The organism is Pseudomonas sp. MG-9 (assembly GCF_018729515.1).
Lineage (GTDB): Bacteria > Pseudomonadota > Gammaproteobacteria > Pseudomonadales > Pseudomonadaceae > Aquipseudomonas > Aquipseudomonas serboccidentalis.
The window spans coordinates 341,142-571,827 of record NZ_JAHHZH010000004.1; the positions used below are offsets into that span (position 1 = coordinate 341,142).

General features: G+C 61.3%; 188 protein-coding genes, 2 tRNA genes, 4 pseudogenes and 1 riboswitch (2 of these 195 only partly in view). Of the genes and pseudogenes, 103 read left to right on the plus strand and 91 right to left on the minus strand.

Features of this window, described 5'->3' with window-relative positions:
* The 12 genes from KKQ10_RS12460 to KKQ10_RS12515 form a co-directional block, all read right to left on the minus strand.
* Positions 1–1,422, minus strand: the 5' portion of a protein-coding gene (locus KKQ10_RS12460) for an MMPL family transporter (protein WP_215501264.1). 918 nt of this gene lie to the left of the window's left edge; only the first 1,422 of its 2,340 coding nucleotides appear in the window; it begins with the start codon at positions 1,420–1,422; its stop codon lies off the left edge, out of view.
* Positions 1,406–2,008 (minus strand): outer membrane lipoprotein carrier protein LolA, encoded by a 603-nt coding sequence (locus KKQ10_RS12465; protein WP_215501265.1) that lies wholly within the window; start codon positions 2,006–2,008, stop codon positions 1,406–1,408. The genes KKQ10_RS12460 and KKQ10_RS12465 overlap by 17 nt, the downstream gene beginning before the upstream one ends.
* Positions 2,005–2,430, minus strand: coding sequence for an acyl-CoA thioesterase (locus KKQ10_RS12470; protein ID WP_027611337.1), 426 nt, complete (start codon positions 2,428–2,430; stop codon positions 2,005–2,007). The genes KKQ10_RS12465 and KKQ10_RS12470 overlap by 4 nt, the downstream gene beginning before the upstream one ends.
* The gene (locus tag KKQ10_RS12475) at positions 2,423–3,967 is read right to left on the minus strand and encodes an HAL/PAL/TAL family ammonia-lyase (protein WP_215501266.1); all 1,545 of its coding nucleotides are present in this window, start codon (positions 3,965–3,967) and stop codon (positions 2,423–2,425) included. The genes KKQ10_RS12470 and KKQ10_RS12475 overlap by 8 nt, the downstream gene beginning before the upstream one ends.
* A complete protein-coding gene (locus tag KKQ10_RS12480; RefSeq protein WP_127648657.1) occupies positions 3,948–4,895 on the minus strand; it encodes a lysophospholipid acyltransferase family protein in 948 nt (315 codons plus the stop codon). Before KKQ10_RS12480 ends, KKQ10_RS12475 begins: the two co-directional genes overlap by 20 nt.
* The gene (locus tag KKQ10_RS12485; protein WP_215501267.1) at positions 4,892–5,626 is read right to left on the minus strand and encodes a glycosyltransferase family 2 protein; all 735 of its coding nucleotides are present in this window, start codon (positions 5,624–5,626) and stop codon (positions 4,892–4,894) included. Before KKQ10_RS12485 ends, KKQ10_RS12480 begins: the two co-directional genes overlap by 4 nt.
* 140 nt (positions 5,627–5,766) lie before the next feature.
* The gene (locus KKQ10_RS12490) at positions 5,767–7,446 is read right to left on the minus strand and encodes an acyl-CoA synthetase family protein (protein WP_215501268.1); all 1,680 of its coding nucleotides are present in this window, start codon (positions 7,444–7,446) and stop codon (positions 5,767–5,769) included.
* Positions 7,443–7,988, minus strand: coding sequence for a COG4648 family protein (locus KKQ10_RS12495; protein WP_127648660.1), 546 nt, complete (start codon positions 7,986–7,988; stop codon positions 7,443–7,445). Before KKQ10_RS12495 ends, KKQ10_RS12490 begins: the two co-directional genes overlap by 4 nt.
* On the minus strand, positions 7,985–8,239 hold the full coding sequence (locus tag KKQ10_RS12500) for an acyl carrier protein (RefSeq protein WP_003220947.1): 255 nt from the start codon (positions 8,237–8,239) through the stop codon (positions 7,985–7,987). Before KKQ10_RS12500 ends, KKQ10_RS12495 begins: the two co-directional genes overlap by 4 nt.
* A 9-nt stretch (positions 8,240–8,248) precedes the next feature.
* Positions 8,249–8,524, minus strand: coding sequence for a phosphopantetheine-binding protein (locus KKQ10_RS12505; RefSeq protein ID WP_127648661.1), 276 nt, complete (start codon positions 8,522–8,524; stop codon positions 8,249–8,251).
* Positions 8,508–9,314 carry a lysophospholipid acyltransferase family protein gene (locus KKQ10_RS12510; RefSeq protein ID WP_215501269.1) on the minus strand — a complete coding sequence of 269 codons (807 nt, stop codon included), beginning with the start codon at positions 9,312–9,314 and terminating at the stop codon, positions 8,508–8,510. The genes KKQ10_RS12505 and KKQ10_RS12510 overlap by 17 nt, the downstream gene beginning before the upstream one ends.
* Positions 9,290–10,015: a beta-ketoacyl synthase chain length factor gene (locus KKQ10_RS12515; RefSeq protein WP_127648663.1), complete on the minus strand. Its 726-nt coding sequence runs from the start codon at positions 10,013–10,015 to the stop codon at positions 9,290–9,292. Before KKQ10_RS12515 ends, KKQ10_RS12510 begins: the two co-directional genes overlap by 25 nt.
* Before the next feature lie 377 nt (positions 10,016–10,392).
* Between KKQ10_RS12515 and KKQ10_RS12520 the strand changes: the two genes are divergently transcribed.
* Positions 10,393–11,163 carry a ParA family protein gene (locus KKQ10_RS12520; protein ID WP_127648664.1) on the plus strand — a complete coding sequence of 257 codons (771 nt, stop codon included), beginning with the start codon at positions 10,393–10,395 and terminating at the stop codon, positions 11,161–11,163.
* A 129-nt stretch (positions 11,164–11,292) separates the two neighbouring features.
* Here the strand turns inward: KKQ10_RS12520 and trxC are convergent, their stop codons facing one another.
* The 6 genes and pseudogenes from trxC to KKQ10_RS28745 all read right to left on the minus strand — a co-directional run.
* Positions 11,293–11,727, minus strand: coding sequence for a thioredoxin TrxC (trxC, locus tag KKQ10_RS12525; RefSeq protein WP_127648665.1), 435 nt, complete (start codon positions 11,725–11,727; stop codon positions 11,293–11,295).
* Positions 11,728–11,806: 79 nt separating this feature from the next.
* Positions 11,807–13,270 carry a protein adenylyltransferase SelO gene (gene selO / locus KKQ10_RS12530; protein ID WP_215501270.1) on the minus strand — a complete coding sequence of 488 codons (1,464 nt, stop codon included), beginning with the start codon at positions 13,268–13,270 and terminating at the stop codon, positions 11,807–11,809.
* Between the two features lie 48 nt (positions 13,271–13,318).
* Positions 13,319–16,672: a mechanosensitive channel MscK gene (gene mscK, locus KKQ10_RS12535; protein WP_215501271.1), complete on the minus strand. Its 3,354-nt coding sequence runs from the start codon at positions 16,670–16,672 to the stop codon at positions 13,319–13,321.
* Positions 16,673–16,706: 34 nt separating this feature from the next.
* On the minus strand, positions 16,707–18,449 hold the full coding sequence (locus tag KKQ10_RS12540; RefSeq protein ID WP_127648668.1) for a potassium/proton antiporter: 1,743 nt from the start codon (positions 18,447–18,449) through the stop codon (positions 16,707–16,709).
* A gap of 303 nt (positions 18,450–18,752) precedes the next feature.
* Positions 18,753–19,625 (minus strand): methyl-accepting chemotaxis protein, encoded by an 873-nt coding sequence (locus KKQ10_RS28740; protein ID WP_425518811.1) that lies wholly within the window; start codon positions 19,623–19,625, stop codon positions 18,753–18,755.
* Positions 19,626–19,655: 30 nt separating this feature from the next.
* A pseudogene (locus KKQ10_RS28745) lies at positions 19,656–20,378 on the minus strand (MCP four helix bundle domain-containing protein); the annotation flags it as partial.
* A 280-nt stretch (positions 20,379–20,658) separates the two neighbouring features.
* On the opposite strand from KKQ10_RS28745, the gene KKQ10_RS12550 reads away from it, so the two are divergent.
* The 4 genes and pseudogenes from KKQ10_RS12550 to KKQ10_RS28755 all read left to right on the plus strand — a co-directional run bounded on the left by KKQ10_RS12550 (position 20,659) and on the right by KKQ10_RS28755 (position 23,225).
* Positions 20,659–20,889 carry a hypothetical protein gene (locus KKQ10_RS12550; protein ID WP_003220969.1) on the plus strand — a complete coding sequence of 77 codons (231 nt, stop codon included), beginning with the start codon at positions 20,659–20,661 and terminating at the stop codon, positions 20,887–20,889.
* Positions 20,886–21,188, plus strand: a complete 303-nt coding sequence (locus KKQ10_RS12555; RefSeq protein ID WP_003220971.1) for a cell division protein ZapA — start codon at positions 20,886–20,888, stop codon at positions 21,186–21,188. The genes KKQ10_RS12550 and KKQ10_RS12555 overlap by 4 nt, the downstream gene beginning before the upstream one ends.
* A 144-nt stretch (positions 21,189–21,332) precedes the next feature.
* Positions 21,333–22,358, plus strand: a pseudogene (locus tag KKQ10_RS28750) (cache domain-containing protein); the annotation flags it as partial.
* Positions 22,359–22,493: 135 nt separating this feature from the next.
* The gene (locus KKQ10_RS28755; protein WP_425518812.1) at positions 22,494–23,225 is read left to right on the plus strand and encodes a methyl-accepting chemotaxis protein; all 732 of its coding nucleotides are present in this window, start codon (positions 22,494–22,496) and stop codon (positions 23,223–23,225) included.
* Positions 23,226–23,316: 91 nt separating this feature from the next.
* Here the strand turns inward: KKQ10_RS28755 and KKQ10_RS12565 are convergent, their stop codons facing one another.
* Both KKQ10_RS12565 and putA read right to left on the minus strand, forming a co-directional pair.
* Positions 23,317–25,119 carry an acyl-CoA dehydrogenase gene (locus tag KKQ10_RS12565; protein ID WP_215501274.1) on the minus strand — a complete coding sequence of 601 codons (1,803 nt, stop codon included), beginning with the start codon at positions 25,117–25,119 and terminating at the stop codon, positions 23,317–23,319.
* 218 nt (positions 25,120–25,337) lie between these two features.
* Positions 25,338–29,291 (minus strand): trifunctional transcriptional regulator/proline dehydrogenase/L-glutamate gamma-semialdehyde dehydrogenase, encoded by a 3,954-nt coding sequence (gene putA, locus KKQ10_RS12570; protein ID WP_215501275.1) that lies wholly within the window; start codon positions 29,289–29,291, stop codon positions 25,338–25,340.
* Positions 29,292–29,747: 456 nt separating this feature from the next.
* On the opposite strand from putA, the gene putP reads away from it, so the two are divergent.
* The 4 genes from putP (at position 29,748) to KKQ10_RS12590 (ending at position 34,936) form a co-directional block, all read left to right on the plus strand.
* Positions 29,748–31,232 carry a sodium/proline symporter PutP gene (putP, locus tag KKQ10_RS12575; protein WP_127648673.1) on the plus strand — a complete coding sequence of 495 codons (1,485 nt, stop codon included), beginning with the start codon at positions 29,748–29,750 and terminating at the stop codon, positions 31,230–31,232.
* A gap of 352 nt (positions 31,233–31,584) precedes the next feature.
* On the plus strand, positions 31,585–33,600 hold the full coding sequence (locus KKQ10_RS12580) for a type VI secretion system Vgr family protein (protein WP_215501276.1): 2,016 nt from the start codon (positions 31,585–31,587) through the stop codon (positions 33,598–33,600).
* Positions 33,590–34,294, plus strand: coding sequence for a DUF4123 domain-containing protein (locus tag KKQ10_RS12585; RefSeq protein WP_215501277.1), 705 nt, complete (start codon positions 33,590–33,592; stop codon positions 34,292–34,294). Before KKQ10_RS12580 ends, KKQ10_RS12585 begins: the two co-directional genes overlap by 11 nt.
* A 321-nt stretch (positions 34,295–34,615) precedes the next feature.
* Complete coding sequence (locus KKQ10_RS12590; protein WP_215501278.1) at positions 34,616–34,936, plus strand: hypothetical protein; 321 nt, start codon at positions 34,616–34,618, stop codon at positions 34,934–34,936.
* Between the two features lie 107 nt (positions 34,937–35,043).
* Here the strand turns inward: KKQ10_RS12590 and KKQ10_RS12595 are convergent, their stop codons facing one another.
* Positions 35,044–35,457, minus strand: a complete 414-nt coding sequence (locus KKQ10_RS12595) for a T6SS amidase immunity protein Tai4 family protein (RefSeq protein WP_127648677.1) — start codon at positions 35,455–35,457, stop codon at positions 35,044–35,046.
* A 186-nt stretch (positions 35,458–35,643) separates the two neighbouring features.
* Between KKQ10_RS12595 and KKQ10_RS12600 the strand changes: the two genes are divergently transcribed.
* Entirely contained in the window at positions 35,644–36,483 is an 840-nt protein-coding gene (locus tag KKQ10_RS12600; protein ID WP_016772007.1) for a 23S rRNA (adenine(2030)-N(6))-methyltransferase RlmJ, read from the plus strand.
* A 126-nt stretch (positions 36,484–36,609) separates the two neighbouring features.
* On the opposite strand, the gene msrA is transcribed toward KKQ10_RS12600, so the two are convergent.
* From msrA to aceE, 5 genes are all read right to left on the minus strand, one after another.
* Positions 36,610–37,275 (minus strand): peptide-methionine (S)-S-oxide reductase MsrA, encoded by a 666-nt coding sequence (gene msrA / locus KKQ10_RS12605; protein ID WP_215501279.1) that lies wholly within the window; start codon positions 37,273–37,275, stop codon positions 36,610–36,612.
* 202 nt (positions 37,276–37,477) lie between these two features.
* Positions 37,478–40,174 carry a putative bifunctional diguanylate cyclase/phosphodiesterase gene (locus KKQ10_RS12610; RefSeq protein ID WP_215501280.1) on the minus strand — a complete coding sequence of 899 codons (2,697 nt, stop codon included), beginning with the start codon at positions 40,172–40,174 and terminating at the stop codon, positions 37,478–37,480.
* A gap of 253 nt (positions 40,175–40,427) precedes the next feature.
* A complete protein-coding gene (locus KKQ10_RS12615) occupies positions 40,428–41,825 on the minus strand; it encodes an alkaline phosphatase D family protein (RefSeq protein WP_215501281.1) in 1,398 nt (465 codons plus the stop codon).
* Positions 41,826–42,101: 276 nt separating this feature from the next.
* A complete protein-coding gene (gene aceF / locus KKQ10_RS12620; RefSeq protein WP_127648681.1) occupies positions 42,102–44,060 on the minus strand; it encodes a dihydrolipoyllysine-residue acetyltransferase in 1,959 nt (652 codons plus the stop codon).
* An 11-nt stretch (positions 44,061–44,071) separates the two neighbouring features.
* Positions 44,072–46,717 (minus strand): pyruvate dehydrogenase (acetyl-transferring), homodimeric type, encoded by a 2,646-nt coding sequence (gene aceE, locus KKQ10_RS12625; protein ID WP_127648682.1) that lies wholly within the window; start codon positions 46,715–46,717, stop codon positions 44,072–44,074.
* A 262-nt stretch (positions 46,718–46,979) separates the two neighbouring features.
* Here aceE and KKQ10_RS28560 point away from each other — a divergent pair, with 262 nt between their 5' ends.
* From KKQ10_RS28560 to KKQ10_RS12705, 17 genes are all read left to right on the plus strand, one after another.
* Positions 46,980–47,105, plus strand: a complete 126-nt coding sequence (locus KKQ10_RS28560) for a hypothetical protein (RefSeq protein ID WP_256198919.1) — start codon at positions 46,980–46,982, stop codon at positions 47,103–47,105.
* Complete coding sequence (gene glnE, locus KKQ10_RS12630; protein WP_215501282.1) at positions 47,102–50,041, plus strand: bifunctional [glutamate--ammonia ligase]-adenylyl-L-tyrosine phosphorylase/[glutamate--ammonia-ligase] adenylyltransferase; 2,940 nt, start codon at positions 47,102–47,104, stop codon at positions 50,039–50,041. Before KKQ10_RS28560 ends, glnE begins: the two co-directional genes overlap by 4 nt.
* A 305-nt stretch (positions 50,042–50,346) precedes the next feature.
* Positions 50,347–51,381 carry a lipopolysaccharide heptosyltransferase II gene (waaF, locus tag KKQ10_RS12635; RefSeq protein WP_215501283.1) on the plus strand — a complete coding sequence of 345 codons (1,035 nt, stop codon included), beginning with the start codon at positions 50,347–50,349 and terminating at the stop codon, positions 51,379–51,381.
* Between the two features lies 1 nt (position 51,382).
* Entirely contained in the window at positions 51,383–52,444 is a 1,062-nt protein-coding gene (gene waaC / locus KKQ10_RS12640; RefSeq protein WP_127648685.1) for a lipopolysaccharide heptosyltransferase I, read from the plus strand.
* Positions 52,444–53,565 (plus strand): glycosyltransferase family 4 protein, encoded by a 1,122-nt coding sequence (locus KKQ10_RS12645; RefSeq protein ID WP_215501284.1) that lies wholly within the window; start codon positions 52,444–52,446, stop codon positions 53,563–53,565. The genes waaC and KKQ10_RS12645 overlap by 1 nt, the downstream gene beginning before the upstream one ends.
* Entirely contained in the window at positions 53,566–54,372 is an 807-nt protein-coding gene (gene rfaP / locus KKQ10_RS12650) for a lipopolysaccharide core heptose(I) kinase RfaP (RefSeq protein WP_215501285.1), read from the plus strand.
* Positions 54,372–55,106, plus strand: a complete 735-nt coding sequence (locus KKQ10_RS12655; protein WP_127648688.1) for a lipopolysaccharide kinase InaA family protein — start codon at positions 54,372–54,374, stop codon at positions 55,104–55,106. The genes rfaP and KKQ10_RS12655 overlap by 1 nt, the downstream gene beginning before the upstream one ends.
* On the plus strand, positions 55,103–55,855 hold the full coding sequence (locus KKQ10_RS12660; protein ID WP_215501286.1) for a lipopolysaccharide kinase InaA family protein: 753 nt from the start codon (positions 55,103–55,105) through the stop codon (positions 55,853–55,855). Before KKQ10_RS12655 ends, KKQ10_RS12660 begins: the two co-directional genes overlap by 4 nt.
* Positions 55,855–57,306, plus strand: coding sequence for a lipopolysaccharide kinase InaA family protein (locus KKQ10_RS12665; protein ID WP_215501287.1), 1,452 nt, complete (start codon positions 55,855–55,857; stop codon positions 57,304–57,306). Before KKQ10_RS12660 ends, KKQ10_RS12665 begins: the two co-directional genes overlap by 1 nt.
* A gap of 215 nt (positions 57,307–57,521) precedes the next feature.
* Positions 57,522–57,857, plus strand: a complete 336-nt coding sequence (locus tag KKQ10_RS12670; RefSeq protein WP_215501288.1) for a YceK/YidQ family lipoprotein — start codon at positions 57,522–57,524, stop codon at positions 57,855–57,857.
* 6 nt (positions 57,858–57,863) lie between these two features.
* Entirely contained in the window at positions 57,864–58,718 is an 855-nt protein-coding gene (locus KKQ10_RS12675; protein ID WP_215501289.1) for a DUF3800 domain-containing protein, read from the plus strand.
* Between the two features lie 225 nt (positions 58,719–58,943).
* Positions 58,944–60,701 (plus strand): carbamoyltransferase family protein, encoded by a 1,758-nt coding sequence (locus KKQ10_RS12680; protein WP_007967355.1) that lies wholly within the window; start codon positions 58,944–58,946, stop codon positions 60,699–60,701.
* Positions 60,685–61,815, plus strand: a complete 1,131-nt coding sequence (locus tag KKQ10_RS12685) for a glycosyltransferase (RefSeq protein WP_215501290.1) — start codon at positions 60,685–60,687, stop codon at positions 61,813–61,815. Before KKQ10_RS12680 ends, KKQ10_RS12685 begins: the two co-directional genes overlap by 17 nt.
* Entirely contained in the window at positions 61,815–62,711 is an 897-nt protein-coding gene (locus KKQ10_RS12690) for an antimicrobial resistance protein Mig-14 (RefSeq protein ID WP_215501291.1), read from the plus strand. Before KKQ10_RS12685 ends, KKQ10_RS12690 begins: the two co-directional genes overlap by 1 nt.
* A gap of 8 nt (positions 62,712–62,719) precedes the next feature.
* Positions 62,720–64,156 carry a PIG-L family deacetylase gene (locus KKQ10_RS12695; RefSeq protein ID WP_215501292.1) on the plus strand — a complete coding sequence of 479 codons (1,437 nt, stop codon included), beginning with the start codon at positions 62,720–62,722 and terminating at the stop codon, positions 64,154–64,156.
* Positions 64,153–65,307 (plus strand): glycosyltransferase family 4 protein, encoded by a 1,155-nt coding sequence (locus KKQ10_RS12700; protein WP_215501293.1) that lies wholly within the window; start codon positions 64,153–64,155, stop codon positions 65,305–65,307. Before KKQ10_RS12695 ends, KKQ10_RS12700 begins: the two co-directional genes overlap by 4 nt.
* A gap of 32 nt (positions 65,308–65,339) precedes the next feature.
* Complete coding sequence (locus KKQ10_RS12705) at positions 65,340–66,224, plus strand: glycosyltransferase (protein ID WP_215501407.1); 885 nt, start codon at positions 65,340–65,342, stop codon at positions 66,222–66,224.
* A gap of 18 nt (positions 66,225–66,242) precedes the next feature.
* Here KKQ10_RS12705 and KKQ10_RS12710 read toward each other — a convergent pair whose 3' ends face one another.
* Positions 66,243–67,460 (minus strand): acyltransferase family protein, encoded by a 1,218-nt coding sequence (locus KKQ10_RS12710; protein ID WP_215501294.1) that lies wholly within the window; start codon positions 67,458–67,460, stop codon positions 66,243–66,245.
* Complete coding sequence (locus tag KKQ10_RS12715; protein ID WP_215501295.1) at positions 67,460–69,322, minus strand: bifunctional O-antigen ligase/aminoglycoside phosphotransferase family protein; 1,863 nt, start codon at positions 69,320–69,322, stop codon at positions 67,460–67,462. Before KKQ10_RS12715 ends, KKQ10_RS12710 begins: the two co-directional genes overlap by 1 nt.
* Before the next feature lie 154 nt (positions 69,323–69,476).
* Between KKQ10_RS12715 and msbA the strand changes: the two genes are divergently transcribed.
* From msbA to hldE, 4 genes are all read left to right on the plus strand, one after another.
* A complete protein-coding gene (gene msbA, locus KKQ10_RS12720) occupies positions 69,477–71,279 on the plus strand; it encodes a lipid A export permease/ATP-binding protein MsbA (RefSeq protein WP_127648976.1) in 1,803 nt (600 codons plus the stop codon).
* Positions 71,280–71,512: 233 nt separating this feature from the next.
* A complete protein-coding gene (locus tag KKQ10_RS12725) occupies positions 71,513–72,217 on the plus strand; it encodes a sulfotransferase family 2 domain-containing protein (RefSeq protein ID WP_215501296.1) in 705 nt (234 codons plus the stop codon).
* On the plus strand, positions 72,210–72,821 hold the full coding sequence (cysC, locus tag KKQ10_RS12730; RefSeq protein ID WP_127648978.1) for an adenylyl-sulfate kinase: 612 nt from the start codon (positions 72,210–72,212) through the stop codon (positions 72,819–72,821). The genes KKQ10_RS12725 and cysC overlap by 8 nt, the downstream gene beginning before the upstream one ends.
* A gap of 102 nt (positions 72,822–72,923) precedes the next feature.
* Positions 72,924–74,345, plus strand: coding sequence for a bifunctional D-glycero-beta-D-manno-heptose-7-phosphate kinase/D-glycero-beta-D-manno-heptose 1-phosphate adenylyltransferase HldE (gene hldE, locus KKQ10_RS12735; protein ID WP_215501297.1), 1,422 nt, complete (start codon positions 72,924–72,926; stop codon positions 74,343–74,345).
* 90 nt (positions 74,346–74,435) lie between these two features.
* Here the strand turns inward: hldE and KKQ10_RS12740 are convergent, their stop codons facing one another.
* The 4 genes from KKQ10_RS12740 to KKQ10_RS12755 all read right to left on the minus strand — a co-directional run bounded on the left by KKQ10_RS12740 (position 74,436) and on the right by KKQ10_RS12755 (position 77,950).
* Positions 74,436–75,404, minus strand: a complete 969-nt coding sequence (locus KKQ10_RS12740; RefSeq protein ID WP_215501298.1) for a metal ABC transporter ATPase — start codon at positions 75,402–75,404, stop codon at positions 74,436–74,438.
* Between the two features lie 31 nt (positions 75,405–75,435).
* Complete coding sequence (locus KKQ10_RS12745; protein WP_215501299.1) at positions 75,436–76,248, minus strand: aldo/keto reductase; 813 nt, start codon at positions 76,246–76,248, stop codon at positions 75,436–75,438.
* Positions 76,245–77,420, minus strand: a complete 1,176-nt coding sequence (locus tag KKQ10_RS12750; protein WP_215501300.1) for an NAD(P)/FAD-dependent oxidoreductase — start codon at positions 77,418–77,420, stop codon at positions 76,245–76,247. The genes KKQ10_RS12745 and KKQ10_RS12750 overlap by 4 nt, the downstream gene beginning before the upstream one ends.
* Positions 77,421–77,617: 197 nt before the next feature.
* Positions 77,618–77,950, minus strand: coding sequence for a DMT family transporter (locus KKQ10_RS12755; protein WP_003221050.1), 333 nt, complete (start codon positions 77,948–77,950; stop codon positions 77,618–77,620).
* A gap of 102 nt (positions 77,951–78,052) precedes the next feature.
* Between KKQ10_RS12755 and KKQ10_RS12760 the strand changes: the two genes are divergently transcribed.
* Together KKQ10_RS12760 and waaA are read left to right on the plus strand one after the other, a co-directional pair.
* Positions 78,053–78,955 carry a LysR family transcriptional regulator gene (locus KKQ10_RS12760; RefSeq protein WP_215501301.1) on the plus strand — a complete coding sequence of 301 codons (903 nt, stop codon included), beginning with the start codon at positions 78,053–78,055 and terminating at the stop codon, positions 78,953–78,955.
* Between the two features lie 11 nt (positions 78,956–78,966).
* Entirely contained in the window at positions 78,967–80,241 is a 1,275-nt protein-coding gene (gene waaA / locus KKQ10_RS12765) for a lipid IV(A) 3-deoxy-D-manno-octulosonic acid transferase (protein WP_215501302.1), read from the plus strand.
* Between the two features lie 106 nt (positions 80,242–80,347).
* Here waaA and KKQ10_RS12770 read toward each other — a convergent pair whose 3' ends face one another.
* On the minus strand, positions 80,348–81,781 hold the full coding sequence (locus KKQ10_RS12770; protein WP_127648986.1) for a TolC family outer membrane protein: 1,434 nt from the start codon (positions 81,779–81,781) through the stop codon (positions 80,348–80,350).
* Between the two features lie 205 nt (positions 81,782–81,986).
* Positions 81,987–82,092, plus strand: a riboswitch (TPP riboswitch).
* Positions 82,093–82,238: 146 nt separating this feature from the next.
* Between KKQ10_RS12770 and thiC the strand changes: the two genes are divergently transcribed.
* Positions 82,239–84,128, plus strand: coding sequence for a phosphomethylpyrimidine synthase ThiC (gene thiC, locus KKQ10_RS12775; protein ID WP_215501303.1), 1,890 nt, complete (start codon positions 82,239–82,241; stop codon positions 84,126–84,128).
* A gap of 104 nt (positions 84,129–84,232) precedes the next feature.
* Positions 84,233–85,525 carry a putative hydroxymethylpyrimidine transporter CytX gene (gene cytX / locus KKQ10_RS12780; RefSeq protein WP_215501304.1) on the plus strand — a complete coding sequence of 431 codons (1,293 nt, stop codon included), beginning with the start codon at positions 84,233–84,235 and terminating at the stop codon, positions 85,523–85,525.
* Here the strand turns inward: cytX and KKQ10_RS12785 are convergent.
* Complete coding sequence (locus KKQ10_RS12785; protein WP_127648989.1) at positions 85,494–86,240, minus strand: RsiV family protein; 747 nt, start codon at positions 86,238–86,240, stop codon at positions 85,494–85,496. The genes cytX and KKQ10_RS12785 overlap by 32 nt on opposite strands.
* Before the next feature lie 228 nt (positions 86,241–86,468).
* On the opposite strand from KKQ10_RS12785, the gene KKQ10_RS12790 reads away from it, so the two are divergent.
* The 9 genes from KKQ10_RS12790 (at position 86,469) to KKQ10_RS12830 (ending at position 95,889) form a co-directional block, all read left to right on the plus strand.
* Positions 86,469–87,086 (plus strand): NUDIX domain-containing protein, encoded by a 618-nt coding sequence (locus KKQ10_RS12790; protein WP_127648990.1) that lies wholly within the window; start codon positions 86,469–86,471, stop codon positions 87,084–87,086.
* Complete coding sequence (locus tag KKQ10_RS12795) at positions 87,077–87,529, plus strand: DUF1249 domain-containing protein (RefSeq protein ID WP_007967395.1); 453 nt, start codon at positions 87,077–87,079, stop codon at positions 87,527–87,529. The genes KKQ10_RS12790 and KKQ10_RS12795 overlap by 10 nt, the downstream gene beginning before the upstream one ends.
* Before the next feature lie 99 nt (positions 87,530–87,628).
* Positions 87,629–88,444 (plus strand): 3',5'-cyclic-AMP phosphodiesterase, encoded by an 816-nt coding sequence (gene cpdA / locus KKQ10_RS12800; RefSeq protein ID WP_215501305.1) that lies wholly within the window; start codon positions 87,629–87,631, stop codon positions 88,442–88,444.
* A gap of 217 nt (positions 88,445–88,661) precedes the next feature.
* A complete protein-coding gene (locus KKQ10_RS12805; protein WP_215501306.1) occupies positions 88,662–89,270 on the plus strand; it encodes a YqiA/YcfP family alpha/beta fold hydrolase in 609 nt (202 codons plus the stop codon).
* Positions 89,271–89,311: 41 nt separating this feature from the next.
* Complete coding sequence (parE, locus tag KKQ10_RS12810; protein WP_003221068.1) at positions 89,312–91,219, plus strand: DNA topoisomerase IV subunit B; 1,908 nt, start codon at positions 89,312–89,314, stop codon at positions 91,217–91,219.
* Positions 91,219–92,208, plus strand: a complete 990-nt coding sequence (locus tag KKQ10_RS12815) for an esterase-like activity of phytase family protein (RefSeq protein WP_215501307.1) — start codon at positions 91,219–91,221, stop codon at positions 92,206–92,208. The genes parE and KKQ10_RS12815 overlap by 1 nt, the downstream gene beginning before the upstream one ends.
* The gene (locus tag KKQ10_RS12820) at positions 92,205–92,729 is read left to right on the plus strand and encodes a retropepsin-like aspartic protease family protein (protein WP_215501308.1); all 525 of its coding nucleotides are present in this window, start codon (positions 92,205–92,207) and stop codon (positions 92,727–92,729) included. The genes KKQ10_RS12815 and KKQ10_RS12820 overlap by 4 nt, the downstream gene beginning before the upstream one ends.
* A gap of 7 nt (positions 92,730–92,736) precedes the next feature.
* The gene (gene parC / locus KKQ10_RS12825; protein WP_215501309.1) at positions 92,737–95,001 is read left to right on the plus strand and encodes a DNA topoisomerase IV subunit A; all 2,265 of its coding nucleotides are present in this window, start codon (positions 92,737–92,739) and stop codon (positions 94,999–95,001) included.
* Positions 95,002–95,178: 177 nt separating this feature from the next.
* A complete protein-coding gene (locus tag KKQ10_RS12830) occupies positions 95,179–95,889 on the plus strand; it encodes a PqiC family protein (RefSeq protein ID WP_127648995.1) in 711 nt (236 codons plus the stop codon).
* Between the two features lie 276 nt (positions 95,890–96,165).
* Here KKQ10_RS12830 and KKQ10_RS12835 read toward each other — a convergent pair whose 3' ends face one another.
* The gene (locus KKQ10_RS12835; protein ID WP_127648996.1) at positions 96,166–97,683 is read right to left on the minus strand and encodes an AhpA/YtjB family protein; all 1,518 of its coding nucleotides are present in this window, start codon (positions 97,681–97,683) and stop codon (positions 96,166–96,168) included.
* Positions 97,684–97,817: 134 nt separating this feature from the next.
* Here KKQ10_RS12835 and serB point away from each other — a divergent pair, with 134 nt between their 5' ends.
* A complete protein-coding gene (gene serB, locus KKQ10_RS12840; protein WP_007967407.1) occupies positions 97,818–99,032 on the plus strand; it encodes a phosphoserine phosphatase SerB in 1,215 nt (404 codons plus the stop codon).
* Positions 99,033–99,122: 90 nt separating this feature from the next.
* On the opposite strand, the gene KKQ10_RS12845 is transcribed toward serB, so the two are convergent.
* From KKQ10_RS12845 to KKQ10_RS12860, 4 genes are all read right to left on the minus strand, one after another.
* Positions 99,123–100,877, minus strand: a complete 1,755-nt coding sequence (locus KKQ10_RS12845) for a cyclic-di-GMP receptor FimW-related protein (protein ID WP_215501310.1) — start codon at positions 100,875–100,877, stop codon at positions 99,123–99,125.
* Positions 100,878–101,053: 176 nt separating this feature from the next.
* A complete protein-coding gene (gene asd, locus KKQ10_RS12850; protein ID WP_127648999.1) occupies positions 101,054–101,914 on the minus strand; it encodes an archaetidylserine decarboxylase in 861 nt (286 codons plus the stop codon).
* Entirely contained in the window at positions 101,914–102,747 is an 834-nt protein-coding gene (gene rhdA / locus KKQ10_RS12855) for a thiosulfate sulfurtransferase (protein WP_215501311.1), read from the minus strand. The genes asd and rhdA overlap by 1 nt, the downstream gene beginning before the upstream one ends.
* Positions 102,748–102,789: 42 nt before the next feature.
* A complete protein-coding gene (locus KKQ10_RS12860) occupies positions 102,790–104,328 on the minus strand; it encodes an HDOD domain-containing protein (RefSeq protein WP_215501312.1) in 1,539 nt (512 codons plus the stop codon).
* 166 nt (positions 104,329–104,494) lie between these two features.
* On the opposite strand from KKQ10_RS12860, the gene motA reads away from it, so the two are divergent.
* The 3 genes from motA to KKQ10_RS12875 all read left to right on the plus strand — a co-directional run bounded on the left by motA (position 104,495) and on the right by KKQ10_RS12875 (position 107,650).
* Positions 104,495–105,346, plus strand: a complete 852-nt coding sequence (motA, locus tag KKQ10_RS12865) for a flagellar motor stator protein MotA (RefSeq protein ID WP_007952169.1) — start codon at positions 104,495–104,497, stop codon at positions 105,344–105,346.
* A gap of 3 nt (positions 105,347–105,349) precedes the next feature.
* Positions 105,350–106,426, plus strand: a complete 1,077-nt coding sequence (gene motB, locus KKQ10_RS12870; RefSeq protein WP_215501313.1) for a flagellar motor protein MotB — start codon at positions 105,350–105,352, stop codon at positions 106,424–106,426.
* A 90-nt stretch (positions 106,427–106,516) separates the two neighbouring features.
* A complete protein-coding gene (locus KKQ10_RS12875) occupies positions 106,517–107,650 on the plus strand; it encodes a sterol desaturase family protein (protein ID WP_215501314.1) in 1,134 nt (377 codons plus the stop codon).
* A gap of 49 nt (positions 107,651–107,699) precedes the next feature.
* Here KKQ10_RS12875 and KKQ10_RS12880 read toward each other — a convergent pair whose 3' ends face one another.
* The 4 genes from KKQ10_RS12880 to rsgA form a co-directional block, all read right to left on the minus strand.
* The gene (locus KKQ10_RS12880) at positions 107,700–108,185 is read right to left on the minus strand and encodes a toll/interleukin-1 receptor domain-containing protein (protein WP_215501315.1); all 486 of its coding nucleotides are present in this window, start codon (positions 108,183–108,185) and stop codon (positions 107,700–107,702) included.
* On the minus strand, positions 108,185–109,144 hold the full coding sequence (locus KKQ10_RS12885) for a caspase family protein (protein WP_215501316.1): 960 nt from the start codon (positions 109,142–109,144) through the stop codon (positions 108,185–108,187). Before KKQ10_RS12885 ends, KKQ10_RS12880 begins: the two co-directional genes overlap by 1 nt.
* A 2-nt stretch (positions 109,145–109,146) precedes the next feature.
* Positions 109,147–109,554 carry a TIR domain-containing protein gene (locus tag KKQ10_RS12890; RefSeq protein WP_215501317.1) on the minus strand — a complete coding sequence of 136 codons (408 nt, stop codon included), beginning with the start codon at positions 109,552–109,554 and terminating at the stop codon, positions 109,147–109,149.
* Between the two features lie 212 nt (positions 109,555–109,766).
* Positions 109,767–110,798, minus strand: a complete 1,032-nt coding sequence (rsgA, locus tag KKQ10_RS12895; RefSeq protein ID WP_007950741.1) for a small ribosomal subunit biogenesis GTPase RsgA — start codon at positions 110,796–110,798, stop codon at positions 109,767–109,769.
* Positions 110,799–110,905: 107 nt separating this feature from the next.
* Between rsgA and orn the strand changes: the two genes are divergently transcribed.
* From orn to KKQ10_RS12910, 3 genes are all read left to right on the plus strand, one after another.
* Positions 110,906–111,448 carry an oligoribonuclease gene (gene orn / locus KKQ10_RS12900; RefSeq protein WP_127649007.1) on the plus strand — a complete coding sequence of 181 codons (543 nt, stop codon included), beginning with the start codon at positions 110,906–110,908 and terminating at the stop codon, positions 111,446–111,448.
* Positions 111,449–111,622: 174 nt separating this feature from the next.
* The gene (locus tag KKQ10_RS12905; RefSeq protein WP_215501318.1) at positions 111,623–112,234 is read left to right on the plus strand and encodes a trimeric intracellular cation channel family protein; all 612 of its coding nucleotides are present in this window, start codon (positions 111,623–111,625) and stop codon (positions 112,232–112,234) included.
* A 155-nt stretch (positions 112,235–112,389) separates the two neighbouring features.
* The gene (locus KKQ10_RS12910; RefSeq protein WP_215501319.1) at positions 112,390–113,436 is read left to right on the plus strand and encodes a Fic family protein; all 1,047 of its coding nucleotides are present in this window, start codon (positions 112,390–112,392) and stop codon (positions 113,434–113,436) included.
* Between the two features lie 2 nt (positions 113,437–113,438).
* Here KKQ10_RS12910 and queG read toward each other — a convergent pair whose 3' ends face one another.
* Positions 113,439–114,509 carry a tRNA epoxyqueuosine(34) reductase QueG gene (gene queG, locus KKQ10_RS12915; protein WP_215501320.1) on the minus strand — a complete coding sequence of 357 codons (1,071 nt, stop codon included), beginning with the start codon at positions 114,507–114,509 and terminating at the stop codon, positions 113,439–113,441.
* Between the two features lie 63 nt (positions 114,510–114,572).
* On the opposite strand from queG, the gene KKQ10_RS12920 reads away from it, so the two are divergent.
* The 12 genes from KKQ10_RS12920 to KKQ10_RS12975 all read left to right on the plus strand — a co-directional run bounded on the left by KKQ10_RS12920 (position 114,573) and on the right by KKQ10_RS12975 (position 129,571).
* A complete protein-coding gene (locus KKQ10_RS12920; protein ID WP_215501321.1) occupies positions 114,573–116,072 on the plus strand; it encodes an NAD(P)H-hydrate dehydratase in 1,500 nt (499 codons plus the stop codon).
* Positions 116,060–116,530 carry a tRNA (adenosine(37)-N6)-threonylcarbamoyltransferase complex ATPase subunit type 1 TsaE gene (gene tsaE, locus KKQ10_RS12925; RefSeq protein ID WP_215501322.1) on the plus strand — a complete coding sequence of 157 codons (471 nt, stop codon included), beginning with the start codon at positions 116,060–116,062 and terminating at the stop codon, positions 116,528–116,530. Before KKQ10_RS12920 ends, tsaE begins: the two co-directional genes overlap by 13 nt.
* Positions 116,531–116,581: 51 nt before the next feature.
* Positions 116,582–117,961 (plus strand): N-acetylmuramoyl-L-alanine amidase, encoded by a 1,380-nt coding sequence (locus KKQ10_RS12930; protein WP_414891273.1) that lies wholly within the window; start codon positions 116,582–116,584, stop codon positions 117,959–117,961.
* A 5-nt stretch (positions 117,962–117,966) separates the two neighbouring features.
* Positions 117,967–119,868 (plus strand): DNA mismatch repair endonuclease MutL, encoded by a 1,902-nt coding sequence (gene mutL / locus KKQ10_RS12935; protein WP_215501409.1) that lies wholly within the window; start codon positions 117,967–117,969, stop codon positions 119,866–119,868.
* Positions 119,868–120,839: a tRNA (adenosine(37)-N6)-dimethylallyltransferase MiaA gene (gene miaA, locus KKQ10_RS12940; protein WP_127649012.1), complete on the plus strand. Its 972-nt coding sequence runs from the start codon at positions 119,868–119,870 to the stop codon at positions 120,837–120,839. The genes mutL and miaA overlap by 1 nt, the downstream gene beginning before the upstream one ends.
* 94 nt (positions 120,840–120,933) lie before the next feature.
* Positions 120,934–121,194 (plus strand): RNA chaperone Hfq, encoded by a 261-nt coding sequence (gene hfq / locus KKQ10_RS12945; protein WP_003221112.1) that lies wholly within the window; start codon positions 120,934–120,936, stop codon positions 121,192–121,194.
* 12 nt (positions 121,195–121,206) lie between these two features.
* Positions 121,207–122,508 carry a ribosome rescue GTPase HflX gene (gene hflX, locus KKQ10_RS12950; RefSeq protein WP_127649013.1) on the plus strand — a complete coding sequence of 434 codons (1,302 nt, stop codon included), beginning with the start codon at positions 121,207–121,209 and terminating at the stop codon, positions 122,506–122,508.
* Between the two features lie 96 nt (positions 122,509–122,604).
* A complete protein-coding gene (gene hflK / locus KKQ10_RS12955) occupies positions 122,605–123,783 on the plus strand; it encodes an FtsH protease activity modulator HflK (RefSeq protein ID WP_064585707.1) in 1,179 nt (392 codons plus the stop codon).
* Positions 123,783–124,652 (plus strand): protease modulator HflC, encoded by an 870-nt coding sequence (gene hflC / locus KKQ10_RS12960; protein WP_025110148.1) that lies wholly within the window; start codon positions 123,783–123,785, stop codon positions 124,650–124,652. The genes hflK and hflC overlap by 1 nt, the downstream gene beginning before the upstream one ends.
* 313 nt (positions 124,653–124,965) lie before the next feature.
* Positions 124,966–126,153 (plus strand): ATP phosphoribosyltransferase regulatory subunit, encoded by a 1,188-nt coding sequence (locus tag KKQ10_RS12965; protein ID WP_127649014.1) that lies wholly within the window; start codon positions 124,966–124,968, stop codon positions 126,151–126,153.
* A gap of 54 nt (positions 126,154–126,207) precedes the next feature.
* The gene (locus KKQ10_RS12970) at positions 126,208–127,497 is read left to right on the plus strand and encodes an adenylosuccinate synthase (protein ID WP_127649015.1); all 1,290 of its coding nucleotides are present in this window, start codon (positions 126,208–126,210) and stop codon (positions 127,495–127,497) included.
* Positions 127,498–127,636: 139 nt separating this feature from the next.
* Complete coding sequence (locus tag KKQ10_RS12975; RefSeq protein WP_215501323.1) at positions 127,637–129,571, plus strand: methyl-accepting chemotaxis protein; 1,935 nt, start codon at positions 127,637–127,639, stop codon at positions 129,569–129,571.
* Positions 129,572–129,651: 80 nt separating this feature from the next.
* Here KKQ10_RS12975 and KKQ10_RS12980 read toward each other — a convergent pair whose 3' ends face one another.
* The 4 genes from KKQ10_RS12980 to KKQ10_RS12995 form a co-directional block, all read right to left on the minus strand.
* The gene (locus KKQ10_RS12980) at positions 129,652–131,217 is read right to left on the minus strand and encodes an ABC transporter permease (RefSeq protein ID WP_215501324.1); all 1,566 of its coding nucleotides are present in this window, start codon (positions 131,215–131,217) and stop codon (positions 129,652–129,654) included.
* Entirely contained in the window at positions 131,217–132,227 is a 1,011-nt protein-coding gene (locus KKQ10_RS12985; RefSeq protein ID WP_215501325.1) for an extracellular solute-binding protein, read from the minus strand. Before KKQ10_RS12985 ends, KKQ10_RS12980 begins: the two co-directional genes overlap by 1 nt.
* Positions 132,228–132,514: 287 nt before the next feature.
* A tRNA-Leu gene (locus KKQ10_RS12990) sits at positions 132,515–132,601 on the minus strand.
* Positions 132,602–132,782: 181 nt separating this feature from the next.
* Positions 132,783–132,869 (minus strand) — tRNA-Leu (locus tag KKQ10_RS12995).
* 225 nt (positions 132,870–133,094) lie between these two features.
* On the opposite strand from KKQ10_RS12995, the gene rnr reads away from it, so the two are divergent.
* From rnr to KKQ10_RS13060, 13 genes and pseudogenes are all read left to right on the plus strand, one after another.
* Entirely contained in the window at positions 133,095–135,725 is a 2,631-nt protein-coding gene (gene rnr, locus KKQ10_RS13000) for a ribonuclease R (protein ID WP_215501326.1), read from the plus strand.
* Positions 135,722–136,486, plus strand: a complete 765-nt coding sequence (gene rlmB, locus KKQ10_RS13005) for a 23S rRNA (guanosine(2251)-2'-O)-methyltransferase RlmB (RefSeq protein ID WP_127649020.1) — start codon at positions 135,722–135,724, stop codon at positions 136,484–136,486. The genes rnr and rlmB overlap by 4 nt, the downstream gene beginning before the upstream one ends.
* 295 nt (positions 136,487–136,781) lie before the next feature.
* Entirely contained in the window at positions 136,782–137,204 is a 423-nt protein-coding gene (gene rpsF / locus KKQ10_RS13010; RefSeq protein ID WP_003221133.1) for a 30S ribosomal protein S6, read from the plus strand.
* Positions 137,205–137,232: 28 nt separating this feature from the next.
* Positions 137,233–137,463: a 30S ribosomal protein S18 gene (rpsR, locus tag KKQ10_RS13015; RefSeq protein WP_002551829.1), complete on the plus strand. Its 231-nt coding sequence runs from the start codon at positions 137,233–137,235 to the stop codon at positions 137,461–137,463.
* 36 nt (positions 137,464–137,499) lie between these two features.
* Entirely contained in the window at positions 137,500–138,393 is an 894-nt protein-coding gene (locus KKQ10_RS13020; protein WP_064585714.1) for a hypothetical protein, read from the plus strand.
* Between the two features lie 19 nt (positions 138,394–138,412).
* Positions 138,413–138,859, plus strand: coding sequence for a 50S ribosomal protein L9 (rplI, locus tag KKQ10_RS13025; protein WP_003221136.1), 447 nt, complete (start codon positions 138,413–138,415; stop codon positions 138,857–138,859).
* 120 nt (positions 138,860–138,979) lie between these two features.
* On the plus strand, positions 138,980–140,377 hold the full coding sequence (gene dnaB, locus KKQ10_RS13030; protein ID WP_064585715.1) for a replicative DNA helicase: 1,398 nt from the start codon (positions 138,980–138,982) through the stop codon (positions 140,375–140,377).
* A 231-nt stretch (positions 140,378–140,608) separates the two neighbouring features.
* Entirely contained in the window at positions 140,609–140,995 is a 387-nt protein-coding gene (locus tag KKQ10_RS13035; RefSeq protein WP_127649022.1) for a hypothetical protein, read from the plus strand.
* A gap of 161 nt (positions 140,996–141,156) precedes the next feature.
* Positions 141,157–141,332, plus strand: a pseudogene (locus KKQ10_RS13040) (DnaB-like helicase C-terminal domain-containing protein).
* 266 nt (positions 141,333–141,598) lie between these two features.
* Positions 141,599–143,911: a YgiQ family radical SAM protein gene (locus KKQ10_RS13045; protein ID WP_127649023.1), complete on the plus strand. Its 2,313-nt coding sequence runs from the start codon at positions 141,599–141,601 to the stop codon at positions 143,909–143,911.
* 294 nt (positions 143,912–144,205) lie between these two features.
* On the plus strand, positions 144,206–147,481 hold the full coding sequence (locus tag KKQ10_RS13050) for a transglutaminase family protein (RefSeq protein WP_215501327.1): 3,276 nt from the start codon (positions 144,206–144,208) through the stop codon (positions 147,479–147,481).
* Between the two features lie 88 nt (positions 147,482–147,569).
* Complete coding sequence (locus KKQ10_RS13055; protein WP_215501328.1) at positions 147,570–150,056, plus strand: circularly permuted type 2 ATP-grasp protein; 2,487 nt, start codon at positions 147,570–147,572, stop codon at positions 150,054–150,056.
* Complete coding sequence (locus tag KKQ10_RS13060; protein ID WP_127649026.1) at positions 150,056–150,946, plus strand: transglutaminase family protein; 891 nt, start codon at positions 150,056–150,058, stop codon at positions 150,944–150,946. Before KKQ10_RS13055 ends, KKQ10_RS13060 begins: the two co-directional genes overlap by 1 nt.
* A gap of 209 nt (positions 150,947–151,155) precedes the next feature.
* Here the strand turns inward: KKQ10_RS13060 and KKQ10_RS13065 are convergent, their stop codons facing one another.
* Positions 151,156–151,338, minus strand: a complete 183-nt coding sequence (locus KKQ10_RS13065) for a hypothetical protein (RefSeq protein WP_215501329.1) — start codon at positions 151,336–151,338, stop codon at positions 151,156–151,158.
* A gap of 68 nt (positions 151,339–151,406) precedes the next feature.
* Positions 151,407–151,994, minus strand: a complete 588-nt coding sequence (locus KKQ10_RS13070; RefSeq protein ID WP_025111838.1) for a cytokinin riboside 5'-monophosphate phosphoribohydrolase — start codon at positions 151,992–151,994, stop codon at positions 151,407–151,409.
* Positions 151,995–152,340: 346 nt separating this feature from the next.
* On the opposite strand from KKQ10_RS13070, the gene azu reads away from it, so the two are divergent.
* On the plus strand, positions 152,341–152,787 hold the full coding sequence (azu, locus tag KKQ10_RS13075; RefSeq protein WP_127649028.1) for an azurin: 447 nt from the start codon (positions 152,341–152,343) through the stop codon (positions 152,785–152,787).
* 154 nt (positions 152,788–152,941) lie between these two features.
* Here the strand turns inward: azu and nadE are convergent, their stop codons facing one another.
* From nadE to KKQ10_RS13090, 3 genes are all read right to left on the minus strand, one after another.
* The gene (nadE, locus tag KKQ10_RS13080; protein ID WP_215501330.1) at positions 152,942–153,769 is read right to left on the minus strand and encodes an NAD(+) synthase; all 828 of its coding nucleotides are present in this window, start codon (positions 153,767–153,769) and stop codon (positions 152,942–152,944) included.
* Between the two features lie 4 nt (positions 153,770–153,773).
* Positions 153,774–154,997 carry a nicotinate phosphoribosyltransferase gene (gene pncB / locus KKQ10_RS13085; protein WP_127649030.1) on the minus strand — a complete coding sequence of 408 codons (1,224 nt, stop codon included), beginning with the start codon at positions 154,995–154,997 and terminating at the stop codon, positions 153,774–153,776.
* A 200-nt stretch (positions 154,998–155,197) separates the two neighbouring features.
* Positions 155,198–156,103: a LysR family transcriptional regulator gene (locus tag KKQ10_RS13090; protein ID WP_127649031.1), complete on the minus strand. Its 906-nt coding sequence runs from the start codon at positions 156,101–156,103 to the stop codon at positions 155,198–155,200.
* A 163-nt stretch (positions 156,104–156,266) separates the two neighbouring features.
* Between KKQ10_RS13090 and amaB the strand changes: the two genes are divergently transcribed.
* The 9 genes from amaB to KKQ10_RS13135 all read left to right on the plus strand — a co-directional run bounded on the left by amaB (position 156,267) and on the right by KKQ10_RS13135 (position 167,462).
* Entirely contained in the window at positions 156,267–157,757 is a 1,491-nt protein-coding gene (amaB, locus tag KKQ10_RS13095; protein ID WP_127649032.1) for an L-piperidine-6-carboxylate dehydrogenase, read from the plus strand.
* A gap of 147 nt (positions 157,758–157,904) precedes the next feature.
* Positions 157,905–159,188 (plus strand): L-pipecolate oxidase, encoded by a 1,284-nt coding sequence (gene amaA / locus KKQ10_RS13100; RefSeq protein ID WP_215501331.1) that lies wholly within the window; start codon positions 157,905–157,907, stop codon positions 159,186–159,188.
* Between the two features lie 368 nt (positions 159,189–159,556).
* Entirely contained in the window at positions 159,557–160,690 is a 1,134-nt protein-coding gene (locus KKQ10_RS13105; protein ID WP_127649034.1) for an ABC transporter substrate-binding protein, read from the plus strand.
* A 241-nt stretch (positions 160,691–160,931) separates the two neighbouring features.
* Complete coding sequence (locus KKQ10_RS13110) at positions 160,932–161,846, plus strand: ABC transporter permease subunit (protein WP_102354330.1); 915 nt, start codon at positions 160,932–160,934, stop codon at positions 161,844–161,846.
* Positions 161,847–161,849: 3 nt separating this feature from the next.
* Entirely contained in the window at positions 161,850–163,151 is a 1,302-nt protein-coding gene (gene livM / locus KKQ10_RS13115; RefSeq protein ID WP_127649035.1) for a high-affinity branched-chain amino acid ABC transporter permease LivM, read from the plus strand.
* Positions 163,148–164,020: an ABC transporter ATP-binding protein gene (locus KKQ10_RS13120; RefSeq protein WP_103485078.1), complete on the plus strand. Its 873-nt coding sequence runs from the start codon at positions 163,148–163,150 to the stop codon at positions 164,018–164,020. The genes livM and KKQ10_RS13120 overlap by 4 nt, the downstream gene beginning before the upstream one ends.
* Positions 164,017–164,733: an ABC transporter ATP-binding protein gene (locus KKQ10_RS13125; RefSeq protein ID WP_127649036.1), complete on the plus strand. Its 717-nt coding sequence runs from the start codon at positions 164,017–164,019 to the stop codon at positions 164,731–164,733. Before KKQ10_RS13120 ends, KKQ10_RS13125 begins: the two co-directional genes overlap by 4 nt.
* Before the next feature lie 850 nt (positions 164,734–165,583).
* Positions 165,584–166,348, plus strand: a complete 765-nt coding sequence (locus tag KKQ10_RS13130) for an SDR family oxidoreductase (RefSeq protein WP_041065617.1) — start codon at positions 165,584–165,586, stop codon at positions 166,346–166,348.
* A gap of 208 nt (positions 166,349–166,556) precedes the next feature.
* On the plus strand, positions 166,557–167,462 hold the full coding sequence (locus KKQ10_RS13135; protein ID WP_215501332.1) for a cation diffusion facilitator family transporter: 906 nt from the start codon (positions 166,557–166,559) through the stop codon (positions 167,460–167,462).
* Positions 167,463–167,556: 94 nt separating this feature from the next.
* Here the strand turns inward: KKQ10_RS13135 and KKQ10_RS13140 are convergent, their stop codons facing one another.
* The 7 genes from KKQ10_RS13140 to KKQ10_RS13170 all read right to left on the minus strand — a co-directional run bounded on the left by KKQ10_RS13140 (position 167,557) and on the right by KKQ10_RS13170 (position 172,875).
* The gene (locus KKQ10_RS13140) at positions 167,557–168,690 is read right to left on the minus strand and encodes an AGE family epimerase/isomerase (RefSeq protein ID WP_215501333.1); all 1,134 of its coding nucleotides are present in this window, start codon (positions 168,688–168,690) and stop codon (positions 167,557–167,559) included.
* 258 nt (positions 168,691–168,948) lie between these two features.
* Positions 168,949–169,521 (minus strand): HupE/UreJ family protein, encoded by a 573-nt coding sequence (locus tag KKQ10_RS13145; protein WP_215501334.1) that lies wholly within the window; start codon positions 169,519–169,521, stop codon positions 168,949–168,951.
* A 27-nt stretch (positions 169,522–169,548) separates the two neighbouring features.
* Positions 169,549–170,163 carry an urease accessory protein UreG gene (gene ureG, locus KKQ10_RS13150; protein WP_215501335.1) on the minus strand — a complete coding sequence of 205 codons (615 nt, stop codon included), beginning with the start codon at positions 170,161–170,163 and terminating at the stop codon, positions 169,549–169,551.
* A gap of 23 nt (positions 170,164–170,186) precedes the next feature.
* On the minus strand, positions 170,187–170,861 hold the full coding sequence (locus KKQ10_RS13155; RefSeq protein ID WP_127649041.1) for an urease accessory protein UreF: 675 nt from the start codon (positions 170,859–170,861) through the stop codon (positions 170,187–170,189).
* Positions 170,858–171,358: an urease accessory protein UreE gene (gene ureE, locus KKQ10_RS13160; protein WP_003221180.1), complete on the minus strand. Its 501-nt coding sequence runs from the start codon at positions 171,356–171,358 to the stop codon at positions 170,858–170,860. The genes KKQ10_RS13155 and ureE overlap by 4 nt, the downstream gene beginning before the upstream one ends.
* 244 nt (positions 171,359–171,602) lie before the next feature.
* Positions 171,603–172,235: a TetR family transcriptional regulator gene (locus KKQ10_RS13165; RefSeq protein ID WP_127649042.1), complete on the minus strand. Its 633-nt coding sequence runs from the start codon at positions 172,233–172,235 to the stop codon at positions 171,603–171,605.
* A 175-nt stretch (positions 172,236–172,410) separates the two neighbouring features.
* On the minus strand, positions 172,411–172,875 hold the full coding sequence (locus tag KKQ10_RS13170; RefSeq protein WP_127649043.1) for a hypothetical protein: 465 nt from the start codon (positions 172,873–172,875) through the stop codon (positions 172,411–172,413).
* 385 nt (positions 172,876–173,260) lie between these two features.
* Here KKQ10_RS13170 and KKQ10_RS13175 point away from each other — a divergent pair, with 385 nt between their 5' ends.
* Positions 173,261–175,336, plus strand: a complete 2,076-nt coding sequence (locus KKQ10_RS13175) for an AsmA family protein (RefSeq protein ID WP_127649044.1) — start codon at positions 173,261–173,263, stop codon at positions 175,334–175,336.
* A gap of 114 nt (positions 175,337–175,450) precedes the next feature.
* Here the strand turns inward: KKQ10_RS13175 and KKQ10_RS13180 are convergent, their stop codons facing one another.
* Both KKQ10_RS13180 and KKQ10_RS13185 read right to left on the minus strand, forming a co-directional pair.
* Positions 175,451–175,984: a ferritin-like domain-containing protein gene (locus tag KKQ10_RS13180; RefSeq protein WP_025111814.1), complete on the minus strand. Its 534-nt coding sequence runs from the start codon at positions 175,982–175,984 to the stop codon at positions 175,451–175,453.
* Positions 175,985–176,084: 100 nt separating this feature from the next.
* Positions 176,085–177,035: a LysR substrate-binding domain-containing protein gene (locus KKQ10_RS13185; RefSeq protein WP_215501336.1), complete on the minus strand. Its 951-nt coding sequence runs from the start codon at positions 177,033–177,035 to the stop codon at positions 176,085–176,087.
* A 108-nt stretch (positions 177,036–177,143) separates the two neighbouring features.
* Between KKQ10_RS13185 and KKQ10_RS13190 the strand changes: the two genes are divergently transcribed.
* From KKQ10_RS13190 to KKQ10_RS13200, 3 genes are all read left to right on the plus strand, one after another.
* Entirely contained in the window at positions 177,144–177,782 is a 639-nt protein-coding gene (locus KKQ10_RS13190) for an FMN-dependent NADH-azoreductase (protein WP_215501337.1), read from the plus strand.
* The gene (locus KKQ10_RS13195; RefSeq protein ID WP_127649047.1) at positions 177,783–178,088 is read left to right on the plus strand and encodes a DMT family transporter; all 306 of its coding nucleotides are present in this window, start codon (positions 177,783–177,785) and stop codon (positions 178,086–178,088) included. It abuts the gene before it with no gap.
* Between the two features lie 90 nt (positions 178,089–178,178).
* Positions 178,179–179,069 carry an esterase/lipase family protein gene (locus tag KKQ10_RS13200; protein WP_215501338.1) on the plus strand — a complete coding sequence of 297 codons (891 nt, stop codon included), beginning with the start codon at positions 178,179–178,181 and terminating at the stop codon, positions 179,067–179,069.
* A gap of 108 nt (positions 179,070–179,177) precedes the next feature.
* Here KKQ10_RS13200 and KKQ10_RS13205 read toward each other — a convergent pair whose 3' ends face one another.
* On the minus strand, positions 179,178–180,065 hold the full coding sequence (locus KKQ10_RS13205; RefSeq protein WP_215501339.1) for a DMT family transporter: 888 nt from the start codon (positions 180,063–180,065) through the stop codon (positions 179,178–179,180).
* Between the two features lie 96 nt (positions 180,066–180,161).
* Between KKQ10_RS13205 and KKQ10_RS13210 the strand changes: the two genes are divergently transcribed.
* The 3 genes from KKQ10_RS13210 (at position 180,162) to KKQ10_RS13220 (ending at position 182,509) form a co-directional block, all read left to right on the plus strand.
* Complete coding sequence (locus tag KKQ10_RS13210; protein WP_215501340.1) at positions 180,162–180,956, plus strand: AraC family transcriptional regulator; 795 nt, start codon at positions 180,162–180,164, stop codon at positions 180,954–180,956.
* Positions 180,957–181,019: 63 nt separating this feature from the next.
* Positions 181,020–181,325 carry a PsiF family protein gene (locus KKQ10_RS13215; protein WP_215501341.1) on the plus strand — a complete coding sequence of 102 codons (306 nt, stop codon included), beginning with the start codon at positions 181,020–181,022 and terminating at the stop codon, positions 181,323–181,325.
* A gap of 170 nt (positions 181,326–181,495) precedes the next feature.
* The gene (locus tag KKQ10_RS13220; RefSeq protein WP_115985434.1) at positions 181,496–182,509 is read left to right on the plus strand and encodes an AI-2E family transporter; all 1,014 of its coding nucleotides are present in this window, start codon (positions 181,496–181,498) and stop codon (positions 182,507–182,509) included.
* Positions 182,510–182,608: 99 nt separating this feature from the next.
* On the opposite strand, the gene KKQ10_RS13225 is transcribed toward KKQ10_RS13220, so the two are convergent.
* Positions 182,609–183,877 carry an Hsp70 family protein gene (locus KKQ10_RS13225; protein WP_215501342.1) on the minus strand — a complete coding sequence of 423 codons (1,269 nt, stop codon included), beginning with the start codon at positions 183,875–183,877 and terminating at the stop codon, positions 182,609–182,611.
* 291 nt (positions 183,878–184,168) lie between these two features.
* Between KKQ10_RS13225 and KKQ10_RS13230 the strand changes: the two genes are divergently transcribed.
* The gene (locus tag KKQ10_RS13230; protein WP_127649052.1) at positions 184,169–185,119 is read left to right on the plus strand and encodes a DnaJ C-terminal domain-containing protein; all 951 of its coding nucleotides are present in this window, start codon (positions 184,169–184,171) and stop codon (positions 185,117–185,119) included.
* A 23-nt stretch (positions 185,120–185,142) separates the two neighbouring features.
* Positions 185,143–185,448 carry a chaperone modulator CbpM gene (locus KKQ10_RS13235; protein WP_127649053.1) on the plus strand — a complete coding sequence of 102 codons (306 nt, stop codon included), beginning with the start codon at positions 185,143–185,145 and terminating at the stop codon, positions 185,446–185,448.
* A 122-nt stretch (positions 185,449–185,570) separates the two neighbouring features.
* On the opposite strand, the gene KKQ10_RS13240 is transcribed toward KKQ10_RS13235, so the two are convergent.
* The 24 genes and pseudogenes from KKQ10_RS13240 to cbiE all read right to left on the minus strand — a co-directional run bounded on the left by KKQ10_RS13240 (position 185,571) and on the right by cbiE (position 211,010).
* On the minus strand, positions 185,571–186,698 hold the full coding sequence (locus tag KKQ10_RS13240; RefSeq protein WP_215501343.1) for a sensor histidine kinase: 1,128 nt from the start codon (positions 186,696–186,698) through the stop codon (positions 185,571–185,573).
* A 157-nt stretch (positions 186,699–186,855) separates the two neighbouring features.
* Entirely contained in the window at positions 186,856–188,556 is a 1,701-nt protein-coding gene (gene ureC, locus KKQ10_RS13245) for an urease subunit alpha (protein WP_215501344.1), read from the minus strand.
* Between the two features lie 160 nt (positions 188,557–188,716).
* Positions 188,717–189,025 (minus strand): urease subunit beta, encoded by a 309-nt coding sequence (locus tag KKQ10_RS13250; RefSeq protein ID WP_127649058.1) that lies wholly within the window; start codon positions 189,023–189,025, stop codon positions 188,717–188,719.
* Complete coding sequence (locus KKQ10_RS13255; protein ID WP_127649060.1) at positions 189,022–189,558, minus strand: GNAT family N-acetyltransferase; 537 nt, start codon at positions 189,556–189,558, stop codon at positions 189,022–189,024. Before KKQ10_RS13255 ends, KKQ10_RS13250 begins: the two co-directional genes overlap by 4 nt.
* A 6-nt stretch (positions 189,559–189,564) precedes the next feature.
* Positions 189,565–190,098 carry a GNAT family N-acetyltransferase gene (locus KKQ10_RS13260; protein WP_215501345.1) on the minus strand — a complete coding sequence of 178 codons (534 nt, stop codon included), beginning with the start codon at positions 190,096–190,098 and terminating at the stop codon, positions 189,565–189,567.
* A 9-nt stretch (positions 190,099–190,107) separates the two neighbouring features.
* Positions 190,108–190,410 (minus strand): urease subunit gamma, encoded by a 303-nt coding sequence (gene ureA, locus KKQ10_RS13265; protein WP_007915951.1) that lies wholly within the window; start codon positions 190,408–190,410, stop codon positions 190,108–190,110.
* 151 nt (positions 190,411–190,561) lie between these two features.
* Positions 190,562–191,401: an urease accessory protein UreD gene (locus KKQ10_RS13270; RefSeq protein WP_215501346.1), complete on the minus strand. Its 840-nt coding sequence runs from the start codon at positions 191,399–191,401 to the stop codon at positions 190,562–190,564.
* Positions 191,402–191,431: 30 nt separating this feature from the next.
* Entirely contained in the window at positions 191,432–192,130 is a 699-nt protein-coding gene (urtE, locus tag KKQ10_RS13275) for an urea ABC transporter ATP-binding subunit UrtE (RefSeq protein WP_127649064.1), read from the minus strand.
* 120 nt (positions 192,131–192,250) lie between these two features.
* On the minus strand, positions 192,251–193,120 hold the full coding sequence (urtD, locus tag KKQ10_RS13280) for an urea ABC transporter ATP-binding protein UrtD (RefSeq protein WP_502941596.1): 870 nt from the start codon (positions 193,118–193,120) through the stop codon (positions 192,251–192,253).
* Positions 193,117–194,196 carry an urea ABC transporter permease subunit UrtC gene (gene urtC, locus KKQ10_RS13285; protein WP_215501347.1) on the minus strand — a complete coding sequence of 360 codons (1,080 nt, stop codon included), beginning with the start codon at positions 194,194–194,196 and terminating at the stop codon, positions 193,117–193,119. Before urtC ends, urtD begins: the two co-directional genes overlap by 4 nt.
* Positions 194,196–195,698: an urea ABC transporter permease subunit UrtB gene (gene urtB / locus KKQ10_RS13290; RefSeq protein ID WP_127649069.1), complete on the minus strand. Its 1,503-nt coding sequence runs from the start codon at positions 195,696–195,698 to the stop codon at positions 194,196–194,198. Before urtB ends, urtC begins: the two co-directional genes overlap by 1 nt.
* Before the next feature lie 237 nt (positions 195,699–195,935).
* A complete protein-coding gene (urtA, locus tag KKQ10_RS13295; protein WP_047600601.1) occupies positions 195,936–197,201 on the minus strand; it encodes an urea ABC transporter substrate-binding protein in 1,266 nt (421 codons plus the stop codon).
* A 316-nt stretch (positions 197,202–197,517) separates the two neighbouring features.
* On the minus strand, positions 197,518–198,528 hold the full coding sequence (locus KKQ10_RS13300; protein ID WP_215501348.1) for a FecCD family ABC transporter permease: 1,011 nt from the start codon (positions 198,526–198,528) through the stop codon (positions 197,518–197,520).
* On the minus strand, positions 198,525–199,472 hold the full coding sequence (locus tag KKQ10_RS13305; RefSeq protein ID WP_215501349.1) for an ABC transporter substrate-binding protein: 948 nt from the start codon (positions 199,470–199,472) through the stop codon (positions 198,525–198,527). The genes KKQ10_RS13300 and KKQ10_RS13305 overlap by 4 nt, the downstream gene beginning before the upstream one ends.
* Positions 199,469–200,257 (minus strand): ABC transporter ATP-binding protein, encoded by a 789-nt coding sequence (locus tag KKQ10_RS13310; RefSeq protein ID WP_215501350.1) that lies wholly within the window; start codon positions 200,255–200,257, stop codon positions 199,469–199,471. The genes KKQ10_RS13305 and KKQ10_RS13310 overlap by 4 nt, the downstream gene beginning before the upstream one ends.
* Before the next feature lie 110 nt (positions 200,258–200,367).
* Positions 200,368–202,490, minus strand: a pseudogene (locus tag KKQ10_RS13315) (TonB-dependent receptor).
* A 150-nt stretch (positions 202,491–202,640) separates the two neighbouring features.
* Positions 202,641–204,020, minus strand: a complete 1,380-nt coding sequence (locus KKQ10_RS13320; protein ID WP_215501351.1) for a PepSY-associated TM helix domain-containing protein — start codon at positions 204,018–204,020, stop codon at positions 202,641–202,643.
* Positions 204,021–204,146: 126 nt separating this feature from the next.
* Positions 204,147–206,267: a TonB-dependent copper receptor gene (locus tag KKQ10_RS13325; protein ID WP_215501352.1), complete on the minus strand. Its 2,121-nt coding sequence runs from the start codon at positions 206,265–206,267 to the stop codon at positions 204,147–204,149.
* Between the two features lie 85 nt (positions 206,268–206,352).
* Positions 206,353–206,799 (minus strand): DUF2946 domain-containing protein, encoded by a 447-nt coding sequence (locus tag KKQ10_RS13330; RefSeq protein WP_215501353.1) that lies wholly within the window; start codon positions 206,797–206,799, stop codon positions 206,353–206,355.
* A 21-nt stretch (positions 206,800–206,820) separates the two neighbouring features.
* Positions 206,821–207,300: a copper chaperone PCu(A)C gene (locus KKQ10_RS13335; RefSeq protein WP_127649083.1), complete on the minus strand. Its 480-nt coding sequence runs from the start codon at positions 207,298–207,300 to the stop codon at positions 206,821–206,823.
* Positions 207,301–207,348: 48 nt separating this feature from the next.
* Positions 207,349–207,747, minus strand: coding sequence for a DUF2946 domain-containing protein (locus KKQ10_RS13340; RefSeq protein WP_215501354.1), 399 nt, complete (start codon positions 207,745–207,747; stop codon positions 207,349–207,351).
* Positions 207,748–207,992: 245 nt separating this feature from the next.
* Complete coding sequence (locus tag KKQ10_RS13345; protein ID WP_215501355.1) at positions 207,993–208,712, minus strand: cobalt-precorrin-6A reductase; 720 nt, start codon at positions 208,710–208,712, stop codon at positions 207,993–207,995.
* The gene (locus tag KKQ10_RS13350) at positions 208,709–209,806 is read right to left on the minus strand and encodes a cobalt-precorrin-5B (C(1))-methyltransferase (RefSeq protein WP_215501356.1); all 1,098 of its coding nucleotides are present in this window, start codon (positions 209,804–209,806) and stop codon (positions 208,709–208,711) included. Before KKQ10_RS13350 ends, KKQ10_RS13345 begins: the two co-directional genes overlap by 4 nt.
* Positions 209,799–211,010 (minus strand): precorrin-6y C5,15-methyltransferase (decarboxylating) subunit CbiE, encoded by a 1,212-nt coding sequence (cbiE, locus tag KKQ10_RS13355; protein ID WP_215501357.1) that lies wholly within the window; start codon positions 211,008–211,010, stop codon positions 209,799–209,801. Before cbiE ends, KKQ10_RS13350 begins: the two co-directional genes overlap by 8 nt.
* A gap of 230 nt (positions 211,011–211,240) precedes the next feature.
* Between cbiE and KKQ10_RS13360 the strand changes: the two genes are divergently transcribed.
* From KKQ10_RS13360 to KKQ10_RS13385, 6 genes are all read left to right on the plus strand, one after another.
* Positions 211,241–211,897: a hypothetical protein gene (locus tag KKQ10_RS13360; protein ID WP_215501358.1), complete on the plus strand. Its 657-nt coding sequence runs from the start codon at positions 211,241–211,243 to the stop codon at positions 211,895–211,897.
* A gap of 137 nt (positions 211,898–212,034) precedes the next feature.
* On the plus strand, positions 212,035–213,333 hold the full coding sequence (gene cobG, locus KKQ10_RS13365) for a precorrin-3B synthase (protein WP_252191588.1): 1,299 nt from the start codon (positions 212,035–212,037) through the stop codon (positions 213,331–213,333).
* Positions 213,326–213,952, plus strand: a complete 627-nt coding sequence (locus KKQ10_RS13370; RefSeq protein WP_127649096.1) for a precorrin-8X methylmutase — start codon at positions 213,326–213,328, stop codon at positions 213,950–213,952. Before cobG ends, KKQ10_RS13370 begins: the two co-directional genes overlap by 8 nt.
* On the plus strand, positions 213,949–214,683 hold the full coding sequence (locus KKQ10_RS13375; RefSeq protein ID WP_115675182.1) for a precorrin-2 C(20)-methyltransferase: 735 nt from the start codon (positions 213,949–213,951) through the stop codon (positions 214,681–214,683). The genes KKQ10_RS13370 and KKQ10_RS13375 overlap by 4 nt, the downstream gene beginning before the upstream one ends.
* Positions 214,683–216,386: a precorrin-3B C(17)-methyltransferase gene (gene cobJ / locus KKQ10_RS13380; protein WP_127649099.1), complete on the plus strand. Its 1,704-nt coding sequence runs from the start codon at positions 214,683–214,685 to the stop codon at positions 216,384–216,386. Before KKQ10_RS13375 ends, cobJ begins: the two co-directional genes overlap by 1 nt.
* Positions 216,387–216,962: 576 nt before the next feature.
* Positions 216,963–224,054, plus strand: coding sequence for a TcdA/TcdB pore-forming domain-containing protein (locus tag KKQ10_RS13385; RefSeq protein ID WP_215501360.1), 7,092 nt, complete (start codon positions 216,963–216,965; stop codon positions 224,052–224,054).
* 70 nt (positions 224,055–224,124) lie between these two features.
* Here the strand turns inward: KKQ10_RS13385 and tspR are convergent, their stop codons facing one another.
* Positions 224,125–224,721 (minus strand): type III secretion system genes modulator TspR, encoded by a 597-nt coding sequence (gene tspR / locus KKQ10_RS13390; protein ID WP_025111770.1) that lies wholly within the window; start codon positions 224,719–224,721, stop codon positions 224,125–224,127.
* A gap of 248 nt (positions 224,722–224,969) precedes the next feature.
* Here tspR and KKQ10_RS13395 point away from each other — a divergent pair, with 248 nt between their 5' ends.
* On the plus strand, positions 224,970–225,761 hold the full coding sequence (locus KKQ10_RS13395) for a hypothetical protein (protein WP_215501411.1): 792 nt from the start codon (positions 224,970–224,972) through the stop codon (positions 225,759–225,761).
* 57 nt (positions 225,762–225,818) lie between these two features.
* Entirely contained in the window at positions 225,819–226,529 is a 711-nt protein-coding gene (locus KKQ10_RS13400) for a hypothetical protein (protein WP_215501361.1), read from the plus strand.
* Between the two features lie 30 nt (positions 226,530–226,559).
* Here the strand turns inward: KKQ10_RS13400 and KKQ10_RS13405 are convergent, their stop codons facing one another.
* Both KKQ10_RS13405 and purD read right to left on the minus strand, forming a co-directional pair.
* Entirely contained in the window at positions 226,560–229,334 is a 2,775-nt protein-coding gene (locus KKQ10_RS13405) for a hybrid sensor histidine kinase/response regulator (protein ID WP_215501362.1), read from the minus strand.
* A gap of 99 nt (positions 229,335–229,433) precedes the next feature.
* On the minus strand, positions 229,434–230,686 hold the 3' portion of the coding sequence (gene purD / locus KKQ10_RS13410; RefSeq protein WP_127649104.1) for a phosphoribosylamine--glycine ligase. The gene runs 43 nt beyond the window's last position; only the last 1,253 of its 1,296 coding nucleotides appear in the window; its start codon lies beyond the right edge, outside the window; it ends in the stop codon at positions 229,434–229,436.

A 230,686-nucleotide genomic window follows, 5' to 3' on the forward strand; every position in this document is an offset into this window, starting at 1 on the left:
CTGGTAGCCGGTGATGCGCGCGATGGTCTGCGCCTCGTCGGTCAGCCGTTGCGGTGCGCCGACCCATTGGCGGATGTCGTTCTTGCTTTGCAGTTGCACCAGACCGCCGGCGCAGAACGCGATCAGCAGCGCCAGCAGTACCGGGGTGCGTACATGTTCGAGCAGGGTTTCGCGCAACTTCACCAGGCGTTCGGCGAGGCGCAGCGGCCATTGCGCCGGCTGCAGCTCAACGTTTTTCAGCAAGGCCGGCAGCAGGCACACCGCCGACAGGTAAGCGCCGAGCAATCCGGCGGCGGAGAACACCGCGATTTGCGTCAGCGCCGGGAATGGCGTCCAGGCCAGCGCCAGATAACCGATGGCGCTGGTGATCAGGCTCAAGGTCAGCCCGGAGAGTGTCAGGCGCAATGCCGGCCAGCTGCGCCACGGCTTGAGGCTCCAGCTTTTCGACAGATAGTGCAGCGGGTAATCCACTGCCACGCCGATCAGGCTGGAGCCGAGCACCAGCGTCATCACATGCATGTGGCCGAACAACGCCACGCAGGCCACCGCGCCGAACAGCATGCCCACCAGCACCGGCACGAACGCCAGCAACACCCGCCAGCGGCGAAACGCCAACAGCAGCAACAGCAAAATGCCGAGGGTGGCGCCGCCGCCGACCCAGGTCATTTCGCGGGTAGCTTGCTGCTGACCGTTGGCGGCGTAGAGCAGACCGCTGGCGGCCAGCAGTTGCACGTCGGCTTTCGCCGCCTGCTCGCGACTGTGCTGGAGCAGGTCCGCCACTTTCAGTGGCAGGTTCATGTCGAAGGCATTGCCGGTGGTGCGCGCGCGCAGCAGCACCCAGCTCTTGCCGTCGGCATCGGCGACCAGTGTTCCGCTGCCGATGTCCAGTTGCACCGCGCCGTGTTTCGGCTGGCTGTTCTGGATGCGTCCGGTGAGGCCCAGCCAGTCGTCCTGGCTCGGCACCAGACTGAAACCGCTGAACGGGTCGAACAATGCCTGCACCCGTTGCTGGATAAACGCATCGGGGTGCTCGGTCAGCAGTTGCCGGTCATCCGCCGAGAGCATCGCCAGCCGCCCTTGCAGCAGTTGCGTGCGCAGGGCCGGGAGGTCGGCTTGCAGATTCCACTGAACCTTTTCGAACAGGCCGCTGGCTTGCCATTGCTCGCCCAGGGTCTGGGCCATGACGACCGCTTGCTGGCGATCGGTATGGCCGACCAGCACCAGCATTTCCCGGTTGAGCGGCTCCTGCATGCGCTGTTCGGCGCGCAGTTCGAGGGCGTCAGGGTGAGTGCCGGGCACCAGTTCCATGAGGTTGGCCGACAGCGGCGCACCGTCGCGCCACTGCCAACCGGCCAGCGCGACGACCGCCAGCAGCAGGATCAGGAACAGCCACGGCAGCCTGCGTTCACTCGGCAAAGTCATGTTGCTCCGTGTCGCTCAACGGCTGGCTTGCGGTGCTGTCCTGCATGCGCAGCACGGTGCTGTCGCCCTGGGTTTCCAGCAGTTCGATGGTCTGTACCAGCGCACCGCCGTCGATATTGATTTGGTTGAACACTTGCTTGAGCAGCACCGAACGCGGGGTCAGGGTCAGTTTCCATTGCTGTGCGTCGCCGCTCAGGGCCAGCTCGAAATCCCGTTGCAGGCCGCTGCTGTCACCTTGCAGCACGGCGAGAAACAAGCGGTTCTGCTCGGCCCCGGCGCTCTTGTTCGGCAGCATCTGCCAGCCGTTGCCGTCACGGCGGGCGATGCCGTTGGCGGTGATGCGGTAGTCCTGCTGCAGCGGGGTCTTGAGCAACCAGAGCAGGCCATGGTTTTTCGCCAGGACGAAGCTGCCCTTGCTGATCAGTGGCTGGGGCAGGGCGCGCAGGTGTTTCTCCTGGATGAACTGGCCGTGGATCACGTCCGGTTTCGCCAGTTGCTCGCTGAGCTGTTGCAGATCGAAGGCGTTGGCCAGGCTTGAGACAGCGAGCAGTGCCAACGCACCGAGGCATTTGCAGATCAGGTTCATCGCAGCATCCTTTCCACCGCATCGGTGAACACTTTGGGTGAGGCCAATTGCATCTCGCGGCTGCTGATCTCGACCGCCACTTGCACCGAGCTGGCGCGGGTCAGGCGTTCGCCGGTCTGCAGGTCGGTGATCAGGTAATTGATCTTCAGCCGGTTCTCCCATTCCACCAGGCTGGCGCGCACGTTCAAGCGCTGGCCGAACACCGCGCCACGCACATAACGCAGTTGCAGGTCGATGATCGGCCATGCATAACCGGACTCGGACATCTGCGTGTAGTTGTGGCCGATCTGGTCGAGCAGCGCGCAGCGCGCCACTTCCAGGTATTTGACGTAGTGCCCGTGCCAGACCACATGCATCGTGTCGACGTCGAAGAACGGCACGAGGATTTCCGTGTCGGCGTGCAGGACTCCGGCGCTACGCATGCAGCCTCCAGTGTTGCTCGGCGATGCGTTGCAGGCACAGGCGCAGTTCGCCTTCCAGCGCACGGTCTTCGATGACCGGCGGGAAGTCTTTGCCCAGTGCTTCGTGCATGGCGGCCAGAGCGGGCGGCAGCGGTCGCGCATCCTGATCGCGACCGCGCAGCCACACACCTTGGTTAGCCGCGAGCAACGTGGCAGCGGCGACCTGTTCGGTCAGCTCCAGCACGCGGATCGCGTCGCGGGCGGCGATGGTGCCCATGCTCACCTTGTCCTGGTTGTGGCACTCGGTGGAGCGCGAGAACACGCTGGCCGGCATGGTGTTTTTCAGGGCTTCGGCGGTCCAGGCGCTGGTGCCGATCTGCACGGCCTTGAAGCCGTGGTTGATCATGGCGCGATCCGCCGGGGCGCCGGACAGGTTGCTCGGCAAACCATGGTTGTAGCGCTCGTCGACCAGCAGCGCGAGTTGTCGGTCGAGCAGGTCGGCCACGTTGGCCACGAGGTTTTTCAGGCTGTCCATGGCGAACGCGATGTGCCCGCCGTAGAAGTGCCCGCCGTGCAGCACGCGCTCGGCTTCGGCGTCGATGATCGGGTTGTCGTTGGCGCTGTTGAGTTCGGTTTCGATGAACGAACGCAGCCAGCTCAGGCTGTCGGCCAGCACGCCGAGCACGTGTGGGGCGCAACGCAGCGAGTAGCGATCCTGCAGGCGATGCAGCGGCGCGGTCGGCGCGTCGATCGCCAGATCCTTGCGCAGCCACGCGGCGACCTGCATCTGCCCCGGGTGCGGTTTGGCGGCGAACAGGCGTTCGTCGAAGTGTTCCGGATTGCCTTGCAGCGCGACCACGTTGAGCGCGGTGATGCGTGTGGCCAGTTGCAGCAGGTAGTCGGCGCGGGCGTAGGCAAGACAGGCAAGGCCAGTCATCACTGCCGTGCCGTTCATCAAGGCCAGCGCTTCTTTCGGGCGCAGCACCAATGGCGTCCAGCCGAGTTCGCGATGCACGTCGGCCGCTTGTCGGCGTTCCCCACGGAACATCACTTCGCGCTCGCCGGACAGGGTCGCGGCGACGTAGGACAGCGGCGTCAGGTCGCCGCTGGCGCCCACCGAGCCTTCTTCGGGAATCAGCGGCAGGATGTCGTGTTCGAGGAACGCGTGCAGGCGCTCCAGCAGTTCAATGCGCACCCCGGACACGCCGTGGCACAGCGACTGCAAACGTGCGGCCAGCACGGCGCGGGTGGCCTGGGCGTCGAGCAGTTTGCCCAGTCCGCAACCGTGGAAGGTGTAGAGATGACGCGGCAGCGCCTCGACGTGATGCAGCGGCACCGCAACCACGCAGGAATCGCCGTAACCGGTGGTCACGCCATAGATCACACCTTCCTTGTCCAGCAGCGAGTCGAGAAACCGCGCGCCCTTGGCGATGCGCTCACGGTAATCGGCGTCGCTCTGCAACTGCACGGGCGCCTGACGGTTGGCCAGGGCCAGCACGTCTTCGATGCGCAAAGGGCGTTCGCCGAAGGTTACCGGCTCATGGGTTGGCGTCGTCATCGGTCTTCCAGAAAGGGTAAAAGTTGAACCATTGGTGCGGGGCTTCGAGGCAATAGTGACTCAGGCGCTGCGCATAACGGGTGGCCCACTGATGAATGACCTGTTCGCGCTCGCGACGTGTCCACGTCACGCTGTCGGCAAACGGCTCGAGGGTCAGGCGATAGTGGCCGTCCGGTTGTTTCAGGCACATCAACAGATTGACCGGGCATTTGAGTAACCCGGCCAGCAGCCACGGCCCCTGCGGGAACGGTGCCGGGTGGCCGAGAAAGTCGACGGTGACGCTGCGCCCGCCGTGCAGCGGCACACGGTCGCCGGCAATGGCCAGCCACTCGCCGCGCTCCAGGCGTTCGTGCAGTTGCAGCATGATCACCGGGTCCAGTTCGCTGACCTGAATCAGGCGCAGGTTGGTCGCCCCGGCCTCGCCGAGCAAACGGTTGAACTGCTCGGCGTGCTTGGTGTGCACGAGCACGTTCATGGTGACTTTTTCGCCGATCTCCGCCAGCGCCCGGCACACTTCGAGGTTGCCCAGGTGCGCGCCGACCAGCAGTTGTCCACGCTGGCCGCGCAGCTGATTGCGCAACAGCGCCGGGTCGATGATTTCGATCTGCTCGATGCGGATTTTGCCGTTCCACACGTCGAGCTTGTCGAGCAGTGAATCGGCGAACGCCATGAACTGGCCGAACACCCGCCAGTGGCTCGGGCGCAAATCGTCGCGCTGGCTCCAGTCGGCCAGTCGTTGCTGGTACTGCCAGGTGCTGTGGCGGGCGGTGCGACCGAACAGGAAAAAGTACAGAACGATGCCGTACAGCAACGGACTCAGCAGGCGCCGGCCAAGGACTTTGGCGGCCAGCGCGGTGAATTTCATCAGCAGGAAACTGCCGCGCTCTTCGCGGTCGGCCCAGTGCTTGTTGTCGCTCTCGACGCTCATGTTCGCCACCGGCGCCAGAGGATCAGCGGCAGGCGCAGCAACATGCCGAAGAACAACCGGGTGTGCATGCTGGAAATCAGCGCGTTGTCGTGAAACAGGCGGAAGTGCGACACGCCGTCCAGCGGGTAATGCACGCTGGTTTGCAGCCAGCGCATCGGCTGATTGCGCCACGACAGGCGCACCAGGATGTCCGAGTCGAAATCCATGCGCTTGCCGATCCGTGCCGAGTCGATCAACGCCAGGGTCGGGGCCAGTGGATACACGCGAAAGCCGCACATCGAATCGCGGATCTGCAGCGACAGCGTGTTGATCCAGACCATCACGTGGGTCAGGTAGCGCGCATACAAACGGCCCTTGGGCACGCTGTCGTCGAACAGCGGGTAACCGCAGATCAGCGCTTGAGGATGCGCGCGGGATTCTTCGACGAAACGGGCGACGTCCTGCAGGTCATGCTGGCCGTCGGCGTCGACCTGCAAGGCATGGCTGAACCCCAGGTGCGCCGCTTCGCGCAGGCCGGTCATCACCGCGCCACCCTTGCCCTGATTGAGGGTCAGGCGCACCAAGTGCACGTTGTCGCGTTCAGCCAGGGCGTCCAGCACTCGTGCGCAGGACGGGCTGCTGGCGTCGTCCACCAGAATGCACGGCAGCTCTTGGGCGAGCAGGGCGTCAACCACGGTGCTGATTGCGGTTTCGTGGTTGTAGACCGGGATCACGGCGCAAGGGTTATGCATGGTTCTCACCCCGGCTCACACAATCTTTGTGGCGAGGGAGCTTGCTCCCGCTCGAGTGCGAAGCACTCGCACTCGGTGGTGTGCCGAGTAGTTTTGGGGCCGCTTTGCAGCCCAGCGAAAGCAAGCTCCCTCGCCACAGGTTATGCATGACTTGGCTCCAAAAGAATCCGTCCGCTGGAGCAGGTGGCCGTGTCGTTACGGTAGGCGAAATACAGTTTGCCGCGCTCACGATCAAAGCGCAGGTGCAGCTGGATTTCATCGCCCGGGCGCACCAGTTGCTGGAACTTCAGCACTTCCATGCCGGCAAATTTACCCGGCAGGTCCAGCAGCTGTTGACCGAGTTTCAGTGCCCATTCCACTTGCACCACGCCGGGCAACACCGGGGCCTTGGGGAAGTGGCCGCTGAAGTAGGCCAGATCCGCTGGCACCGCCAGTTGCAGGCTCCACTCGCCCGCGGTTTCAACCTGTTCCAGCACTTCGGGGGCTTTCGGCCGTGGCGCCAACAGCAGCGCGTCGATGTCGGCCTGTGGCAGCTTGCCCTGGCTGTTCAGCGGCAGTTGCCGCACCAGGCGCCAGCGCCGTGGCAAGGCCAGGGCTTCGCAATGCTGGCTCAGGTGTTTGCGCAGGGCTTCGGTCAGACTGCGGCGGCCATGTTCGCGCAAGGCGAACAGCCCCGACTCACTGAGCACCAACACGGCACCGAGCACCGCGCGGTTTTCCTGGACTACGCCCAGCCGCGCTTCGGCGACCCAGTCGTGGGCGATCAGCGCCTGTTCCAGCATCGGCAGGGAAATGCGCTTCTCTTCGAGTTTGACGATGCGGTCCAGCCGGCCCAGTAGCTCGAAGCGACCGTCGACGGCGATGCGTGCGGCATCGGCGGTGTGTTCGACATGACCGGCCGGCAGGTAGGGTGAGGCGACCAGCAGGGCGCCGTCACTGTCCTGGCTCAGTTCAACCCCGGCGAATGGCTGCCACAGGCTTGCGCCCTGACGCCAGGCGATGCCGCCGGTTTCCGAGCTGCCGAGGATTTCCGTCGGCCACTGCTGTAAACGTTGCTGCAGGCTGTGCGCGGCGTCTGCCGGCAATGCGCCGCCGGAGGAAAACACCCGACGCACGGCACTCAGGGCCGGCCAGTCGAGGTTGTCGCCCATGCGTTTGAGCAGCGCCGGGCTGCTGACCCAGGCGAAGGCCGGGTGTTCGCGGCTGGCGCGTTGCAAGTCTTCCGGAAACGCCAGTTGCTTGCGCACGAATGGGCGCCCGGCGCACAGCGGCCACAACACGCGGAACAGCAAACCGTAGATGTGCTGGGTGGCGACGCTGCCGATGATCCACGCCTCACCGAGATCCGCGCCCCACAGTTGCTCCAGCGCCGCGACCTCGTTGGCCAGTTGGCGCAAGGTCTTGTCGATGCGCTTGGGCTCGCCGCTGGAGCCGGACGTGCACAGGCTCAGGTGGCACTGGTCCAGATCCAGTTCAGCGCCAGGCAGGGCTGGCTGCTGCAGATCGTTCAAGTGAAGATCCGCGCTGTGATCGGTCAGCCAGACATCGACCTCACTCGACCAGCGCTGGCGGGTCTGCGCCTGCAGGTCCGCTGGCAGCAACACACTGACGCCGGCGCGCCAGGCACCGAGCAGGGCACTGGCGAGGTCGGCGGCATCTTCCAGATGCACTGCCATACGCTGCACGCCGCGTGCCTGCAGGCCGGCGGCAATGCTCAGCGCCTGCTCGCGCAGTTGCGCGTGGTCGAGGGCCGGGGTGTCGGTGATCACTCGCCCCGGCAGGGCCTTGAGCAACAGGTGCTCAAGTTTTATCCAGTTCATTTACGGCCTCTTACCCGTTGTCGTATCAGCCATTCAATGGCAAACATCAGGCCGATCAATCCGTAGGAGATCAGGCCGGTGTACAACATCCACCAATTCAGCGGCGCCCACAGGGTCAGGAGGGCGGCGCACAAACCATTGCAGAAGAAAAACACGCTCCAGGCCACGGTGACCTGGCGGGTGTAGCGGATCGCCTCGGGCGGCAGTTGCGGCTCGCGGATTCGCGCCAGGCGCTCGACCATCGGCGGACCCCATTTCAGGCTCAGGCTGAACAGCGCCAGCATGAAGCCGCTGATCAGCACCGGGTACCAGCGCAGCAACAGCGGGCTGTCGAACAGCGCCAGCATCACGCAGAAAACGATCGCCACGCAGGCCATCCACAGACTGCCGGGCTTGCGCTCGCCGGTCAGCGCGCGCGCCAGCCACAGGCTTCCCAGCAGCAGCCCGAACTGCCACGGGGCGAAGTGCTCCATGCCGAAATACACCGCAAAGGGGTACAGCAGGCCCGCCAGCAGCAGGCCGAGGCCGATCAATCGGCTCATGCGGCCGGTTGAACCAGACGGTAGACCGCCTCGACCACGTCGCCGACGGTGCGCACCGACTTGAATTCTTCGGCGGCGATTTTTTTGCCGGTCTGGCGTTTGATGTGATCGATCAGGTCGACCGCGTCGATGCTGTCGATTTCCAGATCCTGATACAGATTGGATTCCAGGCTGATACGCGCCGGATCCAGTTCGAACAGCTCGACCAAGGCATCGCGCAAGGTGTTGAAAATGTCGTCACGAGTTTGCATGGTCCGGTCTCAAGCTGCCTGTTTTGCCGTGACGAACGCCGCAAGGCTCGCCACGTTGGTGAAGTGGTTACGGGTGTCTTTGGCGTCGGCGTCGATCTTGATGCCGTATTTTTTCTGGATGGCCAGACCCAGTTCCAGCGCGTCGACAGAATCCAGGCCCAGGCCTTCGCCGAACAGCGTCTGCTCGTCGCCGATATCGTCGACGCTGATGTCTTCGAGGCCCAGGGCATCGATGATCAGCAGTTTGATGTCGCGCACCAGGCCAGGGTTATTCAGATCGCTCATCTTCGGCGAGCTCCTTAATGAAGTAAGAGTGCAAATAATCGTTGAGCTTGCGCGAGGCCTGCGGAGCCGGACCTTGCGTTGCGTAAGTCTGTGGGTCTATATCGGCCCCGACACGAAAACTGAAGTGCACGCGGCGGTGAGGGATCCGATACCAGGGTTCGGCCTTGGTCAGGGTGGTCGGGTTGACCTTGATGACCACCGGGGTAACGATTTTCGCACCGCGCAGGGCAATCGCCGCGGCCCCCCGATGAAAGGCCGGTGCCCGCCCCGGCCGGGTGCGGGTACCCTCGGGGAAAATGATCAGGGTCTGGCCGTTTTGCAGGGATTGGGCGGCAGCGTCGAGCATGTCCATGCTGCCGTCATTGCTGATGTATTCGGTGCTGCGCAGCGGGCCACGGGTGAAAGGGTTTTCCCACAGGGTTTTCTTCACCACGCAGTTGGCCTGGCGCACCAGACCGATCAGGAACACCACATCGATCAGCGACGGGTGGTTGGCGATGATCATCTGCCCGGGGCGGCCCAGGCGTTCGGCCCCTTGAATGTCGTAGGTCAGCACGCCGCTCCGGGCCATGAATCGCACAAAAAACCAGAACAGCCGACTGACGGTCTGCCGCGCGCGCTGACGATGTTTCAACGCATCCCCGGGCAGGCAACCGAGCAGCGGAAACACCAGCAGGCGCAGGCACAGCCCGCCCAGCCCGAACAGCGCAAAACTTGCGGCGGTGGCCAGCAGGCGCCAGTAGTAGGCGTCGCGGTTTTTCTCGGTCACGGGTTGCGTTGCCAGGTCCATACACGATTTTTCCAGGCATGTTGGCAATGGGTTTGCTGACCGAGCAGGGTTCGCAACAGATTCAGCGCATGCGGCCAGTGCGCTTTGGACAGTGCTTCGGGGCCGCTGTTCAGGGTCAGCCGCCAGTCGGTACCCGGGGTGAGCAGCAGGCCGACCGCATAGGGGAAGGGCACATCGTCGATCCACTGTGAGTAAGCCTGCGGTGGCTGTTCTTCGGTGATCACCAGCAGCACCGCCGGAGCGCCTTCGTCGAGCAGGGCCGCGGCTTCGAGCATGCCGTGCTCCAGACCATCGCCGGCTGCCGCGAGGGCCGTCATTTCGCTGGTTTCGCCGCGCATGATCGACCACAGGCCGATAATGGCGTTGTGCACCGACAGGCTGAACTGGGTCGGTGATAACGGCTCGTCCTTGGCCAGGTCACTGAGGATTTCAAAGGTGCGCGGGGTTTCGCCGTGCCGCGAAACAAACACCAGCGGCAGGTTCTCCCGTCCGTCGGCCAGCGGCCAGCCGACACTGAACGCCATCCGCGCCAGGCGGCTGAGGCGCCGGCGCTGCATGGCCGGCAGGAACGACACATCGGGCGCGGCATCGCTGCTCTGGAGCACGACCGGTTGTCGGCTCCAGGCCTGCCAGGCGTCCACGCTGTCGAGCCCCGGGGCCCACGCGCGCCATTGGGCGATGTTGAAGTTGATCACGGACATTTATCCCGCCCCTGCGGGCTTGTATTGACGCGTTGAGTCGCCAAAGCCGCAGCCGGGCTGTGCTGACGTTACCGGACGCGGCGTGGCGCCTGACGTTCGGGTGGCGCGCATTATCCCGGTGCGATGAGTGTGTAGCAAATGCTGGTTACATTTTGCGCAGTTAAATGTACCGGTTGGTTCGTGGAAAAAATGTTAATCGGCCATTGTCCAGATTGGCGGAAGTTTGTCTGTCGGGCATCTCGGCGATTACTGGCAGTTTTTGCCCCGTTGCCATGGGGATATTTGCACCTGACCTTGTAGTCCGTGTCCATGAAGGTAGCGAAGCCAACCCGCACGCATCTACACTCGGTCATTCTTTGATACACGGAGGTTTTGTCATGCGGCGCGTGGTGTTCAATCAGAAAGGTGGCGTGGGCAAATCCAGCATTGCCTGCAATCTGGCGGCGGTCAGTGCCAGCGAGGGCTATCGCACGCTGTTGGTGGATCTCGATGCCCAGGCCAATTCCACTCAGTATCTGACGGGGCTCACCGGGAATGACATACCGATGGGCATCGCCGACTTCTTCAAGCAGACCCTGTCTTCAGGGCCGTTTTCGAAGAAAAACCAGGCCGACATCTACGAAACCCCGTTCGACAACCTGCACATCATCACCGCGACCGCCGAACTGGCCGATCTGCAGCCCAAGCTTGAGGCCAAGCACAAGATCAACAAGCTGCGTAAGTTGCTGGACGAGTTGTCGGAAGATTACGACCGGATCTACCTCGACACCCCGCCGGCCCTGAATTTTTATGCGGTGTCGGCACTGATTGCCGCCGATCGTGTGCTGATTCCCTTCGATTGCGACAGCTTCTCGCGGCAGGCGCTGTACGGGCTGCTGGCGGAGATCGAAGAGTTGAAGGAAGACCACAACGAAGGTCTGGAAGTCGAAGGCATCGTGGTCAACCAGTTCCAGGCCCGGGCCAGCCTGCCGCAGCAGATGCTCGATGAGTTGATTGCTGAAGGCTTGCCGGTGCTGCCGGTGTATCTGAGCAGTTCGGTGCGCATGCGTGAGTCGCACCAGGCCAGCACGCCGCTGATCCACCTCGACCCCCGGCACAAGCTGACGCAGCAATTCGTCGAGCTGCATAACTTGCTCGAAGACGCCTGATACCGCGAATTGCACAGTTCCAATTGTAGGAGTGAGCCTGCTCGCGATGAGTCCGTCACATTCAACATCTCTGTTGATTGCAACGACGCCATCGCGAGCAGGCTCACTCCTACAGGGGCTTGTGGTGTTTCAGATGCCCTGGCTACGCAGCCACGCCATCAACTGTGGCAACGGAAACGCCCCGCTCTGGCGCGCCACTTCCCGCCCATTCCTGAACAAAATCAGGCTCGGTATCGAACGAATCCCCAACTGCGCCGACAACTGCTGATTGGCCTCGCTATCGAGCTTGGCCAGTCGGCATTTGCCCGCCAGTTGCGCCGCCGCCTGCTCGAACACCGGCGCAAACGACTTGCACGGCCCGCACCAGTCCGCCCACACGTCCACCAACAGCGGCAGATCACCCTTGATCTGGCTGGCGTAGTCGCCTTGCTTGAGGTCGAACGGCTTGCTCAACAGCACGTCGGATTTGCAGCGCCCGCATTTAGGCTGGTCCGCGAGGCGCTCGGCCGGGATGCGGTTGAGGCCGTTGCAGGAAGGGCAGGGGATAAGGAGTGGGCTGGTCATGTTCGGCTCGTTGAGTTCAGCGGTTCGTACAACTTATCTGGTGCCGTACGAACTGTTTATCAAGATGAGGCGCTGGCACTCACGACGAACAACTAATTTCCAAATGCTTGCCCCACTCCGGCGGCCGCTCGGCATAACCCTCCATCCCCGGTTGCTCGTCGAACGGCTTGCTCAGCACCGCATGCAGCCGGCGTACCTCTGAGTAATCGCCTTGCTCAGCCGCATCGATGGCTTTTTGCGCCAGATAATTGCGCAGGATGTACAACGGATTGACCGCATGCATCCGCGTGCGGCGCTGTGCCTGATCAGCGTCGCCATCACGGGCAACCCGGGCGACGTAGCGTTCGCCCCAGGCATCAAAGCCCTTCATGTCGACAAAATCGTCGCGCAAACGGGCGACGGCCTGCTCGGCGGAATCTTCACCGAGGCGACGGAAGAACAACGTGTAATCAACGCCACTGTTCTGCATCAGTTGCAGCAGGTTTTCCACCAGTTGCTGGTCATCCTCTTCGGCTGTGGTGAGACCGAGGCGACGGCGCATCAGGTCGAGGTAGTGCGCCTGGAACAGTGGCAGGTACAAACCGAGGGTTTCGCGCAGGGCTTCGACGCTGATGAACGGCGTCAGGGCCTGGGCCAGGGCGCTGAGGTTCCACTGGCCGATCGGCACCTGATTGCTGAACGAGTAACGGCCCTGATCATCAGAGTGGTTGCAGATGAAATTGGCGTCGAAATCGTCAAGGAAGGCGAACGGGCCGAAGTCGAAGGTGATGCCGAGGATCGACATGTTGTCGGTGTTCATCACCCCGTGGCAGAAGCCGTAGGCCTGCCACTTGGCGATCAGTTCGGCATTGCGCTCGACGATTTCGCGGAACATTGCCAGATGCGGTTCCGGTTGTTCCAGACACTCGGGGAAATGCATCGCCAGCACGTGCTCGCCGAGCTGCTTCTGCTGCTCGGGACGCTTGGTGTAGTAGAAATATTCGAAGTGGCCGAAGCGGATATGGCTCGGCGCCAGGCGCAGCACCATCGCCGCGCGTTCCTGCTTTTCGCGCCACACCGGGGTGTCGGAGCCGATCACGCAGGCTGCCCGTGAAGACGGGATGTTCAGTGCGTGCAGCGCTTCGGAAGCGAGGAACTCACGGATCGATGAGCGCAACACCGCGCGGCCATCACCCATGCGCGAAAACGGCGTCTGCCCGGCGCCCTTGAGGTGCAGGTCCCAGTGCTCGCCAGCGTTGTTGTAGACCTCGCCCAGCAACAGGCCTCGACCGTCGCCCAGTTGCGGTGTGTACCCGCCGAACTGGTGCCCGGAATAGACCATCGCCCGAGGCTCGGCATCGGCCCACAGCTTGTGGCCGCCGAACAGTTCGGCAAACTCCTGGGTTTGCGCGGTTGCCAGGTCGAGATCGAGCAGGGCCAGCGCCGCCGGGCTGGCGACGACCAGACGCGGGTTGTCGATCGGCTCGGGCAGCACATGGGCGCAGAACGCATCGCCCAGGCGGGCGAAGCGATTGTCGAAGGTCAGTTCGTCGAGGGCTTTCAAGGGCCGGCTCCAGCAGAATGTCCGAGCATTCTGCTGGGATTAGACCGGTTAGTCGAGTTTGGCGGGCGGCGGCTCTTGCAGCGGCTTTTGCTCCGCGCCGATCGGGACGATGGTTTTGGTTTCCGCTTCAACCGGCACCAACTTGTATTCCTGACCGTGGAGGTTCTTCAGGTAGACCTCCATCTGGCGGAACGAGATGTTGATGTGCTGCTTCTTGAATTCGCGGTTGATGAAGCGGTTCACTTCGTCGATCACCGGGTTACGGTCACCGAGGTCACGTACGTGCATGCGCAATTCGTGATCGAGGGTGCTTTCGCCGAAGTTGAGGAAGTACACGTGCGGCTCGGGTTCCTTGAGCACGCGCGGGTTTTCCCGGGCGGCCTTGAGCAGCAGTTCCTTGACCAGATCCAGGTCGGAGCCGTAATCCACGCCGAGTTTCAGCGTGACCCGGGTGATGGTGTCGGTCAGCGACCAGTTGATCAGTTGCCCGGTGATGAACGTCTTGTTCGGAACAATGATGTCCTTGCGGTCGAAGTCGGTAATGGTCGTGGCGCGGATGCGGATCTTGCTCACGGTGCCCGACAGGTTGCCGATGGTGATGGTGTCGCCGATCCGCACCGGGCGCTCGAACAGGATCATGATGCCGGAGATGAAGTTCGCGAAGATCTCCTGCATACCGAAACCGAGGCCGACCGACAGCGCCGCCACCAGCCATTGCAACTTGTCCCAGCTCACGCCGAGGGTCGACAGGGTGGAGACGAAGCCGACGCCGGCGATCACGTAGGACAGCAGCGTCGTGGTCGCGTAGGCACTGCCCTGGGCCAGGTTGAGTTTTGACAGCACGAACACTTCGAGCAGACCCGGCAGGTTGCGCGCCAGGGCGAAGGTGATACCGATGATGATCAGCGCACCGAGCATGTCGCCGATGCTGATCGGCACCATGCTCATGTTGGCGCCGGTGCCGCTGGTGTATTCGTAGAGGGTGATGTTGTCGAGGTACGAGAACACCGAAATCAGGTCAGCCCAGACCCAGTACAGCGCGGCGATGAAGCCGCCGAGCAGCGCCAGACGGATCAGACGCAGCGACTGTTCGTTGACCTTTTCGATGTCCAGCGTCGGCTCTTCGATCACCGCTTCGCCGTCGCCGGCCTCTTTGGCGGCCTGACGCTTGGCCAGGGCGCGCTGGTAGGCCAGACGTCGTGCGGCGACCGCCAGACCACGGACGAACGTGGCTTCGATCACCAGCCAGAACATCAGCAGGTACAGGGTGTTGATCAATCGGTCGCTGAGTTTCAGCGCGGTGTAGTAATAGCCGAAGCACACCGCGACGAACAGGGCGATCGGCAGCACGGTGAACATCACGCCGACGGCCTTGCGGAACAGCGAAGTGTTTTCGTGGGCCGGGCTGCTGATCAGCAGACGGCTGAGCAACCACGCCATCAGCGCGTAGCAGGTCAGCACCACCGGCATGCCGAGCACGTCGTCGGCCAGCGCCGCCGGTTGCAGTTCGGCGACGGCTACCACAGTCACCAGCGCCATCACCACCAGCCCGAGGCGCCGGATCCAGCCCTGGAGGAACTCGACCTGCGGCTTGTCCCAGCGGAAGTGCAACTCGGCCACGCCGCCCGGCGAGAGAATCCGGTAAGCGGTGTAGAACACCAGCCACGCCTGCCCCATTTGCAGCAGCGCCGCGCCCATGTTGGCGTTCTGTCCGCGGGCGTCGATCTGCAAGGCCAGACCGCACAGCGCCAGGCCAAGAGCGACCGGCATCGCCAGCAGAATGTTGATCAGGATCGCCTGCGGCGTGTGCCACTGGCTGTCACGCTTGAAGTGACCGATGTCCTGGTGAACCTTGTTCAACCGCGCATACAACGCCTTGCGCCGCCACAGCAGGGCGCCGATCAGCAAGGCCAGCGGCAGGAACAACAGCGGACGCTGGGTCAGGCCGTCGGTCAGCTCGCTCAGGCTCGAAGCCAGCGGCAGGGTGTCGATCTGGCGTTTGAGCCGTTCCGGCACGCCGCGTATCCATTCCATGTCCAGCGGCTTGTTGCTGGGAATCCAGAACATCTGCTCGTCGAGGGTCGCGCGCAGGCTTTGCGCGGTACTCAGCAGTTGTTTCTGGTTGAGTTGCAGGGTGATCGATTCGTTGAGCACCGCGCTCAGTTCGCGGTTCAGACGCTCCAGCAGGTCGGCGCGGGTGTTGGCCAGTTCCATCAGGCTCTTGCGCAGTTGCGGGGTGACTTGCTCGGGCGGTTGGGTGGAGAGCAGGTTGTCGACGTAGGTTGCCGGATTGCTCAGCAGTTCGCGCTGCTGGCTGACTTCGAACTGATACAGGCGAATGTCGGCGATCTGGTCCGCCAGATCCCGGTCGACCTTGAGTCGCGGCAACGCCTGCTTCTGCTTATAGAGAATCTTCGACAGCAGCAGGCTGCCCTTGAGCACGTTGATCTGCTCGTCAAGGGCCGAGTCGCTTTGCGTCAGGCTGTCGAGCTGCTGTTTGGTCTGCAGGTTCTGCTGGGTGACTTCGTTGAGGCGGTCGGTGCTTTTGAGCAGATAGTCGGAGAGCTTGAGGTTGGCCGAACTTTCGGTGGCGAGCAGGCTGCTGCCGCCGGCCTTTTGTGCCTCGATCGATTGTTGGGTAACGGTTTCCTGAGACTGCGCCAGACGCTTCTGGTTGATCAGCGTCTGCAGTTCCTGAATCTCGCGGTCGAGGCGGTCGGACTTCTCCGAGAGCAGGTCATGCTGACTGTTGCCCAGATCCTGCAACTGGCTGTTGCCGGCCAACTCCTGACGGCGCAGCGGGATCAGCGCGTTCAGCGCGGCGAGCTCGGCGTTCAACTGATCGCGCTGCTCGGCACTGACTGTCTTGCCCGCGTCCTTGCCGGACTTGAGGATGTTGTTGATCTGCTGAATGCGCGTCTGGCTGCTGGAAATCTCCGCCTGAGCGCGCTCGGGGCGGGTCTGGGCGGTGATGATCAGGCTGTTGGCATCGGCCAGGGCTTTTTGCAGATCGCTTTGCTGGGTCGAGCGATCAGTGAGGATCTGCTCCAGTTGCTGGATCGACTCTTTGGGGAAACGCTGCGCCACCGGTACCACCGCTGTGGCCTTGAGGCGCGTCAGTTCGCGGGTGTTCTCGATGGTCTGCCGCGGTGCGGTCGCCAGTTGCTGCTTGAGGTCGATCAGCTTCTGGTCGTAATCACGCCGGCTGTTGAGCTGATTGAGCGTGGTTTGCAGGACCGTTTGCAGGGCCTTTTTATCGGCATCCGGCAGTTTGCTGTCGGCGAGTTTGTCCAGGCTGGCCTGCACGGCTTCGCTGGACGGCGGTTCGGCGGCGTACAGCGGGCCGACGGAAAGACTCAGGCCCAGCAGGGCCGCGAAAAAGAAGGAGCGCAGGGTAGGCATAGAGACCGGTCAAGCAAGTGAGAGTGGACGCAGTTTAGAGGAAGAGACCGGGACCCGGGCGACTTCCTTCGGGGAATCTGACGCCCACTTTGCCGATCTTGTTCCCGTCCATGACCGCGACCGTCCAGTGGGTGTTGTTCCACTCCACCTGGTCGCCAACGATCGGTGCACCACCGACCTTGTGGGCAATGAACGCGCCCAGGGTCATGTCCGGATCAATGCCCTCGGCCGGCAACCCGTAAAGCGCTGCAACCGCTTTAAGCTGGGCGTCTCCTTCGAGCACAAAGTCGCCGAAGAAACGCAGATCCAGGCCACGTTGCGGCGCTTGGCTGAACAGTTTGCCGAGGGCGGGAAGGTTGTGTTCATGGCCGATCACACACAGCAAATCATCGACTTCCAGCACCGTACTACCCGACGGATGGAGCAGTTGCTGACCACGAAACAGGGCAGCGATGCGCGTGCCTTCGGGCATTTTCAGTTCACGCAGGGGCGAGCCGATGCACCATTTCTCGGCGCCGAGCTTGTAAACGAACAGTTCCCACTCGCTGGTGACGTGCACTTCCAGCGCGGAACGGGAGATCGGTGCAGGCTCCGGCGGTACCGTCACCTTCAACAGTTTGGCGACCCACGGCAGGCTCGTGCCCTGCACCAGCAGCGACACCAGCACGATGAAGAACGCGAGATTGAAGTACAGCTGCGCATCCGGCAGCCCGGCCATCAACGGGAACACCGCCAGAATGATCGGGACCGCGCCGCGCAGGCCGACCCAGGAAATAAACGCTTTCTCGCGGCCATGGAACGCCTTGAACGGCAGCAGGCCGACCAGTACCGACAACGGCCGGGCGAACAGAATCATCCACAGCGCCAGGCCGAGGGCGGGCAGGGCGATGGGCAGCAAATCATGTGGGGTGACCAGCAGCCCTAGCACGAGGAACATGCCGATCTGCGCCAGCCACGCCATGCCGTCGAGCATGTGCAGAATGCCGTGGCGGCTGCGCACCGGGCGGTTGCCGATCACCAGACCGCACAGGTACACCGCGAGGAAACCGCTGCCGTGCAAGGCGTTGGTCAGGGCGAACACCACCAGGCCGCCGGCGATCACCAGAATCGGGTACAGGCCGGTGGCAAGGTTGATCCGGTTGACCAGTTGCAGCATCAGCCAGCCGCCACCCAGACCGATCACGCCACCGATGCCGAACTCGCGGATCAGGTGGGTCAACAGGCTCCAGTGCAGGCCGGTCTGGCCGCTGGCGAGCATGTCGATCAGGGTCACGGTGAGAAACACCGCCATTGGGTCGTTGCTACCGGATTCGATTTCCAGGCTGGCGGTCACCCGTTCGTTGAGGCCCTTGCCGCCGAGCAGCGAGAACACCGCCGCCGCATCGGTGGAGCCGACGATGGCGCCGATCAGCAGGCCCTGGATCAGGTTCAGGTCGAACAGCCACGCGGCGGCCATGCCGGTCAGCCCGGTGGTGATCAACACCCCGACCGTCGCCAGCGACAGCGCCGGCCACAAGGCCACGCGGAAACTCGAGACCCGGGTACGCAAGCCACCGTCGAGCAGGATCACCGCGAGCGCGAGGTTGCCGACCAGATAGGCCGTCGGGTAGTTATCGAAAATGATCCCGCCGCCATCGACCCCGGCGGTCATGCCGACCGCGAGAATGATCACCAGAATGGGGATGCCGAGACGGGAAGAGAGTGAGCTGACGAGAATGCTCGCACCTACCAGCAACGCGCCGATCAAGAACAGGCTGTTGATGGTCGTCGCATTCAAAGGCAGTACTCCAGAAGCGTAAAGACGGGCACAAACTGACCATGCAGTCTGCGTGCCAGCGATTCTAACCTGTTGAAATGTGATGCTGTCAAAAAGCTTTTTACAGCGTGATCACACAGGCGGTGCGGCATGTGATGCCTGTGGCGAGGGAGCTTGCTCCCGCTGAGGTGCGCAGCGCCCCCAAAAATCAGACGCTACGGTTTTCTCAGAGCAGACGCAGTGGCTGGATTGCGACTGCTGCGCAGCCGAGCGGGAGCAAGCTCCCTCGCCACAGAGAGTTCATTTACTTCAAGGTAAATGTTGTTACAGGCTGAAGCGCCCAACCATGTTGTTCAGGTCCAGCGCCAGACGCGACAGCTCATTGCTCGCCGCACTGGTCTGATTCGCGCCGGTAGCCGACTGCACCGACAGGTCGCGGATGTTCACCAGGTTGCGATCCACTTCGCGGGCCACTTGGGCCTGCTCTTCGGCGGCGCTGGCGATCACCAGGTTGCGTTCGTTGATTTCGACGATCGCGGTGTTGATGGTGTCCAGCGACAGGCCGGCGCCACGGGCGATGTTCAGGGTCGATTCGGCGCGTTCGGTGCTGTTGCGCATCGAATCCACGGCGTGTTCGGTGCCGCTCTGGATGCTGCCGATCATGCGTTCGATCTCGCTGGTCGACTGCTGGGTGCGATGGGCCAGCGCACGGACCTCATCCGCCACCACAGCAAAACCACGCCCGGCTTCGCCGGCACGGGCTGCCTCGATGGCCGCGTTCAAGGCCAGCAGGTTGGTCTGATCCGCCAGACCACGAATCACGTCCAGCACCTTGCCGATGTCACGGGATTCATTCGCCAGATCACCGATCAGGTTTGCGGTGCTCTGCACGTCGGCGCTCATGCGTTCGATGGCGCTGACGGTTTCCTGCACCAGGTCACGACCGTCGCCGGCTGAGGTGGTGGCGTTCTTCGAGGCTTCCGAAGTGCTCACGGCATTGCGTGCGACTTCTTCCACAGCGCTGGTCATTTCGTTGACCGCGGTGGCGGCCTGTTCGATTTCGTTGTTCTGCTGGGTCAGGCCACGGGCGCTTTCGTCGGTGACGCTGTTCAGCTCTTCGGCAGCGGAAGCCAGTTGGGTGGCGGAACCGGAGATGCGTTGCAAGGTGTCGCGCAGCTTCGATTGCATCTTGGCCATGGCGGCCAGCAGGCGCCCGGCTTCGTCGCTGCCATCAACGTGGATCGGCTGGGTCAGGTTGCCTTCGGCAATGGTTTCCGCCGCGTCCAGCGCTTTGGAAATCGGCTTGGTGATGCTGATGGTCAGCAGCCAGGCGAACAGCAACGTCAGACCGGTGGCGACGACCAGCAGGGTGACCACCAGATTGAACGCCGAAGCATATTGCTCGGCGGCCTGCTGGTTGGTTTCGCTGATCTGCTGACCGTTGATCTGCATCAGACGGTTGAGCACGGTGTTCATCGCTTCGGAGTTGTTCAACAGATCGGTGTTGAGCAGATTGCGCAACTCGTCCACCTGATTGTTGCGCGACAGGCTCTTCATCCGGTCTTCGATCTGGCGATACTGGCCCAGCAACTGCACGTATTGATCGTAGGCGGCGCGTTCTTCCGGGCTGCCGATCAGCGGCTCGTAGGCAGTCTGGGCGGCGCGGATCTGCTGGTTGCGCGTCTCCAGCAGCTCGATGGTCTTCTGCTGCACGTCCGTTTCGCGGTTGACCAGCAAGCGGTATGACAGCACCCGCTGGCGCAGGGTCAGTTGAGTGAACTCGTCGAGGTTCTTGATGCTCGGCACGCTGTTGGCGGTGATATCCTCGGCCGCGCCGCGGATTTTGCTCATCTGGTTCAGGGCGAACACGCCGAGAATCAGCATCAGGCCGCCGATCAGGGCGAAGCCGGTAAACGCCCTGGGGGCGATATTCATATTGCGAAGGGACATGGCGCGGGTACCAAGGAAAGGGCCGCATCCATGCGGGCTGAGACTGCTGTATGGATGACTTATCGGTCATGCGACTAAAGTCTTGAGGCGGTGTGCGTATTTGTCGCATACGGCCCTTGGCGACGAAGTGCAGGAACCAGATCGGCAGATCACAGTCTTTTAAACTCGCGAGAACGGTCGGCCACCAGGAAAATCAAGGCCTTGCGCCGGTTTAACCCTGGCATCCGCAGTGACTTTTCTTTATCGTACGCGCCCTTTGAAAAACGCCTGGAAGATCAAAATGTTGGAAGCATCCCTCAGCCAATTGGAACAGCTCGTCAGCGACCTGGTGCAACAGAACCAGACCCTCACGCAAACCAACCAGACCCTGTCCACGGAACTGGCCCAGGCCAAGGATGAAAACGAAAGCCTGCAACTGAGCCTGATGGAACAGGAAGAGAAGCACGGCGCCACCGCAGCGCGCATCCAGGCTCTGGTTGATCGCGTCAACGCAGGTCCTGTCAGCGCATGAACCACGGCACAGCAGGGGTAAAAGTCATCTCCATTCTCGGGGAGGACTATTCGATCAAGGCACCGGCCGGGGAAGAACAGACCCTGCTGGACGCCGCACTGATGCTCAAGGCCGCACTGGCTGACACCAAACGCAAATACCCGACGCTGATCGGTGACCGCTTGCTGGTGCTGGCCGCCATGAATCTGTGCTCGCAGCAGATCGAAATGAAGAAGCAGCACCAGGAAGAACTCGACCGTTACCAAGAGCAAGTCAGCGCCACGGTCGAAACCATCGCCAAGACCATCAATCAGGGCTGATGGGGTTGCGCACAACCAAAGAATAGATTGTCGATCGGGTTGTATACAATCGGCACGGCTGTTGCATTGTTTCGGCCACTTATTCTTTGGGGGTGCTCCATGCAGTTCTGGCGTCGCAGTATTCAATGGCAGCTGATTCTCGGCATGGGCAGCGCCCTGTTGGTCAGCGTCCTGATCGTGGTTGGCATTTATACCCTGGTGGTCAACCGCCTCGCCCAGAGTTATCTGGTCGAACAAGCGCTGCCGTCGAGCATCGAAGCGACGCGCAACGACATCGAACGCATCCTCGTCCAGCCACTGACCGCCGCCAAAGATATCGCCAGCAACAGCATGGTCCGCGACTGGCTGGTCTCGGGTGAAGACAGCAGCAAAACAGCGGCCTTCGCGCAGTATCTGGAAGGCATCCGCGCCGAACACAAGGCTTTCACCGCGCTGATCATCGGCACTGAATCCAATCACTACATTACCGAAAAAGGCCTCGACCGCACCCTCAGTCGCGCCAAACCGGCCGATGCCTGGTTCTATTCCTTCCTCGACAGCCCCCAGCCGCGCACCCTGAATATCGACAACGACGGCGCCACCGGAGAACTGGCGTTGTTCATCGACCTGAAAGTCGAGCAGGCCGGCAAAGTGGTCGGCGTGGCGGGGCTTGGCCTGAGCATGAAAGAGCTGTCGGCGCTGATCCACAATTTCAGTTTCGGCGAGCGCGGCAAGGTCTATCTCGTGCGTTCTGACGGTTTGATCCAGGTTCATCCTGAAGCGCAGTTCAGCGGTAAACGCACCTTGAGTGAGCAGATCGGTGCTGATGCAGCGCAGTCGGTGATGGGCCAAAAAGAGGCCGTGAGCAGCAGTTTCCAGCGCGACGGCGAAGACTTCCTCGCTTTCAGCCTGCCTTTGCGTGATCTGGGCTGGACACTGGTGGCCGAAGTGCCGCAGTCGCAGATCTATGCCGAAGCTCGCAAAGCAATGTGGATGAGCGGCGGTATCGGTCTGGCGGTGGCATTGGTGTGTCTGGCGCTGGTGGTGTGGCTGGCCCAGGGCTTGGTGCGACCGATTCGTCAGGTAACAGCCGCGCTGGTAGCCATCGGTAGCGGCGGTGGAGATTTGACCCATCGGTTAGATTCCAGCCGCGCCGATGAGCTGGGCGATCTGGCTCGGGGTTTCAACCGATTCCTCGACAGCCAGCGCGCATTGATCGGTGAAGTGCTGACCACCAGCGAGCGCTTGCGCACCGCCGTCGGCCAAGTGGCCAGGGTGGTGGAAAACACCGCCGAGCGCTCCGGACGCCAGCAGGAAATGACCGACATGGTCGCCACCGCCGTTCACGAAATGGGCCTGACCGTGCAGGAGATCGCGCAGAACGCCGGCAACGCCGCGCTGGCCTCGCAAACCGCGCGCGATGAAGCGCTGCAGGCGCGGGAAGTGGTCGGTGGCTCGATCCGCCATATAGAAAGCATGTCTGATGAGATCGGTATAGCGGCGGGGGCGGTGGGTGAGCTGGCGCATCAAGTGGCGTCGATTGACTCGGTGCTGGCGGTGATTCGCGGGGTGTCCGAGCAGACCAACCTGCTGGCACTCAATGCCGCCATCGAAGCGGCGCGCGCCGGCGACATGGGGCGTGGGTTTGCCGTGGTGGCGGATGAAGTGCGCACCTTGGCGCGTCGCACACAGGCCTCCACCGACGAGATTCAGCAGATGATCGGCAGCCTCAAGCAGGGCGCCGAGAATGCGGTGTCATCGATGCGCACCGGCCAGGCCGCGACCGGCACTGGCGTTGAATCGAGCCAGCGTACCGGCGCGTCGCTGACCGCGATTACCGGGCAGGTGGAGCGTATCAGTGACATGAATCATCAGGTGGCGACGGCGACCGAGGAACAGTCAGCGGTGACCGAGGAGATCAATCGCAATGTGCAGGGGATTTCCGACCTGGCGCGGGCCACAGCAGGGGAGGTTCGGGCGTGTCGCGAGGATTGTCAGATGTTGCAGCGGTTGGCGGATGATCTGGCGCGGCAGATGGGTGGGTTCAAGTTGAGCTAAAGGATCAAGATCAAAAGATCGCAGCCTTCGGCAGCTCCTACATTGGAATGCGTTTCCTGTAGGAACTGCCGAAGGCTGCGATCTTTTGCTTTTAGAACCACGCATCCTGCATCGCCAGACACGTATCATCCCGCGCCTCCAGCAACGCCAGCTCATGCTGGCAACCTGGCACTTCCCACGTCAGGAAATACCGCGCCGCCTGCAGCTTGCCCTTATAGAAGTCGGCATCCGCCGGATTGCCCTTGGCCAGGCCTTCTTCGGCGCGGATCGCCTGCTCCAGCCAGCGCCAGCCAATCACCGTGTGCCCGAACACTTTCAGGTACAGCGCCGAATTCGCCAGGCTGCTGTTGACCTTGCCCTGCGCCAGATCGGTCAGCAGGCCGATGGTTACTGTTTGCAGGCGCGCCAGCAGTTTTTCCAGTGGCTCACGCAGTGCGGTCAGCGATTCATGCGCGGTAGAGCGCTCGGCAGTGTTGGCGATCAAGCGGATCAGTTGCTTGAGCCCTGCGCCACCGTTTTGCGCCAATTTGCGTCCGAGCAAGTCCAGCGACTGGATGCCGTGGGTGCCTTCGTGGATCGGGTTCAGGCGGTTGTCGCGGTAATACTGTTCTACCGGGTATTCACGGGTGTAACCGTGGCCGCCGAGGATCTGGATCGCCAGTTCGTTGGCCTTCAGGCAGAACTCCGACGGCCAGGATTTGACGATCGGCGTCAGCAGGTCCAGCAGCTCATGGGCCTGTTTACGCTCGGCGTCGGTCTCCAGCGTCGTGGTGTCATCGAACAGCCGCGCCGCGTACAGGCCGAGGTCAAATGCTCCTTCGACGTAGGACTTTTGCGTCAATAGCATGCGTCTGACATCCGCGTGCTGAATGATCGCTACCGGCGCGGTGGTCGGATCCTTGCTGTCCGGTACTCGGCCCTGCGGGCGCTCCCGGGCGTACTCCAGCGAATACAGGTAACCGGCGTAACCGAGCATCACCGCGCCCATGCCGACGCCGATCCGTGCCTCGTTCATCATCTGGAACATGTAGCTCAAGCCGTGGTGCGGCTTGCCCACCAGATAGCCGACGCACTCGCCGTTATCGCCGAAGTTCAGTGCTGTAGAGGTGGTGCCGCGCCAGCCCATCTTGTGGAACAACCCGGCCAGCAGCACATCGTTGCGCTGGCCCAGAGTGCCGTCATCGTTGACCAGAAACTTCGGCACGATGAACAGCGAAATACCCTTCACCCCCGGCGGCGCGTCCGGCAGCTTGGCCAGCACCATGTGCACGATGTTTTCCGACAGCGGGTGATCGCCGCCGGAAATGAAGATCTTGTTGCCCTTGAGGCGATAAGTGCCGTCGGACGCGGGCTCGGCACGCGTACGAATATCCGACAACGAGGAACCCGCGTGTGGTTCGGTCAGGGCCATGGTGCCGAAGAAGCGACCGTCGATCATCGGTTGCAGAAAGCGCTGTTTCTGCTCATCGGTGCCGAAGCTTTCGATCAGGTTGGCCGCACCCATGGTCAGGAACGGGTACGAAGTGGTTGCCGCGTTCGCCGATTGACAATGCGCAAAGCAGGCTTGCGACAGCAACGTCGGCAGTTGCATGCCGCCGGCATCGAAACTTCTCGCGGCGTTGAGGAAACCGGCTTCGAGGAAGGCATCCACCGCCGGTTTGACTTCCGGAATCAGAATCGCCTGGCCATTCTCGTAGCGCGGCTCGTTCTCGTCACCTTTGCGGTTATGCGGTGCGAAATATTTCTCGGCGATGCTGCGCGCGGTGCCGATGGCGGCGTCGAAGGTCTCGCGGTTGTGCTCGGCAAAGCGCTCACGCCGGGTCAGGCCCTCGGCATCGAGGACTTCGTACAGCTCGAAAGCCAGATTACGGGAACTGAGCAGCGTCTCGGACATGGCGGCCTACCTGAAATTTGGGGTTGGGCCGAGTCTAGGCTTGCTGATAGAGGCTGAACAGGATGATTGATGGGCGTGATACAGAAGCAAAAGATCGCAGCCTTCGGCAGCTCCTACAGAGAAACACGATCCCCTGTAGGAGCTGCCGAAGGCTGCGATCTTTTGATCTTCTGTATGAGTGCCAGGCGACCATTGCGGTCGCCTGGAGTTACAGAGGTTTAACCGATGGTCATCAAGCTCGCATTACCACCCGCCGCAGCGGTGTTAACACTCAACGCCCGCTCGATCACCAGACGCTCCAGCGCAATGTTGGTTTCGCCCTGGGACAAGCCCTGAACCCCAACGATCGCACCGGCGCGCTTGGCGATCTGCTGGCAGACACCGCGCAACTGGTCGGAATGGCCGTGATGCAGAACGGCATCAAACACCACCTCGTCCTTGTTCCAATCGGAAACCAGCTTGATCCGCGCCTGAATCTCCTTCGGCAGGCGTGCGAACAACGCCTTGCTGAGGTCGGACTCCGGCCATACCGCCGAACCGCCGACAGCCAATACCGCCGCCAGTTGGGTCAGCAGATCGCCTTCAACCTCCGCCAGGCACAGCACGTGCTCACGCGGCAGGATCGCGTAGCTGTTCTTCTCGCCAGTCGGACCGGCCAGCACGCGGGTGATACCGCTTTGCGACTGGGCGGCGTACTGCGCGCACAGGGTGCTCAGGTCGGCGTACTTGTTGCTTTCAGCCCAGGCTTTCAGCGCGTTCAGCGGTTTGCTCATGGCATCACGCAGGCGCACGTCCGGTGCGACGACCGCATCACCGCGAGCGAAGGATTGTTCGATCGCATCGGTAGGACGAGTCGACAGCAGGCGGTACAGGTACAGCGGGCCACCGGCTTTCGGGCCAGTACCCGACAGGCCTTCGCCGCCGAACGGCTGCACGCCGACCACGGCACCGACGATGTTGCGGTTGACGTAGACGTTACCGGCGTTGACGTTGTCGATCACCTTGGCGATGGTCTCGTCGATGCGGGTGTGCACGCCGAGAGTCAGGCCATAACCGGAGGCGTTGATCTGGCCGATCAACTGGTCGATGTCCTTGCGCTTGTAACGCACCACGTGCAGCACCGGGCCGAAGATCTCGCGTTGCAACTCGTCGAAGCTTTCCAGCTCGATCAGGGTCGGCATGACGAAGGTGCCGCGTTTAACTTCTTCGCTGTCGGCAATCGCCACCTGGTACACACTGCGACCTTTATCACGCATGCCCTGGATGTGCTTGTCGATGCCGGCCTTGGCTTCGGCGTCGATCACCGGGCCAATGTCCACAGACAGACGCTCAGGGTTACCGAGACGGGATTCGGCCATCGCGCCTTTGAGCATTTCGATGACACGGTCTGCGGAATCTTCCTGCAGGCACAGTACACGCAGTGCCGAGCAACGCTGGCCGGCGCTATCGAAGGCCGAGGACACCACGTCGATCACGACTTGTTCGGTCAGTGCCGAGGAGTCGACGATCATCGCGTTCTGGCCACCGGTTTCGGCGATCAGTGGAATCGGACGGCCCTGGCTGTCGAGACGGCCAGCGATGTTGCGTTGCAGCAGACGTGCGACTTCGGTGGAACCGGTGAACATCACGCCTTTGACGCGCTCATCACCAACCAGCCCGGCACCGACGGTTTCACCGCGCCCCGGCAGCAGTTGCAGCACGCCTTCGGGAATCCCGGCTTCGAGCAGCAGGCGCACGGCTTGCGCGGCTACCAGCGGAGTTTGCTCTGCCGGTTTGGCGAGTACCGGGTTACCGGCGGCCAGTGCGGCAGCCACCTGGCCACTGAAGATGGCCAGCGGGAAGTTCCACGGGCTGATGCACACCACCGGGCCCAGTGGGCGGTGGGCGTCGTTGCTGAAATCGTTGCGTGCCTGCACCGCGTAATAACGCAGGAAGTCGACGGCTTCACGGACTTCAGCGATGGCGTTGGCGAAGGTCTTGCCGGCTTCACGGGCCAGCAGGCCCATCAGTGGCTGGATCTCGCCTTCCATCAGGTCGGCGGCACGTTCCAGAATCGCGGCGCGTTCGGCTGGCGGGGTGGCCTGCCAGATTGGCGCGGCATTCAGGGCGCACTGGATCGCATTGTCGACGTCTTCGACGGTGGCTTCCTGCACGTGACCGACTACATCGCGGTGATCTGCCGGGTTCAGCACCGGTGCTGGCGCTTCGGTGCTGGAGGCGCAACCGAGCATCGGCGCGGCTTTCCAGTTGTTGTGCGCGGTGGCGAGCAGGGCGCAGGACAGCGAGGCCAGACGGTGTTCGTTAGCCATGTCGATGCCGGCGGAGTTGGCGCGCTCGGCGCCGTACAGGTCACGCGGCAGCGGAATGCGCGGGTGCGGCAGACCGAAACCACCTTCCACGGTCGCCATCTGCTCGATCTGAGCCACCGGATCGGCCACCAATTCCTGAATCGAAATCGACTGGTCGGCGATGCGGTTGACGAACGAGGTGTTCGCGCCGTTTTCCAGCAGGCGACGCACGAGGTACGCCAGCAGGGTTTCGTGGGTGCCGACCGGTGCGTACACGCGGCACGGACGGTTCAGCTTGCCTTCGGAAACTTTGCCGACAACCTGCTCGTAGAGCGGTTCGCCCATGCCGTGCAGGCACTGGAATTCGTACTGGCCCGGGTAATAGTTCTGACCGGCAATGTGGTAAATGGCCGACAGGGTGTGGGCGTTGTGCGTGGCGAACTGCGGGTAAATGACTTCCGGTACCGACAGCAGTTTGCGTGCGCAAGCGATGTAGGAAACGTCGGTGTACACCTTGCGGGTGTAGACCGGATAGCCTTCCAGGCCTTCGACCTGGGCGCGCTTGATTTCGCTGTCCCAGTACGCGCCTTTCACCAGGCGGATCATCAGGCGATGACGGCTGCGGCGAGCCAGGTCGATCACGTAGTCGATCACGTACGGGCAACGCTTCTGATAAGCCTGGATCACGAAACCGATGCCGTTCCAGCCGGTCAGCTGCGGTTCGAAGCACAGACGCTCGAGCAGATCCAGCGACAGTTCGAGACGGTCGGCCTCTTCGGCGTCGATGTTCAGACCGATGTCGTATTGCTTGGCCAGCAGGGTCAGCGACAACAGGCGCGGGTACAGCTCATCCATCACGCGCTCGTACTGCGCACGGCTGTAACGCGGGTGCAGTGCCGAGAGCTTGATGGAAATGCCCGGGCCTTCATAAATCCCACGGCCGTGGGAGGCTTTGCCGATCGAGTGAATAGCTTGTTCGTACGACGCCAGGTACTTCTGCGCGTCGTGCTCGGTCAGTGCCGCTTCACCGAGCATGTCGTAGGAATAGCGGAAGCCCTTGGCTTCGAACTTGCTCGCGTTGGCCAGTGCCTCGGCGATGGTTTCGCCGGTGACGAACTGCTCGCCCATCAGGCGCATGGCCATGTCGACGCCCTTGCGGATCATCGGCTCGCCGCTCTTGCCGATGATGCGGCTCAGCGACGACGTCAGGCCGGCTTCGTTGTGGGTCGACACCAGTTTGCCGGTCAGCAGCAGACCCCAGGTCGCGGCGTTGACGAACAGCGACGGGCTGTTGCCCAGGTGCGGATGCCAGTTGCCGGTGCTGATCTTGTCGCGGATCAGTGCATCGCGAGTGCCTTTGTCCGGGATACGCAGCAGCGCTTCGGCCAGGCACATCAGCGCTACGCCTTCCTGGGACGACAGGGAAAATTCCTGCAGCAGGCCCTGAACAATGCCTGCACGACCGCCGGCACTTTTCTGGTTACGCAGTTTTTCCGCGATGGTCGCGGCGAGTTTGTTGGTGGCTTCGGCCATCGGTGCCGGCAGGCGTGCCTGTTCGATCAGCATCGGTACCACTTCCGGCTCGGGGCGGCGGTAAGCGGCGGTGATCGACGCGCGCAGTACTGATTGCGGCAGGATGCTTTCAGCGAATTCGAGGAAGCACTGGTGGGCGTGATCGGTGTGGACTTCACCGGCGTCATCGCTGTCCTTGGCGGTCAAACCGTTCAGCTCGGTCAGGGTTGCACCACCCTCGAGTTTCTCCAGGTAATTGAAAATTGCCTGCTTGATCAGCCAGTGCGGCGTGCGATCAATCGAGGTTGCGGCAGCCTTCAGGCGCTCGCGGGTCGGGTCATCGAGTTTGACCCCAAGGGTGGTGGTAGCCATATTTTTATCCTCATGGTTGCCACAGTTGCGTGGCATCAGCTGGCGGCAAGATTAGCCGTGCGCTGAGAGAGGTGCAACCGGGTGCAACCCTTTTTTGTCGGAATAATAGGCAGCTCGTCAGGAATTATTTTCTGGTACGAAAGTGCTGCTCCTGCTTGGTGCTTTTGCTTCTAGCCAACGGTTATGACTGCCACAAAAGGGAGCAAAAACGGGGTATTTGAGGCTAAATCCGACTAGGTGCAACTTATTCGTTCGAAACTGGTTGCACCTTATTTGATTTGTTGCATAGCATTCGCGCCCAAGGTGCAACCGGGATACCCGGTGTACCCGGCTGATGGCTTTCCTGGGGAAACATCAGTCTTAAATGCGCGGGATCCCGGATCGTCTGCCAAACGTCGTCGTTTGCGAGCGGTTCACCACCGCCGCTACATAAAAACAAAGCCAGGGCGTAACTCAATGAGCGTTAGCAATCCAACCCTGATCACGTTCGTGATCTACATCGCAGCAATGGTGCTGATCGGCCTGATGGCCTATCGCTCCACCAACAACCTTTCTGACTATATTCTGGGCGGTCGTAGCCTGGGCAGCGTCGTGACGGCTCTGTCTGCCGGTGCTTCCGACATGAGCGGCTGGTTGCTGATGGGCCTGCCGGGCGCCATCTACATGTCCGGCCTGTCCGAAAGCTGGATCGCCATCGGCCTGATCGTCGGCGCCTACCTGAACTGGCTGTTCGTCGCCGGCCGTCTGCGCGTGCAGACCGAGCACAACGGCGATGCGCTGACCCTGCCGGACTACTTCTCCAGCCGTTTCGAAGACAAAAGCGGCCTGCTGCGCATCATTTCGGCGATCGTGATTCTGGTGTTTTTCACTGTCTATTGCGCATCTGGCATCGTGGCTGGCGCCCGCCTGTTCGAAAGCACGTTCGGCATGACCTACGAGACGGCGCTGTGGGCCGGTGCTGCGGCGACGATTGCCTACACCTTCGTTGGCGGTTTCCTCGCGGTGAGCTGGACCGACACCGTACAAGCCACGCTGATGATTTTCGCGCTGATCCTTACGCCGATCATCGTGTTGCTGGCTACTGGTGGCGTCGACACCACGTTCCTGGCGATCGAAGCGCAAGACCCAAGCAACTTTGACATGCTCAAGGGCACCACCTTCATTGGCGTCATTTCGCTGATGGGCTGGGGCTTGGGCTACTTCGGTCAACCGCACATCCTGGCGCGTTTCATGGCCGCTGACTCGGTGAAGTCGATTGCCAATGCCCGTCGCATCTCCATGACCTGGATGATCCTGTGCCTGGGCGGCACCGTGGCTGTGGGCTTCTTCGGTATTGCCTACTTCTCGGCGCACCCGGAAGTTGCAGGTCCCGTGACTGAAAACCACGAGCGCGTATTCATCGAGCTGGCAAAACTGCTGTTCAACCCATGGATTGCCGGTGTGCTGCTGTCGGCGATTCTGGCTGCGGTGATGAGCACCCTGAGCTGCCAGTTGCTGGTGTGCTCGAGCGCCCTGACTGAAGACTTCTATAAAGCGTTCATTCGCAAGACAGCTTCCCAGAAAGAACTGGTCTGGATCGGTCGCGCCATGGTGCTGGTGGTGGCGCTGATCGCCATCGCACTGGCAGCCAACCCGAAAAACCAGGTACTGGGTCTGGTCAGCTACGCGTGGGCCGGTTTCGGTGCTGCGTTCGGTCCGGTGGTGCTGATCTCGGTCGTCTGGAAAGGCATGACTCGCAACGGCGCACTGGCGGGTATCCTTGTCGGTGCGATCACCGTTGTGGCGTGGAAACACTGGGAAGTGATGGGTCTGTACGAAATCATCCCGGGCTTCATCTTCGCCAGCCTCGCGATCTACATCGTCAGCAAGTTCGGTTCGCCGACCACTGGCATGGTGCAGCGCTTCGAAGCGGCGGAAAAAGATTTCCACCTGAACAAGTGATGCGCTGAGCTTCGGCTCACAAGAGAACGGTCCGTTTCCTACAGGAGGCGGGCCGTTTTTTTATGCCTGTGATTTCTTGAAAACGCTGAGGATCTCATGTGGGAGCGAGCTTGCTCGCGAAGACGTCGTGTCAGTCGGTGGGGATGTCGGCTAATAGGCCGCTTTCGCGAGCAAGCTCGCTCCCACAGGGTTCAGTGATGTTGCAGAGGGATTTGTCTGTAGTTGAGGGCGCTGCTTTTTGCAGGGTTTTTCATCAATGAGAGTAGGGCAAATCTGATTTTCCCGTCACCCACCCAACACCCCTTACCCCTCATGCAGAATCGCCCGCCCTCATTTTGCAGAGACACATCGGATGTTCGCGCCTGCCAATCAACCGCGTTTCACGTTGACCCTCGAAGGCGCCCAACTTGACCTCAAGGTCCTTGAGTTCACGGGCAAGGAAGCCATCAGCCAACCCTTTCGCTTCGAGCTGGAACTGGTCAGTGAGCGACCGGATCTGGATCTCGAAAGCCTGCTGCACCGTCAGGCGTTTCTGAGTCTTGATGCGGACGGTTCCGGTATCCATGGTCAGATTTATCAGGTCGGGCAGGGCGACTCCGGGAAACGTCTGACGCGCTATCACCTGAGCCTGGTGCCGCGTCTGACGTACCTCGGTCATCGCATCAACCAGCGGATTTTCCAGCATCAAACGGTGCCGCAGATTGTTGCGCGAATCCTCAAGGATCACGCGATCCTGCGCGATGCGTTCGAGTTTCGACTCGGCAGCGATTACCCGGTGCGTGAATATTGCGTGCAATACAACGAGAGCGATCTGGCCTTCATCCAGCGCCTGTGTGCCGAGGTCGGCATTCATTACCACTTTCAGCACAGTCCCGAAGGTCACGTGTTGGTGTTCGGCGACGACCAAACGGTGTTCCCGCGTCTGGCCGCGCCGACGCTGTACCTGCCGGGCAGCGGCATGTCGGCCGGTGCAGCGGCCATCCAGCGTTTCAATGTCCGGGTGGAAACCCGCACCAGCGTGGTGACCCGGCGCGACTACAACTTTGAAAAGCCGCAATTGCAGCTGCAAAGCCGCAGCGAAAGCGAGCTGCGCCCGGTGCTGGAGGACTACCACTTTCCCGGCCAGTTCAACGACCGTGAAACCGGCAAGCACCTGGCGCAACGTGCGCTGGAAAGGCATGTCGCCGACTACCGTCAGGCTGAAGGTCTCAGCGATGAATCCGCCCTGGTGTGCGGACATTTCCTGCAACTGACCGAGCATCCGCGCCAGGACTGGAATGACCTGTGGCTGCTCACTGCCATCGAGCACCGTGGACGACAGCCACAAGTGCTGGAGGAATCGGTGACCAGTGATGGGGAAACATTCCAGGGCTACCGTAATACCTTTCTCGCCACGCCGTGGGACGTATTCTTCCGCCCGGCCCTCGGCCCGGAGAAACCACGGATGCTCGGCTATCAACCTGCCGTCGTCACCGGACCGAAAGACACCGAAATCCACTGCGACGAGTACGGGCGGGTCAAGGTGCAACTGGCCTGGGATCGCGACGGCGAGCTCAACGAGCATTCCAGTTGCTGGCTGCGTGTCGCTGCAGGGTGGGCGCATGACCGTTACGGCAGCGTGCTGATCCCACGGGTTGGCATGGAAGTGCTGGTCGGTTTCATCGACGCCGATGCCGACAAACCGCTGGTCATGGGTTGCCTGCCAAACGCCGCGACCCCGGTGCCGCTGGACTTGCCGGCGGACAAGACCCGCAGCATCTTCCGCAGCCAGAGCAGTCCCGGTGGCGGCGGTTACAACGAACTGCGCATCGAGGACAAGAAAGGCGCCGAGGAAATCTACCTGCGTGCCCAGCGCAACTGGACCCAGCATGTACTGCACGATCAACAGGTGCAGGTCGACAACCAGCGCAGCATCGTCGTCACGGGCACTGCCAAACATGAACTGAAGGCCGACGAACAACGAATCACCCACGGCCAGCGCCAGACCGAGGTGAAGCAGGACGATCACCTGAGCGTGTCCGGCGACCGGCATATTCGGGTAAGCAATCAGGCAACCAGTGCCAGCGGACAAGTCCACGTCAGCGCTGGGCAACAAGTGGTCATCGACGGCGGCGCGAGCGCGACGATTCAGGCAGGCGGGCAGTGGATCAACATCGGCCCCGGGGGGATCTTCAGCAGCGTGCCGATCCAGGTCGGTGGCGCGCCGATGGCGGCGATGAGCGCGACACCGAGTGTGCCGGGATTGCCGGCAAAACTCGCAGCAGTACCTGCGGCCATTCTCACCGCTGCGCAAATCATGAGCTTTAAAGGTGATGCGCCATTCTGCGAAGAGTGCGAGCGCTGCAAGGACGGTGTTTGTGCAGCCTGATTGCCTCACACCTGCAGCGTGGTTGGCGCGTGAACCGCTGAAACCTTCGGAGCAACTGTTCGCAATCTTCAGTAGCGCCAGCGACGCCAAGCCACCGCAGATAGCACCAAGCCGGATTTGGGCGGAGACGATCTACGCCGAGTGGGACGCAGTGATGCCGTTTGTGGGAATTGTCGCGGCGGACAGTGAGTTTCTCGATTGGGTGGCGAACACCGAGTCTCGCGATTGGGGATGGCTGGCGGTGTCCTCGGCGAGTCTGGAAGTGCTGGTCGAGCATTTTCGTAGTCTGACGCAGGTGCTGATGCCGGATGGGAAGGCAGTGTTCTTTCGCTTCTGGGATGGGCGGTTTTTGTTGCCGATCTTGCAGTCCGATGAAGTGGATTCGGCGCAACTGATGTCGGTGATATCGCGCGGTTTGATCAATGGTCAGGCTGCGGATATCGGGGGCAGGGCGCAAGCTTCGGGTCGGGTGTTTCCTTGGTGGACGGTGCCGGAATCGGTCTTGGCTGCGGCGGGGGATGACGTTCGCGTCGGCAATGCTGTGCAGTGGCTGAGCGAGCAAAATCCTGCATTGTTCGAGGCCTTTCCCGAGCTGGTTTTACAGTGCAAGGTCAGGCAGTTTTTTCTGCTGGCGACGTCGGAAGAATCGTCTTCATCGGCGTTACTGGAGTATTTGCTGGCAGAGACGGAGTGACATTTCCGGGCGAAGTCCTCGGACGTTTCCTGCGAGTTGCGGCGGCTTTCATGAACTGGTGGGCGGTGGGTGGCAGGGATAGTCTTTTCGTTGTCACCGCAAACTCGGTGACAGGGTGTGGAAGCCCTTTATCGTTAGGCGCCTCTAGCGCCACCCGTCAGGCGCTCGTTATTGTCTGTGATTTATGGTGGCTGTGCGCGGGGCGCTTTCGAGTGCGCCGGGTGCCTAACGTCCTGGTCTTCCACACCTGCGTACAGCCGCCACCCTTTTGCGTGGAAGCAAAGGTTGGCGGTTTCCGTCCATACGTTAGAAGGCAACCCCATGACAAATTTGAACCCCGATCCACCCTACGAACAACACATCCCCCACCCCGACAACCGCTACATGGCCCTGACCAGCAACTGCAACGACATGCCCACGTTGTTCGTCGACACCCACGCCCCGCTCGATATCCTGATGGACGCCGCCAACTACCGCATCCGCGCCGTGGTCCAGGTGCTGGAAAACCTGTGCATGCGCGGTTCGATCGAGTGCGACTCGATGATCCTCAGCGACTTTGCCCAGCTCTGCGTGATTCCGTTGCGCGATGGGTGTGATGTGCTGGATGTCATCGGCAAGCGGTTGCATGCAATGCCTTCCTGAATTTCCAGGAGCAAAATCAAAAGATCGCAGCCTTCGGCAGCTCCTACACGGGATCATTTGTAGGCGCTGCCGAAGGCTGCGATCTTTTGACGTTGAGGGGGTGGCAGTCAGTCTGCGATGTACCGATCCTGATTCTTGATAAAACTGTCGAAAGCCTCTGAGTTGTAGACCTCCAGGCATCCATAAAAAACGACATTGCTTTTCGAGTGCTTGCTGATCGACGGTGTCTGCTCATAGGCCGCATACACATAGTTTCTGGTTTCTTTATAGGGATCGTGCAGCACCTGCAGCGTGTCTTCATTTTGCAGGACGGTGTGCATGCCTTTGCCCATGAACGAGTAGGCGCCAGCGGACAGACCGATGTCTTTTTGCAATGCTGAATTTTCTTTGAATGGCTTCAGGATGCAGTGACTCAAACCGTAGTTCTTGAGCATTTGGCGAGCCTGCGCTCTGTGATTTTCGTCCGATACGGCGTGCATTGAGCAGATCAGGGACAGAGAGAAAATGAAAGGGCGACGCATGGGTTTGACTTCCTGTCGAGGTTACCTGCCAGTCAAGCGAGATAGATGACCCGTGGCGAGGGGATTTATCCCCTCGCCTGCCACAGGTATTGGGTCAGATCTTAACGTGTAAGAGGCCGCTCAGCCGCCAACCCCTGACTTGCCGCCCGGTAAAAGGTAAACTTCACGGCCCTCGCAGGAGCAGCCATGAATTATCGTCACGCCTTCCATGCCGGCAATCACGCCGATGTGTTCAAACACCTGACCTTGACCCGCCTCATCGCCCTGATGTCGCGCAAGGAGCAGCCGTTTGCTTATCTCGACACGCACGCCGGGATCGGTCTGTATGACCTGCAGGGCGATCAGGCCAACCGTACCGGCGAGTACCTGGAAGGCATCGCGCGTTTGTGGGATCAACCAGACCTGCCGGCGCTGACCGCCGACTACATGAAGGTGCTGCACGAGATGAACCCGGATGGCCAGTTGCGCTACTACCCGGGCTCGCCGGAGCTGGCGCGGCGTCTGACCCGGCCGCAGGATCGGGTGATGCTCAACGAGAAGCACCCGGAGGACGGCGTGCTGCTCAAGGACAATATGGCCGGCGACCGTCGGGTGAAAGTGCATCTGGGCGAGGGCTGGCATGTTGCGCGGGCGATGCTGCCGGTGCAGGAAAAGCGCGCGGTGATGTTGATTGATCCGCCGTTCGAGCAGCTCGACGAGATGCAGCGTTGCGCGGCGTCGATGAAAGAGGCCATTGGCCGGATGCGCCAGACGGTGGCGGCGATCTGGTACCCGGTGAAGGACCAGCGTGCGCTGCGTCGTTTCTATCAGGACCTGGCCGGTACCGGTGCGCCGAAGTTGCTGCGCGTGGAGTTGCTGGTGCATCCGCTGGACACGCCGAACAGCCTGAACGGTTCGGGTCTGGCGATAGCCAATCCGCCGTGGGGGCTGGAGGAAGAGTTGCGTGAGCTGCTGCCGTGGTTGTCCAAGAAGCTTGGGCAGACCCAGGGTGGGTGGCAGATGGATTGGTTGATTGCCGAGAGCTGATCAACGGCAAGATCAAAAGATCGCAGCCTGCGGCAGCTCCTACAAGGTTTAGTGTCGTCCACCAATGTGTGAACGATTACGGACCTGTAGGAGCTGCCGCTGGCTGCGATCTTTTGCTTTCAGGGTTTAGTTACCCGCCAGGCTCGGTGGCATGCACACGCCGGTGCCGCCGATCCCGCAGTAGCCTTCCGGGTTTTTCGCCAGATATTGCTGGTGATAGGTCTCCGCGAAGTACACGGTCGGCGCCTGTTCGATCTCGGTGCTGATTTCGCCCAGGCCGGCCTTCGACAGTTCTGCCTGATAAACAGCCTTGCTCTTCAGCGCCGCTTCGAGTTGCTCAGGTGAGGTCGCGTAGATCACCGAGCGGTACTGCGTACCGATGTCGTTGCCCTGACGCATGCCCTGCGTCGGGTTGTGCAGTTCCCAGAACATCGCCAGCAGCTCTTCGTAGCTGACCTTGGCCTTGTCATACACCACCAGCACCACTTCGGCGTGACCGGTCAGGCCCGAGCAGACTTCTTCGTATGTCGGGTTCGGCGTGTAGCCGCCAGCGTAACCGACCACGGTGCTGACCACGCCTTCACGCTGCCAGAAGCGACGTTCCGCGCCCCAGAAGCAACCCAGACCGAAGATCGCGAAGTCGACGTCCTGGAAAAACGGGCCGAGCAGCGGGGTTTCTTCGAAGACGAAATGCTTTTCAGGCAGGGTCATCGCGGTTTCGCGGCCGGGCAGGGCTTGGTCTTTAGTCGGTAGCACGTTTTTATTCACCAGAATTTCCGAGCGCAGAACCATGAGCGTTCCTCTCAGTCAGGATGGGATGTAAAAGGTAGACCGTCAGTGTGCCCAATGATGCCGAGTTAATCACTACCCAATGTAGGAGCTGCCGAAGGCTGCGATCTTTTGATTTTGCTTTTTAAAAACCAGATCAAAAGATCGCAGCCTTCGGCAGTTCCTACAGGGGTCGGCATGTTATGGCGAGAATGGGGTAGCGGGGTTAGAGGCAGAGCGGGCCGCGCGGATAGCGCTTGAGTGCCTGGATCAGTTCGGCGCCGGGGATCGGCCGGTCGAACAGGTAGCCCTGGCCGACGTCGCAGCGGTGACGACGCAGGAACGCCAGTTGCTCGGCGGTCTCGATGCCTTCGGCCACGACTTTGAGTTTCAGGTTGTGCGCCATGGCGATCACCGCCGAGGTGATTTCCATGTCGTCCTGGTTGTCCGGGATTTCGTGGATGAAGCTGCGATCGATCTTGATGATGTCGATCGGGAATTTCTTCAGGTAGCTGAGCGACGAGTAGCCGGTGCCGAAGTCGTCCATGGCCAGGGTCAGGCCCAGGCGCTTGAGCTGGTCGAGCTGCAAGTGCGTGTCTTCGGTGGCTTCCAGCAGCAGGCCTTCGGTCAGCTCCAGCTCCAGCAGGTTGGCCGGCAGCGCTTCTTCCTTGAGGATGTTGGCGATGGACGCGACCAGATCCGGATCGGAGAACTGTTTCGGTGACAGGTTGATCGCCACCTGCAGATTGCCCATTCCGGCCGCGGTCAGCGCCTTGCTCATGCGACAGGCCTGACGGGCGATCCACTTGCCGATCGGAATGATCAGGCCGGTTTCTTCGGCGACGCTGATGAACTGGTCCGGGCGGATCATGCCGCGTTCCGGGTGATTCCAGCGCAGCAGCGCTTCCAGGCCCAGCAAACGACCGCTGCGCAGGCACAGCTTGGGCTGGTAGAACACGTCCAGCTCGTTCTGGGTCAAGGCGCGGCGCAGATTGTTCTCGACGAACAGCTTGTAACTGGCCTCGGCGTTCAGCGCTTCGGTGAAGACTTGCACCTGGTGTTTGCCGTTGGCCTTGGCCTTGTGCAGGGCGAGGCCGGCGTTGCGCATCAAAGTCTGCGGGTCGCGCCCGTGCAGCGGCGCGCAAGCCAGGCCCACGGAGCCGGTGACGCTGATCAACTGGTTGTCGACGAACATCGGTTTGTCGAGGGTCATCAGCAGTTGGCTGGCAATCTGCTGACCGGCTTCGAGATCGGTGTCGTCGAGCAGCACGGCGAATTCGTTACTGGCGAAACGGGCGAGGCTGCCGCTTGGGCTGAGGCTGTTGCGCAGGCGCCGGGCAAGGCTGATCAGCAGTTTGTCGCCGGTCTGGTGGCCGAGGCTGTCGTTGATCCGCTTGAAGTTGTCGATGTCCACCAGCAGCAGGCTGATCGGGGTATCGCTATCCCGGGCGAAGCGTTCGTCCAGATTGCGAATAAACGCCGGGCGGTTGCCGAGGTTGGTCAGGTTGTCGGTGTACGCCAGACGCTCGATGCGTTGCTGCGCCAGTTTGGTCTGGGTGATGTCTTCGTAGATGCCGATGTAGTGCGTCAGCTCGCGGTTGTCGCCATATACCTTGGAGATCGACAACTGGCCCCAGTACGGTTCGAGGTTTTTGCGGCGACTCTTGAACTCGCCCTGCCAGCTGTTACTTTTGGCCAGCGCCGAGGGCGCGTCGAACAGCAGCTCGCTGAGGTTCTCCAGCGCCGGTAGCTCCGACAGGCGCTGGCCGTGGACTTCCTCGGTGGAGTACTGGGTGATCGCAGTGAAACTCGGGTTGACGTACTCGACCACGCCGTCGCAATTGACCAGCAAAAAGGCGTTGGCGCTTTGCTCGACCGCGCGCTGGAACAGGTGCAGGGCGCTGGTGGCGGTGCGGCGGTTGTGGTTGTTGATGACCTGGGCGAACTGATCGGCCAGTTCACCGGCAAAGGCGATTTCATCCGACTGCCAGGCACGGCTGACGCCGGTCTGCTCCAGGCACAGCACGCCGACCACCTGACCGTCGACACGGATGCTGGCGTCGAGCATGGCGTTGACGTCCCGCGGGCGCAGGGCTTCGGCCATCTCGCGGGTACGCGGGTCGCGCATCGCATTGTGCGCGTCGATGGCGCGGCTGCCGTGCAGGGCTTCCATGTAGTCGGGGAAACCGCTGATGTCGATCACCTCCGGCAGGATGTATTCCTGAGTCGCGCGGTGATACGCGGAAATCGGCACCAGCAGATTCCCTTCGAGGTTCCACAGGCTGGCGCAGTCGATTTCATAGATGTCGCAGGCGCAGCGGGTGATCAGCTCGGCGGCTTCTTGCAGCGAGTTGTGGCTGCTGTAGCGCTGGCGGGCCAGCAACAGAATCAGATCCTGCTGGGCGCGCACCCGCTCAAGGTGCTGCAGTTGTTCCTGCTGGGCGCGCTGGTTGAGTTCCAGAGCGATCTGCAGGCGGGAATTCTGGGTTTCGAGGTCGACGGACGGCAGCGTCGGCGCCTCGTCGAACACGTCATCGACGGCCAGCAGATAGCCGCGCAACAGATGACGATTGTGCTGTTTGTAGGCTTCGCCGAGTTCGAGGATGCTCAAGGCGCCGGCGACGGTGTGCAGGGTGTAGCGCACCAGATAATGCGGGCTGTCGCGCAGTTGTTGCTGAATGGTGTCGTGCAGTTGATAGCGCGCTTCTGGCTCCATCAGGCTGGCGTAGGGCGAGCCGACCAGCGCACACAATTCGACAGCCGGCTGGCCGAACTGGCGCTCGCAATTGGGATCGAGAAACAGCATCGCCCAACTGGCTTCATTCAAGCGCTCGAAACGCAGCATGCCGAGCCGCGAGGGCACAGGCAACTGCGTCACTACCTCGGCCGCCATACGGCTGGCGGCATCGGGTTGGCTCTTCATGAAGGAACTCGCTTGGAAATATGCTGAACGCGCCGGGCTCTCGCCCTCTTTACTGTTGCCTGCGGCAAGGTTGCATCATTGCGGCACCGACTGACAAGAGAGATGAAGGCCAAGTGCTATAAGAATATGTCGGCCGCCCAAGGCATTTCTCCAGCGCCTCTTGCAAAAGAGCAAAAGATCGCAGCCCGCAGCGGCTCCGACAGGGTACGCATGCCGATGTAGGAGCTGCCGAAGGCTGCGATCTTTTCGGAATTCAACGCAATTTCAGGCCAATCGACTGCAGGCGTTTACCATCCCGATCATGGTAATTGATCAAAATCTGATCAGATTCGACCAGCACATGGGCGAAGTTGTCTTCGCTGACCACAGTGCTGGTCAACTCATGCTGATAGTCACCCGCAGCCGTGCGCACCAGCGGTTGATCGAGGATAAACGTCGACGCCTTGGCATAAGGCAACAGCTTGCTGTTGCAAAACGGCGAGGAAACGATGGTGTGCACTTCGAAGTCCGGGTCTTCGCTGTGGGTCAGGCGCGAGGTCAGTGAGCCGTGCACATCACCCGAAACAAACACCACATTCCTGATCCGCTGGGTGCGGATGGTTTCCAGCAGGCGCAGGCGTTGTTCCGGGAAGGCTTTCCAGGCGTCGTCGCCGTGCAGTTTGCGGTCCGGGTAGAACATCACGCTGGTGACGACGAATTTGACCCGCGCCGGGCTGTTGATCAGCCATTCGAGCAGCGCCTGCTCCTGCGCCTCGTCAAGTATGCGGCGATCATTGGTGGACAGGTTGCGCCGGGTGCGGCTGTCGGTCACGAACCATTCAATGTCGCCGTCGCTGAATTGATACCAGTAGTGCTCGAGTTTTGCCCGGTTCACTTCATTGTTAGTTGTCAGTTCATGTGCGGGGCTGTGGCTGACTTGATAGATTTCATACGCCGCCATGGCATTGCGATATAACTCGTGATCGGACTTTCCGGCGTTCGCCGGCCAGTTGTCTTCGATTTCGTGATCATCAAGAATCATGTAAGTCGAGGTGCCGGCCATCAGTCGCTGAATGTTGGGTTGTGAGAACGCTGCACGGTATTTACTGAGAATTTCCTTATATTCACGATCAGGTGCAATCAGATTAAGGTCGTCGACATAAATCTGATCACCCGTCATCAATGTGGCACTGATGGGTGGTTGCGCACCTTCGATCAACTGGTTGATGGAAGCAAAGATCCGGTCACCGAGGTGGGGCAGCGACGGGATACCCGCGCTCATGCGCAAATAGCGGCAGGAGCCGACGATGTAAGCCCGCGGCTGCAAGGCTTTGCTGGAACGGGTACACAGGCGGTAGATTTCCCGGGGCCACTGCAGTGGCAGTTCGGCAACACTGTCCACGGTGTGTACCGGACTCATCGGGCTGAACCAGCCGGTCTGGTATTCATATTCGGTGTCGCTGCTCGAGTTATTGAGTGCGAATACTGTCGTCATGTCGCGCAAACTATCGAGTTCGGCGAAAGTGCCGGTCGACCATTGCTGTGTGCCTGTCACCCTGTAACGGATGGCGGCAAATACCGGCGAGTTACCTTGATAGTCTGCACGAATAAATATTCGCGCATGATTAGTTGTCGTGTGGCCGATGATCGGGCCAATAGTCGGTTTGAACATATTCGAATCCGTTCGAGTAAGTTTGTTGTTGGTAGATAGCGCAGAAGTTTTGTTCTTTAACTAGAGGGGCAGAGGTTAGTTGGCTGGCGATAAAAAATATCGAGGCGAAGTGGACTAAGTTCGTAGCTTAAGTAAGCCGAACGTGTAGGAAGAGTTGCTGCTATTTACTTCAGGCAAAAAAAAGCCCCGTCAAACTGACGGGGTTGAGGTACGAGCGTGTGGCGCTCGAAAACGTGAAACACGATCGGCCCTCCCGTGGGGGAGGGCCAATCGGGGTTACAGCAGGATGGTGCGGATGTCGCCCAGCAGGCTGCCCAGACGCTGAGTGAAGCGTGCAGCAGCGGCGCCGTTGATCACGCGGTGATCGTAGGACAGCGACAGTGGCAGCATCAGTTTCGGCTGGAAGGCTTTGCCGTCCCAGACTGGCTGGATGGTTGCCTTGGAAACACCGAGGATCGCCACTTCCGGCGCGTTGACGATCGGCGTGAAGCCGGTGCCGCCAATGTGGCCGAGGCTGGAAATGGTGAAGCAGGCGCCCTGCATCTCGTCCGAAGACAGCTTCTTGGTGCGGGCTTTTTCAGCCAGCGAAGCGGCTTCTGCAGCCAGTTGCAGCAGGCTCTTCTGGTCGACGTTCTTGATGACCGGTACCAGCAGGCCATCCGGGGTGTCGACCGCGAAGCCGATGTTGACGTACTTCTTGCGAATGATCGCCTTGCCGCTTGGTGCCAGTGAACTGTTGAAGTCCGGCAGTTCCTTGAGCAGGTGCGCACAGGTCTTGAGCAGAAGCGGCAGGATGGTCAGCTTGACGCCGGCCTTCTCTGCAACGGCTTTCTGCGCAACACGGAAAGCTTCCAGCTCGGTGATGTCCGCCGAGTCGAATTGCGTCACGTGCGGCACGTTCAGCCAGCTGCGGTGCAGGTTGGCAGCGCCGACCTGCATCAGGCGGGTCATCGGCACTTCTTCGATTTCGCCGAAACGGCTGAAGTCCACGACCGGGATCGGCGGGATGCCCGCGCCACCGGTTGCGCCGCCAGCAGCCGGCGCTTCCTTGGCCTTCTGCATCATCGCCTTGACGTAAACCTGCACGTCTTCCTTGAGGATGCGACCGTGCGGACCGCTGGCGCCAACAGCGCTCAGCTCGACGCCGAACTCGCGGGCCAGTTGACGCACGGCAGGGCCTGCGTGAACTTTCGCGCCAGGTTTGGCAGGCGCAGCCACTGGAGCGGCAGCAGCAGGTGCGGCGGCCGGAGCAGCAGCGGCTGGCGCTGGGGCGCTCGGTGCAGCGGCGGCAGCTGGAGCCGGGGCAGCAGCAGGGGCCGCGCCTTTGACTTTCAGCTTGAGGATCAGGTCGCCGGTGCCGACTTCGTCGTCCAGCTTGATGGAAACGCTTTCCACCACGCCGGCGGCAGGCGATGGGATTTCCATGCTCGCCTTGTCGGATTCCAGGGTGATCAGCGACTGGTCGGCTTCAACGCTGTCGCCAGCCTTGACCAACACTTCGATGATCTTGGCCTTGCCGGCCGAACCGATGTCCGGAACGTGGATGTCCTGAACGCTGTCGGCTACCGGTGCGGCTGGAGCAGCGGCTGGCGCCGGCGCAGCAGCAGCGGCTGGCGCAGCAGCCTGGGCCGGAGCGGCAGCAGCAGGGGCCGCAGCACCCGCCACTTCCAGATCCAGGATCAGGTCGCCGGTGCCGACTTCGTCGTTGAGCTTGACGCTGATGGCCTTGACCACGCCAGCGGCAGGCGACGGGATTTCCATGCTCGCCTTGTCGGATTCCAGGGTGATCAACGATTGATCAGCCTCGACCTTGTCGCCGACCTTGACCTGGATCTCGATGATCTGGGCCTTGCCCGACGAACCGATGTCCGGCACGTGCACTTGCTGAACCGAAGCGGCAGCAGGAGCAGCGGCTGGCGCGGCAGCAGCAGGGGCAGCAGCCGGTTTGGCTTCAGCTTTTGCAGCTGGTGCGGCGGCAGGCGCAGGGGCCGCTTGCGCGGCGCCCTCGACTTCCAGCTCGAGCAGTTCGTCGCCTTCTTTCAGGCGGTCGCCCAGCTTCACTTTCAGGCTTTTGATGACGCCGGCTTTCGGGGCCGGCACTTCCATGCTGGCCTTGTCCGATTCCAGGGTCAGGATGCTCTGGTCGGCTTCGATACGGTCGCCGACCTTCACAAACAGTTCAATTACTTCACCTTCACCGCTGCCGATGTCAGGTACGCGAATGAGTTCGCTCACAAAATGTCTCCTCAGCAGTCCAGTGGGTTGCGTTTTTCCGGGTCGATGCCGAACTTGACGATGGCCTCAGCCACGACTTTAGGTTCGATATCACCACGGTCAGCCAGTGCTTCCAGGGCTGCCAACACCACGAAATGACGGTCGACTTCGAAGAAATGACGCAGTTTCTTGCGGCTGTCGCTGCGGCCGAAACCGTCGGTGCCCAGGACTTTGAATTCCTTGGACGGTACCCACTGACGGATCTGCTCGGCGAACAGCTTCATGTAGTCGGTAGAGGCAATGACCGGACCCTTGCGGCCGTTCAGGCACTCTTCGACGTAGCTCAGCTTAGGCTTCTGGCCAGGCTTCAGGCGGTTGCTGCGCTCTACGGCCAGGCCGTCGCGACGCAGTTCGTTGAAGCTGGTGACGCTCCACACGTCGGCGCCGACGTTGAACTCTTCACGCAGGATCTTCGCTGCTTCACGGACTTCACGCAGGATGGTGCCGGAGCCCATCAGCTGTACGTGGTGTGCGGCGTCGCGGGTGTCTTCTTCGAGCAGGTACATGCCTTTCTTGATGCCTTCTTCGGCACCGGCCGGCATGGCTGGCTGCTGGTACGACTCGTTCATCACGGTGATGTAGTAGAAGATGTCCTGTTGCTCTTCGGTCATCTTCTTCATGCCGTCCTGAATGATCACCGCCAGCTCGTAGCCGTAGGTTGGATCGTAGGTGCGGCAGTTCGGGATGGTCGCGGCCAGCAGGTGGCTGTGACCGTCTTCGTGCTGCAGGCCTTCACCGTTCAGGGTGGTACGGCCGGCGGTGCCGCCGATCAGGAAGCCACGGGTACGGCTGTCGCCAGCGGCCCAGGCCAGGTCACCGATACGCTGGAAGCCGAACATCGAGTAGAAGATGTAGAACGGCAGCATCGGCTGGTTGTGGCTGGAGTACGAAGTACCGGCGGCGATGAACGAGCTCATGGCGCCTGCTTCGTTGATGCCTTCTTCAAGGATCTGACCTTTCTGGTCTTCCTTGTAGAACATCACCTGGTCTTTATCGACTGGCTCGTAGAGCTGGCCGACAGACGAGTAGATGCCCAGCTGACGGAACATGCCTTCCATACCGAAGGTACGGGCTTCGTCCGGGATGATCGGAACGATGCGCGGGCCGATTTCCTTGTCCTTGACCAGTTGCGCGAGGATCCGCACGAAGGCCATGGTGGTGGAGATTTCACGGTCGCCGGAACCATCGAGGATGGCTTTGAGGGTGTCCAGATCCGGCGTCGGCACGCTGAAACTCTGTGCGCGGCGCTGTGGAACGAAACCGCCCAGGGCAGCACGGCGCTCGCTCAGGTAGCGGGCTTCGGCGCTGTTTGGCTCTGGCTTGAAGAACGGCAGGTTCTCCAGCTCTTCGTCCTTGACCGGGATGTCGAAACGATCGCGGAACAGCTTCAGGCTTTCAACATCAACCTTCTTGGTGTTGTGCGCGGTGTTTTTCGCTTCGCCGGCGCCGGTGCCATAACCCTTGATGGTCTTGGCCAGGATAACGGTCGGCTGTTCTTTGTGGTTGACCGCTTCGTGGTACGCCGCATAGACCTTGTACGGGTCGTGGCCGCCACGGTTGAGTTTCCAGATCTCGTCGTCGGACAGATCGGCAACCATCGCCTTGAGTTCAGGCGTGTTGAAGAAGTGCTCGCGAACGAACGCGCCGTCTTTGGCTTTGTAGTTCTGGTACTCGCCGTCGATGACTTCGTCCATGCGACGTTGCAGGATGCCGTCGACGTCTTTGGCCAGCAACGGGTCCCAGAAACGGCCCCAGATGACTTTGGTCACGTTCCACTGAGCACCGCGGAACACGCCTTCGAGTTCCTGGATGATCTTGCCGTTGCCGCGAACCGGGCCGTCGAGGCGCTGCAGGTTGCAGTTGATGACGAAGATCAGGTTGTCCAGCTTCTCGCGGCCGGCCAGGGAGATGGCGCCCAGGGATTCCGGCTCGTCGCACTCGCCGTCGCCCAGGAAGCACCAGACTTTCTGTTTGCCCGGCTGGATGAAACCGCGGTGTTCCAGGTACTTCATGAAGCGTGCCTGGTAGATCGCCTGAATCGGACCCAGACCCATGGATACGGTCGGGAACTGCCAGAAGTCAGGCATCAGCCATGGGTGCGGATAGGACGATAGGCCCTGACCGTCGACTTCCTGGCGGAAGTTGTTCATCTGGTCTTCGGTGATGCGACCTTCCATGAATGCACGGGCGTAAACGCCTGGCGAGGTGTGGCCCTGGAAGTAGATCAGGTCGCCACCGTGTTCGTCGGTCGGGGCCTGGAAGAAGTAGTTGAAGCCGATGTCATACAGGGTCGCACTGGAAGCGAAGCTGGAGATGTGACCACCCAGGTCAGAATCTTTCAGGTTCGTACGCATTACCATGGCCATCGCGTTCCAGCGTACCAGCGAGCGAATGCGGCGTTCCATGAACAGGTCGCCAGGCATGCGTGCTTCGTGGGTGACGGGGATCGTGTTGCGGTAAGGCGTGGTGATGGCGTAAGGGAGCTGCGAGCCGCTGCGGGTCGCGAGTTCGCCCATACGGGTCATCAGATAGTGAGCACGGTCTTCGCCTTCTTTGTCGAGAACCGATTCCAGGGCGTCCAGCCATTCCTGGGTTTCGACGGGATCGAGGTCTTGCATGGCTTGCTCCAGGGCGGAAAGGCTTCCAGAATCGGTTGCCTGAGTTTGCGACTGGCCTTGTGGGCAGACGATTTAAAATTCTTGGATTGCCGACAGGTTGTTCCGGCGGCGTGTAGTTTTACTACAAATCTTTGAGCATTTCAGCCTTTCGGATGTATAGACGAGTAGTAAAACTACAGATGAAAGGCTTGTGGCCTCCGACTGCGTTGTGAGAATAATCGTTAAGGTTGGTCGATTACCATCCGTAAAAGGTGAAACTTTGATGCTGGATGCTAAAGAAGAAGAAATTTCAGCTATTTCTAACTTTTGTTCGACAGTCCTTCGCGTAGCGGGTTTTCATCAAACACTACAAGCGGCCATTTACACGCCGATCAAGGATAGACCATGACCCTGCCCGCGCTTGCCGAACTGCCCGCCATTCTCCTGCCGTTGGTCACTCGATCCGAGCAGTCGTTCCGTACGGCCGTCGCTTCACTGGAAGACGATCACGGCTTCTCTACCTGGACGCCGCAACGCTGGGTGCAATTCGCCCGCGTCAGTGCCGCCAGCGATTTCGTCATTGAACAGAGCGTTCGTGACCCTTTGATGTTGCTGTCGCTGGTGCAGTCCGGCGAACTCGACCGGCCATTCGCGCCGGGTGAGCTGTGCGCGCAGATTGCCGCCGCCGTGAACACCGCGCAAAGCGAAGACGAACTCGGTCGTGTACTGCGCCGTCAGCGCGCTCGCCATCAAGTGCGGATCATCTGGCGTGATCTGAACCGCCAGGCCGATCTGGTGCAGACCTGCCGCGATCTTTCCGACATGGCCGACGCGACCATCGACCAGGCCTATCAATGGTTGTACAGCCGCCATTGTCAGCAGTTCGGCACGCCGACCGGCCGGCGCAGCGGTCTGGCGCAGCAGATGGTCATCCTCGGCATGGGCAAACTCGGCGCGGTCGAGTTGAACCTGTCCTCCGACATCGACCTGATCTTCGCCTACCCCGAGGGCGGCGAAACCGTCGGCGTGAAACGCGCGCTGGATAATCAGGAATTCTTCATTCGGCTCGGTCAGCGCCTGATCAAGGCCCTCGACCCGATGACCGTCGACGGTTTCGTATTCCGCGTCGACATGCGCCTGCGTCCGTACGGTTCGTCCGGCGCGCTGGTGCTCAGCTTTAATGCACTGGAGCAGTATTACCAGGATCAGGGCCGCGACTGGGAACGCTACGCGATGATCAAGGCGCGGGTGGTGGCCGGCGATCAAGCGGCGGGCGCGCAGTTGCTCGACATGCTGCGGCCGTTCGTTTACCGGCGTTATCTGGATTTCTCGGCGATCGAAGCGCTGCGCACCATGAAGCAGTTGATCCAGCAGGAAGTGCGGCGCAAGGGCATGGCTGACAACATCAAGCTGGGTTCCGGCGGTATCCGCGAAGTCGAGTTCATTGCCCAGGCCTTCCAGTTGATCCACGGCGGGCGCGATCTGAGCCTGCAGCAGCGTCCTCTATTAAAGGTATTGAGCACGCTGGAGGGGCAGGGCTATCTGCCGCCGGCGGTGATCAGCGAGCTGCGCGAAGGTTATGAATTCCTGCGTTACACCGAACACGCGATCCAGGCGATTGCCGACCGACAGACCCAGATGTTGCCGGACGGCGCTCAGGATCAGGCGCGCATTGCGTTCATGCTCGGTTTCGCCGATTGGGAGGCTTTCCACGAAAAACTGATGTTCTGGCGTGGCCGGGTGGCCTGGCACTTCGCGCAGGTGATCGCCGATCCCGATGAAGAAGAGGGGGCCGACTGCGAAGTGGTGGTCGGCGGTGAATGGCTGCCGCTGTGGGAAGAGGCGCAGGACGAAGAGGCCGCTTGCCGGCAATTGGAAGAAGGCGGCTTCAAAGATGCGGCCAAAGCGCTGAAAGCGCTGGCCGGTTTGCGCGGCAGCCCACAGTTGCGCGCGATGCAGCGGCTGGGGCGCGAGCGTCTTGATGCCTTTATTCCACGATTGCTGGCGCAGGCGGTGGAGCACGCCGATCCGGATCTGGTGCTGGAACGGGTGCTGCCACTGGTCGAAGCAGTGGCTCGACGTTCGGCTTATTTAGTGTTGCTGACGGAAAACCCAGGCGCCCTACGGCGTTTGCTGACGCTGTGCGCGGCGAGCCCGTGGATCGCCGAACAGATCACCCGCTTCCCGTTGCTGCTCGACGAACTGCTCAACGAGGGGCGCCTGTTCAAGCCGCCGCTGGCCCCTGAGCTGGCTGCCGAACTGCGCGAGCGTCTGACGCGGATTCCCGAAGACGACCTCGAACAACAGATGGAAGCGCTGCGTCATTTCAAGCTCGCGCACCGTTTGCGCGTCGCCGCGTCGGAAATTGCCGGCAGCCTGCCGTTGATGAAGGTCAGCGATTACCTGACCTGGCTGGCCGAAGCGATTCTCGAGCAAGTGCTGGCCCTGGCCTGGCGCCAGACGGTCGCCAAGTACGGCACGCCGCTGCGCACCGACGGCACCTTGTGCGATCCCGGCTTCATCATTGTCGGTTATGGGAAAGTCGGCGGGCTGGAACTGGGGCATGGTTCTGACTTGGACCTGGTGTTCATCCATGACGGCGATCCGCAGGCGGAAACCGACGGGCCGAAGCCGATCGATGGCGCGCAGTTCTTCACCCGGCTGGGCCAGCGGATCATTCACCTGCTGACCGCGCAGACCAACTCCGGGCAGTTGTATGAAGTGGACATGCGCCTGCGGCCGTCCGGTGCCTCGGGGCTGTTGGTCAGTTCGCTCGGTGCGTTCGAGCGCTATCAGGAAAATGAAGCCTGGACCTGGGAACATCAGGCGCTGGTGCGGGCGCGGGTGCTGGTCGGCAGTCAGGATGTCGGGCAGGCGTTCGAGAAAGTCCGGGCGCAGGTATTGGGCAAGGCGCGGGATCTGGCGAAGTTGCAGCAGGAAGTCAGCGAGATGCGCGCCAAGATGCGCGACAACCTCGGCAGCAAGGGCACCGCGGCCGGTACGGCGGCGAACGCCTTCGAAGCCACGGCACCGTTCGACCTCAAGCAGGACGCCGGAGGTATCGTCGATATTGAATTTATGGTGCAATACGCGGCCCTGGCGTGGTCGCACAGCCACCCGCCATTGCTGCGCTGGACCGATAACATCCGCATTCTGGAAGAGCTGGAACACGAAGGGCTGATGCCTGCCGAAGACGCCAGCCTGCTGCGCGAGGCCTATAAAGCCTACCGCTCCGCCGCCCACCGGCAGGCCTTGCAGAAGGACGCCGGGGTGATCCCGGGTGACCAGTTTGTCGAGGAACGCCGGCAGGTATTGCGGATCTGGAAAGAGTTGGGGCTGAGCTGAACACGGTTTGAGCTGCACGTAATACCCTGTGGGAGCGAGCTTGCTCGCGAAGGCGGCGTGTCAGGTGACAGCGATGTCGAATGTGATGGCCCCTTCGCGAGCGAGCTCGCTCCCACATGGGATGTGTGGTGATTTGCAGATTGAGACACGAACAAACAATGTAGGAGCGAGCCTGCTCGCGATAGCGGAGTGACTGTCGACAGTGATGTTGAAGGTAATGACCCATCGCAAGCCGCCGGTGTTCCCACTGTGATTCTCGAGGCGGGGAGGCGTAAATGCCTCCCCGGTTCGTTTATGGAAACCACATGAATATTCTGATCGTTGGGCCCAGTTGGGTCGGTGACATGGTGATGGCGCAGACACTGTTTCAGTGTCTCAAGCAGCGCCACCCGCAATGCGAAATCGACGTGCTGGCCCCGGAGTGGAGCCGGCCGATCCTTGAGCGCATGCCCGAAGTGCGCAAGGCCTTGAGCTTCCCGCTCGGCCATGGCGCGCTGGAGCTGGCGACGCGCCGGCGGATCGGCAAATCCCTGGCCGGCCAGTACGATCAGGCGATCCTGCTGCCCAACTCGCTGAAGTCGGCGCTGGTGCCGTTCTTTGCCGGGATCAAACAGCGCACCGGCTGGCGCGGCGAGTTCCGCTACGGCCTGCTCAATGACGTGCGCACGCTGGATAAAGAGCGTTATCCGCTGATGATCGAGCGCTTCATGGCCCTGGCCTATGAACCGAACGCCGAGCTGCCGAAACCCTATCCGCGTCCGAGCCTGCAAATCGATCCGGTGACCCGCGAAGCGGCGCTGGCCAAATTCGGCCTGACGCTTGATCGCCCGGTGTTGGCCCTGTGCCCCGGCGCCGAGTTCGGCGAATCCAAGCGCTGGCCGTCCGAGCATTACGCCAAGGTCGCCGAAACGCGGATTCGCGAAGGCTGGCAGGTGTGGCTGTTCGGCTCGAAAAACGATCACGCGGTGGGTGAAGACATCCGCGCGCGGCTGATTCCCGGCCTGCGTGAAGAGTCGGTCAACCTCAGTGGCGGCACCTCGCTGGCCGAGGCCATCGACCTGCTGTCCTGCGCCGACTCGGTGGTGTCGAACGATTCGGGTCTGATGCATGTGGCGGCGGCGCTGAACCGTCCGCTGGTGGCCGTCTACGGCTCGACTTCGCCGGGTTTCACCCCACCATTGGCCGAACACGTCGAAATCGTTCGGCTGGGGCTCGATTGCAGCCCTTGCTTCGATCGCACCTGCCGTTTCGGCCATTACAACTGCCTGCGCCAGCTGATGCCGGACGCGGTCAACGATGCCTTGCAGAGATTGCAGGGCTCCGTGGTCGAGGTTCATTAAGTTGCGGGTATTGCTGATCAAGACTTCATCGCTGGGCGACGTGATTCATGCGTTGCCAGCGCTGACCGACGCGGCCCGGGCCATCCCCGGGATCAAGTTCGACTGGGTGGTGGAAGAAGGCTTCGCCGAGATCCCGACCTGGCACCCGGCCGTCGACAAGGTGATTGCGGTGGCCATCCGCCGCTGGCGCAAGAACCTTTGGCAGACCCTCAAGAGCGGCGAGTGGAAACGCTTCAAGCAAAGCGTGCGCGCCAACAAGTATGACCTGGTGATCGATGCTCAAGGCCTGCTCAAAAGTGCCTGGCTGACCCGCTACGTCAAAGCCCCGGTGGCTGGCCTCGACAAGGGATCGGCACGCGAGCCGATCGCTGCGCGTTTTTATGACCGCAAACTGGCCGTGGCCCGTGGTCAGCATGCTGTCGAACGCGTGCGGCAGTTGTTCGCCATCGCCCTCGGTTATGACTTGCCCAAAGGGCTGGGCGACTATGGCCTGAACGTCGAGCGTCTGGTGGAGTTGCCACGCAAGAGCGCGTTCGTGGTGTTCCTGCACGGCACCACATGGGACACCAAACACTGGCCGGAAGCCTATTGGCGCGAACTGACCGAACGGGTCGGCTACCTTGGCGTCGGGGTCAAACTGCCGTGGGGCAACCCGCTGGAGAAGGCCCGCGCCGAGCGTATTGCCGCCGGTTTCAAACACGCCGAAGTGTTGCCGAAGCTGAATCTGGCCGGCGTCGGCAAAGTGCTGGCCGGTGCCCAGGCGTGCGTGGCGGTCGACACCGGTCTCGGTCATCTGGCGGCCGCGCTGGATGTACCGACGATTTCGCTGTTCGGCCCGACCAACCCGGGCCTGACCGGCGCCTACGGCAAGGTGCAGATTCACATGGCCAGTGATTTCCCCTGCGCCCCTTGCCTGCAAAAGAAATGTACCTATCAACCGACCGCGCAGGATGCCCGTCAGTTTGACCTGAAGCGTGAACAGCCTCTGTGCTTTACGCGTCTGAACCCCGAGCGTGTCGCCAGCCGACTGAGCACGTTGTTAATGGCTGAGGAGCTGCGCTGATGCAATTGGCATTCGTCCTGTACAAATATTTCCCGTTCGGTGGCTTGCAGCGCGACTTCATGCGCATCGCCCTCGAATGCCAGAAGCGCGGTCACCAGATTCGCGTCTACACCCTGATCTGGGAAGGCGACGTGCCGCCCGGTTTTGAAGTGCTGGTGGCGCCGGTCAAGGCGTTCTTCAACCATCGACGCAACGAGAAACTCACCGCGTGGATGGAAGCGGACTTGGCCAAGCGTCCCGTGGATCGACTGATCGGCTTCAACAAAATGCCGGGGCTGGACGTCTACTACGCCGCCGACGGCTGCTTCGAAGACAAGGCGCAGAACCTGCGTCACTCGCTGTACCGCCGCTGGGGCCGTTATCGCCACTTCGCCGAGTACGAGCGCGCGGTGTTCGCCAAAGACGCGAAAACCGAAGTGTTGATGATTTCCGAAGTGCAGCAACCGCTGTTCATCAAGCATTACGACACGCCGCTTGAGCGCTTCCACCTGCTGCCGCCGGGCATTGCCCAGGACCGTCGACGTCCAGCGGATGCCGACGAGATTCGCGCCGGTTTCCGCGCCGAATTCAACCTCAAGGACGACGAACTGCTGCTGGTGCAGATCGGTTCCGGGTTCAAGACCAAAGGCGTCGATCGCAGCCTCAAGGCGCTGGCCGCATTGCCCGCCGAGCTGAAGAAACGCACCCGGCTGTTTGTAATCGGCCAGGATGACCCCAAATTGTTCCAGATGCAGAGTGCAACTTTGGGCCTGGGCGACAACGTGACGTTCCTCAAGGGCCGCAGCGATATCCCGCGTTTTCTGCTCGGTGCCGATCTGTTGATCCATCCGGCGTACAACGAAAACACCGGTACGGTGCTGCTCGAAGCGCTGGTGGCGGGTTTGCCGGTGCTGGTCAGCGCGGTCTGCGGTTACGCCCATTACATTGCCGAGGCGGACGCCGGGCGCGTGCTGGACGAGCCGTTCGATCAGGCGCAGCTCACCCAATACCTGATCGACATGTTGGGCGACGCCTCTGCACGCGCGGCCTGGAGCCGCAATGGTCTGGCCTTCGCCGAGACGGCCGACCTCTATAGCATGCCGCAGCACGCGGCCGATGTGATTCTGGCGGAGCACGCTTAAATGAAGTTGATGCTGGCTGAACCGTTCAAGAGCCTATGGGCCGGGCGCGACCCGTTCGCCGAAGTCGAAGGCTTGCAGGGCGAGGTCTACCGCGAGCTGGAAGCTCGACGGACGCTGCGCACGGAAGTCGACGGCAACGGATTTTTCGTCAAGATCCACCGTGGCATCGGCTGGGGCGAAATCTTCAAGAACCTGCTGACCGCCAAGCTGCCGGTGCTCGGCGCGGGCCAGGAGTGGAAGGCGATCCAGCGTCTGCAGGAAGTCGGCGTGCCGACCATGACCGCTGTCGCCTACGGCGAGAAGGGCAGCAACCCGGCCGATCAGCATTCGTTCATCGTCACCGAAGAGCTGGCGCCGACCATCAGCCTTGAAGACTTCAGCATCGACTGGGTCAAGCAGCCGCCGGAGCCCACGCTCAAGCGGGCGCTGATCGCTGAAGTCGCGCGCATGACCGGCATGATGCACCGCGCCGGGGTCAACCATCGCGACTGCTACATCTGCCACTTCCTGCTGCACACCGACAAGCCGGTCACCCCGCAGAGCTTCAAGCTGTCGGTGATCGACCTGCACCGTGCCCAGACCCGTCCAAAGATCACTCAACGTTGGCGCAACAAGGACCTGGCGGCGCTGTATTTTTCGGCGCTGGATATCGGCCTGACCCGTCGCGACAAGCTGCGTTTCCTCAAAGGCTATTTCCAGCAACCGCTGCGGCAGATCCTGGCCGAAGAAGCACCGCTGCTGAGCTGGCTCGAAGGCAAGGCCAACAAGCTCTACGCGCGTAAACAGCGTTACGGGGATGCGCTCTGATGGCGGGTTGGACTCTGGAGCCGCAATACAGCGATCTGGTCGACGATTTTGGCAGCCTCGAAGCGGTGTTTGCCCTGCAGGGCGAGCGCCTGACCCGCGACCCGCTGTCCGAAGTCATCCGCGTGCAGCGCAACGGCGTCAACTATTACGTCAAACGCTACGTCGGCGCCGGTAAAGGTTTGCGCCGTTACCTGGGCAAGCCACGAGTGAAGATGGAGTGGCAGAACCTCAAGCGCTTCGCCAAGTGGGGCATTCCCACCGCCGAAGTGGTGGCCTGGGGCCTGGAACGGCGGGGCGCCGCTTATGCCCGTGGAGCGATGATCACCCGCGAACTGCCGCGCACCGAAGACCTCTCGGCGCTGGCCGAACGCAACGATCCCAAGCTCAAGGATCGCGGCTGGGTCGATGGCATCAGCCGGCAATTGGCGGTGTACACCCGGACCATGCACGATCAGCGCTTTACCCATAACGATCTGAAGTGGCGCAATCTGCTGATCGACGATCAGGCGCAACTGTTTCTGATCGACTGCCCGAATGGCGATTTCTGGCGCGGCTTCTGGCTCAAGTACCGGATCACCAAAGACCTGGCCTGCCTCGACAAGGTGGCCAAATATCACCTGTCGAACACCCAGCGCCTGCGCTTCTATCTGCAATACCGCGGACGTGATCGGCTCAATGCCGCCGACAAGAAACGGATTCGTCACGTGGTGAGATTTTTCGAGGGACGCGAATGACTGATTTCCTGGCCGCTGAAGACCGGGCGCTGCTTGAGCGTCATGGCCTCGGCACTTTCGATGCGCTCTGGGCCAAACAGCTCGAAGCGGTGGACGAGCCGAACACCGATGGCGGTGGCTGGAGCAGCGTGTTTCGCCTGGAGCTGGACGGGCAGGCCTATTACCTCAAGCGGCAGAGCAATTATCTGACCCGCACCCTGCATGCACCGTTCGGCGAGCCCAGTTTCGCCCGCGAGTTTCGCAATATCAGCCGTTACAACAAATTGGGGATTCCTGCGCTGCAGGCGGCGTTCTTCGGTGAGCGCAAGGTCAAGGGTGACGTTCACGCGATCCTGCTGACCCGCGCCCTCGACGGCTGGGACGACCTCGATTCGCTGTTGCAGCGCTGGTCCGAGCTGAGCGCCGCGCAGCAGTCGGCGATTCTCCAGGCCTGCGGGCAACTGGCGCGCCAGCTGCACGGCGTGCGTCAGGTGCACGGCTGCTTTTACCCGAAACACATCTTTTTGCAGGCTGATGGCGAGCGCTATCGGGCGCAACTGATCGACCTGGAAAAGACCCGGCCACTGCTGTTCGGTCAGCGTGATCGGGTCAAGGACCTGGAGCCACTGCTGCGTCGCGCACCTGAATGGAGCGAGGCGCAATTGCGCGAATTGCTCGCGGCGTATCTCGATCAGCCAATCGACAGTTCGCTGGTCGACAGTTGGGTTTCACGACTGACAGCACGTCGCAGTCGCAAGGAGACCCGTTGATGCAGTTGTCCGAACTGAAAAACGCCGGACGCACGCCGAGTCTGCCGCTGACGATCACCCTCGCCGATGCGGCAGGCCCCGCGGATCTGCAGTTGCTGAGCCTGCTGCGGGTGTTGCCCGGGCAGCGCTATGTCGGTGCCGGGGTCTGGCGCGGGCGGCCGGTGCTGGCCAAATTGCTGGTGGGCAGCAAGGCCGCGCGGCACTTTCAGCGTGAGCTGGCGGGCGTCAAGTTGCTCGCCGGCCAAGGCCTGACCACACCGTTGCTGTTGGCCGATGGCTTGCAGGACGGTGAGGGCGGCTGGCTGCTCTTCGAATTTCTTGAAAACGCCGAAAGCCTCGGTGATGCCTGGCAGCAGGTCGAATCGCTGCCAGTGCTGGCGGACGAGCAATCGGCGGTACTGGCCGAGGCGCTGGGGGCCATCGGTCAGCTGCATGGCAAGGGCCTGTGGCAGGAAGATCTGCACCTGGACAACCTGTTGCGCCATGGCGGTCAGTTGTACCTGATCGATGGCGCGGGGATTTGCGCCGAGACCGCCGGTCAACCGTTGTCGCGGCAGAAGGTGCTGGAAAATCTCGGCGTGTTTTTCGCCCAGTTGCCCAAGTCGCTGGAGCCGTTCACCGAAGAATTACTGGTGTATTACCTGCTGAGCAACAGCGAGCATGCGCTACCGCTGGAAGCGTTGCAGAAGCAGATCGCCAAGGTTCGCGCCTGGCGCCTGAAGGATTACCTGATCAAGGTTGGCCGCGAATGCACCTTGTTCAGTGTGCGGCGCGGTGCGTTTGGCCTGCGGGCGATCCGTCGCGAGGAAGAGGTGGCGATGCTGCCGGTACTGGAGCAGGCCGATGCGCTGCTCGATCAGGGCCATCTGTACAAGACCGGTGGCGCGGCGAGCGTTGGCAAGGTCGAAGTGGCCGGGCGTACGCTGGTGATCAAACGCTACAACATCAAAGGCTTTGCGCACTGGCTCAAGCGCTTCTGGCGTCCGAGCCGCGCGTGGCACTCGTGGCGTGAAGGCAATCGCCTGGCGTTTCTCGGCATCGCCACGCCGAAACCGCTGGCGGTGCTGGAAAAGCGCTTTCTGTGGTTGCGCAGCCGCGCCTATCTGGTGACCGAGTTCCTGCCGGGGCCGGACATCATCGAGCGCTTCGCGCCGTACGTCGAAAGTGGCGCGGCGCCGGAGTCCGAATTGTTGGCGCTGGATCAACTGTTTGCGCGGCTGATCGCCGAGCGCATCAGCCATGGCGACTTCAAGGGCCATAACCTGTTCTGGCAGGAGGATCGCTGGGCATTGATCGACCTGGATTCGATGTGTCAGCACGCGTCTGTCAGCAGTTTTGCGCCGGCTTATGCGCGGGATCGGGCGCGGTTCATGCGTAACTGGCCCGAGAGCAGCGCGCTGTATCAGGTGATCGATCAGCGGTTACCCAAGGACATCTCCAGCGCTAACTGAAACCCTTCGCCAGCAGGCTGGCTCCCACATTGGAATGCATTCCCCTGTAGGAGTGAGCCTGCTCGCGATGAGGCTTTAACCCCCCCCAAAAAAATTCCCCTTGAGCAATGACGGACAAACACCACTGACTTGTCCTACAGCTTCTCCAGAGGCCATGAACTGTGCCCGCCCCAGCCCAGATGCTAGCTTGCCCTGACCACTTCGGAGGGCAAAACTTGACCATCAAAAAGGCTGTAGCGTTGGGCGCCTGCTCATGGGTTTTATCCGGTTGCGGCTCCGCCGCCTCGGTGCTGCAAATGGACGCCGACGTCGCCCGCGACCTGCGCAAACAGAAAACCTACTGCCAATCGATTCCACGGATCTACAGCGGTCTGGTATTCGATTTCTGCGTACTCAATGCCCCACCTGACCCTACCGGTGTGCTGCTGCCATTCGTGCTGCTGGATCTGCCGTTGTCCGGTGTGCTGGACACGGTGGTGCTGCCGTATACGATTTATCAACAGGTCGTGGATGGCAATATCAGCATCTATTGGCGATCGGATCGCGGGTGACCTGTTTTGCAGTTTTCTCTGTTTGAAAACCAGAGCGAGTCGCAAGCGATTGTCGAAGCGACAGCGCTTTTGTATCCGTCCGGAAGATACAGCGACTTCGTCATCTATGTTGATGAAAGCGGTGATCACGGAATGCAGAAGCTGGATCCCTATTACCCGATATTCGTGCTCGCTTTTTGCGTTTTTCACAAAAGACATTACTGCGAAAAGGTCATTCCGGCTGTCCAGAAATTCAAGTTCAACCATATGGGGCATGATCTGATCGGGCTGCATGAGCTCGAGATCCGAAAAGAAAAAGGAGCATTCTCCAGCCTGTTCACGTCCAGAGCGCACAAGCATGGCTTTCTTGACGAGCTGACCGGCATTATCGAGGCCAGCAATTTCGTCCTGATCAGTTGCGTCATCGACAAGGCCTTGCTTCGTGAAAAGCAGGCATTTGCTGACAACCCCTATCACTTGGCTCTCGGCTTCTGTCTGGAAACGCTGCATGAGTTTTTGCAGGAAAAGCATCAACAAAAAGCGTTAACACATGTGATTTTCGAGCGGCGAGGCAAGCGCGAAGATAACGAGCTTGAGTTGGAATTCCGTAGGGTATGTGGTGGGGCGAACCGATTGGGTATTCAGATGCCGTTTGACATCGTCTTCGCCACAAAACAAGTGAATTCCACCGGATTGCAGCTGGCTGATCTTGTTGCGAGACCCATCGGCATGAGCGTTTTGAGGCCGGGTCAGGAAAATCGAGCGTTTGACGTGCTCAAGCGCAAGTTCTACTGCAGCGGTGGGCGGCACAATGTCGGAGAAGGTTTCGAGAATTGGGGGTTGAAGCTTTTCCCGCCCTCAGAAAGCGAAAAGCCCCGGTGATCTCACCGAGGCATTAGCGCCGACCGGGATCCCCCAGTCCATTTGCACGTGAGTCTATGTTCAGAGGCTCGAGAGTGTCAACGCGAAGGCCCGCCAGTTCCGCTAGAGGCTTGTCGGCGCTTTTACGCTATAATCCCGCCCTTTAGCTGTCTCTCGCCCGGTGCGAGGGCACATCAATTTTCAAGGCGCATCGCGCCTGAATGCAGACTAAAGAGGCTAGACCCTGTGGCATTGACGATTCTTGGCCTGTCCGGCGCCCTTAGCCATGACCCTTCAGCCGCCTTGTACATCGACGGCAAGCTGGTGGCGGCGGCTGAAGAAGAGCGCTTCGTCCGCGATAAGCATGCAAAGAACCGCATGCCCTACGAATCGGCGAAGTTCTGCCTGGAGCAGGCCGGTATCAAGCCGTCCGACGTTGACGTGGTGGCGATTCCGTTCGCCCCGATCAGCCTGTTCGGCAAGGCTCGCTGGCACTATGCCAAGCGTTACTGGTACGCCCCGGATCGCGCCCTCGATGCGATCCTGATGGGCAACCGTCGCTACAAGCGCTATCGCAACAAGATCGTCTGGTGCCTGGAGCAGCTGGGTTTTGATCCGAAGAAGATCAAGATCGAGCCGGTCGAGCACCACCTGGCTCACGCCTCCAGCGCCTACCACTGCTCGGGTTTCAAAGAGAAAACCGCGATCCTCGGCATCGACGGCAAGGGCGAGTACGCCACGACCTTCTTCGGTTACGGCGAAAACGGCAAGATCCACAAGATCAAGGAATTCTTCGATCCGGACTCCCTCGGCGGCCTGTACGGCGCGATCACCGAGTTCCTCGGTTTCGAGATGCTCGACGGTGAGTTCAAGGTCATGGGCATGGCGCCGTACGGCGATGCCAGCAAATATGACTTCTCGCGTCTGGCCTCGTTCGAGAACGGCGAGCTGGTGATCAACACCGACTACGCCAACGTGATTGGCCTGCGTCGCTACAAAGAGAAGGGCAAAGGCTTCTACTTCTCGCCGAAGCTGATCGAGTGGCTGGGTCCGAAGCGCGAAGGCGACATCGCCGACGAGCCGTACATCCACTACGCCGCGAGCATGCAAGCGCTGTTCGAGAAACTGGCGTTGCAGATGATCGACTACTACCTGGGCGACGTGCTCAAGGAAACCGGCAAACTGGCCTTCGCCGGTGGCTGCGCGTTGAACGTCAAGCTGAACCAGAAAATCATCGCCCGCGATGACATCAAGGAACTGTTCGTCCAGCCAGCGTCCGGCGATGCCGGTACGGCGGTCGGCGCAGCGGCCTATGTGTCCCACGCCCGTGGCGTACCGGTCGAGAAGATGGAACATGTCTACCTCGGCCCGTCGTACAGCAACGAAGACGTGATCGCCGCGTGCGCCCGTCACGAGAACAAGCCGACCTGGCGCAAGCTCGACAACATGCCGGAGCAGATCGCCAAAATCATGGTCGATGGCAACCCGGTGGCCTGGTTCCAGGGCCGCATGGAATTCGGTCCGCGTGCACTGGGTGGTCGTTCGATCATCGGTTGCCCGAGCGTGGCCGGTGTGGCTGACCGCATCAACCATCAGATCAAGTTCCGCGAGCGCTGGAGGCCTTTCTGCCCGTCGATGCTCGACACCGTGGCGCCACAGATGATCAAGATCGATCACCCGGCACCGTTCATGACCTTCACCTTCGAAGTGGCGGAAGAGTGGAAGACCCGCGTGCCGGAAGTCGTCCACGAAGACGGCACCTCCCGTGCCCAGGTGCTCAAGCGCGAATACAACCCGCGCTACTACGACATGATGAAGGCGCTGGAAAATCTCACCGGCAACGGCGTGTCGCTGAACACCTCGCTGAACCGTCGTGGTGAACCGATGATCTGCTCACCGACCGACGCCCTGAACATGTTCTTCGGCTCCGATCTGCAGTACCTGATCATGGAAGACATTCTGGTGGTCAAAGAGGGTGCAAACGCTTATGACTCGCTCGGCTGAACGCCATGTGCTGCAGTTCTGTCACGGCTATGACGGGCCGTTCCTCGACTGCGCACGGCAGTACGCCAGCCTGTTCGCGGGCACCGGTTATCGGGTGACCACGGTCTTTCTGACCGGGGCCGCCGACAGCGAGGTGGCCGCCGCGTGTGCTTGCGATGAAGTGTTGTTCATGGAATACAGCTCCAAGGCCATTCGTGGCCTGAAGCTGGGCGCCATCGGCGATCTGCGCAAGATCGCCGCTTCACGCAATTTCAGTTTCTGCATCGCCCATCGCTTCAAGCCGATCTACATCGCCTTGCTCGGCACGTCGCTGCCGGTGATTGGCGTGCACCACGCGTTTGACGATTACAAACGCGGCACGCGCAAGCTGTTCGCGCACATTTTCCGCAAGCGCCTGAGCCTGCTCGGTGTATCCGACGCGGTGCGCGACGACATGCGTCGTTGTCTGCCGAAATGGCCGTCCACCCGCATCCAGACCCTGTACAACCGCATCGACGTGCCGGCCTTGCAGGCCAGTCAGGTGTCGGCTCGCGAAGCCCGCGAGACCCTGGGGCTGGCGGCGGATGCGTTTATTGTCGGCAACGTCGGACGGCTGCACCCGGACAAGGATCAGGCCACGTTGCTGCACGGCTTTGCTGCAGCGTTGCCCGGTCTGCCGGGAAACAGCCAACTGGTGATCCTCGGCAAGGGCCGTCTGGAGCAGGACCTCAAGGAGCTGGCGCGCGAGCTGGGCATCGGTGACCGGGTGCTGTTTCTCGGCCAGGTACCGGATGCGCGCAATTACTTCCGCGCCTTCGATGTGTTTGCCCTGAGTTCCGATCACGAACCGTTCGGCATGGTGCTGCTGGAGGCCATGGCCGCCGGCGTTCCTTTGCTCGCCACCGCGTGTGGCGGGGCGAGGGAAGTGGTCGAAGGCGTGGGTATCCTGTTCCCGCTGGGCGATGCCGAACACCTTGCACAAGGTCTGCAACATTTGGCGGGTATGGATGATCAGCAACGCCGGCAGTGCGCCGAGCTGATGCTCGATCGCCTGCGTGAGCGTTTCTCCGACCGTGCGGTGCGCGACACCTTCTGGCGTCTGCCGCAAGTTACCGATCTGGCACCGAGGGGCTGATGCTCAACCGATTTCAAGGCTGGCGCGAGCGTGGCTGGTCGCCCGTTGACGCCTCCATCTATGCAACCGCCTGGCAGCGTTTTGGCGGTAGCGTCGCAACGCATCCGCTGGTGGTCGAACGTCTGGCCGCGCTGGCCGGTATCCCGGTGCGTTATCTGGCCTGGGAGCAGGGCGGCGAAGTCAAAGCGGCGATCCCGACCTGGGGCCGCGACCTGGCCCTGTCCAAGGACGTGCTCAAGCGCAACGGCAAGAAAGGCCTGTTCGATCTCGGCAATGCCGAACTGATCCTGCCCGCTGCTGCCGATGCCCAGGCACCGCTGCGTCATCGCGCGCGCTATCTGTCGGCGCTCAACGAAAACCGCTTCAGCGGCATGAAGTTGCAGACCGAGCAACTGGCCATGGCCCGCACCCCCGAAGAACTGTCGAAGAAATTTCGCTACAACCAGCGCCGCGAACTGCGTCTGCTGGAAGAAGCGGGCGGTGTGGTGCGCCCGGTCGGCGAGTTTTCCAGTGCCGAGCTGGCGGCGATCTACTGCGACTTGTTCCAGCGCCGCTGGGGCTTCCCGGCCACTGGCGCGGCGCGCATGGCCGAGGTCATCGAGCTGCTGCGCGAACTGCTGATCGGCTCGGTGATCTTCCTCAACGATGCGCCGATCGCGATTCAACTGGTGTACCGCGTCGAAGCGCCGGAGTGGATCAGCGTTGAGTACATCAACGGCGGTGTCGATCCCGAAACCCGCGAATTCAGCCCTGGCAGCGTGTTGAGCTTCCTCAATACGCAAAGCGCCTGGGAACACGCGCGAGCACTGAACAAGCCGCTGCGGTTTTCCTTCGGTCGTGCCGACCGTGAATACAAGGATCGCTGGTGCAATCCTGTGCCGGTGTTCACCGTATGAGTCAGCCCATGAGCCGCAAACAACAACTGCTCAAACGTCATCGTCGCAATAAACGCATCACGTTGCTGATCGCCCTGATCGTATTGATCGCGCTCGGTGTGCTGATGGCGTGGTGGTTGCCGTTGGTGCTCGCGGTGGTCGGCTGGATCGCCCACGAAGCGTGGTTTGCCGATCATCTGTTCTACTCGCCGAAAGACGATTACCAGTACAGTTTTCCGCCGTTCACGCCGCAGCCGAAGGTCCATCTGAACGGTGAGCAATTGCGCCTGGACGAGGGCGTGATGCTGGTGGAGGAGGCCACGCTGATCCTCGCGGTGCGCGTCAAAAGCAGCTGGCTCGGACGCTTCTTCGATCCACGTGTCGAACTGCTCGGCGGGACGCACCCGGATGCGCAAACCTTTGAGCGCGGCGTCAACGGCCTGCGTTACCTGAACCTCAGCGGTCAGGCGCAAGCCCTGTCGCAAGGTCAGTTGCGTCTGCGCGGGCGGTTCTGCCGGGTGACCGGTGAGCCGGTGCTGTGGGCGCTGGAACAACCTGATTATCGCCGTCAACGCGTGATGGTGATTGCACCGCACGCCGACGATGCCGAGCTGGCCGCCTATGGCTTGTACAGCCAGGCCGATGAAACCTGGATCGTCACCCTCACCGCTGGCGAGATCGAAGCCGAACATTATCAGCAGATGGGCATGAGCAAGGTTGAGGCCGCGCGGCTCAAGGGCCGTCTGCGTGCCTGGGACAGCCTGACCGTACCACGTTGGGCCGGCGTGCCGCAGGAACACTGCGTGCAGCTCGGTTATTTCTGCCTGCAACTGGCGGCGATGCAAGCCGCGCCGAATCTGGCAGTGGGCTCGCGGGAAGCTGACCTGAACGACACGCGACTGTTTCGTCAGTTGAATCCGTTCACCTTGCCGGGGGACGCCGACGGCGCGCCGACCTGGAACAATTTGCTGGCTGATCTGCGTGAAGTGCTGCTGCGCGCCCGCCCGGACGTGATCGTGCTGCCGCATCCGACGCTCGATCCGCACCCTGATCATATCTGCGCGCAACACGCCGTCTTGCAGGCCTTGCACGGCCTCGACTGGCAGCCGACGCTGCTCGGTTACGCCAACCATCTGCACGACAACGACCGCTGGCCGATGGGCAACACCGGGCAGGGCATTGCGCTGCCGCCGGCCTTTGATTCGAGCGTGGCGATGCAGCCGCTGTGCCTGCCGCTGTCCATCGAACAGCAGCGGGACAAGGCCATGGCGCTGGGCATGATGCATGACTTGCAGCCACCGGCACCGTTCAAGCGTCGTCTGCGCCGAGTCATTCAGCGCCTGCTGGCCGGTCGGGCAACCTCGGTCTACGGGGAAAACGAGTTTTTTCGAAAAGCGGTCAGACGCCAGGAATTGTTCTGGTTATTGAAGCACGGTGAACCGGGCGATCAGCGGGGAGAGTCATGAGTCAACGGTCCAAGGTGTTGCAGCTGCAACCCGACTACAACGTCAAAGCCCATGACTTCGCCGACCTGGCCGAGCAGATCGTCAAGGCGTTGCCGTCGGATCGCTATGAGGTCACTGCTGCGTTTCTGCGCGGCAAGCCCGGGCCGGGCGAGCCGGTCAGCCGGGCCGACCGTTCGGTGTATTTCGAGTTTTCCGACAAGTCGCTCAAGGGCATGCGCCTGCGGGCGATGTGGCAGCTGTACAAGTTCTGCCGCCGGGAAAAGTTCGACGTGGTGATCTGCAACCGCTTCAAACCGGTGAACATGATGCTTGCGCTCAACCGCTGGTTGAAGGTGCCGCTGTGCATCGGCATCTCCCACGGTTTCGGCGAATACGATCGTTTTTACCGGCGCCGCCAGACTCAGCGCCTGATCGACCGCCACTGGCGGTTCGTCGGGGTGTCGCCGGCGGTTAAACAGTACCTGCTGGACTGCGATTGCGGATTTACCGACCAGAACACCTACGCGATTACCAATGCTATCGACATCGAGCAGGCCGAAGGCTTGCAGCACAGCCGCGAAAAAGCTCGCGAGTTGCTGGGCATCGATCCGAATGTGTGTTTGATCGGCGCGTTGGGGCGATTGGTGTCGGTCAAGGGCCATACTTATCTGCTACAGGCTTTTGCCGCGCTGAAAGACAAATACCCGAACACGCAGTTGGCGATCATCGGTGCCGGACGCCTGCAAGCGCCGCTGGCCGCCGAGATCGACCAACTGGGCCTGAGCGGCCGTGCGCACCTGCTGGGTTTCAAGGAAAACGCCCTGCAATACGTGCGCGCGTTCGACATCTGGACCATGCCGTCGCTGGCCGAAGGCCTGGGGTTGGCACTGCTCGAAGGTATGAGCGGCCACTTGCCGGTAATCGCCTCGAACGTGCCGGCCATGTTGCCGCTGATCGAGGGTGCCGGCGGCCTGGCGATCACGCCCAAGGATGTGCCGAGCCTGGTCGCCGCGCTGGATAACTATCTGGCGCTGTCGGACGACGAGCTCAAGGCCAAGGGCGAGCAGGCCTACCGCTATCTGCAGGAACAGCACGACATCGAGGTGTTCCGTCAGCAATACCTGGACCTGATCGACTCTGGCCTTGAGCAGGCTCGCAAGGAACAGCCGTGAGCGAAGAACAAGCCGTGAGCGAAGACAAAGCCATCAGCGAAGCAGACGCCCTCGTCACCGTCATCATCGCCTCGTACAACCACGGCCCGTACATTGAGGAAAGCATCCTCAGCGTTCTCAATCAGAGCTACAAGAACATCGAGTTGTTGGTAGTCGATGACGGTTCGAAAGACGACAGCGTCGAGCGCATCAGCGCGCTGCAGGCGCAGTACGGTTTCGATTTTCGTGTGCAGCAGAATCAGGGCCTGACCAACACCCTCAACGGTGCCATCGCCCGTTCGAAGGGTAGCCTGATCGTGCCATTCGGCTCCGACGACATCATGTACCCGGAGCGGATCGCCACCCAGGTGGCGTACCTGGACGGCAAGCCTGAAGTCGGGATCTGTGCCGGCAACATCGAGTTGATGCACGCCGACGGCAGCCTTTACCCGGAGAAGCGTCAGCGCCGCGACGTGCCGTTCCGCCGCCTCGATTTCGATGACATGTTCCTTGAGCGCAAGCCTTACCCACCGGCACCGACCCTGATGATCCGTCGCGAGGCGTTGGAAAAGGTGGGTGGGTTCGACCCGACGATTCGTCTTGAAGACCTGTACATCGAGCTGAAGGTAACCCGCGCCGGTTACTTCATCGATGGCCTGAACGTGGTGATGGCGCGCTACCGTAAACACGCCACCAACTCGTACAAGAACCATCGCTTCATGATCGAGAACATTCTGCGCACCTATGCGCTGTTCAGCGATCATCCGCTGTATGACGAAGTACGCTTCAAGGCGCTGAACTCAATGTTCCTCAAGACCGCCAACCGCAATCGCAAGCTGGCGCGTGAGCTGCTGGCGCAGATCCCGTTCAAGGCCTGGAACAAGAAGACCTGGCGCGGCTTGGGGCGTTTGCTCTTTTCTCCGCTGGAAAAGGACTGAGGCGACGGTCGCTCGCTCTCAGCGAGCGGCTTTCTCCGGCAGGCGCTTTTCACCCTTCTGGCGCTGACGCAACCAGTGCACAACCTTCTTGCCGACGGCCATGCCCGGTTGCTCGATATAGAGAAACGTCGCGCTGCTGATCAGAATCAGCAAGCACGTGCAGACAGCCACCAAGGGCAGGTACACCGACGTTTCCCGCGCATCGATATCCAGCAGCAGCGGTAGCCGTTGCACCATCAGCCACAGGACGAACCCGTGCAGCAGATAGGTGCTGTAGCTGATCTCGCCGAGCCAGCGAATGCTGCGTGGTTTCAGCGCACCGAACAGATCATTGCCGGACGCGACGATCACGAAAAACAGTCCCAGCAAAAACAGCGGTGCAGTCTTGAACGCCCGGTTGAACGCGGTGAACGCAATCACCAGCGCGAGCACAGCGATGATGCTCGCCAGGCGCGACTGGCTCCACGCCACGAGCGCCGGCCGACGGATCCAGTACGCGGCAGCGATGCCACCGAGAAAGCTCGCCAGAAAGTGCTTCTTCAGCGAATGCTCCCAGCCGATGAGTTGGTACAGCGCGTAGATGCCGATCAGGCACAGCACCACTTGCAACCAGCTGCCGCGGTAGATGAACACCAATCCGGCCAGTGGCAGCGCCAGGTAGAAAAACACCTCATAAGCCAGCGTCCAGGTGACGTTGGATATCAGCATGCCGGAGTGGGGGTACTGGTTGATGTCCGGCCGGTCGAACGTCAGCCAGGCGAGAATCTGCTTGAACAGTTCCAGGCCAGGCTCTTTCAGTTGCCAGTTCTGCAAGTGGAAGATCGACACGAACACCAGCAGCATCAGCGGCAGGTACAGCGGATACAGGCGAAATACCCGTGAAACGCCGAACGCCAGCCAGTCGTGGTTGCGTCCTTGCGCGAGCAGGCGGCTCCAGAACAGAAACCCGGTAATCATGAAGAACAGCGCAACGCTGCCCTGACCCAGCATCGAATAGAAGTTGCTCGGAGGGAAGTCGATTACCCCGGTGCGCAAGAAGATCCAGGTAATGATCGAGTGGTGCACGAATACACCAAACGCCAGATAGCCGCGCAGTCCGTCGATGCTGGCATAACGGCTTTCGCCGGAATGCTGCAGGTGCCGGGCGATTTTCGGTACCGCGCGCAATAGCAGGGCGGAGGTGGCGATGGCCAGCAGATAGGCGACCAGCGCAAATAGAGGATTGTTTTCAGTCATCAGTGAACTCGGGCCGGAGTGTTGCCGGCCAGCACTTGCCTGTGCAGATTTTCAACCGCGGATTTAGACGCCGTCACGGCGTACCCCTGGAGCAACGCATCGAGGTGATCCTCGAACAACCAGCGTTTGTCGACAGTGTAACGTTGCATATGACGCAAATTGCGTTGGCGCAGTGAAAGACTGAGCGGGGTAGGGTAGATGCGCAGGTCGGCCAGATCAATCAGCCCGAATTCGCCATCTTCCAGTACCAGAACGTTGCCCAGGTGCAGCGAGCGGAAATAAACGCCTTTCTCGTGCAGTTGCGCCATGAATTTGCCGAAGCGCTCTACCAGCGCCTGACGCACCGCCGGAGCCGTGATGCTCTGCAGTACCTGGCGCAGGGTGTGACCCGGCAACGGCGCATAATGCACGGCGCTGCTGCCATCGTCGAGGCGGTACAGATTCAATACTTGCGGGGTGGGAATGCCCATTTGACGCAATTGTTCGCTGTTGACCGCAAAACGTTCGGAATAAGGATTGAAACTGCCTGAGGTGTACCAGCGACGCCGGCGGAACAGTTTGAGGAAGCTGCCGTCGCTCAGGCGCAGGACTTTCGGGCCGAGGCCGTCTTCCTCGATGATCTGGGCTTCGCTGCTCAATTGTTCAAGGCACGCAACCGTCAACTTTTGCACCGGCAGGGTCAACAGGCGCCGCGCGCGTTGATTGATGCTCAGCGCCGCGATCAGCGCCAGCGGGATCCACAGCAGGAACCAGTGCTCCTTGGGCCGCGAAATGATTCCGCCGCCTTCGGTCAGCCCGGCACCGATACCGAATACCAGCAAGGTCGAGGCAATGATCAGCAGTGGCTGCACACGCTGGCGCCAGCTGCTCAGCAGGCCCCAGGTCAGGAAAAACAACCAGGGCAGCAAGCCGATGATGCCGACGTAATACAGAACACCCAGGGCAAAACTGTGCGGCTCTTGAAAGCTGACACCGTTGCCGGGATCGACCGCAAGGCTGGCGCTGTAGCCATGACCGATCCATGGATGATCCGCAATCATGTGCAGCACTTTCTGCCAGATTTCCAGCCGGTAGGAGTCGCCACGCTCGGTGATCATCTGTCTAAACATCATTACAACGGTCACACCGCTCATGGCCAGGGCGATCAGTAGTCCGACCGAACGTCGGTTCCAGCAGATGAAACACAGCCATAGCGCCGCCATGGTCAGTGCCACCAGCGGCGTTCTGGAGCCAGTGCCAATCACCGCCATGAACATGATGGCCATCGCGGGCACGCTGAGCCACATCATCTGGCGGCGTTTGCAAGTCATGGTCACGCTCAGCCAGTAGGCACTGAAGAATCCGAACAGGTGCGAACTGAGCAGCGGATTATCGAAGGCACCGCCGCCGATCAGACGCATCCCCGGCTCATAGACCCGGGCGAACATGAACAGGAAGAGGGTGGTGGCAATCAGGGCGACCAGCGCCGCGCCGAACAGCAGGGGTTGAAGGATATCGCTGCGGTAGCGCACCAGCAGGTAGCAGCCGGCAAACAGCAGCAAGGTATGCAGTGGTGGTTTGAGCATTCCGCCGAAGGGCTCGCCTCCGGGGCCCCAGGTGAGGCTGAGCAAAGCCCATGCGGCAAACAGCAGGATCGCGATGAAAATCGGCTCGCGCAGCAGTTCCTTGAGTTCGCGCGGGCGCAGGCACAGCGCGATCAGTGTCGGAATGCTGAACAGTCCGTAAAACAGCTTGTGATGCAGGCTTCGGCCCGGCAAAAAGAACAGCGCGCACAAGAGCAAGAAATAACCCGTGGGAAGTATCCACAGGCTAATGAAATCGAAAATCCGATTGGACGTACTGCTGAAGCCGCGAAGTTGCATGCTGTGAGATTCGTTCCTGAGGTTGATCGACCATTCGAGTGATGGCTATTTGATGCGGAAAAAGATGCCTAACAATAACAGCCTTTCGCCGATTGCCAGAACCCTGAAGAAGCTGTGCTAAAGTCAGCGTCCTTTTTATCGACTTTCGCGTGATATGACCGACTCCAGTCCCGCCGCAAGCCCTTCGAGCTTGAAAATCTACTTCCGCCTGCTCGGTTACGTCCGGCCGTACATCAGTCTGTTCCTGATCAGCATCGTCGGCTTTCTGATTTTCGCCTCGACGCAACCGATGCTCGGCTACATTCTCAAGTACTTTGTCGATGGCCTGTCCAACCCCGAAGCGGTGCTGTTTCCCACCGTACCGTACCTGCGTGACCTGCAACTGCTGCAGGCCGTGCCTCTGCTGATCATCCTGATCGCGGCGTGGCAGGGGCTGGGTTCCTATCTGGGCAACTATTTCCTGGCCAAGGTTTCCCTGGGCCTGGTGCATGACCTGCGGGTGCAGTTGTTCAACAACCTGCTGGTTCTGCCCAACCGCTACTTTGACAAGCATAACTCCGGTCATCTGATTTCGCGTATCACCTTCAACGTGACCATGGTCACGGGGGCGGCAACAGATGCGATCAAGGTCGTAATCCGTGAAGGGATGACGGTGATCTTTCTGTTTGCGTCGCTGCTGTTCATGAACTGGAAGCTGACGCTGGTGATGGTTGCGATCCTGCCGCTCATCGCCGTGATGGTGCGCACCGCGAGCAAGAAATTCCGCAAGCAGAGCAAGAAGATCCAGCTGGCGATGGGCGACGTCACGCATGTGGCCTCGGAAACCATCCAGGGCTATCGCGTGGTACGCAGCTTCGGCGGCGAGGCGTACGAAGAACAACGCTTCCTCAACGCCAGCCAGAGCAACACCGACAAGCAACTGCGCATGACCCGTACCGGTGCGATCTATACGCCGATGCTGCAACTGGTGATCTACACCGCGATGGCGGTGCTGATGTTCCTGGTGTTGTTCCTGCGCGGTGACGCTTCGGCCGGTGACATGGTCGCCTACATCACGCTGGCCGGCCTGCTGCCCAAACCGATCCGCCAATTGTCCGAAGTCAGCTCGACCATCCAGAAAGGCGTGGCGGGTGCCGAGAGCATCTTCGAGCAGCTGGACGTCGAGCCAGAAGTCGATACCGGTACGGTGGAACGCGACTCGGTGAGCGGTCGTCTGGACGTGCGCAACCTGAGCTTCACCTACCCGGGCACCGAACGGCAGGTGCTCGACGACATCAGCTTCTCGGTCCAGCCGGGGCAGATGGTTGCACTGGTAGGGCGTTCCGGCAGCGGCAAGTCGACGCTGGCCAACCTGATTCCGCGTTTCTATCACCACGACAAGGGCGAGATCCTTATCGACGACGTGGAAGTCGAACAGTACAAACTGCTCAACCTGCGTCGTCACATCGCCCAGGTCACCCAGCATGTCACCCTGTTCAGCGACACCGTGGCCAACAACATCGCTTATGGCGATCTGGCCGGTGCACCGCGTGAGGACATCGAGAAAGCGGCGCGTGATGCCTACGCGATGGACTTCATTTCGCAACTGCCGCAAGGCCTGGACACCCAGGTCGGTGAAAACGGCGTATTGCTGTCCGGTGGTCAGCGCCAGCGGCTGGCGATTGCCCGTGCGCTGCTCAAGAATGCACCGTTGCTGATTCTCGACGAGGCCACCTCGGCACTCGATACCGAATCCGAGCGGCACATTCAGGCGGCACTGGATCAAGTGATGAAAGGCCGCACCACGCTGGTGATCGCCCACCGTCTGTCGACTATCGAGAAGGCCGACCTGATCCTGGTCATGGATCAGGGGCGGATCGTCGAGCGCGGCACTCACGATCAGTTGCTGGCACAGAACGGCTACTACGCCCGCCTCAACGCCATGGGCCTCGATGCCCCGGCCGAAGATATCGCCTGATTCCGGGCCTTACCCTGTGGGAGCGAGCCTGCTCGCGACAGCGCTGCAACAGACGACATCCGTGTCGAATGTGCATACGCCATCGCGAGCAGGCTCGCTCCCATAGTTGTTTGTATCCAGACCTTTACCCTTCTTGACCAAACCGGAATAAATCCCGGCACCGCGCTTGTTAAGGTTCCTGAACGAACTCTGACTTTTATCGAGGGGGCCATCCCCGTCGCGCGGGTACTTTCATGCTGCAACGCTATCTCTGGAAACTGCTGCCCAAGCCGCAGCGGGCCTTTCTGCTCGGGCGCCTGTCGGTGGTCGATCGCCAGGTGGTGAACAAATCGATGTCGGCCAAGCTGACCTTTCCCAAGGCCTTCGAGCAACGTTCCTGCCTGTTCATCCATGTCCCCAAGTGTGCCGGTAGCAGCATCTGCACGGCGATGTTCGACGGCTGGCGTCCTGGGCATTTGCCGCTGTACTGGTATGAAGAGCAATTTCCCGAACAGTTCGCGAAGGCCTTCAAGTTCGCTTTTGTCCGTGACCCGCTGGAGCGTGCTTATTCGGCCTACGCCTTTTTACGCGGTAATGAACTGAGTGCGCGTGACCATGCGGCGCAGCGGCTGGTGCGGCAATATCGTGATTTCGACGACTTTGTCACACGCTGGCTGCGTCCGGAAACGATAGCCCGGCAATTGCACTTTGCGGCACAGACCGACTTTCTTACCGACTCGCTGGGGCATCTGGCGCTGGACTTCGTCGGCTATCAGGAGCATCTGGCGCGGGATTTTGCTCTGGTCTGCGAGCAGTTGGGGCTAACCGGCCAGCTGCCGCACGTCAACAGTTCCCGGGAACGGCAAGCGATGCCGGCGCGTGAGTTCTGTTCCGTGCGCACTCGGCGTCTGGTGCGCCGGGTTTATCAGCGTGACTACGAGTTGCTCGGTTATGAATGAGTTCTTGTCCCTGCCTGTACAGGCGCGAGCCATTCGGCCTTATGGTCTGGCGCTCTCGCAACAGGCCCGGGCCGCGCTCAAGGCGCAGCGCCCATGCTGCCTGTGGCTGACTGGCTTCTCCGGAGCCGGCAAGTCGACCCTGGCCAATGCACTCGAATTGCACCTGTATGAGTCAGGTCTGCACACCTTCCTGCTGGATGGCGACAATGTGCGTAATGGTCTGTGTCGGGACCTGGGTATGAGCGACGCCTGCCGTCGGGAAAACACACGGCGCATGGCGGAAGTGGCGCGGCTGATGGTCGAGGCCGGACTGATTGTGATCGTCGCGGCCATTTCGCCGTTCCGCGCCGAACGGGACGCCGCGCGCAGGCTGTTTGCGCAGGGTGACTTTATTGAAGTGCACGTCAGTACTTCGCTCAAGGTTTGTGCCCGCCGCGATCCGAAAGGTTTGTATCAGGCTGTACGGGAAGGGCGAATCAAGCACTTCACGGGGGTGGACAGCCCTTATGAAGCCCCCCTGGCTGCAGAGTGGCAGATCGATACCGAGGACGTGGAGTTGTCCGAAGCCTGTGGACAACTCGCGGCGCTGGTGCTCAAAAAATAAGCAAAATACTCAGCTGTTTCATCCTGTTGCAGGCGGCACTCAAGCCTGCGCCAACCCTGTGTTAATATCGCGCCCCTGTTCATTTTGTATGTGGGTTGCTCCATGAAGTTGTCCATGCCGCGATTCGATCAAGCCCCAGTCTTGGTGGTCGGCGATGTCATGCTCGACCGTTACTGGCATGGTGGAACCTCACGGATTTCCCCTGAGGCACCGGTTCCGGTCGTAAAGGTCGAGCAAATCGAGGACCGCCCGGGCGGTGCTGCCAACGTTGCCCTGAACATTGCCGCGCTGGGTGCGCCGGCGTCGCTGGTCGGTGTGACCGGTGATGACGAAGCCGCCGACAGCCTGAGCAACAGTCTCAAGGGCGCGGGCGTGCGCGCGCTGTTCCAGCGCATTGCGCATCAGCCGACCATCGTCAAACTGCGGGTCATGAGCCGGCACCAGCAATTGCTGCGTATCGACTTTGAAGAGCCGTTTGCCACCGATGCCCTGGCCCTGGTCTCGCAGGTCGATGAGCTGCTGGAAGGCATCAAGGTGCTGGTGCTGTCCGACTACGGCAAAGGCGCGCTGAAAAACCATCAGGCCTTGATTCAGGCAGCCCGGGCCAAAGGCATTCCGGTGCTGGCCGATCCCAAGGGCAAGGATTTCTCGATCTACCGTGGCGCCAGCCTGATCACGCCGAACCTCAGCGAATTCGAAGCCATCGTCGGCGGCTGCGCCGATGAGCACGAGCTGGTGAGCAAGGGCGCTGCGCTGATGCACGATCTCGAACTCGGCGCGCTGCTGGTGACCCGTGGCGAACACGGCATGACCCTGCTGCGTCCGGAGCATCCGGCACTGCACCTGCCGGCCCGTGCCCGTGAAGTGTTCGACGTGACCGGTGCTGGCGATACCGTGATCTCCACGCTGGCGGCCGCAATTGCTGCCGGTGAAGAGTTGCCGCACGCCGTGGCGCTGGCCAACCTCGCTGCCGGCATCGTGGTCGGCAAGCTCGGTACTGCTGCGATCAGCGCTCCGGAACTGCGTCGTGCGATCCAGCGCGAAGAAGGCTCGGAACGTGGCGTTCTGGGGCTCGAGCAACTGGTACTGGCGGTCGCCGATGCCCGCGCGCATAACGAGCGCATCGTCTTCACCAACGGCTGTTTCGACATTCTGCATGCCGGTCACGTGACCTACCTCGAGCAGGCGCGCGCCCAGGGCGACCGTCTGATAGTGGCGATCAACGATGACGCCTCTGTCAGCCGCCTGAAAGGACCGGGACGTCCAATCAACAGTGTCGACCGACGCATGGCGGTCCTCGCCGGCCTCGGTGCGGTGGACTGGGTGATCAGCTTCCCGGAGGGTACCCCGGAAAACCTGCTGCGCGAGGTCAAACCGGATGTGCTGGTCAAGGGCGGTGATTACGGCATCGACCAGGTAGTCGGCGCGGACATCGTCAAGGCTTACGGCGGCACGGTGAAAGTGCTGGGGCTGGTGGAAAACAGCTCGACGACGGCGATTGTGGAGAAAATCCGCGGTCACTGATCCAGGCTAAAAAGATCGCAGTCTGCGGCAACTCCTACATTGGAACGCGTTTCCCTGTAGGAGCTGCCGCAGGCTGCGATCTTTTGCGTTTCAGGAACTGACTTTCTTGCGCGGTACGATCTTCTTCAGCAGTTGCTTGGCCTTGCCGCGCAACCGCGCCAGTCCCGTGGGCTTCTCCGGTGGCGTCAGGCCTTGCTGGCGCAGCCAGTCCTTCCAGCGAATCCGCTCCTCCCGCACCAGCCAGCCATCCTGTTTGGCAAAGCTTTCTGCCAGATACAAGCCGCGTGTGCCTGCTGGATACAGCTGCCCTTTCTTCAAGGTATACAGCTCGGCCAGTGGCTCGCCATCCTGCAACGGCATCAGGTACAGGTCCGGGCGTTTGCGATCCAGGCGCGCCACCAGTTGATCACCCTCCAGCCGCTCATCGACATGGAACAGACTCAGGGATTTGGCTTCCTTGGGCACTTCCAGGCGCAGGTCGTAGATCAGTTGCAGCGACGCGGTGGGCAAATGCACATAGGCCCGTGGCCGTTCGAGCAATTGCAGATTGGCGCAGCGCACCGGCCGCGCCGAGCCGGACAACGGCGTCAGGCGAAACGGCAGCGCCTCGCGATAATGCAGGGCGGACGAGTAGGGCGCGGGCAGCCAGGTGTCGTTGAAACGCCCGCCGAGCCAGCCTTCCGGGGTTTCCAGCAGACACTCTTCGGCAATCTCCTGAATCGCGGTGTGCAGCGGGATATTCAGCTCATGGGCCGGTACATAACCGGAAATCAGCTTGAGCACCACGTCACCGCGATCCTGGCGGCGTTGGCGCACCAGCACCCAGTAGTCGCGATTCTGCCAATGCAGGGTCAGGCGCACCGAGACTCCGAGGTTAGCCAGCTCCAGCGCGAAACGCTCGGCATCCGCCACGCTCACCGGTTTGCGTCGCTGCAGGGTCTGGGCGAAGTTCAGCGGCATGCCCACGCTCTGATAGGTCAGACCTTCGGGCGTGGCTTCGACGAACAGCGGCAGAGTCTTGAAGTTGCTCGGGTTCTTTCTGATGAGCGTGCGCGGCATGTCGGCTCCTGCTTAAGGCCGCGGGGCGGCGTCAGTGACCACGAAGGACCTGGGCAACGGTCGCAACGTTATGGGCGAGGTGCAGCGGATTGATCGTCCCGACAATAGCACTGGCGACGCCGGGCTGTTGGAACAACAACTCGAAGCTGGCGCGCACCGGGTCCACGCCGGGGCTCAGGCACACATGGCCGCTGGCCAGGGCTTTTTTCACCAGAATGGCTTTGCCGTGGGCAGCAGCATAGTCAATGACTGCCTTCTCGCTCTGTTCGTTCAGATTGTAGGTGACCATCGCGCAGTCCCCTTGCTCCAACGCTTTCAAGCCGCCTTCGACAGTTTTGCCGGAGAAGCCGAAGCCGCGAATCTTGCCCTCGGCCTTGAGCGCGGCGAGGGTGGCATAGACTTCCTCGTGCTCAAGGATCGCCAGGTCGTTGCCGTCGGAGTGCACCAGCACCAGGTCGATAAAGTCGGTTTCAAGACGTTGCAGGCTGCGCTCGACCGACATCCGCGTATGCGCGGCGCTGAAGTCATGGCGCGACAGGCCGTCGGCAAACTCTTCACCGACCTTGCTGACGATCACCCAGTCCTGACGCTGGCCGCGCAGCAGCGGGCCGAGGCGTTCTTCGCTGCGGCCATAGGCCGGGGCGGTGTCGATCAGGTTGATGCCCAGCCCCTGCGCCTGTTTGAGCAACATGCGCGCCGCGTCATCGTCAGGGATCTGAAAACCGTTGGGGTATTTCACGCCCTGGTCGCGGCCGAGCTTGACCGTGCCCAGGCCCAGCGGGGACACCAGCAAACCGGTGCTGCCCAACGGGCGATGCAGTTCGTGCAGGGTCGCTACGCTCATGGCAACAGTTGCTCCCAGGCCGGCACGCCCATCGGTGGTTTCGGCAGCGCCGGCAGTGGCTCGGCGGCTTGCGGCTGAATGCCGTCGCGCTCCAGCGAGGCGATGACCCGGTCGGCGAAGTCCGGCGCCAGCGCCAGTTTGGTCGGCCAGCCCACCAGCAGGCGACCCTGCTCGGCGAGGAACGCATTGTCCGGACGGGTCAGGCCGGTTTGCAGCGGTTCGGCGCGATCCACGCGCAAGGTCGCCCATTGCGTGGTGCTGAGGTCGATCCACGGCAACAACTGAGCGATTTCCTTTTGCGCCGTGGCAATCTGCTCCGCCGGCTCGCGGTTCACGCCCTCGCTTTCGGCGATGTCACCACCCAGGTACCAGACCCACTGACCGTCGGCGGCCGGGTGCGTGGTCACGGTGATGCGCGGTTTGGTGCCGCCGCCCAGGCAGTGAGCGTAGAGCGGCTTCAGGCCCGGGCCTTTGGCGATGATCATGTGCAGCGGCCGACGTTGCATGGCCGGTTGGCTCAGGCCCAGGTCTTCCAGCAACTGGGCGGTACCGGCCCCGGCGCTGAGGACGATGCGTTGAGCACGAATCTCGCGGCCGTCGACTTTCAGGCCGACCAGCACGCCTGCTTCCAGCAATGGCTCGATGGCTTGCCCGGCGAGCAGACCGTCACCGGCCAGATCGGCCAGGCGCCGGATCAGGCTCGGCACATCGACCACCAGTTCAGCCAGGCGGTAGACCTTGCCTTTGAAGCGTTTGTCTTGCAGCGCGGGCGGCAGTTGATCGCCCTTGACCTGATCGACCCGGCCGCGCACGGCTTTGCTGGCGAAGAAACTGGTGAGATTGCCGGCCAGGGTGCCGGGCGACCACAGGTAATGCGCTTCGGACAACAGGCGTACGCCGGTCAGGTCCAACTCGCCGTTGCCAGCCAGCGCTTCGCGCCAGCGGCGCGGCATGTCGGCGATGGCTTCCGAGGCGCCGGTCAGCGCGCCGTGCAGCGCGTACTTGGCGCCGCCGTGGATGATGCCCTGGGACTTCACACTCTGCCCGCCGCCGAGGCTGGCGCTTTCCACTAGCACGGTCGAAAAACCCTGACGGCGCAGACGCGCGTTCAGCCAGAGGCCGGCGACACCAGCGCCGACAATCAGAACGTCGGTGGAAATAACGGATGGCATGCAACGACCTCAGTGTTCAAGACGAGGGCGCAGTATACAGACTCGGGAAAGAGGGGGATTTGTCGATGATCAACAGGGGGGCCGTAAACCTGTAGGAGTGAGCCTGCTCGCGATGGCGGTGGATCAGACGACATGAATGTTGAATGACAGACCGCCATCGCGAGCAGGCTCACTCCTACAGGAAGCCGCGTGGTCTGTTAATGCCCGGCAGTTTTCGAGAACAGCTGAATCACCACCACACCCAGCACGATCAGCGCCATCCCGAGCATCGCCGGCACGTCCAGCTTTTGCCCGTAAATGAACAGCGCCGCGACGCTGACCATCACAATACCCATGCCCGCCCACACGGCGTAGGCGACGCCCACCGGCACGGTGCGCACCACCAGGGTCAGCATCCAGAAGGCGATCCCGTAGCCGACGATGACCAGGATCAGTGGCAGCGGGGTGCTCAAGCCTTTGACCGCTTTCATCGAAACGGTGGCAATCACTTCGGCGCAGATGGCGATAGCCAGAAAGGCGTAGGCGTTCATGTGTAGATCCTCATGTAAAACGTTGCTTGCTGGGGCGGCATTCTAGTGATTCGCCAGATGGGGTAAAGTCATTACCTATCTGTTTAAAAGATGGGTTAAGTCATGAATACCCAGTGGAACCTGGAACAACTGCGCGCCTTCGTCAGCGTCGCCGAACACCGCTCTTTTTCCGCCGTGGCGCGCCAGCAGCGTAAAGCGCAGTCGGCGATCAGCAGCGCCATTGCCATGCTTGAAGATGACCTTGGCGTCAGCCTGTTCGAACGTAGCAGTGGTCGCCAACCCAGGCTCACCGAAGCGGGCGAAGCGCTGCTCGAAGAGGCCCGGGAAGTGCTGCGCCAGTGCGAGCGCCTCAATGGCCGGGCGATGGCCATGATGCGCGGCCAGGAAGCGCAGTTGCGCGTGGCGCAGGACGAAGCGATGCCTTATCAGGCTCTGGTGGAAAGTTTCGACGCCCTGGCCGAGCAATTTCCCAGCCTCGAAGTGCAACTGACCAGCGCCGCCCAGGGTGAAGTGGCGCGCAAACTGGTGGAGCGTCGTGCCGATCTTGGCTTGCTGTTCTATCACGATGAAATCCCTGAAGCACTGGAGCGCCGGGTACTGGGCCGGGTGGAAATGGTCACCGTCTGCGGGATCAATCATCCGCTGGCGACGCAGGCCTACGTCACCTGCCAGCAACTGGCGCAACACCGGCAGCTGTTGATGTCGACGCAAACCAGCGTCTATCCCGGCAACGAGCCGGCCAGCCCGCAGGTGTGGCGTGCCGACAGTTTCTACGTGATGGCCGAATGGCTGGTGCGCGATCTTGGCTGGGCGTGGTTGCCCCGGCATGTGGTGCAGTATTCGGCTTATCAGGGCCTGATGGTGGAACTGGACAGCGAATGGACGCCGCCGGCGCTGGTGGTGGAACTGGTCTGGCGCCGGGATGAGCCTTTGGGGCCTGCCGCGCGCTGGCTGGCCGAACGTTTTGCCGTGCACTTGCGGGCGATTGGCGACAAAAGTCGATAAACTCCGCCGCCATGAATAGAACTCTCTACACCGCGCTGTTTTACCTGGGGCTGCCATTGGTGGCGATTCGGCTGTGGCTGCGCTCGCGCAAGGCTCCGGCGTATGCCAAGCGGATTGGCGAGCGCTTCTCCTACGCAATGCCGTCATTGCAACCCGGCGGGATCTGGGTGCACGCGGTGTCGGTGGGCGAAAGCATCGCCGCCGCGCCGATGATCCGCGCCTTGCTGCAACGTTATCCACAGCTGCCGATCACCGTGACCTGCATGACCCCGACCGGATCGGAGCGGATTCAGGCGCTGTTCGCCAGCGAGCCGCGCATCCAGCATTGTTATCTGCCGTACGACTTGCCGTGCGCGGCGGCGCGCTTCCTTGATCGGGCACAGCCGAAACTCGCGGTGATCATGGAAACCGAACTGTGGCCCAACCACATTCACCAGTGTGCCAAACGCGGGATTCCAGTGGCGCTGGCCAACGGGCGACTGTCCGAGCGTTCAGCCCGAGGTTATGGCCGCTTCAGCAAGCTGACCGCGCCGATGCTCGCTGAAATGAGTTTTTTCGCGGTGCAGACCGAGGCCGAAGCCCAGCGTTTCCGCGATCTGGGCGCGCGCCCGGAGATGGTCGAGGTCACTGGCTCGATCAAGTTCGACCTGACCATCGACCCGCAACTGCTGCAACGCGCCAACGAACTGCGCGGCCAATGGCAGGCGCTGGAGCGACCGGTGTGGATCGCCGCCAGCACCCACGAAGGCGAAGACGAAGTGGTGCTCGATGCCCATCGTCGCCTGCTGGCGAACTACCCGAATGCGCTGCTGATTCTGGTGCCGCGCCATCCCGAGCGTTTCAATACGGTGTTCGAACTGTGCCAGCGTGAAGGCTTTGCCACGGTGCGCCGTTCAACCGGTGTCAGCGTCGAGGCGGACACCTCAGTGCTGCTCGGCGACACCATGGGCGAGCTGCTGTTTCTCTATGCGCTGGCCGACAGCGCTTTTGTCGGTGGCAGCCTGGTACCGAGCGGCGGGCATAACCTGCTGGAGCCGGCGGCCCTGGCCAAACCGGTGCTCAGCGGCCCGCACCTGTTCAACTTCCTCGACATCGCCGCGCAGTTGCGCGAAGCCGGTGCGCTGGCCGAAGTGGATGATGCCGAAGGGCTGGCGGTGGAGGTACAACGGCTGTTCGAATTGCCGCGTGATGCGCAGCGCATGGCCGAGGCCGGGCTGGCGGTGATGCGCCGCAATCAGGGTGCATTGCAGCGGTTGCTGGATGGCTTGGGCCGGCTGATCAAATAAGTCAGCACATCCAAAAGCAAAAAGATCGCAGCGTGCCGCAGCTCCTACAGGAAAATGCATTCCAATTGTAGGCGCTGCGGCACGCTGCGATCTTTTGCTTTAAGGCTTAAGGTCGGGCCTTGAGCTGTGCTTCCGCAGCCTTGGCCAGGTCCGGCGGCAGGAAGTCCTTGTCCGGGTTGTAGTCGGCTTTCAGATAGCGGCTCAGGTCCTGCAAGTCACCCGGGTTCAACGTCCCCGCCGCCTGCTTCAGGCGCAGGTTGTCGAGGATGTAGTCGTAGCGGGTGTTGTTGTAGTTGCGCACCGAGGTGTACAGCTGGCGCTGGGCGTCGAGCACGTCGACGATGTTGCGCGTCCCCACCTGATAGCCGATTTCCGTGGCTTCCACCGCGCTCTGGTTGGAGATGATCGACTGGCGCCGCGCCTGGACCTGCTCGACATCGGTGTTCACCGCACGGTGCAGGTTGCGGGTGTTTTCGACGATCTGCCGGCGCAGGGATTCGCGCTGTTGCTCGCTCTGATCCAGTTGCGCATACGATTGGCGCACTTGCGAGCTGGTCAGCCCGCCGCTGTAAATCGGGATGTTCAGTTGCAAGCCCAACGTGCTTTGCTCGACATTGCCACTGTATGGCGTACCGAAGGCGTTCGGGTTGGCGAAGCCGAGGGCGTCGTTGTCACCCTTTTCGTATTTGGCCACGGCATCGAGGGTCGGCAAGTGGCCGGCCTTGCGCTGCTTGAGGGTCTGTTCGGCGGAGCTGACCGCGAAGTTGCTCGCCAGCAGATTGAGGTTCTGTTTGGCGGCAGTGTCGACCCAGGCCTTGGCGTCGTTCGGCGCCGGCGGCAGGATCGGCAGCGTGTGCACGATGCCCTGAATCGAGTTGTACTGACGGTTGGTCAGGGTGATCAGCGCTTCGAACGCATCATCGACCTGACGCTGGGCAACGATGCGGTTGGCGCGTGCGGTGTCGTAACTGGCTTGCGATTGCAGCACGTCGGTCTTGTCCGACAGGCCGACGTCGAAGCGTTCGTTGGACTGGTCGAGCTGACGCTTGAACGCGGCTTCTTCAGCCTTGGTCGAGGCCAGGTTGTCCTGACTGCGCAGCACGTTGAAATAGCTTTCGGCCGATTGCAGGATCAGGTTCTGCTCGGTGGCCGACAGTTGCAGCGCGGCCTGCTCGTTGACGTCCTTGGCAGCCTGGTACTGGAACCAGCGATCGGCGCGGAACAATGGCTGAGCCAGAGTCGCCTGATAGGAATGCGCGCTGCGATTGGCAATGGCGGAAGGCTGGTCGATCGAGGTGCGCACGTCCGCGACTTCAGCGCCGCCGGAGAGGTTAGGCAGCAACCCTGCGCGAGCCTGCGGCACCACTTCTTTCTGGGCGCCGTACTGAGCGCGGGCGGCGGCCAGATCGGCGTTGTTGTCGACCGCTTCCTGATAGACGCTGACCAGATCGGTCTTGGTCGACAAGGGCGCTTCTGCTGCCCAGGCCATTGCGTTGGACGCACAAGACACGGCAAGAGCCAGTGAAAGTTTGCGCAGCATGAGGCGATCCCTAGCAAAAATATTATGAAAATAATGTGCGCGCCAAGGCTACGGCGCGGCCCCGACAGCGTCAAGGCGCGCAGGGCAAAGCGAGTGTAGTTGCGCAATCGTGCGGCAACAATCCTGCAAGTCCCGGTAATTGCGCCATTCATCATGGTGTTTGCCGCGGTGTTGGCGTTCTTTGCCGGTTGTGTCTAGACTGGCCGGGTTCTTGTCGGGGTGCCTTGCTATGAGGCTGAGATCGAATAATTTCGGATCCCGTTGAACCTGATCAGGTTAGCGCCTGCGTAGGGAACAAGATTTCTCGTCACCCGGCGAGTCCTCTTGTGCTTCGTCCGGGATATTGTTCGACAATCGAACGCTCGACGACGATGCACAGCACCTGTCCTGGTGCGTCCGTGCCTTTCAGGTTCTGCTCCGACAATCCACTGCCTGGATGCTGTCTGGAGAGCCCGTGATGACTACAAAATCAAAAAACGCGATCAACCTGAGTGACTCGGCCAAGGTCGATGAACAGTCGGTTCAACCGTTCACCCGTTCGCAAAAAGTCTACGTTCAGGGCTCGCGCCCGGACATCCGCGTGCCAATGCGCGAAATCACCCTGGATGTGACCCCGACCGACTTCGGCGGCGAAATCAATGCGCCGGTCACCGTCTACGACACCTCGGGCCCGTACACCGATCCGAACGTGGTGATCGACGTGCGCAAAGGTCTGGGCGATGTGCGTTCGGCGTGGATCGACGACCGTGGCGACACCGAGCGTCTGCCGGGCCTGAGCTCCAACTTCGGCCAGGAACGTCTCGCCGACCCGGAGCTGACCAAGCTGCGTTTCGCCCACGTCAACAACCCGCGTCGCGCCAAGGCCGGGGCCAACGTCAGCCAGATGCACTACGCGCGCAAAGGCATCATCACCGCCGAGATGGAATACGTCGCCATCCGCGAAAACATGAAACTGCAAGAAGCCCGCGCCGCCGGCCTGCTGGACCCGCAACACGCCGGCCACAGCTTCGGCGCGAGCATCCCGAAAGAAATCACCGCTGAATTCGTCCGCGAAGAAATCGCCCGTGGCCGTGCGATCATTCCGGCCAACATCAACCACGTCGAACTGGAACCGATGATTATCGGCCGTAACTTCCTGGTGAAGATCAACGGCAACATCGGCAACAGCGCCCTGGGCTCGTCCATCGAAGAAGAAGTGGCGAAACTGACCTGGGGCATTCGCTGGGGTTCGGACACCGTGATGGACTTGTCCACCGGCAAACACATCCACGAAACCCGCGAGTGGATCATCCGCAACTCGCCGGTGCCAATCGGTACTGTGCCGATCTATCAGGCGCTGGAGAAGGTCAATGGCGTCGCTGAAGACCTGACCTGGGAGCTGTTCCGCGACACGCTGATCGAGCAGGCCGAGCAGGGCGTCGACTACTTCACCATCCACGCCGGCGTGCTGCTGCGCTACGTGCCGCTGACCGCCAAACGCGTGACCGGCATTGTGTCCCGTGGCGGTTCGATCATGGCCAAGTGGTGCCTGGCGCACCACAAAGAGAACTTCCTCTACACCCACTTCGACGAAATCTGCGAAATCATGAAGGCCTACGACGTCAGCTTCTCGCTGGGCGATGGCCTGCGTCCGGGCTCGATTGCCGACGCCAACGACGAAGCGCAGTTCGGCGAACTGGAAACCCTCGGCGAGCTGACCAAGATCGCCTGGAAGCACGATGTGCAGTGCATGATCGAAGGCCCGGGCCACGTGCCGATGCAGTTGATCAAAGAAAACATGGACAAGCAGTTGGAGTGCTGCGACGAGGCGCCGTTCTACACCCTCGGCCCGCTGACCACCGACATCGCGCCGGGTTACGACCACATCACCTCGGGTATCGGTGCGGCAATGATCGGCTGGTTCGGTTGCGCGATGCTTTGCTACGTGACGCCGAAGGAGCACTTGGGTCTGCCGAACAAGGATGACGTGAAGACCGGGATCATCACCTACAAGATTGCTGCCCACGCAGCGGACCTTGCGAAGGGCCATCCGGGCGCACAGATTCGCGACAACGCCTTGAGCAAGGCGCGGTTCGAATTCCGTTGGGAAGACCAGTTCAACCTCGGTCTCGATCCGGACACCGCGCGTTCCTATCACGACGAAACCCTGCCGAAGGACTCGGCCAAGGTCGCGCACTTCTGTTCGATGTGCGGGCCGAAATTCTGCTCGATGAAGATCACTCAGGAAGTCCGCGAATACGCGGCCAACCAGCGGATCGACGCGGTCGACGTGGACGTCGCCCAAGGCCTGGCGGAACAGGCCGAACGGTTCAAGAAGGAAGGCAGTCAGCTTTATAAAAAAGTTTAAGCGGCAAGCTGCAAGCTGCAAGCTAGAAGCTGGTGCAACGCCTGCTTTTTCTTGCAGCTTGAGGCTTGCAGCTTGTAGCTATCACTCCTGTGAGATTAACGTCCTTGAGCATTCAACCCGGCACTTATTCCCCCGACCTCGCCGTACCCGCCGACAAGCGTGTGTTCGGCGGTCGGGATCTGTTTTCCCTGTGGTTCTCCCTCGGCATCGGCCTGATGGTCTTGCAGACCGGTGCGTTGCTGGCACCGGGCCTGGGCCTGTCGGGTTCGTTGCTGGCGATTTTTCTCGGCACCCTGGTCGGCGTGCTGTTGCTGGCCGCGGTCGGCGTGATCGGCAGCGACACCGGCCTGTCGTCGATGGCGGCGCTCAAACTCAGCCTCGGCCGCAAAGGCGCGAGTCTGCCGGCGCTGCTCAACCTGCTGCAACTGATCGGTTGGGGCTCGTTCGAAATCATCGTCATGCGTGACGCCGCCAGCCTGCTCGGCACCCGCGCGTTCAGCGAAGGTTCGCTGTGGGCCAGCCCGATGCTGTGGACGTTGTGCTTCGGTGCGCTGGCAACCTTGCTCGCGGTCAGCGGGCCGCTGACGTTTGTGCGCAAGATCCTGCGCAAATGGGGGATCTGGCTGATCCTGGCGGCGTGTATCTGGCTGACCTGGAACCTGTTCGCCAAGGCCGATCTGGCTGCCCTTTGGGCGCGTACCGGGGACGGTTCGATGCCATTCGCCGTGGGCTTCGACATTGCCATCGCGATGCCGCTGTCGTGGTTGCCGCTGATTGCCGACTACTCGCGATTCGGCAAGCGTGCGAAGAATGTGTTCGGCGGCACGGCCGTCGGTTTCTTTATCGGCAATTTCTGGCTGATGAGCCTCGGCGTGGCCTACACCCTGGCGTTCGCGCCGAGCGGTGAAGTCAATGCGTTGCTGCTGGCGCTGGCGGGGGCCGGCCTGGGGATTCCGCTGTTGCTGATTCTCTTGGACGAATCGGAAAACGCCTTCGCTGATATTCACTCGGCGGCGGTGTCCAGCGGGATTCTGTTGCGCTTGAAAGTCGAGCATCTGGCGCTGGCCATCGGCGTGCTCTGCACACTGATCGCGCTGCTGGCGCCATTGGCGCAGTACCAGAATTTCCTGTTGCTGATCGGCTCGGTATTTGCGCCGCTGTTCGGCGTGGTGCTGGTGGATCACTTCATCCTGCGCAAGCGCAGCGCTCAGGTCGCGTCAGCCGCATTGCGCTGGCCGGCGCTGTTGGCATGGCTGGGCGGGATCAGCACCTACCACTTGCTGGCGAATCTGTATCCAGACGTCGGCGCGACCCTGCCGGCACTGGTGCTGGCAGGGCTGTTGCAACTGGTGCTCGGCCGGGCTTTCAGTTACGGCCCGGAAACAGCTCGGGTTTGACGATGCCGTTCAGACGCGGGTAAGGAATCTTCAGTTCGACGTGGCCCAGCGCGTAAGGCGCGATGGTGCTCACGTCGTACTTGAGGATCACGCCGCCGTAGGTCAGCGCCACGTTCGGGGTTTTCACGAACGGCCAGTTCTTCACGAACTCCGCTTCCTGATCGAGCTTGGTGCTGATCAGCCAGCTGTTGTGCGCCACTTGCGCGGCTTTCCAGAATGCCTCTTCCTGACCCGGCAGCAGCATGTCCGACAGGCTCAGCACTTTGTGCTGCTGGCGCGAGTAGTTGATGAAACCGCGACCCGGGGTGCCATGGGCGCCGCCGGTATCGAGGTAGCTCGACAGCTCGAGAATCACCAAGCCGTCATGCTGCTCGCGTACCTTGGCCTGCAGATAGCTGCTGTTGCGCGGGCCGGCGGTGCTCAAGAACTGCTCACGATAGGCTGCCAGGGTTGGCGCTACCGGCGCGTTCGCTTCGGTGCGGGTCATCTGCAGCAGACGTTTTTCGATGATGCCGTCCAGTGCAGGTTCTGCCGGGAAGTGCAGGGTGTCGATGTTCACCAGCGGGCAGTCCGGGTTGGAACAGCCGGGCTTCAGGGTTTCCGATGCGTCGCGGGTGGTTTCCAGCGGCGTGCGGTAGTTGGGCTGGAACAAGTTGGCGCAGGCGCCCAGGGTCAGGGCGATGGCGGCCACGGAGGCAATTTTGAAAAGCGACATGGGCGTCCTTTCTGAAACAGGGGAAGGCGAAAAGTTATCCGCTTCGACTCTCGCCGAAGCAGTCAGTTCGCCACTAAGCTAATTAGAGTGGGTTTCGTCTCCACCGTCCATCCCGCTGACGGTAAAGGGGCTGCATCAATCATCACGGGCGCGATAGGATGGCGCGAAGTCGAGGTTGCAAGTGACAACAAGGAACCTCGTATCGGATTCGCTGTAAAGAGGATGCTCATGACTGATTATGCCAACGCCACGCCGGCCACCGTCGATATCGTAAAGCGCGAGCGCTGCTACGAGGGCTTCTACAAACTCGACCGTTTGCACTTGCGCCATGAGCTGTTCGCCGGCGGCATGAGCCGCGAGATCAACCGTGAAGTCTTCGTGCGTCACGATGCCGTGTGCATGCTGCCCTACGATCCGCTGCGCGACGAAGTGGTGCTGATCGAGCAGTTTCGCGTCGGCGCCATGGGCAAGACCGACAACCCGTGGCTGGTGGAGCTGGTTGCCGGTCTGATCGACAAAGAAGAAGTGCCGGAAGAGGTTGCTCACCGCGAGGCGCAGGAGGAAGCTGGACTGGACATCAAGGCCCTGTGGCCGATGACCAAATATTTCCCGTCGCCGGGCGGCAGCAACGAATTCGTGCACCTGTTTCTGGGGCATTGCAGTACCGACGACGCAGGCGGCCTGCATGGGCTGGAGGAAGAAGCAGAAGATATCCGCGTCACGGTCTGGGCCTTTGAAGATGCCTTGCAGGCCGTCCGTGACGGACGTATTGCCAACGCGGCGAGCATCATCGCCTTGCAATGGCTGGCGCTCAACCGCGCCGAAGTGAGGGGGTTATGGTCGTAAACAAGCTGCGCGATCGTTATCGAGTTGACCTTGCGGGGCTGCAAGCCGCCTGCGAGGCCAACTACGCGCGCCTGATGCGACTGGTGCCGGATATGCGCAACGATCCCGAGGCGCGGCGCATCGCCGTGACTCAGGGCGAGCAGATGCTCGGTGTGCTGGCCCTCGAAGTGCTGCAGACCTGTCCTTACACCACGACGTTGCAGGTGCGTCAGGAACACAGCCTGCCATGGCTGCCAGTGCCGCAACTGGAGGTTCAGGTCTATCACGACGCGCGCATGGCCGAAGTGATCAGCGCCGAACATGCACGACGCTTTCGCGGCATCTATCCTTACCCGAACGCCGCGATGCATCAGCCGGACGAAAAGGCCCAGCTCAATCTGTTCCTGGGGGAATGGCTGAGCCATTGTCTGGCCCTGGGGCACGAATACGAAGTCGTACGCTAGTTGTGAACTGCGTCCGGTTCGCCGGTTTCCCCTTTGCGTCATCCCCCAGCATAATTGCGGCACTCAACCGATTCCGTGCTTTTGCCTTGGGAGAACGCCTTGCCGAGCGTATCCACATTGACCACCGCCGATCCGGCGTTGCTGGTGCAGTTATCCGACAGTCATCTGTTCGCCGACGCGGATGGCACGCTGCTGGGCATGAACACCCGCGAGAGCTTGCAAAAGGTCATCGAACAGGTGCTCAGGCAGCAACCTCGGATCGACCTGATGCTGGCCACGGGTGACCTTTCCCAGGACGGCACGCTGGAGTCGTACCAACAGTTTCGTGAGATGACGGCGCAGATCGATGCGCCGGCACGCTGGATTCCCGGCAATCACGACGAGCCGCAGATCATGGCTCAGGCCGCGGTGCAAAGTGCATTGCTGGAGTCAGTGGTCGATGTCGGCAACTGGCGCGTGACCTTGCTCGACTCGGCGGTGCCGGGTTCTGTGCCCGGTTATCTGCAGGACGATCAACTGCAACTGCTGGCCCGTTCGCTGAGCGAGGCGCCGGAACGCCATCATCTGGTGTGTTTCCACCATCATCCGGTGCCGGTGGGTTGTGCCTGGGCGGAGCCGATCGGCTTGCGCAACCCCGAGGCATTTTTCGAGGTGCTGGACCGTTTCCCGCAGGCCCGCGCGGTGTTGTGGGGGCATGTGCATCAGGAGATCGACCGCGAGCGCAACGGCGTGCGGCTGATGGCGTCGCCGTCGACCTGCATTCAGTTCGAGCCGAACAGTCAGGACTTCAAGGTCGGCGAACAGGCGCCGGGGTATCGCTGGTTGCGGCTGTTGCCGGATGGACGTCTGGAAACCGGCGTCGAGCGGGTCACCGACTTCGAGTTCACTGTCGATTACGGCTCCAGCGGCTACTGAAATTTACTGCACACCCCTGTAGGAGCTGCCGCAGGCTGCGATCTTTTGATCCTGCTTTAAAGTCAAAAGATCGCAGCCTGCGGCAGCTCCTACAGGCGGTAGCGGGGGCCGTGAGGGCAGCATTGCATCGGACGGTCATGTACATCATTTGTATGGCCCATACCGCCCTGACTCCCTGTAAACTCCGCTATCTTTCGCCGACACTCAGGGAGCTCAAATGTCCGGTTCGATTCTCTATATCCACGGTTTCAACAGCGCACCGGCCTCGAAAAAGGCCTGTCAGCTGGTCGAGGTGATGGAACGGCTGGGTTTGAGCGATCAATTGCGGGTCCCGGCGCTGCATCACCACCCGCGTGAAGCCATCGGTCAGTTGGAGCAGGCGATTGCCGAGCTGGGCCGGCCGTTGCTGGTGGGAAGCTCACTCGGCGGCTACTATGCGACTCACTTGGCCGAGCGCCATGGCTTGAAAGCCCTGCTGGTCAACCCGGCGGTCAGTCCGCACCGGATGTTCGACGGATACCTGGGCACGCAGAAAAACCTGTATACCGATGAGACCTGGGAACTGACCCACGACCATGTGACGGCCCTGGCCGAGCTGGAAGTGCCGGCACCCGTGGATGCGCAGCGTTATCAGGTGTGGTTGCAGACCGGCGATGAAACACTGGATTATCGCCTCGCCCAGCAGTATTACCGGGCCTGTGCCTTGCGCATTCAGGCCGGTGGCGACCATGGTTTCCAGGGTTTTGCCGGGCAATTGCCGGCGTTGCTGAGTTTTGCCGGCATTGGCGCCGATTTGTATCAGGCAATCGATTTCACCGCACTGTGATGTCTTGCCCCTTTTTCATGAATCACTGACGACGAGACCCTATGGCCACTCCCAGCGCTAGCTCTTATAACGCCGACGCCATCGAAGTCCTCTCGGGCCTCGACCCGGTGCGCAAACGCCCCGGCATGTACACCGACACCAGTCGGCCGAACCACCTCGCCCAGGAAGTCATCGACAACAGCGTCGACGAAGCCCTGGCTGGCCACGCCAAATCGGTGCAGGTGATCCTGCACGCCGATCACTCGCTGGAAGTCAGCGACGACGGTCGCGGCATGCCGGTCGACATTCACCCGGAAGAGGGTGTGTCGGGTGTCGAACTGATCCTCACCAAGCTGCATGCGGGCGGCAAGTTTTCCAACAAGAACTACCAGTTCTCCGGCGGTCTGCACGGGGTGGGTATTTCCGTGGTCAACGCCTTGTCGACCGAAGTCCGGGTACGGGTAAAACGTGACGGCAACGAATACCAGATGACCTTCGCCGATGGCTTCAAGGCCACCGAGCTGGAAATCGTCGGCACCGTCGGCAAGCGCAACACCGGCACCAGCGTGTACTTCGCGCCGGACCCGAAATACTTCGACTCACCAAAATTCTCCATCAGCCGCCTCAAGCACGTGCTCAAGGCCAAGGCTGTGCTGTGCCCGGGGCTGCTGGTCAGCTTCGAAGACAAAGGCACCGGCGAGAAAGTCGAGTGGCATTACGAAGACGGCCTGCGCTCCTACCTGGTGGACGCGGTCAGCGAATTCGAACGCCTGCCGGACGAACCATTCTGCGGCAGCCTGGCCGGTAATAAAGAGGCGGTCGACTGGGCGCTGCTGTGGCTGCCGGAAGGCGGCGACGCGGTGCAGGAAAGCTACGTCAACCTGATCCCGACGGCGCAGGGTGGTACCCACGTCAACGGTCTGCGTCAGGGCCTGCTCGATGCGATGCGCGAGTTCTGCGAATTCCGCAGCTTGCTGCCACGCGGCGTGAAGCTGGCGCCGGAAGACGTCTGGGAACGCATCGCTTTCGTGCTGTCGATGAAGATGCAGGAACCGCAATTCTCCGGCCAGACCAAAGAGCGTCTGTCGTCCCGTGAAGCGGCAGCGTTCGTCTCCGGTGTGGTCAAGGACGCCTTCAGCCTGTGGCTCAACGCCAACCCGGAAACCGGTCTGGCGCTGGCGGAACTGGCGATCAACAACGCCGGCCGTCGTCTGAAGGCGAGCAAAAAGGTCGAGCGCAAGCGCGTCACCCAAGGCCCGGCGCTGCCGGGCAAACTGGCTGACTGTGCCGGGCAGGACCCGATGCGTTCCGAGCTGTTTCTGGTCGAAGGTGATTCCGCCGGTGGTTCCGCCAAGCAAGCGCGCGACAAGGAATTCCAGGCGATCCTGCCGTTGCGCGGCAAGATCCTCAACACCTGGGAAGTCGACGGCAGCGAAGTGCTGGCGAGCCAGGAAGTGCACAACATCGCCGTGGCCATCGGTGTCGATCCGGGCGCCGCGGACATGAGCCAGCTGCGCTACGGCAAGATCTGCATCCTCGCCGACGCCGACTCCGACGGTTTGCACATCGCCACGCTGCTGTGTGCGCTGTTCGTCCAGCATTTCCGCCCGCTGGTGGATGCCGGTCACGTCTACGTCGCCATGCCGCCGCTGTACCGCATCGACCTCGGCAAAGAGATCTACTACGCCCTCGACGAAGCCGAGCGCGACGGGATTCTCGACCGTCTGGTGGCCGAAAAGAAACGCGGCAAGCCACAGGTCACGCGATTCAAAGGTCTGGGTGAAATGAACCCGCCGCAGCTGCGTGAAACCACCATGGACCCGAACACCCGGCGTCTGGTGCAACTGACGCTGGGCGACGACTTTGCCGAAACTTCGGAAATGATGGACATGCTGCTGGCGAAGAAACGCGCCGGTGACCGCAAGACGTGGCTCGAATCCAAGGGCAACCTGGCCGAGGTGCTGGCCTGATGCGGTTTGGCGTCGCCCTGGCGTGTGCGTTGCTGCTGGGCTCGATGACGGTGGCGGCCGAGCCGGTGCCCGAGTTGAAGCTGCTCTCCGAGCACCCGGTCGACGGCATGCGCGGCGGCAACCTCTCCGGGCTGGCGGTGTGCGGCAAGGATCTGTGGACGGTTTCCGACCGTGACGACGACCAGATCTACCGGCTCAATACCGCCGATCAGGTCTGGCAGGCCGAAACCGTGCACATCGACGTGCCGAAGGCGCCCGACAGCGGTTTGCCCTGGGGCCTGAGTTCGCGGACCTGGGCGGCGTCGTTCATTCGTGGTGGCGACCTGGACTTTGAAGGCATCACCTGCGACAGCGCCGGTAACCGCTACATCGTCAGCGAAGCCCATGCAGCGGTGCTGCAGGTGTCGCCCGAGGGGGCCGCGTCGTGGCTGAAAATCTCGCCGATGCTGGTGCGTGAAGCCCGGGCCAGTGGCATGTTGCTGCACTTCAATGCGTTGTTCGAAGGCTTGGCGATCAACTCGGCGGGCGATGAAATGTGGCTGGCCGCCGAGCGTGAACGCCGTGGCCTGCTGAAGATCAAGCGCCAGCAGACGGTCTGGGATTGCGACGGCGGCTGTGTGCTGCTCAGCGAAGCCGGGGTCGAGATGCAGCCGCCGCAGTTTCCCAAGGCCCGCGCCGTCACCCGTGACTTCGCCGACCTGTCGCTGTTCAACGGCAAACTGTTCACCCTTGAGCGCAATGCGTTCAGAGTCTGTCGTCGCGATGCGGTGACAGCCAAGGTCGAGCGCTGCTGGTCGTTCGCAGAAGAAGCCTTGCAGCCACAACGGCTTTACTCCCAGGCCTATGGTCTGGCGGAAGCGTTGGTAGTGGACGCCGACGGCGCCTGGATCGGACTGGACAACAACGATGGCGTGCGCGCCGATGGCGAGAAGCGCCCGATCGTCTGGCGCTTCGCCGCACCTGAAGGTGGCTGGAGCGCCAGGCCGTGAGTCAGCAACCGCCGGGCAAGCGCGCCGGTCGGGTTTTCATGATTCTGGCCTGGTGCGCAGCGCTGTTTCTGGCGACGCGGTTTTTCGGCCAGTGGGAAGCGCGCCAGCAGAATCCGAACGTGGTGGTCACGTCCGAGCAGCATGGCGGCGTGATCGAAGTGAAGCTGGCCGGCAACGCCCAAGGGCATTTTGTCGCCAGCGGCCAGATCAACGGTGAGCCGGTGGAGTTCATGCTCGACACCGGTGCCACCGATGTGGCGATCCCGGCGGATCTGGCCAAGCGGTTGAAACTGGAAGAAGGTTTCGGTGTGACCCTGAGCACGGCCAACGGCTTGAGCCAGGGCTACCGGACCAAAATCGACCGCCTGCAACTGGGCGACATCGTGCTGCGCGACGTCCGCGCGCTGGTGGCGCCGGGGCTGCATGGCGATCAGGTGCTGCTCGGCATGAGCGCCCTGAACAAACTTGAATTTACCCAGCGCGGTGGCACCATGCTGCTGCGCCAGACAACGAACCGATGAGGCCCGCATGAGCGACATCCTTGCAGACAGCTTAGACGGCGTAGAACGCCGATCGCTGGCTGACTTCACCGAAAATGCCTACCTCAACTACTCCATGTACGTGATCATGGACCGTGCTCTGCCGCATATCGGCGACGGCCTGAAACCGGTACAGCGGCGCATCATTTATGCGATGAGCGAGCTGGGGCTGGACGCCGATTCCAAACACAAGAAATCGGCGCGTACCGTCGGTGACGTGCTCGGCAAGTTCCACCCGCACGGCGACTCGGCGTGCTACGAAGCGATGGTGCTGATGGCCCAGCCATTCAGCTATCGCTACACGCTGGTCGACGGCCAGGGCAACTGGGGTGCGCCGGACGATCCGAAGTCCTTCGCCGCCATGCGTTACACCGAAGCACGCCTGTCGCGCTATTCCGAAGTGCTGCTCAGCGAACTGGGCCAGGGCACGGCTGATTGGGGGCCGAACTTCGACGGTACCCTGCAGGAACCGCTGGTGTTGCCCGCACGTTTGCCGAACATCCTGCTCAATGGCACCACCGGCATCGCCGTGGGCATGGCCACCGACGTGCCGCCGCACAACCTGCGTGAAGTCGCCACCGCCTGTGTGCGTCTGCTCGATGAGCCGAAAGCCACGGTCGAGCAGCTCTGCGAACATATTCAAGGCCCGGACTATCCGACCGAAGCGGAAATCATCACCCCGCGCGCCGACCTGCTGAAAATGTACGAAACCGGCAAGGGCTCGGTGCGCATGCGCGCCGTGTACCACGTCGAGGACGGCGACATCATCGTCACCGCGCTGCCGCACCAGGTCTCCGGGGCCAAGGTGCTGGAGCAGATCGCCGCGCTGATGCAGGCCAAACCGTCGAAAGCCCCGCAGATCGCTGACCTGCGTGACGAATCCGACCACGAAAACCCGTGCCGCATTGTGATCATTCCGGTCAACAGCCGCGTCGATCACGAAGCGCTGATGCAGCACCTGTTCGCCAGCACCGAGCTGGAGTCGACCTACCGGGTCAACGTCAACATCATCGGTCTGGACGGCAAGCCGCAACTGAAAAACCTGCGTGCGTTGCTGGTCGAGTGGCTGGAATTCCGCGTGTTGACCGTGCGTCGCCGCCTGCAATTCCGCCTCGACAAGGTCGAGCGTCGCCTGCACCTGTTGGACGGTTTGCTGATCGCCTACCTCAACCTGGATGAAGTGATCCACATCATCCGCACCGAGGAACACCCGAAAGCCAAGCTGATCGAGCGTTTCGCCCTCAGCGAGATCCAGGCCGACTACATCCTCGACACCCGTCTGCGTCAATTGGCGCGACTGGAAGAGATGAAGCTGCGCGACGAGCAGGACGAACTGCTCAAGGAACAAGCCAAGCTGCAAGCCCTGCTGGGCAGCGAAGCCAAGCTGAAGAAGCTGGTGCGCACCGAGTTGCTGAAAGATGCTGAAACCTACGGCGATGACCGTCGCTCGCCAATCGTCGAGCGTGCTGAAGCCAAGGCGCTGACCGAACACGATCTGCTGCCGAACGAGAAAGTCACCGTCGTCCTGTCCGAGAAAGGCTGGATCCGCTCGGCCAAGGGCCACGATATCGACGCCACCGGCCTGTCGTACAAGGCCGGCGACGGCTTCAAGACCTCGGCGGCGGGGCGCTCCAACCAGTTTGCGGTGTTTATCGACTCCACCGGCCGCAGCTACTCGGTGGCCGCGCACACCTTGCCGTCGGCCCGGGGCCAGGGCGAGCCGTTGACCGGTCGTCTGACGCCACCGCCTGGCGCCACGTTCGAATGCGTGCTGATGCCCGAAGACGATGCGCTGTATGTGATCGCCTCCGACGCCGGTTACGGTTTTGTGGTGAAAGGTGAAGATCTGCAAGCCAAGAACAAGGCCGGCAAGGCGCTGTTGAGCCTGCCGAACAACGCCAAAGTCATCGCGCCGCGGCCTGTGGCCGATCGTGAGCAGAACTGGCTGGCCTCGGTCACGACCGAAGGTCGCCTGCTGATCTTCAAGATCAGCGATCTGCCACAATTGGGTAAGGGCAAGGGCAACAAGATCATCGGAATCTCCGGTGAGCGCGTGGCCAGTCGCGAAGAATATGTCACGGACATCGCCGTGCTTCCGGAAGGCGCCACCTTGGTGCTGCAGGCCGGAAAACGGACCCTGTCGCTGAAGGCCGACGACCTCGAACACTACAAAGGTGAACGTGGCCGTCGTGGCAATAAGCTGCCTAGGGGCTTCCAGAGGGTGGATGCGCTGCTCGTCGAAAACCTCAATTAGGCGTCCTAGAGAGCTCGATCTACGATTTAACGCGTAGATCGACGCTTTGGCGCTGGAGTCGGAACGCATATTCACGGATGATATGGCCTTTCCAAGCGCCGGCGTGGCCGAGCGTTCTTCATATTTATTGAGTATTTTCACTGTGGTCAGCCTTGTGGCGGCCACCTGGACGGGATGATGACTTCTCTGCGCCCCCTTATTTTCCTGCTCGCCGGCGTTTTGGGCCTGGCGGGTTGCAGCGTTCACCAACCGGTGTCGCTGTATCAGCTGGACAGCGGAAGTCCGGCTCAGCCTGCGCAAAGCACAGGCATGGCGGTTTTGTTGGGCCCGGTAGTCATTGCTGATTACCTGCAACGTGAAACCCTGCTGCAACGTCAACCGGACGGCAGCCTGCAAGCCTCGACCGACGGTCGCTGGGCGGGCAGCCTTTCGTCGGATATCGATCAATTGCTGATGCGTCAGGTTGCCGGTCATCTCGACAGCCAGCGCGTGGTATTGGCGCCGGCCACCCTGGGGTTTACCCCGGATGTGCAGGTCTTGCTGACCATCACGCGTCTGGACTCGGGTGAGAAACAACCGGCGATCCTCGATGCGCAATGGCGCCTGATCGACCGCCGTGGTCAGGTGCGCGATAACCGCATCGTTCATCTGCAAGAGCTGCACGCCGGCACCACGGCTTCGCAGGTTCAGGCGCAAGGCATTCTGCTGCAGCGTCTGGCCGAGCAGTTGTCGGTGGCGCTCAAGCCGTTGGCCAACCAGCCTCCGGTGGCCGAAGCACCGCGTAAAGCGGCGCCAAAACCGGCAGCGCCGGCGGCGGGAGCCGAGAAGCAGCCAAAGATTCCGATGGCATCGCCGATTCGCACCGACATGGAAGTGTTCCGCTTCTAAGACCGAGTCGAGTCAAACCAGAGCCCGCCTTGTGCGGGCTTTGTTGTGTCTGGGGGTTGGAGATCTTTGCCGTCGGCGCGGGCCTCTTCGCGAGCAAGCTCGCTCCCACGGGTATTGCAGGTGTTCACAAGATCTGTGGCAGCCATCGTCCACTGTGGGAGCGAGCTTGCTCGCGAAAGAGCCGGTACAGGCAACAAAAAAGCCCGCAGACAATCGCTTGTCTGCGGGCTCATGTTTAGCCGCGAAAAGATCGCAGCCTCCGGCAGCTCCTACAGCTTACGCCCGGCGCTCATGCATCCGCGCCAGTTGCCGCTCGAGCATCGATGGATACGGCTCCATCAAGCGCTCCACACAGCAGGCGCCTTCAGGGCTGGCGATCGGGCGGATCCGGGCACGCTGGCGAATCAGCGAGTCGTCACCGATCTTGCGCTCGACCAGCAGCAGATTGCGGCTGTGCTGGGACAGGGCCAGGGCATCCTGGGCTGAATCGGTCAGCAGCAGGTCGATCTGGCTCAGACCGAACAGCTCATCGCCCAGGGTCAGGCCTAACTGCAATTGCAGGGTGATGCCGCTGTCGGCGACTTCGATCTGCAACTGATGACCCAGCGCCCGCAGCAACTCGCCGCAGCAGATGGCGTTGGTCAGGTAGTCGTCACCGCTGTCTTCGGTGTGGAACAGCATCAGCGTGCTACCGTCGTTCAGGGTTTCGATTTCGCCCTGATACAGCGAAGCGGCCTGGTCGAGGCAATCGCGATAGCGTTCCAGCAACTCTTCCAGTCGGGCACGCGGCAGGCGACGCAGTTGTTCTTGCGAGCCCAGTTGCACCGCCAGCACCGCGCTGTGCTGTGGCACGCTTGGCGTGGCCTGGCGCGCGACCGGCGCAGCGGCTTCGGTCAGCGATTCGTCGCGCAGGTCGGCAAACGGGTCCTCGTCGTCGTCATCGTCTTCAACGGTGCTGACCACATGGCGTGGCGCCGGTTTCTGCGCAGCCATCGGGCGGGTTTCGTCAAAGCTCGGGTCACGCAGATTGCGCACTTCGAACTCCGGCTCATCCTCTTCCTCGAACTCGGGTTCCGGCTCGGGCTCGGGTTTTGGCGCGGGCTCCGGAGCGAAGTTGGCGTGCAGCTGACGCGCCAGATCGCCGATCTCGTCCTGACGGTCGGTGCCGGGGGTGTATTCGTCGATGTTGCGCAGCCATACACGCAATTGCAGCAGCGGCGTGGACAAATAGCGGCCCATGCGCAGGCTCAAGGCCAGCGACAATGCCAACAGGATCGCACTGAGAATGCCCATGCTCTGCAGGCTGATGGTCATCGGCTGCTGGAACTGATCCATGTCCAGGCTGATGCGCAGTTGCCCGGCCGTCACGTCCTGGAAGGTGATCTTGCTCTCGTACATGCCCTCGGCTTCGCCCAACAGGCTGTGCTTGGGACGCTGACCGGATTCGGCGAGGATGCGGTTGTCCACGCTATAGATGGCCGCGTGGGCCACCAGTTTGTTCTTGGTCAGGTTGTTGAGCAGCACGTTGAGGCTGAGGATGTCGTTGGACACCAACAGCTCAGTGGCGGAAGTAGCGGTCTGCGTGGTCAGGCTTTCGCCCAGCGCATCGGCCTGCTCGTGCATGGCCTGCTTGAACTGCAAGCCCATTACCCCGGCATAGATCACCAGGGCCAGAGCGACCAGGATCACGTTATGGCTGGCAATGCGCAATGCAATCGGTACACGGCGGTGGCGCAGTGCACGGAAGATCAGCAGGAAGAAGTTATCGGTTTTAACTGGCGTGGGCCGGTTCACTGAGCTCGGCTCTTTTGTCCGTGAAGTTGACGCGCAGTATAGCGACAGGCCCTAGACCGGCAAAGCGCTCGCGGTGCCCGATGGTCACTGAAAGTGGGTAGAATGCGGTTTTTTTCCAGTTGCGGGGGTGCGCGTTGCGCGAAATCGTCCTGATTAACATCACGGGAGTCGACCGTCCGGGTCTGACTGCGGCCATTACCGGCGTTCTGGCCCAGGGTGGTGTGAACATCCTCGACATCGGTCAGGCGGTGATCCACGACACCCTGTCGTTCGGCATCCTGGTCGAGATTCCCGACTCCGAGCAAGGCAAAGCCGTGCTCAAGGACATCCTGTTCAAGGGCTACGAGCTCGACCAGCAGGTGCGCTTCACCCCGGTGTCCGAAGAGGATTACCAGCAATGGGTGGGCAATCAAGGCAAGAAACGCCACATCGTCACCCTGTTGACCCGCAAAGTGACCGCCGGCCAATTGCAGGCCGTCAGCTCGATCACCGCCAAATATGGCCTGAACATCGACCATATCGACCGTCTGTCGGGTCGCATGCCGCTGGACACGCCGGCGGACAAGGGCAAGGGCTGCATCGAGTTCTCCGTGCGGGGCGAAGCGGCTGATCCGCAGGCCCTGCGCGCCGAATTCCTCAGCGTCGCGCAGGAACTGAACGTCGACATCGCCTTCCAGGAAGACTCGCTGTTCCGCCGCAACCGGCGTCTGGCGGTGTTCGACATGGACTCGACGCTGATCGAAGCCGAAGTCATCGATGAACTGGCCAAGGCGGCCGGTGTGGGCGAGCAAGTTTCGGCCATTACCGAGCGGGCGATGGCCGGCGAACTGGATTTCCGTGCCAGCTTCAAGGAGCGTCTGGCGCTGCTCAAGGGCCTGGACGTCAGCGTACTGGACTCGATCGGCGCCTCGCTGCGCCTGACCGAAGGCGCGGAAACCCTGTTCGCTGAACTCAAGCGTCTGGGTTACAAGACCGCGATCCTGTCCGGCGGCTTCACTTACTTCGCCAAGCAGTTGCAGGCCAAGCTCGGCATCGACTACGTGTTCGCCAACGAACTGGAAGTGGTCGATGGCAAGTGCACCGGTGTGGCGATCGAGCCGATTGTCGATGCCCAGCGCAAGGCGGATCTGCTGAAAGAGCTGGCGCACAAGGAAGGCTTGCGTCTGGAGCAGACCATCGCCGTCGGCGACGGCGCGAATGATCTGCCGATGCTGGCGATTGCCGGTCTGGGTGTGGCCTTCCGCGCCAAGCCGCTGGTCAAGCAGTCGGCCAAGCAGGCGATCTCGACCCTGGGTCTGGATGGTGTGCTGTATCTGCTGGGCTTCCGCGATCGTGACGGGCAGTTGTAATTAAAGATCAAGAGATCGCAGCCTGCGGCAGCTCCTACACAGGAATATGCATTTCCCTGTAGGAGCTGCCGCAGGCTGCGATCTATTGTTTCAAAGCGACTTCCACAACGAATCGAAATCCTCTTCGCTCCCGCCATTCTGCGCGGCCTCCAGCGAGCGATAGGCAAACTGATTGAAACTGTGCGTGCTCGACACCCGTCGATCCAGACCGGCGCGGTGTTCTTCACCGTGGGTGTTGATCAGCACTTTATTGCCTTCCTGAAATGGCAGGCGCGGGGCGAGCAAGGTTGCGGGCAAGTCGATGGCGCTCACCTCGGGCAATAACAGGCCGCGCAAATAGTGGCTGTGCTCGTCCCGCGAGCGCACCAGTTGCAAGCCGCAGGGCTCGGCGTGCGGCGCCACCAGTTCAATGCCCATTTGCGGTCCGCTGCCGCGTACCTGACGAATCCAGCGGACCACCGCAATGCTCCAGCCCTGATTCGAGCTGTCCTGAATCCCGACCATCTCCCCGGCCTGCAACTCGGCGGGCACTTCGCTCGGCCATCCCAGGCAATAACCGCCGGGGCTGTGGTTGATCACCGGCAATGTATAGGTCGGGTAGTGCGGCGTGTGGTCGGCTGTGCTTTCGTCTTCGCCGATATGGTCGTACTGGATTTCTTCGTAGGGCAGAAACTCATCGGCCTTGCTTTGCGGGGCCGCGTCGAAGGCCTGGCTCCAACTGTCCTTTTCGCCCTTGACCACGGCGCTGCTGAAGTTCGCCGCGCGGGCGCCGGGATGCTTGAGCAGTTCGCTGAAGGTACGCTCACCGGCCAGATAGAAGTGCAGGGCGCTCATGCCCACGCATACGGTGAGGTTGCCTTGGCCGGCGGTGCGCTGAAAACTGCGCTCGGCGGCCTGGCCCCAACTGGCGTGCACATGTTGCAGGGTGTCGAGGCTCAGTCCTGTCGGAACGGGGAGTGGCGTCGACGTATCCTGATGCAGTAAATGCGCTTCGATGACATTGACCAGCGGCTGTGGATTGAAGCCGAGCAGTGCGCCCTGTTGTTCTTTACGAAACATGCTGCGGTAGCGCGGGCCGGTGTCCAGTTCGGCGCTGATGGCGAACAGGCCGTCGTCCGGACTGCCGGGATGCAGCTTGAGCACGGCGCTCCACGGCTCCAGCACCTCGGCCAGCCGGGCGATCTGGTTCTGCCGCAGTTGGTTGCAACGGGCGCTGCCCAGCAGCAGGGCGGCAATGTAGGTCTGCTCCAGGCTCAGTTCTGTGATCAGGCTCGCCAGATCGTCATGCACCCGGCGCTGTTGCAGCTGCAATTCGCAGGCGCAGCGATACAACTGATGCAGCTCGAACCACAGCTGTTCCGGTGCCGGGCTATACAGCTGCGAGGCCCGCAGCAGTTGCCCCTTGAGCGCATGCGCGGCCCGCTGCAGGGCCTGACTGAGCAGCGCCGCTCGATCCTTGTGGTACTTGGGCGCGATGCGCAGAATGATCTGCTTGTAGCCGATGGCCAGCTGACTTTGCAGGGCCTGACAGAGGTTGCTGATCTTGCGCGAACGGTCGTCGAGCATGATCGCCTGATGCAGGAAGTGTCGCTCCAGATGCTGGCAGACGAAATACACCTCGGGGCGCAGCAACTCCAGCAGTTGCAGGCGATTGTCGCTGGGGGTGAGCAGCTGATTGAGTTCGCCCAGGCCTTGGTACAACTGGCGGGCGGTTTCGCCGATGTTGGCCTTGGGCAGGCCGGCGATCCAGCGCTTGAGGTCGCGCGGGGTGGCTTCGCAGAACGACAGGCGCGACTGCGTTGGAGTCGGGGCGCTTAGCGGCGGTGAGGAGATGGTCTGGCTCATGCCAAAAACCATAGCAGCAAAAATCGGGGTCTGTCGCAACGGCGAACCTGTAGGAGCTGCCGCAGGCTGCGATCTTTTGATTTTGTTTTTACAAACCAAGCTCAAAAGATCGCAGCCTGCGGCAGCTCCTACAGGGATATCGACAATCAGGGGAGTCCGAGGCGGTCGATCGGGAATCAGGCTGTTGGCAGTGCCAGGCCCTGGCCCATCTGCACGGGTGAACCGGCGACCAGTTCTTCAGCCCATTTCACCTGATCCGGCCCGAACAGCACGATCGCGGTCGAACCCAGCTTGAAGCGCCCCAGTTCGGCGCCTTTTTCCAGATGAATCGGCGCACGGGCAGCTTCGTCGTAGCGGAAGGTTTTCAGTTCGCGCTTCGGTGGCGTGACCAGCCCGGCCCACACGGTTTCGATCGAGGCGACGATCATCGCGCCGACCAGCACCACGGCCATCGGCCCGCGCTCGGTGTCGAAGATGCAGGCCACACGCTCGTTGCGGGCGAACAGCTCCGGGACGTTTTCCGCGGTGGTCTGGTTGACCGAGAAGATCCGGCCCGGGATGTAGACCATCTCGCGCAGGGTGCCGGCCAGCGGCATGTGCACACGGTGGTAATCCTTCGGCGACAGGTAAATGGTGGCGAAGTCGCCGCCCATGAACGGCGCGGCATTTGCCGCGTCACCGCCGAGCAACTCCAGCACGCTGAAACTGTGGCCCTTGGCCTGGAACACCCGCCCGTGTTCGATCGGGCCGAGCTGGCTGACCGCACCATCCGCCGGGCTGAGGATCGCGCCCGGGGTTTCGTCCAGTGGACGCGCGCCGTCTTTCAGGGCGCGGGTGAAGAAAGCGTTGAAGTGCTCGTAGGCAGTCAGGTCTTCGACCAGCGCTTGCGACATGTCCACCTGATAGCGCTTGGCGAACCATTGGGTGAAGGCATTCTTGAACCAGCGCACGCGGCACTCGGCAACGCAGCCGGCCAGACGCGACAGCAGGTGATGAGGCAGCAGGTACTGGCTGAGGATAAACAGACGCTCTTTCATTAGTTGTCCTTAGAACCTTGAATCTCGACAGGCGTGTCAGGGTGGTTGCCCCATTCGCCCCAGGAACCGGCGTAGCCCTTGACCCGCGGATAACCGAGGGACTTGGCCACCAGATAAGTGAAGCCCGACCGGTGATGGGTCTGGCAGTGGGTAATGATTTCTTTGTCTTTGGTGATCCCGAGGTCTTCGAGGATCTGCGGCATGTCGGTGCGGATACGCAGCTGACGCGCCTTGTCCATGCCGGCGGTCCACTCGAAGTTGACCGCGCCCGGAATGTGTCCGCCTTTGGCGGCGAGCACCTTCTCGCCGGAGTATTCCAGCGGCCCACGGGCATCCCAGATCGCCAGATCGGCGGCGCCGAGACGGCTTTGCAGGTATTCGCGCGTGGCGGTCGGTTCTTCGTGCAGGGTCAGCGCCACCGGGCCGCCCACCGCCGGCGGAACCTGGATCGACATCGGCATGCCCGCTGCCAGCCACGCTGGCAGACCGCCGTCGACGTAGTGGTATTTGTCGTGACCGATCACGTCGAGCAGCCAGATGAAACGCCCGGCCCAGCCGCCGCCCTCGTCATCGTAGACCACGTAGATCGCGTCCTGACGATGCCCCAGCTCACCGAACAGGGCTTCCAGATCGGCCTTGGCCGGCAACAATCCCGGCGCCGGCGGCTGGCCGAGCTGGGTGCGCTTCGGATCGACAAAACGTGCGCCGGGAAGGTGACCTTCGGCATAACGGGCAGGGCTGGTCAGATCCACCAGAATCAGTTCAGGGGAATCGAGGCGCGGGAGCAGGTCGCTCGGCTCGATGACGAGCGGCAAGCCAGAGAAGTCAGACATGTGAGGTCTCCAGAGCACAAAGGGGGGGATTGTAGCGCAGCCTCATCGGCCACGGCTGCTAAAGCTGTGCAGGGCTTTTTCAATGCACTGTGCGGTTTTGCCGAAAGCCTGCACGGTGATGTCGGCAAATGGCCCGCCGCCCTGGTCGGCCACGACGATCATGATCACCCGGCCGTTATTGACCAGCGAACGCAGGAACAGATGATCGCCGCGAAACAGCGAACGCAGGCCCGGCGGCAATAACGCGGAGAATTGTGCGTTGTTCTCGGGGTTGATCCGCACCTGTGCCTGCTGTGCGAGCAACCGTTGCAGGACTTTGCTCTGACTGACGACAAAGTTCAGCGCGGCGGCTTCTTTCGGCAGGCCAAAAGTCTGGTGCACGCGCAGATTGGACTGCGTGCGATCGGCCATCAGAATCATCACCCGACGCATGCCGCTGGCGACCAGGGCATCGCGGGCGGCAACGGTCAGGCTCATGGCGTTGGTGAATCGGCTCGGCTCGGCCAGCAGTTCAGCGCACTGACGGCGCCATTGAGTCAGATCCTCGGCACTCGGCGCGGCCGCCGGGAGCATTCCGGCGGGCAGGCGATGAGTGCCCCACGGCCACAATAATGAAACGGCCGGGTGCCACAGATCGGGCATGGCATGCTGGCGCGCACTGTTGGCGGCCTGCTGGTGCAACTGCTGCTGCACCTCGTCCATCGAAATCTGCAGATAAAGGCTGGTCAGGTACTGCCAGCGCTCGCTGTGCGGACTGTCCCAGGCCTGTTGCGCCGACAGCGCCAGACCGTTGGCCAGCAGCACGGTATTGGCCGGCTGATTGAGCCAGCGGCGCAAGGTCGGATCGTCGTCAAGGCGATTCTGCTGGCGCAGCGGATGTTCGCTGTCGCGGGCGATGCGCAGCACTTTCACCAGTTCGCGCTGTTCGCTGAGCAGCAACTTATAGCCTTGCTGCACCCAGATCGGCAGGTGCCAGATTTGCACCAGCGCCTGGGCGATCTTCAGCAGACGTACGCCAAACAATTGCTTCTCGACCACCGGGGCCGATTCGCCCTTGTGGATAACCCGCAATTCCCACTCTTCGAGCAGCTCGGGATACGTCAGCGCCAGCGGCCATAACGGCGAGAGAAACAACAGGCTGCCCCAATGAATGTCCTGCCACAGTCGCGCCAGGCGACTGGCGAAAAAACCGTTGGCCTGTTGCGTGGCGTGCTGGCTGATCATTTGCAGTTGGCGCAGGGCCTTGGGGATCTGCATCTGCGGCTCGACGGGCAAACGGGCGAGCAATTCTTCGGTGCGCGCCAGGCCCAGACGGTTGATCGCCACCTCGAGATTTTCCGCCGGTGCGGCCATGGTGCCATGGGTGTGACGATTGGCCTCACGGATGACGCTCAAGGCCAGTGCCGGGCTGTCCTGCATCAGGTCGGCGATGTCGCGCAGCGAGCTGCGGTTGTCACGAATCGCGCGGCACACTTTGTCGTGAGCCTCTTGCGGCACGGGCAGGCGCACGCCATCGAGCAACTTTACCCAGCCCTCGAGGGTGGTCGGTTTTGCATGTGGGACGTTCGTTTCATTAGCCATGTCTGGACGAGATCTTCACTGACTGTAGACGCGCCCGGCATGGGCTAAATTGGCTTTTCGCCTGAACTGGCTATAGTCTGGCGCAGTTTTGCCGATAAGTAGAAGAAGAGATTTTTTAACTTCCGAATATGACCTTGAACCCGACTTAAATAAGTACTTTCTACCTATGGCTAAAATTATCGGCATCATCGTCGTATTCGCGAGCGTGCTCGGCGGATACGTGCTCTCCCACGGCAAAATTGCCGCCCTGATCCAGCCCTTCGAGGTGATGATCATCGGTGGTGCGGCCCTCGGTGCATTCCTGCAGGCCAACCCCGGTTACATGACGATGCACGTGCTCAAGAAGTCCCTGAGCATGTTCAGTTCGCGTTTCAGCCACACGTTCTATCTGGAAGTGCTGGGCCTGATCTACGAGATCCTCAACAAGAGCCGCCGCGAAGGCATGATGGCCATCGAAGGCGACATCGAAGACGCCGCCGCGAGCCCAATCTTCGCCAAGTACCCGGCCGTGCTCAAAGACGAACGCATGACCGCGTTCATCTGCGATTACCTGCGCATCATGTCCTCCGGCAACATGGCGCCGCATGAGCTGGAAGGCCTGTTCGACATGGAACTCTATAGCCTCAAGGAAGACCTCGAGCACCCGTCCCACGCGGTGAACGGCATCGCCGACGCCATGCCCGGTTTCGGTATCGTCGCGGCGGTACTGGGTATCGTGGTGACCATGGCCTCGCTGGGTGAAGGTGATCAGAAATCCATCGGCCTGCACGTCGGTGCGGCATTGGTCGGTACCTTCTTCGGTATTCTCGCGGCCTACGGCTTCTTCGGTCCGTTGGCCCACTCCCTGGCCCACGATGCCAAGGAAGAGCTGAACGTTTACGAGGCCATCAAGGCTTCGCTGGTGGCTTCGGCTTCCGGCATGCCGCCATCGCTGGCCGTGGAGTTCGGGCGCAAGGTTCTGTACCCGGCGCACCGTCCAAGCTTTGCCGAGCTGGAACAAGCCGTTCGCGGTCGTTAAGCCATGGAAAATAATCAGCCGATAATCATCAAGCGCGTCAAGCGCATAGCCGGCGGGCATCACGGCGGGGCGTGGAAAATTGCCTTCGCCGACTTCGCCACGGCGATGATGGCGTTCTTCCTGGTGCTGTGGCTGCTGTCCACGGCAACGCCGGAGCAGAAGATCGCCATCGCCGGCTACTTCAAGGACCCGGTCGGCTTCTCCGAAAGCGGCACGCCGTACATCATCGATCTGGGCGGCACGCCGACCCTCGCGCCGGAAAACACCCTCAACCCCGAGGTGAAGTCGCAGCCGCAACCGGACAAGGTTACGGTCGACACCGAGCAGGTCGAAGGCATGGCCGAACAGGTCGAGAAAGAACGCCTGGAGCTGTTGCTGCAAGAACTGCAGAACAAGGTCGACGAGAACCCGCAGTTGCAGAAGTTCAAGGATCAGATTCTGTTCGAGATCACCCCGAACGGCTTGCGCATTCAGATCATGGACGCCGAAAACCGGCCGATGTTCGACTCGGGCTCGGCACGTCTGAAGCCGTACTTCGAAGACATCCTGCTGGCGATGGCCGACACCATCAAAGCGGTGCCGAACAAGATCAGCATCAGCGGCCACACCGATGCCAAGCCGTACACCGGCACCGGCGATTTCGGTAACTGGGAGCTCTCGGCCAACCGTGCCAACGCCGCCCGGCGTGCGCTGGTGGCGGGCAGCTATCCGGACGGGCAAGTGGCGCGCGTGGTGGGTTATGCCTCGTCGGCGCTGTTCGACAAGGAAAACCCGTTCAACCCGGTCAACCGCCGCATCGACATCGTGGTGTTGACCAAGAAAGCCCAGGCGGCCATTGAAGGTTCGCAAGGTGCTGATCCGGCCAAGCCTGCGGTGGAAGGTGAGAATGGTGCTGCCCCGGCAACGCCGGTCGATCCGAACGCGCTGCCGGCGGATCAGCAACCGGTGCCTGCGCACGAACTGCGCGAACGCTTGAACCTGTTCGACGACGCGCCACCCAAACCGGCCACGCCGGCAAGTGCGCCGCCGGCACCCACAGCACCACCGGCCACTGCACCGGCTGTCGCGCCGAAGCAGTAACCGACAAAAAGCCACGGTCACCGTGGCTTTTTGGTTTCTGCCTGCGTCGCAATGAGCAGTCGCAGTTATCGCAATCACGGAAGATCAGTTATGGAAAGACTCAAAGCCTATTTTCAACGGCACGGGAACGCACCCTTCAAATTTGGTGAGGGGCGGGTCAGTGGCTATATTTCAGCCACCCTCGGGCTGTTGAGCCTGCTGGCGGTGCTCTGCTTCCTGTTTCCTGAATGGCTGACCACCGCCGAACTGCGCAAGGTCTATGACGAGCAGTTCGCGCGCACCACGCTGTTGCTCGGGCTGGTGCTGTCGTTCAGCCTCGGCACCCTGAACATCCTGCTCAACAAGCGCAAGCGCCTGGGGATTACCGGGCTGGTCGCATCGGGGCTGGCGGTGTTCCTCGGCGGCACCAACGTGCAAGTCAGCGAAATCGGGCAGACCCCGTACTCGCTGGGACTGGACTGGTTCGTCCTGGCGCTGCTGGTGTCGGCGATCGTGTTTATTCCGCTGGAAAAACTCTATTCCAAGGATCCCGAGCAAAACATCCTGCGCCCGCACTGGCGCACCGACCTGACCTATTTTTTCGTCAGCCACATGCTGGTGCAGTTCATCCTGATTTTCATCACCGCCTCGTCGGGTTACATCGCCGGCTGGGCGGTATCGCCGGGGTTGCAGGCCAGCGTCCAAAGTCTGCCGCTGGTGGTGCAGTTCCTGCTCGCGGTGCTGGTGGCGGATCTCGGCCAGTATTGGCTGCATCGTCTCTATCATGTGGTGCCATTTCTGTGGCGCATCCACGCGGTGCATCACTCCAGCACCCACATGGACTGGCTTGCCGGTTCGCGCGTGCACTTCATCGAAATCCTGCTGACCCGCACCGGCGTTCTGGTGCCGCTGATGCTGCTGGGGTTCGCGCCTCAGGCGTTGAATGCCTACGTGATTCTGGTCGGCGTCCAGGCCGTGCTGGCCCATGCCAATGTACGCATCAACGGCGGCTGGCTGAACTACCTGATCGTCCTGCCGCGTTATCACCACTGGCACCATGCCCGGCACAAGGACTACATCTACAAGAACTACGCGATTCACACGCCGTTGGTGGACATGCTGTTCGGCACGTTCAAGCTGCCGCCAAAAGAGTGGCCGGTGCGTTATGGCGTGTTTGGCAAGGAGCTGCCGGGCGGGATCGTGCGTCAGCATCTGTATGCGTTTCAGAAGCCCGAGCCGAAGTAGGGCAGCTGGACACAAAAAGCCCCGAATGTTCGGGGCTTTTTTGTGCGCGTCAGAAGCCGCGTCGAATGCGGTTTTTCAATTGATCGTGGAACAACTCGGCATCGCGTTTGTACGTGCCCTTGATGGTCTCGTTGATCGAATCCAGTGTCATCGAGCGTTTGTTCGACACCTCTTCACGATAGGCATCGATGAAGAAATTCAGATCACTGGCCGTGCTCAGCTTCGGCCACTTGTCCAGATAAGCCGGCAATTGCGTGGGCCCGGTCTTGAACGAGCAGATCCGCCGATTGCTGATCGTCGCCTCGCCGATTTCGAACGGCACCCACCACGACAATGCGGTTTTCTCCGACACCACCGCCAGCAGGTGCGTGCATTCGGTGATGTTGCGCGTGATAACCCCGGTGATGTCGTCGGTGGTCTGCGATTCCGGGTCGAGCACGTCGAGGTAGGTCTTGATGTTGGCCTGCATCAATTGGCTATTGATGGCCATGGCCTGTGGACGATCCATGTGGCGGTAGCTGATGAATACGGGCATCAGAAGTGTCCTTTTATGGCGAGTTCGCGGTAGTAGGCGCCGAGGGCGGTAAGTCGGCAGCCGGTGGAGTTTATGGCGGCGTAGTACATGTGCTCGGCGTCCACGGGTTCAATCAGGCTGTGGCGATTGCACTTTTGCAGTTGGGCGAAGATTTCGCCGTGCTCGGGGAGGAACGTCGCTTCGGTGGGTTCGTAGCTGGGATCGAGGACGAACGTTGACTCGGCTTCGGCAAACCACTCCGGCAGTTTGCGCAGGATCTCCTTGGCGATCAGCGGCGAGACTTCGCGCAGGGAAATGAACTGCGAGACGTCGGTCTTGAACACCGGGCGCTGCTCCCAGACGTCGAGTGCGTTGTCGACAAAGGCATACAGGCTGCCGGGGGTGATCTTGCCGAGAATGTTCGCCGCGCCGCCGTGCAGGGCCTGCAGCAACAAACCGGTGAAGACACCGTGTTGCGCGCCTTCCATCGCCGGCTCTTCCTTTTTGCAGGCGGTCAGAATGGTCATGCCTTCGCCGACCACGCTGCTCTCGCTGCGCAGGGCGCGCACCTCGCCGGCCGCGCCGCTCTGGCAGCAGTCGAGGATGATCACTTTGTTTTTGATCTTCGTGGCTTTGGTGGCCCAGTTGAGAATGTCGCTGATGCGAATGCCGTCCTTGGTATTGCGATAGTCCTGCGGCAGCAGCATGCCTTCATCGTTGTCGGTGTTGAAGCCACCATGTCCGGCGAAATACAGCAGCGCGACGTTGCAGTCGCCGGAGAACAGTTCGCGAATCTGGTCCTCGAGTTTTTCCCGGCTCAGGTAATCCTCGGCGGACGTCAGCACCACGTTCTTGAAGTTGGGATCGCCATTGGCGTCAGTCTTCAGCACCGAGGCCATGGCCATGGCGTCGTTGCTGCAACCGCTCAGGCGTGAAACATGGGCGTAGTCGTTGATCCCGATAAACAGTCCTTTGCGCATGGTTACACCGCCGTGTGCAGGCGAATCGCACTGACGATGCTGTTGGTGTTCCACGCGCATTCGGCGTGAGCGGCGTCAAGCACCACGGTGGAAATGCGCTCGGCGCCGAATGGCTTGATCGCGATGATCACCTTGCCCATGCGTTTGGCGATCTCGATTTCCTTGTTGATCCACTTGCTGTAGGTCGAATACATCCCGGCCATGATCAGTACCGCCGAGCAAGGGCGAATCTTGTTTTCGATGGCTTCTTCGAGCTGCTTGTCGGTCTGCGCGCCCATGATCGGGTTATGCGGCGGCACGGAAAAATTCTTGAAACTGAAATCCGGCTTGGCGTCGAGCAGGCGTACCAGATTGTCGTGAGCGTGGGCGTAGTTCCAAGAATGGCTGATGAACAGGTGATAGGTCTGCATGGGGTTCCTCGAAGGTCGCAAAGGTGCGAAGGAGGACCCCAATCTAGGCATCTGGAGCGTGCCTACAAGGGCCGGGCGGTGAAAGAGAAATGTCCTACAAGCAGGCGCGGACGGGCCTGTCAGAAAGGTCTGATGTTTAACGGTTCAGGGGATTTGTCAGGCGCGTTCCGACATCCGGCAGCCCTCGGGCGAGGTGCTGCCGGTGCGGATGTTTAGTAGCCGTTTTCCGGCAGGCTGGCGATGATCGAGCGATAGCTGTTCATCCGTTGCTGCTGCACGCGGCCATCTTCCAGGGCCTTGAGCAGTGCACAACCCGGTTCGCGATCATGCTTGCAGTCGCGGAAGCGGCAGGTGCCGAGCAGGTCGTTGAACTCGATGAAACCGGCTTCGACATCGGCGCGGCTGACGTGGCCCAGACCGAACTCACGGATACCCGGGGAGTCGATCAGTTCACCGCCACCGGGGAAGTGGAACAGGCGCGCGGTGGTCGTGGTGTGAGTGCCCTGGCCGGACAGCTCGGACAACGGCCCGACACGGGTTTCGACTTCCGGCAGCAGGCTGTTGACCAGCGACGACTTGCCGACGCCGGACTGGCCGACGAACACGCTGATGCGCCCGTCGAGCTGCTTCTGCAACTGTTCCATGCCGTTGCCGTGGTGCGCCGAGACTTCCAGCACTGGATAACCCAGCGTGCGATACACCGCCAGCAGCGCATTGAGCGCCGGAGCATTCTGCTCGTCGATCAGGTCGAATTTGTTCAGCAGCAGCAGCGGGCGGATGCCGGCGTGCTCGGCGGCGACCAGGTAGCGGTCGATCAGGTTGGCGTGCGGCTCAGGCAGCGGCGCGAAAACGATGACGATCATGTCGACGTTGGCCGCTACCGGTTTGAGTTGGCCACGGCTGTCCGGGCGGCACAGTTCGGTGGTGCGCGGCAGTTGCGCGACGATCACTCCGATGCCCTGATTGCCGGCACGCCAGACCACCTGATCGCCGGTGACCAGCGCCGGCAGGTTGGCGCGCAGGTGGCAGCGGAATACCTGGCCGGCCAGTTCGCCGTCCACGGCCTCGACCTCGACCTGCACACCGAAGTGGGCGATCACCAGGCCGTGTTGCTCGGGGCCCAGGTCGCCGCCCTCCAGGGCTTCGACCGCCGAGGACTCGCGTTTGGCGGCGCGGGCGGCGCGCTCGCCCTGAATCTTTTCGATGCGCCAGTTTTGACGACGATTGAGTTGGCGTTTGGCCATGGGTGTTCCGTCTGAAGAATGCAGCGATTAGGTAAAACGGCCGCGAGTTTAGCACGCCCGGGCACCGGCCTAGGCTAAACTGCGCAGCATTGCCTAGGAGCCCGAATATGCAAAACCCGCAGAACCTGATCTGGATCGACCTGGAAATGACCGGTCTGGATCCGGAAAACGACGTCATCATCGAAATGGCCACCATCGTCACCGACAGTGACCTGAACACCCTGGCCGAAGGCCCGGTGATCGCCATTCATCACAGTGACGAAGTGCTCGCCCGCATGGACGAGTGGAACACTCGCACCCACGGCAACTCGGGCCTGACCCAGCGTGTGCGTGACAGCCGCATCAGCATGGCTGAAGCCGAGGCCGAAACCATCGCGTTCCTGGAAAAGTGGGTGCCGAAGGGCAAGTCGCCGATCTGCGGCAACAGCATCTGCCAGGACCGCCGCTTCCTTTATACCCACATGAAGGCGCTGGAAAACTACTTCCACTACCGCAACCTCGACGTCTCGACGCTCAAGGAACTGGCCGCGCGCTGGGCGCCGGACGTACGCGACAGCTTCAAGAAGGGCAGCACCCACCTGGCGCTGGACGACATCCGCGAATCGATCGCCGAGCTGCAGCACTACCGCAAGCACTTCATCAAGTTCTGATGCTGCCCCTGTAGGAGCTGCCGAAGGCTGCGATCTTTTGATCCTGTTTTTCAGAGTCAAAGTCAAAAGATCGCAACCTGCGGCAGCTCCTACAGGGGATCGTCGTGTTCGCGCCCTCTTCTGGTGCGACGCTGAAATGGCTAGACTGCGCGCCTTCCTGCCAGGACCGCCACCATGTTGCTGATGCTCTATCTGATTGCCATTACCGCTGAAGCCATGACCGGCGCGCTGTCTGCCGGACGGCGCGGCATGGACTGGTTCGGGGTGGTGCTGATCGCCTGTGTCACGGCGCTGGGTGGTGGTTCGGTGCGCGACGTGCTGCTGGGGCACTACCCGCTGACCTGGGTCAAACACCCGGAATACCTGGTGCTGACCTCGGCGGCAGCGATGCTCACCGTGTTCACCGCCCGCTGGATGCGTCATCTGCGTTCGCTGTTTCTGGTGCTCGATGCGGTTGGCCTGGTGGCGTTCACCCTGATCGGCTGCATGACGGCGCTGGAAATGGGCCACGGCATGCTGGTGGCTTCGGTCAGCGGCGTGATCACCGGTGTCTTCGGCGGCATCCTGCGCGACATCTTCTGCAACGACATCCCGCTGATCTTCCGTCGCGAGCTGTACGCCAGCGTCTCGTTCGCGGCGGCGTGGTGCTACATGCTCTGTCTGTACCTGAATGTGCCGGGCGAGCAGGCGATCCTGATCACCCTGTTCGGCGGTTTTCTGCTACGGCTGCTGGCGATCCGTTTCCACTGGGAAATGCCCAAGTTCGTTTATAACGACGCACCTTGACGTCACTCTGGCGGGCACGTGGAAATATCCTGTTGGGAATGTTGCATAGATGCCACACCTCTAAATAGGGTAAAAAATATAGTTTAAATGGGGTATTTCTTTCTTAAATACCCTTTTAAGTTCTTTTTTACCTCATTCAGAAGGTTGCCTGAATCATGCACTCACTCACCCCGGAATTTCTTGACGCCTTGCGCTTCGACGGTCTTCAGATTTCGACGCTTCGTGCATTGGGAGAGTTTCGGGGTAAGCAACAACTGTTCGTTGCTCAATCGCCGCAGGTCCTCCAAGGGCTTACGCAGATAGCCGTGATTGAATCCACGGAGTCATCTAACCGACTCGAAGGTGTGACTGTCGCGCCAGCGCGATTGAAGTCACTGATGAGCAAAAACGCTGACCCCAAAAGCCGATCCGAACAGGAAATTGCTGGCTATCGGGACGCACTTTCGCTCATCCATGAATCTGCCGATGGGATGCCATTTTCCGAAGGTGTTTTTAGACAGTTACACGGTCTTCTTTACCGCTATCTACCTCAGGATGGTGGTGAATGGAAGGCGATGAATAACGACATCATCGAGCGCCATGCCGATGGTTCATCGCGGATTCGCTTCCAACCAGTTTCTGCTCATATGACCCCTATTGCGGTGACTGAAACCTTGGCGCATTACCACCGTGCGTTGGCATTGAATCTAGCTGACCCTCTGGTTTTGGTGCCGTTAACTGTCCTCGACTTCCTCTGCATACACCCCTTCTCTGACGGTAACGGTCGCGTCGCTCGTCTGTTGACATTGCTGCTGCTCTATCAATTTGATTACAGAGTCGGGCGATTTATCAGTCTTGAACGGATATTTGAGGAATCAAAGGAAGGCTATTACGCAACATTCGAGCTGAGTTCTCAGGGGTGGCACGAGGGTACGCACGATGTTCGGCCATGGCTGGATTATTTCTGGGGGGCATTGCTTAGAGCGTACAAAGAGTTCGAGGTACGAGTGGGCACGATAGAGAAGCGTCGAGGGGGTAAAAGCGATCGAATCAGAGACGAAGCCTTGAAGCGAGTCCTCCCTTTTGCCATCTCGGAAATTGAAGAGTCCTGCCCGGGAGTCAGCCGCGATACAGTGCGCCTGGTTTTACGATCACTAAAAGCAGAAGGACTGATTGAGCCGACAGGTAAGGGGCGCTCGGCCAAGTGGAGAAAACCGGCGTAGTCTCAAATACGGCGTTCAGCGTGCTGTTTCAGCGCCCACTCGACATGTTCACGCACCAGCTCTGACGGGTAGTCGCGGCGCGCCTTCAAGGCTTCCAGCACCGGAATGCTCGACGGCGCATTGCCCAGGCCCACGGCCAGATTGCGCAACCAGCGTTCGTAACCGGCGCGGCGTAGCGGCGAGCCTTCGGTGCTGCTGAGAAATTTGTCCTCGTCCCACAGAAACAGCTCGGCCAGTTCGGCGTTGTCCAGATTGTGCCGTGGCTTGAAGTCGCTTTCCCCGGACGGCCGAGCGAAGCGGTTCCACGGGCAGACGATCTGGCAGTCGTCGCAGCCGAACACACGGTTGCCGATCAGCGGGCGCAGGTCTTCGGGGATGGCGTTTTTCAGTTCGATGGTCAGGTAAGAGATGCAGCGCCGGGCGTCCAGCACATACGGCCCGACGAAAGCGTTGGTCGGGCAGATGTCCAGGCACGCCGTGCAGCGACCGCAATGTTCGGTGCTGTGCGGTTCGTCCACCGGGAGCGGCAGATCGACGAACAGTTCGCTCAAGAAGAAATAGCTGCCGGCCTTGCGGTTCAACACCAGCGTGTTTTTACCGATCCAGCCCAGTCCGGCTTGCTCGGCGATGGCTTTTTCCAGCACCGGGGCACTGTCGACGAACGCACGAAAACCGAATGGGCCGATCTCGGCCTGAATCTTGTCGGCCAATTGTTGCACGCGCTTACGGATCAATTTGTGGTAATCGCGGCCCAAGGCATAACGCGAAACGTAGGCTTTTTCCGGTTGCGCCAGCATTTGCGCCATTTGCGTGTCGCCGGGCAGGTAGTCCATGCGCAGCGAAACCACGCGCAACGTGCCGGGCACCAGCTGTTCGGGATGCGAGCGTTTGCTGCCATGGGCGCCCATGTAATCCATTTCGCCGTGGTAGCCGGCGGCGAGCCAGCGCTCCAGGTGCTGCTCATGCTCGGCCAGGTCCAGACCGCTGATGCCGATTTGCTGGAAGCCCAGCTCGCGGCCCCAATCCTTGATCGATTGGGCGAGGGTGGGCAGATCTGTGGTGATGGCGGACATGAGGCGAGAGAAACCGGAGCTGAGGTGCGTATAATTCTGCCAGACATCGGAGCCCGAAGACGCATGCCGCACACGAAAGATGAATTACCCGACGCGCTGTACGCTGCCGCCCAGGTGCGAGCACTCGACGCACGGCTGATCGCCGCCGGCACGCCGGGCTTCGAATTGATGCAGCGCGCCGCATATGCGTGCTGGCGCGCGTTGGTGCGGCGCTGGCCCTCAGCGACTGAGCTGACCGTGCTGGCCGGGCGTGGCAACAACGCTGGGGACGGTTATCTGGTGGCGGTGCTGGCACAGCGTGCCGGTTGGGCGGTGCGGGTGCTGGCGGTCGGTGAGCCGCAGCGTTTGCAGGGCGACGCGGCGCTGGCGCATGCCGAGGCACTCGCCGAAGGTGTTGCGGTGCAGGGCTGGAGCGCTCAGGCCGAGTTGCGCGGCGTGGTCCTCGATGCGTTGCTCGGCACCGGTTTGAGTGGCGACGTACGTGAACCCTATGCCTCAGCCATTGCCGCGATCAACGCCAGTGGCCTGCCGGTAGTGGCAGTCGATATTCCTTCCGGATTGTGCGCCGACACCGGGCGAGCGTTGGGGCTCGCGGTGCGCGCTGACCTGACGGTGACGTTCATTGGTCTGAAGCTGGGGCTGTTCACCGGAGATGCGGCAGATTGTGTCGGCGAACGGGTGTTCAACGATCTGCAAGCTACGCCTGAAACTTACAGTGACATTCCGCTCGTCGCTCGCCGGCTCAACGCGGCTAATCTGCCGCGTCTGCCTGCGCGTGCGCCGACCTCCCACAAAGGCCGCTTCGGCCATGTGCTGTTGATTGGCGGCGACCATGGCTTTGGCGGCGCGATCCTGCTCAGTACCGAAACTGCCTTGCGCAGTGGTGCGGGCATGGTCTCGCTGGCGACGCGCCCGGAGCATATCCCGGCAGCGCTGGCCCGCGTACCGGAAGCCATGGCGCTGGGCGCTTCATCGGCCAATCAGTTGATGAGCCTGCTGGAGAAAGTCTCGGTGCTGGTCGTCGGGCCGGGGCTGGGGCAGGCGAGTTGGGGGCGGGCGCTGCTGTCGGCTGCGGCGAACGCGGCGCTGCCACAGGTGTGGGACGCCGATGCATTGAATCTGCTGGCCAGCGGTGTTGTCAGTCTGCCGAAGGATTGCGTGATCACGCCGCATCCGGGTGAGGCGGCGCGTTTGCTGGGGATCAGTACCGCCGAGGTGCAGGCCGATCGCCCGGCAGCGGCACATGCGCTGAGCAAGAAATACTCCGCCGTCGTCGTGCTCAAAGGCGCCGGCAGCTTGATCGCCCATCCCGATGGACGTCTGGCGCTGTGTCATCAGGGCCATCCGGCCATGGCCACTGCCGGCCTCGGTGATGTACTCGCCGGTCTGACCGGCGCGTTGCTGGCGCAAGGCATGGACGGCTTCGAAGCAGCGTGCCTGGCGGTCTGGCTGCATGCCAATGCCGGCGCACAACAAGGTAAATTCGGCCGTGGGCTGGCGGCCAGTGATCTGATTCCAGTCATTCGTCAGTTGTTGGAGGAGCATGCACCGTGTCTGAAGTAACCCTGTACCTGGCCGATGAACAGGCGATGAGCGACTTTGGCGCACGCATCGCCCGCGTTACCCAGGGCCATGGGCTGATTTTTCTCGAGGGCAACCTGGGCATGGGCAAAACCACGTTGTCGCGGGGCATCATTCGTGGTCTGGGGCACGTCGGCGCGGTAAAAAGTCCGACCTTCACTCTGGTCGAACCCTACGAGATTGGCGACGTACGCGCCTTCCACTTCGACCTGTATCGCCTGGTCGATCCGGAGGAGTTGGAGTTTCTTGGCATCCGCGACTATTTCGAAGACGATGCCCTGTGCCTGATCGAGTGGCCCGATAAAGGTGCAGGCTTTTTGCCAAAGCCTGACCTGACCATTACCATTAGCCCGCAAGACAGCGGGCGTTCGCTGAAAATTTTATCCCAGGGCTCGCGTGGCGGGGCCTGGTGTGCCGCTTTGGCATTGGAATCCAATTAAATGATGGGGTTAGGTATGCGCTTTCGCGCGTTGGTGGCTGCCGCAGGACTGATGTTGATGGCAGTGGCCGTCAACGCTGTGGCCGACACAAAGGTCAACAGCGTGCGCCTGTGGCGGGCGCCGGATAACACGCGACTGGTCTTCGACCTGAGCGGCCCGGTGCAGCACAGCGTCTTCACCCTGACCGCACCGGATCGGCTGGTGATCGACATCAATGGCGCCACTCTGGGTGCGCCGCTGAAAGTCTCGACCGCCAACACACCGATCACCGCGATGCGCTCGGCCCAGCGCACGCCGACCGACCTGCGGGTGGTCATCGACCTGAAAAAAGCCGTCACCCCGAAAAGCTTCTCGCTGGCGCCCAACGCGCAATACGGCAACCGGCTGGTGGTCGACCTGTTCGACAACCCGGCCGATGCCGCACCGCCACCTGCGCCGACGCCACAAGTGGCGACGGTACCAGCGGTGCCGGTCACTCCTTCCGAACCTGCCATCAAGTTGCCGCCGGCCCCGGCCGGCAAGCGCGACATCATCGTGGTGATCGACGCTGGCCACGGCGGCGAAGACCCGGGTGCGTCCGGCTCGCGCGGCCAGCGTGAAAAAGACGTGGTGCTGCAGATCGCCCGCGAACTGCAGCGTCAGGTCAACGGCATGAAAGGCTTCCGTGCCGAGCTGACCCGCACCGGCGACTACTTCATCCCGTTGCGCGGCCGTACCGAAATCGCGCGCAAGAAGGGTGCGGACCTGTTCGTCTCGATTCACGCCGACGCCGCGCCGTCTGCGGCAGCGTTCGGTGCTTCGGTGTTTGCCTTGTCCGATCGCGGTGCAACCTCGGAGACCGCCCGTTGGCTGGCCGACAGCGAAAACCGTTCCGACCTGATCGGCGGTGCCGGCAACGTCAGCCTCGACGACAAGGACCGCATGCTCGCCGGTGTGCTGCTCGACTTGTCGATGACGGCGTCGCTGACTTCCAGCCTCAACGTCGGCCAGAAAGTCCTGACCAACATCGGTCGCGTGACGCCGCTGCACAAACAGCGTGTGGAACAGGCCGGGTTCATGGTGCTGAAGTCGCCGGATATTCCGTCGATCCTCGTCGAAACCGGGTTTATCTCTAACGCCAATGAAGCCTCGAAGCTGTCGGCCTCGAGCCACCAGCAGGCGCTGGCCCGCTCGATCAGCAGCGGCGTGCGCCAGTTCTTCCAGCAAAACCCGCCACCGGGCACCTACATTGCCTGGCTGCGTGACTCGGGCAAGATCGCCCAGGGCCCGCGCGATCACCGCGTGAGTCCGGGCGAGACGCTGGCGATGATTGCGGTGCGTTATCAGGTGTCGCCTGCGGCCCTGCGCAGTGCCAATAACCTCAGCAGCGATGAGCTTAAAATCGGTCAGCACCTGACCATTCCTGGCACCGAACTGGCGTCCAAAGAATGAATCAGCTGTTGAACGCCGCACGCATCGAACTGCTCAGCCCACGGCTGGCGAACCAGATCGCCGCCGGTGAGGTGGTTGAACGCCCGGCCTCGGTGATCAAGGAACTGCTGGAAAACAGCCTCGATTCCGGTGCCAAACGCATCGACGTCGACGTTGAGCAGGGCGGCGTCAAGCTGTTGCGAGTGCGTGATGACGGCAGCGGCATTTCCGCCGACGATCTGCCGCTGGCCTTGGCCCGTCACGCCACCAGCAAGATTCGCAACCTCGAAGACCTCGAGCAGGTGATGAGCCTCGGTTTCCGTGGCGAGGCACTGGCGTCGATCAGCTCCGTGGCGCGCCTGACCCTGACCTCGCGCACCCGCGACGCCGATCAGGCCTGGCAGGTCGAGACCGAAGGTCGCGACATGGCACCTCGGGTTCAGCCGGCGGCACATCCTGTCGGTACGTCGGTGGAAGTGCGCGACCTGTTCTTCAATACCCCGGCGCGGCGCAAGTTTCTCAAGACCGAAAAAACCGAATTCGATCATCTGCAAGAAGTGATCAAGCGTCTGGCACTGGCGCGTTTTGACGTGGCTTTCCACCTGCGCCACAACGGCAAGACCATCCTCAGTCTTCACGAGGCCCACGATGACGCGGCCCGCGCCCGGCGTGTGGCGGCGATTTGCGGCTCAGGTTTTCTGGAGCAGGCGCTGCCGATCGAGATCGAGCGCAATGGCCTGCACCTGTGGGGCTGGGTCGGGTTGCCGACCTTCAACCGCAGTCAGGCGGATTTGCAGTATTTCTTCGTGAACGGCCGTGCGGTGCGCGACAAACTGGTGGCCCACGCGGTGCGCCAGGCTTATCGCGACGTGCTGTTCAATGGCCGTCATCCGACCTTCGCGCTGTTTTTCGAGGTCGATCCGGCGGCGGTCGACGTCAACGTGCACCCGACCAAACACGAAGTGCGCTTCCGTGACGGGCGCATGGTGCATGACTTCCTTTATGGCACGCTGCACCGCGCGCTGGGCGATGTGCGCCCGGAAGATCAGCTTGCCGGTTCTGTCACCACGGCCATTGTCCGCCCAACCGGCATCGAGGCGGGTGAGTTCGGCCCGCAAGGCGAAATGCGTCTGGCGGCCAATGCGCTGCTGGAGCAGCCGCAGGCGCAACCGGCGTTCAATACGTCGTCGGGTGCCAGTGCTGGCGGCGCTTATCAGTATCAGTACACGCCGCGGCCGCAATCCGCGGTGCCGCCAGCCGCTGAGGCGCAGGCTGCCTACCGCGAGTTTTTTGCGCCGCTGCCGGAAGCCAATGCCAACGCATTGCCGGCCGGTCAGGAGGATATTCCGCCACTCGGTTACGCACTGGCGCAGCTCAAGGGCATCTACATCTTGTCCGAGAACGCCCAGGGCCTGGTGCTGGTGGACATGCACGCCGCCCACGAGCGGATCATGTATGAGCGCTTGAAGATCGCCATGGCCAGTGAAGGCCTGAGCGGCCAGCCATTGCTGGTGCCAGAGTCGCTGGCGGTCAGTCAGCGTGAAGCCGATTGCGCCGAAGAGCATGCCGCGTGGTTCCAGCGCCTGGGCTTCGAACTGCAGCGTCTGGGCCCGGAAACCCTGGCGATCCGACAGATTCCGGCGCTGCTCAAACAGGCCGAGGCCAACCGTCTGGTGGGCGACGTGCTGTCGGACCTGATGGAATACGGCACCAGCGACCGGATTCAGGCGCACCTGAACGAACTGCTCGGGACCATGGCCTGCCACGGCGCGATCCGCGCCAATCGGCGTCTGGCCTTGCCGGAAATGAACGGCCTGCTGCGCGACATGGAAAACACTGAGCGCAGCGGTCAATGCAACCATGGCCGACCGACCTGGACCCAATTGGGTCTGGACGATCTGGACAAACTGTTCCTGCGCGGTCGTTGATGAGCCAGCTTCCTCCAGCGATTTTCCTGATGGGCCCGACCGCTGCGGGCAAGACCGACCTGGCCATCGAGCTGACCAAGGTGCTGCCATGCGAGCTGATCAGTGTCGATTCGGCGCTGGTTTATCGCGGCATGGACATCGGCACCGCCAAGCCTTCGAAAGAGCTGCTGGCCGAGTTTCCGCACCGTTTGATCGACATCCTCGACCCGGCGGAGGCCTATTCCGCCGCCGATTTCCGCCGCGATGCCCTGCAAGCCATGGCCGACATCACCGCGCGCGGGAAGATTCCGTTGCTGGTGGGCGGGACGATGCTCTATTACAAGGCGTTGGTCGAAGGGCTGGCGGACATGCCGGCGGCGGATCCCGAGGTCCGCGCGCAGATCGAAGAAGAAGCTGCACGCCTTGGCTGGCAAGCCCTGCACGAACAATTGGCGGTGATCGACCCGGAGTCAGCGGCGCGCATTCATCCCAACGATCCACAGCGTCTGAGTCGGGCGCTGGAGGTTTATCGGGTCAGCGGTCAGAGCATGACTGCGCTGCGTCAGCAACAATCTGCGCAAAGTACTGAAGCAGCCGCTTCGGGACGGCAACAATTGCCCTATACTGTCGCGAACTTGGCCATTGCTCCGGCAAATCGCCAGGTACTGCACGAGCGCATTAAACAAAGATTCACAAATATGCTGGAACAGGGGTTCATCGACGAGGTCGTAGCCCTGCGTAAAAGAAGTGACCTGCATTCGGGGTTGCCGTCTATACGTGCGGTAGGCTACCGCCAAGTCTGGGACTACCTGGACGGCAAGCTGTCGTTAGCCGAAATGCAGGAACGCGGCATCATTGCCACGCGTCAATTGGCCAAACGCCAGTTCACCTGGCTGCGCAGCTGGGAAGATCTGCACTGGCTGGACAGTCTTGATTGCGACAATCTGCCACGCGCCTTGAAATACCTTGGGACCATCTCCATATTGAGCTGAGTCCTTGCAATTGCCGTCTATCCTTGGGGGTGTGGCGGCCAAAGCCATCTGAATTACCTATTTTTATTATTGAATCCTTAAAGGAGTGCGGCACATGTCAAAAGGGCATTCGCTACAAGACCCTTACTTGAATACTTTACGTAAAGAGAAAGTTGGGGTTTCCATCTACCTGGTCAACGGTATCAAACTGCAGGGCACGATCGAGTCGTTCGACCAGTTCGTTATCCTGCTGAAAAACACCGTCAGCCAGATGGTTTACAAACACGCTATCTCTACAGTCGTGCCAGTACGTCCAATTCGTCTGCCTAGCGCAACCGAATCCGATGCAGGTGACGCTGAGCCAGGTAACGCCTGATAGGAGTCTCCTTTGTTCTTTGAGCGCCACGGTGGTGGTGAGCGAGTGATCCTCGTTCACTTGGATGGTCAGGACCCTGAGGCGCGCGAAGATCCGCAGGAGTTTCAGGAATTGGCTAATTCGGCGGGCGCCGAGACCGTTGCGTTTTTTAACGTACCGCGTCATCGGCCAACCGCCAAATTCCTGATTGGCAGCGGCAAGGTCGAGGAACTGCGCGACCTGGTCCATGCCGAAAAGGCCGATCTGGTGATTTTCAATCACATTCTCACGCCCAGTCAGGAACGTAACCTCGAACGTGTTTTCGAGTGTCGCGTGATCGACCGTACCGGCCTGATTCTCGATATTTTCGCCCAACGCGCGCGTACCCATGAAGGCAAGCTCCAGGTCGAACTGGCCCAGCTTGACCACATGAGCACCCGTCTGGTTCGTGGCTGGACTCACCTTGAGCGTCAGGGTGGCGGTATCGGCATGCGTGGCCCGGGTGAAACCCAGCTGGAAACCGACCGCCGTCTGCTGCGGGTTCGCCTGCGCCAGATCAAGGGCCGACTGGAAAAAGTCCGCAGCCAGCGCGAGCAATCGCGACGCGGTCGTTCGCGTGCCGATATCCCTACCGTATCTCTGGTGGGCTACACCAACGCCGGTAAGTCCACGCTGTTCAATAACGTGACCAAGTCCGAGGTGTACGCGGCTGACCAGTTGTTCGCCACACTGGACCCGACCTTGCGCCGTCTGGAACTGGACGACCTGGGGCCGATTGTTCTCGCGGACACCGTAGGTTTCATTCGCCACTTGCCACACAAGCTGGTCGAGGCATTTCGGTCTACGCTCGAAGAGTCGAGCAACTCCGACCTGCTGTTGCACGTGATCGATGCGGCCGAACCGGATCGCATGTTGCAGATCGAGCAAGTGATGGTAGTGCTGGGCGAGATCGGGGCCCAGGACTTGCCGATCCTGGAGGTATACAACAAACTCGATTTGCTTGAAGGCGTTGAGCCTCAGATCCAGCGCGATGCCGATGGCAAGCCGCAACGGGTCTGGTTGTCGGCGCGCGATGGCACGGGTCTGGAATTGCTTGAACAAGCCATTGCCGAGTTGCTGGGCAGTGATTTGTTCGTGGGGACATTGCGCCTGCCGCAACGGTTCGCTCGACTGCGTGCGCAGTTCTTCGAGCTCGGTGCGGTGCAGAAAGAAGAGCACGACGAAGAAGGCATCTGCCTGCTGGCCGTTCGTTTGCCCCGGGTCGAGTTGAATCGACTGGTAAGCCGCGAGGGATTGCAGCCGATGGAATTCATCGAGCAACACACTTTGCAATAAAAGCCTGGCAAAGCGGTTGTGCCGCAACGGCAGGCATTCTGTAGCATTGGTCGGCGCGCCGTGGGTGCGTCTTTGCTTTATCAGATGGAGAGCGCTATGGCTTGGAATGAGCCGGGTGGCAACTCGAATAATCAGGATCCTTGGGGTGGCAAGCGCCGCAATAACGGCGACCGCAAGGGGCCACCGGATCTCGACGAGGCCTTCCGAAAGCTGCAGGAAAGCCTGAACGGGTTGTTCGGTGGTGGTAAGAAACGCGGTGGTGATGACGGCGGTGGTTCGGGCAGGAGCGGTGGCGGCTTCGGCGGTCTGCTCGGCATCGGCCTCGTGGTGCTGGCGGCTGTCTGGCTGTACAGCGCGGTCTATGTGGTCGACGAGCAGGAGCAAGCCGTGGTGCTGCGCTTCGGCAAGTACTACGAGACGGTCGGCCCGGGCCTGAACATCTACTTCCCGCCGATCGATAAAAAGTACATGGAAAACGTCACGCGTGAGCGTGCGTACACCAAGCAGGGGCAGATGCTGACCGAAGACGAGAACATCGTCGAAGTGCCGCTGACCGTGCAGTACAAGATCACCAACCTGCAGGACTTCGTGCTGAACGTCGATCAGCCGGAAATCAGCCTGCAGCATGCGACTGACAGCGCCCTGCGCCACGTGGTGGGTTCCACCGCCATGGACCAGGTGCTGACCGAAGGTCGTGAATTGATGGCCAGCGAAATCAAGGAGCGTCTGCAACGCTTCCTCGATACCTATCGCACCGGTATCACCGTCACCCAGGTGAACGTACAGAACGCGGCAGCCCCGCGTGAAGTGCAGGAAGCTTTCGACGACGTGATCCGCGCCCGTGAAGACGAGCAGCGTTCGCGCAACCAGGCGGAAACCTACGCCAACGGCGTCGTGCCGGAAGCCCGTGGTCAGGCCCAGCGCATCCTCGAAGATGCCAATGGTTACCGTGACGAAACGATATCGCGCGCCAAGGGTGAGGCCGACCGCTTCACCAAGCTGGTCGCCGAGTATCGCAAGGCACCTGAAGTCACCCGCCAGCGTCTGTATCTGGACACCATGCAGGAAGTCTTCAGCAACACCAGCAAGGTACTCGTGACCGGCAACAAGAACGGCCAGAGCAACCTGCTTTACCTGCCGTTGGACAAGATGATTCAGAACAGCTCGGGTGGCAGCAATGCACCGGTGACCGGTTCGGCCGCTGCCAGCAACAACACGGACGTCGCGCCGCATGTCACTGACCTGCCGCAGACACGCACAAGGGAGACCCGCTGATGAGCAATAAATCGCTGATCGCCCTGATTGTTGGCGTCGTTGTGGTTCTGGTTGGCTGGAACTGCTTCTACATCGTGGCTCAGACCGAGCGCGCGGTGCTGCTGCAGTTCGGTCGTGTGGTTCAGGCCGATGTTCAGCCGGGTCTGCATGTGAAGGTGCCTTACGTTAACCAGGTGCGTAAATTTGACGCACGTCTGATGACGCTGGATGCACCGACACAGCGTTTCCTGACCCTGGAAAAGAAAGCCGTGATGGTCGATGCCTACGCCAAGTGGCGGGTGAAAGATGCCGAGCGCTTCTACACCGCGACGTCCGGCCTCAAGCAGATCGCCGACGAGCGTCTGTCCCGTCGTCTGGAATCGGGTCTGCGTGACCAGTTCGGTAAGCGCACCCTGCACGAAGTGGTGTCGGGTGAGCGTGATGCGTTGATGGCTGACATCACTGCATCGCTGAACTCGATGGCGGAAAAAGAGCTGGGTATCGAAGTAGTCGATGTCCGGGTCAAGGCCATCGATCTGCCGAAGGAAGTGAACCGCAGCGTGTTCGAGCGTATGAGCACCGAGCGTGAGCGTGAAGCCCGCGAGCACCGCGCCAAGGGTAACGAGCTGGCCGAAGGCATCCGTGCCGACGCCGATCGTCAGCGCCGCGTACTGCTGGCTGAAGCCTATCGTGAATCCGAAGAGGTTCGCGGTGACGGTGACGCCCAGGCCGCTGCGATCTACTCCAAGGCCTACGGTCAGGATCAGGAGTTCTACGGTTTCTACCGTAGCCTGCGCGCCTACCGTGAAAGCTTCGCGAACAAATCCGATGTCATGGTTCTCGACCCAAGCAGCGACTTCTTCCGTTACCTGGAAAAGTCCAAGCCTTGATACGGCGTTGACCTGAATCGCTCCGCCCGGCGGCTAAAACCTCGGGCGGGGTGATCCTTTGGGAAAACGTGTGTATGATGCGGCAGCCGGGAAATTCCCGGCTTTTTTGCGTCTGCACGTTTGATTGCTGTTTTTTGTTGCAGGCATCGGGTTGAATGGCCCGAGCGTTTTTCGAGGAAAGTGATGGGCGAAGCCGGTAACAGGCCTTTCGCCGCGTCGTTCATGCGCGTGCGTTTTGAACGGGTCGGTCATTTTCTGCTTCACTCAAGGCTCGCCCGCAGGCAGGCCGCCCGGATCAAAGGGGAATGGCGTAATGGCAACGGTAGACCGCTGGCTGCTGCCAGATGGCATCGAAGAAGTACTGCCACCGGAAGCGGCGCGCATTGAAGTCGCGCGTCGTCAGGTGTTGGATCTGTTCCAGAGCTGGGGTTACGAGTTTGTCGTGACTCCCCATATCGAGTACCTGGAATCCCTGCTGACCGGTGCGGGCCAGGACCTGGATCTGCGGACCTTCAAGGTCATCGACCCGCAGTCGGGCCGGCAGATGGGGTTCCGTGCCGACATCACGCCGCAAGTGGCGCGCATCGATGCGCACACCCTGCGTCGCGAAGGCCCGAGCCGTCTGTGCTACGCCGGCAGCGTGCTGCATGCCCAGCCGCGTGCACTGTCGTCCTCGCGCAGCCCGATCCAGTTGGGCGCCGAGTTGTACGGCGATGCCAGCCCGAGCAGCGACGTTGAAGTGATCAGCCTGATGCTGGCCATGTTGCAACTGGCCGATGTGCCGGATGTGCACATGGATCTCGGTCATGTCGGCATCTATCGTGGTCTGGCGCGTGCCGCCGGTCTGTCCGGTGAAGTCGAGCAGCAGTTGTTCGATGCGTTGCAACGCAAGGCCATCGACGAGGTCATTACCTTGACCGAAGGCCTGCCGGCCGATCTGTCCGACATGCTGCGGGCACTGGTCGACCTGTGTGGCGGACGTGAAGTGCTGGCCGCCGCCCGTGAGCGTTTGGCCAATGCACCGGCGCCGGTGCTGGCCGCGCTGGAAGACTTGCTGGCGATCGCCGAGCGTCTGTCAGTGCGTTTCCCGGATCTGCCGTTGTACTTCGATCTGGGCGAGCTGCGCGGCTATCACTACCACACCGGTGTGGTGTTCGCGGTGTTTGTACCAGGCGTGGGTCAGTCCATCGCTCAGGGTGGTCGTTACGATGACATCGGTGCCGACTTCGGTCGTGCCCGTCCGGCGACCGGCTTCTCTACCGATTTGAAAACCCTGGTGACCCTGGGGCGTGCTGAGATCGAGCTACCGTCTGGCGGTATCTGGATGCCTGACAGTACGGATGCGGCACTCTGGCAGCAGGTTTGCCAGTTGCGCAGTGAGGGTCAGCGTGTCGTTCAGGCGCTGCCTGGACAACCTTTGGCCGCCGCCCGTGATGCGGACTGCGACCGGCAATTGATTCAGCAGAACGGGCTTTGGCAAGTATCGCCACTGGCTTCTTGAGTTTTCCTGCCGGCCAACGCCGGCACCAAGTTTGCGCGAATGAGGACAAGTGTTATGGGTAAGAATGTCGTAGTCCTGGGCACCCAATGGGGTGATGAGGGCAAAGGCAAGATCGTTGATCTGCTGACCGAACATGCTGCCGCCGTAGTGCGCTACCAAGGTGGCCACAACGCTGGCCACACCCTGGTGATCGACGGCGAAAAAACCGTCTTGCACCTGATCCCGTCGGGCGTGCTGCGCGAAGGCGTGCAGTGCCTGATCGGCAACGGCGTGGTGGTTGCACCTGACGCCCTGCTGCGCGAGATCACCAAGCTGGAAGAGAAAGGCGTACCGGTGCGCGAGCGCCTGCGTATCAGCCCGTCCTGCCCGCTGATCCTGTCCTTCCACGTGGCGCTGGACCAGGCCCGTGAAAAGGCCCGTGGCGAGCTGAAGATCGGTACTACCGGTCGCGGCATCGGCCCGGCGTACGAAGACAAGGTTGCACGTCGTGGCCTGCGCGTTGGCGACCTGCTCAACATGCCGCGCTTCGAAGACAAGCTGCGTGAACTGGTGGACTACCACAACTTCATGCTGGTGGGTTACTACAAAGAGCCGGCCATCGAGTTCGAAAAGACTCTGGCCGAGTGCAAGGAATACGCTGAGCTGCTCAAGCCACTGATGCTGGACGTGACGGCCGAGCTGCACGACCTGCGCCGCGCCGGCAAAGACATCATGTTCGAAGGCGCCCAGGGTTCGTTGCTCGACATCGACCACGGTACCTATCCGTACGTGACCAGCTCCAACACCACCGCTGGTGGCGTGGCGACCGGTTCGGGCGTTGGCCCGATGTTCCTGGATTACATCCTGGGCATCACCAAGGCTTACACCACTCGCGTCGGTTCGGGCCCGTTCCCGACTGAGCTGTTTGACGAAGTCGGTGCGCACCTGGCCAAGCAAGGTCACGAGTTCGGCGCTACCACCGGCCGTGCCCGTCGTTGCGGCTGGTTCGATGCCGTTATCCTGCGTCGCGCTATCGATGTGAACAGCATTTCGGGTATCTGCCTGACCAAGCTGGACGTACTCGACGGTCTGGAAACCATCAACATCTGCACCGGCTACAAAGATGCACAAGGCAACGCCGTTGCTCCGACCGACGCTGACAGCTACGTAGGCCTGCAGCCTGTGTACGAAGAAGTGCCGGGCTGGACCGAATCGACCGTGGGCGCCAAGACCCTGGAAGAGCTGCCGGCTAACGCTCGTGCCTACATCAAACGCGTTGAAGCGTTGATCGGCGCGCCGATCGACATTATTTCGACGGGTCCGGATCGCAACGAAACCATCGTTCTGCGTCATCCGTTCGCTTGATAAGTCGTTGATGTAAAAAACAAAGGCCCCTTAATCGGGGCCTTTGTCGTTTATGCCGGTTGGACGGCATGACCTTTGCTGTAAATCTGTCTACAAGAGTGCCATCAAATTAATGGCGTCAGAAGTAGAGGGATTCACAGTGTCGGCCGTTCTCTCACTGTTACAAAGCCGTTTGTTGCGGCCCGTGTTCGTTACCCTTGGTATCGCCCTTTTGGTGCAAGTGCTCGTGGCGGTCGCCCTGACACGAAGCACGGTCACGGCGCTGGAGGCCGACCTCGGCGTTCGCCTGGGCGCCGACAGCCAGAAGCTCTCGGGCGAGCTGGAACAGGCCGGGCGTGAAGTCACGTCGAGTCTCGATAATCTGTCCTCAAGTACCCGCCAGCGTTTGACCGCCGGCTTGTCCGCGCGTCTGAAGGACGAGCAGGCACAGCTGCGTACGACTTTGGAAAAAGACCTGAAGGACTCGGCCAATGACATGGCCCAGTTGCTGGCCTCGGTCGCGCCTCGCGCCATGTGGGACAGCGACGTGCCGACCCTGTCCGAGTTCGCCCGGCGCGCCCAGCGCAATCCCAATGTGTTGTTCGTGGTCTACGACGACGCCACCGGGCAGCACCTGACCCGCTACCTCAACCGCGAAAACCCGATCAACAAGGCTCTGCTGGAAAAAGGCCAAGGCGAACGGGCACTGGACAAGGTGCTGGACGCGGCGAAAAACGATCCGTCGGTCTACTACCTCGAAGCCTCGATCAACCCCAATGGCGTGGAAATCGGCAAAGTGCTGATGGGCGTTTCGACGGCCTCGGTGGAAACCGATCTGGCCGCGCTCGACCAGCGCTTCTCGGCGCTGATCGCCAGCAGCGATCAACTGGTGGGCGACAGCCTCAAGGGCGCCGCCGCTGACAGCGCCGCAGCGATGCAGGCGCGCCTGCAGTCGGCGCAAACCACCGCGGCCGAGATGAAAGCCAACACCAGCAGCACCGTGCAGGACGCCGCTGCGACATTACGCTGGCGCATCGGCATGGGCCTGGCGCTGGTCGGCTGCGGCGTGCTGCTGTTGCTGGCGGTGGTGCTGGGGCATCGGGTGGTCAATCGTCTGAAGATGCTCAACGCGGCGATGGACGATCTGGCGGCGGGCGAGGGCGATCTGACCAAGCGCGTGCAGATCAACAGCAAGGACGAGATCGGCGACATGGCGTCGGCGGTCAATCGCTTTGTGGATAAGTTGCAGCCGATCGTGCGCGAGGCGGGTGACGTGGCCCAGCGTACCGGCGTGGAAATCGGCGCCATGACCCTGCGCAATGCCGGCGCCGACGCGGCGGCGGGGATGCAGCGCGATGAGGTGGCTGAGAGCCTGCGCGCGTTGTCGCAAATGGCCGACGAGGCGCAATCGGAAAGCCACGCGATGCAAGCGGCGTTGAAGCAGGTGGTGGACATCCGCCAGGCCACCGACGAAAACACCCGCACTTCAGCCAAGGTCGGCAGCCTGATCGAAGCGCTGGCCGGGCAGGTCGACACGGGGGCAAAAGTCATTGAGCGACTGGCGCAGCAGAGCGAACAGATTGAAGTGGTGCTGACGGTGATCCACGGCATCGCCGAGCAGACCAACCTGTTGGCGCTCAATGCGGCCATTGAAGCGGCACGGGCCGGCGAGACCGGGCGTGGTTTCGCAGTAGTGGCAGACGAAGTGCGCGCCTTGGCGAGCAAGACACAAAGCTCTACCGGCGATATTCAGGCGCACATCGTCGCGTTGCAGCAGGGCGCGCGTGAAGCGGTAGAAGCGATCGGTCAGGCCGGGCGTCAGGCCAGCGAAGGTTTGCTGGTGTTGCGCGACAGTGCGCGGTTGCAGCAATCGGTACAGGCGTCAGTCGAGCAGGTGCACGCGGCGATCGGCCTGGCCACGCAGGCAGCGGCGCATCAGGCGCAGGGCGCGCAAGCGGTGCGCGGGCGGGTCGAGACGATCCATGCCCAGGCCGAGAAAGCGGCTCAGGCGGTGGTGGAAACCACGGCGAGTGGCAAGGTGCTGGATGGCTTGGCGGCGCAGTTGAAGGCGAGCCTGGGGCAGTTCAGGGCCTAAGATCAAAAGATCGCAGCCTGCGGCAGCTCCTGCATGGGATTGGCGTTCATCCTGTAGGAGCTGCCGCAGGCTGCGATCTTTCAGCGGCTCAGATACATCCGTGTCGTCAGCAGATACACCGGCAACCCTGACACCACGATCAACAACGCCGCATAAGGCGCCGCCGCCGCGAACTCGACATTCGCCGTATGCGCCCAAACCTCGGTCGCCAAGGTGTTGAGCCCGGTCGGACTCAGCAACAGCGTCGCCGTCAGCTCCTTCATCGCATCCAGAAACACCAGGGCAAACGCCGCACCCAAGGCCGGAAAGATGATCGGCAGGGTTACCCGGCAAAACGCCGTGAACGATGACGCGCCCAGCGTACGCGCGGCTTCTTCCAGTTGCGGCGCCGCCTTGTTCAGTGCCGTGCGAATCGGCGCCTGCGCCAGTGGCAAAAACAGCAACGCGTAGGCAATCAGCAGCAATGCCGAAGTCTGGTACAGCGCCGGCACGTAATGCAGGGCGAAATACACCAGCGTCAACGCAATCACCAGCCCCGGCAGCGCGTGCAACAGATACGGCAGACGCTCGGCCCAGATCGCCAGTTGGCCCTTGTAACGGACCACCAGCAACCCGACCGGCACCGCCAGCAGCAGGCACAACGCCGCGCCGCCCAGTGACAAGGCCAGCGACGACAGCAGGGCTTCAGTGATCGCGGCGACCGGGAACGCTGCTGACGAACCGACCGCCAGCCAATACGCGAGCATGCCCAGCGGAATCCCGCTGCCGATGATCGCCAGCAGCAGGCAATACAACTGGCCGACCACGGCCCATGGCCCGAGACGGACTTGTTCGGCCTGGCGCGCCGCGCCCTGACCGGTACGCACATGCCGACCCTTGCCGCGTGCGCGCAGCTCCAGCCACAGCAGGGCCAGACACAGCGCGAGCAATACCGCCGAAAGCATTGCCGCGTTGGCGTTGCTGAACTCCAGTTCGAATTGCTGATAGATCGCTGTGGTGAAGGTTTGCAGGCCGATGATCGACAGCGCGCCGAATTCCACCAGCATGTGCAGGGCAATCAGCAGCGAGCCGGCCAGCAGGGACGGCCAGAGCAGCGGCAGGGTGACGCGGAAAAACACGCCCCAGCGGTTCTGCCCCAAGGTGCGGGCGGACTCTTCGAGGGAGGGGTCGAGGTTGCGCAGGGTCGCTGCGACCGGCAGAAAGATCAGCGGGTATTTCGACAGGCTCATCACCAGAATCGCTCCGCCGAGGCCTTCGAACTGTGCACTCAACGATACCCAGGTGAAGCTGCTGACAAACGCCGGCACGGCGAACGGCAGGCACAGAATCACGCCCCACAGGCGCCGCCCCGGCAGATTGCTGCGCTCCAGCAGCCAGGCCAGCGACAGGCCGATCACGCCGCAGGTGAGCGTCACGCCCACCATCAGCGCCAATGTGTTGCGCAACAAGCCGAACACATATGGGCGCCACAGCAAATGCAGTGCTTCGGCCCAGCCGGCCTGCCAGGCTTTCAGGCCGACGTAGGCCAGCGGCAACAGGCTCAGCAGCACCAGCAGCAATACCGGTAGCACCAGCCAGACCGACGGCCGCTTGCGCCGTGGCACGTAACCCCCGCGCGCGGCGGGGGCGGATAACGATGCGGCCATCAGTTCAGGCCAACTTCACGTTCCAGTTCCAGGGCTTCTTCGGCGTTGCCCAGGTCGGCCGGGGTGACATTCGGCGCTTGCAGCTCGCTGAATGGCTTGAGACCGCGATCTGACTCCATGCCTTTGTGCAGCGGGTATTCGGCGGTGGTCTGGGTGATCACGCGCTGACCTTCTTCGCTGGCCATGTAGGCAAGGAACTGCTGGGCTTCTTTCGGGTGTTTGCTGGACTTCAGTACTGCAGCGCTGGACACGGTGATCAGCCCGCCGACGTCGCCGTCGGTGAAATAGTGCAGTTTCGAGTCGAGTTGGCCTTTCTCGCGTTGCAGGGCGAACCAGTAGTAGTTGTTCACCAGGACAGTGGCGACTTCACCGTTTTCCACGGCTTTGAGCGCGACCATGTTGTTGCTGTAGGTCTTGCCGAAGGCGCGCAGGCCGGTCAGCCATTCTTCGGCGGCGTCGCGTCCGTGCACCTTGATGATGGCCACGGCCTGTTCCTGAAAGGCGCCGCTGGTTGGCACGAAGCCGACCTTGCCTTGCCATTTCGGGTCGGAGAAGCCGAGTACCGATTTCGGCAGATCCTTTTCATCGATCAGCTTCGGGTTGTAGGCAACCACGCGAACTCGCGCGGTGACGCCGATCCAGGTGCCGTTGCCGGCGACATACTCTTTCGGCAATACGGCCAGCGTGGCGTCATCGGTCTTGGCCAGCAGGCCTTGTTCGCCAAGATTGTTCAGCGGCGGGGATTCTTCGGTGTAGATCACATCGGCGGGGGAGCGGTCGCCTTCTTCGATGACCTGGCTTGCAAGTTGGTTGCTGCTGCCCTTGCGCACATTGACGTGAATGCCGGTCTTGGCCTCGAAGGCTTTGGCGATCGCATCGCCGACTTCCTTGTGTTGACCGTTGTAGAGCGTCAGGGAAACCGCGTCGGCTGCCTGGGTGAGGGGAGTGGCGAGTGCCAGGCCGAGCAGGGTGAAGGTCAAGCCTCGGCGCAGGGTATTTCGAAACGTCATTCGCAGGGTTCCTCACTGTCGCATTGCAAAAACTTGCAACAATGATAAACGATATTGTTTCTCAAGTGCGCCTTGCAGGACGCCGCCTGCTCTGATACGACGGATTGCGCTGCCCTTGTAGGAGCTGCCGAAGGCTGCGATCTTTTGATTTGGCTTTTTTAAGAAGCAAAAGATCGCAGCCTTCGGCAGCTCCTACAGGGGAGTGTTTGGTTTTCAAATGCCAGAAACGCAAAAACCCGCTTTCGCGGGTTTTTGGGAAACTCAAGGTCATCACCTTGAATTTGAATTGGTGCCCAGAAGAAGACTCGAACTTCCACGACCGTAAGGTCACCAGCACCTGAAGCTGGCGTGTCTACCAATTTCACCATCTGGGCATTCATCGCGAGCGTTACCGCTGTTGATGTGGCGCACTATACGGAGCGCTTTTTGATCTGTAAACCCCTGATTTAATTTTAATTAATCGGTTTTAACAAATCCGTTCCTTAGAATGCAAAAAACCCGCTTTCGCGGGTTTTTGTGTGAGTCTTGAAACTGATCTAGTCTCAAACTCGAAATTGGTGCCCAGGAGAAGACTCGAACTTCCACGACCGTAAGGTCACCAGCACCTGAAGCTGGCGTGTCTACCAATTTCACCACCTGGGCATCTCGTCAACGTATGTACGTCGTCGATGGCGCGCACTATACGGAGCGCCTTTTTAACTGTAAACCCCTGCCAGCAAAAAAAATGATTTTTTTTACCGACGGTGTTCAAAAGGGCTTTCAGGCGTCGATACAAGGCTTTAGAAGAGTCTTATAGAGTGGGAAATTTCCCGTTTGATGGCGCCTATGCCAAACTAACCCGCATATAGACAAGGTGAAAACTCTCTAATGGCCGATTGGCAGTCCCTCGATCCCGAGGCCGCTCGTGAAGCGGAAAAATATGATAACCCTATTCCCAGCCGCGAACTGATCCTTCAGCACCTTGCTGATCGGGGTTCGCCCGCTGCCCGCGAGCAACTGGTCGAAGAGTTTGGTCTGACCACAGAAGACCAGATCGAAGCCCTGCGCCGCCGCCTGCGCGCCATGGAGCGCGACGCTCAATTGATCTATACCCGCCGTGGCACCTATGCGCCGGTGGACAAGCTCGACCTGATCCTCGGCCGCATCAGCGGTCACCGTGACGGTTTCGGCTTCCTGGTGCCGGACGATGGCAGCGATGACCTGTTCATGAGTCCGGCGCAAATGCGTCTGGTGTTCGACGGTGACCGTGCCTTGGCCCGCGTTTCCGGTCTCGACCGTCGCGGTCGCCGCGAAGGCGTGATCGTTGAAGTGGTGTCCCGTGCCCACGAGAGCATTGTCGGTCGCTACTTCGAGGAAGGCGGTATCGGTTTCGTCGTGGCCGACAACCCGAAGATCCAGCAGGAAGTGCTGGTCACTCCGGGTCGCAACGCCAACGCCCAGATCGGTCAGTTCGTCGAGGTGAAAATCACCCACTGGCCGACCCCGCGCTTCCAGCCGCAAGGCGATGTGATCGAAGTCGTCGGCAACTACATGGCGCCGGGCATGGAGATCGACGTTGCTCTGCGCACCTACGATATCCCGCACGTCTGGCCTGAGGCGGTGCTCAAAGAAGCCGCCAAGCTCAAGCCTGAAGTCGAAGAGAAAGACAAAGAGAAACGCATCGACCTGCGCCATCTGCCGTTCGTCACCATCGACGGCGAAGACGCTCGCGACTTCGACGATGCGGTTTATTGCGAAGCCAAACCGGGCAAGCTGCGCCTGTTCTCCGGCGGCTGGAAGTTGTACGTGGCGATTGCCGACGTCTCCAGCTATGTGAAAATCGGTTCGGCGCTGGACAACGAAGCCCAGGTGCGCGGCAACTCGGTGTACTTCCCTGAGCGCGTGGTGCCGATGCTGCCTGAGCAGCTGTCCAACGGCCTGTGCTCGCTGAACCCGCACGTTGATCGTCTGGCCATGGTTTGCGAGATGACCATCTCCAAGACCGGCGAAATGACCGACTACTGCTTCTATGAGGCGGTGATTCACTCCCACGCGCGTCTGACCTACAACAAGGTCAGCGCGATGCTGGAAACCCCGAAAGCCACTGAAGCCCGTAAGCTTCGCGGCGAATACACCGACGTGGTGCCGCACCTCAAGCAGCTTTATGCACTGTACAAAGTGTTGCTGGCGGCCCGTCACGTGCGTGGCGCGATCGATTTCGAAACTCAGGAAACCCGGATCATCTTCGGTTCCGAGCGCAAGATTGCCGAAATCCGCCCGACCACCCGTAATGATGCGCACAAGCTGATCGAGGAATGCATGCTGGCGGCCAACGTGGCCACTGCCGAATTCCTCAAGAAGCACGAGATCCCTGCGCTGTACCGCGTCCACGACGGCCCGCCACCGGAGCGTCTGGAAAAACTGCGCGCTTTCCTTGGCGAGCTCGGCCTGTCCCTGCACAAAGGCAAGGATGGCCCGTCGCCGAAGGACTATCAGGCCCTGTTGGCGAGCATCAAGGACCGTCCGGACTTCCACTTGATCCAGACCGTGATGCTGCGCTCCCTGAGCCAGGCGGTGTACAGCGCCCAGAACGAAGGCCACTTCGGCCTGAACTACGAAGCCTATACCCACTTCACCTCGCCGATCCGTCGTTACCCGGACCTGCTCACGCACCGCGCCATCCGCAGCGTGATCCATTCGAAACAGGACACCCCGCACGTTCGTCGTGCCGGTGCGATGACCATTCCGAAGGCGCGCATCTATCCGTACGACGAGGCGGCGCTGGAGCAACTCGGCGAGCAGTGCTCGATGAGCGAACGCCGCGCCGACGAAGCGACCCGCGACGTGGTGAACTGGCTCAAGTGCGAGTTCATGAAGGACCGCGTGGGCGAATCGTTCCCGGGCGTGATCACCGCCGTGACCGGTTTTGGTCTGTTCGTCGAGCTGACCGATATTTACGTCGAAGGTCTGGTACACGTCACCGCGCTGCCGGGCGACTACTACCACTTCGATCCTGTGCATCACCGCCTGGCGGGCGAGCGCACCGGTCGCAGCTTCCGTCTCGGCGATACCGTTGAAGTGCGGGTCATGCGCGTCGACCTCGACGAACGCAAGATCGACTTCGAGATGGCGGAAAAAACCATCAGCGCACCAATCGGCCGCAAGAAACGTGGCGCCGAAACCGCAGCGCCTACGGCCAAGGCCGTGGAAGACAAGGCCCCGGCAAAAACCGCCAGCCGTCGTCCCGCCAAGGAAAAAGCGGTCGAGGCCTATCGCCCGAGCGATGCCGTGGCGAAAAACGCCGAGCTGCGCAAAAGCCGTGAATTGAAGAAGGCCTTGCTGGCCGAAGCCAAAAGCGGTGGTAAAGCGGCGTCTGGGGGAAAGACCGGACGGTCGGCGCCTGACAAGGCGACCGGCGGCAAGCCAGCCAAACCGAGCAAACACCGTAAAGGCCCGCCGAAAGCGGGTTCTGCTCCAGCCAAAAGTGGCGGGGCACGTAAACCGAAGGCGAAGTCATGAGTCAGTTGGAAAAAATCTACGGCGTTCACGCGGTAGAAGCGTTGCTGCGTCACCACCCTAAACGCGTCAAGCAGATCTGGCTGGCCGAAAGCCGCAACGATCCGCGCGTGCAGACCCTGATCGAACTGGCCAACGAAAATCGTGTGCAGGTCGGTCAGGCCGAGCGCCGCGAAATGGATGCCTGGGTTGAAGGTGTGCACCAGGGTGTGGTCGCCGACGTCAGTCCGAGCCAGGTCTGGGGTGAGGCGATGCTCGACGAGTTGCTCGATCGCACCGAAGGCGCGCCGCTATTGCTGGTGCTGGACGGTGTGACTGACCCGCACAACCTCGGCGCCTGCCTGCGCTCGGCGGATGCTGCCGGCGCGCTGGCAGTGATTGTGCCCAAGGACAAGTCGGCGACCCTGACGCCGGTGGTGCGTAAAGTGGCGTGCGGCGCGGCAGAAGTGATTCCGTTGGTGGCGGTGACTAACCTGGCGCGGACTCTGGAAAAGCTCCAGCAGCGCGGTCTGTGGGTTGTCGGTACGGCGGGTGAGGCCGAGGTCAGCATTTATGACCAGGACCTGACCGGCCCGACCATCCTGATCATGGGCGCCGAAGGCAAAGGCATGCGTCGCCTGACTCGCGAGCATTGCGACTATCTGGTGAACCTGCCGATGGCCGGTAGCGTCAGCAGCCTCAACGTGTCCGTGGCGACTGGCGTGTGCCTGTTCGAAGCGCAGCGTCAGCGCGGCGCCAAGGCCAAGGCTGCAGTCAAGAAGTAAACCTCTCTGTGTGGCTTGTAGGAGCTGCCGAGTAAAACGAGGCTGCGATCTTTTGATCTTGTTTTGAAAAATCAAAGTCAAAAGATCGCAGCCTTCGGCAGCTCCTACAGGTGTCTCCCGGTGATTGTTCAAATAATCACCAATTGCCTTGCACCTCTGCAGTCCCTTCTCTACAATTGCGCCCCTTGCTGTGACGGCAGGCACGCATGTGCCCCGCGCCAGCAAGTCCATAAGTGTCATTCACTCCTTGTCTGACCGTTTTTGAGCGGCAGGCTACAACCCGTAAGGAGCATTCATGCGTCATTACGAAATCATCTTTCTGGTCCACCCTGACCAGAGCGAGCAAGTCGGCGGCATGGTTGAGCGTTACACCAAGCTGATCGAAGAAGACGGCGGCAAAATCCACCGTCTGGAAGACTGGGGCCGTCGTCAACTGGCCTACGCAATCAACAATGTTCACAAGGCTCACTACGTGATGCTGAACGTTGAGTGCACTGGCAAGGCCCTGGCCGAGCTGGAAGACAACTTCCGCTACAACGATGCAGTGATCCGTAACCTGGTCATCCGTCGCGACGAAGCCGTTACCGGCCAGTCCGAGATGCTCAAGGCTGAAGAAAACCGCAGTGAGCGCCGTGAGCGTCGCGACCGTCCTGAGCACTCCGACGCTGATGGCGTTGAGGGTGATGACAGCGACAACAGCGATAACGCTGACGAGTAATCCACGGACCTTTTAAGGAGCCTATCAAATGGCACGTTTCTTCCGTCGTCGTAAATTCTGCCGCTTCACCGCTGAAGACGTGAAAGAGATCGATTACAAAGATCTCAACACTCTGAAAGCCTACGTATCCGAGACCGGCAAAATCGTTCCAAGCCGCATCACCGGTACCAAAGCTCGTTATCAGCGTCAGCTGGCCACCGCTATCAAGCGCGCCCGCTTCCTGGCCCTGCTGGCCTACACCGACAGCCACGGCCGCTGAGACCGGGCAGTCGACAAGTAGCAAAGGATTGAATGCATGCGTGCCTTAGCTGAGTTCATCATGCGAGGCCGTATGCAGGCCACTCTCGTGGTGGCCGGATGTGCAACATTGCCGTTGTTGTATTGGTTGGGTGCTGCCGCCGGGAGCCTGGTGCTTCTGCGGCGCGGACTGACGGACGCCCTGGGTGTTCTGTCTCTGGGGCTGCTGCCAGCGTTGATCTGGTGGCTGTATGCCGATGACCCACGGGCACTTCTGGTGCTGCTGGGGTCTTCGGGGCTTGCGTTGGTTTTGCGCGCAAGCGAGTCCTGGGTTCGCACGCTGCTGGTCAGCGTAGTGATTGGAGTGGTGTTTTCAGTGGTGCTCGGGGCGGCGTTTGCGGCCCAGATCGAGATGCTCGCGCAGGCCTTGATAAAGGTCATGCCGGCGCTTCTTGGTGATACCTACAAGCAATTGTCGGTCGATGAGCAAGCGCGGTTCGCGTCCCTGATTGCACCAGTCCTGACCGGACTGATTGCGGCATTGTTGCAGATCGTCAGCGTGCTGAGCCTGATTGTCGGGCGGCATTGGCAGGCGTTGTTGTACAACCCGGGTGGTTTTGGTCGCGAGTTTCGCGCCATCCGGATCCCGCTGGGGCCGGCGATGTTGCTGCTGGCGTTGATGCTTCTGGGCCCGAATCTCGGTGCACAGATGGCCATGTTGACGCCGTTGTGCAGCGTACCGCTGGTGTTCGCCGGACTGGCCCTGATTCACGGGCTGGTCGGGCAGAAGCGACTGGCCGGTTTCTGGCTGGTGGGGTTGTACGTCACGCTGCTGCTGTTCATGCAGCTGATCTATCCGTTGCTCGTGGTTCTGGCCATTGTCGACAGCCTGATTGATTTTCGCGGTCGTCACGTGTCGAAAGACACCGATAACGCGAACGGTGAAGGTTAAAAGTTAAGAGGATTTCCACATGCAACTGATCCTTCTGGAAAAAATCGCCAACCTGGGCAACCTGGGCGACAAAGTAAACGTTAAGGCCGGTTACGGCCGTAACTACCTGCTGCCTTTCGGCAAAGCTACCGCTGCGACCGCTGCCAACCTGGCTGCGTTCGAAGAGCGTCGCGCTGAGCTGGAAAAAGCCGCCGCAGACCGTAAAGCATCGGCTGAAAGCCGTGCTGCCCAACTGGCCGAGCTGGAAGTGACCATCACTGCCACCGCTGGCGACGAAGGCAAGCTGTTCGGTTCGATCGGTACTCACGACATCGCTGATGCACTGACCGCTTCCGGCGTTGAAGTGCAGAAGAGCGAAGTTCGTCTGCCGAACGGCACCATCCGCAACGTGGGTGAATTCGACGTGGCTGTGCACCTGCACGCCGAAGTTGAAGCCACCGTACGCGTTGTCGTGGTAGCAGCTTAAGCAACACTTGTCGGCTGGCACCCTCGGGTGCTTGCCGGTAACATCGGGCACGATCCTGTTTACAGGTCGTGCCCTTTGTCTTTCTGGTACTCCCGTTTTCAAACCTGACTCCAAGTGGCCATGAACGAAATCTCCGCTCCCGAGCAATACGACCTGCAAACCGCCGCGCTGAAAGTGCCGCCGCATTCCATCGAGGCCGAACAGGCCGTACTCGGTGGTCTGATGCTGGACAACAACGCCTGGGAACGCGTGCTCGATCAAGTCTCCGACGGCGATTTCTACCGGCATGACCACCGTTTGATCTTCCGTGCGATCGCCAAACTGGCCGATCAGAACATGCCGATCGACGTCGTGACCCTTGCCGAGCAATTGGACAAGGAAGGTCAGACGTCCCAGGTCGGCGGCCTCGGTTACCTGGGCGAACTGGCGAAAAACACGCCATCGGTCGCCAACATCAAGGCCTATGCGCAGATCGTTCGCCAGCGTGCGACGTTGCGCCAGTTGATCGGCATCAGCACCGAAATCGCCGACGCCGCCTTCAACCCTGAAGGCCGCACCGCCGAAGAGATCCTCGATGAAGCCGAACGGCAGATCTTCCAGATCGCCGAAGCGCGGCCCAAAACCGGCGGCCCTGTAGGGGTCAACGAACTGTTGACCAAGGCCATCGATCGCATCGACACCCTGTTCAACACCGCCGACGCAATCACCGGCCTGTCCACCGGCTACACTGACCTCGACGAGAAAACCAGCGGCCTGCAGCCGTCCGACCTGATCATCGTCGCCGGTCGTCCGTCGATGGGTAAGACCACCTTCGCGATGAACCTGGTGGAAAACGCCGTACTGCGCAGCGACAAGGCGGTGCTGGTGTACTCCCTCGAGATGCCAGGCGAATCGCTGATCATGCGTATGCTCTCGTCCCTGGGCCGTATCGACCAGACCAAGGTGCGTTCCGGCCAACTGGAGGACGACGACTGGCCGCGCCTGACCTCGGCGGTCAACCTGCTCAACGACCGCAAGTTGTTCATCGATGACACCGCCGGTATCAGCCCGTCGGAAATGCGCGCGCGGACCCGGCGACTGGTGCGCGAGCACGGCGATGTCGGCCTGATCATGATCGACTACCTGCAGTTGATGCAGATCCCGGGCTCCAGCGGTGACAACCGGACCAACGAGATTTCCGAGATCTCGCGATCCCTCAAAGCCCTGGCCAAGGAATTCAACTGCCCGGTGGTGGCGCTGTCGCAGCTCAACCGTTCCCTGGAGCAACGTCCCAACAAGCGCCCGGTGAACTCCGACTTGCGGGAATCCGGAGCGATCGAGCAGGACGCCGACGTCATCATGTTCGTGTACCGGGACGAGGTGTATCACCCGGAAACCGAGCACAAGGGCATTGCCGAAATCATCATCGGCAAGCAGCGGAACGGCCCGATCGGCTTTATCCGCTTGGCGTTTATCGGTAAATACACGCGATTCGAAAACCTGGCACCGGGCAGTTACAACTTCGACGACGACGAGTAATTCGAACTCAGCGAAGCACCTTGTGTGCTTGTAAGATGCATGGCATTACGCCACAGCATCTTCCTGCCCACGGAGTCAGGCAATTGACAGGTGTCTCAGCCGCGTATGCCTTGTGCCCTGGCGGCTTCCACCGTTAGTCGGGAATCCTCCCATACCTGTCAACTTTGACAGTAGGCGGGTTTTTTGGTGTGCGTTTAAATGGCTCCTCCTCAACAGCAAGGAGCTTGCACCATGACTATTTCGGATACTCAATCGGCGTCGGATAGAAAGCAGTATGCCTTGAACATATGTACTGTCGAACCGGGAAAATCACCGGTAGATCACGTAGGTGGTGTAGGTGGGAGGCCATTTTCTTATGAGGAATTCAAAAACCGGACGGTCGGAGTGAGGGTAAGTACCTTGTCCTCGGTTGGTGAAACTGTCACGGTGACTCTTTTGGGTCCTGGCAAGACGGTGCTTGAGAAGGTCAGTGTTGATGTTGGGCCCAACGAGGCTGTATACCTGATGTTCGGCCACAAATACACGCCCTCTCAGTTTCCTCGATCGACCTTTGAAGGATGGGCTGCCGATGGAGGCGATCCATACGATCAGCGCGGATCGATAGTCTACTTTAATTAAAGAAATCGCCTAACGGACCCTGTCCTGGTGACAGGGATCCTTTAGGTCAAGGAATGCAACTCTCCGGTGATTCATCTTTTCTTGTTCAATCCCTCCCCATAGATACCGCTGAACCCGACTTGCGGGAATCCGGAGCGATCGAGCAGGACGCCGACGTCATCATGTTCGTGTACCGGGCGAGGTGTATCACCCGGAGACCGAGCACAAGGGCATTGCCGAAATCATCATCGGCAAGCAGCGGAACGGCCCGATCGGCTTTATCCGCCTGGCGTTTATCGGTAAATACACCCGCTTCGAAAACCTGGCGCCGGGCAGTTACAACTTCGACGACGAATAACGCGGAGCCCTGTGGTGAGGGGGCTTTTGTGGTGAGGGGGCTTGCCCCCGTTGGGCAGCGAAGCGGCCCCAATGCTCATTCTGCTAAACCGCATCTTCAGTATTTACGACTGCTTCGCAGCCGCGCGGGACGGTGCGCCGATTCGACAAGCCCCCTCGCCACAGTAGGGCGCAGCCAATTTCCGACCACAGTCGTCGGAATTGGTCAAAATTTGTGCTATATTCCGCGCCCGCGAAATTCAATGAAAGCCAACACCGGTTATCGACATGCAAGCAGCCAAGCCGTTATTTGACTATCCAAAATACTGGGCCGAATGTTTCGGGCCAGCGCCATTCCTGCCGATGAGCAGGGAGGAGATGGATCAGCTCGGCTGGGATTCCTGCGACATCATCATCGTCACCGGTGATGCCTACGTCGATCACCCGTCGTTCGGCATGGCGATCATCGGCCGGCTGCTGGAGTCCCAGGGCTTCCGCGTCGGGATCATTGCCCAGCCGAACTGGCAGTCCAAAGACGACTTCATGAAGCTCGGCGAGCCGAACCTGTTCTTCGGCGTCGCGGCCGGCAACATGGACTCGATGATCAACCGCTACACCGCGGACAAGAAAATCCGTTCCGACGACGCCTACACCCCGGGTGGCATGGCCGGCAAACGTCCGGATCGCGCGAGCCTGGTCTACAGCCAGCGCTGCAAGGAAGCCTACAAGCACGTGCCGATCGTACTCGGCGGCATCGAAGCCTCGCTGCGTCGCATCGCTCACTACGACTACTGGCAGGATCGCGTGCGCAACTCGATCCTGATCGACGCCAGCGCTGACATTCTGCTGTACGGCAACGCCGAGCGCGCCATTGTCGAAGTGGCCCAGCGTCTGTCTTACGGTCACAAGATCGAAGACATCACCGACGTGCGCGGCACCGCGTTCATCCGCCGTGACACGCCGCAAGGCTGGTACGAAGTCGACTCCACGCGTATCGATCGTCCGGGCAAGATCGACAAGATCATCAACCCGTACGTGAACACCCAGGACACCCAGGCCTGCGCCATCGAGCAAGAAAAGGGCCCGGTGGATGATCCCGAGGAAGCCAAGGTCGTACAGATCCTGGCCAGCCCGCGCATGACCCGCGACAAGACCGTGATCCGTCTGCCGTCCATGGAAAAGGTGCGTAACGACCCGGTCTTGTACGCCCACGCCAACCGCGTGCTGCACCTGGAAACCAACCCGGGCAACGCCCGTGCGCTGGTGCAGAAGCATGGCGAGATCGACGTCTGGTTCAACCCGCCGCCGATTCCGATGACCACTGAAGAAATGGACTACGTGTTCGGCATGCCTTACGCACGGGTTCCGCACCCGGCCTACGGCAAGGAGAAGATCCCGGCCTACGACATGATCCGTTTCTCGGTGAACATCATGCGTGGCTGCTTCGGCGGCTGCACCTTCTGCTCGATCACTGAGCACGAAGGCCGGATCATCCAGAACCGTTCCGAAGAGTCGATCATTCGCGAAATCGAAGAGATCCGCGACAAGGTTCCAGGCTTCACCGGCGTCATTTCCGACCTCGGTGGCCCGACCGCGAACATGTACCGCATCGCCTGCAAGAGCCCGGAAATCGAATCCGCGTGCCGCAAGCCGTCCTGCGTGTTCCCGGGCATCTGCCCGAACCTGAACACCGACCATTCGTCGCTGATTCAGCTGTACCGCAGCGCCCGTGCCTTGCCGGGTGTGAAGAAGATCCTGATCGCCTCCGGCCTGCGTTATGACCTTGCGGTCGAGTCGCCGGAGTACGTCAAAGAGCTGGTGACCCACCACGTCGGCGGGTACCTGAAGATCGCCCCGGAACACACCGAGGAAGGTCCGCTCAACCAGATGATGAAACCGGGTATCGGTACTTACGACCGCTTCAAGCGCATGTTCGAGAAGTACACCAAGGAAGCCGGCAAAGAGCAGTATCTGATTCCGTACTTCATCGCCGCGCACCCGGGCACCACCGATGAAGACATGATGAACCTGGCGCTGTGGCTCAAAGGCAACGGGTTCCGTGCCGACCAGGTGCAGGCGTTCTACCCGTCGCCGATGGCCACCGCCACCGCGATGTACCACTCGGGCAAGAACCCGCTGCGCAAGGTCACCTACAAGAGCGACGGTGTGACCATCGTCAAGAGCGAGGAGCAGCGTCGTCTGCACAAGGCGTTCCTGCGTTATCACGACCCGAAAGGCTGGCCGATGCTGCGTGAAGCGCTGATCCGCATGGGCCGCGCCGACCTGATCGGGCCGGGCAAGAACCAGTTGATCCCGCTGCACCAGCCGGCCACCGACAGCTACCAGAGCGCCCGTCGCAAGAATTCGACGCCAGCCGGCAGCCACAAGGTCGCGAAAGAGGGCAAAGAGAAGACCACCAAGATTCTCACCCAGCACAACGGCTTGCCACCGCGTGCCAGTGACGGTGGCAACCCATGGGACAAGCGTGAACAGGCCAAGGCGGCGGCATTTGCCCGCAACCAGCAGGCGGCCAAGGAGCGCAAGGAAGCCGCGAAAGGCAAAGGGCCGAAGCCGGCTCGCAAGCCAGTGGTACCGCGCTAAGTCGCTTTTTGGTTCAACAGAACGCCAACCTTCGGGTTGGCGTTTTTTTTGGGGTCAAAAAGATCGCAGCCTTCGGCAGCTCCTACATTAGGTCGTGCGTTTCCCAGTAGGCGCTGCCGAAGGCTCGATCTTTTGATCTTCGCCACATTTAGGCGCAACTTCCTCAATCCATTTCCCCGCATCGCCCGATTTTGGTGCTGTACTGCCCTGAGCATTCCGGGAAAGCGCCCAAGCCCCTGCATGGCATAAGTTTTGCGCGCTTTCGAATACGCTTAGGCTCGCAGGAGGCACGCCGTGTCGATTCATGTCGCATTGCATCACGTCACGCATTACCGCTACGACCGCGCTGTCGAACTCGGCCCGCAGATCGTTCGCCTGCGCCCGGCTGCCCACAGCCGCACGCGGATACTGTCGTATGCGCTGAAAGTCTCGCCCGAGCAGCATTTCATCAACTGGCAGCAGGATCCCCAGGGCAACTACCTTGCGCGTCTGGTATTTCCCGAGAAAACCGATGAGTTGCGCATCGAAGTCGATCTGGTGGCCGAGATGGCCGTGTTCAATCCGTTCGACTTCTTCCTCGAGCCCTACGCCGAGAAAATCCCCTTCGCCTACGCCGCCGATGAGCGCAAGGAGCTGGCGCCGTACCTCGAAACCTTGCCGCTGACCCCGGCCTTCAAAGCCTATCTGGACAGCATCGATCGCACCCCGCTGCCCGCGGTGGATTTCCTGGTGATGCTCAATCAGCGTCTCAGCGAAGACATCCGCTACCTGATCCGCATGGAGCCGGGCGTGCAAACCCCGGAACACACCCTCGAACACGCTTGCGGCTCCTGCCGCGACTCGGCGTGGCTGCTGGTGCAGTTGTTGCGCAACCTCGGGCTGGCCGCGCGGTTTGTCTCCGGCTACCTGATTCAACTTACCGCCGACGTGAAAAGCCTCGACGGCCCGTCCGGCACCGAAGTCGATTTCACCGACCTGCACGCCTGGTGCGAGGTGTACTTGCCCGGTGCTGGCTGGATCGGCCTCGACGCCACTTCCGGATTGTTCGCCGGTGAAGGGCATATCCCGTTGGCCTGTAGTCCCGATCCATCCTCGGCGGCGCCGATCAGTGGCTTGGTGGAACCGTGCGAATGCCAGTTCAGCCACGAGATGTCGGTGGAGCGGATCTGGGAAGCACCACGGGTCACCAAGCCCTACACGGACGAGCAGTGGCTGGCGATTCAGGCGCTGGGCCGGCAGATCGACGCCGATCTGCTGGAAGGCGATGTGCGACTGACCATGGGCGGCGAGCCGACCTTCGTTTCCATCGACGACCCCGACGGTGCTGAATGGAACACCGCTGCACTGGGCCCGGACAAGCGCCGGCTCTCCGCCGAGCTGTTCCAGCGCATGCGCAAACACTACGCGCCCAAAGGCCTGGTGCATTTCGGTCAGGGCAAGTGGTACCCGGGCGAGCAGTTACCGCGCTGGTCGCTGAACTGTTACTGGCGTCGTGACGGCGTGCCAATCTGGCACAACAACGCGCTGATTGCCGACGAACAGCAGGACTACGGCGCTGACGGTACGCTGGCCGGGCGCTTTCTGGCGAGTGTCGCCGAGCGTCTGAAATTGCCCGCGCGCTTCGTGTTTCCGGCCTACGAAGACAATTTCTATTACCTCTGGCGTGAGGGCGCGCTGCCGAGCAACGTCAGTGCCGAAGACTCACGACTGGAGGAGCCGCTGGAGCGCGCGCGTCTGCGCAAAGTCTTCAGTCAGGGCCTCGATAAGGTCATCGGCCAGGTGCTGCCGCTGGCGCGCACCGCCAAGGGTGATCAATGGCAGAGCGGGCGCTGGTATCTGCGCGACGAGCATTGCCGCTTGGTGCCGGGGGATTCGCCGCTGGGCTATCGCCTGCCGCTCGGTTCGCAGCCGTGGGTGAAGGCCGCCGAGTATCCGTTCATTCATCCCAACGATCCGAATCAGGACTTCCCACCGCTACCGGACGCGACGCAGCTCAATAGCCATGGCGAGCCTGTATCTGCCGACGAACGCTCGCCGAAAATCGACGAGTCCGCCGACTGGCTGACCCGCACCGCGTTTTGCGCCGAGGCGCGCGAGGGGCGGCTGTATCTGTTCATGCCGCCGCTGGAGCGGGTCGAGGATTATCTGGAACTGGTGGCGGCCATCGAAGCCACCGCCGAAGAGCTGCATTGCCCGGTGCTGCTGGAAGGTTATGAGCCGCCGAGTGATCCGCGCCTGAGTAACTTCCGCATTACCCCGGATCCGGGCGTGATCGAGGTCAACGTGCAGCCGTCCGCGACGTGGGACGAACTGGTCGAGCGCACCGAGTTTCTCTATGAAGAGGCACGGCAAACCCGCCTGACCACCGAAAAGTTCATGATCGACGGGCGCCACACCGGCACCGGTGGTGGCAACCATTTTGTCCTCGGTGGTGCGACCCCGGCGGATTCGCCGTTCCTGCGCCGCCCGGATCTGCTGCGCAGCCTGATCAGCTATTGGCACAACCACCCGTCGTTGTCTTACTTGTTTTCCGGTTTGTTCATCGGCCCGACCTCGCAGGCGCCACGGGTCGACGAGGCGCGCAACGACGCCTTGTACGAGTTGGAAATCGCCTTCGCGCAGATGCCGGAAGTGGGCGAAGAATGCCCGCCGTGGCTGGTGGATCGACTGCTGCGCAATCTGCTGATCGACGTCACTGGCAACACGCATCGCGCCGAATTCTGCATCGACAAACTGTATTCGCCGGACGGTGCCACCGGGCGCCTCGGTCTGCTGGAGCTACGCGCCTTTGAAATGCCGCCGCATGCGCGCATGAGTCTGGCCCAGCAATTGTTGCTGCGGGCACTGGTTGCACGGTTCTGGCGCGAGCCGTATGCGCCGCCGAAACTGGCGCGCTGGGGGACCGAGTTACACGACCGTTTTATGCTGCCGCACTTCATCGAGCAGGATTTCGCCGACGTCATCGTCGAACTCAACAACGCCGGTTATCCGTTGCGTGCCGAGTGGTTCGCCGCGCACCTGGAGTTCCGTTTCCCCAAGGTCGGCGATTACGCGGTCAATGGCATCGAACTGGAATTGCGCCAGGCGCTGGAGCCTTGGCATGTGTTGGGCGAGGAGGGCACGGCGGGCGGCACGGTGCGTTATGTCGATTCGTCGCTGGAGCGTTTGCAGATCAAACTCAGTGGGCTGCCGCCGCAGCGTTACCTGCTGACCTGCAACGGCATCCCGGTGCCGCTGCAACCGACCGGACGCATCGGCGAGTTCGTTGCCGGCGTGCGCTTTCGGGCCTGGCAACCGGCCAACTGCCTGCAACCGACCATCCCGGTGCACGCGCCGCTGGTGTTCGACCTGCTCGACACCTGGATGCAGCGCTCGCTGGGTGGTTGTCAGTACCACGTGGCGCACCCGGGCGGGCGCAACTACGAGACATTACCGGTCAATGCCAACGAAGCGGAGAGTCGGCGCATGGCGCGGTTTTTCCGCATCGGACATACGCCGGGGAAACTTCCGATACCGAACCTGACAATCTCCGACGAGCTGCCGATGACTCTCGATTTGCGACGTTTCTAGTTCGTACGCGCCATGCGGATTTTTCGTATATCCGCGTGTCATGTGCCTGCGTTAGTCTGACCGTTCCTTGCTGTCTGCCGAGCTTTCCATGCCTGACCTGCTAGACCGCTACCCGCGCACCGCGGGCACTTATCACGAACTGCTGGATAACAGCGGCGAAGTGCGCGCGCACTGGCGGCGGCTGTTCGATCAGCTACAGCGCAGCAGCCCGGCGCAACTGGTGCAGCGTCAGGCGTTGCTGGCCCGGCAGATTCAGGAAAACGGCGTCACCTATAACGTCTATGCCGACCCCAAGGGTGCTGACCGGCCGTGGGAGCTGGACTTGCTGCCGCACGTGATCGCCGCCGATGAGTGGCAGCAGTTGTCAGCCGGGATCGCCCAGCGGGCGCGCCTGCTCAATGCGGTGCTGGCGGATCTGTACGGCCCGCAGCGGTTGATCAGTGAAGGACTGTTGCCGGCGGAACTGGTCTTCGGCCACAACAATTTTCTCTGGCCGTGCCAGGGCATTGCGCCGCCGGAAGAGGCCTTTCTGCATTTGTACGCCGTGGACCTGGCGCGCACGCCGGACGGGCGCTGGTGGGTCACCGCGGATCGCACCCAGGCGCCGTCGGGGGCCGGTTATGCGCTGGAAAACCGCACCATCGTGTCCCGCGCCTTTCCCGAGTTGTACCGCGACTTGAAGGTGCAGCACCTGGCCGGATTTTTCCGCACCCTGCAGGAAACCCTCGCGCGTCAGGCGCCCTGTGATGATGACGCGCCGCTGGTGGTGCTGCTGACGCCCGGGCGTTTCAACGAAAGCTATTTCGAACATCTTTATCTGGCGCGTCAGCTCGGTTATCCACTGGTGGAGGGCGGCGACCTGACGGTGCGCGATGCCACCGTGTACCTGAAAACGCTCAGCGGCCTGCGCCGGGTGCACGCGATCATGCGCCGGCTCGACGATGACTTCTGCGATCCTCTGGAGCTGCGTACCGACTCGGCACTCGGTGTGCCCGGCTTGCTGGAGGCGGTGCGGCAGGGGCGGGTGCTGGTGGCCAACGCCCTGGGCAGCGGCGTGCTGGAGTCTCCGGGATTGCTCGGGTTCCTGCCGAAGATCAATCAATACCTGTTCGGCGAAGAGCTGATCCTGCCGTCCATCGCCACCTGGTGGTGCGGCGAGGCGCCAGTGCTGGCGCAGGCGCTGGAAAAACTGCCGGAGCTGCTGATCAAACCGGCGTTCCCCTCACAAAGTTTTGCCCCGGTCTTCGGTCGGGATCTGAATGAACAACAGCGCCAGGCGCTCGCCGAGCGCATGCAGGCCCGGCCCTATGCTTACGTGGCACAAGAACTGGCGCAGTTGTCCCAGGCGCCGATCTGGCAAGCCGAGGACGGCCAACTGCAACCGCGGGCCATCGGCATGCGCATGTACGCGGTGGCCAGTCGTGACGGCTACCGCGTGCTGCCTGGTGGCCTGACCCGGGTCGCCGCCGAGGCTGATGCCGAAGTGGTGTCGATGCAACGCGGTGGCGCGAGTAAGGACACCTGGGTGCTGGGCGAGCGCCCGCCAAGTGGCGAGCAGTGGAAGACACAGCGCAACGTCGGTGTGCACGACCTGGTACGACGTGACCCCTACCTGCCGTCGCGGGTGGTGGAGAACCTGTTCTGGTTTGGCCGTTACTGCGAGCGCTGCGATGACAGTGCGCGATTGCTGCGGATCATGCTGGCGCGCTATGTCGATGGCGACGATCCGCAAGCGTTGCAGGCGGCGGTCGAGCTGGGCGAGCGCCTGATGTTGCTGCCGGAGGAGGGCGAGCTGCCGGAGCGCCTGCTGGCGGCGCTGCTCGGCGAGGACTGGTCGTTCAGCCTGCGTTCCAACCTGCAGCGCTTGCAGTGGGCGGCCTCGCAGGTGCGCGGCAAGCTCTCCCGGGAAAACTGGCAGGCCTTGGTAGAGTTGCAGCGTGAAGCCATGGAGCTGGACACCGACGCGCCGGACTTTGGCGAACTGCTGGATTTTCTCAACCGTCTGGTGATGTCGCTGGCGGCATTGTCCGGTTTTGCGCTGGACGACATGACCCGCGACGAAGGCTGGCGCTTCCTGATGATTGGCCGGCGCATCGAGCGTCTGCAGTTTCTCAGCAGCAGCCTCGCCGCGTTCCTGCGCGGTAGCGCCGCATTCGATCAGGCGGGGCTGGAGTGGCTGCTGGAGCTGGGCAACAGCAGCATCACTTACCGGTCGCGTTATCTGGCGGTGGCGCAGTTGATCCCAGTACTCGATTTGTTGCTGCTCGACGAACAGAACCCGCATGCGGTGTTGTTCCAACTGAAACTGGTGACCCGCACGCTGAAGCGCCTGAACGATGATTTCGGCGTGCCCCGCGAGGCCGGACTGCCGCAATTGGTCGAGCGTCTGGCACGTTTTGATCTGGGCTGTCTGGAAAACTCGCTGTTCGGCGAGTCCAGCGTGCGTGCGGCACTCGATGGTCTGGCGGATCTGCTGCAAGAGATTGCCGAGGCCAGCGGGCAAGTCTCGGATCGCCTGGCGCTGCGCCACTTTGCCCATGTCGATGATGTCAGCCAGCGTACGGTGTCCGTCTGATGAGCGCGCATTACCAGATCTTCCACGATACCTGTTATCACTACGACAGCCCGGTGTCGCTGGCGCAGCAATTGGCGCACCTGTGGCCCCGTGAGTGCACATGGCAGCGCTGCACCGAGCAGCAATTGCTGATCAGTCCGGAGCCGACCACCCGGCGTGATGAACTCGATGTCTTCGGCAATCCGCTGACCCGTCTGGCTTTCGAGCGACCGCACGACGAGTTGCAGGTCAACGCACGGCTCACCGTAGAGGTGCTGGCGCGACCGCTGGCGGACTTCAATCTGTCCCCAGCGTGGGAGCAGACACGCGATGCGCTGACCTACAGCAGCCAGCCGTTGTCCGCCGAGCTGCTGCAGGCTTGTCGATATCGCTTTCAGTCACCCTACGTGCATCTGAAGCGCAGCTTCGTCGAGTTCTCCGAAAGCTGCTTCCCGCCGGGTCGGCCGTTAATGCTCGGCGTGCAGGCCTTGATGCAGAAGATTTTCAGCGAATTCACCTTCGACGCCGAGGCCACTCAAGTGGCAACGCCGCTGGTGGAAGTGCTGGAGCGCCGACGCGGTGTATGTCAGGACTTCGCCCACCTGATGCTCGCCTGCGTGCGCTCGCGAGGGCTGGCGGCGCGTTACATCAGCGGCTATCTACTGACCCAGCCGCCGCCAGGGCAACCACGGCTGATCGGCGCCGACGCGTCGCATGCCTGGGTCTCGGTGTTCTGTCCGGTATTGGGCTGGGTGGATTTCGATCCAACCAACAATGTGCAGCCGGCGCTGGAGCACATCACGCTGGCATGGGGCCGGGACTTTTCCGATGTGTCGCCGTTGCGCGGGGTGATTCTGGGGGGCGGTAGCCATGACCCGGAGGTTCGCGTCACCGTGATGCCACTGGAGTAGCACAGATCAAACTGGAGGAGTGAGCCTGCTCGCGATAGTGGTATGTCAGGCGGTAAAGGGTTTGTCTGACACACCGCCATCGCGAGCAGGCTCACGCCTACAGGGGATTTGGGGGCGATTCGAAAAGGGGGCTGTGAGGGCCAGCGGCTGAACCGCCAGCCCCGTCACAAATCCGCAGGGTCTGATTCGATCATCAAACCCGGTGGGGCTCAGGCGTCGGGTGCCTGATCTTTCGGTGCATCAACATCGTCGTCGTCAGTCGCCACTTCACCCTCAGGGTTCAGTGCCGCTTCTTCAGCCATTTGTTTCTTGCGCTGAAGCTTTTCCTCTTTCTTCTGCTCCTTTGCCAGGTCTCGTTGACGTTTGGCGAAGGAGTAATTGGGTTTGGCCATGGGCGATCCTCTGGGGTCGAAGGTGAGGTTGAGCGGCGCGTATTCTGCCCTGTATCGGTGTCCGGCGGTTAGCCGGGTTTTTGGTCGACCCACTTGGGCGTGACGGTCGGCTTCCACTGATCGAGGGCGTCGAGCAGGGTTTGTGGCGATTCGCTCACTTGCAGCATGTCACGGTGTGGCGCGCGAACGAAGCCTTCGCCGACGATATGGTCGAGAAAAGCGGTGAGTTTGCTGTAGAAACCGTTCACTTCCAGCAGGCCCAGCGGCTTGCCGTGGTAGCCGAGCTGGCCCCAGGTCCAGACTTCGAACAGTTCTTCCAGCGTGCCGAGGCCGCCAGGCAAAGCGATGAACGCATCGCTCAGTTCGGCCATGCGCGCCTTGCGGGCGTGCATGCCGTCGACCACTTCGAGGCGGGTCAGGCTTTTGTGGCCGATTTCCTTGTCCATCAGACTTTGCGGAATGATCCCGATCACTTCACCGCCGGCGGCCAGTGCGGCATCGGCGACCAGCCCCATCAACCCCACGGCGCCACCGCCGTAGACCAGGGTCAACTGGCGCTCGGCCAGCGCGCGGCCAAGGGCTTTGGCGGCTTCGGTGTAAGCCGGATCGGTGCCGGCGTTGGCGCCGCAAAATACACAAACGGATTTGAGAGACATGCCTTCCTCCTGGGTCAATCCGTCACAGGGTAATGGCTGGCACGCCTTGATCCAAGGGCTAGACTTCGCGTTGCGGCGTTTCGCAGGTGCCACTGGCACCACAGGCGTAGGCGGCGAGCAAGCTGCACAACAGGCCGTTAAAGATCATGACAGGCACTCCGTTTCAGTTCAGTGAGATGGCCTGATCATAGGGCTGGCCAGGGAATCTGGCCGTTAGATTGTTTCGATGAGTGTCATAGCCTGAAAGTTGTATACAATTTTTGACTCAAGTCATAGGAACTTGCGAAGATTTCAGGCAGTCTTTCCACCATTCGTGTTTTTGTTAACCCTGCCTTGGAGATTCACCATGTTTTCCAAAGTTGTTGCGGTATCCCTGCTGGCGCTGGCCAGCAGCCAATTGATGGCTGCCGAGTGCAAAACCACCGTTGATTCCACCGACCAGATGTCCTTCAACACCAAGGAGATCGTGATCGACAAGAGCTGCAAGACCTTCACCGTCGAACTGACCCACTCCGGCAGCCTGCCGAAGAACGTCATGGGCCATAACCTGGTTGTCAGCAAAACCGCCGACATGCAGCCGATCGCCACTGACGGCCTGGCCGCCGGCATCGACAAGAACTACCTGAAAGACGGCGACGAGCGCATCATCGCTCACACCAAGATCATCGGTGCCGGTGAGAAAGACACGCTGACCATCGACGTATCGAAGCTGGCCGCTGGCACTGACTACGGCTTCTTCTGCTCGTTCCCGGGCCACATCTCGATGATGAAAGGCACCATTGCTGTCAAGTAATTGATTCAGGCACAAAAAAAGCGTCCTTCCGGACGCTTTTTTCGTTTCTGTAGGAGCTGCCGGAGGCTGCGATCTTTTGATCTTGATCTTCAAAGCCAGATCAAAAGATCGCAGCCTCGTTTCACTCGACAGCTCCTACAGGTTCCAAGACATCTTACGGCGCGAACGGCATGACGCGCTTGTGATGGGTCTTGTTGTAAGTTGCGACGATGATGTCGAACGCTTCCTGGCGTACCGGCTCACCGTGCAGGAAGGCGTCGATCTCGGCGTAGGTCACGCCGTGGGACGCTTCGTCAGGTTTGCCCGGCGACAGGTCTTCCAGGTCCGCGGTCGGCACTTTCTCCACCAGCGACTCCGGCGCGCCGAAGCTGCGGGCAATCGCCCGGACCTGGTTTTTCACCAGACCGCTGAGCGGGGCCAGGTCGCAGGCGCCGTCACCGAACTTGGTGAAGAAGCCCATCACCGCTTCCGCCGCGTGGTCGGTGCCGATCACCAGACCGTGCGCCGCGCCGGCGATGGTGTACTGGGCGACCATGCGCATCCGCGCCTTGGTGTTGCCGAGCACGAAGTCCACCAAGACCGCGTGCTTGCCTTCGAACGCCGCGACTTCACCGGCCAGCGACTTCACCGCCGGGCCGATGTTGACGGTGTGGCGCTCGTCCGGGGCGATGAAGTCCACCGACGCTTGGGCGTCGTGTTCATCGAACTGGGTTTCGTACGGCAGACGCACGGCGATGAACTTGTAGTCGTTGTCGCCGGTGCGCTCACGCAGTTCACGCATGGCGCGCTGGGCCAACAGGCCAGCGGTCAGCGAGTCGACACCGCCGCTGATGCCCAGCACCAGCGTCTTGAGGCCGGAATTGACCAGGCAATCCTGGATGAAGGTAATGCGCCGGGCGACTTCGGCTTGCAGGGCCTTGTAGTCAGCGAACGGCGGCTGCACCTTGAGCTGTTCAGCAATCTCACGCTGTACGGCTTGCATGAATTCACTCCTTGCTAGATAGGCTGGAAACGGCAGGAACCTGGAAAACGTGTCGCAAATAGGCGACGAAATTCGGGTCTTTACAGTGAGTCTTGCCTGGCTCGTCGGAGATCTTCGCCACCGGCTGGCCGTTGCAGGCGGTCATTTTAAGCACGATGCTCATCGGTTCGACACCCGGAATGTCACAGGTCAGGTTGGTGCCGATGCCAAAGCTCACGTTGATCCGATCGTGCAGCGCACGGAAGATCTCCAGCGATTTGGGCAGGGTCAGGCTGTCGGAGAACACCAAAGTCTTGCTCATCGGGTCGATGCCAAGCTTGTGGTAGTGGGCGATGCATTTTTCGCCCCACTGCACCGGATCCCCGGAATCGTGGCGCAGACCATCGAAGAGCTTGGCGAAGAACAGGTCGAAGTCGCCGAGGAAGGCGTCGGTGGTGATGCAGTCGGTGAGGGCGATCCCCAGCAAGCCACGGTATTCACGCACCCAGCAGTCGAGGGCGGCGATCTGACTGTCGATCAGCCGTGGGCCGAGTTGCTGATGAGCCATGATCCATTCATGGGCCATGGTGCCCAGCGGTTTCATGTCCAGCTCGCGGGACAGGTGCACGTTGCTGGTGCCGACGAAACGTCCGGGGAAATCGTGCTTGAGTACGTTCACCACTTCTTCCTGTACGCGGTACGAAAAGCGCCGGCGGGTACCGAAGTCGGCGACCTGCAATTGCGCCAGTTCGTCGGCCGAGGCATTGGCGCTCAACCAATCGAACTTGCGATACAGCTGTTCACGCGCCTGTACCAGCTCGACTTCCCGGTAGCGATAGCGGTTGCGCACTTCGCTGACGATCGCCAGCAGCGGCACTTCATACAGAATCACATGCAACCACGGGCCGCGCAGACGGATGAACAGCTCGCCGTTCTCGATCCCGGTGTGCAGATAGCGCAGGTTGAAGCGGAACAGTCCGAGAAAACGCAGGAAATCCGGTTTGAGGAAGCTGATGCGCTCCAGAAAACTCAACTGGTCGGCGCTCAGGCTCAGTTCGGCCAGACGCTCGATCTGATAGCGAATCTCGGCCAGATACGGGCGCAGATCCTCGCTGTTACGGCAACGGAACTCCCATTCGACTTCGACGTTGGGGTAGTTGTGCAGCACCGCCTGCATCATCGTCAGTTTGTAGAAGTCGGTGTCGAGCAGGTTCTGCACGATGCGATCGGCAAACACACTCTCGCTCATAAACGGGGTCTCCAGGTGCGCCGCGCCTGTGCGCGGTCTCAATCAATGGCGCTAGTGGCGCATATCAGCGGTGGGGATTGCCAGCAATTTTTGGCCCGAACCGGATTTTGCTTGATGTAGGAGCTGCCGAAGGCTGCGATCTCTTGATCTTAAAAAACAAGGTCAAAAGATCGCAGCCTTCGGCAGCTCCCACAGGGAAATCAGTCGTCGTCTGGACTATCAATCTGCTCCAGCATCCACTTCACAAAATCCCGCACCTTGGGCACTTCCGCCGCATGCTCCGGGTAGGCCAGGTAATAGGCGTCGGAACTGGGCATTGCATGCTGCCAGGGAATGACCAGTTTGCCGTCGGCCAATTCCTCTTCCACCAGAAACCGTGGCAGCAGCGCCACACCACAGCCGACCTGGGCGGCGCGGATGCACATATAAAAGGTTTCGAAACGCGGCCCGTGGTAGCTGTGTTCGGTGTGGTAGCCCTGACTGTCGAACCAGTCGTGCCAGGCCTGCGGGCGTGAGGCGTTTTGCAGCAGCACCAGGTCGGTCAGTTGCGTCGGATCAGTGAATGGCTGATCCGGCAGGCTGCCCGGCGCGCAGACCGGCACCAGCTCTTCGCCGAACAGCTTCAGGCATTCGGTGCCGGGGCGTGAACCCTGGCCGAAATAGAACGCCAGATCGCTGCGCCCCTGCAGCAAATCGTCGGCTTCCTGCTCGTTGCACAGGTCCAGATGGATCGACGGATGGCGCAGACGCCAGCCTTTCAGGCGCGGTACCAGCCAGCGGGCGCCGAAGGTCGAGGGCGTGGAGACGCGCAGGACTTCGGTTTCGCCGCCGTAGGAACGCAGGTAATGCGTCGACATTTCCACTTGGGTGAGGATTTTTCGGACTTCCACCAGGTACAAATCCCCGGCCGGGGTCATCTGCAAGCGACGCCGCACCCGGCGGAACAACAAGTGCTGCAACAATTCCTCAAGCTGCGCCACTTGCTTGCTGACAGCGCTCTGGGTCAGATTCAGTTCCTCGGCGGCGCGGGTAAAACTCAGGTGCCGGGTCACGGCCTCGAAGCACTGCAACGCGGTAATCGATGGCAGGTGGCGTTTATTCAGCATGAGTGGTCCTTTTCTTGTCTTTCTATGCGCAGCATGAATAAACGGAATGATATCTCGCGTAAAGGTCGTTTGTTGCCTCGCCATACTGACGCTACAACTAAAGGCCTGCCCGGTCGTGAACATTCGGCCGCACACATTCAGTTTTTCGCTTGAGGAGTGACCCATGGTTGCCGCATTGCTTGATCGTCTTGGTGTGAACCCGGCCCTGTATCAGAACGGCAAAGTGCCGGTGCATTCGCCCATCGACGGCAGCCGCATCGCCGCCGTGAACTGGGAAGGCCCGGCCGAAGTCGAGCAGCACATCAGTCGCGCAGATCATGCGTTCGAACAATGGCGCAAGGTGCCGGCCCCGCGTCGCGGCGAGCTGGTGCGTCAGTTCGGCGAAGTGTTGCGCGAGTACAAGGCTGACCTCGGCGAGCTGGTGTCGTGGGAAGCAGGCAAGATCACCCAGGAAGGTTTGGGTGAAGTGCAAGAGATGATCGACATCTGCGACTTCGCCGTCGGCCTGTCACGTCAGTTGTACGGTTTGACCATCGCCTCCGAGCGCCCGGGCCACCATATGCGTGAAACCTGGCATCCGCTGGGCGTGGTCGGCGTGATCAGTGCGTTCAACTTCCCGGTCGCGGTGTGGGCGTGGAACACCACGCTGGCGCTGGTCTGCGGCAACCCGGTGGTGTGGAAACCGTCGGAGAAGACCCCGCTGACCGCGCTGGCCTGCCAGGCGCTGTTCGATCGCGTGGTGAAGAATTTCACCGATGCTCCGGCGCACCTGTGTCAGGTGATCATCGGTGGTCGCGATGCCGGCGAAGCGCTGGTGGATGACCCGCGTGTCGCGCTGATCAGCGCCACAGGCAGCACCCGCATGGGCCGCGAAGTGGCGCCGAAAGTCGCCGCGCGTTTTGCCCGCAGCATCCTCGAACTGGGCGGCAACAACGCGATGATCCTCGGCCCGAGCGCCGATCTGGACATGGCCGTGCGCGCCATTCTGTTCAGCGCGGTCGGCACTGCCGGTCAGCGTTGCACCACCCTGCGGCGCTTGATTGCCCATGAATCGGTGAAGGAAGAAATCGTCACCCGGCTCAAAGCCGCGTACGCGAAAGTGCGCATCGGCCATCCGCTGGAAGGCAACCTGGTTGGCCCGCTGATCGACAAGCACAGCTTTGAAAACATGCAGGATGCGTTGGAGCAGGCGCTGAGCGAGGGTGGTCGGGTGTTTGGCGGCCAGCGTCAGCTCGAAGAGCAATTTCCCAATGCCTACTACGTGTCGCCGGCGATTGTTGAAATGCCGGAGCAAAGCGATGTGGTCTGCAGCGAAACCTTCGCGCCGATCCTCTACGTGGTCGGTTACAGCGACTTCCAGGAAGCGCTGCGCCTGAACAATGCTGTACCGCAAGGCTTGTCGTCGTGCATCTTCACCACCGACGTGCGCGAGGCTGAGCAGTTCATGTCGGCGGTCGGCAGCGACTGCGGCATCGCCAACGTCAACATCGGCCCGAGCGGCGCGGAAATCGGCGGCGCGTTTGGTGGCGAGAAGGAAACCGGTGGTGGTCGCGAGTCGGGCTCCGACGCCTGGCGCGCATACATGCGCCGTCAGACCAATACCGTGAACTACTCGCTGGAGTTGCCGCTGGCGCAGGGCATCACGTTCGACTGAGGATCGAGGGAAAACGGAAAAGATCGCAGCCTTCGGCAGCTCCTACACAGATGCCGCCAGGCTGCGGTTTTGTAGGAGCTGCCGAAGGCTGCGATCTTTTGGTGGCCCCACAAGCGCATTTGGTTAGGTTTCTGTTGGAGTCTGGCAATGCCGTTACGCGAAGAATGTCTGTGGGAAAAGCTCACGCCGCAAAGGCCGGATAACACCGCGCTGCGGGGCGAGGTCAAAGTCGATGTCTGCGTGATCGGCGCCGGGTTTACCGGGTTGTCGGCGGCGCTGCATCTGTTGGAAAAAGGCAAAAGCGTCTGCGTGCTGGAAGCGCATCGTGCCGGGCACGGCGGGTCCGGGCGCAACGTCGGGCTGGTCAATGCCGGGATGTGGATTGCGCCGGACGAGATCGAGGCCGGGTTCGGCGAGGCGGTCGGCAGTCAGCTCAACCGCATGCTCGGAGCAGCGCCGGCGCTGGTGTTCAGCCTTGTGGATAAATACAACATCGATTGCCAGTTGCGCCGCGAAGGCACGCTGCACATGGCGCACAACGCCAAAGGCGAGGCGGATCTGCGCAGTCGCGAGCAACAATGGAAACGCCGTGGCGCACCGGTCGAACTGCTGACCGGCAAGGCTTGCGAGCAAGCCACCGGCACGCAAAAGATTGCTGCGGCGTTGCTCGACCGCCGCGCCGGCACCCTCAACCCGATGGCCTATGTCACCGGGCTGGCCAATGCGGTGAAGCGCTTGGGCGGGCAGATGTTCGATCACTCGCCGGTCACCCGCCTCGAACGCCAGGGCCAGCAATGGTCGGTGCAGACCGAACAGGGTTCGGTGCTTGCCGAGCAAGTGGTGATTGCCTCCAACGCCTACACCGAAGGCGACTGGACCGAACTCAAGCGCAACTTCTTCCCCGGTTACTACTATCAGGTCGCTTCGGTGCCGCTGACCGAAGACGCTGCCCATGAAATCCTTCCGGGCGGGCAGGGCTCCTGGGACACGCGGCAGGTGCTGAGCAGTATTCGCCGCGACAAGGACGGTCGGCTGTTGCTCGGCAGCCTGGGCAATGGCAATCAGAAACCCACCTGGTTCCTCAAGGCCTGGGCCGACCGGGTGCAGCAACACTACTTCCCCAACCTCAAACCAGTGGAATGGGAATGCACCTGGACCGGGCGCATCGCCTTCACCCCCGATCATCTGATGCGCCTGTTCGAACCGGCACCCGGACTGGTGGCCGTCACCGGTTACAACGGTCGCGGCGTGACCACCGGCACCGTGGTCGGCAAGGCCTTCGCCGACTACCTGTGTCACGGCAATCCTCAAGCGTTGCCGATCCCCTTTGCACCGATGCAGCCCTTGGCGGGTGTCGGCCTGCGCAGTTGCCTGTACGAGGCCGGTTTCTCGCTGTATCACGCGGGCCAGTGCCTGCGCATCGTTATCTGAGTGTTGAAATATGTTGCCGGAAGCGGCGCTTTTCGATGCAGCGACTAGCCTGTAATGGTGCGGGTTGTAGCAGTCCCGCACCAGCAGTGTGCAGTTCGGTGACGCGAGCGGTTACAGGCTGGTTGCACGTCGTTTGGTGCCGCGGTTGCAATGATGGCGCAAGCGGGTTGCGCCTCAGATTTAAAAAGGTTTCACCTTCCGCGGTTTAGACGGTTGCACGCCCAATGAAAATGGGAACGAAACAGTCGAAATAACAAGAAAGCAGCGACTTTTTGAAGAATAAAAAACCGATGGCACGGCGCTTGCTCAGAGCATTCAGTGAAGTGAAGTCGCAGTGCCAACTAAAAAAAACCTTGGAGCACCACCTCATGTCCCAGACGTTTTACAAGAAAGGCTTTCTGGCCCTCGCAGTCGCAACTGCGCTGGGTGTTTCTGCGTTTGCTCAAGCTGATGTGAAAATCGGTGTAGCGGGTCCAATGACGGGCGCCAACGCGGCATTTGGCGAGCAGTACATGAAGGGTGCACAGGCGGCGGCTGACGCAGTCAACGCAGCAGGCGGCGTCAACGGGGAGAAAATCGTTCTGGTCAAGGGCGATGACGCCTGCGAACCGAAGCAGGCGGTGACAGTCGCCAAGGACCTCACCAACCAGAAAGTCGCCGGCGTGGTCGGTCACTTCTGCTCTTCTTCGACCATTCCAGCGTCGGAAATCTACGACGAAGCCGGGATCATCGCGATCACGCCGGGTTCGACCAACCCGCAAGTCACCGAGCGTGGCCTCAGCGCCATGTTCCGGATGTGCGGGCGTGACGACCAGCAAGGCATCGTGGCCGGCGACTACATCGTCGACGTGCTCAAGGGCAAGAAGGTTGCCGTGCTGCACGACAAGGACACCTACGGTCAGGGCCTGGCGGATGCCACCAAGGCACAGCTGGAAAAACGTGGCGTGAAACCGGTGCTGTACGAAGGCCTGACCCGTGGCGAGAAAGACTTCAGCGCCGTGGTCACCAAGATCCGTGCGGCTGGCGCCGACGTGGTCTACTTCGGCGGCCTGCACCCGGAAGCCGGCCCACTGGTCAAGCAACTGCGCACCGAAGGCCTGAAAGACGTGAAGTTCATGTCTGACGACGGCATCGTCACCGACGAACTGGTGACCACCGCTGGCGGCCCGCAATACGTCGACGGCGTGCTGATGACCTTCGGCGCCGACCCACGCCTGCTGCCAGACAGCAAGACTGTAGTGGATGCTTTCCGCAAGGCCGGCACCGAGCCTGAGGGCTACACCCTGTACGCCTACGCGTCGGTTCAGACCCTGGCCGCCGCCTTCAACGGCGCCAAGTCCAACAGTGGCGAAAAGGCCGCCGAGTGGCTCAAGGCCAACACGGTGAAAACCGTCATGGGCGAGAAGGCCTGGGACAAGAAGGGCGACCTGAAAGTCTCCGACTACGTGGTTTACCAGTGGGACAAGGACGGCAAATACCATCAGCTGGAAAAACAGAAGTAAGGGCTGACGCGATCAGTTGATCCCCACCGATCTCCTGTGGGAGTAAGCCTGCTCGTAATGACGGACTGACAGCCAACAGATTTGTTGAATGTTGAACCGCTATCGCGAGCAGGCTCACTCCTACAGGGGGCGATGGTGATCAGGTGGATAGTGTCTGCATTGCTCCGACGTAAATCTGTATTTTTCCTAGAAGAACCGCCCGCTCACCGGTGGGCAGGTTCTCATTGCGTGAGATTGCGTTATGGATGGTATTTTCCTGCAGCAACTGGTCAACGGCCTGACCCTCGGGTCGGTCTATGGCCTGATCGCCATCGGCTACACAATGGTCTACGGCATCATCGGCATGATCAACTTCGCCCACGGCGAGGTTTACATGATTTCCGCTTACCTGGCGGCAATCAGTCTGGCTCTGCTGGCTTACTTCGGTATTGAATCCTTCCCGCTGTTGATGCTCGGTACGCTGGTCTTCACCATCGTCGTCACTGGCGTCTATGGCTGGGTAATCGAACGCGTCGCCTACAAACCTCTGCGCAACTCCACCCGACTGGCACCGCTGATCAGCGCCATCGGCATCTCCCTGATCCTGCAAAACTACGCCCAGATCAGCCAGGGCGCCCGCCAACAGGGTGTTCCGACGCTGCTCACCGGTGCCTGGCGTGTCGACGTCGGCAGCGGTTTCGTCCAGCTGACCTACACCAAGATCTTCATTCTGGTGGCCGCGTTCGTCGGCATGGGCCTGCTGACCTACGTGATCAAGTACACCAAGCTCGGCCGCATGTGCCGCGCCACCCAGCAAGACCGCAAGATGGCTTCGATCCTCGGGATCAACACCGACCGGGTGATTTCCTACGTGTTCATCATTGGTGCAGCGATGGCGGCTCTGGCCGGCGTGCTGATCACCATGAACTACGGCACGTTCGACTTCTACGCAGGCTTCGTCATCGGCATCAAGGCGTTCACGGCCGCGGTGCTTGGCGGGATCGGCTCACTGCCCGGCGCGATGCTTGGCGGGATCATTCTCGGGATCTCCGAGTCGCTGTTCTCGGGCCTGGTCAACTCCGACTACAAAGACGTGTTCAGCTTCTCGCTGCTCGTACTTGTTCTGGTCTTCCGGCCTCAGGGTCTGTTGGGCCGTCCTCTTGTGTCGAAGGTGTAAGCGATGTCTTCAACCACTCAAAAAAACATCGATATCAAAAAAAGCCTGGTTGAGGCGATTCTGGCCGGCCTCATTGCGTTGATCGTGTTCGGCCCGATTGTCGGCGTCGTGCTCGACGGCTACAGCTTCAACCTCGAACCGACCCGCGTGGCGTGGATCATTGGCATCGTCATGCTCGGCCGCTTTGCCCTCAGCCTGTTTCTGCAGACGCCCAAGGGCCTGAAGATTCTCGACGGATTCGAGAGCACCGGTTCCGGCGTGCATGTGCTGCCTGCCGATCACAAATCACGCCTGCGCTGGATCATCCCGCTGCTGATTGTGCTCGCGGTCATCGTGCCGTTTGTCTCCAACTCGTACCTGCTGGGCGTGGTCATCCTCGGGTTGATCTACGTGCTGCTGGGGCTTGGGCTGAACATCGTGGTCGGCCTCGCGGGTCTGCTCGATCTCGGTTACGTGGCGTTCTACGCCATCGGCGCCTACGGTCTGGCGCTGGGTTATCAATACCTCGGGCTGGGCTTCTGGACCGTGCTGCCACTGGCGGCGATCACCGCTGGTCTTGCTGGTTGCATCCTCGGTTTCCCGGTGTTGCGTCTGCACGGTGACTACCTGGCGATCGTGACCCTGGGCTTTGGTGAAATCATTCGGCTGATCCTCAACAACTGGCTGTCGCTGACTGGCGGCCCGAACGGTATGCCGGCGCCACTGCCGACGTTCTTCGGCCTGGAGTTCGGCAAGCGGGCGAAGGATGGCGGGGTGCCGTTTCACGAGTTCTTCGGCATCGCCTACAACCCCGACGTGAAGTATTACTTCATCTACGCGGTGTTGTTCCTGGTGGTACTGGCCGTGCTGTACATCAAGCATCGTCTGGTGAAGATGCCGGTGGGCCGCGCCTGGGAAGCCTTGCGTGAAGACGAAATCGCCTGTCGCTCGATGGGCCTGAACCACGTACTGGTCAAACTCTCGGCGTTCACCATCGGTGCGTCGACGGCGGGTCTGGCCGGGGTGTTCTTCGCTACCTATCAAGGCTTCGTCAACCCGACCTCGTTCACCTTCTTCGAGTCGGCGTTGATCCTCGCCATCGTCGTGCTCGGCGGTATGGGCTCGACCATCGGCGTGGTGATCGCGGCGTTCGTACTCACCGTGGCCCCGGAACTGCTGCGCGGCTTCGCCGAATACCGCGTGCTGCTGTTCGGCATCCTGATGGTGTTGATGATGATCTGGCGACCACGAGGGCTGATCCGCATCAGCCGTACCGGGGTCACTCCACGCAAAGGTGCCATTCACTATGAGAGGACTGCGCCATGAGTGAAGTCGTACTCTCTGTGGAAAAACTGATGATGCACTTCGGTGGCATCAAGGCCCTGAGCGATGTCAGCCTCAAGGTCAAACGCAACTCGATCTTCGCCCTGATCGGCCCCAACGGTGCCGGCAAGACCACGGTGTTCAACTGTCTGACCGGGTTCTACAAGGCCTCCGGTGGCAAGATCGAACTCAACGTGCGCGGCAAGCAGACCAACGTCATCCAGTTGCTCGGCGAGTCGTTCAAGCCGACCGATTTCGTTTCGCCGAAGTCGTTCCTCAGTCGTCTGTACTACAAGATGTTCGGAGGTACGCACCTGGTGAACCGCGCGGGCCTGGCCCGGACGTTCCAGAACATTCGCCTGTTCAAGGAAATGTCGGTGCTGGAAAACCTGCTGGTGGCTCAGCACATGTGGGTCAACCGCAACATGCTGGCCGGCATTCTCAACACCAAGGGCTATCGCAAGGCCGAAAGCGATGCGCTGGATTGCGCGTTCTACTGGCTGGAAGTGGTCGATCTGGTGGACTGCGCCAACCGTCTGGCCGGTGAACTGTCCTACGGCCAGCAACGCCGTCTGGAGATCGCCCGGGCCATGTGCACGCGGCCGCAGATCATCTGCCTCGACGAACCGGCCGCCGGCCTCAACCCTCAGGAAACCGAAGCGCTGAGCGCGATGATCCGGCTGCTGCGTGACGAGCACGATCTGACCGTGGTGCTGATCGAACACGACATGGGCATGGTAATGAGCATTTCCGACCACATCGTGGTGCTGGACCACGGCGTCGTCATCGCCGAGGGCGGCCCCGACGCTATCCGTCACGATCCGAAAGTGATTGCCGCCTATCTGGGCGCCGATGAAGAGGAATTGGTATGACCCGACCGATCCTCGAACTCAAAGACCTCGACGTGTTCTACGGTCCGATCCAGGCCCTCAAAGGCGTGTCGCTTGAAATCAACGAAGGCGAGACCGTCAGCCTGATCGGCTCCAACGGCGCGGGCAAGTCGACGCTGCTGATGTCGATCTTCGGCCAGCCAAGGGCGGCGGGCGGGCAGATCCTCTATCAAGGCGTCGACATTACCCACAAGTCCTCGCACTACATCGCCTCCAACGGCATTGCGCAGTCGCCGGAAGGGAGGCGGGTATTCCCTGACATGACCGTCGAGGAAAACCTGCTGATGGGCACCATCCCGATTGGCGACAAGTACGCCAAGGAGGACATGCAGCGCATGTTCGAGCTGTTCCCGCGGCTCGAAGAACGCCGCACCCAGCGGGCGATGACCATGTCCGGCGGTGAGCAGCAAATGCTCGCCATCGCCCGGGCCCTGATGAGTCGGCCGAAGCTGTTGCTGCTCGATGAACCGAGCCTGGGCCTGGCACCGATCGTGGTGAAACAGATCTTCGCCACACTGCGCGAACTGGCGAAAACCGGCATGACCATTTTCCTGGTCGAGCAGAACGCCAACCATGCGCTGAAGCTGTCGGACCGGGCGTATGTGATGGTCAACGGCGAGATTCGCCTGACCGGTACCGGTAAAGAGCTGCTGGTGAACGAGGAGGTGCGTAACGCCTATTTGGGCGGGCACTGATTCTTCTTGAGTTGTCCACAAGCCCCGCGACGAAAGTTTCGGGGCTTTTTACATTCCAAGTCCATACAGATCCCCTGTAGGAGCTGCCGAAGGCTGCGATCTTTTGATGATGTTTTTGAAGGTCAAAAGATCGCAGCCTTCGGCAGCTCCTACATGGAATCAAGCCATGACATCAAGAACATTCTGAAATTGTGGAAAACAAATTCCCATAGCTGCCAAAGCGCGACATATAGACGCTGCAAATGGCTGTTTTTCCACAGTTTTGACTTGTCCCCGTTTGCTGTGGAGCTGGCTGTGAATAACGTGGGAGTAGCTGGCTGCAGCCCTTATGGAACGTGGTATACAGGGCGATGGGTGTTTTTTGATCAGGCGTTTTTGCTGGAGCCGAAGCCGTCGTTGTCAACCTTTTTATGCGCGTCGCAACACAGGCGATTCCATGTGAACAATCCTGTGGATAAGTCTGTGACTAAACTCTGGAAAGACCGCGCTGAGGGCCGTAGTTACTGGCCTCGCGCAATCACTGTGCTGACCGGTCGGTCGTGCAAAATGCCATGTCCGGCACAACTGCCGCTTCAGGGTCAAGCAAAAAACTTTCTATTTCACTCGCAAAGCCTTGTGTGGCGCGGCTTTGCGCGATTCCACTTGCCCCCGGAAACTGTGGAAGGGACTGTGGATAACGTGCGTGCACATGGCTACAGGCCACGCCGCATATGGCGTAGCGACGATTGATCAATTTTTGATCTGAAACACGTTTGTGGGTTGATGTTGCTCGTCTGTGTCGGGCCGGGCATGCTGGCTGCTGATTTTCTATTCCCATGGCTGCGCTGGCGGCCGACGCAAGGAGAACACGATGTCCAACACCCTGTTTATCACCGGCGCGACGTCCGGTTTTGGTGAAGCCTGTGCCCGTCGTTTCGCCGAGGCTGGCTGGAAACTGGTGTTGACCGGTCGTCGTGCAGAACGTCTGAATGCGCTGTGCGCCGAACTGTCGAAGCAGACCGAAGTGCACGGCCTGGTGCTTGATGTTCGTGATCGCAAGGCGATGGAAGAGGCGATCGCCAATCTGCCGCCGTCCTTCGCCAAGCTGCGCGGCCTGATCAACAACGCCGGGCTGGCGCTGGGCGTCGATCCGGCACCGAAATGCGACCTCGACGACTGGGACACCATGGTCGACACCAACGTCAAAGGCCTGATGTACAGCACCCGCCTGCTGCTGCCGCGTCTGATCGCCCATGGTCGCGGTGCCGGTATCGTCAACCTCGGCTCGATTGCCGGTAACTACCCGTACCCGGGCAGCCATGTGTATGGCGCGACCAAGGCGTTCGTCAAGCAGTTCTCGCTGAACCTGCGTTGCGACCTGCAGGGTACTGGCGTGCGCGTCAGCAACATCGAACCAGGCCTGTGCGAAAGCGAGTTCTCGCTGGTGCGCTTTGCCGGCGATCAGGAGCGTTACAACGCCACTTACGCCGGGGCCGAGCCGATCCAGCCGCAGGACATCGCCGAGACCATCTTCTGGGTGCTCAATGCCCCGGCGCACATCAACATCAACAGCCTGGAGCTGATGCCGGTGAGCCAGACCTGGGCCGGGTTCGCCATCGAGCGTAACAAGGCGTAAGACCGCATGACCTGTGGCGAGGGGGCTTGCCCGCGTCGGGGTGCGAAGCGCCCCCTGCTTTTCAGCTCAAAAGAAGCATGGGCCTGCTGCGCAGTCCAACGGGGGCAAGCCCCCTCGCCACAAAATGTTCCAACCCGGCAATAAGGTAAACTCCTCTCCGACAAACCCCGCCGCACCCCGCGGTTCAAAGGTTTTTAGAGGAGGCTACGTGAGTAACCGAGGTGAGCAGTCGCTGCTCAAACAATCGACCATCCTGATGTTCGCGGTGTCGATCGCCGGGATCGTCACCGGTTTTATTTCTGGTTCGCAATCCATCCTTTTCGATGGTTTTTTCTCGCTGATCGCCACCTTCATCAAAGTGCTGATGCTGATCACCGCCCGGCTGATCGCCAAAGAGAGCAATCACCGCTTCCAGTTCGGCTTCTGGCATCTGGAGCCGATGGTGTTGCTGATCGAAGGCAGTTTCCTGCTGCTGATTGCCATCTACGCATTTCTCAACGGTGTGTTCGGCATCATCAATGGTGGCCGTGAGATCGAGCTGGGGCTGGTGATCATTTATGCGGCGGTGTTCACCGTCGTCGAATTCGCCTATTTCTTCTACGTGCGCCGACGCAATCGCAAGCTCAAGTCGAGCCTGATCCAGTTCGACAACATCAGCTGGCTGGTGGACGCGATGCTGTCGGTCGGCCTGTTGATCAGTTTTCTGGTGGCGCTGCTGCTCCAGGCCCAGGGGTTTGGCGAATGGGCGAAGTTTGTCGACCCGCTGATCTTGATCGTACTGGCGCTGACCATGTTGCCGCCGGCGTTCAAGATCCTTGGCCCGGCGTTGCGCGATGTGCTGGGGATCGCCCCGGACACGCTGGACGACCAGGTGCGGCAGGTGATGGAGGCGGCGAAGGTCGAGCATGGTTTCGACGATTACGTGACCTACGTGCAGAAGCACGGGCGGGCGCGGTTTATCGAGATTCATGTGGTGTTGCCGGCGGATTATGCGCTGAGCAGTGTGGGGCAGCTGGATGCGCTGCGTGAGGAGATTTCGGCGAAGCTGGGCGAGCCGGATGCGGCGCGCTGGTTGACCATCAGTTTTACCGGTGACAAAAAGTGGATTGTCTAAAGTTTGTGTAACGGCCATCGCGAGCAGGCTCACTCCTACAGTTGGAATGTATTTCCCTGTAGGAGTGAGCCTGCTCGCGATGGCGATTTATCTGTTAGCGCAGATATTCGGCTAAACCGCTGTAGCAAGTTGCCAAGTGATAAGGCGTGGTCGACGGCATGTCCTTGCGGCTGACTTCACCTTGCTCATCCCGGCACTCATGCCACCCGCCCGCATGCAGAAAACGCTGCTGCAGCGCCTGCAGCTGGCGCTGCACTGCGGCTTCGCTGTCCGGACGCAAGGTCAGCGCCCGCAGGTATTCCGCCTGAGCCCAGATGCGCTGAGTCGAATCCTTCGGCCGTCCATCCAGCTGCAGATCAAGCATCGCCCGCACCGCGCCGGACGACTCGACGACGCCAAACTGTTCGGTGAAGGCAAATGCCCGGTCCAGCGCTGCGTGCAGCTTCGAACCGCGCAGCAATGGCGACGACTCCAGCAGGAAATACCATTCGAACTGATGCCCCGGTTCGTACCAGTTATCCACAGCGCCCAGCGGTTTCTCCATCAGCACACCGTGCTGCGGATCGACGAAGTGCTTGCGCATGGCTGTGCATAACTCCACCAGCGCCTGCTGCGTTGGCGCGTCTTCGCGCACGGCGAGGGTGGCGAGGAACGCTTCGGCCAGGTGCATCAGCGGGTTTTGCAGCGGACCGGTTTGCAGGGTGATCCAGTCGCGATCCAGGCACGCTTCGTACAAGCCATCGCCGGTGGCGAAGCGGCGGGCGATGACCTCCAATGCGGCGTTGAGCGTGGATTCCACCAGCGGCTCGCGGGACTTGGCCCAGTAATGGGCGCAGGCGAACAGGATGAAGGCGTGGGTGTAGAGGTCTTTGCGCTGATCCAGCGGTTTGCCTTGGGCATCGATGCTGTAGAACCAGCCGCCATGCTCGGCATCGTGGAAGTGCCGTTGCAGCGAGCGGAATAGCGCGGCGGCGCGCACCTCGGCGTTATCCACAACCCCGATCAGGCTGGAAAACAGGTACAGCTGCCGCGCGCAGGCCATCGCCCGATAGCGTTGTGGCGGCAGCGGCTGGTGGGCGGCGTCCAGTGCTTCGTAGGGCAACGCCATGTCGGCGTTCCAGCCCGGGCCTTGCCAGAGCGGCACGATCACGTTCAGAAAGTGCTGTTGCACGTCGCTGAACAGGGCGGTCAATTCGGGCAGGGAGGTGGAGCGGCAAGCATGGGGCATTGGCGGACGTCGTCACGGCTGGGGCGATTGCGCGACATGGTAGCAGAGAGACCGGTCAGAGAGAGGCTGTGTCCGTCAGTCCGCCTTCGCGAGCAATTGAATCGGATCCGCTGCATGACTCTGTAGGAGCTGACGCAGGCTGCGATCTTTTAACAGCCAAAGTCAAAAGATCGCAGCCTGCGGCAGCTCCTACAGGAGAATGCATTCCAATTGTGGGAGCGAGCGTGCTCGCGAAGAGGCCAGTTCAGGCGATAGAGATCAACCGGCCAGCAACCAGGCACCCGTCACCGCCGAAGCCGCTCCGGCCAGGCGCACCAGCGGCGCGGCGGCCTTAGGCAGAAACCGGACCAGCGCATACCCCGCAGCATGCAGAGCAGCAGTCGCCGCCACGAAACCGGCGGCGTACGCCCACGGGCTGCTCATGTCCGGCAACTCCAGGCCATGTGCCACGCCATGGAACAACGCAAACAACGCTGTCGCCACCACCGCCATCACCAATGGCGGACGCACCGCCAGTGCCACTGCCAGACCCAGCGCCAGTACCGAGGCGGCAATCCCGCTTTCCAGTGCCGGCAGCTCCAGCCCCTCAAAGCCGAACAGACCGCCGACCAGCAGGGTGCCGACAAACGTGCACGGCAGCGCCCAGCGCGCGGCGCCTTGCTGCTGCGCCGCCCACAGGCCGACCGCAATCATTGCCAGCAAGTGGTCGAGGCCGCCGATCGGGTGGCTAATCCCGGCGACCAGACCGCTGTCGCCGTGGCCCGGGTGAGCGAAGGCCAGTGCCGGGGTCAGCAGCAGCGCCACGGCGCCGAAAATGCGTTTGAGTGTCATGGGTAAGCTTCCTTGTTGGTCAATGAATCAGGCGACGTTCAGCAGGCCCTGGCGTTCGATGAAGGCGATGATCTCTTCCAGGCCCTGGCCGGTCTTCTGATTGCTGAAGACAAACGGCTTGCCGTTGCGCATGCGTTTCGTGTCGCTATCCATCATTTCCAGCGACGCACCGACCAGTGGCGCGAGGTCGATCTTGTTGATCACCAGCAGGTCGGACTTGCAGATCCCCGGCCCGCCCTTGCGTGGCAGCTTATCGCCGGCCGAGACGTCGATCACGTAGAGGGTCAGGTCCGACAGTTCCGGGCTGAACGTCGCCGAAAGATTGTCGCCACCGGACTCCACCAGAATCAGGTCCAGCCCCGGAAAGCGCCGGTTCAGTTGATCGACCGCTTCGAGGTTGATCGAGGCGTCTTCGCGGATCGCCGTGTGCGGACAGCCACCGGTTTCCACGCCGATGATGCGCTCCGGTGCCAGCGCTTCGTTACGCACCAGAAAGTCGGCGTCTTCGCGGGTGTAGATGTCGTTGGTGACGACGGCCAGGTTGTAGCGTTCGCGCAGTGCCAGGCACAGGGCCAGGGTCAATGCGGTCTTGCCGGAACCGACCGGGCCGCCGATGCCGACGCGCAGGGGTTGTGTGTTCATGTGCTTCTCCAAGATGACAGGCCCTAGGAACGGAACAGACGGCTGTACTGACGCTCATGCGCCATGCACGCCAGGGACAGGCCGAACGCGGCACTGCCGATGTGTTCGGGATTGATGTGGGTGGCGTCCTGCTGCGCCTGTTGCAGCAGCGGCAGCAATTCGCTGGTCAGGCGCTGGGCGGCTTGCTGGCCCAGCGGCAGGGTTTTCATCAAGACCGCGAGCTGGTTTTCCAGCCAGCTCCACAGCCATGCGGCGAGGGCGTCCTGCGGGCTGATGCCCCAGGCGCGGGCGGCCAGTGCCCAGCCGAGGGCCAGATGCGGTTCGGCGCATTGCTCGAGAAAGTTGCGGGCCGGGGTATCGAGTTCCGGCAGACCATTGAGCAACTGCTGCAGCGAGTAACCCATCTGCCGGCTCTCCAGATGCAACTCACGGGTCTCGCGGCTGGCGCGGTGGGTCTCGCAGATAAGCCGCAGCGCCTCCCAGTTTTCGTCGGCGGCCGCCTGACAATGGGCGAGCAGCAGTGGCGCTTCGAAACGCGCGAGGTTGAGCAGCAACTGATCGCTGATCCAGCGGCGGGCGCTGTCCGGGTTGTTCACGCGGCCGTTATCCACCGCCATTTCCAGGCCTTGCGAATAGCTGTAGCCGCCAATCGGCAATTGCGGACTGGCCAGGCGCAGCAGCGCCCAGGCCGGATTCACAGGCGTACGCCGAACTGATGGAGTTTGGGCGCGTAGTTGAAGTCTTCGTCGCCATGCCGCGAATGGTGATGGCCGCCGCCGTAGGCACCGTGTTCCGGCTGGAACGGCGCTTCAATCGCTTCGACCTGCGCGCCAAGCTGTTCAAGCATGGCCTTGAGCACATAGTCGTCGAGCAGGCGCAGCCAGCCATCGCCCACTTGCAGGGCAACGTGGCGGTTGCCCAGGTGATAGGCGGCGCGGGTCAGTTCGAAGGCATTGGCGCAGGTGACGTGCAGCAGTTGCTCGGGACGGGCGCAGACGCGAACGATTCGGCCGTCTTCGGCCTGCAGGCATTCGCCGTCATACAGCGGCGCCTGGCCGCGCTCCAGAAACAACCCGACGTCTTCGCCATCGGCACTGAAACAGCGCAGACGGCTCTTGCTGCGCGCTTCGAAGGTCAGGTGCAACTCGGCGGACCAGACAGGTTGAGGGTCGATTCTGCGGTGAATCACCAGCATCGGAAAGCTTCCAGCAGTGGACTGTAGAGAGGGCTAGAGCAAGGGGCTTGCCAACCGCACGAGATGTAGGAAATCCCTGTCGGAGCGTAGAGGGTGTTTCAAGATGTTGCAGGATTTTGGATGGTTTTGGTGCGTGAAGATTTTTACATGCACCAATTTGTGGCTCATAAAAAAGATCGCAGCCTTCGGCAGCTCCTACAGGTGATTGGTGTAGGAGCTGCCGAAGGCTGCGATCTTTTGATTTTTACTCGGTACTGCCCAGCCCCTGCCAGTGCTTGAGACCGATAAAGATGAAGCGCAGCTGTTGGGTGATCTTCGCTTGCGGCGTCAGATGTTCCGGCAGGGCTTCGGCGGGCGGGTCGATGATGTCCGGCAGGGTGGCGAACACCGATTTGACGATCAGGTCGGCCATCACGCTCAGGCCGGCAGCGTCCAGATGTTGCAGCTTGGGCATCAGCGTCAGGTCGGCTGCGAGGTCGGCGCTGATGTTTTCCCGCAGGCGGCCAATTGCCTGGCGCACCGGCAGCGAGCCGCCGTACTGCTCGCGAGCCAGAAACAGGAATTGCGAACGGTTGGCGCTGACCACGTCGAGGAAGATCCGCACCGAGGCATCGATGATGCCGCCCATGACGAATTCGTTGTGGCGTACCAGGCGGATGGTTTCGCGGAAGGTCTGGCCGACTTCACTGACCAGCACCAGACCCAGTTCGTCCATGTCGGCAAAATGCCGGTAGAAACCGGTCGGCACGATGCCGGCAGTCTTGCTCACTTCGCGCAGGCTCAGGCTGCCGAATCCTCGGCCGCTTTCCATCAAGTGGCGGGCAGCGTCCATCAGGGCGTTGCGGGTCTGTTGTTTCTGTTCGGCGCGGGGCAGCATCGCAAGGGCGTTTTCTTAGGCGGGACAAGCGCCGCACTCTAGCAAATCGGCTTTGCTGGCGTCGAACGGCAGGGGAAAGTCAGCGGAGGGAGAATCCAGTCTTGCAGTGGGTCGGGGCTGAAAAAGTCAAAAGCCCAATCGGGTGATTGGGCTTTTTTTCCAGGCCGCCACGGGCTTAGCTCAAAGCGCTGTTGCGTTCGATCACACGGTCACCACCGCCTTCGGCCAGGGTTTGACCTTGTGGGGTTTTATCGTAGCCATCGGAAGCCAGGGTTTGGCCTTGTGGGGTTTTGTCGTAGCCGTCAGAAGCCAGAGTCTGACCTTGTGGAGTCTTGTCATAGCCGTCTTGAACCAGGCCTTTCTCTTCCAGGCGATCACGACCACCTTCTGCTACCGCTTGACCTTGTGGCGTCTTGTCGTAGCCATCTTGTACCAGGCCTTTTTCTTCCAGACGGTTACGGCCGTTTTCAGCCAGGGTCTGGCCTTGTGGAGTGCGGTCGCTGCCGTCAGCAGCCACAGTCTGGCTGAATACCGAGTGGCTCGATTTCACTTGTGGGGTAGCCTGTTCGGCAGCGGGCAGGGCGAAAGCAGTGCTGGCTAGCATCGACAGGGTAAGGCTGAGCAGTAATTGGCGTTTCATGATGGGTTGCTCCTTGGGAGGGCGATAAAGTGGGTACGAAGCCAATGCTACTCTCGATAAGTCGATATAAAAGTTCATAAACGCAATGGTAATAATCAACAGAATTGATTGTTCTGCCGAGGCGCTCTAGCTCGGGCGTTTGCGGGCGGTGGTTTTGCACCGCGGTGGGTATTTTCGACTCACTCACGCCTCGCAAATGTGCGGGTGGCGGTAACGCTGTTCGACCAATCGGTCAGCATTCGGGCGATTTTTTGCCGTGGAATCTATATTCCGATTAAACCTGCGCACTGTTTGCCAGTCGTAGAATTCATGAGGGCCGCTTTGGCCCGCCGTTTCAGCTGTGCGTCGTGAAGTCGGCGTGCGGTCGTCATCAGGAGTCTTGTGCATGACGCGCACCGGAAAAATCTTCAGTTGGACCTTCGCCCTCCTCGTACTGCTGCTGGCGGTGCTGGTTCTGATCATCGTGTTCTTCGACTGGAACCGGATCAAACCGCCGCTCAATGCCAAAGTCTCGGAAGAACTGCATCGACCGTTCGCCATTAACGGCAACCTCGCGGTGATCTGGCAGCGCGAGCCGGACGAGGGTGGTTGGCGGGCCTGGGTGCCGTGGCCGCATGTGGTGGCTGAAGACCTGACGCTGGGCAATCCGGACTGGTCGAAGCAGCCGCAGATGGTCACCCTCAAGCGTGTGGAACTGCGCATCTCGCCGCTGGCGCTGCTGGCGCAACGGGTGACGATCCCGCGCATCGACCTGACTGAACCCAATGCGCAACTGCAACGCCTGGGCGATGGCCGCGCCAACTGGACCTTCAAGTTCGATCCGAAGGACCCGAACGCCGAACCGTCCAATTGGGTGGTGGACATCGGGGCGATTGGCTTCGACAAGGGCCACGTCACGCTGGACGACCAGACGCTCAAGACCAATCTGGACGTTCTGATCGATCCGCTGGGCAAGCCGATTCCGTTCAGCGAGATCGTCGGTGACAAAGCCGCGAAGACCGCCCAGGACAAAGGCGCTGCGCCGCAGGACTACGCATTCGCGCTGAAGGTCAAGGGCCAGTACCACGGTCAGAATCTTACCGGCCAGGGCAAGATCGGCGGGCTGCTGGCGTTGCAGGACGCGAACAAACCGTTCCCGCTGCAGGCCCAGGCGAAGATCGGTGCCACCAGCATCGAACTGGCCGGCACCTTGACCGACCCGCTCAACCTCGGCGCCCTCGATCTGCGTCTGAAACTGGCCGGCGCCAGCCTCGGCAACCTCTATCCGCTGACCGGCGTGACCCTGCCGGATACGCCGCCGTACGCCACCGACGGTCACTTGATTGCCAAGCTGCATGACGCTGGCGGTGCGAAATTCACCTATGAACAGTTCAACGGCAAGATCGGCAGCAGTGACATTCACGGTGATCTGACCTACGTCGCCAGCCAGCCACGGCCAAAACTCAGTGGCGCGCTGCTGTCCAATCAACTGCTGTTCGCCGACCTCGCGCCGCTGATCGGCGCCGACTCCAATGACAAGCAAAAGGCCCGCGGTGGCGAGAGCAAACAGCCGACGGACAAGGTGCTGCCGGTCGAAGAGTTCAAGACTGACCGCTGGCGCGCGATGGATGCCGACGTCGAGTTCACCGGCAAACGCATCGTGCACAGCGAAAAACTGCCGTTCACCGACCTCTATACCCACCTGAAACTCAACGACGGCGAACTCAGCCTCGAGCCACTGCGCTTCGGCGTGGCCGGCGGCAATCTCGATGCACAGATCCGCCTCGACGGCCGCACCGAACCGCTGGAAGGCCGGGCCAAACTGACCGCCCGAGGCTTCAAGCTCAAGCAGTTGTTCCCGACGTTCGAGCCGATGAAAACCAGCTTCGGTGAACTCAATGGCGATGCCGACATCAGCGGTCGTGGCAACTCGGTGGCCAAACTGCTCGGCGGGGCCAATGGCAATCTGAAGATGCTGATCAACGACGGTGCGATCAGCCGTGAGCTGATGGAACTGGCGGGGCTCAACGTCGGCAACTACGTGGTCGGCAAGATCTTTGGCGACAAGGAAGTGAAGATCAATTGCGCGGCGGCGGATTTCGACATCAAGACCGGTCTGGCGACCACGCGCCTGTTTGTCTTCGATACCGAGAACGCGATCATCTATATCGACGGCACGGCGAACATGGCCACCGAGCAACTGGATCTGACCGTGACCCCGGAGTCCAAGGGCTGGCGTCTGATCTCGCTGCGTTCGCCGTTGTACGTGCGCGGCAAATTCATCAAGCCGGACGCGGGCGTGAAGGCCGTGCCGCTGCTGCTGCGCGGGGCGGGAATGGTCGCGTTGGGCGTGATTGCTGCGCCGGCGGCAGGGCTGCTGGCGCTGGTGGCACCGAGTGGCGGTGAGCCGAATCAGTGTGCGCCGTTGTTGCAACAGATGAAGGCGGGCAAGGCGCCAGTGACCGTCAAACCAACCAAGTAAAGGCAAGAGCAAAAGATCGCAGCCTGCGGCAGCTCCTACAGAGGAATGCATTTTCCTGTAGGAGCTGCCGCAGGCTGCGATCTTTTTGCTTATGCGAAGACGGTCTTCGGTGGTTTACAGGTCTTTCAGAATGTCGGCCATATCATCGGCATGCTCTTCTTCCTGCGCCAGGATGTCTTCGAAGATGCGCCGGGTGGTCGGGTCTTTTTCGCCGATGTACTGAATGATCTCGCGGTAGCTGTCGATGGCGATCCGCTCTGCGACCAGGTCTTCGTAGACCATTTCCTTCAAGGTGTTCCCGGCCACGTATTGGGCGTGGGACATTTTCGACAGCAGGTCCGGGTTGAACTCCGGCTCGCCGCCCAGTTGCACGATGCGCTCGGCCAGACGGTCGGCGTGTTGCGCTTCCTGGGTCGCGTGTTCGAGGAATTCGTCGGCGGCGACATTGGCCTTCAGGCCGTTGGCCATGAAGTAGTGACGCTTGTAGCGCAGGACGCAGACCAGCTCGGTGGCCAACGATTCATTGAGCAAGCGCAGCACTTCCTCACGGTTGGCGCTGTAGCTCTCGGTTACCGCGCCGTTCTCGACGTGTTGCCGTGCGCGTGCGCGCAGGGTTTGTACATCAGACAAATGCAGGTCATCGCTCATTTCGATCTCCAGGAGGCTAATCCAATGGGCGCCACGCTCTACAGGCGTGATCGCGTACCCAAGTTGTGAGTCGTGCGCGATGCAAAAAGTTTTATCGGTTTTACGCGGGACCCGCTGTAGGCGCTGCCGAGGGCTGCGACCTTGGCGTGAGCCCGGACAACACGGCTTCCTCCTGCAACCAGGCAAAAAACGCCCGCACCGGCGGATGCCGCTCGCGCCCCGGCACACACAGCGCGCTGTAACCCGCGCCATCGACCTGCACCTGACCTTTGTAAGGCACCAGCAAGCCGCTGGCGACGCTTGCCGACACCAGAATATTGCTCGCCAGCACCAGGCCTTGGCCGGCAATCGCTGCCTGCAGGGCGTAATGCTCCTCGTCGTATTCGCGGATCGCCGGGTGCTGGTTCAGCCAGTGCTCGCCGGACCGGGCGCACCACGCTGCCCAGCCATGGGCGTAGAGCTTTGAGTTATGCCAGCGCACGCTGATCAGCGCCGGTGTGCGCCGGGCGGCCAGCGCCACCTGCTCCGGCGAGCCGTACACGCCGAACGATTCATCGAACAGGCACAAACCATAGAGATTGGGGTAGTCGTCGAGGCTGTAGCGCAACACCAGATCGACGCTGGCGTCCTGATGCAGGTCGATGACTTCGCAATGGGTGTCGAGCCGCACATTGATGTTCGGGTGTTGCGCATAAAACCGCCCGAGGCGCGGCACCAGCCACAGCGCGGCGAACGCGGCGGTGGTCGACAGCGTCAGGCTGCTGCCACTGCGTTGCGGACGCAGGGTGTCGACGCTTTGCGCCACCTCCAGCAGCGCGCCGTGCAGACTGCGAAACAGCCGCTCGCCACCCTCGGTCAGGCGCACCTGACGCGGCAAGCGCTCGAACAGGGCGACACCGAGCCAGTCTTCCAGCGCGCGAATCTGATGAGAGATCGCCGTGGGTGTGACCGACAGCTCTTCGGCGGCGGCCTTGAAACTCAGCAGGCGCGAGGCGGATTCGAAGGCGCGCAGGGCGGTCAGCGGCAGCGAGGCGAACATTGAGAACTCCATGGATGAAATAGATTCATCCCGACTGATTTTTGCTCATTTGAGGTGATGGCGCTCTGGCGGCAATGTGGCGCCACACACCCACTCAAGTCTAGTCTCAAGGAGTTTCAGATGAGCAAGATTCTTGCGATTCACGCCAGCCCACGCGGTGACCGTTCGCACTCACGACGTCTGGCGGAAAGTTTTCTCAGCGCCTGGCAAGTGCGTCACCCGCAGTCTCAAGTCACCCGCCGTGAAGTCGGACGGGCGCTGATTCCAGCGGTCAACGAGGCGTTCGTGGCGGCGGCGTTTTATCCGGAGCCCGAGGCCCGGCCGTTGTCGATGCAGGCCGATCTGGCGCTCAGCGATCAACTGGTCGGCGAGTTGTTCGATCACGACCTGCTGCTGATTTCCACGCCGATGTACAACTTCAGTGTGCCCAGCGGCCTCAAGGCCTGGGTCGATCAGATCGTGCGTCTGGGCCTGACGTTCGACCACACCCTGGACAACGGCGTGGCCCAGTACACGCCGCTGCTGCAAGGCAAGAAAGCACTGATCGTCACCAGCCGTGGCGGTTTCGGCTTCGGCCCCGGCGGTGAGCTGGAAGCACTGAACCACGCCGATCCGTGGCTGCGCACCGCGCTGGGGTTTGTCGGCATCAACGACGTCACCGTGGTCGCGGCCGAAGGTGAAGAATCGGCTGAACGCACATTCGCGGTGTCGGTGGCCGAGGCCGAGCAGCGTTTGCTCGACCTTGCCCGGGCGTTCTAGATGGCCTGGCTGTTCCTGTTGATCGCCGCCGGGTTCGAAGTGACGTTCGCCATGGGCATGAAATACGCCGAAGGTTTCACCCGCGTGTGGCCGTCGTTGATCACGGTGGTGGCGGCGATTGGCGGGATCTACTTCCTGACCCTGGCGATGCGCGAGTTGCCGGTAAGCATCGCCTATCCGATCTGGACCGCAATCGGCTCGCTGGGCACGGTATTTCTCGGCTTTGCCCTGCTCGGCGAGAGCCTGACCCTGATCAAACTGCTGTCGGTGGGACTGATTGTGGTGGGGGTGGTGGGCCTGAAGTAGGCTGGTCGTGGAGTTGTCATCATCGAGGAGGATGCTTGGCGGGCGTTTTGCACGTCTGGCATCCACTCGCGACCACAAGGATGTTTGCCCATGTCACAAGGTACGGCGACACGTTATCCACTGGTGCTGGTGCCGGGCATGCTCGGGTTTATCCGGCTGCTGCTGTACCCGTACTGGTACGGGATCATCAAGGCGTTGCGCCGCGGTGGTGCAACGGTGATCGCGGTGCAGGTCTCGCCGCTCAATTCCACCGAGGTGCGCGGCGAGCAGTTGCTGGCGCGCATCGACGAAATATTGCGTGAAACCGGCGCCGCCAGGGTCAATCTGTTTGGCCACAGCCAGGGTTCGTTGACCGCCCGTTATGCCGCCGCCAAAAGGCCGGATCTGGTCGCGTCGGTGACCTCGGTGGCCGGCCCCAATCACGGTTCGGAACTGGCCGACTATCTGCAAAAACACTACCCGGCGAACAGCGCGAAGGGCCGCCTGCTCAAGGCGCTGCTGCGTTTTGTCGGCTGGCTGATGGCGCTGCTGGAAACCGGTTACCACGGGCCGAAACTGCCGGTGGATATCCACGCCTCGCATCAATCGCTGACCAGTGAAGGCGTGGCGCTGTTCAATCAGCGATATCCACAAGGTCTGCCCGAAACCTGGGGCGGACACGGACCGAAAGAGGTCAACGGCGTGCGGTATTACTCGTGGTCGGGCACGTTGCAACCGGGCAAGACCGATCGTGGCGGCAATCTGTTTGACGGCACCAATCGCAGCTGCCGGTTGTTCGCGAAAACCTTCGTGCGCGAGCCGGGGCAGTGCGACGGAATGGTCGGGCGGTACAGCTCGCACCTGGGCACGGTGATTGGCGACGACTATCCGCTGGATCACTTCGACATCGTCAACCAGTCGCTGGGGCTGGTGGGCAAGGGCGCGGATCCGGTGCGGTTGTTTGTCGAGCATGCGGCGCGGCTCAAGGCTGCCGGCTTGTAAAAGCAAAGACAAGATCAAAAGATCGCAGCCTGCGGCAGCTCCTACATGGTTTCAGCGCTCATCCACGCGATCACCTGTAGGAGCTGCCGAAGGCTGCGATCCTTTCCATCAGGCAACGCAGACCTTGCGGCCCAACACAGTGGTCCAGCGCTCGGAAAGAATCACCCCGCCCAACGTCAACACCCCGCCGACCAGGTGATACATCGCCAACTCTTCCTTCAACACCACCGCCGCAATCAACGCGGTAATCAGCGGCAACAAGTTGAAGAACAGCGTCGTGCGGCTCGGCCCCAGACGCTGCACCGCTTGCATCCACGCCAGCGGCGCGAGCATCGATGCCAGCAGGCACGCATACAGCACCAACGGAATGTTCTGCACGGTCAGGCCGGTCTTCGGCGAAGCGGCATACAGCGGAAACAGCACCACAATCGCCACCAGCACCTGCAGGTACAGCAACACCAGCGGCGGCAGGCGCAGCTGCCATTTTTTCAGCAAGGTGCTGTAGATCGCGTAGGCCAGGGTGGCGATCAGCATCATCGCGTCACCCAGGTTCACCCCGTGTTGCAGCAAGGCGCCGAGGCTGCCGGACGACACCACCACCAGCACGCCGGCGAACGACAACACCGCGCCGAACAGCGCACCGGCGGTCAGGCGCTGGCCGAGGCTGATGATTGCCATGGCCAGCGACATCAGTGGCATCAGCGACAGAATGATGCCCATGTTGGTCGCGGTGGTCAGGGTCGCGGCGAAGTAGGCCAGGCTTTGATAGACCGCCATGCCGAGCACGCCGAGGACGAAGATCTTGCCCAGATTCGGGCGGATCTGCGGCCAGTGCGCAATCACCGCTTTGAGCATGAACGGCGTGAGCAGCAGGCCGGCCAGCAGCCAGCGGTAGAAACCGATCTCGGCGGGGAAGATCGCCCCGACCGCCAGTTTGTTGATCACGGTGTTGCCGGCCCAGATGAAAATCGCCAGCAGGGGAAACGCGTATTGCATGGGTTAAAACCAGAACGTTGATGAACGCTGATTATCCCCTGTCTGGATGCAGCCCTATACTGCGAATCGGACAACCTGCCTCTGCAACCGGACAGCATGAACAGTAAACACATCGATCTGCTGGATTTCAGCGAACTGCCGTCAGCGGTGTATTTCCGCTACGCCGATTTCAACGCCCATGAATACGCCGCGCCGCACCGGCATCCATGGGGCACGCTGGAGTACGCGGCCCACGGCGTGCTGCACATGGACGTCGACGGCAGCCGCTTCATGTCGCCGCCGCAATACGCGGTGTGGGTGCCGCCGCAGGTCGAGCACAGTTTCTACAGCCACCAGCCGGTCAACTATCGCGCGGTGTGCCTCGATCCCAAGGTCTGCGCCAATCTGCCGGCGCGCGCCTGCACGCTGGCGATCAGCGACATTCTCAAGGCGATTCTCAAGGACTTCGCTGCCCGTGATGTGAAAATCCCCGAGTTCGACGCCGATCAGCGTCTGGCCCGGGTGCTGGTCGATCAACTGCAACAGGCGCCGGTGCATGAATGCTATCTGCCGTACGCGCGCCATCCCGGTTTGCTGGCGATCCTCGACGCGCTGCAGGCCGATCCGGGGAGCAACCAGCCGCTGGCGCACTGGGCGGCGCAGGTGCATGTCAGCGAGCGCACGCTGGCCCGGCAGTTCGTGCGCGAACTGGGGATGAGTTTCGGCGAATGGCGTCAGCGCTTGCGCTATCTGGCAGCGATCGAGGCGCTGGAAAGTACCCGGAGTGTGCAGGAAATCGCCTTCGATCTGGGTTACAGCAGCGGCTCGGCCTTCATCGCCATGTTTGCCCGGCAGGCCGGATGTACACCGGAACAGTATCGGCGCAGCCATCTGGAAGGCAGGAAGGTGTAACAAGATTTGGCTACACTTCAACACAGGCCGCACCCATCGGTGCGGCGACAAGGAGAAAACTCCATGAAGATATTGCGTGTCCCTTTGTTGATGATCGGTCTGCTGCTGTGTTCCCAGGGTTTCGCCGCGACGGCGCAACAGAACAAAATGACGACCTGTAATGCCGACGCTACCGCCAAGAGCCTCAAGGGCGATGAGCGCAAGACTTTCATGAGCACCTGCCTCAAGGCAGCGCCGGCGGCCAACGACGCCAAGACCCTGACCCCGCAGCAGGAAAAAATGAAAACCTGCAACGCCGACGCGAAAACCAAAGCCCTGACCGGCGATGCGCGCAAGACGTTCATGAGTGATTGCCTGAAGAAAAAATAAGATCAAAAGATCGCAGCCTGCGGCAGCTCCTACAGGGGGATTTCGATACTGTAGGAGCTGCCGCAGGCTGCGATCTTTTCGGCGCGACGGGGATGCTGGGCATCTGCTCGCTTCGGCGCCGGATCGCTGGCAGACTGCCAATCCTTTTACGCCGTTCGTTTTGAGGCTGTATGCCAACGTTTTCTGAGCGTCATGTTGTGTTCTGGGTCAGTTGCATCATCATTTTCGGCGGTTTGTTGCTGGTGTTGCCGCTGCGTTTGTTGCCCAGTCTGCTGGCCGGTTTGCTGGTGTTCGAGTTGGTCAATATGCTCACCCCGCAACTGCAACGGCTGATCGAAGGCCGGCGTGCGCGCTGGCTGGCGGTGGCGCTGCTGGGCACGCTGGTGGTCAGTGCGCTGGCGCTGATCTTTGCCGGCGCCATCAGTTTCCTGCTGCACGAAGCGGAAAACCCGGGCGCCTCTCTCGACAAATTCATGGGCGTGGTCGATCGCGCGCGCGGGCAACTGCCGCCGTTTCTCGATGCCTACCTGCCTGCCAGCGCCGCCGAGTTCCGTGTTGCCATCGGTCAGTGGGCAAGCAAGCACCTGTCCGAACTGCAACTGGTGGGCAAGGACGCGGCGCACATGTTTGTCACCCTGCTGATCGGCATGGTCCTCGGCGCAATCATCGCCCTGCAGCGGATACCGGACGTGACCAAGCGCAAGCCGCTGGCCGCCGCACTGTTCGATCGCCTGCACCTGCTGGTCCAGGCCTTTCGTAACATCGTCTTCGCACAGATCAAGATTTCCCTGCTCAACACGATCTTCACCGGGATCTTCCTCGCGGTGATCCTGCCGATGTTCGGCATCAAGCTGCCGTTGACCAAGACCCTGATCGTCCTGACCTTCCTGCTCGGCCTGCTGCCGGTGATCGGCAACCTGATGTCGAACACGCTGATCACCATCGTCGGCCTGTCGCTGTCGATCTGGGTGGCCGTCGCGGCGCTGGGTTATCTGATTTTCATCCACAAGCTCGAATACTTCCTCAACGCGCGCATTGTCGGCGGGCAGATCAGTGCCAAGTCGTGGGAGTTGCTGCTGGCGATGCTGGTGTTCGAAGCCGCGTTCGGCCTGCCGGGGGTGGTGGCAGGGCCGATTTATTACGCGTATCTGAAGAGTGAGTTGAAGCTCGGAGGAATGGTTTAACAGCAGCTTCGAGTTGCAAGCTTCAAGCTACAAGTAAAAGCAGAAGCGAGAGCCGCAGTGGCTTTTGCTTTTGCTCTTACTTGCCGCTTGCAGCTGCCGTTAAACGCCATAGCGTTTACGGGCTTCAATCGCCAGGCCGCTGCCAATGCTGCCAAAGATGTTGCCTTCGACATGTCGCGCGTTCGGCAGCATTGCCGAGACGCTATTGCGCAGCGCCGGGATGCCGCTTGAGCCGCCGGTGAAGAACACGGTATCGACCTGACCCACCGACACGTTGGCATCGTTCAACAGCTGTGTGACGCTGCCGCGCACACGCTCAAGCAAAGCGTCGATGGACGATTCGAACAGGGCGCGGCTCAGTTCCACGCTCAGGCCTGGTTCGATCCGGTCCAGCGGCACGTGGCGGTTGTCGGTGTGGGTCAACTGGATCTTGGTTTCTTCCACTTCCATCGCCAGCCAGTGCCCGGCGCGCTGTTCGATCAGCTTGAACAGGCGGTCGATGCCGCCAGTGTCCTCGATGTCGTAGCGCATGCTGCCCAGCGCCAGGGTCGACTTCTGCGAGTACACCGAGTTGATGGTGTGCCAGGTCGCCAGGTTCATGTGGTGGCTGGTCGGCATATAGGCGCCGCTCTTCATGCGGCTGCCGTAGCCGAACAGCGGCATCAGGCCTTGCAGGCTCAGCTGTTTGTCGAAATCGGTACCGCCGATGTGCACGCCGCCGGTGGCGAGGATGTCGTCGTGGCGGTTGTCCATGCCGCGACGCTCAGGCGACAGGCGTACCAGCGAGAAGTCGGACGTACCACCGCCGATGTCGACGATCAGTACCAGCTCTTCCTTTTCAATGGTCGACTCGTAGTCGAACGCTGCAGCAATCGGTTCGTACTGGAACGACACGTCCTTGAAGCCGAGCTTGCGCGCCACTTCCACCAGGGTGTCTTCGGCTTCCTGGTCGGCCAGTGGATCGTCATCGACGAAGAACACCGGACGGCCCAGTACCACTTGCTCGAATTCCCGACCGGCGGCCGTTTCGGCGCGGCTCTTCAGTTGGCCGATGAACAGCCCCAGCAAGTCCTTGAACGGCATCGCGGTGCCGAGGACGCTGGTGTCGTGCTTGATCAGCTTGGAACCGAGCAGGCTCTTGAGCGAGCGCATCAGCCGGCCTTCGTAGCCCTCCAGGTACTCGTGCAGCGCCAGGCGACCGTAAACCGGGCGGCGCTCCTCGATGTTGAAGAAGACCACCGACGGCAGGGTGATCTTGTCGTCTTCCAGCGCGATCATCGTTTCCATGCCGGGGCGCAGCCAGCCGACGGTGGAGTTGGAGGTGCCGAAGTCGATACCGCAGGCACGGGCTGGAGAGGCGTTGTTCATGTCTTTCGGGTTCCGGTCAAAAAACGGCCGCGCAGTGTATGTCAGTGCGCGACAGATTCGAAGGCCGGTCATCTGCTATTTCACGACTAAGCTTCTTGAAAGTCGCAGCTTCGCCCCAAACTTGCTGGCATGGGCCGGCAGACATACCGGCGGTCGCAAGAACCGTCGCCCACTGCCGATAAACTTCTGTTGCGCCACCCGGTCACAAACTTGAGATCGGTCAACCCGGCACGCGCGAATGAGCGCATGCTGGGCTCGGCGCGAAATCGATAACGGATGGTGATTCCTTCGATGGACTTCAAAGACTATTACAAGATACTCGGCGTGGAGCCGACAGCGGACGACAAGGCGATCAAGGCGGCCTATCGCAAGCTGGCGCGCAAATACCACCCCGATGTCAGCAAGGAAAAAGACGCCGAGGCCAAGTTCAAGGACGCCTCGGAAGCCTATGAAGCGCTGAAAAGCGCCGACAAGCGCGCCGAATACGACGAACTGCGCCGCTACGGTCAGCACGGTCAGCCGTTCCAGGGCCCACCGGGCTGGCAGAGCCGTGGCGGTTTTGGCGGCGGCGGTGGCGACACCGGCGACTTCTCGGACTTCTTCAGTTCGATCTTCGGCAATCGCGGCCCCGGATTCGGTGGCGGCGAAGGTCGGCAACAACGCAGTGCAGGGCGCCGAGGGCAAGACGTGGAAATGGAACTGCCGATCTTCCTTGAGGAGACGCTGTCGGACGAGTCGAAAAAAGTCAGCTTCCAGGTGCCGCAATACAACGCCAACGGCCAGCACGTCAGCAACACCAGCAAGAGCCTGAACGTGAAGATCCCGGCGGGCGTGACCGACGGCGAACGCATCCGCCTCAAAGGGCAGGGCGCGCCGGGCATCGGCGGTGGGGCCAATGGCGATCTGTACCTGACCATTCGCTTTGCGCCGCACCCGAAATTCGATGTCGAAGGCGAAAACCTGATCATCACCCTGCCGCTGGCGCCATGGGAACTGGCGCTGGGTGCCGAGGTGGCTGTGCCGACCCTGACCGGCAAGATCAACCTCAAGGTGCCCGCAGGCAGCCAGAACGGCCAGCGCATGCGTGCCAAGGGTCATGGTCTGAAAAACAAGGCCGGTGAGCGGGGTTATCTGTTTGTACAGCTCAAGGCCGTGATGCCGAAAACCTCGGACGACGAGGTCAAGGCGCTGTGGCAGGAACTGGCGAAGAAAGCCGCCTTCAATCCGCGAGAGAACTTCTGAACCCGACGACGGAGTAGCCCATCATGAGCAGCCCCCTGATCGTTCATCTGGACATGGCAGAATTCTGTGAGGCGGCCGATCTGTCGGACGTCTACGTGATCGAAATCGTCGAGCACGGCATCCTCGAACCTCAGGGCGCGCAGCCCCGGGAATGGCGTTTCACCGACTACGAGCTGAGTCTGGCCAAGCGCGCCGCCAAGTTGCGGCGCGACCTTGAGCTTGAGTGGGAGGGCGTCGCGCTGGCGCTGAATCTGCTGGAGGAAGTGCAGGAGCTGCGGGCCGAGAACCGCATGCTGCGCCAGCGCTTGGGGCGGTTGGTGGTCGAGTAGTCTGTCTGATGTTTCTCGGTTGATTGGTCGGGCCTCTTCGCGAGCAGGCTCGCTCCCACAGTTGATCGCGGTCTTCTGTGGAGCGAGCTTGCTCGCGAAGAACGATTACGCGGTAAGCCTGCTTAAACCTTTCTCGGCAACACCACGCTGAACAGCGTCCCGTCAGCCTCGTTCGAGCTGACTTCGATGGTGCCGCCATGGGCACTCACCACTTCCTTGACGATAAACAACCCCAACCCGAGGCTGGTCGATGGCTGCCCGAGCTCCTCGTCGGCGCTGCGCACCAACGGGTCGAAGATCGTTCCGAGCGCCTCTTCGGGAATCGGTGTGCCGTGGTTGTGCACCGACAGGCAGACGTTTTCGCCCTGAGCACTGATATTGAGGGTGACATCGCGCTTGTTGGCTCCATGCTGCAAGGCATTACCGATCAGGTTCTGCAGTAACTGGTCGATTCGGCCGGCATCCCAGGTACCGCGCGTGTCGCCGTTCACATTGAGCCTCGGATCGCACTCCGGATTGCCGGCGCACGCCTCGGCAATCGCCGCCCGTGCGGCATCGGCCATGTCCATTGGCACCGGCTCGATCGGCAAGGATCGACCCAGACGACCGCGCACCAGCTCCAGCAAGTCGCTGACCATCGCCGCCATGTGCCGAGCGCCACGCTTGATGTGCAGGGCACAGGTCAGGGCATCGCCCTCCAGGCTGGATTTGCGCAACAGCAGTTCAGTGGACATGCTCACTGCCTGCAAGGGCGCGCGCAGGTCATGACCGAGGATGGCGAGGAAGATGTCCCGCGAGTGATTGACCTGTTCGGCGTAGGCGGCGGTCGATTCGGCCAGCGCTTCGTCGATGGCTTCGTTGAAGCGGATCATGTCCTGAAAATAGGCCATGTCCGGGGCTTTGAGGCTGTCGACCCACAGGCGGATCACGCAGGCACGCAGATGACGGAACTCGGAGGTCATCTGCACCAGGTCAAAACCCACGGTGTGGCGCAGCTCGCCATGACTGGCGCCAGCCTCGTCCAGGCTCGGGGTCTTTTCCGGGCCTTCACCCTTGGCTTTGGCGGCCTGTTCGGCAGGGCTCTGCGGCTTGCTCATGTCGCGGGCCGCGGCCCGCAGGATGGCGCTGGCGTGATCGCGCAGGGCCGTGGAATCCAGGTAGTCGGCGGCCGGCGTGATGGTCGCGGCGAACTGTTCCCACTCATCGACGATAGGCTCGATATTGGCCAGGATGAACTCGGATAGACGCATGGGCAGTTCCTGAAAAGAGGTGGAGCGAATCGAATAGTAGTCCCTTTGGCGAGAAATACACGACCGTTTGCGCGGTGGTTTCACACCCGCACGAAAAAGGCCCCGAGACTGTGCGCAAGGCACGGCCCCGGGGCCTTTCTACCGCGTGTCGGCTGCGTCAGAACAGGAAATAACGCTGGGCCATTGGCAGGGTTTCCGCCGGCTCACACCACAGCAGCACGCCGTCGGCCTTGACCTGATAGGTCTGCGGGTCGACGTCGATGTTCGGCAGATAGTCGTTGTGGATCAGGTCGGTTTTCTGCACCTCGCGGCAGCCTTTGACCACAGCGATTTTCTTCTTCAGACCCAGGGCTTCGGGCAGTCCGGCCTCTTGGGCCGCCTGGCTGATGAAGGTCAGACTGGTGGCGTGCAGCGAGCCGCCGTAGCTGGCGAACATCGGGCGGTAGTGCACCGGTTGCGGGGTTGGAATCGACGCGTTGGCGTCGCCCATCAGGCTGGCAGCGATCGCACCGCCCTTGAGGATCAGCGTCGGTTTCACGCCGAAAAACGCCGGACGCCACAGCACCAGATCCGCCCATTTGCCGACTTCCACCGATCCCACTTCATGGCTGATGCCATGGGTGATCGCCGGGTTGATCGTGTACTTGGCGATGTAGCGTTTGGCGCGGAAGTTGTCGTTGCCTTCGCCGTCCTGAGGCAGCGGGCCGCGCTGTTTTTTCATTTTGTCAGCAGTCTGCCAGGTGCGTGTGATGACTTCGCCGACACGGCCCATGGCCTGGCTGTCGGAGCTGATCATCGAGAACGCGCCGAGGTCGTGAAGGATGTCTTCGGCAGCAATCGTCTCGCGGCGGATGCGGCTCTCGGCGAACGCCACGTCTTCGGCGATGCTCGGGTCGAGGTGGTGGCAGACCATCAGCATGTCGAGGTGTTCGTCGATGGTGTTGCGGGTGAACGGCCGGGTCGGGTTGGTCGAACTCGGCAGCACGTTGGCGAAACCGCAGGCCTTGATGATGTCCGGCGCGTGGCCGCCACCGGCACCCTCGGTGTGGTAGGTGTGGATGGTGCGGCCCTTGAAGGCGCCAAGGGTGGTTTCGACGAAACCCGATTCGTTGAGGGTGTCGGTGTGGATCGCCACCTGCACATCGTACTGGTCGGCGACGCTCAGGCAGTTGTCGATGCTTGCCGGGGTGGTGCCCCAGTCTTCGTGCAACTTGAGGCCGATGGCGCCGGCCTTGACCTGCTCGATCAACGGCTCCGGCAGGCTGGCGTTGCCCTTGCCGGTGAGGCCGATGTTCATCGGGAACGCATCGGCGGCCTGGAGCATGCGCGCCAGGTGCCACGGCCCGGAGGTGCAGGTGGTGGCGTTGGTGCCGGTGGCAGGTCCGGTGCCACCGCCGATCATGGTGGTGACGCCGCTCATCAGCGCTTCTTCGATCTGCTGCGGGCAGATGAAGTGGATGTGGGTGTCGATGCCGCCAGCGGTGAGGATCATGCCTTCACCGGCGATCACTTCGGTGCTGGCGCCGATGGCGATGGTAATGTTGGGCTGCACGTCCGGGTTGCCGGCCTTGCCGATCGCGGCGATGCGCCCGTCCTTGAGGCCGACGTCCGCTTTGACGATGCCCCAGTGGTCGATGATCAGCGCGTTGGTGATCAAGGTGTCGACCACTTCGGCCGCGAGCAACTGACTCTGGCCCTGGCCGTCGCGGATCACTTTGCCGCCACCGAACTTCACTTCTTCGCCGTAGGTGGTGAAGTCTTTTTCGACTTCGATCCACAGTTCGGTGTCCGCCAGGCGCACCTTGTCGCCGACGGTGGGGCCGAACATGTCGGCGTAGGCGTTTCTGGAAATCTTCATGTGCTTGCCTTGGGATTCAATTGGATTTGAGACCGCTCGCATAGCTCGCTTTCGCAGCCTCGCTGCGCTCGACAGCTCCTACAGTCAGTGCTCGGCTCGAGACCGCAGAGCATTTGTAGGAGCTGCCGAAGGCTGCGATCTTTTTGGGTTCGCACCGATCTCAGTCGAGATCACCCATCACCCGCCCGGCAAAACCGAACACCCGGCGAAGCCCGGCGTACTCCACCAGTTCGACCTCGCGGCTTTGCCCCGGCTCGAAGCGCACGGCGGTCCCGGCCGGGATGTTCAGGCGCATGCCTCGGCTGGCGGCGCGATCAAAGGTCAGCGCATCGTTGGTTTCGAAAAAGTGATAGTGCGAGCCGACCTGGATCGGCCGGTCACCGCTGTTGGCGACTTTCAGGCTGACGGTGCGGCGGCCGACATTCAGTTCGATGTCGCCGGGCTGGATCAGGTACTGGCCGGGAATCATGGCCGGGCTCCTTGCAGAATCTTGTAATAGAGGGCGGTCGGTCGATAGGTGCCGTGCGGGTCGCAGGCGTAGTCGGGGATTTCGCCGGCTCGGGTGTAACCCAAGGCTTTGTAGAAATCTTCGGCGGGGGAGCCGGCTTCGGTGTCGAGGTAGAGCATGCCGCGCTTGTGCTGACGGGCTTCGAGTTCCAGCGCATTCATCAATTGCTGACCGAGGCCGCGCCGGCGCGCCTGCTCACGCACCAGCAGTTTCTGCACTTCGGCGCGATTGAGGCCGTTGGCCTTCTGACACAGGCCCAACTGCACACTGGCCTGCACCTCTTCGTCCTTGACCACCACCCAGAGCAACACGCTGCCCTTGTTCACTTGTTGCTGCACATCATCGAAATAGGCGCGGGCCTGTGCGGCATCGAGGTCGGCCATGAAGCCGACACTGGCGCCATAGCCCACGGCGTCGAGCAGCAGATCAATCAGGCCCTGACGATAGTGCGCAAAACTTTCCGCATTGACGCGTCGCAGTTGAGCGGGGTTCATCGCGTGTCACTCCTTGTTGGCCACCGGCGGCTGTGCGCCAGGATTGAGGGTCAGTTGCATGAACGTCAGGTCGAGCCAGCGGCCGAACTTGGTGCCGACTTGCGGCATCTGCCCGGTGATGCTGAAACCGACGCGTTCGTGCAGACGAATGGAAGCGGCGTTGCCACTTTCAATGGCGGCGACCATCACGTGTTTGTCACAGGCTTTCGCCCGTTCGATCAGCGAGCTCATCAATTGCGGGCCGAGACCGTTGCCGCGCTGGTCGCTGCGCACGTAGACAGAATGCTCGACGGTGTGGCGGAAACCGTCGAACGGCCGCCAGTCACCGAATGAAGCGTAGCCGAGCACCGCATTGTCGCCGTCGACAATCACCAGAATCGGGTAAGCCTGGGCCTGGCGCGCACTGAACCAGGCCTGGCGGTTACCGAGGTCGACCGCCGACTCGTTCCAGATCGCTGTGGTGTTGAGCACCGCGTCGTTGTAGATGTCGCGGATCGCCGGCAGGTCGGCGTGCAGGGCATCGCGAATGGTGTAAGTCATGGCGCGGCCTCAGACGATCGGTTGGTGGACGGTGACCAGTTTGGTGCCGTCGGGGAACGTCGCTTCGACCTGGATCTCCGGGATCATTTCCGGGATGCCTTCCATCACTTGCTCGCGGCTCAGCAGGGTGGTGCCGAAGTGCATCAGCTCGGCCACGGTCTGGCCATCCCGGGCACCTTCAAGCAGCGCGGCGGAAATGTAGGCCATGGCTTCCGGGTAATTGAGCTTCACACCGCGCGCCAGGCGCCGCTCGGCGACGAGGCCGGCGGTGAAGATCAGTAACTTGTCTTTTTCGCGTGGGGTCAGGTCCATTTGTTTTTCAAATCTCGGCAGAAGAAAGTTAAGTCGTACACCCTGTAGGAGCTGCCGCAGGCTGCGATCTTTTGATGTTGATATCCAGAAGCAAGATCAAAAGATCGCAGCCTGCGGCAGCTCCTACAGGGGATTACAGGGAGATTGCATTTCAGGTGCTCCAGATTCTTGGCGGCTGGGCCTCGCGGCCGAGCAGCGCCGGGCGCAACAGGCGCCACAGGTCGATCAGCCAGGCGCGGGCCAGCAGTGCCTCGCTCGCCAGGCAGCGGGCAACCAGCAACCCCGGCAACTGCGTCAGATCCCCACGCACTTCATGGCTCAGCGAGCGACAACGTTCCAGCAGCTCGGCATCGATTTCACCGGTGACCAACAGCGTCGCAAACACCGGGTTGCCATCCAGGCCGATGGGCGAATCGAGCAACCCGTCATTGCCGCCGATGCGCTGGCGCTCGTGCCAGAGCAAGTGGCCGTCGCGGCGAATATCCAGATGCGCCTGGAAATGCCCAAGGTCGAAGCGTTCGCCACTGGCCGGACGCCCCAGCGCCACCACGTCCCAGTAGAACAGTCGCGCGTCACCCTCAAGCTCGATCGAGGTCGTGAGTTCCGCCTGGGCGGCGCTGTAGACGATGGTTTCCTGTGGCAGCCATTCCAGCGTCGCGCCGGCGGCTACTTTCAGGTCGAGTTGCTGATACGCCGGCCCCGTCGCGCGATACCACTTGGCCGCGCCGGGGCTGGTGATCTGCGCCCAGGCGTGCGCTTCGACGCGGGCGCTGATGTTCAGCCGGTCACCGCCGGCGATCCCGCCCGGTGGGTGGACGATGATGTGCTGGCAGACCTCGGGGCCTTCGGCGTACAGGTGCTTTTGCACCCGCAGCGGGCCGAGGTGCCGGCGTTGAACCGGGCGCGTGCAGTCGCCGAAGCGGGCGTAGGCCAGCTCCAGCTCGGCGTGCCAGCTCGGGGTAAACAGGGCAGTGGGAAGCGCTAGATTCATGGTGTGTAATTATCGTTAGGAAGCTACAGATTAAATCGTTACCAGACCTCGTACACCTTCGGCCTCCATATTTTCCCCGCGACCCTGCTGCACGATCTCGCCCCGGGACATCACCAGGTACTGATCGGCCAGCTCCGCAGCGAAATCGTAGAACTGCTCCACCAGCAAAATCGCCATGTCGCCACGGGCCGCGAGTGTCTTGATCACCGCGCCGATCTCCTTGATCACCGACGGTTGAATGCCTTCGGTGGGTTCGTCGAGGATCAGCAAACGCGGGCGGCTGGCCAGTGCGCGACCGATCGCCAGTTGCTGTTGCTGGCCGCCGGAGAGGTCGCCACCGCGGCGCTGCTTCATTTGTAGCAGCACCGGGAACAGTTCGTAGATGAAACCTGGGACTTCTTTCGCTTCGCTGCCGGGAAACCGTGACAAACCCATCAGCAGATTTTCTTCCACGGTCAGCCGGCCGAAGATTTCTCGACCCTGTGGCACATAGGCGATGCCGGCGTGTACGCGCTGGTGCGGCTTGAGCGTGGTGATCGCTTTGCCCTCCCAGTTCACCGCGCCTTCCTTGGCCGGCAACAGGCCCATCAGGCATTTGAGCAGGGTGGTCTTGCCCACACCGTTGCGCCCGAGCAGGCAGGTGACTTCGCCGACCTTAACGTCAAAGCTCAGGCCACGCAGGATGTGGCTACCGCCGTAGTACTGGTGCAGCTTGTCGACTTGAAGCATTTCCAAAATCTCCTCAAATCCCCTGTAGGAGCTGCCGAAGGCTGCGATCTTTTGATGTTGTTTTTGAAGAGCAAGATCAAAAGATCGCAGCCTGCGGCAGCTCCTACAGGGGATGGATCATCAGCGGCCGAGGTAGACCTCGATCACCCGCTCGTTTTCCTGCACCTGCTCCAGTGAGCCTTCCGCCAGCACGCTACCCTGATGCAACACGGTGACGTGGTCGGCAATCGAGCCGACAAAGCCCATGTCGTGCTCCACCACCATCAGCGAATGCTTGCCGGCCAGCGACTTGAACAGCTCGGCGGTGAATTCGGTTTCGGCGTCGGTCATGCCCGCCACCGGTTCGTCGAGCAGCAACAGTTGCGGGTCCTGCATCAGCAGCATGCCGATCTCCAGAAACTGCTTCTGGCCGTGGGACAGCAAGCTCGCCGCGCGATTGACCGAGGTGGTCAGGCGAATGGTCTCCAGCACTTCGCTGATGCGATCGCGCTGCTCGCCGCTCAAACGCGCACGCAGACTGGCCCACACCGACTTGTCGGTCTTCTGCGCCAGCTCAAGGTTTTCAAACACGCTCAACGCTTCGAGCACCGTCGGCTTCTGGAACTTGCGCCCGATCCCGGCCTGGGCGATCTGCACTTCGCTCATCTGCGTCAGGTCCAGGGTTTCGCCGAACCACGCCTTGCCGTGGCTGGGGCGGGTCTTGCCGGTGATCACGTCCATCAGCGTGGTCTTGCCCGCGCCGTTGGGGCCGATGATGCAGCGCAATTCGCCGACGCCGATGTACAGGTTCAGATTGTTCAGGGCGCGGAAGCCGTCGAAGCTGACGCTGATGTCTTCCAGAGTCAGGATCGTGCCGTGGCGGGTGTCGAGGCCCGGACCGACCCGCTGGCCGAGGCCTATCGAGTCGCGGCTGGTGCCTTCATCCTTGTTCGGTTCGACGGGAAAGAACGCCGGTTCCAGCATGAATTCGGCAGTCGCTGTCACTCTCATTGCTCACCTCGTTTTTTCAGCAGACCGATCACACCCTTGGGCAGGTACAACGTCACGACGATGAACAGCGCGCCGAGGAAGAACAGCCAGTATTCGGGGAAGGCCACGGTGAACCAGCTCTTCATGCCGTTGACCACACCGGCGCCGAGCAACGGGCCGATCAACGTCCCGCGTCCGCCGAGGGCGACCCAGACCGCCGCTTCGATGGAGTTGGTCGGCGACATTTCGCTGGGATTGATGATCCCCACCTGCGGCACGTACAAGGCACCGGCCAGGCCGCACAACACGGCGCTCAGCACCCAGACGAACAGCTTGAAACCGCGCGGGTCGTAGCCGCAGAACATCAGCCGGTTTTCTGCATCGCGCAGCGCGGTCAGCACCCGGCCGAACTTGCTCCGCGCCAGGCGCCAGCCGATGAACAGGCTGGTCACCAGCAACAACACCGTGGCCAGAAACAGCACCGCGCGGGTGCCCGGCTCGGTAATGCCGAAACCGAGAATCGTGCGGAAATTGGTGAAGCCGTTGTTGCCGCCGAACCCGGTCTCGTTGCGGAAAAACAGGAGCATGCCGGCGAAGGTCAGGGCCTGGGTCATGATCGAGAAATACACGCCCTTGATCCGCGAGCGGAAGGCGAAGAAGCCGAACACCAGCGCCAGCAGACCCGGTGCCAACACCACCAGACACATCGACCAGATAAAGCTGCTGGTGCCGCTCCAGTACCACGGCAATTCGGTCCACGACAGAAAGGTCATGAACGCTGGCAAGCCATCGCCGGCCGCCTGCCGCATCAAGTACATGCCCATCGCATAACCGCCGAGGGCGAAGAACAGACCATGGCCCAGCGATAGCAGTCCGGCGTATCCCCAGACCAGATCCAGCGCCAGCGCGACGATGGCGTAGCAGAGGATTTTGCCGACCAGCGTCAGGGTGTAGGCCGAAACGTGCAACGCGCTGTCCGGTGACAACAGCGACAGCAGCGGCAGGGCGATCAGCAGCGCGAGAATGACCGCACCGACCGCCAGCGTGGCTTTCGGCCCGGCCTTTTGTGTGGCTGTGACTAACAGAGGCTGGTTCATCAGTCGATCACCCGTCCTTTCAGTGCGAAGAGGCCTTGCGGACGTTTCTGGATAAACAGAATGATCAACGCGAGGATCAGGATCTTGCCGAGCACCGCACCGATCTGCGGCTCGAGAATCTTGTTGGCGATGCCCAGGCCGAACGCCGCCAGTACGCTGCCCGCCAGTTGCCCGACGCCGCCGAGCACCACCACCAGGAACGAATCAATGATGTAGCTCTGGCCCAGGTCCGGGCCGACGTTGCCGATCTGGCTCAGCGCCACACCACCGAGGCCGGCGATGCCCGAACCGAGGCCGAAGGCGAGCATGTCGACGCGCCCGGTCGGCACGCCACAGCAGGCGGCCATGTTGCGGTTCTGGGTGACCGCGCGCACGTTGAGGCCCAGTCGGGTCTTGTTCAGCAGCAGCCAGGTCAGCACCACCACGAACAAGGCGAAGGCGATGATCACGATGCGGTTGTACGGCAGCACCAGATTCGGCAGCACTTGAATGCCGCCGGACAGCCACGCCGGATTCGCCACTTCAACGTTCTGCGCGCCGAACAGCAGACGCACCAGCTGGATCAGCATCAGGCTGATGCCCCAGGTGGCGAGCAGGGTTTCCAGCGGTCGGCCATAGAGATGACGAATCACCGTGCGTTCCAGTGCCATGCCGATTGCCGCCGTGACAAAGAACGCCACCGGCAGCGCGATCAGCGGATAAAACTCGATGGCTTGCGGGGCGTAGCGCTGGAACATCAACTGCACGACGTAGGTCGAGTAGGCGCCGAGCATCAGCATCTCGCCGTGGGCCATGTTGATCACCCCGAGCAGGCCGAAGGTGATCGCCAGACCGAGTGCCGCGAGCAGCAGGATCGAACCGAGGGACATGCCGCTGAACGCCTGACCGAGCACTTCGCCGATCAGCAGTTTGCGTTTGACTTGAGCGAGGCTGGTTTCGGCGGCCGTGCGCACACCCGCATCGGTTTCGACACCCGGTTCGAGCAAGCCTTCGAGGCGGGTGCGGGCTAGTGGGTCGCCGGTTTCACCGAGCAGGCGCACGGCGGCCAGACGCACCGCCGGGTCGGCGTCCACCAGTTGCAGATTGGCCAGGGCCAGGCTCAGGGCGTCGTGAACGCCGGGATCTTTTTCGCCAGCCAGTTGCTGGTCGAGGAATTTCAGCTGCGCGGGTTTCGCGCTTTTCTGCAATTGCTGCGCGGCGGCCAGACGGGTTTTGGCGTCGGCGGCGAGCAATTGGTGGCTGGCCAGCGCGGTGTCGATCAGACCCCGCAGGCGGTTGTTCAGGCGCAGGGTTTTGGCTTGGCCATCGATGGTCAATTCGCCTTGCTGCAGCGCATTGATCAACTCGACACGCGCCGGATCGGGCTGCGCGGCCCAGGCTTCCAGCAGTTTGGCTTGTTGCACGGGGTTGGCGGCGACGAAGTCTTCGGCGTCGCTGGCAAAGGCCATCATTGGCAACAGCAGTGCGATGGCACAGATAAAGCGGTAGAAAGCAGTGGGCATAGTCAGTCGCCTTGACGCGGACATTGTGGGAGCGAGCCTTGTGGCGAGGGGGCTTGCCCCCGTTCGGCTGCGAAGCAGCCGTAAAACCGGAGCACGCGGTGAACTTGAAACACCGCAAATACCGGTCTTGGGGCCGCTCCGCGACCCAACGGGGGCAAGCCCCCTCACCACAAATGTTCATCCCGCAGGGAATCGGATGTCGGGTCGCAAAATCTCATCCGCCCGACACCCAATAGCTCAGTTGCTCTTCACCGCATAATCCGGCTTCTTGTCGTTGCCATCGATAAACGGACTCCATGGCTGTGCGCGGATCGGCCCTTCGGTCTGCCACACCACGTTGAACTGACCGTCGCTCTGGATCTCGCCGATCATCACCGGCTTGTGCAGGTGGTGGTTGGTCTTGTCCATGGTCAGGGTGTACCCCGACGGCGCGGCGAAGGTCTGGCCGGCCAGCGCTTCACGCACTTTGTCGACGTCGGTGGACTTGGCTTTCTCGACCGCCTGCGCCCACATGTGGATGCCGACGTAGGTGGCTTCCATCGGGTCGTTGGTCACCGCTTTGTCGGCGCCCGGCAGATTGTGTTTCTTGGCGTAGGCCTTCCAGTCCGCGACGAACTTCTTGTTCACCGGGTTCTCCACCGACTCGAAGTAGTTCCACGCCGCGAGGTTGCCCACCAGCGGCTTGGTGTCGATGCCGCGCAGTTCTTCTTCACCCACCGAGAACGCCACCACCGGTACATCGGTGGCCTTCAGGCCTTGGTTGGCCAGTTCTTTGTAGAACGGCACGTTGGAGTCGCCGTTGACGGTGGAGATGACGGCGGTCTTGCCGCCGGCGGAGAATTTCTTGATGTTGGCGACGATGGTTTGATAGTCGCTGTGACCGAACGGGGTGTAGACCTCTTCGATGTCCTTGTCGGCCACGCCTTTGGAGTGCAGGAACGAGCGCAGGATCTTGTTGGTGGTGCGCGGGTAGACGTAGTCGGTGCCGAGCAGGAAGAAGCGCTTGGCGCTACCGCCTTCTTCGCTCATCAAATATTCAACCGCCGGGATCGCTTGCTGGTTGGGTGCGGCGCCGGTGTAGAACACGTTCGGCGACATTTCTTCGCCTTCGTATTGCACCGGGTAGAACAGCAGGCCGTTGAGCTCTTCGAACACCGGCAACACCGATTTACGCGACACCGAGGTCCAGCAACCGAACACCACCGCGACCTTGTCCTGGGTCAGCAACTGCCGGCCCTTTTCGGCGAACAGCGGCCAGTTCGACGCCGGGTCGACCACCACCGGTTCGAGCATCTTGCCGTTTACCCCACCCTTGGCGTTGATCTCGTCGATGGTCATCAGCGCCATGTCTTTGAGCGACGTTTCGGAGATCGCCATGGTTCCGGACAACGAATGCAGAATCCCGACCTTGATGGTCTCTGCCGCCTGGACAGTCCAGGTCATGCCCATCGCGGCAATGCTTGCCGTGAGTGTGAAAGCCTTGATCAAACTGCGACGCTTCATTGTGCGATCTCCATGAACGTTAAAATTTTTTATGGTTGGCAGATGCGGACGACTGAAGGTGTGTTTTGCAAGGGCTGTGCCCGGTCGGGATTAGGCAGGGAAATGTCGGGTTAGAGCGGCTGTGCGTTGGTGGGGTGCACCATGAAGGGACGAGTCGCGTGTGACGGTGCGCTCGAATGCGCCAGATTAGGGCGCACTCTGATCCTGTAGGAGCTGCCGAAGGCTGCGATCCTTTGATCTTGCTTTTGATCATGAAAAATCAAAGTCAAAAGATCGCAGCCAGCGGCAGCTCCTACAGTTTTTGGTCTGTGTTGTGTCAGCGGCGGCGCATCAGGCCGATGAAGAACAGGCCGCCAATGGCCGCGGTGGCGACCCCTATGGGCAGGTCCTCGGGGGCAATCATCGTGCGCGCGGCAACATCGACCCACACCAGAAACAGGCTGCCGAGCAGCACGCAGGCCGGTAGCAGGCGGCGATGTTCGGCGCCGACCAGGCGCCGGGCAATGTGCGGCACCATCAGCCCGACAAAACCGATCGAGCCGCTGATCGACACCAGCACGCCGGTCATCAAGGACGCGATCACAAACACCCGCAAACGCACTGCCCGGGCGTTCAAGCCGAGGGTCACGGCGGTCTGCTCGCCGGCCATCAGCGCGTTCAGCGGTCGGGCCATGCCCAGCAGCAAGCCGAGGCCAAGCAGTACGCTCAGGGCCGGCACCGCCAGCAGTTCCCAGCGCGCCAGGCCGAGGCCGCCGAGCATCCAGAACATCACCGCCGAACTGGTTCGGTGGTCGCCCATGAACAGCAGCAGGTTGGCGATCGCCATCATCACGAACGACACCGCCACGCCGCACAGCAGCAAGCGGTCGCTGTCGAGCCGACCTTGGCGATTGGCGATGCCCAGCACCAGAAACATGCTCAGCAGCGCACCGATGAACGCGGCAATCGGCAAGGTCAGCAGGCCGACGATTTCACCGATGTGCAGCACCACGATGACCGCGCCCAAGGTCGCGCCGGAGGTGACGCCCAGCAGGTGTGGATCGGCCAGTGGATTGCGCGTCACCGCTTGCAGCACCGCGCCGATCAATGCCAGGCCGGCACCGACCAATGCGCCGAGCAACATGCGCGGGACGCGGATCAGCCAGACGATGTGTTCCTGCCCGGCGCTCCAACTTACATCGCCGAAGCCGAAGGCCTTGTGCAGCAGAATCCGCCATACGACATCCACCGGCACCCGCGCCGGACCAAAGCCGAGCGACACCACGCATGACATCAGCAACAGGGCGCCGAGGGCGGTCAGCAATAGGGCATAGCGACGGTCGATCATTCGCCGTGGAATCCCTTGGCCAGGGTTTCCACCGCCAGCACGTTATCGATCCCCGGCGTGGCCTGCACGTAAGGGATAACGATGAAACGCTGGTTCTTGATCGCGTCGACTGACTGCAGCGCCGGGTTCTTCAGCAGGAATTCGATCTTCTGCTCGGCGGTGATTTCGCTGTAGTCGACGATCACGATTACCTGCGGATTGCGTTCGACCACGGTCTCCCAGTTGACCCGGGTCCAGCTCGCTTCGACGTCATCGAGAATGTTGCGCCCGCCGGCGGCATCGATCAGCGCCTGCGGCATGCCGAGGCGGCCGGAAGTCATCGCGCGGTCTTCGCCGCTGTCGTAGAGGAACACGCGCGGTTTGTCGGCGGGCAGGTCTTTGCGGATTTCGGCGACCTGCTGCTGCATGTCGGCGATCAGCGCGTTGGCGCGATCCTGCACGTCGAAGATTTTGCCGAGGTTGCGCAGGTCGTTGTAGGTGTCCTCCAGCGTCGCCGCCGGGCGCTTCATCACGAAGGCGCAGGATTCGGTCAGCTCATACACGTTGATGCCCAGCGGTTGCAGGGTCTGCGGGGTGAGATCACCGCCCACGCGCATGCCGTAATCCCAGCCGGCGAAGAAGAAATCGACGTTGGCGTTGAGCAGGGTTTCCACCGACGGATATTTCGCGGCCAGCTCCGGCAAGCCGTCGAGCAGCGACTGCATCTGGGGCGTCACCGACTTCCAGCCACTGACACCGCTGTACCCGGCCATACGCGATTTGAGGCCGAGGGCGAGCATCATTTGGGTCATGTTGATGTCGTGGCTGACCGCGTGTTTCGGCGCCTCGCTGAAGCTCACCTCGCGGTTGCAGCTGTGGATGGTCAGCGGGTATTTCGTGGCTTCGGCCAGGGCTTGAGCACTGCACAACAAAAGAGCGACGCAAAGCAGGGAACGCACAGTCATGGTCGGGTTATCCAGGTGATTCGCGGGTAGCCGTGGAGGGGGTGGGAGTCGATCAGCGCCTCGACGCCGAACACGTCGCGCAGCAGCTCGCGGGTGAGCACCTGTTGCGGCGTGCCGCTGGCGACGATGCGGCCGTGGTTGATCACGTACAGACGGTCACAGAAGGCGGCGGCCAGATTCAGATCGTGGATGCTGGCGAGGGTGCCGATCTGCAGGCGCTTGACCAGTTGCAGCAGTTCGAGCTGATAGCGCGGGTCGAGGTGGTTGGTCGGCTCGTCGAGGATCAACAGTTGCGGTTGCTGAGTCAGGGCGCGGGCGAGGATCACCCGTTGTTTTTCCCCGCCGGAAAGGGTGGCGAACGCGTGGTCTTCGAAGCCGTCGAGGCCGACTGATTTGAGCGCTTGCGTCGCAAGATTTCGATCTTCAACCGTGTCGCCATCGAACAGGCCTTTGTGCGGTGTGCGGCCCATCGCGACAACCTCTTCGACGGTCAGGCCGAAGGCATCAGGGAATTCCTGCAAGACAACGGCGATGCGTTTTGCGCACCAGCGTGAGGATTGTTTCCACACGTTGTGATGATCGAGTCTGACCTCACCGTTTTCCGGTTGGCTGAAGCGATAGGCGCAGCGCAGCAGGCTGGTCTTGCCGCTGCCGTTGGGGCCGATCAAACCGACAAACTCACCGGCGGCCACCTGCAACGAGGCGTCACGCAGCTGGAACTGGTGATGGCAGTGGCCGTGGCCCAGGGGTGTCCAGGCGAGGTTGGTGAGGGTCAGTGAGGTCATCAAATTCTCATGAAGCGATGCTTGCCCCTGTAGGAGCTGCCGCAGGCTGCGATCTCTTTAAAAGCAACAGCAAAAGATCGCAGCCTGCGGCAGCTCCTACAGGGGTTGGGTCAAAAGGTGTAATCCGCCGTGACGAAGAACGATCTCGGCTCGCCGAGGATCCATTGCCGGCCCTCATTGTATTGGCTTTGCGCGTACTGGCGGTCAAACAGATTGTTCAGCTGCAGGCCCAGCGTGGTGTTGCGCAAGGCTTGCCAGGACAGTGTCGCATCGACCACGGTGTAACTCGGCAGTTCATTGCGGTTGGCCATGTCGGCGTAGCGCGCATCGACATAACGCACGCCGGCACCAGCCTTCAGATCATCGCTGAGGTGTTTGTTCAGCCAAAGATTGGCGGTGCGCCGTGGCACGTCCACCGGGCGGTTGCCGTTGTACGACAGGGTTTGCCCGTTGACCACCTCAGAAAAATCATCGTACTTGGCCTTCACAATCGCGGCGTTGGCCTGCAACTGCCAGGCGTGCGGCAATTGCAGATCGAGGCTCGCTTCCAGACCGTTGGACGATTGCTGGCCGACTTGCTGCTTGAGCGTCGGGTTGCCTGGATCGTCCGTCAGCAGCTTCTTCTTGACGATGCGATAGGCCGCCAGGGTGAACTCGCCGCGCTGATCCCAGAACAACTGTTTCATACCGACCTCGGTCTGGCGTGCGGTCGACAGGTCGTATTGTTGCTGGCTCGGGCTCAGGGAAATCAGCCCGCCGATGCCGTCGGTGCTGGTCGCGACCTGCCCGTAAAACGAAGTCTCGGGCGTCAGGGCAAACACCAGTCCGGCCTTCCAGTTGTTGCCGGTCAGGGTCTTGTCGCTCTGACTGTCGTCGATCAGATTGTTGCGATCCACCTGTACGTAGTCGCGGCGCACGCCGGTCACCAGCGACCAGCGCTCGCTCAACTGCGTGCGGTTTTCGGCGAACAGCGACATCTGTTTCGTGGTGCTGTCGAACTGATCGCGGTACGATTGGCGCTTTCGAAATAGCCCGGTTGCGGGTGATACAGGTCCAGCGCCTGGCCGTTCGGCAACACGTCGTTGAATGGCGAGTTGCTGTTGAGCTGGAAGCGGATGCGGTTGTAATCGACGCCGGTCACGGTCTGGCTGTCGAGACCGAACAGCGAGTGCTTGAAGGTGAAGGTCTGGCGGTCGCCGAACTGCTCCTGCTGGTGGCCGATGCCGAAGTAGCCGCTGCGGCTGAGTTGTTGGGTTGCGGTGTCGAAGTTGTAGTTCTCGGCGTTCTGCCAGCGGCGACGGGCCTTGAGGTAGTACAGCTCGTTGCTGGCGCTGACGGCATCGTTGATCTGCCAATCCGTGGTCAGGCGCGTCCACTGATCGTTGTAGTGTTGCTGGTCGTCGCGCACGTTGTAGTTTTTGTTGCGCAGGCTGTCCTGCAACCGGCCGTTGATCAGCGGCGTGCCGAAATAGTTCTGTGGACGCTGGTCGCCAAAATCGTGAGCGAGGGTGAAGGCCAGGTCGTCGGTGGCCTGCCAGCGCAGGGCGACACTGATGAAATCGCTGGACGCGTCGCCGCGATCGATCCAGCCGTTGCTGCGCAGGCGATTGAGATTGAGGCGATAGCTCAGGGTGTCGCTCAGTGAACCACCACTGTCGAGCGCCTGCTGCTGACGGTCATAAGAGCCATAGCCGACGCGCACATGGTTTTCGATTTCACCGCTGAACGGCTTCTTCGCAATCACGTTGACCACCGCACCGGTCGCGCCTTCTCCATACAGCACCGACGCCGGGCCGCGCAGCACGCTGACGCGGTCCGCCGACCAGGTGTCGACCGGGAAAGTCACGGTACCCATGCCGGTGTACATCCGGTTGCCGTCATACAACTGCATCACCGAACTCTGCCCGGTAAAACCGCGTGCCTGCAACGAGGTGCCGCCATCGCCCGGGGTACCGGTGCGGCTGATGCCGGTGCTACGCGACACGGCGTCCTGCACGCTGCGCTCGCCACGGGCGCGAACCTGTTCGCCGCTGAGGCTTTCGACACTGGCCGGGGTTTGCATGGCGCTGAGGTTCAGGCGCGAACCGGCGCTGGTCGGCGTGGTCAGGCTGACGCTAGCGTCGTCGATGGCCGGTGCGCTGATGGTGCCGACGGGCAGCGTCAGCGCCTGGCTGTCGGCATGGGCGTTGTTCAGGCCGAACAGGCAGAGACTGGACAAGAGGTACTTGTTCATCGGGGCGGTGAATCACTTCTTCAAAAGAAAGCCCGCAGCTTTTGGTTGCGGGCAGAACGGCACATTTGCGTTATACAGTAACATTAAAAAATGCCGGAGTTTAAGCCCCGGCAGTTTAAAGATCTGCCTAAAACGCGCATCTCGCCTGCTTCACGATGAAGTTGAGGCAGATTCAGGTTGGCGGCCCAGACGCGACAACAGCAGGCGGTCCAGCAACCAGACCAGCACCAGCGAAGCCCCCACCAGCGGAAAAATCAGCGCCAGCACCAGCATGATCGCCACGCCGGTTTTCCATTTCGGCAGGTCATGGCGCAACGGCGGCACGCCGAACTTGCCCTGCGGTCGACGCTTCCACCAGATCACCACTCCGCTGACGGCGCTGAGCAGAATCATCAGGCAGATCAGCAGCACGACGATCTGGTTGAAGGTGCCGAACATCTTGCCTTCATGCAGCATCACGCCGATTTCCGTGGCCCGCGCCACCGCACCGTATTGCTCGAAGCGCACATCGGCGAGGACCTTGCCGGTGTACTGATCGATATGCAGGGTGGCGTCGTTACGCGGGTCATCGGCGAACACGGCAATGGTGAACACGCCGGTAGCGGTAGTCGGCAAAGTGATGCTGTAGCCTGGCTCGACCTTGCGTTCAGTCGCGATGTTCTGCACGTCTTGCAGGCTGATGGCTGGCGCGGCGGGGCCGTGTTGCATGCCACCGTGGGCCATGTGCTCGGCATGGTCGCCGGACATCGGCATCGGCGTGTTTTCCATCGCCCACGGTACGGTCTGGCGCGCGGCGTTGTTGAGGCTGCCGGCCTCGACGTCGGAGGTCGGCACGTTGTTCCACATGGCGGCCGGGAACACGTTCCACACCTGGGCGTACTGCTTGCCCCAGAACCCGGTCCAGGTCATGCCGCTGAGCAGCATCACCAGCAGCAACGCCGCGCCCCAGAACCCGGTGACGGCGTGCAGGTCACGCCACAACACGCGCCCGCGACTGTTCAGCCGAGGCCACAGAATGCCGGCGGACTGACCCCGCGGCCACCACAGGAATACCCCCGACACCACCAGCACCACGCCCCAACCGGCGGCGAGCTCGATCAGGCGATCACCGACGGTGCCGATCATCAATTCGCCGTGAATGGCGCGGGCGATGGCTTGCAGATTCTGCTTGGCATTCTGCTCGCCGAGGATGTCGCCGTGGTAAGGATCGATGAACACGTTGAGTTCGTGGCCTTCATTCTTGACGACAAATTGTGCGCTGCGTTCGGCGTTGGCCGGCGGCAGGTACTGGGTAATCTGGCCTTGTGGGTAAGCACTCTTGACCCGTTGCAGCAGCTCATCGGCCGGCACTGTGTGATGCGCGGCCGGCACGTTGAGCAGGCTGCTGTACATCAGTGAATCGAGTTGCGGTTTGAACAGGTAAATGATGCCGGTCAGGGCCAGCATCACCATGAAGGGGGCGACGAATAGCCCGGCGTAAAAATGCCAGCGCCAGGCCAGGTTGTAGAAATTCGGTTTGGGCTTTTGCATCACGTGTGCTCCGCTTGGCGAATCATTTTTTTAGATCAAAGGATCGCAGCCTTCGGCAGCTCCTACAGAGGGCGCGCGCTCCCATGTAGGAGCTGGCGCAGCCTGCGATCTTTTGACTTTTTCTTATCAGAAGCTCATATCGACCTTGGTCCAGAGCGTGCGCCCCGGTTCATTGATCGCTTGCGGGTCGTTGGCCGGGTAGCCGAAACCGGCGTTGCCTGCCAGGTTAAGGTGTTCGGCGTAAGCCTTGCCGAACAGGTTGTCGACGCCGGTGCTGACCTTCCAGTTCTTGTTGATCCGGTAGGCGCCGTTGAGCGAGAACACGCCAAAGCCGCCGCTCTTGTCGTAGTCCTTGCCGACCACGTTGCCCTTGTTCTGGTCGATGCGGTTTTGCGCCGCAACCACGCGCCACAGTGCCCCGGCGCTCCAGTTGTCTTCGCTGTAAGTAAGGCCGAAACGCGCATCCAGCGGTGGCATTTGCGGCAGGGCCTTGCCGTCGCTGCTGTTCTTGCCCCAGGCGTAGGCCAGGGTCGCGTCGGCTTTCCAGTTGTCGGTGAGCTTGTACGCAGCGCCAAGTTCGCCGCCCATGATCCGTGCGTCGATGTTTTCCGCGCGCGAAGTGCTCATGCCCATCCTCGTCGGCGTGTAGTCGAACAGGATGTAGTCGCGCACCACGCCGACGTAGCCCGAGGCCCAGGCTTCGAGTTCGGCGGTCTTGTAGTTCACGCCAAAATCGAACTGGGTGGTCTTTTCCGGCTTGATCGAGTCGAACGCATTCAGCGAACCCGCCGGACCGGACTTGGGCGAAAACAGCTCCCAGTAATCCGGGAAGCGCTGCGCGTGGCCGAGGCCGGCGTACAGCGTGGCCGGGCTGTCAGCGAGGTCATGCTCGTAACGCACGAAGCCGCTGGGCAGGGTGTCGGCACGAGTGTCGTCGGCGGTCGGATTCGGCCGGCTCATCATCCCGGAGCCGATGCTCTGCCGATAATCCTTGGCCGAGGCGCGGTCGACCCGGGCGCCGGTGATCAGGCGATCACGGTCGGCGGCGTACCAGGTCATTTCGCTGAACACGCCGTAGTTATGGAAGTCGGCGTCCTTGGTGTACGGCTGATCCTTGTAGGTGTCGATGCCCATGCCGCTGCGCTGGCGATGCTCGTTGGTCTGCGCGTCGAGGCCGGTGATCAACTGGATGTCGGTCCAGCGCCAGGTGGCCTTGATCCGCGCGCCGAGGGTACGGCGGTCGACGTTGGACGCCATGGGCCCGGCCATCATCCCGGTGCCGGACGGCGTGCGCAGGGTGTAGTTGTCCATCACGTGGTCGGCGTAGTTGTAGTAGACCTGCGCTTCGAGTTTCTCCAGCACATCCGTGATGTTGGATTTTTCGAAACGCAGCCCGAGGCTCTCGCGCAGGAACTGCGAACCGTCCATGCCGCGCCCGGCGTAGCGCGCTTCGCCGTCGCCCTTGCCGGCGGTGAGTTCGATCAGGGTGTCGGCATCCGGGGTCCAGCCGAGCGCGATATCACCGTTCCACTTGTCGTAGCGCGACGGCACGTTGTCATGGTTGCCGTCGGGATAGTCGTCGGAATGCGCGGTGTTGCCGATCACCCGCACGTAGCCCAATGGTCCGCCAGCGGCGGCGTCGACCACTTTGTCGAAGCGCCCGTTGGAACCGGCCAGCACGCTGGCATTCACTCGGGTACCGAGTTCGCCGAAGCTTTCCGGTTCACGGTCGAAGAGGATCGTGCCGGCCGATGCGCCCGGGCCCCAGAGCACGGTTTGCGGGCCTTTGATCACCGTGAGTTTGTCGTAAGTCTGCGGCGAGATGTACGAGGTGGGGGCATCCATGCGGCCGGGGCAGGCGCCGAGCAGCATGCTGCCGTTGGTGAGGATATTCAGGCGCGAACCGAACATGCCGCGCAGCACCGGATCGCCGTTGGTGCCGCCGTTGCGCACCAGGGCAAAGCCCGGAATGGTCTTCAGGTAATCGCCGCCGTCGCTGGCCGGCACCGGTTGGCGCGGGTCCTTGGGGTTGGTGACGATGGTCAGCGGCGAGCTTGGGGCGATCGCGGTGATCACCGTCGGGCTGAGTTCTTCGTTGTGCCCGGCGTGGTCATCGGCCAGCACCAGCGGGGACAGCAGAACGCCGCAAAGGACGGCGGTAGCGTGCGAGAAACGAATGCGCGATTCGTTCAAAGCGAAGGACGCCCGAGCGGCGCTCAAACGTGGAACAGCAGAAAACCTGGACATGACAATTTCCATCAAACAGTCGTAAACGACACGGCCGGCAGCCTGGAGCTGTCTTCTTGACCGTGTGCAATCAAAGGTGCGGTGTTTACGCGGCGATGGGCGGGGCGCGGGTGCGGGCGCCGGGGAAGAAGGTTTGCCGGGCATGGCCCAGGCGCGGGGAGGGCGGGGTGAAAGTGTTGACGTGGGCGATGCTGAACGTGGCGAAGCTGCCGCCACCGGTCAGCGCCGGGCAGTTGAACAGCAGGCTGCAATAACCACACTTTTCCCACAGGGCGTGGTGCGAGGATTGCGGCGGACAATGTTCGGCGCTGGGCTGCCCGTCATAACCGCCGTGATCCATGCCCGGCATGGCCATCGACATGTCCATGCGCATCGGCATGGAAGTCGAGGCGTGCTGATCCATCGGCATCGACTGAGAAATCAGCGGGCCGATGAAGATCATCAACATGGCGAACAGGGCGATCCAGCTACCGCGGGTCAGAGCCTGGCTCTGGCGATGCTTGTTGGACGCCCCGGCGCGTTGCAGGCGCACGGGCGTGGTCAGCCGGATCGATTACTGGGCGTGATCGTGCTCGGGCATCGCTTGCGGTGGTTTCTTCTGCACGGCGACTTCGACGGTGACGTTGCCGGCCTTCTCGAAGTGCAGGGTCAGCGGGAAGCGCTTGCCGTCGCTGAGCAGGCTGCGGTCTTTCGGGTTGAGCAGCATCACGTGATAAGCCATCGGCGCGAACGTCACCTTGCCGCCGGCCGGGATCAGCACATTGGGCACCTGCTGCATTTTCATCAGATCGCCCTGCATCACATGCTCGTGCAGTTGCGCTTGGTCAGTGATTGGCGAATCGACGCTGAGCAGACGGTCGTCGGTCTTGCCGGGATTGCTGATCACGAAGTAGGCGGCGACGGTCGGCGCGTTCGGCGGCAGCTCCTGCGACCACGGGTGAGCGATTTCCAGCTCGCCGGCCTTGTATTCGTGGGCATGGGCGAAGCACGCCGGCAGCAACAGCGCAGCGATGACGATGAGTTTGTTCAACATGGCAGATCTCCAGAACGATTTGATACGCAGGTCAATTGCGAGAACAAATCAAACCAGAGGCGAGGCGCGGGGATTGAGGCACGGCCATTGCTGGCGCGGTGTCGGTGTTTGCAACGAGGGTGGCGCCACGCTGCGATTGCTTTCGTAGCGGGCGAAATACAGCTGCGGCGCATGGCCCGGCAACGCCACCAGCGGTGCCGAACCCGAGCAGCACCAGCAATGCTGCATATTGGAATGGGTGTCGTTGGACGGGGCTTTCTGCTCCGGGGTGCCGATGTTGATCGCCACCATCTTCGTCCCGCTGCCGGTGCAGAAACTGCTCCACAGCAATTGTTCGGCCGGTGAATTGGCCGCCTGCGCCATCGCCCCGGTCATCGGCATGGCGAGCATGTTGAACAGCACTGCAAAGCAGGCGATCCAGGCAAATGCGAGCCGGTGTCGGTTCATGGGACAGATCCGTTGGGTGGGCGATCAGGCGCGGCTATTTAGCCTGATCAGGGCCGATAAGTAAAAAGACGTCATGCGGTTTGGTGTCGCAGATCAATAGCAAAGCAGTGTAGCGGTAGAAATTCGCAGTGCCAGAGCCGACCGCCGATCCTGTGGGAGCTGTCGAGTGAAACGAGGCTGCGATCTTTTGATGTTTAACAGCAAGATCAAAGTCGTCCGATCGCGGCCGGTGCCTTCGGCAGCGCCTACAAGGTTTTCAGTGCTAGGAGAGTTTCATTCGTCGTCAGAAACTCCCGATCAACCCCCGGCAACTCCGGCCGCTTCAACACCATCACCGGTACCCCCAACTCTCGCGCCACCTCCAGCTTCGGCTCGGTTGCAGTGCTGCCGCTGTTTTTGCTGATCAGCACATCGATCTGCCGTCGTGCGAACAGCGCACGCTCATCTTCAAGCAGAAACGGCCCACGGGCGCCGATGACTTCGCAGCGTTCGTTGCCGGGGTAGACGTCGAGGGCGCGCAGGGTCCAGAACTGCTCGGCGGGGATTTCGTCGAGGTGCTGCAGCGGTTCGCGGCCGAGGGTGAACAGCGGGCGGCGGAACGGTTTTAGCGCGCGGATCAGTTCGGGCCAGTCGCTGACTTCACGCCAGTCGTCGCCCGGTTGCGGCTGCCACGCGGGGCGGCGCAGGGCCCAGCAGGGGATGCCGGTGAGTTGCGCGGCACTGGCGGCGTTGTGGCTGATTTGTGCGGCGTAGGGGTGGGTCGCGTCGAGCAGCAGGTCGATGCCTTCATCACGAATGAACTGCGCCAGTCCTTCAGCGCCACCGTAACCACCGACGCGCACCTGACAGGTCAGATCGGTCGGCACCCGGCCAACACCGGCGAGGCTGTAAATGTGTTCTGGCCCCAACGTGCGGGCGATGGCCAGCGCTTCAGTGACGCCGCCGAGCAACAGAATCCGCTTCATGCAAAACCTCCGGCGTGGCCGACGATGCCGCCCTGACGATCAATCGCAAACACCTCGACCTGCACCTGTGTCGGCACCACGCTGCGGGCGAAATTCAGCGCATGGCGACAGACTTCATCACCCAGGGCGATGCCCGCCGCAGTGGCCATCGCCAAGGCTTGCTGACTGGTGTTGGCCGCACGAATGCTTTGCTGCAAGACCTCATCGGCGCCAATCGCCGCCGCCCATTCGGCCAGTTGCGGCAAGTCGATGCTCGAATGCCGCGAGTGCAGGTCCATGTGCCCGGCCGCCAGTTTACTGATCTTGCCAAAACCGCCGCACAGGCTGAGTTTATCCACAGGTACTTTGCGCAGATGCTTGAGCACCGCGCCGACAAAGTCGCCCATCTCGATCAGGGCGATTTCCGGCAGGTCGTAGACCCGGCGCATGGTGTCTTCGCTGGCGTTGCCGGTGCAGGCGGCGATGTGCAGGTAGCCGTTGGTCTTGGCGACATCGATGCCCTGATGGATCGAGGCGATGTACGCCGCGCAGGAGAATGGCCGAACAATGCCGCTGGTGCCGAGAATCGACAGGCCACCGAGAATGCCCAGACGCGGATTCATGGTTTTCAGCGCCAGCGCTTCGCCGCCCTCGACGTTGACCGTGACTTCGAAACCGCCGGTATATCCGCTCTCGGCGGCAAGCAGGCTCAGGTGATCGCTGATCATTTTGCGCGGCACCGGGTTGATCGCCGGCTCGCCGACGCCGAGCACCAGCCCTGGCCGGGTCACGGTGCCGACGCCAGTGCCCGCGATAAAGCGAATCCCCGGCCCGGTCATCAGCCGCACTTGCGAATAGAGCAGCGCACCGTGGGTTACGTCGGGGTCGTCACCGGCGTCCTTGATCGTCCCGGCTTCGGCGCCGCCCTCGATCAACCGGCAGAACTCCAGGCGCATCTGCACCTGTTTGCCCTTGGGCAGGACGATCTGCACGGCGTCCGCCGAAACGCCACCGAGCAGCAGGCGTGCGGCAGCGAGGCTGGTGGCGGTGGCGCAGCTGCCGGTGGTCAGGCCGCTGCGCAGGGGCGCGGGATGTTCGGCGGTTTCGTCACGCATCGAGGGGTTTGACCAGATCGAGCAAGGTGATGGGCAGCGCCTGGCGCCAGGTGTCGAATTCGCCCAGCGGCTGCGCCTGGGCGACATGGATGCGGGTCAGTTCACCGCCATGGCGTTCGCGCCAGTTCATCAGGGCCAGTTCACTTTGCAGGGTCACGGCGTTGGCAACCAGCCGGCCACCGGGTTTGAGCTGTTCCCAGCAGGTTTCAAACACACCCTCACGGGTCACGCCGCCGCCGATGAAGATCGCGTCCGGACGCTCCAGCCCTGCGAGTGCCTGCGGTGCGCGACCGCACACCAGTTGCAGGCCGGGCACTCCCAACGCGTCGCGGTTGTGTTCGATCAATTGCTGGCGACCCTCATCCGCTTCGATTGCCAGCGCCCGGCAACTCGGATGCGCGCGCATCCATTCGATGCCGATCGAGCCACAACCAGCGCCCACATCCCACAGCAGCTCGCCGGGCGTCGGCGCGAGGCGGGCGAGGGTGATCGCGCGCACGTCGCGTTTGGTCAGTTGGCCGTCGTGGCGGAAGGCCGAGTCAGGCAGGCCCGCGAGGCGCGACAGGCGCGGAGCATCGGCATCGGCGAGGCATTCGAGGGCGATCACATTCAGGTCGGCAATCGCCGGGGCGTTCCAGTCATTGGCGATGCCGTCGATGCGCCGTTCGGCATCGCCGCCCAGATGCTCCAGAACGCTGATGCGACTGCCGCCGAAACCGCGCTCGCGCAATAACCCCGCGACTGCTGCCGGACTCTGTCCGTCATTGCTCAGCAGCAACAGGCGCACACCGCTGAACAACTGCGCATTCAGCGCGGCCAGCGGCCGGGCCACCAGCGACAGCGTCACGACGTCCTGCAACGGCCAGCCGAGGCGCGCTGCCGCCAGCGCGCAGGAGGACGGCGCGGGCAGGATCAGCATCTCGTCGCTCGGCACCTGCCGCGCCAGGCTTGCGCCGACGCCATAGAACATTGGATCACCGCTGGCCAGCACGCAGACGGCTGTGCCGCGCTGCTCCAGCACCGGGGCGAGGGAAAACGGGCTTGGCCATAACTGCCGTTCGCCGCGAATGCACACCGGCAGCAAGTCCAGTTGACGTTGCCCGCCGACGATCCGCGAGGCGCTCAGCAGGGCGCGCCGGGCATTTTTGCCCAGGCCCTTGAAGCCGTCTTCACCGATTCCCACAACCGTCAGCCAGGGTGTCATGCCGTTCCTTAAATCCAGGAGTGATCTCAAGGGCGGCATGATAACGCGGCTGTCGGCATCTGACGCGGGTCTGTCGTCGAGGCGTGTTGTCCGGGAAGCGGACACTTAATGTCGAGCAAAAATACTTTTTTGAATAAGTGATTTTGCTAGTTTGGGGCGGATTCAAATCTGATGTTTAAAACATCACTCATTCTTTTAGTTAATTAAATGCCAGGATGGCAGGAAGTGATATGGATACCAGCGTTAGTACACGTTTGACTCAGCATGATGCGGTGGCCGTGAACAATATGTTGTTCACCGGTCTGGCAGGTCGGGCAGAGGCCGACAACGCCTTTGTGAAGAATTGCATTTGTCTCGCTCAACTCAAGGCAGACAGTGCCTTCGATAGCAACACTCGGCCGGCAGAGTGGTTCGATTATTTCGCCGGAATCCTCTGGTCATTTGGCTGGAGTCTCGATGAGCCGCCACGGGTGTTGGTGCAGCCGGATTTTTCCGGGAGTGTGCAGGAGGCCTGGCGGCGCTTGGCCGCACCCTTATTGACGCGCACACAACTGACGCAGGTTGAGGCAGGGCTTCGCGCGCTGGAGAGCGATGCGGTGCTTTTGCAACAGTTCTCGGGCCTGGGTGGCAAGACTTTCAAGTCGCACATTTTGCCAGTCAGTCAGGACGCCAGCGGCGACTGGGTGGTGGTTCTCAGCCACATCCGGTTCATCAAGTTGGTGCTGAACACGAACTATCTTTTCTGGCAGGTTCATCAGCCGATGTCGCAACTGGATATCCGCGCCAGAAAAATACTGATCAGGCGCCGGGCCATGGACGCCAATCGTGCAGGCGTGGAGCAAGCCATTCGTGAGGTGGCGTTCAAGTTCGAGGAATACGAACTCTAAAGCGACGGTATTTGTGGCCAGGGCGGGTTTTCCGACCGGCAGGCATTTTCATGCGCTCGGGCAAAGCAGGCATAATGGCGACCTTTCGCCTACCACAGCGCTGTCTGCCAGCCGGTCATCCCTTGAACGAACGCCCGATGTCCACCGCTCTACGCCCCTCGGCTTGTCCGGGGTTGCTGCGTATCGTCCAGGCACTGGATGGCGGTATCTGCCGGATCAAGCTCAATGGCGGTTCGATCAGCGCCGACCAGGCGGATGCGGTGGCTGATGCCGCCGAGCGCTTCGCCAGTGGCGCGATCGAGGCGACCAACCGCGCGAACCTGCAGATTCGCGGCATCGGTGAGCAGTCTGCCGCGTTGATCGACAGTCTGCTGGCCGCCGGTCTCGGGCCGCGCACGGCGGCCGGCGACGATGTGCGTAACCTGATGCTCAGCCCCAGTGCGGGGATCGACCGGCAGATGCAGTTCGACACCCGGCCCTTGGCGGAGCAGATACTCGCGACGCTGCAAGGCCATCCGCGTTTCCATGAGTTGAGCGCCAAGTTCGCCGTGCAACTGGATGGCGGTGAAGCGTTGGCGATGCTCGAACACCCCCATGACCTGTGGCTTTCGGCGTTCCAGCGGGACGGTGAAACACACCTGGCTTTCGGTCTGGCCGGATGTCCGACCGATCCTGCGGTCGGCGCGGTGACGCTGGAAAACGGCCATGCCCTGGTCGTTGCTGTGCTGGAACTGTTTCTCGACCTGGCCCGCCCGGAGCAGACGCGGATGCGCCATCTGCTCGATGAGCTGCCAATGCTGGCCTTTCTCGAGCCATTGCGCGAACGCGTGACGATCAACGCTGCCGTTGACTGGCAGCGCCCTGCGGCAGCGGATAATCTGCGCCTTGGTATTCACCGGCAAAACACCGGTGACTTTGTCTATGTCGGCGCGGTGCCGGCGCTCGGTCGTCTTGACCCGGCCATGCTGCGCGGCGCGGCTCGACTGGCCCGCGAATTCGGCGATGGCAGTCTGCGCTTCACCCCGTGGCAAAGCCTGTTGCTGCCCAACGTCAAGCACACCGACGCGGCGCTCGTGCTGAGCCAGCTGGCGCAATTGCAATGGCTGACTGATGACGGCGAGCCGCTGTCCCGGCTGATCGCCTGCACCGGTTCCAATGGCTGCGGCAAAGGTCTGGCCGACACCAAGCAGGATGCGCGGGCGTTGGCGACGTTGTTGGCGACGGCGCAGGACGTGCATCTGTCCGGTTGCCCACGCTCCTGCGCGGCGGCGCACCGCGCGCCAGCCACATTGCTGGCCGTCAGCCCCGGCCGTTACGACCTCTATTTTCGCGATGCAACGCAGCCGGGTTTTGGCGCGCTGCACGCACGCAACCTTACTATTGAAGCGGCCGCGACCCTGCTCGACGCCCGCTCACGGAGCCCCCTTGATGCTTGATTACATCCGCGACGGTCAGGAGATCTATCGCAACTCCTTCGCGATCATTCGCAGCGAGGCCAATCTGGCGCGCATCCCGGCCGATCTGGAAAAACTCGCAGTGCGGGTGATCCACGCCTGCGGCATGGTCGAGGCCGTTGATGGTCTGCAGTTCTGCGAAGGCGCGGGCAAGGCCGGGCGCGATGCGCTGGCGGCCGGCGCGCCGATCCTGTGCGATGCGCGGATGGTCTCCGAAGGCGTGACCCGTGCCCGCCTGCCGGCCAACAATCAGGTGATCTGCACCCTGCGCGACGACAGCGTGCCGGCGCTGGCCCGTGAGCTGGGCAACACCCGTTCCGCCGCTGCGCTGGAGTTGTGGCGTCCGCACCTGGAAGGCAGTGTGGTGGTGATTGGCAATGCGCCGACCGCGCTGTTCTATCTGCTGGAAATGCTCGACGCCGGTGCACCGAAACCGGCGCTGATCCTTGGCTTCCCGGTGGGCTTCGTCGGCGCTGCCGAGTCGAAAGCAGCGCTGGCGGCTGACAGTCGCGGCGTCCCGTTCGTGATCATGCAAGGTCGGCTCGGCGGCAGCGCCATGGCCGCCGCTGCAGTGAATGCCCTCGCCACGGAGATCGAATGATGCAAGCCAAAGGACGTTTGATCGGTCTGGGCGTCGGCCCGGGTGATCCGGAACTGATTACCGTGAAGGCCCTGCGCCTGCTACGCGAATCCCCGGTGGTGGCGTACTTCGTCGCCAAGGGCAAGAAGGGCAACGCGTTTGGCATCATCGAGGCGCACCTGCAAGACGCACAGAATCTGCTGCCGCTGGTGTACCCGGTCACGACTGAAGTGTTGCCGGCGCCGCTGTCGTACGAGCAAGTGATCAGCGATTTCTACGATGAAGCCGCCGAAACGGTGGCCGCGCATCTGGACGCCGGCCGCGACGTGGCGGTGATCTGCGAAGGTGATCCGTTCTTCTACGGCTCCTACATGTATCTGCATGACCGGCTGTCCACCCGCTACGAAGCCGAAGTGGTACCGGGCGTGTGCTCGATGCTCGGCGGTGCGTCGGTGCTGGGTGCGCCGCTGGTGTATCGCAACCAGAGCCTGTCGGTGCTGTCCGGCGTGCTGCCGCATGATGATCTGAAGCGCCGCCTGGCCGATGCCGACGCGGCGGTGATCATGAAGCTGGGGCGCAACTTCCCGAAAGTCCGCCAGGTGCTCGAAGAACTCGGGCTGGCCGAGCGTGCGCTGTATGTCGAGCGCGCGACCATGGCCAACCAGAAGATCGTGCCGCTGGATCAGGTCGAGCCAATGTCCTCGCCGTACTTCTCGTTGATCATCGTTCCCGGTGAAAGGTGGCAAGGCTGATGGCCCATTCCGCTCCGGCGATTGTCATTCTCGGCAATGGCAGCCTCGCGACCGCACGCAAGATTCAGCAGGTGTATCCGGGCGCGCTGATCCATGGATTGGCCGAACGGGTCGAAGGCGCGGACCGTGTTTATCACGAGTTCGGCGCGACCCTGCGCGAACTTTATCAACAGGACACGCCGATCATCGCGCTGTGCGCCGCCGGGATTGTGATCCGCACCCTGGCGCCGTTGCTGCTGGAAAAAGGTGCCGAGCCACCGGTGCTGGCCGTGGCCGAAGACGGCAGCGCCGTGGTGCCACTGCTCGGCGGTCTCGGCGGAGTGAATGTCATGGCCCGTGAAATTGCCGCTGGCCTCGACGTCGCGGCGGCGATCACCACCAGCGGTGAATTGCGTTTCGGCACCTGTCTGCTCAATCCACCCAGCGGCTATGCCTTGGGTGATCTGGAGCTGGGCAAGCGCTTCGTTTCGGACTTGCTGGCCGGCGAACATGTGCGCATCGAAGGCGCTGCACCTTGGTTGGCGCAAGCACAGTTGCCGCAAGATCCTCAGGCGCATTTGTCGATCCATGTCGGCAGCGCCGAACGGACGCCGGCCGCCAATGAATTATTGATCTACCCGCGCAGTGTCTTGCTGGCGGTCAGTGCCAGTGTGGCGGATTTGCCCCAGGCGATACGCGCGGCGTTGCGTCAGGCGCGAGTCGCCGTTCAATCGCTGGCGTGCTTGCTGGCGCCAGCCACGGAGATGGCCAACCCGACGTTGCGCGAAGCGGCGCTTGAACTGAGTGTTCCGTTGCGTTTTGCCTCCTCCGCCGGCGATGCCAGCGAACTGGCTCGCGCGGCTGTTCCCGGTGCGACGATTATCCCGATCGACGCGAACCTGGCGCTGGCAATCGCCGAACAGCCCCTGGACGTTACGCAAATCGGCCGCCCTCGCGGTCGGCTGGCGGTGATCGGCCTGGGCCCGGGTGCTGCCGAATTGATGGTGCCTGCGGTGAAGGCCGAACTGGCCAAAGCCACGGATGTGCTTGGCTATGAAACCTATGTACGCATGGCCGGCCCGTTTCGACCGGATCAAGTGCTGCATTGCACCGACAACCGCGAGGAGATGCAGCGTGCCCGTCACGCTTTCGAACTGGCGGCCCAAGGGCGTTCGGTGATTGTGGTTTCGTCCGGTGACCCCGGCGTGTTCGCCATGGCCGCTGCCGTGCTGGAAGCCTTGCACGAGTCGAGTGAGCCGGCCTGGCACAGCGTCGATCTGGAGATTCTGCCGGGGGTTTCTGCTTCGCTGGCGACCGCCGCGCAGGCCGGTGCACCGCTGGGGCATGACTTCTGCGTGATGTCGCTGTCGGACAACCTCAAGCCGTGGTCGATCATCGAGAAGCGTCTGGACCTGGCCGCCGCAGCCGATCTGGCGCTGGCTTTCTATAACCCGATATCCCGTTCTCGGCCGTGGCAGTTAGGCCGTGCTCTGGAAATCGTCGCACAACATCGCACGCCTGAAACCCCAGTGGTTCTGGGCCGTGACATCGGCCGGCCCGGCCAGACGCTGCGGGTCACCACACTGGGTGCGCTCACGCCGGAGCAGGTGGACATGCGCACCATGGTGCTGATCGGCTCGTCCACCACCTGCGTTTTCCCTCGCGCCGAAGGTGGCGACTGGGTCTACACACCGCGCTGGTATGGCAACAAACCCCTCTGCTGAACCCTGGCGGCCCGTTCGGGCCGCCTTCATCACCTGAATCCCGCTTTTTTCCCGATTGTTACGGCATTTGTGCGTGTAAGCCTGTTCGGTCATTCGAGTGGGATCGGGTTGTCTGTCCAGGCAGAACTTTAATCCTGCGCTGTAGGACGTTTGACTTATATGTCAGTGTTTTTCAAGTGTGACAACTCATAACTTAAGACGGCTGTTACAAGGTCCGGCTATGACGAGCTTTTTCAGGGCTTTAATGTGTATGTCATTAGTCAGCGAGGCTGTTTGCGTCAAGTCTGTAACAGTGGATGTGCTGTTTGCTCTGTAATTAATTGAATTCCTTGTTGGTTGAGCCGTGTTTGTGTGGCGGGTTAGTTTTGTTTCGGGTTTTTGGTGTTAGTTGGTTTTAGAGACTTTATATGGCGCTCTTTCGATATTAAGTGATGTTGGCGTTCGTCCAGGAACGGCGGCGCCTGTTTGTATTGTTACAAATCGGTGGAATGCACGAATGTCTGAGTGCGCGTGTGGAATCATCATTGTCTAGAGTCGATCCCGGCTATTTATATACGATAAATGGAAGTGTTGTTTATGAGTGAATCCAAGTTCTCGATTGCGGATGGCTATGTCGATTTTGTAGGTCTGTTTAATCGGGAGGACCTTGAGCAGGCCTTAATATCGTACAAAGGTACCGAACAATATGATGCAGTGTTTCGATATTACTTTGGTTGTTTCAATGTGCCGGACTCTTCCCGGTTATTGGAGCCGTTAGGGCTGCTCAAGCAAGCGTTGGGGGCCCTGGAAGGAGGTGCTCGGCGTCGTCGCGCGGCAGAGGCGGAAGCGCCCATGAGTCCTGGTGTCGCCGAGGGGCCTGATCTGGCGGATATCTGCAACAGAGTGGAGGATTTCCAGGCGCGCCTGCACAACAGTCTCGAACAGCTGAAAATACCCGCCACCGAGGTGCCGAAAAATCTGCATTTTGTCTGGCTGGGTGGGGGCGTCGGGGAGGTCCAGCGCGATTACATCAACATTTGGAAGCAGGTGATGGTCGCAGAGGGTTATAACCTCAGTCTCTGGTACGACAGCGACGCGCTGCTGGCCTATGAAACCAACCGGATCATTGTCGAAGCCGCCAAGGCCGATGCCATGCTCAATGGCGGGCAAACCAGTGCCGATGCAAATGAATTGGGCGACCGCTATGAAGAGCGCGCCATCGTTCTGAAGCAGCAAATGTACGCGCACATTACGAAGGCCGTAGAAAGCGGCAGCAGCGCGGATGCTGCCAGAATCGATTTACTGGTTCGAGCCTATGGCCAGGACGAGGCGCGCCTGAACGCCTTGAAAAGCAGTAACCGACTCAGCCTCTTGGCATTGGTCGAAGGGGGGCTGGCACTGCGCGATTTGGCTGTCGCTGAGGCACCGCTGCATTTGGCGGATATCTACGAGCGCGAGATCAGTCTGCGAGGCAATTTTGCGGCGGCTTCCGATGTCGTTCGTGTCGAGGCCCTGATTGCCGAGGGTGGCAGTTATGCCGATGTCGATAATCTACCGCCGTTGCTGGAAAAACTGGGCGGGGTGGATATCCTTGCATTCAAGACTGACGCGCGTCTGGGCGTGCTGCAGTTGATGCTCGACCGCAATCCCGAGTGGATGCCCGGCCGTCAGGCATTGCGCAGCAGGTACACCAATTATTTTGAGCAGATCCCGCTGGAGCATCGCGAAGCACTCGAGCGCTTCGCTGAAAGCCAACCTGAATTGAACCGCGTTTTTCGTCCCCCGGTAGAACGTCTGGTTCAACCGGATGGTCTACGAGCCGTCGCCGAACAAAGTAGCCTGAGCAACGCTTTCCTGATGGCCCATCCCGGGTCAGCGATGCTCAAAACCGTGCGCGAGCGTTTCAGGCTCAATTATGAAATTGTCGATGCCACGGCCCGCCTGGCCGATGAGAAAAATGTTGCCCTCACTGATGCCGAGGCCATGATTGGCCTTGCGCAAGAGGCCGCGACGCAGGTTTTCGGTGCGCTACACAACCTGCCGGAGGAACAAGACCTGGCGGTGTCTTTTCTGGTTCAGGCGGCCGCAACCTACTACAGCGACGGCATCCGCCCCCAGAGCGAGGTGACCATCTATCTGACCGGTCCTGCGGCCATGCGCGATGGCATGATGGACTACGAAAGGACGCATTTTACGTCGCGAACCGCCGAAGCATGGCGAGCGGAGGCTGCAATCCCGGCCATTGCCACCGTCAACCGGGCGACTGAGGAGGAGCTCGATCATTCTTGGAAAGAGAATGAAAGTGACACCGGACAATGGCTGAGCAACGAGGTAAGTCGTTGGCAAGCGGGGCAATTCAAAACCCGTTACGCGGGCGATCTGGCACAGTTGCTCAAATACCGCACCATTGATTTCGCAGAAGGCTGGCCGGTGATCGAGGGGCGTCATGTCGTGTCCACCGACCTGTTGCAGCATCTGGCCGATGAGTTGGGTGAACCGTTCATGCGCATGATGAATAACTGCCATGACGGAGCAGTGACTTTCGACAAGGCTGTCCGACTGAGCTTTGATGAGCGTCAGTCGATCCTCGCGCAAAGTGTTAGTACACGGCCTCCTGGATTGTTGAGCGATCCGCAGACGCAACAGTTATCGATCGATGAACTGCTGAGCCGACTCGCCAAGGGCACGGTCATAGCCAATCAGGTGAGCCCCTTGCAGCGCCTGCTGCTGGCAGCCTTGATCGGCGCACCGGCGGTGGATAACCAGAGCTTCGACGCGGCTCGCCCGCAACTGGAGAGTCTCGCCAATAGCCTCGGCAAGCTGGGGACGGCGGGCCGCTACGCGATGATCGAGCACGCACTGTACCAACGCCAGGCTCCGGCGTTTCTGGCCGGGCTTGCCAGCCCTGTCGATCATCCGCCAGCCCACTCCGAAACCGCCTTGGGGTTGAAAAAAAATGCGCTGGAGCAACCACTGACTTTGCGTCAATGGGGCAAGCACGTCGCCAGAATCCAGCAGGTGGCGAAACTTGAATTCCGTGATCAGGTTGCCGAGCGCGTCGGGGTTGTTATGGGCGGCATTGAAGCGGCCAACACCAAGCTTGTACCGCAAGATTTAATGCTTCAAGGCACAGGGGATGCGTTGGGTGGACGTTGTTATCCACTGGCCTTGGTGATGGCGGCGGCATTGTCGGAGGGAAAGGCTGCGGCCAATACCCTACGCGAGCGATTCTATTTGGGGGTTCTGGAGCCTGAGACAAGCGATTCAGCAATTTTTCTACACAGTCTGGAAGCATTGCGTGGCGTGCAAATCAGCGAGGTGGGCAGCGCGCTGGCGCGCTCGGATCTGAATCAGGTCGTCGACATACTGAGCACCAGAACAATCACCAGCACGCTGATGCTCAACTCCGATAATCACGCCATGCTCGTGGCCAAAACCATTGAGGGCGAACACAGCACCTATCACTTTTACGATCCGAATTTCGGTGTTTTGGAGTTCGATCAACCGGCCGCGTTCAGACGGGCACTGGAGCAGTTCTTCCTTGAACAGAAGATGGCCGGACCCTATGCAGCCTATGGCGATACGGCGCATCCGACCTTCGATCTGATCGAACTGGATGGCGCGCGGGTGTCGAAGGTGGCATTGCCTGGCGCAATTCGGGTCTCGCAACTTCTGCAACCCGGCACATTGCCGGGAGAGTCGCGACGCCCGGTGAGGCAGCGTCTGGCCAGTGCCCGCGGACAATCATTGATGAGTAACTCTCGTCTGGGCAGTTGTCTGCTGGAACTGGACGGTCATTGGTGGGGGCAACAAATCGAGCAAGTGACATCCCGCCTCCGGCAGCAAAATCAGCTGGCACCGAAGCTTGTGCCGTTGTTCGAAACCCTGGAGGTCATGCCGGACGGGGCCTACCGGATGAGCCTGATCAACCCTGAAAACCCTGAGCACCTGGTACGCATCACCTCCGACGACCATCGGCTCTTGCGCATTAAAAACTACCTCTCGGAACGTTTTGCAGCCTTGGCCAACAAACCATCCGTCCCGGGGGACCCCGTCGATCCCACTGATGTGGGTAGCGTTCACACCCTGAACGCCGGCTTCGCCATTCAAGCGCTGATGAATGCGCTGAGGAGACAGGAAGGGCCGGACAAACCCCTGACTATGGCTGTCCGGTTGCACGCCTATGTCAATTACGCGCAATTGGTGCATGGCAACGTTGCCGATGTAGCGGGCCTGGTGGGTTTGGTCCGGCAGGCGCTGGCTGAAGAGAAACTGATTGCCCGTACCGTCGCCCCAGTGGTCAAAGCCGCTGTGGGGCCGAGCGTGGGCGAAGCGACCGGCGGACTGTTGCAACTGGCGAATGTCGGGTTCGACATTTATCAATTGGCGACTGCGGACAATGATGTTGAGCGAGCCCAGTTCGGGACGCAATTGGCCTTCGACTCGGCGAGTCTGGTGTTGTCGTTGGGCGCTTACGCTGCCGGCGCCACAGTCGCCGGGGCGTTCCTGGGCGGGGCAGCCGTGATTCTGGGGGGGCTGGCAGTGGGATTGGCGGCAGTGGTCCAGGGCTTCGCCACCATTGCCGAAGAAGCCAAACAGGTCGGGCTGTTTTTCGATGAAATCGAGAAGGCGCATCGTCAAGGCTATCGATTCGACGGCGCTTTAGGGGCGTGGGTACCGCACTCATCGCTGATCGTCCAGGCGCTGGATCTGGCCGCCGGCAAACTGCTGCTCGACAGCCCGAAACTGTACCCGCTGCGCGACCATTTCGGGGTACCGACCTTTGACGACGATTACGAGCGGGCGATCAACATCCGTCGGGAACTGAACCTGCCTAGCCAGATAAAATTCACTCCGCCCACCGGGCAGATCATCGTGCTGCCCTGCACACCGCAAACCTGTTACAGCTACGAGTACAAGGCGCTGCCCTTCGCCACGCTGCGCCATGACCCCGGGTTCGACACGGCCCGGCGCCTGGAGAAAAAGAAAGCGGACGGCGCAAGGCTGTTCCTGTTTTCCTTCTATTCGTTTCCGAGTGAGTACATTCTTTATCGCCTGTTCCCGGTCTATACGCCGACAGTGATCGATGTGCTGCTCGATGCCGTCGAGCGCTCGCTGGTGATACCCGTTCTGCCGCCGGTATGGCACGGAAAAGTCGCCTATCGGGTTCAGGGCGCCGGCAAGCAATGTGCATTGGTGCTCAATCCCGGGGTGAGTCTGACACTTGAGTCACCCAGCATTACTACCTCCCCATGGGTGCTGGAGGCGTCGTGGGCCAACGAGAGCGATGTTGTTCTGGGGGGAGCGGCGGGCCTGCAGATCGGTACCGTCAAGGTGGAGTTCAAGGGCCGGGGACTTCATGAAGTCCTGATCCGGATCGCCAACAATCAGCTGTTCCAGCTTGATCGCGGAAAACGGCAGATGAGCCTCGTCGAGCAGGATGTGCCTTCGGGCATGGATCGGCAGACGTTGCAGGAACATCTCAAGGGACTGGCTCAGGAGCATCGTTTGGTGATGCCGTATACGCCGGTTCATCACTATCTGATTCCGTACGAGGAGCCGAGTGAGCCCCGTTACACCACCGCCTGGTACGACGCGAAGGAGGAACGCCTCCTGTACATCCGCAGCAAGGATGTACTCGCCGCGGATGAAGCGCTGCTAGGAACGGTAGCTGGCGGCTACGGCTATTTCTACGAACCGCAGGGTTTCGTGATTTGGCAAGTCGACGCAGTCACCGGATTGCTCAGTTATCGTTATCGGATACTGCCTAAAGACACGGGAGCCACCATCAAGAGCATTGAGGCGGACGCGCAGGGGGTGATTCATGTCGTACAGGAAATTGCTCGCGAAGGTCAGATCAGCGATGTGTTGGTGTACGTGATCCATGACGGGCAACTGCTGCTGAGTTCGGTCACCCGCGACATGGATCCGGGGCTGGAATCAGTCTTCAGTGCCAGCGACACACTGGCTGACTGGTCGCAGGTGCTTGGCAGCTATTACGTTCTTAGGCCTGTTGTTGACGATGATGACGTTTCCAACGTCGACTGGCAGCCGGCGCCCTTTGTTTCGGTCTGCTGGAAGTTCGAAGCGAATGCACGGGACATGGCCTGGGTTCGCGACAGTGACCATCTGATCATCCGCCCCTCTCCGCGGCGTCACCGCGGGCGCGGCTGGGCCGATTCGATCAAGAACATGACCGACCTGACATTGCTTACACCCGCGGACGGCAGTGATGTGTTTGTCATCTACGACAGGCTCAGGCAGCAGCTGTGCCGTAAGCAACGCACCCTGGTGGAGGGCAAAGGACAGTGGTCCGAAACATGGCGACAGCCGGCGAACCTGCAGAATGTCGAGGCAGTCCAAGGCGGGTACCTGGCGCTGACGTCGGAGGGCCTGTTCTTCAATCTGTCTCCCCAGGGGTACCTGACACTGGGAGGTCTTGGCGAGTCGTGGTTAAAGAATCGGATGTACTGGTGGTCCGCATTGGAACCGCTTGCCCGGCAGTACGCGGCTGAGAGCTTTGCCCTGGTCGGCCTGAGCAACTTCGCCGATAACGCGAAGTTGTGCGCCTGGTACGTCGGCAATCGATTGTTGCTGGCTGATTTGGGCCATGGCAAAGAAGTGCGCCTGCTCAGCGTTACCCCTGATAGCGAAGCCGCCTGGTTATTCGATGTGTCGAGCGGCGAAGTCTATCGTCAGGCGTTCATCGATCCGCAGCGCCTGGAACCTGCATTTGGCGAAGGCTCGCGATTGCTGCTAGCTGATGCGCTACCCGCCGCCGAGCGTGAATGGGCGCCTTGGCAGTTCGCCGAGGTGACGGTTGAGGGAGCCGGACTGCGCGGTACGACACTTGAAGGCGTGGTACTCAAGCTGCGTTATCAAGAACCGGCATTGCTCACCGGCATCACCCATGAGTGGGTCCTGTCTCAGGAGGGGCGAGCGCACGATAACCTCAAACAATTGGTGGACAGCCAACCTCATGAGGCAGTGCTGTCGGTAGAGGATGTTGGCAGTCTGATATGGTTCGTAGTCGATACCGAACGTGTGATTCGGGTGGCAAAAACCGCGCTTCCAGAGTCCTTTGAGCTATTGGGAACGCAACGGCAAACCAACGTATTGCTTCATGAAAACAAGAATGGACTGCTGCTGACTTATCCGGGCAGGGGGCATGCCGGGCCACTCAGTTATGTCTGGCGTAATGCCGAGGTACTGGTCATTGAAGGCCAGAAGCAGGTTGGCGATGTTCTGCCACTGATGCCCGACGACGTCACGACCCTGATTCTGCGCATGGGGCAAGGTGCGGTCAGTTACCTATTGTCGAAGGCTGCCTGGCTGAGGCTTGAGTCGGTGATCCTCGACTGTCGGCATGCGCTGGGCAATGCACAAACGATTCCCGGCAAGTTGATCTGGGAGCTGGATAGTCCTGAAAAACTGTTGCTGAGCATCGTTCAGGAACACTTGGTGATCATTGACCCGGACAGCGGGCACAGCGTGATTTTTCGTGAAGTGTATGCAGCGGATGTCACCTTGCGCGGCGACGCTTTGCTCGGGTTCGAAGGGCATCGACCTTATGCCGTTTCGACCCTGGTGCAGAGGCTGGTCGCTCAACGGAGCGCGCATGACAGTGCAACGCTGGGTGAACTTCTAACGGTATCGACTGCTGAGCTGGAAGGCAGTCTGGTGGGATAGCCTTGAGCTCGTACCGATAAAAAAGGCCGCGAAAGATTCTGTTCGCGGCCTTTTACTTTCGTCAGTGAATTCAGGGAACCAGATAGCCCTTCACGCCGGTAAAGATGATCTGCGCCGCCAGCGCACAGACAAACAACCCCATCAGCCGGCTGACGATCTGCAAACCCTGATCGCCCAGAATCCGCTCGATCCGGTTCGACAGATACAGCACCACGCCGACAGTGAAACTGGCCAGGGCGATGCTCATGATGGCGGTGAGCTTGTCATCCCAGTGTGGCTGGCTGACGCCCATCACCAGCAGGGCACCAATGGTGCCGGGACCGACCGTGAGTGGAATGGTCAGCGGCACGATGGTCACGTCCTGTTGCACGTTATCCGCCTGTACGGCCGGCTTGCCCTGGGCCATGCCCAGCGCCGAGATGAACAGCACACTGCCGGCGCCGATCCGGAAGGCGTCCACGGTGATCCCGAACACATCGAAAATCACTCGCCCGAACAGGTACAGCAGAACGCTGGAAACCAGGGTGGCCACCGCCACCTTCCAGGCCAGGCGCCGCTGTTCCTTGCGCGAGTAACCACGGGTCAGGCTGATGAAGCAGGACAACACGAAGAACGGGCTGTAGAGCACCAGCATCTTCAGGTAAACGCTGAATAACACGTGGAGCATGGGAGCGGCTCGCATACGGAGAGTGATGGCAGCGAGTCTATCAGTCGGTTAGTTGTTTGTGGGGGTGAAAGAGGAGGTCCTGGAAGGAATGTTTTTGGATTGCTTGTTGTTAGTTATCGAGTTTTAGTGGTGGTCTGTTTATCTGGATATCATGTTACAGGTTAAGGTTTGTGGTTGTTTGTTAGTTTGGTTATTGTTGATTTGCAAGTTCAAGAGGAGCTTGTTTATATTTAATAAGGATGTCTGTTGTGCATAATAAAATTATTCGTGAAAGTTATATTTCTGCCTGTATCAAGGCGATTGAAGAGTGCGATGTCGGCGAGCAGTTGACTATTCGTCCTCGTGCCTTGATGGCAGCGGCTGACGAAGTCGAGGCGCCATCCAAAGGTTCCATTGTCGGTGAAGGTGCCCTGGGTTTTTCCGGAAAACTCAGTGCCCAGAATCGTTCTGATGCTGAAAACGCTTTTCTCTTCGCCACCCGTGCGGCGAACAAACTGTACCCTGAAGAACATCAGGGCAAAGAATGGTATCTGCGCTTTCGCGAAGTCATGACCCTCGCGGGCTGGACGCCAGTCAGCAAGTACTACAGTGACCTGCAGGTCGGCGGCACCAGCGTTCGCATGGACAAACTGGTGCTGGAAATTCTCGGTTCGCTGGTGGCCGGTGTGGCCTTGCCGGGTCCGACCAGCGCATTGATGCTCAAGGTCGCGAGTGATGCGATTGGAGCCCTGCAGAAGCGTGATACCGCAGCGCTGACGGCTTATGAGCGCAACCTGTTGGAACAGGGTGTCGGCGGCATTTCGGCGGGCGCGTGTGTCGAAGTCGAAGGTGAAGCCATCATGGCGGTGGGAGCCGTGCGTTTTCAGCGCGGGAGCACATCGACCCAAGTGTTGTTTGTGGACGTCGATGTGCGCAATGTAAACCTGTATCGAGGCGAAACGGTATTTGCCAAAAATACATGGGTTGCCGATGCCGTTCGTGAATCGATCAAAAGCAAACTGATTCCGCATAAAGACCTGATCGTAGACATTGAAATCTGATTGATCCAAATAAGGTAGCCATTGATTGGCTGCCTTATTATTGTCGAGGGCGTTGAAGTGAGTGGCGAATATTCTGTATTGATCATCGGAGCCGCTGTCGTGCTACTGCCGAAAGCGCATGAACCCGCGCGCTATAAGGATTTGATCGAGTCGATGTTGCTCGCGCAGTTGGCGGCCAACAAAAAACTCGAAAAAACTGCGGATATCGACTGGTATAACGTCTACATGGAGTTGCTCGATAACTATTGGCTACGGCATTCGAGAGCACGAAGGGATTGGACTGTCGGAAAAGAAATCAGCGGTTCTGTCGGCGATTGGGTTGTCGCAGCGATGTGCAGCGAAGCGGTGGATAACAGCGGCGCGGTGTCTCTGGCGCTGCAACAACTGACTGGGCTGTCCGGTACCGAGCCGGCGATGGATTTGTTACGCAGGCATATGCAGAAAATCTCCCCGGCGCAATCCGCTGATGGGCCTGCTTGCGCCAAGGCTGTGCGCTTGCTGGTAGCTGTCGCGAACACGCCGACGTCGGTGACAAGTGTCTACCTCGAGCTTCAGACCGGCCAGGTTCTCGGTAGCAACCCTTTGGCTGAGCAATTTCAGTCTGGGGAGGTGCACGGCAGCGTGTGCATGCGTTATGCCGCGGCCTGCTTGTCCGAAACCCTCTACGCGTCGGTACGCGAAGCCATTGCCTTGAAAATCAAGGACAGGCTGGAGGACAACGTTGCGTTGTTGACGTTGGCCGATGAAGTGATTGTCGCAGCCGATTGAGTCTCGGCCGGGCAGGCGCGGTGCGCCCGCTCAAAAGGTCGAGGCGGTGCGGTTCTGCTGATCGCGCTGCGCAACCCAATGTTCAATCAGTTCGCGCAACTGCGACAACTCCACCGGTTTGGCCATGTGTCCGTCCATTCCGGCCTGCCGTGCGCGCTCTTTGTGTTCGGCGAGGATGTGCGCGGTCAGCGCGACGATGGGTGTGCGGATACGCTGGTTGCTGACTTCCCACGCGCGCAGTTGCTGGGTTGCCGAGAAGCCGTCGAGGATCGGCATTTCGCAGTCCATCAGCACCAGGTCGTAACGCTGGGCTTTCATCGCCTGCAGGGCTTCTTCGCCGTTGCTGGCGGTGTCCGGTTGCAGGTTGAGCTTGCCGAGCATGCCGCGAATCACTTTGGTCGAAATCGTGTTGTCTTCGGCGACGAGGATGCGGAAGTCGCTCGGCACCTTGGCTGCTGTGGCAGGCGTGACCACTTGCGGCTGGAACACCACCTGGCCCTTGTTGCGCTGGTTCAATTCGTCGGCCAGCGTGGTCTTGAGCGTATAGCCAGCCACCGGTTTGGCGAGGATGCGCTTGATCCCGGAATTGCGCGCGATGATCTTGCTCGGCGCGTTGCTGATGCCGGTGAGCATGATCAGCAGGATGTCGTGGTTCAGGCTTGGGTCTTCCTTGATCTTGGCCGCCAGCTGCATGCCGGTCATGCCGGGCATGTTCTGGTCCAGCAGCACCACATCGAAGTAGTCACGAAGGTGCGCCTTGGTGCGCAGCAGCGCCAGCGCTTCCTTGCCCGACGGCACGGCGCTGACGTTCAGGCCCCAGGCGCTGCATTGCTGCACCAGCACCTTGCGGCAAGTGTCGTTGTCGTCCACCACCAGTACTCGTGCACCTTGCAGCGGGCCGTCGAGGTCGGAGGTCGGGTGTTCGAGACGGTCGGGGTCCAGCGGCAGGGTCAGCCACAAGGTGCTGCCCTGATTGGCACCGCTTTTGATCCCGAACTCGCCGTGCATCAGGCGGATCAGTTGCCGGGCGATCACCAGCCCGAGATTGCCGCCCAGACGGTTGGCGGAGAGGAAGTGCTTGCTGTGCAGTTCGGCGTGCAGCAGCGCGTCGCGCTCTTCCGCATCCATCGGCTGTCCGCTGTCCTGCACGGCGATGCGCAGGCGCGGTTTGACACTGCGCTCGTCGAGGGCGACGACAATCAGCACCTCGCCTTCGTCGGTTTTCTTCAGGGCGTTTTCCAGCAGGCTCAGCAATGTCTGGCGCAAACGGGTCGGGTCGCCGCTGATGACGCGCGGCACTTGCGGCTGGATGAAACTGATCAGCTCGACGTTCTGCTGTTCGGCCTTGGCCCGGTAGATGCTCAGGCAATCGTCGATCAGCGCGTTGAGGTCGAACTGCACGTCGTCCAGTTCGATCTGCCCGGATTCGAGTTTGGAGATGTCGAGAATCTCGTTGATCAACGTCAGCAGTTCGTTGCCGGCGCTGTGGATGGTTTGCACGTAATCGCGTTGCTTGACCGACAGTGGCGTGCCCAGCAGCAACTCGGTCATGCCCAGCACGCCGTTCATCGGGGTGCGGATTTCGTGGCTGATCTTGGCGAGGAATTCGGCCTTGGCGTTGATCTCGGCGTTGCTCGCGGCGAGGTCGCGGCTGATGCTGAAACGGCTTTCGGTGATGCTGCGCTGACGTTCACCCAAGGCGATGCTCATCAGCAGGCCGCTGACGCAAATGAAGGCCATCAGCGTCATGATCAGGCCTTGCGGTGCCACCAGGGTCAACCCCAGCAGTGCCGGCAGGATGATCAACGTGCCGACGTTGAACACCACCATCGCGGCAACGAACAGCCGCGCCGGACGGTAACCCTTCTGCCAGTGATAGACGCCGACCAGCAGCATGCTCAGACCGGCCAGGGCCACCAGCGCATAGGTGATGATGTTCAGCGGCAGGGTGTTGACGAACAACAGCAGCAGGCTGCAGATCACGATGAACAGAATGTCGCCCAGCAACAATTTGTTCAGCGGGTGCGCGCCGAGCGGGGCGAAGAAGCGCAGGGCGAACATCAGCCCGGCCGGGGCGGTCAGCAGCAGCGCCAGATAAGCGCCCGGGGTCTGGATCGCGTGCCAGTTCGGCAGCCACGGACCGGCGAGGTTGAGCAACAGCAGCAGGCTCAGGCCCAGCAGGCCTTCGCAGATGGCCAGCCACAGGCTGCTGCGCGAACGTGAGTAGGCGTAGCGCACGATATTGTGCAGCAGCAACATGCCGAGGCAGCCGAACAGCAGGCCGAAGATCAGTGTCTGGTTCTGGTTGGCAGCGCTCATCACTGCCGATTGCAGGGTGATGTGCGGGCGCAGCTGATGATCGGAAACCATCCGCAGGTAGACGTCGAGGGGCTTGTCGCTTTGCGGCAGCGGCAGCAGGAAATCGCTGCTCGGCAGCGGCCGTTCGACCTGTGGCTGGTGGGTGCCGGAGGTTCGTTGCTCGATCAGCTTGTCGCCGTCCAGCACGTAAAGGCTGAGGCTGGACAGGTCGGGGGCGAAGATTCGCAGCACTTGTTCGTGCTTGCCCGGCGCCAGTTTGAAGCGCAGCCACAGTGCGCCATCGGGCTCGGCGGCCGTGAGGCGGTCCAGTTCGATGGGGCTGAATTGATTGGTGTAGCGAGTCGAGCGGATGTCGCTCAGTTGCAGGTTGCCTTGATCGTCAAGCAATACCGACCAGCCACTGCCTTGCGCGGCCTGGGCCGGGAGCATGCAGAGCAAGGTCAACAGCGTGACGGTGAAACTTATGGCAATCCTGAGCCAGCGCACGGCGAAATCCCTTCGTAGGTTGATGCCAGAATATAACGATGCGCGGCGGCGGAACAGCCCGGCGAGGGACTGCATCCCGCGCCGGACGTGAAGGACAACTTATTCCTGGGTTTCGCCACGTTCACGGGCAATGGCGCGGTAGCCAATGTCCTTGCGGTAGAAGCAGCCTTCCCAGTCGATGGCGGCGGCCAGCTTGTAGGCTTGCTGCTGGGCTTCGCTCACGCTGGCGCCCATTGCCGTGGCGCAGAGTACGCGACCACCGGCAGTGACCACCTTGCCATCTTTGAGCGCGGTACCGGCGTGGAAGACTTTGCCTTCCAGGCTGGCGGCTGCGTCCAGACCGTTGATCGCTGCGCCCTTGGCGTAGTCGCCCGGGTAGCCGCCAGCGGCCAATACGATGCCGACGCTCGGACGTGGATCCCACTGCGCTTCAACCTTGTCCAGCGCTTGCGCCAGGGCGGCTTCGACCAGCAGCACCAGGCTCGACTGCAGACGCAGCATCACCGGTTGAGTCTCCGGGTCGCCGAAGCGGCAGTTGAACTCGATGACTTTCGGGTTGCCGGCCTTGTCGATCATCAGACCGGCATACAGGAAGCCAGTGTAGACGTTGCCTTCTTCGGCCATGCCGCGAACGGTCGGCCAGATCACCAGATCCATCACGCGCTGGTGCACGTCGGCGGTGACCACCGGGGCAGGGGAGTAGGCACCCATGCCGCCAGTGTTCGGGCCGCTGTCGCCGTCGCCGACACGTTTGTGGTCCTGACTGGTGGCCATCGGCAGGACGTTCTTGCCGTCGACCATGACGATGAACGAGGCTTCTTCGCCGTCGAGGAACTCTTCAATCACGACGCGCGAACCGGCGTCGCCGAACGCATTGCCGGCGAGCATGTCGCGCACGGCGTCTTCGGCTTCGGCCAGAGTCATGGCAACGATCACGCCTTTACCGGCGGCCAGGCCATCGGCCTTGATCACGATCGGTGCACCTTTTTCACGCAGATAAGCCAGGGCCGGCTCGATCTCGGTGAAGTTCTGGTAGTCGGCGGTCGGGATCTTGTGGCGAGCCAGGAAGTCCTTGGTGAAGGCTTTCGAACCTTCCAGCTGCGCAGCACCAGCGGTCGGACCGAAGCAGTCCAGGCCACGGGAGCGGAACAGATCGACCACGCCAGCCACCAGCGGCACTTCCGGACCGACGATGGTCAGGGAAACGTTTTTCTCGGCGAAGTCGGCCAGTTGCTCAAGGGCCAGCACGTCGATGGCGACGTTCTCGCACTTGGCTTCAATCGCGGTACCGGCGTTGCCCGGCGCGACGAAAACCTTCTGCACACGCGGATCCTGAGCCACTTTCCAGGCCA

Excerpts from the sequence above, each read along its gene's own strand:
- KKQ10_RS12465 (WP_215501265.1), bottom strand. The coding sequence starts at position 2,008 with ATGAACCTGATCTGCAAATGCCTCGGTGCGTTGGCACTGCTCGCTGTC.
- KKQ10_RS12470 (WP_027611337.1), bottom strand. The coding sequence starts at position 2,430 with ATGCGTAGCGCCGGAGTCCTGCACGCCGACACGGAAATCCTCGTGCCG.
- KKQ10_RS12475 (WP_215501266.1), bottom strand. The coding sequence starts at position 3,967 with ATGACGACGCCAACCCATGAGCCGGTAACCTTCGGCGAACGCCCTTTG.
- KKQ10_RS12480 (WP_127648657.1), bottom strand. The coding sequence starts at position 4,895 with ATGAGCGTCGAGAGCGACAACAAGCACTGGGCCGACCGCGAAGAGCGC.
- KKQ10_RS12485 (WP_215501267.1), bottom strand. The coding sequence starts at position 5,626 with ATGCATAACCCTTGCGCCGTGATCCCGGTCTACAACCACGAAACCGCA.
- KKQ10_RS12490 (WP_215501268.1), bottom strand. The coding sequence starts at position 7,446 with ATGAACTGGATAAAACTTGAGCACCTGTTGCTCAAGGCCCTGCCGGGG.
- KKQ10_RS12495 (WP_127648660.1), bottom strand. The coding sequence starts at position 7,988 with ATGAGCCGATTGATCGGCCTCGGCCTGCTGCTGGCGGGCCTGCTGTAC.
- KKQ10_RS12500 (WP_003220947.1), bottom strand. The coding sequence starts at position 8,239 with ATGCAAACTCGTGACGACATTTTCAACACCTTGCGCGATGCCTTGGTC.
- KKQ10_RS12505 (WP_127648661.1), bottom strand. The coding sequence starts at position 8,524 with ATGAGCGATCTGAATAACCCTGGCCTGGTGCGCGACATCAAACTGCTG.
- KKQ10_RS12510 (WP_215501269.1), bottom strand. The coding sequence starts at position 9,314 with ATGGACCTGGCAACGCAACCCGTGACCGAGAAAAACCGCGACGCCTAC.
- KKQ10_RS12515 (WP_127648663.1), bottom strand. The coding sequence starts at position 10,015 with ATGTCCGTGATCAACTTCAACATCGCCCAATGGCGCGCGTGGGCCCCG.
- KKQ10_RS12520 (WP_127648664.1), top strand. The coding sequence starts at position 10,393 with ATGCGGCGCGTGGTGTTCAATCAGAAAGGTGGCGTGGGCAAATCCAGC.
- trxC (WP_127648665.1), bottom strand. The coding sequence starts at position 11,727 with ATGACCAGCCCACTCCTTATCCCCTGCCCTTCCTGCAACGGCCTCAAC.
- mscK (WP_215501271.1), bottom strand. The coding sequence starts at position 16,672 with ATGCCTACCCTGCGCTCCTTCTTTTTCGCGGCCCTGCTGGGCCTGAGT.
- KKQ10_RS28740 (WP_425518811.1), bottom strand. The coding sequence starts at position 19,625 with ATGGCCAAGATGCAATCGAAGCTGCGCGACACCTTGCAACGCATCTCC.
- KKQ10_RS12550 (WP_003220969.1), top strand. The coding sequence starts at position 20,659 with ATGTTGGAAGCATCCCTCAGCCAATTGGAACAGCTCGTCAGCGACCTG.
- KKQ10_RS12555 (WP_003220971.1), top strand. The coding sequence starts at position 20,886 with ATGAACCACGGCACAGCAGGGGTAAAAGTCATCTCCATTCTCGGGGAG.
- KKQ10_RS28755 (WP_425518812.1), top strand. The coding sequence starts at position 22,494 with ATGGTCGCCACCGCCGTTCACGAAATGGGCCTGACCGTGCAGGAGATC.
- KKQ10_RS12565 (WP_215501274.1), bottom strand. The coding sequence starts at position 25,119 with ATGTCCGAGACGCTGCTCAGTTCCCGTAATCTGGCTTTCGAGCTGTAC.
- putA (WP_215501275.1), bottom strand. The coding sequence starts at position 29,291 with ATGGCTACCACCACCCTTGGGGTCAAACTCGATGACCCGACCCGCGAG.
- putP (WP_127648673.1), top strand. The coding sequence starts at position 29,748 with ATGAGCGTTAGCAATCCAACCCTGATCACGTTCGTGATCTACATCGCA.
- KKQ10_RS12580 (WP_215501276.1), top strand. The coding sequence starts at position 31,585 with ATGTTCGCGCCTGCCAATCAACCGCGTTTCACGTTGACCCTCGAAGGC.
- KKQ10_RS12590 (WP_215501278.1), top strand. The coding sequence starts at position 34,616 with ATGACAAATTTGAACCCCGATCCACCCTACGAACAACACATCCCCCAC.
- KKQ10_RS12595 (WP_127648677.1), bottom strand. The coding sequence starts at position 35,457 with ATGCGTCGCCCTTTCATTTTCTCTCTGTCCCTGATCTGCTCAATGCAC.
- KKQ10_RS12600 (WP_016772007.1), top strand. The coding sequence starts at position 35,644 with ATGAATTATCGTCACGCCTTCCATGCCGGCAATCACGCCGATGTGTTC.
- msrA (WP_215501279.1), bottom strand. The coding sequence starts at position 37,275 with ATGGTTCTGCGCTCGGAAATTCTGGTGAATAAAAACGTGCTACCGACT.
- KKQ10_RS12610 (WP_215501280.1), bottom strand. The coding sequence starts at position 40,174 with ATGAAGAGCCAACCCGATGCCGCCAGCCGTATGGCGGCCGAGGTAGTG.
- KKQ10_RS12615 (WP_215501281.1), bottom strand. The coding sequence starts at position 41,825 with ATGTTCAAACCGACTATTGGCCCGATCATCGGCCACACGACAACTAAT.
- aceE (WP_127648682.1), bottom strand. The coding sequence starts at position 46,717 with ATGCAAGACCTCGATCCCGTCGAAACCCAGGAATGGCTGGACGCCCTG.
- KKQ10_RS28560 (WP_256198919.1), top strand. The coding sequence starts at position 46,980 with ATGCTGGATGCTAAAGAAGAAGAAATTTCAGCTATTTCTAACTTTTGT.
- glnE (WP_215501282.1), top strand. The coding sequence starts at position 47,102 with ATGACCCTGCCCGCGCTTGCCGAACTGCCCGCCATTCTCCTGCCGTTG.
- waaF (WP_215501283.1), top strand. The coding sequence starts at position 50,347 with ATGAATATTCTGATCGTTGGGCCCAGTTGGGTCGGTGACATGGTGATG.
- KKQ10_RS12645 (WP_215501284.1), top strand. The coding sequence starts at position 52,444 with ATGCAATTGGCATTCGTCCTGTACAAATATTTCCCGTTCGGTGGCTTG.
- rfaP (WP_215501285.1), top strand. The coding sequence starts at position 53,566 with ATGAAGTTGATGCTGGCTGAACCGTTCAAGAGCCTATGGGCCGGGCGC.
- KKQ10_RS12655 (WP_127648688.1), top strand. The coding sequence starts at position 54,372 with ATGGCGGGTTGGACTCTGGAGCCGCAATACAGCGATCTGGTCGACGAT.
- KKQ10_RS12660 (WP_215501286.1), top strand. The coding sequence starts at position 55,103 with ATGACTGATTTCCTGGCCGCTGAAGACCGGGCGCTGCTTGAGCGTCAT.
- KKQ10_RS12665 (WP_215501287.1), top strand. The coding sequence starts at position 55,855 with ATGCAGTTGTCCGAACTGAAAAACGCCGGACGCACGCCGAGTCTGCCG.
- KKQ10_RS12685 (WP_215501290.1), top strand. The coding sequence starts at position 60,685 with ATGACTCGCTCGGCTGAACGCCATGTGCTGCAGTTCTGTCACGGCTAT.
- KKQ10_RS12690 (WP_215501291.1), top strand. The coding sequence starts at position 61,815 with ATGCTCAACCGATTTCAAGGCTGGCGCGAGCGTGGCTGGTCGCCCGTT.
- KKQ10_RS12695 (WP_215501292.1), top strand. The coding sequence starts at position 62,720 with ATGAGCCGCAAACAACAACTGCTCAAACGTCATCGTCGCAATAAACGC.
- KKQ10_RS12700 (WP_215501293.1), top strand. The coding sequence starts at position 64,153 with ATGAGTCAACGGTCCAAGGTGTTGCAGCTGCAACCCGACTACAACGTC.
- KKQ10_RS12710 (WP_215501294.1), bottom strand. The coding sequence starts at position 67,460 with ATGACTGAAAACAATCCTCTATTTGCGCTGGTCGCCTATCTGCTGGCC.
- KKQ10_RS12715 (WP_215501295.1), bottom strand. The coding sequence starts at position 69,322 with ATGCAACTTCGCGGCTTCAGCAGTACGTCCAATCGGATTTTCGATTTC.
- msbA (WP_127648976.1), top strand. The coding sequence starts at position 69,477 with ATGACCGACTCCAGTCCCGCCGCAAGCCCTTCGAGCTTGAAAATCTAC.
- KKQ10_RS12725 (WP_215501296.1), top strand. The coding sequence starts at position 71,513 with ATGCTGCAACGCTATCTCTGGAAACTGCTGCCCAAGCCGCAGCGGGCC.
- cysC (WP_127648978.1), top strand. The coding sequence starts at position 72,210 with ATGAATGAGTTCTTGTCCCTGCCTGTACAGGCGCGAGCCATTCGGCCT.
- hldE (WP_215501297.1), top strand. The coding sequence starts at position 72,924 with ATGAAGTTGTCCATGCCGCGATTCGATCAAGCCCCAGTCTTGGTGGTC.
- KKQ10_RS12740 (WP_215501298.1), bottom strand. The coding sequence starts at position 75,404 with ATGCCGCGCACGCTCATCAGAAAGAACCCGAGCAACTTCAAGACTCTG.
- KKQ10_RS12745 (WP_215501299.1), bottom strand. The coding sequence starts at position 76,248 with ATGAGCGTAGCGACCCTGCACGAACTGCATCGCCCGTTGGGCAGCACC.
- KKQ10_RS12750 (WP_215501300.1), bottom strand. The coding sequence starts at position 77,420 with ATGCCATCCGTTATTTCCACCGACGTTCTGATTGTCGGCGCTGGTGTC.
- KKQ10_RS12755 (WP_003221050.1), bottom strand. The coding sequence starts at position 77,950 with ATGAACGCCTACGCCTTTCTGGCTATCGCCATCTGCGCCGAAGTGATT.
- KKQ10_RS12760 (WP_215501301.1), top strand. The coding sequence starts at position 78,053 with ATGAATACCCAGTGGAACCTGGAACAACTGCGCGCCTTCGTCAGCGTC.
- waaA (WP_215501302.1), top strand. The coding sequence starts at position 78,967 with ATGAATAGAACTCTCTACACCGCGCTGTTTTACCTGGGGCTGCCATTG.
- KKQ10_RS12770 (WP_127648986.1), bottom strand. The coding sequence starts at position 81,781 with ATGCTGCGCAAACTTTCACTGGCTCTTGCCGTGTCTTGTGCGTCCAAC.
- thiC (WP_215501303.1), top strand. The coding sequence starts at position 82,239 with ATGACTACAAAATCAAAAAACGCGATCAACCTGAGTGACTCGGCCAAG.
- KKQ10_RS12785 (WP_127648989.1), bottom strand. The coding sequence starts at position 86,240 with ATGTCGCTTTTCAAAATTGCCTCCGTGGCCGCCATCGCCCTGACCCTG.
- KKQ10_RS12790 (WP_127648990.1), top strand. The coding sequence starts at position 86,469 with ATGACTGATTATGCCAACGCCACGCCGGCCACCGTCGATATCGTAAAG.
- KKQ10_RS12795 (WP_007967395.1), top strand. The coding sequence starts at position 87,077 with ATGGTCGTAAACAAGCTGCGCGATCGTTATCGAGTTGACCTTGCGGGG.
- KKQ10_RS12805 (WP_215501306.1), top strand. The coding sequence starts at position 88,662 with ATGTCCGGTTCGATTCTCTATATCCACGGTTTCAACAGCGCACCGGCC.
- parE (WP_003221068.1), top strand. The coding sequence starts at position 89,312 with ATGGCCACTCCCAGCGCTAGCTCTTATAACGCCGACGCCATCGAAGTC.
- KKQ10_RS12815 (WP_215501307.1), top strand. The coding sequence starts at position 91,219 with ATGCGGTTTGGCGTCGCCCTGGCGTGTGCGTTGCTGCTGGGCTCGATG.
- parC (WP_215501309.1), top strand. The coding sequence starts at position 92,737 with ATGAGCGACATCCTTGCAGACAGCTTAGACGGCGTAGAACGCCGATCG.
- KKQ10_RS12830 (WP_127648995.1), top strand. The coding sequence starts at position 95,179 with ATGACTTCTCTGCGCCCCCTTATTTTCCTGCTCGCCGGCGTTTTGGGC.
- KKQ10_RS12845 (WP_215501310.1), bottom strand. The coding sequence starts at position 100,877 with ATGAGCCAGACCATCTCCTCACCGCCGCTAAGCGCCCCGACTCCAACG.
- asd (WP_127648999.1), bottom strand. The coding sequence starts at position 101,914 with ATGAAAGAGCGTCTGTTTATCCTCAGCCAGTACCTGCTGCCTCATCAC.
- rhdA (WP_215501311.1), bottom strand. The coding sequence starts at position 102,747 with ATGTCTGACTTCTCTGGCTTGCCGCTCGTCATCGAGCCGAGCGACCTG.
- KKQ10_RS12860 (WP_215501312.1), bottom strand. The coding sequence starts at position 104,328 with ATGGCTAATGAAACGAACGTCCCACATGCAAAACCGACCACCCTCGAG.
- motA (WP_007952169.1), top strand. The coding sequence starts at position 104,495 with ATGGCTAAAATTATCGGCATCATCGTCGTATTCGCGAGCGTGCTCGGC.
- motB (WP_215501313.1), top strand. The coding sequence starts at position 105,350 with ATGGAAAATAATCAGCCGATAATCATCAAGCGCGTCAAGCGCATAGCC.
- KKQ10_RS12875 (WP_215501314.1), top strand. The coding sequence starts at position 106,517 with ATGGAAAGACTCAAAGCCTATTTTCAACGGCACGGGAACGCACCCTTC.
- KKQ10_RS12880 (WP_215501315.1), bottom strand. The coding sequence starts at position 108,185 with ATGCCCGTATTCATCAGCTACCGCCACATGGATCGTCCACAGGCCATG.
- KKQ10_RS12885 (WP_215501316.1), bottom strand. The coding sequence starts at position 109,144 with ATGCGCAAAGGACTGTTTATCGGGATCAACGACTACGCCCATGTTTCA.
- KKQ10_RS12890 (WP_215501317.1), bottom strand. The coding sequence starts at position 109,554 with ATGCAGACCTATCACCTGTTCATCAGCCATTCTTGGAACTACGCCCAC.
- rsgA (WP_007950741.1), bottom strand. The coding sequence starts at position 110,798 with ATGGCCAAACGCCAACTCAATCGTCGTCAAAACTGGCGCATCGAAAAG.
- orn (WP_127649007.1), top strand. The coding sequence starts at position 110,906 with ATGCAAAACCCGCAGAACCTGATCTGGATCGACCTGGAAATGACCGGT.
- KKQ10_RS12905 (WP_215501318.1), top strand. The coding sequence starts at position 111,623 with ATGTTGCTGATGCTCTATCTGATTGCCATTACCGCTGAAGCCATGACC.
- KKQ10_RS12910 (WP_215501319.1), top strand. The coding sequence starts at position 112,390 with ATGCACTCACTCACCCCGGAATTTCTTGACGCCTTGCGCTTCGACGGT.
- queG (WP_215501320.1), bottom strand. The coding sequence starts at position 114,509 with ATGTCCGCCATCACCACAGATCTGCCCACCCTCGCCCAATCGATCAAG.
- KKQ10_RS12920 (WP_215501321.1), top strand. The coding sequence starts at position 114,573 with ATGCCGCACACGAAAGATGAATTACCCGACGCGCTGTACGCTGCCGCC.
- KKQ10_RS12930 (WP_414891273.1), top strand. The coding sequence starts at position 116,582 with ATGTTGATGGCAGTGGCCGTCAACGCTGTGGCCGACACAAAGGTCAAC.
- miaA (WP_127649012.1), top strand. The coding sequence starts at position 119,868 with ATGAGCCAGCTTCCTCCAGCGATTTTCCTGATGGGCCCGACCGCTGCG.
- hfq (WP_003221112.1), top strand. The coding sequence starts at position 120,934 with ATGTCAAAAGGGCATTCGCTACAAGACCCTTACTTGAATACTTTACGT.
- hflK (WP_064585707.1), top strand. The coding sequence starts at position 122,605 with ATGGCTTGGAATGAGCCGGGTGGCAACTCGAATAATCAGGATCCTTGG.
- hflC (WP_025110148.1), top strand. The coding sequence starts at position 123,783 with ATGAGCAATAAATCGCTGATCGCCCTGATTGTTGGCGTCGTTGTGGTT.
- KKQ10_RS12965 (WP_127649014.1), top strand. The coding sequence starts at position 124,966 with ATGGCAACGGTAGACCGCTGGCTGCTGCCAGATGGCATCGAAGAAGTA.
- KKQ10_RS12970 (WP_127649015.1), top strand. The coding sequence starts at position 126,208 with ATGGGTAAGAATGTCGTAGTCCTGGGCACCCAATGGGGTGATGAGGGC.
- KKQ10_RS12980 (WP_215501324.1), bottom strand. The coding sequence starts at position 131,217 with ATGGCCGCATCGTTATCCGCCCCCGCCGCGCGCGGGGGTTACGTGCCA.
- KKQ10_RS12985 (WP_215501325.1), bottom strand. The coding sequence starts at position 132,227 with ATGACGTTTCGAAATACCCTGCGCCGAGGCTTGACCTTCACCCTGCTC.
- rnr (WP_215501326.1), top strand. The coding sequence starts at position 133,095 with ATGGCCGATTGGCAGTCCCTCGATCCCGAGGCCGCTCGTGAAGCGGAA.
- rlmB (WP_127649020.1), top strand. The coding sequence starts at position 135,722 with ATGAGTCAGTTGGAAAAAATCTACGGCGTTCACGCGGTAGAAGCGTTG.
- rpsF (WP_003221133.1), top strand. The coding sequence starts at position 136,782 with ATGCGTCATTACGAAATCATCTTTCTGGTCCACCCTGACCAGAGCGAG.
- rpsR (WP_002551829.1), top strand. The coding sequence starts at position 137,233 with ATGGCACGTTTCTTCCGTCGTCGTAAATTCTGCCGCTTCACCGCTGAA.
- KKQ10_RS13020 (WP_064585714.1), top strand. The coding sequence starts at position 137,500 with ATGCGTGCCTTAGCTGAGTTCATCATGCGAGGCCGTATGCAGGCCACT.
- rplI (WP_003221136.1), top strand. The coding sequence starts at position 138,413 with ATGCAACTGATCCTTCTGGAAAAAATCGCCAACCTGGGCAACCTGGGC.
- dnaB (WP_064585715.1), top strand. The coding sequence starts at position 138,980 with ATGAACGAAATCTCCGCTCCCGAGCAATACGACCTGCAAACCGCCGCG.
- KKQ10_RS13035 (WP_127649022.1), top strand. The coding sequence starts at position 140,609 with ATGACTATTTCGGATACTCAATCGGCGTCGGATAGAAAGCAGTATGCC.
- KKQ10_RS13045 (WP_127649023.1), top strand. The coding sequence starts at position 141,599 with ATGCAAGCAGCCAAGCCGTTATTTGACTATCCAAAATACTGGGCCGAA.
- KKQ10_RS13055 (WP_215501328.1), top strand. The coding sequence starts at position 147,570 with ATGCCTGACCTGCTAGACCGCTACCCGCGCACCGCGGGCACTTATCAC.
- KKQ10_RS13060 (WP_127649026.1), top strand. The coding sequence starts at position 150,056 with ATGAGCGCGCATTACCAGATCTTCCACGATACCTGTTATCACTACGAC.
- KKQ10_RS13065 (WP_215501329.1), bottom strand. The coding sequence starts at position 151,338 with ATGGCCAAACCCAATTACTCCTTCGCCAAACGTCAACGAGACCTGGCA.
- KKQ10_RS13070 (WP_025111838.1), bottom strand. The coding sequence starts at position 151,994 with ATGTCTCTCAAATCCGTTTGTGTATTTTGCGGCGCCAACGCCGGCACC.
- azu (WP_127649028.1), top strand. The coding sequence starts at position 152,341 with ATGTTTTCCAAAGTTGTTGCGGTATCCCTGCTGGCGCTGGCCAGCAGC.
- nadE (WP_215501330.1), bottom strand. The coding sequence starts at position 153,769 with ATGCAAGCCGTACAGCGTGAGATTGCTGAACAGCTCAAGGTGCAGCCG.
- pncB (WP_127649030.1), bottom strand. The coding sequence starts at position 154,997 with ATGAGCGAGAGTGTGTTTGCCGATCGCATCGTGCAGAACCTGCTCGAC.
- KKQ10_RS13090 (WP_127649031.1), bottom strand. The coding sequence starts at position 156,103 with ATGCTGAATAAACGCCACCTGCCATCGATTACCGCGTTGCAGTGCTTC.
- amaB (WP_127649032.1), top strand. The coding sequence starts at position 156,267 with ATGGTTGCCGCATTGCTTGATCGTCTTGGTGTGAACCCGGCCCTGTAT.
- amaA (WP_215501331.1), top strand. The coding sequence starts at position 157,905 with ATGCCGTTACGCGAAGAATGTCTGTGGGAAAAGCTCACGCCGCAAAGG.
- KKQ10_RS13105 (WP_127649034.1), top strand. The coding sequence starts at position 159,557 with ATGTCCCAGACGTTTTACAAGAAAGGCTTTCTGGCCCTCGCAGTCGCA.
- KKQ10_RS13110 (WP_102354330.1), top strand. The coding sequence starts at position 160,932 with ATGGATGGTATTTTCCTGCAGCAACTGGTCAACGGCCTGACCCTCGGG.
- livM (WP_127649035.1), top strand. The coding sequence starts at position 161,850 with ATGTCTTCAACCACTCAAAAAAACATCGATATCAAAAAAAGCCTGGTT.
- KKQ10_RS13120 (WP_103485078.1), top strand. The coding sequence starts at position 163,148 with ATGAGTGAAGTCGTACTCTCTGTGGAAAAACTGATGATGCACTTCGGT.
- KKQ10_RS13125 (WP_127649036.1), top strand. The coding sequence starts at position 164,017 with ATGACCCGACCGATCCTCGAACTCAAAGACCTCGACGTGTTCTACGGT.
- KKQ10_RS13130 (WP_041065617.1), top strand. The coding sequence starts at position 165,584 with ATGTCCAACACCCTGTTTATCACCGGCGCGACGTCCGGTTTTGGTGAA.
- KKQ10_RS13140 (WP_215501333.1), bottom strand. The coding sequence starts at position 168,690 with ATGCCCCATGCTTGCCGCTCCACCTCCCTGCCCGAATTGACCGCCCTG.
- KKQ10_RS13145 (WP_215501334.1), bottom strand. The coding sequence starts at position 169,521 with ATGACACTCAAACGCATTTTCGGCGCCGTGGCGCTGCTGCTGACCCCG.
- ureG (WP_215501335.1), bottom strand. The coding sequence starts at position 170,163 with ATGAACACACAACCCCTGCGCGTCGGCATCGGCGGCCCGGTCGGTTCC.
- ureE (WP_003221180.1), bottom strand. The coding sequence starts at position 171,358 with ATGCTGGTGATTCACCGCAGAATCGACCCTCAACCTGTCTGGTCCGCC.
- KKQ10_RS13165 (WP_127649042.1), bottom strand. The coding sequence starts at position 172,235 with ATGCTGCCCCGCGCCGAACAGAAACAACAGACCCGCAACGCCCTGATG.
- KKQ10_RS13170 (WP_127649043.1), bottom strand. The coding sequence starts at position 172,875 with ATGAAACGCCAATTACTGCTCAGCCTTACCCTGTCGATGCTAGCCAGC.
- KKQ10_RS13175 (WP_127649044.1), top strand. The coding sequence starts at position 173,261 with ATGACGCGCACCGGAAAAATCTTCAGTTGGACCTTCGCCCTCCTCGTA.
- KKQ10_RS13180 (WP_025111814.1), bottom strand. The coding sequence starts at position 175,984 with ATGAGCGATGACCTGCATTTGTCTGATGTACAAACCCTGCGCGCACGC.
- KKQ10_RS13185 (WP_215501336.1), bottom strand. The coding sequence starts at position 177,035 with ATGGAGTTCTCAATGTTCGCCTCGCTGCCGCTGACCGCCCTGCGCGCC.
- KKQ10_RS13190 (WP_215501337.1), top strand. The coding sequence starts at position 177,144 with ATGAGCAAGATTCTTGCGATTCACGCCAGCCCACGCGGTGACCGTTCG.
- KKQ10_RS13195 (WP_127649047.1), top strand. The coding sequence starts at position 177,783 with ATGGCCTGGCTGTTCCTGTTGATCGCCGCCGGGTTCGAAGTGACGTTC.
- KKQ10_RS13200 (WP_215501338.1), top strand. The coding sequence starts at position 178,179 with ATGTCACAAGGTACGGCGACACGTTATCCACTGGTGCTGGTGCCGGGC.
- KKQ10_RS13205 (WP_215501339.1), bottom strand. The coding sequence starts at position 180,065 with ATGCAATACGCGTTTCCCCTGCTGGCGATTTTCATCTGGGCCGGCAAC.
- KKQ10_RS13210 (WP_215501340.1), top strand. The coding sequence starts at position 180,162 with ATGAACAGTAAACACATCGATCTGCTGGATTTCAGCGAACTGCCGTCA.
- KKQ10_RS13215 (WP_215501341.1), top strand. The coding sequence starts at position 181,020 with ATGAAGATATTGCGTGTCCCTTTGTTGATGATCGGTCTGCTGCTGTGT.
- KKQ10_RS13220 (WP_115985434.1), top strand. The coding sequence starts at position 181,496 with ATGCCAACGTTTTCTGAGCGTCATGTTGTGTTCTGGGTCAGTTGCATC.
- KKQ10_RS13225 (WP_215501342.1), bottom strand. The coding sequence starts at position 183,877 with ATGAACAACGCCTCTCCAGCCCGTGCCTGCGGTATCGACTTCGGCACC.
- KKQ10_RS13230 (WP_127649052.1), top strand. The coding sequence starts at position 184,169 with ATGGACTTCAAAGACTATTACAAGATACTCGGCGTGGAGCCGACAGCG.
- KKQ10_RS13235 (WP_127649053.1), top strand. The coding sequence starts at position 185,143 with ATGAGCAGCCCCCTGATCGTTCATCTGGACATGGCAGAATTCTGTGAG.
- KKQ10_RS13240 (WP_215501343.1), bottom strand. The coding sequence starts at position 186,698 with ATGCGTCTATCCGAGTTCATCCTGGCCAATATCGAGCCTATCGTCGAT.
- ureC (WP_215501344.1), bottom strand. The coding sequence starts at position 188,556 with ATGAAGATTTCCAGAAACGCCTACGCCGACATGTTCGGCCCCACCGTC.
- KKQ10_RS13250 (WP_127649058.1), bottom strand. The coding sequence starts at position 189,025 with ATGATTCCCGGCCAGTACCTGATCCAGCCCGGCGACATCGAACTGAAT.
- KKQ10_RS13255 (WP_127649060.1), bottom strand. The coding sequence starts at position 189,558 with ATGAACCCCGCTCAACTGCGACGCGTCAATGCGGAAAGTTTTGCGCAC.
- KKQ10_RS13260 (WP_215501345.1), bottom strand. The coding sequence starts at position 190,098 with ATGACTTACACCATTCGCGATGCCCTGCACGCCGACCTGCCGGCGATC.
- ureA (WP_007915951.1), bottom strand. The coding sequence starts at position 190,410 with ATGGACCTGACCCCACGCGAAAAAGACAAGTTACTGATCTTCACCGCC.
- KKQ10_RS13270 (WP_215501346.1), bottom strand. The coding sequence starts at position 191,401 with ATGAATCTAGCGCTTCCCACTGCCCTGTTTACCCCGAGCTGGCACGCC.
- urtE (WP_127649064.1), bottom strand. The coding sequence starts at position 192,130 with ATGCTTCAAGTCGACAAGCTGCACCAGTACTACGGCGGTAGCCACATC.
- urtD (WP_502941596.1), bottom strand. The coding sequence starts at position 193,120 with ATGAGAGTGACAGCGACTGCCGAATTCATGCTGGAACCGGCGTTCTTT.
- urtC (WP_215501347.1), bottom strand. The coding sequence starts at position 194,196 with ATGAACCAGCCTCTGTTAGTCACAGCCACACAAAAGGCCGGGCCGAAA.
- urtB (WP_127649069.1), bottom strand. The coding sequence starts at position 195,698 with ATGCCCACTGCTTTCTACCGCTTTATCTGTGCCATCGCACTGCTGTTG.
- urtA (WP_047600601.1), bottom strand. The coding sequence starts at position 197,201 with ATGAAGCGTCGCAGTTTGATCAAGGCTTTCACACTCACGGCAAGCATT.
- KKQ10_RS13300 (WP_215501348.1), bottom strand. The coding sequence starts at position 198,528 with ATGATCGACCGTCGCTATGCCCTATTGCTGACCGCCCTCGGCGCCCTG.
- KKQ10_RS13305 (WP_215501349.1), bottom strand. The coding sequence starts at position 199,472 with ATGACTGTGCGTTCCCTGCTTTGCGTCGCTCTTTTGTTGTGCAGTGCT.
- KKQ10_RS13310 (WP_215501350.1), bottom strand. The coding sequence starts at position 200,257 with ATGACCTCACTGACCCTCACCAACCTCGCCTGGACACCCCTGGGCCAC.
- KKQ10_RS13320 (WP_215501351.1), bottom strand. The coding sequence starts at position 204,020 with ATGCAAAAGCCCAAACCGAATTTCTACAACCTGGCCTGGCGCTGGCAT.
- KKQ10_RS13325 (WP_215501352.1), bottom strand. The coding sequence starts at position 206,267 with ATGTCCAGGTTTTCTGCTGTTCCACGTTTGAGCGCCGCTCGGGCGTCC.
- KKQ10_RS13335 (WP_127649083.1), bottom strand. The coding sequence starts at position 207,300 with ATGTTGAACAAACTCATCGTCATCGCTGCGCTGTTGCTGCCGGCGTGC.
- KKQ10_RS13340 (WP_215501354.1), bottom strand. The coding sequence starts at position 207,747 with ATGAACCGACACCGGCTCGCATTTGCCTGGATCGCCTGCTTTGCAGTG.
- KKQ10_RS13345 (WP_215501355.1), bottom strand. The coding sequence starts at position 208,712 with ATGAAGCGGATTCTGTTGCTCGGCGGCGTCACTGAAGCGCTGGCCATC.
- KKQ10_RS13350 (WP_215501356.1), bottom strand. The coding sequence starts at position 209,806 with ATGCGTGACGAAACCGCCGAACATCCCGCGCCCCTGCGCAGCGGCCTG.
- cbiE (WP_215501357.1), bottom strand. The coding sequence starts at position 211,010 with ATGACACCCTGGCTGACGGTTGTGGGAATCGGTGAAGACGGCTTCAAG.
- KKQ10_RS13360 (WP_215501358.1), top strand. The coding sequence starts at position 211,241 with ATGGATACCAGCGTTAGTACACGTTTGACTCAGCATGATGCGGTGGCC.
- cobG (WP_252191588.1), top strand. The coding sequence starts at position 212,035 with ATGTCCACCGCTCTACGCCCCTCGGCTTGTCCGGGGTTGCTGCGTATC.
- KKQ10_RS13370 (WP_127649096.1), top strand. The coding sequence starts at position 213,326 with ATGCTTGATTACATCCGCGACGGTCAGGAGATCTATCGCAACTCCTTC.
- KKQ10_RS13375 (WP_115675182.1), top strand. The coding sequence starts at position 213,949 with ATGATGCAAGCCAAAGGACGTTTGATCGGTCTGGGCGTCGGCCCGGGT.
- cobJ (WP_127649099.1), top strand. The coding sequence starts at position 214,683 with ATGGCCCATTCCGCTCCGGCGATTGTCATTCTCGGCAATGGCAGCCTC.
- KKQ10_RS13385 (WP_215501360.1), top strand. The coding sequence starts at position 216,963 with ATGAGTGAATCCAAGTTCTCGATTGCGGATGGCTATGTCGATTTTGTA.
- tspR (WP_025111770.1), bottom strand. The coding sequence starts at position 224,721 with ATGCTCCACGTGTTATTCAGCGTTTACCTGAAGATGCTGGTGCTCTAC.